This window comes from Parabacteroides sp. PF5-6 (genome assembly GCF_029504695.1).
Taxonomy (GTDB): Bacteria; Bacteroidota; Bacteroidia; order Bacteroidales; family Tannerellaceae; genus QVMG01.
Genome location: NZ_JAQFIN010000002.1, coordinates 1 through 230686, shown reverse-complemented (window position 1 = coordinate 230686; position 230686 = coordinate 1). Strand labels below are relative to the sequence as shown.

Genomic DNA, 230686 nt, shown 5'->3' with positions numbered 1-230686 from the left:
AAAGATATAATCTCTATATTGCCCTGGTAACCGACAAAGGATGGTATGTGAAACATCCCGGCGGGGAGAATATACCGATCGACAAGAACACCTTTAGCGCGGTGATCGATGGGGAGAAGGTGCAATTCGACTTTGCGTATATCACCATTCACGGCACTCCGGGTGAGAATGGACTGTTGCAAGGCTATTTCGAGATGTTAGGCATTCCTTATTCCGCATGCGGGGTATTGGTGAGTGCATTGACATTTAATAAATATGTATGTAATACTTATTTACATACGTTCGGCATCCCGGTGGCCCGTTCGATCCGCTTGTTGCCAGGCGAATCGGTAAGCGACGAAGAAGTGGTCGAACGCCTGGCATTGCCCCTCTTCGTCAAACCGAACGACGGCGGCAGCAGCTTCGGCACGACCAAAGTAAAAACAAAGGAAGAGATCCAACCGGCAATCCGAAGGGCCTTTGCCGAAGGAAAAGAAGTGATACTGGAAAGTTTTATCGACGGAACGGAAGTGACCTGCGGTTGCTACAAAGTGAAAGGAAAAGAACAGGTCTTCCCGCTGACCGAAGTAGTGACCGACAATGAATTCTTCGACTTCGATGCCAAATACAATGGACAGGTCGACGAGATCACTCCGGCCCGCCTATCGGCGGAACTGACGGAGAAGATACAACGGCAGACATCAAGAGTCTATGATATTCTGGGAGCCAAAGGATTGATACGGATAGATTATATCATTCCGGAAAACGGAGAACCGGTGATGCTGGAAGTCAATACGACTCCGGGCATGACAACCACCAGTTTCATTCCACAGCAGGTCGCTGCTGCCGGACTGGACATCAAAGAGGTGTTGACGGAAATAATCGAAAATGAATTTGAACTAAATTAACTGTTGATATGGATAGCAAAGAAATAGATCTTCATAAGTTTGATGATATCCGCCCGTTGACAAACGACGAGGTGAGAGACGCGATTGAAGAACTGGTCACCAACGAAGATTTGATTGAAGCTTTACGCTATATCAAACCGGATCTCGATCAGGAGCAGTTTATTGCCTATATGCGTACCTGCCGGACCAAGGAAGAATTCAAATCCATCCTGGCCTACGAAACGGTGATGACCATCGCCAAGAAAACGACTTTCTCCCTGACGATCTCGGGACGGAGCCGTCTTCCGGAAGGCAACCCGGCCTGTACATTCATATCCAACCACCGGGATATCGTGCTCGATCCCGCTTTCCTGAACGTGATGCTCTACGATGTGGGCTATGGCATGACCCAGGTAGCGATCGGCGATAACCTGTTGATCAAACCCTGGATCGATACCGTCGTGCGCCTCAATAATGCATTTATCGTCAAACGAGGGGTTTCCGGCCGCCAGCAACTGGAGGCAAGCCTCACCCTCTCCGAATATATCCACCATACGATCAAAGAAACCCGGGAATCCCTGTGGATCGCCCAACGCGAAGGGCGGGCGAAAGACTCCTACGACAAGACGCAGACCAGCATCCTCAAAATGCTGAATATGGGCGGAGAAGCCAAAGATATCCTGACGAATATCATGGAACTCAACATCGTTCCGATCTCCATCTCCTACGAGTTCGACCCCTGCGACTTCCTCAAAGCCCAGGAGTTCCAACTCAGACGCGATAATCCCGAGTTCGTGAAAAGCAAACGCGACGACCTCCTGGCCATGGAGACGGGTATACTCTACAACAAAGGGCGGGTTCATTTCACCATCGGCACGCCGATCAACAAAGCCCTCGCCCAACTCGATCCCGCGATGGAGAAAGCCGATCTCTACAATGCGATCGCCTCGGTGATCGACCGGGAGATCTATACCCACTACCGCTTCTATCCCTGCAACTACGTGGCCTACGACATGATCACCGGCACCCGACGGTTCAGCGATATGTACAGCCTGAAAGACAAAAAATACTTCGAAGAATACCTGCAGGTGCAATTAGACAAGATCGTTATCCCCAACAAAGACGAATCCTTCCTGCGCCACAAAATCCTCGAGATGTACACCAACCCCCTCAAGAATTACCTGACCACCCAGGGGCAATAAAACCTCCGAAAAAAACATCGCGCTTTGCTCGATAAAACATTGCGCTTTCAACGACAAAACATCGGTATTTCATTCGCGAAATACCGATGTTTTGTTTTGAGGGGTAGAAACCTTCATGGAAGGGCAGGGGAGGGGTCTTTTTTGTAAACAAAAAGGGTTCTTTTTGTAAAAGAAACAACTCCCGATTGCATACAGGAAGGCCCTTCCCGGCCATTGATGAAATTATGTAATTTAATGCTATTTTTAAGTGCGTCCTATCCTAACATTCCCCATAAATTTGCGACCATAAATACGGAATTAATAACAATAATCTAATCACTATTGTCCGCCTGTGACGGGGGTCAAAAAACAATTAGCCGTGCAGTAGTGATTAAATGATGAACTATGAGTTAGGTTTTGTGTATGATCGTCCTGAAAGGACAATGAGCGCTGAAAGCGCGTAATACATCAGCCCGGGGTCAGAACCTTGAAGAGGTTCGCCACCCCGGGTTAAGGATACATATAAAAACGGAGCGCTGAAGGCGCGAAAGCAAATCTTTCGCGCTTTCAGCGCTCACTGTCCTTACAGGACACAAACAAAATACATAAATCCGTGTGGTCCGCGACTAAAAATCTTCAAGTTTCAAAAAAAATGAAGATACTAAAGAACAAAAACCTCAAAAATACCCTCCGAACAAAGTTTTTCGTTTTTTTACTTACATCATACAGGATTTTCTTTTGCATCTGTATATCAATCGTATAGCTATTTCAGATGCTAAAAAAAGCAGTGAAAATCCTGTAAGTAACTTTCTGGTACCTGTTGGAGAACCCCAACAGTGATCGGTTTAACATTGTCGCTTATTCCGGCTGTATGATGGTAGTAAAAAAACGAAAAACTATGTGCGGAATGATCGGTTTACCACTATTTGTCGTTTATATTTGTTAACATCCGGCTTCGACTACAAAAGCCGCCTCTTTTACCGAAAAGGCCGGCAGGGTTTCCCAAAAGGCCGGCGGAGTTTGGCGAAAGGCCGGCAGGGATTTTGTGGGACTATTCTACTCCTTGTCTTTGCTGCCGCAGTCCCCCTTTTTCAAACTATCGGTAGTTTGCGAACAAAGTATCAGTAGTTGGCGAACAAACTACCGGTAGTTCGCGAACAAACTACCGGCAGTTTTTAGAGGAAGTATTGGTGGCTTATTTTCAGGCGGTTACGAAGTTGGCGTTATGCCTGAATATTCTCCAATGATTTATAGGATTTTCCTGTTTTCTTTACCGTCGTGCAGGTGGTGTAGGCATCGTGGCAGAAGAGGATGGCCTGATGTTCACGGGCGGCTTGTTCGAGTAGGCGGAGTTTCTCGTTATAGGAGGTGACGGGGTAGGTGTCGTAGGCGGAGATCCATTCGGGGGAGAGGCTGGCGGCCAAAGGAATGACATCACCGGCGAAGACGAATGTGCGTTCGGGGGTATGGATATAGGGTACGAGCTGTCCGGGGGTGTGTCCGTCGAAAAGGTGCAGGTCGATGGCCGGGCAGAGGGCGGTCTTTTCCGTAACGAGCTGCAAGAGGCCGGCTTCTTCGACCGGCAATATATTCTCCGGGAAATACGAGTCTTTCTCCAGGGCGTTGGGGGTAAGAAAGTTACTCCATTGTGCCTGGCTGACCCAGTGGCGGGCATTCGGGAAGGTGACGACCGGTTTGCCGTCGGCATTGTAGCGGGTGCAATAGCCGCAGTGGTCGAAATGCAGGTGGGTAAGGATCACATCGGTCACCTGACCGGGCAGGATCTGCCGCTGGGCGAGTGCTTCGGTGAGGTCGATGAGGTTGAAGAAGCGGTAATAACTCAGGTATCTCAGGTGTTTGTCGCCCGCCCCGGTATCGATCAGGATCGTGCGTCCGTCATCGGTGGTGACTAACAGGGTTCGCATGGCCAGAACGCATCCGTTGGCCTCGTCCGAGGGGTAACGCCGTCGCCAGGCGGTCTTGGGGATTGCCCCAAACATGGCACCTCCGTCGGCATAGAAAAAGCCCGTGTCGATTACTTCTATTTTCATACGGTAAAGGTACGGACAATTTTGTTTTAACAGCAAATTGTCGTAATTTTGCCACAAATAAAGAGTGGATGCGAAAAGTACATTTGATCTCCGTGACTGAGCCTGTGATCTTCGATATGTCTCTTGCGATACGCGAGAAGGGATATGAAGTGGTCGTGTCGGGTAATGGGTTGGCAGAATCTGCGCTGGCTCAATTACATGCGGCCGGCTGCACCTGTTATGGGGATGGGTGGTTCCCGGAGAAGATGACCAAAGACATCCAGATCGTGGTCTTGGGCGCGAAGGTGAAGAAAGATAATCCGGAATTGGTCAGGGCTCGGGAATTGGGCTTGTTGATCCAGTCGGTTCCTGAGTTTGTGTTCGATCGTACGAAGTCGAAGATCCGTGTGGTCGTGGCCGGTGGCCAGGGAAAAAGCAGTGTGTTGTCGATGATCGGATATGCCATGCAGCGCAGCCGGGTGTCGTTCGACTATATCCTTTCCGGTAAGATCGATGTTTTGCCCAATTTGGTTTACATGGGCTACGAGTCGCGCATCGTCTTGATCGAAGGTGATGAACATATCACCTCAGCCATCGAGAAAAGATACCAACTGGAATTTTACCGGCCGCATATCGCGGTGATCACCAACCTGCAGTGGTCGGAAGAAAAGGATCATAACACGCCGGAAGAATATATGCAGACCTACCGTGACTTTGTGACTTCGATCGAGCGGGAAGGCAAACTGATTTTTCACAACGAAGACCTGCGCTTGCGCGAGTTGGCCGAGAAGGTCCGGGAGGATATCACCCCGATCGCTTACGAACGGCAGCCGTTGATGGAGAAAGACGGGACACTCTTTTTGCAAACCCGCTACGGCAACTATCCCGTTTGCATTCCCGACGATTATTTCCTGTTGAATCTGAGTGCCGCCCGCTTGGCTTGCCGTCAGTTGGGAATGAAAGACGCGGACTTCTACCAGGCCATCTCGGACTATAGCCTATCGCTGAAAAAATGATCATAGCACAAAAGAAAAGAAAAGAGAATATCGCGGAATACCTGCTGTATATGTGGCAGGTAGAAGATCTGATCCGGGCTAACGGGTTTGATCTGCAACGCATACGAGAGAATGTGGTAGCCCGTTACGACCAGCCCGAAGCGATGCGCGAAGCCATCAGCCGCTGGTATGCGGAACTGATCGATATGATGCGCAGCGAGGGGGTGATGGAGAAAGGGCATGTGCAGATCAATACCAATGTGATCATTGCCCTGACCGATCTGCACCTGCGGTTGTTGAAATCGCCCAAAGAGATGGTCTACCAGGCCGCTTATTATAAGACTTTGCCTTTTATCGTACAGTTGCGGGCCAAGTCCGGCGGTGAAGAGGTGCCGGAACTGGAGACTTGCTTCACAGCCGTCTACGGTTTCCTGCTCTTAAAGATGCAAGGACGGGAGGTTACGAAAGAAACGACCGAGGCCGTGCAGCAGATCAGCACGTTCCTGGCGATCCTGGCCAGTAAATATACCGCCGATTTAAACGGGGAACTCCCTTTAGAAGAATAAATGTATGATCAAGAATGTTTTAGTTACCGGCGCTAACGGGCAACTGGGGCAGGCGCTCCGGAAACGGGCCGGCTCATACCCCTCTTTTACCTTTTATTATACGGATATCGATACGTTGGATATCACGGATAAGGCGGCGGTGCAGGCTTACCTGAATAAAAACCGGATCCATACGATCATCAATACGGCCGCTTATACGGCTGTCGACCAGGCGGAAAAAGAAGCGGAACAAGCATACCGGATCAATGCCGAGGCGGTCAAGGTATTGGCCGAAGCGGCGCGCGATCATCACAGCCGGTTGCTCCACGTGTCGACCGATTATGTGTTCGATGGCTTGAATCATCGCCCTTATATCGAGACAGACGGGACGCATCCCGCCTCTGCCTACGGACGGACGAAGCTGGCCGGCGAGGTGCTTTTGCAAGAAACGTTGGAGACAGCCGTGATCGTGCGTACTTCCTGGCTGTATTCGGAGACCGGCAATAATTTTATGAAAACAATGCTTCGCCTGGGAGCTGAACGGGAGGAGCTGCGGGTGGTTTTCGACCAAGTGGGTACGCCAACCTATGCCGGCGACCTGGCGGAAGCCCTGTTGACGATTCTCGACAAAGAAGAACACGACGGCTGGGTGCCGGGTATCTATCATTACTCCAATGAAGGCGTGTGTAGCTGGTACGATTTCGCGCGGAAGATCATGGAGCTGGGTGGCTTGTCCTGCCGGGTGATGCCGATCGAATCGAAAAACTATCCGGTGGCTGCTGTGCGTCCGGCTTATAGTGTGTTGAACAAAACAAAGATAAAAGATACGTATGGGGTGGTCATTCCGCATTGGGAAGAAAGCCTAAAGAGAATTATGAATGATGAATTATGAGATCAGGGTTATCTCCTTCATCTCATAATTCATAATTCATAATTCATAATTTTTTTAACAAATGAGTTATTCAAAAGAAATAGAAAAAAGGCGGACCTTCGCCATTGTGAGCCATCCCGATGCGGGGAAAACGACATTGACGGAGAAGCTGTTATTGTTTGGGGGAGCTATCCATGTGGCCGGGGCGGTCAAATCGAATAAGATACGCAAGACGGCGACTTCCGACTGGATGGAGATCGAGAAACAACGTGGGATTTCAGTGGCTACCTCGGTAATGGCTTTCGATTATGCCGATCATAAGATTAATATCCTGGATACTCCCGGCCATCAGGACTTTGCCGAAGATACATTCCGCACGCTGACGGCTGTCGATAGTGTCATTATTGTGATCGATGCGGCCAAAGGGGTGGAGACGCAGACCCGTAAACTGATGGAAGTCTGCCGGATGCGCAAAACGCCGGTGATCGTGTTTGTGAATAAGATGGACCGCGAAGGGAAAGATCCTTTCGATCTGATGGATGATGTAGAGGAAGAATTGAAAATCAGTGTGCGTCCTTTGAGTTGGCCGATCGACATGGGACAACGTTTCAAGGGAGTCTACAATATCTTTGAAGGGAAATTGGACCTGTATACGCCCAGCAAACAATATGTGACGGAAAGCGTTGAGTTTAAAGATATCTCCAGTCCGGAACTGGAAAAGCATATCGGTGATAGTCTGGCGCAAAAGCTGCGCACGGATATCGAACTGATCGAAGGAGTCTACCCCGACTTCGACGTGGAAGCCTATTTGCGTGGTGATCTGGCGCCGGTCTTTTTCGGTTCGGCGTTGAATAACTTCGGGGTAAAGGAGTTGTTGGATTGTTTTGTCCGTATCGCCCCGTCGCCCCGCCCGGTGCAGGCGATCGAAAGGGTGGTCGATCCCGAAGAAGAAGCCTTTACCGGTTTTATCTTTAAGATCCATGCCAATATGGATCCCAACCACCGTTCGTGCATCGCTTTCGTGAAGATCTGCTCCGGCCGGTTTGAGCGGAATGCGAACTACAAACATGTACGTTTCAACAAACAGATGCGTTTCAGCAGCCCTACGGCTTTTATGGCGCAGAAGAAAGAGACGGTCGACGAAGCTTTTGCCGGGGATATTATCGGTTTGCCGGATACGGGGAACTTCAAGATCGGCGATACGCTGACCTCCGGGGAAGAGTTGCACTTCAAGGGATTACCCAGCTTCTCTCCCGAAATGTTTAAGTATATCGAGAATGCCGATCCGATGAAATCGAAGCAATTAGCCAAAGGTGTTGAGCAATTGATGGACGAAGGGGTTGCCCAGTTGTTTGTCAATCAGTTCAATGGACGTAAGATTATCGGAACCGTCGGGCAGTTGCAGTTTGAAGTGATCCAGTATCGCCTGTTGCACGAGTATGGTGCGCAATGTAAGTGGGAGCCGATCAGCTTGTACAAGGCTTGTTGGATCGAGAGCGAGAACGCCGCGATGTTAGAGAATTTCAAGAAGCGCAAGTCGCAATATATGGCTTTGGATAAAGAAGGACGGGATGTCTATCTGGCCGATTCGGCCTATGTGTTGACGATGGCGCAGAATGATTTTCCGGATATTAAGTTTCATTTTACTTCGGAGTTTTAAGGGTTTTAGGAGTTTTAGGTCTTTTAAGTCTTTTAGGTCTTTAAAGTCGTAAAAGACCTAAAAGACTTAAAAGACCTAAAACTCCTAAACTACAAAATCTCCCGTATCTCGCCCAGCGTGCAGACGGTATGGGTCGGCGTGAAGCCTTCGGCGGGTATGCCTTCGGGGTTGAGCCAGATCTGATCGATCTTGGCATGGTAGGCACCGGCGATATCGGCTTCCCAACTGTCGCCGATCATCAGGCTCTCGTGGCGGCGCGAGTTGGTATTGACCAGGGCGAAGTCGAATATCGCTTTATGCGGTTTCTGAATACCGGCATCTTCGGAGAGAATCATACGCTCGATATAGGGCGCCAGCCCGGAATTATTGAGTTTCTTGAATTGTACCTCGCGGAAGCCGTTCGACAGGATAAAAAGGCGGTATGCCGGGCGCAGGTATTCCAATAGTTCGATGGCTCCGGGGATCAAACGCGTCTTGGTGGTGGTGCGTTGCAGGAATTCATCGTTGACGGCCAGGACTTCTTTCCGTTCGGTTATGCCCATCGGCTGGAGGATAAAGTGAAAACGTTCGAAGATCAAGGTCTGTCGATCGATCTCATGCTTTCGGTACAGGTCCCATAACTTGAGGTTGTGAGGCATATAAATAGCATAGAAAGCCTCGAAGGAACTGTAGTGCCGATCCCAATGGTGATCGGCATACATTTCTTCGAGGCATTCTTTATTGTTGTGGAACGTATCCCAAAGGGTATCGTCCAGGTCGATAAACAGATTTTTGTATCTCATTTAGCTCACCTGAATCACCAAATATCTTCCGAGGCTCCAGAATAAATCTTCGTTTGTGATCTTGAGCGTCAGGTTACCGTCCGCGTCTTTGACAAACTCATACGTCCCGTCCGGGTGGTTGGAGCGCAGGTTGGCTTTTCCGGCGAAGAGCGGAATCTCTTTTACCTCACGGATATCGATAGAGATGAAGTAGTCGCGGTTGAAATCTCCTTCTAATGCTTTGGATTTAGAGAACAGACCACCGCCTGAAAGGATATTCTGGTCTTTCAGCTCTTTGGCTGTGCCGAAGCAGTAGTAAGCCGTGTGCAATTCTTTGTCTTGCGCCTGCAGGGATTGGGTCTGAAGGGCGGTGGTGGCTGCCAATACTTCCACATCTTCGTTCAGCGCGGTAATCATTTCATCCAGCTCCTGGATCCGCACATTCTTATTGGCCAGTTCTTCTTGCAGGTTGGCAATCATCAAGGCTTTCTGATCCATCTCCGAGTTGAGGCGTTCGATCGTTCTGCGCAGGGCGCTGGAGTTGACGTTGCTCTTATTCAGCTTGTCTTCGAGTTCACTGATCTGCTGTTTGTTTTTCTTCAGGGTCTCGGTGATCAGTTGCATGTTTTGCTTGATCTGTTCCCGTTTGGAAGGAGTGAGTTCGCCGTCCGTACTTTGGTAGCTCAGGTAGTTTTCGGCGTCACGAATCGATTTGATATCATCTTCTACCTCGTTGAGGATCGTCAGCATCTCGTTGAGTTCTGCCGTATTCCGTGCACTTTCAATTTTCAATGAATCATTTTCGGCTTTTACCTGTTTGTATTCTTTAGAATTCTGCACACAGGAAGCCAAAAGAACTATTGCGCTAAGGCTGATCATTACTACTCTTTTCATATTCATATTTGTTTAATTAAACATTTTCTCTTTTTTCTGTTTTATTCTTTGTTACGGGGAGTCCCCCCAAGATAATAACAATTTCTCCTTTGGGTTCGTTCAATGTGAAGTGATTCATCACTTCTTCGACCGTGCCGCGGACCGTCTCTTCATACATCTTGGAGATCTCGCGGGAGACGGAGACCGGGCGTTCCCGACCCATATATTCCGCGAATTGGGTCAGGGTCTTGACCAGGCGGTAAGGCGATTCGTAGAAGATCATCGTCCGGGTTTCCAAAGCCAATTCTTTCAGCCGGGTTTGTCTTCCTTTTTTCTGCGGCAGGAACCCCTCGAAGCAGAAGGTATCGTTGGGCAAGCCGGAGGCAACCAGGGCAGGCACGAAAGCGGTGGCTCCCGGCAGGCATTCGACTTCCACTTCATGGCGGATACATTCGCGCACAAGCAAGAAGCCCGGATCGGAAATCGCCGGTGTGCCGGCATCCGATACCAATGCGATCGTTTCTCCGGCTTTGATCCGGGATACGATCTGCTCTACGGTCTTGTGTTCGTTGAATTTGTGGTGGGACATCATCCGGTTTTGGATCTCGAAGTGTTTCAAGAGGAAACCGGTCGTCCGCGTATCTTCGGCAAGGATGAGATCCGCCTCTTTCAATACCCGGATAGCCCTGAAAGTCATGTCTTCCAGATTCCCAACAGGGGTGGGTACGACGATCAGCTTAGCCATAAGTCAGGAAAATCGTTTTTCTATCCGTTCTAAGAATTCAGCAACCGCTTCATTTTCAATATTCCAGTGCAACTCGTTATGGAGGAAAGAGATTGATTCCTCGTAGGAGTGTATGTCGTTCAGTATATGGATCACTTTGTTCATGCGCTCTTCATCTCCCCCGAACAGCTCCCGGCGAAAGCGGAAGCGATCATTCAGGCTGAATGCCTTGCGGAAGTCGGAAAGACTTTTCTTTTCAAGTATTTCGTTGAGGGAAACAGAGGCTTTGATATCACCCAGGGCGTTTTCTTTTTTCCTGGCTTTTTCTTCCGGGATCTCAATAGAGGGTTGTTCGGAAGGTTGGACAGCCTCTTCGATCGGTTCGGTAATCGTTTCCTGGCGAAGAACTGCCGGGGTGGGAGGCATTGTTTCCTGAGGAGTGGCTTCAACTGTTTCGACTGCCGGCTGTTGTGTCGTTTGCTGCACCGGGATGGCCGATAGACGCGTACGGTGTTCTTCCATCTGGCGGCTAAGGTCTTCCATCTGCGCCGATTCCAGCTTGTGCAGATCCGTCAGTATCTTGTGGGCAAGCTCGAATGACTGGCTGAAAAAAGAAACCGGATATATTTCAGCGCCGCGCATGCCTGCTACTTTCTTTTCCAGCTCCCGTATATCCAATAATAGATAATCTATTTTTTCTTCGTGTGCCATATCTTGTCTTTTTAAACCTGACGAGGCAAAAGTAAGGAAATCTTAAAGAGTAGCTCTATACTTGTTTGTTAAATCACGTGAAGAAGGGCATTAGGGGTTATGCTTCGAACTCTTTTGGCAGGTTCACCAGGTAAAGACGATGAGTGGCGCGAGTCAAAGCGGTGTAGAACCAGCGGTAGAAGTCTTCGCCCAACATCTCTTCGGTGATGAACCCGATATCCAGGAAGACATTCATCCATTGTCCGCCCTGCGCCTTGTGGCAGGTCATGCCGTAGGCGAACTTGACTTGTACGGCATTATAGTGCGGATCGACTTTCATCTTCTTCATTTTGCCGGCTTTCGTCGGGATATCTTCATAATCTTCGAGGATCGAATAGAACAGTTTATTGCTCTGTTCCTGGGAGAGGGCGGGCGTTTCCGTCTGCAGGGTGTCTAATAGTATTTTCAGATCGGCTTCCGTGTCGTAGTCGGGGAAGCGAACGGTCAGGTCAGCGAAATGGAAACCGTAAAACTCCGTATTTCTTCGGATGCGTACAACCTCCATGATGTCGCCGTTGGCAATGAAATCCATCTCTTTGGAGTCGGCGGTCCAGAAATAATTGTTTTTGGCTACTAACAGGCGGTCACCTGTCGACAGTTCCTCTTCGCGGTAAAGGACGCGGTTGCGGATCCCGTTGTTATAGATCAAAGCCCTTTTATTGCTTCGGGTGATGATCATCGTTTCGTCCATTCCATCGTTATGATAAGCCGAGGAGATGGCTTCGATCAGTTCGTCTCCCGGGATTTTGCGGATGTCTTCGAACCCTTTGAGCCTTAGCTTGGGGAACGCTTCCACGGCATGGGTGCGCAATGCCTCACGGATATGCGTGGCATTCAACAGGATCCCGGAGTTTTCGCTTTGTCGTACGATCTGTGTCAGGGTAAATTCCTTGACCTTAAGGCCGTATCCTTCTAATATGCCGGTATGGAGTGCCGGACTTTCCGCCTGCCTGACGGGAGGCAACTGGGCAATGTCTCCCATCAGGAGCAACCGGCAGTTTTCGCCCGAATAGACATACTGTATCAGGTCGTCCAACAGACGTCCGGTCCCGAAGGAGGAAGAGTCGATCCCGTCGTTTCCGATCATGGAGGCTTCATCGACGATAAACAGCGTGTCGGTGTGCAGGTTCTCGGTGGTCTGAAACCCTGTCAGCTCGTTCGAAAAAGCCTTTTGGCGGTATATCTTTTTGTGGATCGTGAAAGCTTTATGGCCGGCGTAGCCGGAGAATACTTTAGCCGCCCTTCCGGTAGGCGCCAGAAGCACGGTTTTCTGATTGATTTCGGTCAGGGTTTTCACAATGGCGCCGACCAACGAGGTCTTTCCCGTACCGGCATAACCTTTCAATAGGAGTAAGGAATCGGCCTCCTGTGATAATAAGAATTCGGTGATCATTTCTATAACATAGGCCTGATCAGAAGTAGGAGAATGGGGAAAATTACTGTTAATGAGGCTACCTAAATAACTATTTATCATTTTGGTGACATAAATTTTCGCGATAAAGGTAGTGTATTAAATATTCTTTTTATATTTGCCGAACGAAATAAATTTCAAAAAACAATATAAACCATGAAAGTTACATTAAAAATCTTACTTGTTGTAGCAGTATTCGTGCTTATTTACATGTGCGTCAAGAGTATCACTGGTCCTCTTGATTTTGAAAAAGAACAAAAAGTGCGCGAAGCCGCTGTTATTTCCCGATTGATTGACATCCGGAAAGCTCAGATCGAGTTTAAAAATGTCCACAAAGTGCATGCTGGTTCTTTTGCTGAATTGGAGAAATTCCTGAATGAGGAAAAGCTTCCGTTCATTCTGAAAGAAGGAACATTGACTGACGAGCAGTTGGAAAAAGGGATGACAGAGCAAGAAGCGGTAAAGAAAGGTTTGATTGTTCGTGACACGGTATGGGTATTGGCGAAAGATACATTGTTCGAAAAGGGTTACAATGTGAATGAAATGCGTTATGTGCCTGAGGTTCCTGGTGATAAGATTGAATTTACGATGGATACGGCCACTATAATCTCTGCTTCTGGTTATGAGATCAAGGTGTTTGAAAGTGGTGTTAAGTATGCGGATTACCTGCGCAGCATGGATCCTCAGTTGCGTTATAACCTGATCGACAAAGCCGAGAAACAAGGAAAGTATCCGGGCTTGCGTGTCGGTTCATTGGAAGAAGTGAACAATAACGCGGGTAACTGGGAATAATAATCTTACACGTATGACTATCAGTCTACCTGATACGTTGACAGTAGATAATTCCGGGAAATATATAGTATCCATCCGGCTTCGGTCGGATGGATTTTCTTTTTCCGGTTACAGGCCATCCACTCCCGGAAGCTTTTTCTCCCGGGAGATTGGAGTGGAGAAAGGGGAGTCTTTTGCCGAATCGCTGAAGGAGACCTATTTCGCCCATGACTTTTTCTCCTGGACGTATAAGCGGATCCGGATCATCACCGAAACCAACCGTTACACCGTTATTCCTAAGAGCCTGTACGACGAGAAGCGGAAGCAGGAGTTTCTTGACTTCACCTTATCCGATCCGGGCGCTTTCTGTGTGGGCAATGAATGGAAAGAGAAAGTATTGTTGTACCCCATGGACCCTGAGGTCTATGAGTTTTGTTCCCGTTCTTTTATCAATCCTCAGTTTTATGCCCATCTGATCCCGCAGCTCATGTGGTGGGAGCAGGAAAGTCTGAAGAAACATACTGCGGCTCAGGTGTATGTATCCCTGCACGAGAAGATGATCGATATCTGTTGCTTCCGGCAGGGGGATGTGCAACTGGTGAATTCTTTTGAGGTGAACCGCCCGGAGGATATCCTGTACTATATATTATATGTATGGAAGCAACTTGAATTGAATCAGGAGAAAGACCTGATCTTTGTCCACGGAAAACCGGATGTGGTGAATCGGCTTACCGAATTACTCCGGACCTATCTGCGCCAGGTCGCTCCGGTGGAGATCCCTTCGGAGGCTTATCTTTTAGGACGGGAGATGGCGCTTGCTCCTATGGATCTTATAGCTTTATCGATATGCGGATAATTAGCGGAAAATACGGCCGTCGTCGTTTCAGTGTGCCCCATAGTTTCAGTGCGCGCCCAACCACCGACTTCGCCAAGGAAAATCTGTTCAATGTATTGTCTAACCTGATCGACTTCGAGGATCTGGAAGCCCTGGATCTCTTTGCCGGTACCGGAAGTATTTCTTTTGAGTTGCTGTCGCGCGAATGCCGGCGGGTGACTTCCGTGGAGAAGAACAATGCCCACGCTTCGTTCATTGCCAAGGTCGGCAAGGAGTTGAAAGCCGATAACCTATTGTTGATCCGCGGCGATGCTTTTCGTTTTCTCCAGTCGGCTCGTCCGGACAGTTATGATTTTATTTTTGCCGATCCTCCTTTCGCCTTGAAGGATTTGCAGGAGATTCCCCGCCTGATCTTGGACCGTGGGCTTTTGCGGGAGGGTGGTATCTTTGTGATGGAGCATCCTGCGACATACGATTTCTCTTCTTTGCCTTTGTTTGACCTGCGCCGGGTCTACGGCTCCGTGAATTTCAGCCTGTTCAGTCGCCCTGATAATCTTTCCGGGGAGGAAGCCTGATCCATCCGCCTTTAGAGGAGGGGAGAGAAGAGGCGCATAAACGATTCGGAGAGGCGTTGCAATGGTGGGCGCTTCAGCCAGCGGGCAGGCATGACGCGTTCGCACGACTGCATATCGTGCAGGAATATCTTCTTCATTTCTTTCGCAAACGACTCATCGTACATATAAGCATTCACTTCGAAGTTGTGTTCAAAGCTCCGGAAGTCCATATTGGCCGAGCCGACAGCCGTCACGATATCGTCGACCACGATCAGTTTGGCGTGCAGGAATCCGGGTTTGTAGAAGTAGACCTTCACGCCCGACTTGATCATATCGTCCAGGTAGGAGTGTGTCGCCATATTGGTCGAGCGCGTGTCCGACCGTTCGGGCAGCATCAGCCGAATGTCGATCCCTCCCAGGGCAGCGGTCTGCAATGCCTGGTTGAGTCCTTCCGTCGGCAGGAAATAGGGCGTTTGTATGTAGATATATTTCTTCGCGTTGGCAATCAGATAGATCGTTGCCTGGAGCAGGGTGCGCCAGTGTCCGGTCGGTCCGCAGGTGGCGATCTGCATAATGTTTTTCGAATAGATCTCTACCGGCGGATAGTAAGCGGGATCCCTCAGTAGTTGCTTGCTCACCACATACCAATCGATCAGGAAAGCCGACTGCAGCCCATGTACCCCTTTGCCGGTGAACCGGAAATGCGTATCCCGCCACGTGCCCCAGGAGGTGCCTTTCGTGTAGCGGTCGGCAATGTTCATTCCGCCCATATATCCGACGTTTCCGTCGATCACCACGATCTTCCGGTGGTTACGGTAGTTCACCTTGCTGGTAAATATCGGGAACACTACTTTCAGGAACGAGTACACCTCGATCCCTTCCTGTAGCATCTCTTTGAAGAACCGTTCTTTCACGTTCCAACTGCCGACATCGTCGTACATCACTCTCACCTTTACCCCTTCGCGGGCTTTGTCGATTAGGATCTTCTTCACCCGGTTGCCGATCTCGTCGTCGCAGAAGATGTAGTACTGCAGATGGATATGGTGCTTTGCCTCTTGCAGGTCGCGCAACAGGTCTTCGAACTTGTCGGTTCCGTTCGTATAGATCTTTATTTTGCTCCCGTAGAGCAGGGTTGATTGATTGTTGTGGTACAATAGTGTCGCCAGCGGGATGTAAGTCTGGGGCATCTCGGAGATGATATCGAATGAGTCTTTCCGGCGTTGCGGTCCTTTCATGATGCGTTTGTAGGTACGCCGGGAGATGACCTTTTGCTTTCGGTTGTCCTGTCCGAAGAAGAAATAGAAGATCAGACCAATGCCGGGAGTCAATAAGAGTACTACTACCCAGGAGATGGTTTTCAGGGGGTTTCTGTTCTCTGTAATCACAACCAGGACCACCCCCAGAATCGTAATGGCGTACAATAGAAGCAATATTGTACCCACTATCGCCTGTATCTGAATCATTGCTATCATAACGCCTTGTCGTTCGATCAAGACGCTAAAGATAGAGAGGGTTTATGAGATAAACAAACGTTTGTCACTGATACTTGCGTATAAGCTCCGCCGTTTGATATTCTTCTTTCAGATAGGTCTCGATATGTCTCTTTTTCTTGTCTTCGAGGATCTCGTCGATGGCGATCAGAATGCCGGTTTCTTCCACTTCGCCGAATTCATGATTGATGGCTGTGCCGAAGACGCGCATCTTGGGCGAGAGGCTCATGTAGGCATTGACCAATGGCGGGACGTTGATACCCAGCTTGCGCACTTCCTGGTTCAAGACTTTGTAGTTGTCTTTGAAGTTGTCGTGCGGGAAGAGTGCTTTCATCTTCTCGATGTCCGTATCGGTTTGCAGGGCATGGATCGGGGTGATCAGCCGGTCCGGATCGGGGAAATGCAGTCCGAGGAAATAGAGCACCATATTGCGGGCTTCCGTATCGTAGGTGTTGTACATGGTCACTTTGCCGAAGTAATACTTCAGTGTGGGGTCGACGACCGAGAGCGCGCCCAGCCCGTCCCAGAGGTTATCCAGGATGAACAGCCCTTTCTTGGCTCCTTCGCGCGTCGCCTGATATTCCAGGGTGACGAAAGAACGTCCCAATTCAACGGTGTACGGAAGAAACTCTTCGATAAACTGTTGGGAGAAGTTGAATAGGTGGGCCGTGGCCAATAGCGGTTTGCCAGCGGCATCGAACCGGACATCGCTTCCGCAGATGAAACGATACCCGCCCAGAATCTCTTCGTCTTCCGGACTCCAGACGATCAGTTGCCGGTAGGCATCGTCCATGGTGTCGTATTCGTCGATATCGACGGATTGTCCCGTCCCGCCTCCGTATTCGCGGAAGGCAACTTCCCTCAGCCGGCCGATCTCCTGCATGAGGTTGGGTGAGTCGTGCGCCGTAATGATATAGATCTCATTCTGAGATTTATTGGTCGTACGGAGCATTTTGTCTTTGGTCAGTTCAGACTTTAATAGGGCCCGGTCAATCGGTTTAATAATTTCCTGCATTATCATATAGTTCTCAGTGTGTGTGTTTATTTCTTTAATCCGTAGGAGATTGCTTTGACCCATCCGGCCCATTCGGTCGCTTTCTTGCTCGGATCGAACGTTTGCCAGGGAATGGGTTCCCCGAAGTATATCTGGTATGTCGCGTGTTTGCTTTTGAAAAGTTCGTCGGAGAGGTAAAGCATCTCGTAGTTCATCTTAATGCCCAGCTTCACCCGCAGATTTGCCAGGTTGTAGAAGAAATTGGAATTCCTCCCTACGAAATGAATCGGAACGATATCTCTTTGATACTCGACTGCTTTCTGGATAAACGATTTCTTCCACTCCAGATCGACGATCTCGCCTTTGATCTTCCGCGAGCAAAGGCCGGCCGGGAAGGTGATGATCTGATTGTCCGAGGCGTAGGCCTCTTCGGTCGCTACCGCGGTGCTTTTGGCCTGCTTGCCGTGTTTGTTCACCGGGATAAAGATCGAACGCAGGTTGGGGATGAACAGTAAGAGGTCGTTGACCGGATAGCGTATATTCCCGTTGAAGCGTTCGCCCACCAGGGCGGAAAGGCAAATGCCGTCCAAGCCGCCCAGCGGATGGTTGGAGGCAAAGATATACCGCCCTTCCGTCGGGATATTCTGCTCGCCGTGCAATTCCAGTTTGAGATCGAAATAGTGAATCAACTCTTTCATAAACTCCACCCCGTCCTTGTCGTGATACCGGGTCAGGATGTAGTTCAGCTCATCCTGGTGAACGATCCGGATAAGGTAGTTGAGTAGAAAGCGGGGGACCTTGGTGGCCACAGATGGCGCTTTGGTCTTTAAGATGTTTTCTATGTCGATATATTTCGTGACGTTCACTTGCATCCTTCCTAAGCTAATGATGGACAAATATAGTATTTATAACAATTCGCCCGGCAGTTTTTTTGTTTTTTTGCCCGCAAACTCGGAGAACCCGGCTATTAAAACAGGTTAGAGGTACCTCAAAAATGATTTAGAGGTACCTCAAAATCCGTTTTGACGTACCTCAAAAATAGTTTTGACGTACCTCAAAATCATTTTTGACGTACCTCTAAATTGTATTTGCAGGTCTCTTTTGGAAAATAGCCGGCCGCATCCCGAAAAGTCTTGCCGGGTTGTTGAAAACTTTTTTTGCTTTTTCTCTTTGATTATTTGGATTGTATTGCAATAATGCACTAATTTTACAAGCAGAAGATAACACCCTTGCTTATCAGTCATCTAAGTGGTGTTAATTTAAGGATTAGTTTAACAAAAGAGCGTCTGAAAGTGGAGCATTTGAATTATCATATACCGGTTTTACTCAGAGAGAGCCTGGAAGGTCTGGCTATGGATCCGGCAGGTGTGTATGTAGATGTTACTTTTGGCGGCGGCGGCCATTCGCGAGCGATCCTGGAGCGGTTGGGGGCGGATGGACGGCTTTATGGCTTCGATCAGGACGCGGACGCGGAGCGGAACATACCGGATGATCCTCGTTTTGTCTTTGTGCGCAGCAACTTTCGTTTCCTTTCCAACTTCTCCCGTTATCATGGTATTGGCGGTCAGGTGGCCGGTTTGTTGGCCGATCTGGGCGTTTCTTCCCATCATTTCGACGATGAGGAGCGGGGTTTCTCTTTCCGTTTCGATGGGTTGTTGGATATGCGGATGAATTACCGGGCAGGAAAGACAGCGGCGGATGTGTTGAACACCTATTCCGATACCCAGCTGGCCGATATGTTCTTTTTCTACGGCGAACTGAAGATGTCGAGGCGCTTAGCTTCCGCGATTGTACGCGAACGGCAGACGCGCCCTTTCCACAAGATCGAAGACCTGTTGGACGTGTTGAAACCTTTCACGGGTCGGGATAAAGAGAAGAAGTTTCTGGCTCAGGTGTTTCAAGCCTTGCGCATTGAGGTGAACGATGAGATGCGGGCGTTGCGCAACCTGTTGGAGCAGACCTTATCGGTCTTGAAACCCGGCGGACGTCTGGTGGTCATTACCTATCATTCGCTGGAAGACCGGCTGGTGAAAAACTTCCTCAAAACGGGGAATTTTGAGGGCCGGAGCGAACAAGATTTCTTTGGAAATGTTTATAGTCCATACCGCCTGATCAACAATAAAGTCATCGTGCCTTCGGAAGAAGAGATCGAAAGCAATCCCCGGTCGCGCTCAGCCAAGCTGCGCATTGCCGAACGCGTGGAAGAGAAGGCGCGGAATATTTAATTTGTAATACGTAATTCGTAATTGATACTAATGGGAAAGGAACCGAACAAAACAAAGAAGAAAGAGAAGCGGCTCTCTCTCTTATACATTCTCGGAGGTGGGATCCTGAAGGAGGATTTCATTATCAAGCATACCCGGATGATTGTGTTATTGGTTATCCTTGCCTTCTTTTTTATTGGGAATCGCTATTCCTGCATGCAGAAGCTGAAGGAGATCGATCGCTTGCAGCAGCAGTTGCGCGATATCCGTTTCGAGGCATTGTCGATCTCCTCCGAATTGACCGGGCAAAGCCGCCAATCCCAGGTCGAAGTGCTCGTGGAAGAACAAGGTATTGAATTGGGAGCCGCCCAGAGCCCTCCCTATGAAATCTATAAATAAAGATGTCGGAAGAGAAAGAGATACAGAAAGATGAGTCCCGGAATAAACGGATATTAATCTGTTATTTTATCATTGTGCTCTTGTTGGGGCTGGTGGCTATGGGTATTGTAGCCCGGGCTTTCGATACCGCTTTTGTGGAAAAAGAGAAATGGGTGGAGATTGCCGAAGGACAGAAGCGACCCGACCGTATGGTATTGCCCGGACGGGGTAATATCTATTCCGCCGACTGGAAGCTGATGGCAACCAGCGTGCCCAGCTATTACCTGTATTTCGACTTCAAAGCGGAAGGCTTCAAACTGGATACCTTCCTCTATTCGAAAACGAACGGGGTCGATTCGCTCTCGTTCTACCTCTCGCGCAAACTGAAAGACCGCACCCCCGCCGGTTACAAAGCCTACCTGACGGAAGGGCTGAAAAAGAAAAGCCGTCAATTCCCCATTTATCGGAAGAGAGTATCCTATTCGGATATGAAAGAGATACGTCGATTCCCTTTCCTGCGCTTGCACCGGAATTATAGCGGGTTTTATACCAAAGAGATGGTCGAACGCGATAAACCGTTCGGCACGCTGGCTTCACGCACGATCGGAGATATCTACGGCGAGCTGGAAAACTCGGGTGTCTCGAAAGGAAAGAACGGCTTGGAGCTGCAGTACGACTCCTTATTGAGAGGCGAGGCCGGTTGGAATTCCGTTCGCCGCGTGGGCGGGAGCTGGACGAATGTGACCGAGATCGAACCCGTCGCCGGAATGGACATCCGTACGACTATCGATATCAACATACAGGATATCACCGAGAAAGCCTTATTGGATATGCTCGCAGCGATCGAAGCGGAGTCGGGAACGGCGGTCGTGATGGAGGTGGCGACGGGCGAGATCAAAGGCATCTCCAACCTGGGACGCACCTCGAACGGTCATTATGCCGAGATGAAAAACCATGCCGTTGCCGATGAGACCGAACCGGGATCGACCTTTAAGGTCGCTTCGATGATGGTCGCCTTGGAAGACGGTGTCTGCCAGCCGACCGATACGGTCGATACGGGAAACGGGATCTATATGGTAGGTAGCTCGCGCATGACCGACCATAATTACAACCGGGGAGGATACGGGCGGATCTCGGCCGAGCAGGCGATCTGGTACTCCTCGAATATCGGTGTGGCCAAGATCATTATGAAAGGATATACCCAGAACCCGACCAAGTTTGTCGAAGGACTGCACCGCGTCGGTATGGCGCCCGACCTGAACCTGGAGATTCCCGGCTCGGGACGGTCGAAGATCCGTTTCCCCAACGATACACTCCAATACTGGTCGCGCACGACATTGCCCTGGATGTCGTTCGGCTACGAGACCCAGATCCCACCGATTTATACCCTGACCTTCTTCAACGCCATTGCCAATGGAGGTAAGATGATGCGTCCGATGTTCACGAAAGAGATCCTGAAAGACGGGAAGACGGTGAAGAGCTTCTCCAGCGAAGTGATCAAATCGTCGATCTGCTCGTCGTCGACCTTGAAGATCATACAGGATATGCTGCTTGGCGTGGTCGAGAAAGGTACGGGCTCCGCTGTGCATTCGGATCTGATCCGTATCGCGGGCAAGACCGGTACGGCGCAGATCGCTTCGGGCGGAGTCTACCGCACCAGCGGTCATCAGGTGGCTTTCTGCGGCTATTTCCCGGCGGAAGATCCGCAGTATACCTGTATCGTGGTGATCCGGCGTCCGCGCATCGGTTATCCATCCGGCGGAACGATGGCAGGAGGGGTGGTCAAGAATATCGCCGAAAAGATCTATGCCAGTGAGATGGCTTTCAATACCCGCAAGATGGAAAGGGATTCGTTGGCCGTGCGTGTGCCTGCCGTCAAAGGGGGTGATCGGAAAGCGGTTGAAGAGGTGTTGGATCGCTTGGATATTAAAGTCCGGAAGGATAGTGTCGAGACCTCTTGGGTCGTGGCATCCGTCGACAAAGAAACACAGGATCTGCACTTGCGCGACGTCAAGGTCCGCGAGGGGTTGGTGCCGTCGGTTGTCGGCATGGGTGCAAAGGATGCCGTCTATCTCCTGGAGATGGCGGGCTTGCGAGTCAATCTTTCCGGAGCCGGAAGGGTGGCCGCCCAGAGTATCTCTCCGGGTAGCCGGATCGTGAAAGGACAAACCGTTTTATTAACGCTGAGATAAACGAGATGGAACTGAATAAATGGATAAAAGTATTGGATCAACCGGTGGTTACGGGAGATCTGTCGGTTGAAATAAAAGATATACAGTCCGACTCAAGGAAAGTCGGAAAAGGAACCCTTTTTGTTGCCGTCAAAGGTACGGCGGTCGACGGGCATACGTTTATCCCCGCCGCGATTGAAAAAGGAGCAGTCGCTATTGTTTGCGAAGAAGAGCCCGTATGCGCCGGCCCGCATCCGGTGATCATCCGGGTGAAAGATTCGGCGGAAGCCTTGGGATTATTACTCTCCGAGTGGTACGGACGGCCTTCGGAAAAGTTGACCCTGGTCGGAGTCACCGGCACGAATGGGAAAACGACGATCGCTACACTCTTGTATGAGATGTTCCGCATGATGGGACATCCGGTGGGATTGATCTCCACTGTCTGCAACTATATCGACGGCGAAGCGGTGCCCACCGAGCATACGACTCCCGATCCGCACACCCTGCAAGCCTTGTTGGCGCGTATGGTGGAAGCCGGATGCACACACGCCTTTATGGAAGTCAGCTCGCACGCGGTAGACCAGAAACGCATCAGCGGACTGGCCTTCGATGGCGGGATCTTCACCAACCTGACCCGCGACCATCTGGATTATCACCTGACGGTAGAGAACTACCTGAAAGCCAAAAAGAAATTCTTCGACGACCTGCCGGCCGCGGCATTCGCCCTGACGAATGTCGATGATAAGGTGGGCGAAGTGATGCTTCAGAATACGGCGGCAACGAAGCTGACCTACTCCCTCAGGACACTGGCCGACTTCAAAGGCAAGATCCTGGAGTCGCATTTCGAAGGGACGGAACTGGTGTTCAACGGCAAAGAAGTCGTGGTGCATTTTGTCGGTCGTTTCAATGTCTACAACCTATTGGCTGTTTATGGCGCTGCCGTGGCCTTGGGCAAAGAGCCGGAAGAGGCTTTATTGGTGTTGAGCGCCCTGCGCCCGGTCTCCGGCCGGTTCGAAACCATCCGCTCGCCCAAGGGATATACCGCCATCGTGGATTACGCCCATACGCCGGATGCCCTGACCAACGTACTGAATGGTATCGCGGAAGTACTGGATGGCAACGGACGTATCATCACCGTGGTCGGCGCCGGAGGAAACCGCGACAAAGGGAAACGCCCTTTGATGGCGAAAGAAGCGGCGCGGCTGAGCGACCAGGTTATCCTGACCTCCGATAATCCCCGCTTCGAAGAACCGGAAGAGATCATTAACGATATGGTCGCCGGATTGTCTGCGGCCGATCTCGAACATACATTGTGTATTACCGATCGCGCGCAGGCAATCAAGACCGCGACGATGTTTGCCCAAAAAGGTGATGTGATCCTGATCGCCGGCAAAGGGCATGAAGACTATCAGGACATCAAAGGCGTGAAATACCATTTCGACGACCGCGAGAAGGTGAAAGAAATATTTAGGACACAACCGGCATAAAAGAAAAAAGAGATGTTATACTACTTATTTACCTATTTGGATCAATTGGATCTGCCCGGAGCAGGGATGTTTAAGTATATCTCCTTCCGCTCAGGCCTGGCATTGATCTTGTCTTTGTTTATCTCCACCACGATCGGCCGACGTATCATCGATAAGTTGCGCCGGGAGCAGATCGGCGAAACCGTTCGCGACCTGGGGCTGGAAGGGCTTTACAGCAAGAAAGGAACGCCAACGATGGGTGGGATCATCATTATCATTGCGATCCTGATCCCTACCTTACTCTGTACACGATTGGACAATATCTATATCATCCTGATGCTGATCACCACCGTATGGCTGGGCGTTATCGGCTGGACGGACGACTATATCAAAGTGTTCAAGAAAGACAAAGAGGGCTTGCGCGGCCAGTTCAAGGTGATCGGGCAGGTCGGATTAGGCTTTATCGTCGGATTGGTGCTTTACCTGAGTCCGGATGTGGTGATCCGTGAGAATATAGAAGTTTACAACGGAGAGAATGCCATCGAAGAAGTGCAGTTCCAACCGAATGAAACCAAATCGACAAAGACCACCATCCCTTTCCTGAAGAATAACAACTTTGATTATTCCACCTTGGTCGATTGGGCCGGACCGTACAAGCAACCCTTGGCCTGGATCCTCTTTGTCCTTGTCGTGATCTTTATTGTCACAGCCGTATCCAATGGAGCCAACCTGACCGACGGACTGGACGGGCTGGCGGCCGGTAGCTCGGCGATCATCGGGGTGGCCTTGGGCATTCTGGCCTATACCTCCTCGCACTTCCAGTTTGCTTCTTTCCTGAATATCATGTTTATCCCCGGGGCGGAAGAACTGGTGATCTTTGCCGCCACCTTTATCGGGGCTACCGTCGGTTTCCTCTGGTATAACTCCTATCCGGCGCAGGTGTTTATGGGTGATACGGGTAGCCTGACCTTGGGAGGTATCATTGCGGTGTTTGCCATCATCATCCGGAAAGAGCTGTTGATCCCTATCCTGTGCGGTATCTTTCTGGTGGAGGTCGTGTCGGTGATCATCCAACGCTTTTATTTTAAATATACCAAAAAGAAATACGGAGAAGGACGCCGGGTGTTCAAGATGACCCCTTTGCATCATCATTTCCAGAAAGCGGGGAATGCCGGGATCGAAGCCCTTATCCAGAAGCCTTTTAATGTCGTGCCCGAATCGAAGATCGTTGTTCGTTTCTGGCTGATCGGCATTATCTTGGCCGTGATAACCATTGTAACGTTAAAGATGAGATAAAAGAGGCCCCACCAACCTCCCCCAAGGGGAGGCTAATGAGGCAAAGAAATAAAGAGATGAAAGAACAAGATAAGATATTGGAGGGGCCGTCTCGTCGCATAGTTGTTCTGGGCGGAGGAGAGAGTGGAACCGGTGCGGCTATTTTAGCGCAGAAAGAAGGTTTTGATGTTTTCCTCTCGGATTTCTCAACCATATTCCCCAGCTACAAAGAAAAGCTGGATGCCTATTCCATCCTTTGGGAAGAGGGGCAACATACGGAAGAGATGATCCTGAATGCCGATGAGGTGATCAAGAGCCCGGGTATATCCGATAAGGCGCCGATTATCCGAAAGCTGAAAGAGAAAAACATACCGATCATCTCCGAGATCGAGTTTGCCGGACGGTATACGGATGCCAAGATGGTTTGCATCACCGGAAGCAACGGAAAGACCACTACGACCATGCTCACCTATCATATCCTGAAGAGCGCGGGCCTGGATGTCGGCCTGGCGGGAAACGTTGGGAATAGCCTGGCGTATCAGGTGGCCGAAGAACCGCATGATGTCTATGTGATCGAACTGAGCAGCTTCCAGTTGGACAATATGTACGACTTCAAGGCGGATATCGCCGTCTTATTGAATATCACTCCCGACCATCTGGATCGTTACGATTACGAAATGCAGCACTATGTGGATGCTAAGTTCCGTATCATTCAGAATCAGACCGAAAAGGATGCCTTTATCTTCTGGAATGACGATCCGATCATCACGCGGGAGATCTTGGAGCACCACCCGGGAGCGACTGTTTATCCGTTTGCCGAAAGCTACCATCCGGGTGTACGAGCTTATATGCAAGGGGAGCAGTTGGTGATTGAGACCGATCACGGAACCTTCACCATGGAAGAGGATCTCTTGGCGTTGACCGGCACACATAATCTGTATAACTCCCTGGCATCGGGCATTGCAGCCAAAGTGCTCGATATACAGGATGAATATATACGGGCGGCTTTGAGTGACTTCAAAGGCGTGGAGCACCGGTTGGAGAAAGTCACACGCGTGCGGGGCGTTGATTATATCAATGACTCGAAAGCAACGAATGTCAACTCCTGCTGGTATGCCCTGGGCAGCATTCATACCCGGATCGTACTGATCTTAGGCGGTACGGATAAAGGAAATGATTATACGGAGATCGAAGAGTTGGTGAAAAAGAAAGTGCGGGCGTTGATCTTCCTGGGAAAAGATAATACGAAACTGCATTCTTTCTTCGACGGAAAGATCGACCGGATCGAAGATGCCGGTTCGATGCAGGAGGCGGTGGCGAAAGCCTATCAACTGGCGGAAAAGGGCGATACGGTATTGCTCTCTCCCTGTTGTGCCAGCTTCGATCTGTTTAAGAGTTACGAAGACCGGGGCGATCAGTTTAAACACTATGTAAGGGAATTATAAATTATGAATTGTAAATTATAAACCTTGCGAGGATGTACATTGGCTTATAATTTATAATTAACAATTAACAATTAAGGACGTGGATTTAGCAAGTAAACTATTCAAAGGCGACCGGGTGATATGGATCATATTTATGTTCCTGTGTCTGATTTCTGTCGTGGAGATGTTCAGCGCCTCCAGTACGATCACCTATAAGGCGGCAAACTACTGGGCTCCGGTAGTCAAGCATGCCTCTTTCCTTTTTGTCGGTTTCATACTTATATTGTTGATCCACAATATCCCTTACCGTTTTTTCTCTGCCTTGATCATTGTGCTGCCTATATCCATGGTCTTATTGGTGTTGACACCTATGATGGGGGTCTATGCGAATAACTCTTACCGGTTTATGGAGATCATGGGGATCCAGTTCCAACCTTCCGAACTGGCGAAACTGTCGCTTATCGTTTTCATCTCTTTCCTGATGAGTAAACGGAGCCGGTTTTCGGAAGACAATATCTTTAAGTACTCGCTGATCGCGATGTGTATCACCTGTGTACTGATCCTTCCCGAGAACTTCTCGACCGCCTTTATGCTCTTTGCCGTTTGTTTCTTGTTATTGTTTATCGGGCAGGTTCCTTTTCTGAAGTTATTGAAACTGGGCGGCGGATTGTTGTTGATCGGGGTATTGCTCTTCCTGTTTTTCCACTTCATGCCCGAAGGGGTCGAAGAGAAACTACCCAAACGATTCAGCACCTGGCGGGCGCGTATCGAACGATTCAGCCAGCCGGAGGAAGCGATTGAGATCAGTGCGAAGACAGGATATAAGATTCCGGATGATATTTTTCAGGAGACGCATGCCAAGATCGCGATTGCCAAAGGCGGTGTTTTCGGGAAGATGCCCGGGCATGGGCAGCAAAGGGATTTCCTGCCGCAGGCTTATTCCGATTTTATCTATGCCATTATCATCGAAGAGCTGGGTATGGTGGGCGGACTCTTTGTCTTGCTCTTGTATATCATGCTCTTGGTGCGGGGAGGCATGATTGCCCGGCGGTGTGAGAAGCCGTTTGCCAAGTATCTGGTATTGGGCTGTACATTGGTGGTGGTCGTGCAGGCCTTTGCCAATATGGCGGTGGCGGTCGATCTGATCCCGGTGACCGGACAGCCTTTGCCGTTGATCAGCCGCGGGGGGACTTCGATCCTGATCACCTGTATCTATATCGGCATCATCTTAAGCATAAGCCGGTTCGGAGCGAATATAGGCAATGAAGAAGATGTCTTGCCGGAAGAGAAAGAAGTAGACAATGTATTGTCGGAAGAAGAAATGCAATCCGTTTTGGCTTCGGTAGAAGTGGAAACCATAGAAGAAGCAAATATATGAGACCCTATAGATTTATCATCAGCGGAGGCGGTACAGGCGGGCATATCTTCCCGGCGATAGCGATAGCCAACAAGATAAAAGAACGTTATCCGGATGCGGAGATCCTTTTTGTCGGCGCGGAAGACCGGATGGAGATGGAGAAGGTACCTGCCGCCGGTTATCCGATTGTCGGTTTGCCCGTCAGCGGACTGGATCGTGCCCATTTGTTGAACAATATCAAAGTCATCGCCCGCTTGATCAAGTGCCTGCGGTTGGCGAAAAAGACAATCCATTCTTTCCGGCCGGATGCCGCGATCGGTGTAGGTGGATATGCCAGTGGCCCGACCTTGTGGATGGCTGCCTCGGCAAAGGTGCCGACGCTTCTTCAGGAGCAAAACTCGTATGCCGGGGTGACGAATAAACTATTGGCCAAAAAGGCGAAGAAGATCTGTGTGGCGTACGACGGTATGGAGAAGTTCTTCCCCGCCGAAAAACTGGTGATTACCGGAAACCCGGTGCGCAAAGACCTGGAAGAGTCGGTCGGCAAACGGGAGGAAGCCTTGGCATTCTTCGGACTCTCTCCGGAGAAAAAGACCATCCTGGTGGTGGGAGGCAGCCTTGGGGCGCGCACCATTAATCAAAGTATCCAGGGGCAGTTGGAACGGTTCATCGAAAAAGATGTTCAACTGATCTGGCAGACCGGACGTCACTATTATGCCAAAGCGCAAAAACAGCTGGAGCCCTACGGTACAAGGGCTATCTGGTGTTCCGACTTTATCACCCGGATGGATTATGCTTATGCCGCCGCCGACCTGGTCGTTTCGCGGGCGGGAGCCGGTTCCATTTCGGAACTCTGCCTGTTGAAAAAGCCGGTGATCCTTGTGCCGTCGCCGAACGTGTCCGAAGATCACCAGACGAAAAACGCGTTGGCTTTGGTGTATAAAGACGCCGCCCTGATGGTGCCGGATGCCGATGCCGGAGAGCAGCTGGTGGCTGTGGCATTGAATGTCGTAGCGAACGAAAGCCGCTTGCGGTTGCTGAGTGAACACATTGCCGCACTTGCTCAGCCGAACAGTGCGGATCGGATCGTGGATGAGATCATTAAAATGATTAATGATTAATTATTAATGATTAATGGAAGATAAGAAAGCTATATATTTTGTTGGAGCAGGAGGCATTGGCATGAGTGCCCTGATCCGCTATTTCCTTTCCAGAGGAAAAAAGGTTGCGGGTTACGACCGCACCGCTTCGGAACTGACGGAGAAGTTAAACCAGGAAGGAGCAGCCATCCATTATACAGATGATATAACGCTGATCCCCGACTATTGCCGCGACCCGGAAGAGACATTGGTGGTTTATACCCCTGCCGTTCCCGATACGCATACCGAACTTTGCTGGTTTCGCGATCACGGCTTCACCCTTATGAAGCGGGCACGGGTATTGGGCGAGATCACCCATTCCGCCCGGGGGCTTTGTGTGGCGGGTACCCATGGCAAGACGACCACCTCGTCGATGATTGCCCATCTGTTGAAGCAATCCCATGTCGATTGCAACGCTTTCCTGGGCGGGATCCTGAAAGGGTACGACAGCAACCTGATGCTTTCGGCAACGAGCGACCTGACGGTGATCGAAGCCGATGAGTTCGACCGTTCGTTCCATTGGCTCACGCCTTATATGGCGGTGATCACCTCGGCCGATCCGGATCACCTGGATATCTACGGCACGGCCGAAGCCTATCGGGAAAGCTTCGAACATTTCACCTCATTGATCCGTCCCGACGGCACACTGGTGATGCGTAAAGGCATTGATCTCAGTCCGCGTTTGCAAGCCGGAGTCCGGTGTTATACCTACTCGGCGGAAGAAGGAGGCGACTTCCATGCCGAACATATCCGTATCGGCAACGGGGATATCTTTTTTGATTTCGTCGGTCCCGATGTGCGGATCCCCGATGTGCAACTGGGTGTGCCGATGCATGTGAATATCGAAAACGGCATCGCCGCAATGGCTATCGCCTGGCTCAATGGAGCCACTGCCGACGAGCTGAAAGCGGGAATGGTTGGTTTTGCCGGACCGCGTCGCCGGTTCGACTTCCGCCTCAAGACGCCCGATCAGGTGTTGATCGATGACTACGCCCATCATCCGGTCGAACTCCGGTCGAGCATCCTCTCGGTCAAAGAACTTTATGCCGGGCGGAAAGTGACGGGCATCTTCCAGCCGCATCTCTACAGCCGCACCCGCGACTTTGCCGATGAGTTCGCTGCCGCTTTGTCTCTTTTGGACGAACTGATCCTGTTGGATATCTACCCGGCGCGTGAAGAACCGATACCCGGAATTACCTCCGAAATGATTCTGGAAAAGGTGACGATAGCCGATAAAACGCTTTGCCGGAAGGATCAACTTTTGCATTGTCTTACAAACCGGAAAACGGATGTTGTACTTATGTTGGGTGCCGGAGATATCGATCGCCTGGTTGAGCCCGTACAACAACTGTTAGCTAAAAACAAGCTATAATTATGGTTCGCTTTCTCTCTCTAATCATTGGTTTATTGCTGTTGGGATATATCTTCCTGGCCTCTTTCTATTTTACCGATAAACCGTCGGACAAGGAATGCGACGAAATACTGATCGTGGTGAAAGACAGCCTGAACAAACATTTCGTCAACGAACAGGATGTCTTGACCGTATTGAAAAAGGTCGATCTGGATCCGCTGAACAAACCGATGAACCAGATCAATACCGAAAGTATAGAGAAAGAACTGATGAATAACCAGATGATTGCCAACGTCGAGGCGTATAAGACCCCTTCGGGTAAGATCAAACTGGAGATCGAACAGAAGATACCGGTGCTTCGTGTGATCGGCGCCGGAGGAAGTTATTATGTCGACAACCGGGGAAGCACCATGCCGGTGAGCGCCCGCTACGTGGCCCATGTGCCGGTAGCCAGTGGGAATGTGGAAAAAGAACTGGCAGTAACCGACTTATACAAATTTGCACTATTTTTGCAAAAGAATGATTTTTGGAATCATCAGATCGGACAGATTTATGTCGATTCAAGAAACGAAGTCGAATTAATCCCTATGGTTGGTAATCACCGGATTGTTTTAGGCACATTGGATGCTTTTGAGGAGAAGCTGGAAAACTTACAGCTTTTCTATGAACAAGTCATACCCAAAATGGGTTGGGAAAGATATAAGATCATTAACCTGAAGTATAAAGATCAGATAGTTTGTACTAAAAAATAAAGTTTATGGCATATACAGATTTCATTGCGGCGATAGACCTGGGCTCTTCTCAATTGACAGGAGTCGTAGGCGTGAAGAACTCATCGGGCAGTATCCGGGTGATAGCCTATGAAGTAGAACCTTCGGGCTCTTTTATCCGGCGAGGATGTGTCTTTAATATCGAAGAGACGGCAGCGAAGATCAAAAGTTTGTTGAGCCGGATGGAACGCAAATTGGAAGGCGGACGCATCGCGAAGGTCTATGTCGGTATTGGCGGACAGTCGTTGCACACCCAGGAGTATGCGGTGGTCAAAGAACTGGCTTCCGACTCGCGCATCACCGATGAGGTGGTCGATCTCTTGTTTGAAGAATGCCATATCTATAAACCGGCGCAGTTGGATGTGCTCTACACCGTTGCCCCGACCTATTACCTCGACGGACGGCTGGAAGTGAATCCGGTGGGTGTGCCTTGCAAGCGGATCGAAGCCCGCTTCAACCTGGTGGTGGGACGCCCTTCGGTGCGTAAGCATATCGAGACCAGTATCGTAGAGAAGGCCCAGAAGAAGATCGCCGGCCTGTTGATCTCTCCCCTGGCCCTGGCCGATGCCGTATTGCTCGATCACGAGAAAGACCTGGGTTGTGCCCTGATCGATATGGGTGCGGGCGTGACTACGCTCTCGGTCTATAAGAGTGGCAAACTGCAATCCATGGCGGTTATCCCCCTGGGCGGTGCATTGATCACCAAAGACCTGATGACCCTTCCCCTGGTCGAAGCCGAGGCCGAACGCATCAAGATCATTTACGGAAACGCGATTGTCGACAAAGAAGATACCTCGGTGGTCACGGTGAACGCCGTCGACGGGGTAGGCCGTGATGTGCGCCTGGCGGAGATCAATCATATCGTCGAAGCACGTGCCAAAGAGATTCTGGAGAATATATTCATGCAGCTCGAAGCCATGGGGGGTGTCGACCGCCTGGGTGCGGGCATTGTCCTGACCGGTGGGGCTTCCTACCTGCGCAATGTGGCGGAATTGATCCACCGGCGCCTCAAACGCGAAGTACGCTACGCGACCGTGCGCAAAGAGGTATTGGAGAACCCCCTGCAGTTGCCCGTCGATAACCTGACGGCTGTCGGCCTGTTGTTGCAAGACACGGAAAACTGCGCGGTGGTGCCCGAGAAGAAGCCGCAGGCTGCACCTGTTCCTACACCCGGCCTGTTCGGCAGCGAAGAGATCGAAGAGGTCGCTCCTCCGGTGAAAAAGCCGGAGCCTGTAAAAGAGGAAAAAGATACAGGGAAGAAAGGAAAAGGCCTTTTCAAAGGCCTGGGCAAGAAGTTGGAAAGCTTTGGTGGAAACCTCTTTGGTGAAGAGGATATGTGATAACCCAATTGTTTACGAGTAAAAAGAAAGACGATGGACGAAGATCAATTATTGGATTTCGATTATGCCAAAAGTGGCAATCCGGTCATTATAAAAGTAGTAGGTGTCGGTGGCGGAGGCGGTAATGCCGTCAGCCATATGTTTGAAGAAGGGATCGAAGATGTTTCTTTTCTGCTTTGCAATACCGACGAACAAGCTTTGCGCCGTTCGCGAGTGCCCGACCAGATTGTGTTGGGACGCAAGGTGACACAGGGCTTAGGCGCCGGTAATATCCCGGAAAAAGCACGCCTGGCCGCCGAAGAGAGTGCGGCGGATATCCGCGACCGATTGAACGACGGCACCAAGATGGTGTTTATCACTGCCGGAATGGGTGGAGGAACCGGTACGGGAGCGGCTCCGGTGATCGCCGGTATCGCGCAGGAGATGGGACTCTTGACCATCGGTATCGTGACGATCCCTTTCCTTTTCGAACTCAAACCCAAGATCATGCAGGCCTTATTGGGCGTGAAAGAGATGGAGAAGAATGTCGATGCTTTGTTGGTGATCAACAATGAGAAGCTGATCGAGATCTTCGGCAAACTCTCCGTGCGCCAGGCCTTTAAGCGCGCCGACGATACCCTGACGATCGCCGCCAAGAGCATCGCGGAGATCATCACCCATCCGGGAGAGATCAACCTGGACTTCGCCGACGTGCAAACAACCATGCGCAAAGGGGGTGTGGCACTGATGAGTAACGGCTACGGCGAAGGTGAAAACCGCCTGCGTATCGCACTCGACGACGCCCTGCATTCGCCCCTGTTGGGCAATAAGAATATCAAGCGGGCGAAACGGATCCTGTTCAATATCTGCTCGAGCGAAGAACACGAACTGATGATGGACGAGATGGATAACGTACGCGGCTTTATGGCCGAGACCAATCCGGGTGTCGAAGTGATCTGGGGTACGGCGATCGATAATACCTTGGGACCGAAAGTCAAGGTGACGCTCTTGGCTACCGGTTTCACTGCCAACGAGATCTCGGATGAGGTCGAACGTGAATTCACCGACGACACGCTCACCGACGGGGAACGTCGTCGCCGGGACGAAGAAGAACGCCGCCGCCGGGAAGAGGAAGAATATCGCCTGAAAAAACTGATCGACGAGTACTATGGCGATACGGGCAATAACATCAGCTCGTCGCGTGTGCATATCGAAGTACTCGCTCCCGATGAACTGGATAACGACGTGTTGATCTCTATTCTCGAAGATACGCCAACCTATATGCGTAAACCCAAACTGATGGAAGAAGCCCGTGCGAAGATGCCTCCGGCACCCGAAATACCGGTTCCGGCGGAAGAAGCCTCCCCTTCTTCAAGCGACAAACCCATCATCCGCTTCTAATTAATAATTAATCATTAATAATTAATCATTTAATACAAATGGATTTATTCGATCAAATCAGTAATGATATAAAAGAAGCCATGAAGGCGCAGGATAAAGTGCGCCTGCAGGCTTTGCGTGGAGTGAAAAAAGAGTTTCTGGAAGCGAAGACCGCCAAAGGAAGCGAGGGTGAACTGAGTGACGATGCCGCCACCAAGATCCTGATGAAGATGGTCAAGCAGCGCAAAGATAGCGCGGCGATCTTCGTCGAGCAGTCGCGCCCCGAGTTGGCCGAAGACGAATTGGCGGAAGCCCGGGTGATCGAGGCCTACCTGCCCAAACAGATGAGCCCGGAAGAGCTTGAAGCCGCCTTGCAAGCGATCATCGCCCAGGTTGGTGCCGCCGGCCCGCAGGATATGGGTAAGGTCATGGGCATGGCCACCAAGGCACTGGCCGGAAAAGCCGAAGGACGGGTGATCTCGGAGGCCGTCAAACGGCTACTCGCCTGACGTGGGGCTTAGGCGCCGGGATCACCGTAGCCGTACTGGCCTGGTTTGTCGTCTGGAAAATCCGCCGATAGCGAGAAGAGGGGGAAGAAAATCGGTAGATTTCTGAACTCTGATTCTACTGATTAAATGATTAACTATGAGTCAGGATTTGTGTACGATCGTCCTGAAAGGACAATGAGCGCTGAAAGCGCGTAATACATCAGCCCGGGGTCAGAACCTTGAAGAGGTTCGCCACCCCGGGTTAAGGATACATATAAAAAACGGAGCGCTGAAAGCGCGAAAGCAAATCTTTCGCGCTTTCAGCGCTCTGTTGTGTGTGGGTGTGTTGTGTTCCCGACCTCAGTAGTTGGTAGTGGGTAGTGGGTAGGCGCAAAGCGGTCAATGGAAGGGAATTTGAAGGTCTTTTAGGTCTTTAAAGTCATTAAGGTCTTTTAGGTTTTTTCACTGACCTAAAAGACCTTAATGACCTAAAAGACGTCAAAGACCTATGAGTCGCGCATCTTCACTTCTCACAATAATTGAAAACGCGCCACGCGCGTGCCGAAGGCTCTCTCTTGCCGTCAGTTTCAACTGACGGTTTTTAAGCCGGAGGCGCAGCCTCTTCCGCTGTGGGTTTCAACCCCAGCATCACTGCTCTTACTTTGTGTTCTTCGCGCACCGTGGTTACTAATTCCTAAACAGAAAATCAAGTTAGAACCACCACGAACACGAAGGGCACAACGCTTTTTTTTGTTTACAATATATTCGCTGGATAATCACAGAATCTTAAAACTTTGTGTCCCTTCGCGCACTTGGTGGTTAGAAAAAAACAAACAACCAGGTAGTGGTTTTGAACCACGGAGTTCCGTAAGTTTCACGAAGTATATGTGTGATTGATGATTTGAATTCGGCTCTTACTTTGTGTCACTTTGTCAACTTTGTGGTTCATCTCTGAATCTGATGCTGGGGTTAAAACCCGCAGCGGTTGAGGCTACGCCTCCGGCTCAAAATCCGTCAGTTGAAACTGACGGCAAGAGAGAGCCTGCGGCGCGCGCGTGGCGCGCAGTTTGCTAACATCTTAAATCCATGTGATCCGTGGCTAAAACCCAAAAATATCCTCCGAACAGAGTTTTTCGTTTTTTTACTTACATCATACAGGATTTTCTTTTGCCTCTGTATATCAATCATATAGCTGTTTTAGATAATAAAAAGAGCAGTGAAAATCCTGTAAGTAACTTTCTGGTACCTGTTGGAGAGCTCCAATAGTGATCGGTTTAACATTGTCGCCTGTCCCGGCTGTATGATGGTAGTAAAAAAACGAAAAACTCTGTTCAGAATGATCGGTTTACCACTATTTGTCGTTTACATTAGTTAACATCTGTCATTCGACTACCAAGCCGCCTCTTTTACCGAAAAAGCCGGCAGGGTTTCCCCAAAGGCCGGCGGAGTTTGGCCAAAGGCCGGCAGGGATTTTCCAAAGGCCGGCGGCCTTTTCCGGGAAGGTCTGACGTTTTTTTAAGTATTTCTCTACCTTTCACCTGAAGCGCTGATCAATACAGGGATCTGGCGCTCGGGTGAAAGGTGAAGACCGGACTAAAAACTTTTATGTGGTAAAACATTGCATTTTGCTCGACCAAAGTACGAAGCTTATACGTAGCTCTATTTCAGTCTATTATCGTGAGCATTCATTTGTTGATAATTATCAACAAATGTGTTGACAGTTGTCAACAAACATCTACTCCTTGTCTTTACTGCCGCAATCCCCCTTTTTCAAACTACCGGTAGTTTGCGAACAAAGTATTAGTAGTTTGCGAACAAACTACCGGTAGTTCGCGCGCAAACTACCGGTAGTTTCTGAAGGGGATGTTAATGCTTTATTTTCAGTGGTTTAGAAATCGCATTGAAGAAAATCGGAAGATTTTCTTCGGTAGTTGGTAGTGGGTAGTTAGTAGTTGGTAGGCGCGGAGCGGGGAATGGAAGAAAATCGGGAGATTTTCTTCGGTAGTGGGTAGTGGGTAGGCGGTAGTTGGTAGGCGCGGAGCGGTGAATGGAAGAAAATGTGAAGGAGCAGGATAATAGCAAGTGGACTATCTCGGCTCCCCTTCTTAGAAAAGAAGGGGGTGGACCAGAGCCGTAGGCGATGGTGGGGTAGTTTGATCCTAATTTTGTATGAGATAGGTATTTATCATTTGTCAGAAGATCAAACTGCTCCACCACGGCAAGCCGTGGTCCCCCTCTTCTTGTCTAAGAAGAGGAGCCAGGATACCGATATCGTAAACCTTCACATCTCAAACGATTTGAAGACGCGCGCAGCGCGTAAGGCGCACACAGAGAAGCCAGGATAGATCACTGCGTATCATCGCTGTAGTCCACCCTGGCCCCTATTCCCAATTAAAAATTAACAATTAACAATTAATCATTAATCATTAACCATTACCTTCCAGCTCTGCTGTCCCGCCCGTACGATATAGATACCGGCCGGCAACGTAAGGGTACGCGAACCCCGAAGCCCACGAAGTTGCACCATGTTTTGGCCGGTTATACTATAAACTGTCACGTCCACCGCAGTGCCCATTTCGTTTTCCACTTTCAACTTTCCACTTTCAACTATCACGCGAACGCCCTGCGTCAGCGAGGCGTTCGACGTGATCGAACCTCCTTTGATCACCACAGTAACAGCCGTGGTCACGCGGTCGATGGTGTAGGACAGGGATGCTCCCTCCCGGGCTTCGCTTCGAAGAACCTCCCCTTGGGGGAGGTTGGTGGGGCTTATCTCCTGTCCGTTGGCAAAGACATGTACATCCGCCGGATTGATCTCATCGGCAAGGGTCAATCTAAAGGTGAAGCTGTTGCCATACGCCACCCGATGCATTCCGGCACCTACATCGTAGGTGATGCCTTGCACTTCGGGCAGGGTAACGGTATATTCGCGCAAGGCGATCACGATCGAGTGTTCACCGGTGACGGGCAGGATATAGCCGTAGTAGGTATTGCCGGCGGGCACGGTAAAAGGTGTGTCTACACCGTCGATCAAGAGCATCACATCCTCCGCCTTGAGTGTCGGATCCTCGGGCAGGAACTGCAGGAAGAGATGATCGCCATCGGCGATCTGGTGCGTGCCGGCAGTGATGCCGTAAAGATTGACTCCCGAAGCCAGCTCAAGGGTGAGGGCATGGTAGGTGGTGGCCTTGGGCGTGTCGTCCGGATTATAGGGGAACGCGCCCATATCGACACCATCCTTGCCTTTGCCGATAGCGGGGCTGCCGGCCTGCAGACGGAAATCGTAAGCACCCGCATTGGGGTCGGTATTAACAAAGCGCGGGTCGCAATCTGCACCAATCAGATTCGTTCCGTCATTCTCAAAATCATAGTCGTCGAGATTTCCGATCAGGTTATAAGAGAATGTGCCGTCCGTACTCCCCAAAGTCCCTACGATCGGTTCACCCTCTTCATCCACTCCATTCCACCAAAGGATATTATTGATCCAGGTTGTATAGTAGGCCCCAACGAGATCGGAACGACTACCACCACCACCATAGATTGTATTATGGGTCAGCGTGGCATTTAGTACTTCTATGGCGCTACTATAGTAGCTCTTATTTCCATAGAATAAATTATGGCTCAGCGTGACATTTTGGGAATTCTCTGAATGGTAATTATAGACGAAAGCTCCGCCACCTTGACCGCTGCTGTCACCGCCTGCGTTATCGTATATTGTATTGTAAGTCAGGTTGAAAGAGTTGTTGGCTTCCGAATTCGAGTCTGACCACCAGCAGATTCCACCACCGCCATAGCTGGCCTCATTCCCATAGATTGTATTATGGCTCAATTCGACCGAGCCTTCGGCATAGATGCCGCCGCCATAATTATAGCGAATAGACTGTCCATTCACGGTTATAGAAGACTGTCCATTCGCCCTTCCCCCGGTAATCGTAAACCCGTCGAGCGTTGTAGTCTCCTCTTCCGAAGAAACCATAATCACCACGTGGTAGCAGTCTCTTGTTCCAGGCTTTTCGCCTTCTTCGTCTACTTCGCCTTCTTCCGTATCGATATCGCCCGAAAGGATCGTTTCATAGGTTAGCCAGTCGCGCTGATCCAATGTCTCCTCTTCTCCTTTAAAACCGCCATAGACCTGGATGCCGGAAGGGATCACAAAGGAACGGTCGCGGTCGTCTTTGATGATTGCCTTGTTGTCGGCAATATACTTCGGCTTATAGGTGCCTTGGGCGACCCAGATTTGTTTGACCTCATTTGCCGGATCGGCAGCAAAGCGCAGGGCTTCATTCAGGCTGGTGCCATTAGCCCAATCGGATCCGTTGCCACTATAGTTGTCTATATCGGTATCGACATCCTCCTGGTCTATCACATAGACAATGCCATTTTTATCCGCTTTTAGTGTATAAGGATAGACACCCATATCAACGATCTGGTCATCCGCACCGCCCTCTCCTTTTATTAAGCCCATACCGATCGCCGAGCTATAAGGGGAAAGACGAAAATCGTAAATACCGGCATCGGGGTCGGTATTAACAAAGAGCGGGTCGTAATCTGCACCAATCAGATTCGTTCCGTCATTCTTAAAACCAGAGTCGTCGAGCTTTCCGATCAGGTTATAAGAGAGTGTGCTGTTAGAACAATCCAATATCCCATCCCAGATGATATTATTGGTCAAAGTTGTTTTGATGGCATAGACGGAAGTGTTATTAGTTCCGTTATTCTTATAGATTGTATTATGGTTCAGAGTCGCACCTTCGACATGCATGGCGCCACCATAAGAGCCCGCCTCATTCCCATAGAATAAATTATAGTTCATCTCGGCTGAGCCATCTCCTGCGTTCTCGACGTAAACGCCACCGCCGTCGTTATTGAGTGTTTTGTTATTACAGATTATACTGTGGGTTAGTTTGAATGAGCTATTGCTTCCCGCTTTTGCTGCCCAGTAAATTCCGCCACCCGTTCTTTCGGCCACATTCTCTTTGATTGTATTATGGCTTAATTCGACTGAGCCAAAGGCATAGATCCCGGCGCCATACTCTCGATAGACAGACTCTCCGTTCACTGTAATAGTCCCAGAATTATATTTCGACTTCCCTCCGGTAATCGTAAACCCGTCGAGCGTAGTAGTCTCATTTTCCGAAGAAGCCATAATCACCACGTGGTAGCAGTCTCTTGTTCCTGCCTCTTCGTCTTCTTCGTTTTCTTCCGTATCGATATCCCCCGAAAGGATCGTCTCATTGGCTACCCAGTCGCGCTGTTCAAGTGTGCCACCTGCCTCCGGGAATCCGCCAAGCACGGTGACACCGGCAGGGATTACAAAGGCTTTGTCGCGGTCGTCTTCGCTTGGCTCGTCGCCGGCAATATACTTCGGCACATACGTGCCTTTGGCTACCCAGATCGCATCGCCGCTTTGGGCTTTATTTAGTGCTTCGGCCAGGTCGATAGCCTTGTCCCAAGCGCTACCGTCACTGTCGGCATTGGGTTTCACATAATACGTCTCCGCCATCACCTGTTGCGGCAAGACAAATCCGGCGATCGCCAGGATCGTTAAGAGATAGAGTAATTTCTGTTTCATTTTCTTTTGTGATTATACTTGTTGTTTATTCTAATTCATTGTTTAATAGGAAAGGCTACCGTAAAGCCTTCTTCATTTAGCCCTGCAACAAGGGCAGCCCCTATATAAAGGGCTGCCCGCTGTTGGGGGGAGATTATCAAGGAATAATCACCTTGGTATTTGTCTGTCCGGCTCGTACGATATAGATACCGGCCGGCAACGTAATTGTTTTTGAACCCCGAAGCCCACGAAGTTGCACCATGTTTTGGGCGGTTATACTATAAACTGTCACGTCCACCGCAGTGCCCATTTCGTTTTCCACTTTCAACTTTCCACTTTCAACTATCACGCGAACGCCCTGCGTCAGCGAGGCGTTCGACGTGGTCGAACCTCCTTTGATCAGTACAGTAACGGCGGTGATCACGCGGTCGATGGTATAAGTCAATACGGTCGAGCGCAGTTCATTCGCCCGGATCTCCTGTCCGTTGGCAAAGACATGTACATCCGCCGGATCGATTTCATCGGCAAGGGTCAATCTAAAGGTGAAGCTGTTGCCATACGCCACCCGATGCATGCCGGCACCTACATCGTAGGTGATGCCTTGCACTTCGGGCAGGGTAACGGTATATTCCCTGAGGGCGATCACGACGTTATGGTTCTGCTTGATCGGATTGAGGATATACGAGAAATAAAGGTTTGCCCCGAAATCCTTAAATTCCGTCTCCACCCCATCAATCAACAGGAGTACATCATCCGCCCCGAGTGTGCGGTCTTCGGGCAGGAACTGCAGATGCAGATGTCCACCCGCTTCCACCAGGTGTTCACCGGCGGACAGGCCGTAAAGCTCTACGCCCGGCGCGAGAGCCAGGGTGAAGCTGTGGTAGGTGGGAGGAGCGGGAAGACTTTTTATCCCTTCATAAGCCCCTATATCGATGGATGCTCCTAAGAGACGTTTGTCGCCCGCCAGGTCTGTATCTTCTTCCAGCTCATCGCCATAGAGCGTATTATTCCCCGCATCAAGTGCCGGGCTTCCTGCTATTAAGGAATAATCTCTTTCACCGGCAAAGCCGAAGTTGGTAATACCTACTCGATTATCCTTATTAGCGTCATTCTCCCCAAGCGATTCTAAATTGGTTAGACAGTTTTGAAAGACCAGGTCGTTGAGGGTAGGGGGTGCTCCTTCATAATCTTGATTCTCTGCAAACCCGAAAGCGTTTCCCTCCGTCGCTTCCAAAATCGTATTGTAGAAATGCGGGAAGGATGCACCATTGGAAGGGGTATATATAAATAATTTATCCACCCCTTGTATGTCATTACCAGCAAAGGTACAGTTGACTATGGTTAGTGGAGTGGTATTCGCGCCTCCCTTATACTCAATAAGGCTCCAGGGATACTCGTCCATTTCCTCTTTCTCCTCTTCTTCCTCTTCTGATTCCTTCTGAAAATAATTATCCACAAAAAGGCTGTTGCGAATGATTTGAGTAGGCTTTTGTGTGGTATTTCTAAGATCAAATGAAAGGATAGCTCCTTTATTCTCTGTAAATATACACCGGTCGATTAACAGCGTATTTGAACAAGTTAAGGGGTACTTCGTCTTCGATATGGTGCATCCTTGTAATGTCAATTCCCCGTTTTCACCTCCACTATCCATAACCGATTCCCCTCCTGTTATCTGACAGTTAATAAATTCAGCATTAGTGCTCCCCAAAGAGAATAGACACTTATTGTTAAAGCTATTGTCTCCTTCCTGAATAATAATACAGTTCGTAAAACGAATGTTCCCAGACTCACTCCCTAATACCATTCCAGCAGAAGAACTGCCGCAATAGTGATTGGTGAATTTACAATCGGTGGCCACTACGGTTCCGCCATCATTGTAAATGCCTCCTACAGCCATATAAGAAGAATTATTAGAAAAAGAACAATTGTTCAGTTCAAGACTACCGCCATTGTTCTGAATTACGCCGCCACTGCCTGGACCATGATAGTGCTCAAATGTACAACTATTAATGGTGAGTGAAGTTTTAGAATCTAATATAAATGCTTTTGCGTAGCTATGATCACTCGCCTCTCTGACAGAACCTTCAAACCGTAGATCCTCTACAGTGACTGTTGCATCTACAAGTGTAATTGTCTTCTCTTCTCGGTCATCATAACTAATCGAATACAACTCCTCAGGATTCTCCTTCTTTGGTCCCCTGATAATCACTGTCTTGCCGGTTATGGTAATATTATCTGTCAGGATAATATTATCCTGAATCTCCAGGATAATATTTGTGTATGTATTCTCTTCACTAAAGGCATCAATAAAATCTTGTCCGGTCTTTACTTCAATTATCGTAGGATCTTCCGCCTTTACACTATTTACTCCTATCCATAGGAGCAATACTAAAAACAAGTAGTTCTTTTTCATTTTTCTTTTGTTTTACTTGATGTCGTTGTGTTGTATTTTAGGACTTCTATCCATTAATAATCACCTTCCAGCTCTGCTGTCCCGCCCGTACGATATAGATACCGGCCGGCAACGTAAGGGTACGCGAACCCCGAAGCCCACGAAGTTGCACCATGTTTTGGCCGGTGATGCTGTAGATGGCGACGTCGACCGCATTGGCCATTTCATTGTCAATTGTCAATTGTCCATTGTCAATTGCCAGGCGAACGCCCTGCGTCAGCGAGGCGTTCGACGTGGTCGAACCTCCTTCGATCCGTACGATAACAGGCGTGGTCACGCGATCGATAGTGTAGGAAAGTGAGGCTCCCTCCCGGGCTTCGCTTCGAAGAGCCTCCCCTTGGGGGAGGTTGGTGGGGCTGATCTCCTGTCCGTTGGCAAAGACATGTACATCTGCCGGATCGATCTCATCGGCAAGGGTCAATCTAAAAGTGAAGCTGTTGCCATACGCCACCCGATGCATTCCGGCACCTACATCGTAGGTGATGCCTTGCACTTCGGGCAGGGTAACGGTATATTCCCTGAGGGCGATAACGACGCTATGGTTCTGCTTGACCGGATTGAGGATATACGAGAAATAAAGGTTTGCCCCGAAATCCTTAAATTCCGTCTCTACACCATCAATCAACAGGAGTATATCGTCCGCCCCGAGTGTGCGGTCTTCGGGCAGGAACTGCAGATGCAGATGTCCACCCGCTTCCACCAGGTGTTCACCGGCGGACAGGTTGTACAATTCAATGCCCGGCGCCACTTCGAGGGTGAGGTTGTGGAAGGTAGTGTCGGAGGGAGGAGTTGGGGTTTCTCCAAATGATTCATAAGCTCCTATATCAATCGATTTACCTAACCAGCGAAGTTGCTCACCTGTCAGGTCTACATCTTTATAAAGATCCCCTCCAATAGCTTTGTAAAGATCGTTATTTCCCGCATCGATCGCCGGGCTTTCATCTATTAAGGAATAATTTCCTTCACCGGCAAAGCCGAAGTTGGTAACACGTACTTGATTATCCTTATTTGCGGCGTTTCCCCCAAGCGATTCTAAATTGGTTAGACAGTTTTGAAAGACCAGGTCGTTGAGGGTGGGGGGTGTTCCTCCTTCATCTTCTCCATTATATGCAAACCCGAAAGCGTTCTCTTCCGGTATATCCAGAATGGTATTGTAGAAATGCGGCCCGAGACCTTCTCTCTCTTGGGTATATTTGAAAAATACACTATTGCCTCCTATGGTATTATCCGTAAAGGTACAGTTGGCTATCGTCAACGGGTCGGCATTCGCACCTCCTCTATATTCAATAAGCCCGTAAAAGTCAATATCTTCGGGATTCCCCCATTCGATAGAATTATTCACAAAAAGACTGTTACGAATGATTTGAGTTGGTGTTTCTTCTTCATCTGTTGTCTCGGTAGAAACCAGGGTGTCTGTATTATCTTTAAATATACACTGATCAATCAGTAGGGTATTCGAACAGACTACCCCTCCAGCCGATTCAGATATAATACAATCTTGTAGTGTTAATTCCCCATCACTAATTATAGCTTCCGTTCCCCCTTTTATTAGGCAACCAATAAATTCGGTTTTAGTTGATTCCAAAAAGAAAAATGAACGGAGGTTGTGGTCTTCTCCCTTAGTAATAATACAGTTTGTAAAACAAATAGATCCAGATGTACTATATAATACCACTCCTTTAGAACTACCGCTATTGTGTTTGGTAAATTTACAATCGGTAGCCACTACAGTTCCGCCATCATTACGAATGGCTCCTCCTCGATAATAGGATGTATTATTAGAGAAAGAGCAATCCTTTAGTATAAGCCTACCCCCATTGTTTTGAATTACACCGCATGACATATCCCCATAATAATGTTCAAATGTACAACCATTAATGGTGAGTGAGGAGGTTGAATTTAGACTAAATGCTCTCGCACTGCTATGCTTGTCCATATCTCTGTCAGGTGATCCGGGGAAAAATAGATTTTCTACAGTGACCGTCGCATTTTCCAGCGTAATTGTCTTCTCTTCTCGATTATTATAACTAATCGAATACAACTCCTCAGGATTCTTCTTTTCCGGCCCCCGGATAATCACTGTCTTGCCGGTTATGGAAATATCCTTTGTCAGGATAATATTATCCTGAATCTCCAGAATAATATTCGTGTTTTTATTCTCTTCACTAAAGGCAGCAATAAAATCATCCCCAGTCTTTACATCAATTACTGTAGCCTCTTGCGCTTTCACTCCGGTTACTCCAATCCATAGGAGCAATACTAAAAATAGGTAGTTCTTTTTCATTTTTCTTTTGTTTTACTTGATGTCGTTGTGTTGTATTTCAGGACTTCTATCCATTAATAATCACTTTCCAGCTCTGCTGTCCGGCACGAACGATATAGATACCGGCCGGCAGCGTAAGGGTACGTGAACCCCGAAGCCCACGAAGTTGCACCATGTTTTGGCCGGTGATGGTGTAGATGGCGACGTCGACCGCATTGGCCATTTCATTGTCAATTGTCAATTGTCCATTGTCAATTGCCAGGCGAACGCCATGCGTCAGCGAGGCGTTCGACGTGGTCGAACCTCCTTTGATCAGTACAGTAACGGCGGTGATCACACGGTCGATGGTATAAGTCAATACGGTCGAGCGCAGTTTATTCGCCCGGATCTCCTGCCCGTTGGCATAGACATGTACGTCTGCCGGATCGATCCCATCGGCAAGGGTCAGTCTAAAGGTGAAGCTGTTGCCATACGCCACCCGATGCATGCCGGCACCTACATCGTAGGTGATACCTTGCACTTCGGGCAGGGTAACGGTATATTCCCTGAGGGCGATCACGACGCTATGCTGTTGTGTGATCGGGTTAAGGATATAAGAGAAGTAATAGTATTCCCCGAAATCCTTAAACTCCGTCTCCACCCCATCAATCAACAGGAGTACATCGTCCGCCGTCAGTGTGCGGTCTTCGGGCAGGAACTGCAAGAACAGGTGCGAACCGTCTTCAATCTGATATTCACCGGCGGTAAGATTATATAATTCGATGCCCGGCGCCACTTCGAGGGTGAGGTTGTGGTAGGTAACGTTATCTGCCGACTGATACTCATACGCGCCGATATCGATTGCCGAGCCTTTAAAGCGGGGGTTGCCCGCCAGGTCGAGATCGGTGTCCAGATCGAATTCAACCGAGAGATCGAGATCGTTAAGCGCTTCGTAAAGCGCGTTGCTTCCCGCATTGATTGCCGGGCTTGTTTCAGAGAGGCTGAAATCGCCGTTTGTGGCATTCACAAAGAGCGGATCGATGTTACCTGTCAGATTCAAAGGGTAGTCTTGGGGAAGTATAGGGGTACCACCGATCAGGTTGTATTCCACAGATACTTTTTTCGATAGAGTATATAAGTTCTTATCATCGGTATTTCCCCAAAGAATATTATTGAATATACTGGTAGAGCCAGTGGCGTAAACACCTCCACCATCACCTACTTTTGCAGTATTTCCAGTGATTGTATTATTAACCAGAATTGTAGCATTTGATGCATTCACCCCGCCGCCTTCGCTGTTTGCAGTATTGTCACTGATTATATTATTGACCAAGAGCGCCTTTTCGGCCATAACTCCACCACCGCCGCTGCCGGCTTGATTAGAGGTGATCGTATTGCCAATCAGACTGACTGATGTTAGCGCATAGACTCCACCACCGCTACCGATGGACTCATTAAGAGTGATTATATTGTCGGTCAGGATGGTGTTTTCTTCGGCCCATACCCCAGCCCCAAGAAGGGCTTTATTGGTGCTGATCGTATTATGGGTTAAAACTACTTTCCCTTTTACCCAAACACCACCACCACATTCACGAGGAACAATTTCATCGTTTACCTCAACAGCGGAATCTTGTTGATCAGAATTACCATTAATAATGGTGAATCCATCAAGCGTCGCTGTTTGAGTTGCTAGTAGAGCTTTTTTATCTACAGTCTTTAATACCATAACCACCACATGGTAGACGTTACCTTCGTCTAACTCTCCATTTAAGACAGTCTCATATAGCGATAGGTCGCGCTTTCCGGATCCGTCCGGATCATATCCGCCGAGCAACGTTACGTTGGAGGTGATCAGGAAGGTGCGGTCACGCTCTTCGAATTCTTCTTCTTCATACGGTTCTAATCCTTCTGTACTCTCCGGATAATAAGTCCCTGCGGCTACCTGAATCGTATATTCCTCGTTAGTATTTGTGTTGGTGAATATCAACGCATCGGACAGTGAACCGGTAGCATCTTCCCAAGACGAACCGTTACCGTTACCGTCTTCTTTTACAAAGATAATCCCCGCAGCGCTGGGGATAATTTTCTGTTCTTGTTGTTCTCCTTCCGCCTTACCCGGCAGAATGTTCATACTTAATCCTACCAATAGGAATAGGGTAAAAATAAGATGTAGTTTTTTTGTCATACTTTCTTTCATTTTCTTTTGTTTTACTTTAATGGTTATCTGAAAATCTCAATATTTCTTTCGCCCTGCAAAGGTAGAGACCGATGGGGAAACAATTCGATTAATGGAAAGGGTTTTTTCTGACTTTCCTGCAATTTTTCTTGACATTACGACAATTTTCTTGACATTACGACAATTCTCTTGACATTACGACAATTTTATGAAAGAAAATGTCAATATTATGAACTTGAGGGAAGGGGATGGGGGTTTGTATTTTTTTTTTACCTTTACAAGGTGAAACAACGTGTAGGATGGTGAATTATTATTTTCCGGGTATTGTATTGACCAGTGGGATGGTTGTGATGTGTTTGTATAGCGCTTTTTTGCAGTTTATGCAGTCGCGTCACTCCCGGTCGCGCCGGGTATTGGGATGGGTGATGGTGTTGTGGAGCCTGAGTTATCTGTCGGGCCTTATGTTGTTGTTGCGTGGCGGAGAGGGCTCGCCCGATAGTGGGGTGATGCGCCCGTACTCGCTGACGGTGGGTACGTTCGCCGTGTTTATCACGACCTGTTATGTGTTCGAAGTGTTACGGCCGGGCTGGATCACCTTGCGGCGGGGCCTGGCGTTGTTTAGTCCTTACCTGTTGGTGTTGGCGATATACGCGGGGGTATTGGCGGTGCGGCGCGAGCCGGTCGCGTTTATGGCGGATATGGATATGTTTATGGCTTCGCTTTCGCAATTCAATGTGTGGTACCGGTTGATCTTAGTCTTTTTTACGGTGGGCTACCTGGCGGTGATGCTGTTGGCTTTTGTCCATTTCGCGCCCGAGTACCGGCGGTGGACCGACGATACCTATTCGTCGACCGAACGCATGGATATCTCCTGGCTTCGCCTGTTTATGGTGGGGCTGGTGTGCATGACGGCGATCTTCCTCTATCGCTTGACCGATGAGCGCCCCGAGACTTTATTGATCCATTTTCTGATTGTCTATCTTTTCTTTCCGTATATCAATTACAAAGCGTTGTTTCAGCAGAATCCTTTCCCGGAGAACTATTTCCGCGAGCAGTTGGCCGATGAACCGGCTATTGAGGCGCAAGAGGAAGTGGATGCGGAACATCTTTTTCTCGAGAAACTGGAAGAATACAAAGGGCTTTTTGAGCGGTGGATGCAGGAGAGTCGCCCGTTTCTGGATCCGGACTTCAACCGCGCGATGGTCGAAGAGCAGCTTCAGCTCAACCGTACCTATCTCTCTCAATTTTTCAGGGAAGGCTACGGTATGCCTTTCCGTCAGCTCGTGCGCCACTACCGGGTGGAAGAGGCGAAGCGGCTGATGCAGGAAAAACCACAGGCAACCACCAAGCAGCTTTCTATCCGTTGTGGTTTTTCTTCCGACACCGTGTTTCACCGCACCTTCACCGAGAATACGGGCCTAACACCCAAGCAATACCGCCTGAAACTGGAGGAAGAGGCGGCGGCCGAAGAATGATATCCTAAAGCTGGGGTTGACTCAAAAGTATCAGATATACGAACTAAGTGTCCCCGCCTGGTCAGGCGGGGGGGACCGCTGCTTGTAGCGGTGGGGTGGTTGTCTTTTCTGTCAAGAATCTGTACTTCAGTACGGTATGTATGTAAACAACCACTCCACCATCGCAAGCGATGGTCCCCCTCGCCTGACCAGGCGAGGACACAGAGATAGTATATCTTATACTTTTGGGTCAGCCCCAGCTTTAGGACTTACTTTAGGAGGTTTTATGGCCTCAGCCCTTAGAGTACCTGGATGCCTTCTTCGCGGGCTTGTTCTTCGCCGGTGGGCGTGATCAGTTTGTAGCCTTTGCCGTGGATATTGATGATCTCGATGCCCGGATCGTCTTTCAACAGCTTACGCAGTTTGGTGATGTACACGTCCATGCTGCGGGCATTGAAATAGTTGTCGTCTACCCAGATCGTCTTCAACGCGTAGTTGCGTTCGAGGATCTCGTTGGCATGGGCACAGAGTAGGCTGAGCAGTTCGCATTCCTTGGTGGTCAGTTTCGTTACCTTATCGGCGATGGTCAGCGTTTGTTTCTGGGTGTCGAACAGGAAGTCGCCTAATTTATAGAAAGGAATATCTTTCATCTTCTTTCCTTTCACCCGGCGCAGGATGGCTTCGATACGCAACAATAGCTCTTCCATGCTGAACGGCTTGGTGAGGTAATCGTCGGCACCGATCTTAAATCCTTCCAGGATATCGTCCTTCATGGTTTTCGCCGTCAGGAAGATGATGGGGATGTCGGGGTTGATCGAACGGATTTCTTGTGCCAGGGTGAACCCGTCTTTCTTGGGCATCATCACGTCCAACACGCATAAGTCGTATTTTCCTTTGGTGAAACCTTTGTATCCGGCTTCTCCGTCGGTGAACAGATCCGTAACATACCCTTTTGCCTGTAGGTATTCTCTTAACAGCATGCCTAAATTCTCGTCGTCTTCGCAAAAGAAGATCTTGATCTTTTCTTCCATAAATCTAACTTTTTATAAGAGGTAAAGTAATAATAAATTTCGTTCCAATATTTCCGGATCCTTGTTCGGCACGGATAGTACCTTTGTGATCCTCTACAATTTTCCGTACGTAAGCCAGCCCCAGTCCGAAGCCTTTTACGTCGTGTACATTTCCCGTGGGGATACGGTAGAACCGTTCGAACACCTTTTTGATGTGTTCTTTTTTGATTCCGATCCCGTTGTCTTCCACCGAGATCAATAACCGGCCGTTATCGTTCCAAGTGCGGGCCATCAATTTTAAGGGGAGGTCCTGCTGGCGGTATTTCACCGCGTTGTCCATCAGGTTGAAGAGTACGTTGGTGATATGCATCTCATCGGCATAAATCGTAGACTCTTCGGCACGTAAATCAACATCCAGCGTTCCTCCGTATTTCTCTACTTTCAGAACAAACGTATTGGCAATGTTCGCTACCAGGTCGTTGGCATCCATCTCTTTCAATTTGAGGGCGGCCCGTTGGCGTTCGAAGAGCGACATTTGCAATACCTTCTCAACTAAGAAACTTAAACGTTTGGTTTCGTCGTTTATTACACCCGAGATATGTTTAAATACATCCGGGCTTTTGGTGATATCCGTATCTTTCAACATCTGCGAGGCCAGGGAGATGGTCGATACCGGTGTCTTCAATTCGTGGGTCATGTTGTTGATGAAGTCGTTTTTCATCTCCGAGAGTTTCTTCTGGCGGAAGACGATAAACAAGGTAAAGGTGAAAGTCACCAATAACAGGAGGGAGAAGATAAACGAGGGCACAAGGAACTTGACCTGGCTCTTGATGTAATCCTGTTTGGTGGGGAAATAGACCCTCAGGTAGTTTTGCCTGGAAGGTGGATCGTTGGGAAACAACGCCTGGGTGATAACGTCGGACGCACTGTATTTCCGTTGGATCTCGCCGCTCTGGTAAACCACAGTCCCTTCTTTTATATTAATAACGGAAAAGACGAAAGGCAGGTTCAAGCCGTTATTGACAAATTCGGTTTGCAGGTAGCTCTTTAGTTTCTTGAAATCGACCCTCTCCTCAATCGGTTTGAGGTTTGCCGAATAAAGCATTTCCGTGATCACCTCACTGACCAGTTCCCCCTGGTACAAATACCTGCGGGCATAGGTGCGTTGTAAGTCGCGCGACGTGGCCACGATGCTATGATCCTGTTGCTGGCGGTTGGGCATGGAGGAGAGCGGTTCGAACTTATTGCTTTTCATGAACGAAGTATTCAACTCTATATTGCGTACAATGCCGTCCGGATCTTTAAATTCGTACTGAAGCTTACTGATGATTTCGTTAATATTTGTACTCGACTGAGCGGAGGGAGGATACGTAATATTGCTCGGGTTCCGGTTGATTTCTTCATCTATATATCGCCGGGTTTCATCTAATTCAAGGTTTCGGCTCACCTGGTGCAAGCTTTTTTTTACGATCTCATTAAACTGCTCACTCCGCATTTTAGTGATGTTTCCGATATAACTCATCTGCAAATAGAGCAATCCAGCAAAGGCAAAAACCATCACCATTGTCAATAACCATATCGTTGACTTCCTCATATCTGTTTACCTGCTTTTAACTAAAACAAATTAAGTTCCTTTTGGTTTAATATTTACATAATAAAAGTAAAAAATGGGGGCTTTAAATGTTAATTAAGCTTGGTTTGTTTGCATTTTGTAATCGTTGATCTGTTTCAAAAAGAGGATGTTAAGTTTGTAGTCCGTAAGCAGCTGCAGGGGATGGTCCAAAAGTGACTGGGCACACGGATGACGCAGATCAGTGGTCATTTGTTCAATCTGCGTCATCTGCATGCAAATGATAGATTTTTAGATTTAGAAACGTCCGCCGGGAGGAGGTCCGAAGCCGCCTGGGCCACCCGGGCCTCCCGGTCCGCGTCCGCGTCTCATGTCATTCATGCTTCCTCCTCCTTTGAACACACTAAACTTATAGATGAGGTGAACCATGAAATAGCTGCCCAGGGTATTATACTCTGAGTCTCTTGTGTAGTTTGCCGTTACCGTTCGGGAGATATTACTTCTTTGTTTGAGGATATCATAGATCTTGATCCGCAGGGTTGCCGCATTGCCTTTGAGGAACGATTTGGAAGCCGAAGCATTCCACAAGACTTCATTCAATTCGTAGCCGTCGGTATAGCCTGAGTTGGTGCGCCAACTGACATCACTCTCGATCTTAAAGTCGGCCGGCAGATACATTGTGGTGCGTCCGCCCAGGCTGTAATTGTAGATATCCTGGTTGTTATTGCTTTCCAGTGAGTTCCGGGTTTTCTGATAATTGATCGAGCCGTTCACGCCCAGGTCGAAGTAGGTCGAGCGGAAGTCGATACCGGCTCTTTCCATGATCGAGAAGTTGGAGTTGTTGTTCTTGCTGTCGATCACCGTATAGGTCTCTTCGTCGGTCCATTGTTTGTCGCCGATATAGGCGTTGCTTCTGGCGTAGGAGGTACGGGTCATGGAGTGGACAGAGAACTTGCGGTTCTTCAATGGCGTGTTCATCATCAACATCAGGTTCCCACTGTAGTTGCCGTTCATATTGCGGTAGGTGGTGGTTTTGTTCCCGCTTCCGTCGTTCTCGTTGATGGTATACCCCACGATATCGTTCACCGTATAGTTTCCTCCTCCCATCACACGCATGGTAAACTGACTGTTCTGGTCGAACATCTGGTAGGTCAACCGCAGGTCGTTGACGTAACGCGGTTTCAGGTCCGGGTTACCGACCACCACATTCCTCGGATTGGAATAGTCGGGCACGGGTTGCAGTTGAGATACACTGGGTTGCGAGGTCCGTCCGTTGTAGTCGATCCGCAGATTCGATTGCCGGTTGAAGTTGTAGCGGAACTGCGCCATGGGCGAGAAGTTGACCACATTCTGCTTCACACTCGAGAGGATCGTGTCGCCGATAAAGTTCTCGCTCTTGCTGTTCGACGGGTCGACATTGAAACCGATCGTATAATTATACTTTTCCCGGACGGCCTTGAAGCTCAGGCTGGCACGTTGGGTGAAGAAGTTATTGCGGTAGTTCTGTGTCTGCAATGTATCGATCACGGTATAGTTGCCGGCGGCATCGCGGGTGTAGACATTCTTCAGCGACTCCTGGTCTTGCTTGTTGAAGCTGTACGTCAGTTGCAGGAAGTTATTACGTCCCAGCGGTTCGACCCAGGAGAGATACGCCCGGTAGTTGTAGCTGTTTACATCGTTCTTGATCTTTTCGTCGCGCAGATCGTCGATACCGGTCATCAGATAATAGGTGTTGGCATCGTTCTTGCCGTCCTGGTCGCGGTTGTTCATTCCTCCGGAGAGGGAGGCGCTGAGTATGCGTCCTTTATCATTCAGTTTGCGGCTGAATTCCAATCGTCCGTTCAGGTTGTATCCGCTTCCTTCGTAGCGGGTGGTCTGATCGCCGAAGTTGATGGTGTCTCTTTCGGCGTCCATCTCAGCGGTTGTGGTGGCACTGAACTGATCGTTCTTGCTGTAGCTGAAGTTCGGGCGGAAGATCAGGGTGGTTTTGTCGTCGGGTTTCCATTCCATGCGGAAGTTCGCGCCGAGATTATCGTTTTTATTGTTCCGGAAGCTGGTACCCGTTTCGTATTTGGTTTCCGACTGCACATTCTCCTGGCTGGTGATGGTGCTGGCGTCGTTATTGGAATGGGCATAGCGCACGTTTCCGCTCAGCGTGAGCTTCTTACTGAACTCTTTACTGAAGTCTAAACCGATATTTCCGGATTTGGTGATCCCGTTATTGCCGCCGAACATACGGCCTCCGCCGCCCATGCCCTGGAACATGCCCATATCGGAGAAGCCCATATTGTTCGTATTGTTGATCCCGCCCAAGAGGGTGTAGCGGTCGTTATTGTACATCCGGTTCAGCATCATATTGCCTTCGTAGCGTTCGTCACTACCGTATCCGGCATAGGCGTTACCGACCCATCCTTCTTTCATCCCGGGTTTGATGGTCAGGTTGATCACCGTCTCTTCATCGCCGTCGTCGAAGCCGGTCAATTGTGCCATCTCGCTCAGTCGATCCAATACTTGTACTTTCTCCACCATATTGGAAGGCAGGTTCTTGGAGGCTACCTTGGGGTCGTCGGAGAAGAACTCTTTGCCGTCGACCAACATCTTCTTCACGCTCTTGCCGTTGACCGTTACGTTACCTTCTTCGTCGATCTCGACGCCGGGCATCTTCTTCAACAGGTCTTCCAGCATGGAGCCTTCGGTCACCTTGTAGGAATCGGCATTGTACTCGATCGTATCGTTGCGCACGATCACTTCGGGTGCTTTACCCATGACCACCGCGTCGCCCAGAAGCACCGCGCCGTCGCTCAGTTCCAGTTTGCCTACATTGACCGGATTGGTATTTCCGGTGATCTGCAACGGCTGGTAGAGCGGATCAAAACCGATAAATGAAACATGCAACAGGTAATTGCCCGAGGGAACATTCTTCAGGGTAAAGTTCCCGTTTTTCTCACTTGCCACCCCGTTGATCAGGGTGCTGTCCTTCACATTCAACAGGCGCACGGTTGCTTGTTCGACTGGCGTATTTGTGCCTTCTTCCACAATCGTACCCTTCACTTCGACTCTTTTTTGCCTTTGACCTTGTGCTACAACTGACGCAGATGAAAGAATCAACATCACCAGTAATAGAAATCTTACCGCTTTCATAAATTGTATTAACCTTATTTGATTTTAGTACGATCCATAGACTGCGGGAGGGCGGGGAAGTTTAAAAATTAATTAGAAGATTTGGATTTATTAACAATTAAGGGATTTAAGGGAGTAAGGGGTTTAAGGGGAGTAAGGGGTTTAAGGTTTTTTTAAGCCCCTTAAACCCCTTACTCCCCTTAAACCCCTTATTCTCCTACTATTCCTCGGATTTCAGCGGCCTCCTCCACAATAAACTCCGGCTGAAAGCCTTCCAATTCATGGCGGGGTCGGAAGCCCCAGGTGACGCCGCAGGCACAGACTTTCGCATTTTTGGCTGTTTGCATATCCACTCCGGAATCGCCGACAAACAATGTCTCTTCTGCCTGCACGCCGGCAGTGGCGAGGATATCAAATACAATTGTCGGATCGGGCTTCGGCGCGATGCCTTCCCGCTGACCTAATACCTCCACAAAGGAGGTCTCCGGGAAATAGTGGGCGATTAATTCTCGGGTTGCCTCGTGATACTTATTGGAAGCTACGGCCAATCGTATGCCTTTTTGTTGCAATGCCTTTAATAATTCGGGAATACCGGCATAGGGTGTGCTGCGGTCCCGGTTGTGTTGGCTGTAATAGTTAAGAAAGCTTTGGCGGATCCGAAGGATATTCTCTTCGGTTTTCTCGCCTTCAGGCAAGGCGCGTTCGAAGAGTTTATTGATACCGTTGCCCACAAAGAAGTTATAGGCAGTGGTCGGATGCGTTGGAAATCCATGTTGTGCCAATGCGTAGTTGGTGCTTTCCGCCAGGTCGGCAATGGTATTGAGCAGGGTTCCATCCAGATCGAATATAACGAGCTTGATCATGTTATTTTTGTTTTTGAAACGCAAAAATAACAAAATCCATTAGGAAGTATGTAATATATGTGTATCTTTAAGACGTGCTTGTTAGGCACATTATGTGGTATGAAAGAACATGTATAACTTAAAATCAAAAGATCATGGGAAGATTAATTCACAGCAACGAAGTTCATCTGTTGAACGAGGCCGAGATTAAGGCGGCTGTCAGAAAAATGGTAGAGAGTTTAGGACTGGCAGCCGGTTCAATGGAAGGTTTTGATATCTATAAGGTCGTTCAGAAGTATTTTAGAGATTTGGATAAGAGGCACGAAATTAACCTTTTGCTTGGTATCGTGGAAGATCCCGCCTATTGTGGAGAAGAAGAACAAGCCCGGGAAGTCGCTGAAGCTGAAGAGTAAAAACGCAAGACAAAAAAATAGGAATTATATAGAGGTTGCCTTTCCGGCAACCTCTTTTCTTTTACTGTACCTCCCGGTAAGTCACGTTGATGCCGAGATCTTTCCGGGCTTTTTTCCGGATCTTTTTCTGATGATTCTTTACCGGCCCTTTGATGAACTCCGGAATATTATAGGATTTCATCGACCAGTCGTAATAGTCGGTATCTTCCTGAGGCAACAGGAAGGGTTTATGTGCATGGCCTGCCTGATCGATATAGGTGAAGAACGGCCGGGTGTACAAACCATCGATGCGTCGGCTGCTATACACTACCCACCGGCTATTGCTGCTCCAGGAGTGATAGCTTTCCACATCTTCACTGTTGGCGTTCGACAACGGATAATGTTCGCCCGAATCCAAACGGATCATATAGAGATCAGCCTCTTTGTGCCAGATCGAAAACGTGCCATAGTCGGATAAGGTATACATCAGATATTGCCCATCCGGGGATACCCGGGGGAAAGAAACGCTCTTTTCCTTCTCCAACGCATTGAACAACGTATCCACCTGCTCACCGAAACTTCGCTTCTCCGGATCGAAAGAAAATGAACAAAGGCTGTATTTCACCTCTTTGAATTGTCGGGGATAATTCTTTTGTATGGCGGAACAGAAATAAAGCGTTTTCCCGTCCGGTGAGAATGTCGGGAAAGTTTCCATCCGGTCCGGCAAGGTCAGTAAAGGCGAAGTGATAATCTCGTGTTTCTCTACATCGTAGACTACGACATCCGATTCTTTGTCGTACACTTCCACCCGGTTCGGATCGTTCATGTGGAAAGCTTGTTGCGTGTCGTTCACCGAAAACGCCACAAAACGCCCGGACGGATGCCAGGAAGGGTAGACTAAAGGCGACAGGGTCTGGTCTGTTTGGGTATTCAGCTTTTCGATCGTTTCGCCTTTCAATAGATAAGTGCCTCCTAAAGGACCCCGCATATGGAAAAGCATCTTCTCCGGATCCTGCATGGCGAAGGAGTGGCAGTTCATGCAGTTCTTCTCCGTCAGGCGGTTCTCCATGATCGGGCTCTCTTCAAAGCTTTCCAGGTGACGCTGATAGATGCCCATCTGGTTCCACAGTTGATAGCCCGGTTCGATCCGGCGGTAAGCGAGATAAGGATCCATCGGTTCATGGGCGACCTGCCATTCGAAAGGGCGGAAGCCGATCCATGGCTTGTCTGTTTGTTTCAGAACGATCTTCACTTCTATGTTCTTTCCCGCCGCTCCGTCTAACCATTTCTTCCAGGCGGAAGTTGGGAATGTGAATTGCTTTTTGCCGGCTTTTATTTCCCATCTTTCTTCGCCGCAGGTCAAGATCACGCGGGCTTCTTCGTATTTTTCCGTCAATTTGAAGTTGAGCGGAGAGATATTGGGCGGAATGGTGCAACCGATATAGTCGGGGAAGATCTCCGGTAAGCGGTCGACCTCCTCCACCTGGCTTATCTCCGACAGGGAACAGCCTGTCAGGAAACAGATCAATAAGAATATATATCTTTTCATCTTCTACATTTTAAACATATTATAATACCAATACGTATCCCCATACGAGCGATAGGCCATTTGCGGGAAAGAAGTGTTCGTATGGTTCTTTTCCAGGAAATCATTGTAGCTTTTGAATCGTTCCAAAAGGGGAGGCGAAAGGGCGTAATCACTCCATCTTTCGGGTTCCTCTTCATAACAAAGTAGGAAAGCCTCCTGGAAAGCAGCCGGCAAAGCCGAATGCGGGGGATAATATTCTTTCAGAAATTCTTTGAACGCCGTGAGGTTCTTACTTAATAGATGTGCCATTCCCAGGTATTCCACGGCTACTTTGTTTTGTGGATGATGCGCTGCGATCGCTTGCAGATCAATCCGTGGATCCCACGGGCCGGAGAGATGATTGTCCGGGATCAGATTTTTCCTTTTCTCACCCAATAAAGGATCGGCTTCTACCGCCGCATCGTTATACAGAAACCGCTTTTGCTCTTTGGCCCAGTCTTTATAATACAGGGTCTTTTCCAATACGTTCAGGTATTTTTCAGCAATGGGCCAGGCGCCATAGATGAGGTTGGTTTGCACCAGACGTTGCAGCATCCGGGGCTTGCCGCCAAACATAGAGTTTATATTGCTCTCAAAAGCCATAGCCTGTGCCATGCCGATATTCCCTTGTGCGAAATAAATATCACTCAATAAAGCGGAAGAGACCACTTCCCCGTTCCATTGCGTGACCAATCCCTGTATGCCTTTCTGGTCGAAACGAAATCCCTGCTCGGCTAAAACGCCTTCTTCGGCCAACGCCAGATTCAGATAGCAAAGCCGGAAATAGGAGTTCTGTGGCCCTTTACTGGTAGAAACAATCCGGTGCCATTGTTGATGTTGCGTATGAAAGTCGTACTTCATCAGATAGAGTGAGTTCAGATCGACCGTTTTGAAGATACCTTGCCAGGCGAGCAATACGATACACGCCATTTGAAGCCCGGTATGTAAGGCAATCACGTATCTCTTCTTCGGCGTCCATCGGCGTAAAAGCCATACGACGGGTAAGAAGAGGGCGAAAGAAATCCAGGGCAGATAGAACCGGATAGGTAAGGCCTCTATACCGGAATAGAAAAATACGTTATTGAAATTCGGTGTCCATAACAGGTAAAAGCCTACTGCCGCTAAGCCTAATGATTCGATCCATACGAGGAAAGATCGGTAGCTCTTGGGTGTGCGATGGAGTATTTCCCAGATCAAGATATAGAAGGCAAAGAAACAGGAAACAGGCCCGATCGCCCAATAGAGTACCGGGATCGTGATCGCTCCGGCGAGTGTACGTATGGCATATCGCGTGATCCCGGTATACCCCAGGAAGAATGCCAGAGTCAATACGAACGACAAGGTACCGGTATAATTGTAGTTGAAATCGAGATGAAGTAATAACAGGAAAAACACCGGCACGAATGCCAGTATATACAGTATGGCTTTCGGTGCGATGCGCCGGCCGATGAAAACCGTCAGTAGCCAGGTCGCAGCCAGAAACAGGGAAGTGAAGGCTTCACCCATATAAGGAAACCGGAAGAACTGTATCACAAACGCACCGATAAATTGTATCGGTCCCCCCGGTTGATAAAAGATCTCCTTCAGGAAGTACGGCCAGGAATACACCAGTAGCTGGTTTTGCTCGAGCGTAAAAAAGAGATACGAATTCGTGTAATTCAGCAAGAACAACAGCGTTGCCCAAAGAACGACCGATAGTGAATAGGTGATTTTCTCCATAAATAGAAATGCTTTAGACTGAGCAAAGATAAAAAAAAGAGGCATCCGTACATCGGATGCCTCTTTAATAATATGGTTAAGACAATAACTTAGTTACCTGCAGAAAGTTTTTCTTTCAATGCAGCCAGCTCTTCGATATCGCCTAAAGTCGTTTTTTCTACCGGTCCGCTTACCATCGTTTGTTCTTCTTTGGCTTTTTTGCCGGAAGCTCTCTTTTCGCCTGCAGCTTCGCGTTTGGCGCTCTTCTGCTCATCTTCGTGGATGCGGCTGTGTGAAAGGATGATGCGTTTGGCTTCTTTGTTGAATTCGATCACTTTGAATTCCATCTTTTCATCCACAACAGCTTGTGAACCGTCTTCTTTGACCAGGTGTTTCGGAGTAGCGAAACCTTCTACGCCGTAAGGCAGAGAGATAACGGCACCTTTATCCAGTACTTCGATGATTGTTCCTTCGTGGATTGAACCTACCGTGAAGATGGTTTCGAATACATCCCAGGGGTTTTCTTCCAGCTGTTTGTGGCCTAAGCTCAGGCGACGGTTTTCTTTGTCGATTTCCAGTACCTGTACGTCGATCTCGCCACCGATCTGCGTGAATTCAGACGGATGTTTGATTTTCTTCGTCCAAGAAAGGTCAGAGATGTGGATCAAGCCGTCAACGCCTTCTTCGATTTCAACGAATACGCCGAAGTTGGTGAAGTTGCGTACCTTAGCCGTATGTTTTGAACCTACCGGGAAACGGGTGTCGATATCTTCCCATGGGTCAGCTTTCAGCTGTTTGATACCCAGAGACATCTTACGCTCGTCGCGATCCAGAGTCAGGACTACGGCTTCGATCTCGTCGCCTACCTTCATGAAGTCCTGAGCGGAACGCAAGTGCTGTGTCCAAGACATTTCAGATACGTGGATCAGACCTTCTACGCCGGCAGCGATTTCGATGAACGCACCGTAATCGGCCATAACCACTACTTTACCTTTCACGATATCGCCTACCTTAAGCTCTGCGCTCAATGCATCCCATGGGTGCGGAGTGAGTTGCTTCAGACCTAAAGCGATACGTTTCTTTTCGTCGTCGAAGTCGAGGATAACCACGTTGATCTTCTGATCCAGTTGAACGATTTCTTCCGGATGAGAAACACGGCCCCAAGAAAGGTCGGTGATATGGATCAAGCCGTCTACGCCACCCAGGTCGATGAATACACCGTAAGAAGTGATGTTTTTGACGGTTCCTTCCAGTACCTGTCCTTTTTCCAGTTTGGAGATGATATCTTTCTTCTGCTGTTCCAGTTCGGCTTCGATAAGCGCTTTGTGAGAAACAACTACGTTCTTGAAATCCTGGTTGATCTTTACGATCTTGAATTCCATAGTCTTTCCAACAAATACATCGTAATCGCGGATCGGTTTCACGTCGATCTGAGAACCCGGCAAGAATGCTTCGATACCGAATACGTCTACGATCATACCGCCCTTCGTGCGACATTTGATGTAACCCTTGATGATTTCGTCTTTTTCCAACGCTTCGTTCACGCGTTCCCAAGAACGTGATGCACGGGCTTTTTTGTGAGAGAGGATTAATTGTCCTTTTTTGTCTTCCTGGCTTTCGATGTAGACTTCTACTTCGTCGCCCACTTTGAGTTCCGGATTGTAACGGAATTCAGACATCGGAACTACGCCGTCTGATTTGAAGCCGATGTTAACCACCACTTCCCGTTTGTTCATGCTGGTGACTTTACCCATTACGACGTCTTTGTCGTTTACTTTGTTCAGGGTTTCGTCGTAGGTTTTTACAAGATCCTCCTTGCTTACGCTTCCGTAAGTTTCGCCTTGTTCGTAGGCATCCCAGTTGAAATCGTCAACCGGTTGAATGTTTTTTAAATTTTCCATTCGCTTTAAATTGTTAATACTCGTTTTAATTAGTTGTTAGACATTATATTGTTGTCTCTCGAAAATTGGTTGCAAAGATAATGCCTTTTTGGGGATTGGCAATATTTGAGGCGGAAATAATTATTTTATAATTACCGGTTTAATGCTTCCCAACAAATATCTACTCCTTGTTTTCATAGCCGCAATCCCCCTTTTTCAAACTACCGGTAGTTCGCAAACAAAATACCAGTAGTTCGTGAACAAACTACCGGTAGTTTGTGCGCAAACTACCGGTAGTTTTTGAAGGGGGATATTGATGCTTCATTATCAATGGTTTAGAAATCCTTGAAGTCCGCCAGCCCCCCCCCTTTTCAAAACATCGCGCTTTGGCCGAGCAAAGTGCAATGTTTAATTTGCATACAATTATGCATGATGGCACGCCTGCGGCGTTAATTGGGAATTGTAGGAAAAAGCTATTGCTGTATATCGCTAAGTTCGACTAATTTATTGACAATGGCATAGATGGTAAGCCCCGAGGCACTATGGATCTGCAGCTTGCGGGCGATATTGCGCCGGTGGGTGATGACCGTATGGGTGGAGAGAAACAATTTATCGGCGATCTCGCGGTTGGTCATTCCTTTGACGACGCAGACAACGATTTCTTTCTCGCGGCTGCTCAGTGTTTGCTGTTCGTCTTCATTGTCGAAAGTCTCTGTTTTTTCGGGCAAATGCATCCGGTCGAGTTTCAATTTGATCTCCTCGACGGTGTCGTAGATATTGAACTGATCGTCGTACGCGCGAAGCAGATGGCTGTTTGTGGCCGAATAAATCAGAGCGATACATTTCATATGCGTACAGCCGGTCTCTTCCCGGAGTTGGGTGATGGGGAAGGAGCCGGGGAAAGCCGGGTTGATAATCAATATATCGGGTGTGTGAGCGCGCAGTTCTTCCTGCAGGTCTTCATGATTGGCGATCTCGATGAACTGCATACGATATTCTGTGATTCGCTTGAGTATCGCTTCGATTCCGTAGCGGATAACGGCCGAGTGTTCGGCAATTGCTATTTTCAGGGTGGTGTTCATCAGCTCCTACTTTAGTTGTTTTTCCAAAGCCAGTATGGCCGGAACAAAGAGATAATCTTCCACCCGGTTGTGTGTGGCCAGGTCTTCTTCCGTCGCAAAGATATCGAACAGGACGCTGTTGAGCAGGTGTGTGCCTTGGCCCGGATAGTATTTGATCAGGATATTCTTCAGTTCGACGATCTTCATCTCGATCTGATCGTGTCGTTTGCTGAAGATGGAGATATTGTATTTCGGATCTTTCTTGCCTTCAAGCAGTCCGTCGACATAGGGAAAGACGGTCTTTTCTTCGTACGTCATGTGCTTATGTACTTCCAGGGCATATTCATCGAAGAACTGACGGATGACGAAAGAGATATCTTCCGGGCAGTCGGCAATGGCTTCGACCAGCTTGCGGCGGATATGCGGCAGGCGGAAATTCAGGAAGTAATCGTGCGCGTTATGCAGATAAGTCATCAAAGACTTGAGCGACAGGCAGCGGTTGATCGACTCGGCGGGAATAGGCGAATAGGCCGTCTCGGTCAGGAAATTGACGACCGTCAGAAACGTGCAGCGATCTACATTGTTTTGGCGGCATACCTCTCCGATATTTTTCTCTCCGAAGCCCAGGGCGATACCGAAGCGGCTCATGACAAGCACCATGGGATAGTTCTCGCATATCAGGTCGCTCATGCGATCTGTTTCTTTATACTTACCGTTCTTATACATTATATATATATCTTCTTAGTTTTGATATTATGAACACTCAAAGGTAGTGATTATTATTACATTTCTTTCGGCGGATACCTATGATCAGGTATTGAAAACGGAAAAATACATAGAAGTGGGTATTGCCGGGGCACAGGGGCAGCCGTACCTTTGCGGTATGTAAATAAAGAAAACTATTAGTATAATCGCGTGACCAATCCTTCAACTGATTTATGTAAGCATAAGATAAGAAAAAGAAGCCGCCCTGTGAAGAGCGGTTTTCTTTTTTAACTTCCTCCCAGTCGGGCGACCGACTTGACTCCTTTTACACTTTGGATCTTCTTCGATAGAGTGGTCAGCGCGCTTGAGCTGTTGATCATGATCGTGAAATTACCCTGGAAGATACCGTCTACCGAGTCGATATTCAGGGAGCGCAGGCTGACGCCGGCCTCTTTGCTGATGACCGAGGTGATATTGGTTACGATGGTGATATCGTCGCGTCCGATGATGCGTAGGGTGACCGGGTAGCCGTTCGTAGCTTCGCCCGTCCATTTGGCATCGATCATCCGGTAGCCGAAACGGCGTTCCATCTCCGAACGGTTGCGGCAGTCTTTCCGGTGGATGCGGATGCCTTGGGTGGAGACAAAGCCGAAGATCTCATCGCCGAAGATCGGGTTACAGCATTTGGCCAGGGAATAGTCGACGCCCGTCAGGTTGCGGTCGATGATCAATACGTCTTTCCCTCCCGCTGTCTCTTCCGGCAGGGCAGGGGCGGAGGCGATGAATTCACCGGCGCTGCGCACTTCCGGTTCGTGTGCTTCGGTCTCCTTGCGAATCAGTTCGAGGTATTCCTCGATCACCACATTGGGATCCAAGCGGTCTTCCGCCACGGCGACATAGAAGTCGGTGACCGTCTTGAAACCTTTCTTTTTGATGTAACGCATCAGGATCGGTTCGTCGAACTCGATTTTTTTATTCTTGAACCGGCGTTGCAGGGTCTCTTTGGCGTATTCCGCGTTCTTGGCGGCCTCTTCCCGTAAGGCCTGTTTGATGCGCACCCGGGCTTTGGAGGTGACCACGATGTTCAACCAGTCTCTTTTGGGCGATTGGTTGGGGGCGGTGATTACGGCGACGGTGTCACCGCTGTGCAGTACCTGTTTGATGGGCACGTTCTTCCCGTTCACCTTCGCCGATACGCATTTGCTGCCCAAGCCGGTATGTATGGCAAAAGCGAAGTCGAGCACCGTAGCGCCCTGCGGCAGTTTGATCAGTTCGCCGTTGGGGGTAAAGACATAGATCTCGTCTTTATAGAGGTTCATCTGGAAGTCTTTCATCAGATCCATCGGGTTGCTGTCTTTCTCCTCCAGCGAGGTACGCACGCTGGCCAGGAACTCATCCAGGCCTTTATCTTCTTTCACCCCTTTGTATTTCCAGTGGGCCGCCAAGCCTTTCTCGGCTACCTCGTCCATGCGACGGGTACGGATCTGCACCTCTACCCAGCGCTTCTGCGGACCCATCACGGTGATATGCAAACTCTCATACCCATTGGTCTTGGGGATGGAGATCCAGTCTTTCATCCGGTTGGGGTTGGGCTGGTACATGTCGGTAATGATGGAATAGACATACCAGCATTCGGCTTTCTCTTTCTCCGGCAGCGAGTCCAAGACAATCCGGATGGCAAAGAGGTCGTATATGCCTTCGAACTCGATTTTCTGCTTTTTCAGTTTGTTGTTGATCGAATGGATCGACTTGGTACGCCCTTTGATATCGAACGTAAGGCCGGCTTCCTCGAGCCGTTGTTTGACCGGTGAGATAAATTCTTCGATATAGGCATCGCGCGAACGCTTGGTCTCGTTGAGTTTTTGCTTGATAAAAGCAAATTGCTTGGGATCGATATACTTCAGGGAGAGATCTTCCAATTCGCTCTTGATCGCATAGAGACCCAGGCGATGGGCCAGCGGGGCATAGAGATAAGACGCTTCGCTGGCCAGGCGCAGGCGGTCTTCTTCGCGCACCAGTTGTTTGCCCATACGCATCAGACAGAGGCGGTCGGCGATCATCAATAGGATCACCCGCACATCCTCGGCAAAAGAGAACAACAGGTGATGGAAATTCTCCGAATTGATTGACGTATTGCGCGCGTACAGGTCGGAGGTCTTCAATAACAGCTCGATCAGACGTGTGATCTCCGTATCGAATGTTTGTTCTACCTCCTGCAGGCTGATCAGCCCTTTCATGACCGGCCGATACAATAACAGGGCAATCACCGGCGCCCGTTTCAGTCCGATCTCCGTGGTGGCGATCAGAGCGGTGTCCATATTACGTAGTAAGCCGTTGATCCCGTTGCGGTCCCTGCCGTAGCAGTCGAGCGAGATCACCCGCCGCATCAGCGTCTTCATCTTGCCGATGTCTTTCTTCTCCAAAAAGGAATAAAGGTTGCTGAGTAATATTCTGTATGTAGTGAAAAATTCTTTCTTTTCTTCTGCCGTAAAGAATGCCTGCTGGTCCATAGTCGCTTCGATATTGAGCTATCCGGGGGCGAATAGCTTGTAAAACATGCGGTAAAAGTAAACTTTTTCCGGCAAATAACTCCCGGATGTATGGGTTATTTTATACATTTGCGAAGAAACAGAAAGAAATGATTAATGGTTAATGATTGATGGTTAATTTCTTATCGCCGACCATTAAGCATTAGTCATTAACCATTAAACATTAAAAACTATGGCTATGTGGGATACAAAAGATTTAGAACTGCTGCATGAGAAAGGAATAAGTGAACATCAGATCCGGGAGCAGCTATACGCCTTTGCCAAAGGTTTTCCTTACCTGGATATTGTCGCCTCTGCTTCGGTCGAGAAAGGGGTTATGGTTGTGCCCAAAGAAACACAAGCTTTCTATATGGAGGCCTGGGATGAATACCTGCAACAGAACAAGACGATCGTAAAGTTTGTTCCCGCTTCCGGGGCAGCCAGCCGGATGTTTAAGGATCTGTATGCTTTCCTCTCTTCGGAGGCAAACGAGCCCGACACGCCTTTCCTGAAGCATTTCTTCGACGAACTGAAACATTTCGCTTTCTATCATCTGTTGAATGCCAAATGCATGGAGAACGAAGGCAAGAGCATCGCTTCCCTGACGGCTGCCGGTGAATACAAAACGATTATCTCCAATCTATTGGAACCGAAAGGGCTGGACTACGGACAATTGCCCAAAGGGCTGTTGCTTTTCCATTCCTATCCGGGCAAGACCCGCACGGCGATGGAAGAACATCTGGTGGAAGGTGCCAAATATGCCAAGAACAACGCGGGCAAGGTGAATATCCATTTTACCGTCTCTGCCGAACACCAGGCGTTGTTCGAAGCGCTGGTGGCGGAGAAGAAAGAAATGTATGAAGAGAAGCTGTCCGTGAACTACGATATCTCTTTCAGTGTGCAGAAGCCAAGTACAGATACGATAGCCGCTGATGCGGAGAATAAACCGTTCCGCGACAAAGACGGGCTGCTGGTCTTCCGCCCCGGCGGGCATGGTGCGCTGATCGAGAACCTGAATGATATCCCGGCAGATATCCTGTTCATCAAAAACATCGACAATGTGGTGCCCGACAGCTTTAAGTTCTCTACCATTATCTATAAGAAGATCATTGCCGGTGTCTTGGTCACCCTGCAAAAGCGCATCTTCCATTATCTTCACCTGTTGGAGAGAGGCAAGTACTCGCATGCGCAGATTGAAGAGATGATCCACTTCCTGCACGATGAGCTCTGCATCCGCAATCCGGAGATCAAGTATCTGGAAGACGCCGAATTGGTGTTGTATCTCAAAGAGAAGCTTCACCGTCCACTGCGGGTATGCGGTATGGTACGTAATGCGGGAGAACCCGGGGGCGGCCCGTTCCTGACGGTCAATGCCGATAAGACCATCTCACCGCAGATCCTGGAGAGCTCGCAGATCGATATGTGTGACCCGATAAAGAAGTCTTTATTCGAGAAAGGCACCTACTTCAACCCGGTCGATCTGGTCTGCGCCGTGACCGACCATAAAGGCGAGAAGTACAACCTGCCCGACTACGTCGATCCCCATACCGGCTTTATCTCTTCCAAAAGTAAAGACGGCCGTGAATTGAAAGCCCTCGAACTGCCCGGCCTATGGAACGGTGCGATGAGCGACTGGAACACCGTCTTCGTCGAAGTCCCCATCGAAACCTTCAACCCGGTCAAGACAGTCAATGATTTACTGCGGGCGGAGCATCAGTAAAATTAATGCTCCTCACTGGTTTTGTAGCCTTGTTCCGGATGATTATGCGTAAAGGGGAAGCGCTTCTCCAGCTTCCCTCTTTTTACTAAGTCTGGTAGTATCTTGTTCCTTAGGTAATCTTCTGATCTGCCTAATGCTACAGCTAATTCTTCTCTTTTTACATAGTTGTCTTTGCATATTGCAAGAATAAGTCTGTTCAATTCCTCCCGTTTCATGTTCTTCCTCGAAGATAAGTCAGCTTTCTGATCAGAGGTTGCACCCTTTTGGTTGGAGGTTGCACCCTTTTGGTTGGAGGTTGCATCCTTTTGGTTGGAGGTTGCACCCTTTTGGTTTATCCGGTATGTAGTCCATCTCCCGTTATTGTCTGATTCAAGATAACCTTTCAAGCATAGATTTTTCAACAAAACAGTTATGTCTACTCTATGTATACCTAATATATATTGTAAGCGATGATTGGAGATGGAGTCCTCAATCAGGCAAAAAGATAATGTAGTCAGTTCATCCGCAGAAAGACTGCTGACGTCACCGAATATGATATTTAACTCTTCAAGGACGGATTCGGGGATAACGCTGAACATGGGCAACGTAAGTTTTACCCGATCCGGTTGTAGTTGAAGTTCTAAGTACGGTTGTCTCCAATGTGAGTCATTCCATCCGAACATAATCTTGTCGACTCCGCTGCCCGCTTTCTCTGCTCGACCTATCAATAAAAACATTCCCTGCAAGGTGGGATTTCTACATTCGCTAATGCCTCCAGCGTAATACTGTTCGATGGACACCAGCAAGGTACCGGGGTTGGAGAATACGAATGCTTCTGTGTTTAATTCAATAATGATATTTCCACTTAATGAGTAATCTGTGTGTACCAATGCATTTACAAAAGCTTCACGCAAAGCGGTATGGGTCGGTGTTTCATCTGTTCTCTCATCACCCTTCAGAGCAAAAGGTTTGGGAAGCGTAGAGGATAACTTGGGCCATATCTTAAGATAGAATTGTAGCAGATTGCATTCCCATGTTCCATCCGGATAGATACGATCTGTCCATCTGATTTGAGGATCAGTAGAGAGCAGTTCCCGGAAATCCGGGAAATAATTGGGTAAAGCCTCTTGTTCTTTTAGACTCTTTTCTTTTCCGAACATCAATAAACCACCTAAAGTGATCCCTTCTATACCTGTTTTTCTGTCTACCCGGTAAGCTCCTATTCTTGTTAGCAAATCCAAATCATTCAAGGCATGCCAGGGATGTCCTGGGCGTGAAGATATGAATAGTTGCCTAAACTGTTTGATTGTTGCCGGATCCAAATCGGAGAGCGTATAATGTTCAAGGATAAGACTATCTCTCTGCAGCTCTGCTGTCGAGTCGGCCAACATTCGTTTTACTTCTTCATCCGTACACCTGTAGTCGCCTTCATGGTTTCTTTTATAGGTATTGCCAAAGGGGTTTCGTGTCAGATATATAGGTCTTTCAGTTCTGCGAGCAAAAGGAATATGAAATGCCAATAGTCTTTTGTCTTCGATTTCAATTATTCTTACATCTTTATTTGTGAGCAGATTTCGGTTGACGGTATTCGGATTGTTGCAGTTGTCCCAGAAGTACTTTTGATATCTTTCTATTTGTTCATCGGTCAACCCTTCAAGGAGGATTGCATCTTTTTTCTCTTCAACGCCTAAAAGGATGATTCCGGTGTTGGTGTTGGCAAATGCTGAATAGGTTTTCCAGAACTCTTTGGGGAAACCTCCTTGGGCCGATTTGTATTCTACCTCGTTGTATTCGTTTGAAGGGAACTCCGTCTCGACAAGCGAAAGGATAGAGTCGTATTCTTCCCAGGAGAATAAATGCGATTGACCGTTTTTCATCTTATAGTCTTTAAATCTCTGATACAACCTGCTCTGTTCGTCAGGTGATGTTTACAAATGTAGCGATTTTATGTAAAAGTCTGAACGTTCCCTTTTGGAGTGGCAAGGATAAAGAAGAGCCCTTCACGGCATTACTTACTTATGTGTATAGTTTGTAAGACAATACAGTGAAGGGCTGAATGGATTGAAGCGGGATTTAGATCTTCGGCAGTTCCCACGGGGCGCGATACTGCTTGGTCAGGTAAGCGTCGGCTTCGGCGTCGTGGAAGCTTTTGCCGTCCCAGGAGAGTTTCTTGCCCGTGCGGTAGGCGATGTTGCCCAGTTGGGAGAACTTGGCGATATGAGAACCGATCTCGATGCTGGCATTTGACTTGCGGTTGCGCGTCTTGATGCATTCGAGGTGGTTCTTGACGTGCAGGTTCAAGCCGCCTTCGCCGTAAGATTTATTCAGGGCCACTGCTTCCATGCGTGCCTTGCCGTTTACCTTTTCGGGGATCACTTCCCATCCGCCGCGGTCGAGCACCAGCGTACCGTTCTCACCAACGAATCCCAAACCGTGGTTGCGGCCGTAAGCCCCGTCGTCGATACCGATGGCATGGTCCCAAAGCACGGTGAAATCATCGAACGTATAGATGGTTTGCAGTAAGTCGGGCGTCTCACAGGCATCGTCCGGATAGCCGAACTTACCGCCTGAAGCCATAATGGAGTTTGGCGCCGTGACATTCATTCCGTATAATGCATAGTCGAGCAGGTGTACGCCCCAGTCGGTCATCAGTCCTCCGGCGTAGTCCCAGAACCAGCGGAAGGTGAAGTGGAAACGGTTGCGGTTGAACGGCCGTTTGGGTGCCGGGCCTAACCACATATCATAATCTACGCCGGCAGGAACCGCTTCGTCGGGCTGAACGGGGATCGAGGGGCACCAGCCCTGGTAAGAGAATACACGTACGGTACGGATCTTGCCCAGTTGCCCGCTATGTACGAAGTTCATGGCATCCTGCCAGTGTGGGTCGCTGCGTTGCCATTGTCCGACCTGAACGACGCGGTTGTACTTCTCGGCGGCACGCACCATGATATTACATTCTTCGATGCTGTTACCCAGCGGTTTTTCGCAATAGACATCTTTCCCGGCCTGGCAAGCGGCGACCATCTGCAGGCAATGCCAATGGTCGGGAGTGCCTACGATCACCACATCGATGTCTTTGTTGTCGATCAGCTTGCGCCAGTCTTTGTACAGGTGTTTTACTTTCTTGCCGGTGATCTTTTCCGTATCGGCCGCCCGTTTGTTCAGTACTTCATCGTCGATATCCGCCAATGCGATACATTCGACTTCCGGGTTGCGCAGGAAGGCTTTCAGGTCGTCGAAGCCCATCCCCTTACAGCCGATCAGGCCGACACCGATTTTGTCGTTGGCGCCAATGCTTCCACCGGCTTTGATAAAGAACGGACTTACTGTCAGCCCTGCCCCAAGCAGAGCGCTTTGTTTGATAAAATCTCTTCGTGTTGTCATGGTAATAAAAATTAATTTATGATGGATTGTTGTTGTTCGGATGGTTTATTCATATCTATAGGAAATAAGCGATGCCGAGGGCGAAGTAGATGTTGTACATCTTATAGGCAACGCCTTCGAAATGCGCGGGAAAGAGCGGAACGAAGCCCCAGGAGAACTGTCCGGTGAGGGCCATCTTGCGGTTGAACTTCCAGTCGGCCGATAAGATAAGTCCGGCATCGTACTTGCGGACTTCGTCCGAGAAGTCGAAGGAGGCCTGTTCCACATTGATGCGATCGCCCGTCGGTCCTCCGTTGCGGATATACCCATCGGAGGCACTGCCTTCGAATAGCGGATCCTGTTGCAGGGCGATATAGCCGCCCAGGCGGAAAGTCCATTCCTCTACAGGACGCCAGGCAGCCATTACGGGAAGGACCAGGTAGCCGTTTCGGGTATTTGTCGTGTTCTTACCGGAGAAGGTGCCGGTGAATACGCCGGTCTGATCGCCTTCGCCCACCACCAGGCTGGTCGGCCAGTATAAGACATCCGCTTTGATCTTCATCTTCTTCAGGTCGATGCCTAATCCGGTGGTAATGCCCCATTCGGGTGTGAACCACCGGCTCACATGGAAAGCCATGGTGCCGCCGAAGCCGGGATTCCACGACCGGATCTTACGGATCTCCGCGGGCAGGGGCACAGGCATTGTCCCACCCAGGTTGTACGCTGCGTATACCTTGAATTCCCATTCTTTGTTGGTCTCCTGTTGCGCCTTGGCGGAAGGGCTGAATCCTCCGGAAAGGAAGATCGCCAAGAATAGAAGAACGGTGTATAATTGTCGTTTGCGCATAGTTGTTACTTTTCGGTGATCACTTCGAGTTCGTCCACCACCAGGACGCTGCCCGGCGCTCCTTCGTAGCGGTCGCCATAGAAGCTCGACGACAGGATGACCGCCAGTTTATAATGGTTGCGCTCAAAGTCGACCGGCTCGTTTGTATAGTAGGTAAAAGGAATATCGAAAGGCACGAAGTCGTCTCCCGGTGTGCCTGCCCGCATCTCGCTGGGCAATATGGCCACGGCAACGATATTGGGGTGGGAGAGGATGGTCGATCCATCGAGGAAAGGTGTTTTCTCGTCGGTCTTGAAGAATACGGAATAGACCGCGCAGGAGTCTTTGACACCCGGAAGCACCTTGCCGTTGGGATCGATATAATCACCCGTCCCGGCTTTGTATTTGTAATAACCGGTGAAGCGCAGCGGCCGCTCGTCGCAGCTCTGCCCGAACTCGGTGGCTGATAGCGGGTCTTTCATCACGTTCGCCAGGTTGAAGTTGCCGGTGAAAAGCGATCCGGCGGCAATGGGAATATTGACAATGCCCAGGATATTGCCCGGCCCTTTGGAGGTGATCATCTCCGCGGCGTATTGACCGGCGACGCTGACGTTGGTCTTGTGTACCGGATAAAGCGAAGGATCCGTATGTTGCTGATAGAGCGCGATGCCTTTGTTGCCGGAATCCCAGTAGAACACCCGTTCATTCTCCATATTGTATTCGATGGGCGTCTGGTAGTGATACTTATTGTCGAGCTTCTCCCAGTGTTCGAAGTCGAACTGATAGAAGGAATAGGCAATCGCCATCACGGTATATTCTTTCTGGTATGCACCGCTTTCGGAGGTCACGGTGTAGGTGACTGCTTTGCTCAGGTCGCAAGGCGTACCGATAGCGGGCGAGATCGTTGCCCCTTCGGTGATGGAGATGATCGGCACGACGGCTGTCAGGTCGGCATCTTTCCGCACGGTGATCGAGATATCGTTGCGGTTGATCACCGCCTCGGTCAGCGCGATCTCACCGGGTAAGGCAAACGCAAGGATATCCGCTTCCGGGTTTGCCGGTTCGCTCTGTATGCAGGAACTCATCCCGCCCCATACGGCCAATGCCAGTCCGATCATCCCGCTCCAATGTCGCATCTTTCCTTTCATTTTCATATTGTATAAAGTACAAATAAAGCGATTAAAGCTGAATAATCCGATTCTCTCAAGAGTATTTAACATACGCTAAAGGGAATAGCCCGTGCCGTAGGCTTGTGCCAGCCATAATCCGAAGAAACGGTCGTAGACCTGGTAGGTGTTTTCTTCTTTGGTGATCAGTTCTTTCTCGAGTAGCAGTTTGGCAGCCGATTGCACAGAGCTGGAAGAACTTAATCCGTGTTTCTTTATGAATTCCGAAGAGGTGATCTCGGTTGCTTTCCGCTCTTTGGCGATGGCGAAAAGCACTTCCTTCTGTCGTTCGGGCAATAGGGCGACCATGCTCTGGTAGACGATCCGGTAGGAATCGACAGTGGAATGCAACAACCGATCGGCTTCGGTCAGGGAGATCTCCTCGCCGCTGTCGAGCTGTTCGTATATACGGTTGAAGATCGATTGCATATACCAGGTATGCCCTTCGAGCAGGTTGTATATGCGTGTGATGCATTCCTCAGCTATTTTCTTTTTCGCTTTTCCGAAGTGCTTGTGTACGAATTTGCGGTACGACTCAATCCGGATCGGATCGAGGTTAAGAAAGGACGCGCTTTGATAAAAAGGCCTTGAGGCTGAGAAGAAGATGTGTTGCATCATATGGCGTTGGCTTCCGGAAAAGACGAATGTGGTATTCTTGCACTGCTGGATATGGGTGCGCAAGACTGCTTCGACATTTTTCTCCGGGTATCGCGTGATTTGTTGAAATTCATCAATGGCCACGATACAAGGTTTGTCGGCCGACTCGAGATACTCGAAGATCTCCTCCAGCGATTGCAAGGGTTGGCGGATCTCTCCGATGCCGATATCGAAGACCGGTTGTCCGGTCACAGGATCGAGTTTGAAGGCCGGGCGCAAGGAACTGATGACGGTAAAGAATTGTTCGACGAACTTCTTTCCCCGGGGCTTGAGCGTACTGAAGATATGCTTGCTCAGGATGTAGACCAGTTCTTTCAGGCTGCCGGTCGCATAGATGTCGACGAAGAACGTGTAGTATTCCCGTGTGATCTCTTTTTGATGGAAGCAGTGTTCGATCAGGCCGGTCTTACCCATGCGTCGGGGAGATACGACTACCGTATTGCGCCGGTTGAGCAATGCGCCGATGAGTTCTTTGCTCTCGGCTTCCCGGTCGCAGAAGTATTCCGCGGAGATATATCCGCTGGTGATGAAGGGGTTCTTGATCTGGATTGCCATGTGCCGTTATTGCTTTTGTAATTATTGCAAATGTAATAATTAATATTTAGATAATGGCGCTTGGCGGAAAGAATACGCTCTTCAGAGCTTCGATAAGATCAGGCCGAGCCAGACGGCGGCGATACCCAGTAGGACGCTGCCGACGATGTTGGCGGTCAGGTGGGTGTAGTTGCCGGATTCGAACAGGGCCCAGTTCTCCAGCGAGAAGGTCGAAAAGGTGGTGTAGCCGCCGCAGAAGCCGGTGATCAACAGGAGCTTCATCTGTGCGTCGAGCCAATGGTGGCGGGCGGAGAGGCCGACCAGAAGCCCGATCAACAGGCAGCCGGTGATATTCACTAGGAAGGTGGCCAAGGGGAAGTCGGTCGCCAGGCGCCGGACTGCCCACAGGGAAACGAGGTAGCGGAACATGCTTCCGATGCCTCCGCCCAGGCCGACTAACAGGAGTTGTTTCAGCATATCGATCAGAAGCGTTTGGTGTACCCATGGCAGTAGGGCAGGGTGCCCTTGCGGGTATAATAGTCTTGATGGTAATCTTCGGCAGGCCAGAAGGTGGTGGCCGCAGTTACGCGGGTGGCTACATTCAATCCTTTGGCTTTCAACAAGTCGATCAGTTTCTCTGCGATCACTTTCTGCTCCGTTGACGTATAGAATACTTCCGAACGGTATTGTTCACCGATATCGGGTCCCTGATGATCAACGTGCGTCGGGTCGTGAATCTCGAAGAAATGACGGGCCAGGGTTTCGTAATCCGTTTGAACCGGATCGAACAGGATGCGTACCGCTTCGGCATGGCCGGTGGTATGGGCTTTCACCTCTTCGTACGAAGGGTGTTCTTTCGTCCCTCCGATATATCCGGATTCGACATGGAGTACGCCCGGCAATTGTTTCATATAATATTCCACACCCCAGAAACAACCTCCGGCAAACAGGGCCGTATCCGTTTGCATCGCTTTGTTGGGGTTTTCTGATTTATTCTGCTGTGTCATTGTCTGTGTTTGAATGAATATACAAAGGAAAGAAAAAAACGCTACTGCCCGGTCAGATAATATAGATAGTTTTGTTGGGCTTTCTTGTACAAGTTTTGTTTCTGCTTGCTTGTTTTCTCGAAGAAGTTAAGTTCGACTTCCGGCTTTTTCTTGTTCATCACCTTCCGCCAGGAGCCGATAATCTCGCCATCAAGCATGATCGTTGGGCTGAACAAGCCGTTTTTGGTCATCACCTTGCCGTAATGTTGTTCGTCGATCATCTCCGAGCGGTCTTTGTAGCTGACCACCATCTCGTCGAACTGGGGCAACAACAGGGCGGAGGTCTCCCCGGCGGCAGGTATCACCCAATCGTTCTTCATATAGAACGTGCGGCCGTTGGCGGTTTCCGTCACGAAATCATCCTGGATCAGCGCCAAGGCTTTCTTCGCATCCGAAGCCAAGAGGCCGGACCACCAGATGAAGTCGGCCAGCGTCGCCGGTGCATGGCTGGTGAAGAACTTTCGCGCCAATTTCTCGAGCGATTCTTCTTTACTAAGCACCTGTGTTTTAGCGGCCCTTTCCTGCAACAGGCAGAAGGTTTGTTTGTTGCCCCTCACCCGTCCGTTGCAGACCAAGCCTTCCAGTTCGGCAAAGTCGAGGATCCGCTTCACGGCGTAATCGTCGACCGCTTTGCCCTCCTGATTCAGTTGGGCCACCAGCTCCAGGCGCGTCAGATGATTATCATCCCGCAGCATCCGTTCGACAAACGTCCAGTGTGTCTCGAAAATCCGATCATCCACCCCCATCATCCGGGCATACGAGGCATAGACCGGACGCAACCGGGGCCGCGAGAGCTCTGCCATCCAATACACATCTTCGGCGGCAACAAAATGCCAGGTCGGCCGAAGGATATGCGTACGTATGATCTCCGCGTTGTCGATCGCCTCGATCACCCGCCGGTCGGTGACGATGCCGGGCAGGCGCGCGCCGATCGCCCAGCGCGCCATATCGAATGTCTGCGCCTGCATCGCTCCCATATACGCGACAATCTCATGGGGCGCTTTCATATTGTTTCCCGCCAGCAGTTGATTGTGGAGACGCAGCCTAAGTATTTCCGAACTTACCATCTTTTTTTTCGTAAATGTAGTGCTTTTTTTGGTAAGAGGTACCTCTAAAATAATTATGAGGTACCTCAAAAACAATTATGAGGTACCTCAAAACTGATTTTGACGTACCTCTAACTAATTTTGTCCGGCAAGCTTTCTATATTTCCCGGTTGGATGGTCGAAAAAGCGGGGTCAGGAGTCGGAGATATGGGCGTATAATTCTTCCATCGTTTGGTGGAAGACGGGATGTATGGCGGCGGGGGCGATCTCGGCCAGGGGCTCCATCACGAATTGACGTTTGTGCATCAGGGGGTGGGGAAGGGTCAGGCGGTCGCTCCGCATGATCAGGTCGTCGTACATCAGGATATCGATATCGATGATGCGGTCGTTATAGGTCGTATCTGTTTTTTGCACGCGTCCCATCTCGATCTCGATCAGGCGGGTGGCGTCGAGCAGCTCCAGCGGTGTCAGGCGGGTGATCTGGATCAGTGCCGCGTTGCGGAAGCTGTTTGCCGACTGAAAGCCCCAGGGTGGGGTTTTGTAGATAGACGAAAGGGCGAGAATATCTCCCACCCTTTCGGCTAATAAAGCGGCAGCCCGGACGAGGTTGCCGCGTTTATCTCCTATATTGGATCCCAGTCCAATGTAAACCGTTGCCATCTTAGATGATTAACATAGCGTCGCCATAAGCGCCAAAGCGATATTCCTCTTTCACCGCTTCTTTGTAGGCGTGCATGATCAGGTCGTATCCGCCGAATGAAGCCGTCATCATCAACAGGGTGGAGAGCGGCAGGTGGAAGTTGGTGATCATCGTATTGGCCACGCTGAAGTCGTAGGGCGGGAAGATGAATTTGTTGGTCCAGCCTTCAAACTCTTTCAGGTGTCCATCCGTGCTGACAGCCGTTTCGATGGCGCGCATCACGGAAGTCCCTACGGCACATACGCGGTGACTGCCGTCGATGCCTTCGTTGACGGTTTTCACCACTTCGGCACTGATATTCAGTTGCTCGGAATCCATCTTGTGTTTCGTCAGGTCTTCCACATCGATATCGCGGAAGTTGCCCAAGCCGGAGTGAACGGTCAGGAAAGCGAATTTGCAATCTTTGATTTCCAGGCGCTTCATCAATTCGCGGCTGAAGTGCAGGCCGGCAGCCGGGGCAACAACAGCGCCCTCTTCGGTGGCAAAGATATTCTGGTAGCGTTCTTCGTCTTCTTCTTCGACGGGACGCTCGATATATTTCGGCAGTGGCGTTTCACCCAATGCGTATAAAGACTTCTTGAATTCGTCGTGATTGCCGTCGTAGAGGAAACGCAAGGTGCGTCCGCGGGAAGTGGTGTTATCGATCACTTCGGCCACCATCGAGTCGTCTTCCCCGAAATAAAGTTTGTTGCCGATACGGATCTTACGCGCCGGATCGACCAATACATCCCACAGACGCAGGTCGGGATTCAGTTCGCGCAACAGGAATACCTCGATACGCGCCCCGGTCTTTTCTTTGTTGCCGTAGAGACGGGCGGGAAATACTTTGGTGTTGTTGAAGATAAACACATCTCCGGCGTTGAAATACTCCAGGACATCCTTAAACTTGCGATGGGTGATCTCGCCTGTCTTCCGGTCGATGACCATCATCCGCGATTCATCCCTGTTTTTCGTCGGATGCAAGGCGATGAGTTCCGACGGCAGATCAAATTTGAATTTAGAAAGCTTCATGTTGTGCTAATTATTAATTGTTAATTATTAATTGAAGGCGCGGGAACGTTAGCCTCCAGAAACGCATCGATATCATCGGTCGACATACATTGATCTAACGTGATATCCCCGATCCGGGTGCGCTCCAATCCGATCAGGTGTGCACCCGATTGCAACGCCAGACCGATATCGCGGGCCAAAGCGCGGATATAGGTGCCTTTGCTGCATACCACCCGTATCGTTATCACCGGAAGATCACACGTCAACAATTCGATCTCATCGATCACCAGGATCTTCGGCTTCAGTTCCACTTCCCGACCTTTGCGCGCCAGCTTATAGGCTCTTTTGCCGTCCACCTTACAGGCCGAAAAAGCGGGTGGCACCTGTTCGATCGTGCCGGTAAAGGTCTGAATAACCCTTCTGACTTCCTCCTCCGTGATATGATCGGTGGGGTAGGTGGCGTCAACTTCCCGTTCCAGGTCGAAAGAGGGGGTAGTCGCGCCCAGCTTCAGGGTGGCTACATACTCTTTGGTCTGGTATTGAAACTCATCAATACGCTTCGTCGCTTTGCCCGTACACAAGATCATCACACCGGTAGCCAGCGGATCCAACGTCCCGGCATGTCCGACTTTGATCTTTTTTATATCCAGTTTCCGCGATAGTTTATAGCGGAATTTATTTACCAAATCAAACGAGGTCCATCCGTAGGGTTTGTTTAAAAAGAGAACCTCTCCTGTTATGAAATCCATTAACTTCTTTAATTAATTAACGCATAGGTTATTGTAATCAAACCTACCGCCAGGCAGTAATAGGCGAAATAGATCATTTTTCCTTTTTTCACCAGATTGATCATCCACTTGCAGGCCACCGATCCGGAAATGAATGCCGCCAGGAAACCAACGGTCAAAGCCGTATAGGATATCCCGGATGCAGCCGGAGAGAATCCCCCTTTGATCAGGTCCAGAAATCCTTCGCCCAGAATCGGTATGATCACCATCAAAAAAGAGAATTTGGCTACCTGCTCTTTCTTGTTGCCCAACAATAAGCCGGTGGCGATGGTCGAACCCGAGCGCGATAAGCCGGGCAGGACGGCACACGCTTGCGCCAGGCCGATGATAAAAGCATCCTTAAACGATAGATTCTCTTTCTGCCGGGGCTTGGCATAATAGGAAAAAGCCAATAAGGCCGCCGTCAAGAGCAACATACAGCCGACCAACAACAAGCCGCTGCCGAAAAGCTGTTCGACCTGATCTTTGAAGAACAAGCCGACAATGCCCACCGGGATCATCGACAAGAGGATCTTGCAAACCGTCTGCGTCTCTTCGTTCCATTTGAAACTGAAAAAGCCTTTGAACAGGCCGGCCACCTCATGCCACAGAACAACGATCGTGCTGAATACGGTTGCCGTATGCACGACAATGGCAAACGTCAGGTTTTCTTCGCCACTCATGCCGAACAACACACTGCCGATGGTCAGGTGTCCGCTGCTGCTGACCGGAAGGAATTCCGTTAGTCCTTGCAGTATCCCCAGAAACAGGGCTTCCAACCAACTCATTCCGCTTTATCTTTACTTTTTTTCAGGATGCCGACAACCATCAAGGCGAAACCGATAAACGTAACTATCGGAGCCACCACGATCCGGCGCGCACTGAATATCTCCGGATTAAAGGAAACACCGTCTTCCGAGCCGCCTCCGCTCATCAATACAAATCCGATAATGATCACGGCTACCGCAATCCCTATCCATATGAAATTCTCTTTCCCGAAAGCAAAATCTTTTCTCATATCTCTTCTATCTTCTATCTTCTAACTTCTATCTTCTCAAACATAATACATCTCATCCCCCCGCATCCGCAAATAGCGGTTCACCGCCAGGACGGTGGCCGAAACCGAAAGGGCGATGCCCAAGACCAATACCCCGGCATAGACCAACAACAGGGTCTGCATATCCAGGATCCGGATAAATCCTTCCAGTTCGGTCTGCAGATAATATAACGCGCCGGTCAACAATAAAATTGCCAATACGGCCGCCATAATTCCACTGACCACATTATACCCGATGAACGGACGCCGGATAAAGCCGGGAGTCGCGCCCACGAGTTTCATCGTGTGGATCAAAAAGCGTTTGGAGTAGATCAGTAAACGGATCGTATTACTGATCAATACAAAAGAAATCACCATAAGCACCACCGCCAGGATCAACAGGATCAAGCCGACACGCGTGATATTCGTGTGCACCATCTCCATCATGTCTTTGCGATACAACAGATCGGAGACCGAGGTGTACGACATGATCTCCCGCTCGATCCGTTTGAGGCTGTCCGGATTGGCGTATTCGGAATGGAGCTTCACCTCGATCGAGGCTTGCAACGGATTGAAGCCCAGAAACGTCTCCGGGTTCTCGCCCAGTTCTTCTTCCAATTCTTTGGCTGCCTGCTCTTTGGAAATGTATTCGGTGGATTTGATATAAGCTTGGGCGTCCAGCTTTTTTTGCATCTGTTTGATGTCCGCTTCTTTCTGATTCTCTTTCAACACAATGGAAAAGGCAATGTTCTCTTTGACGTATTCCGATAATTTATTGCCCAACAGCCCCATCAGAAGTATCAATCCCAGCAGAAACAGCACCAGGGCTATACTGATAATAGAAGTAAGTCGGGAATTGAAGAACGAAACAGAGCTAACCTTTCTATTTTCTGCCATCAAACGCTTGCTAAATTAGAGTTAAATAAAGGGACAGGCACGCAAAAGTGCACACCTCTCCCAATTTCCCTGCAAAGGAACAAATAATTCGGGAAATGCTCTATTCATTTAGCGTTCTTTAACCTTGTGAACGAAATGGACCGTTCGCCCCTCTCGGAATCCGAACCGGAGGGAACTATATCTGTTTCTTGTAATAGGTTGATTTGCTGTTTCTTATGATTTCTCTGAATCGGGGGTGAAAAACTACCGGTAGTTTGTGCACAAACTACCGGTAGTTTGTCGGCAAACTACCGGTAGTTCGTTCGCAAACTTCCGGTAGTTTTTGAAGGGGATGTTAATGTCTTATTTTTAAGCCATTACAATTCTCTCTCTCCTGTCAGTCGACCGGTTGGCCGAAGAGCGTAGCCGAAGAGGCGTGCGTGATGCGCACCGGGATGGTTTGCCCGACCTTATAGTCGCGTTTGTCGAAGATCACCACTTTGTTTTGTCCCGTGCGGCCGAACAGTTGCTCGCGGGAGCGTTTGGAGAATCCTTCGATCAAGACGTCGAACGTTTTGCCGATATCCCGCTGGTTGCTGGCGTCGGAGAGTTGGTTTTGCAGGTCGATCATCTGCTGCAGGCGATGAATTTTCTCTTCTTCCGGCACATCGTCGGGCAGGTGCTGGGCGGCGTAGGTGCCCGGGCGTTCGGAATACTTAAACATAAAGGCGCTTTCATAGCCTACTTCACGCATCAGCGAGAGGGTATCCTGGAAATCCGTTTCGGTCTCGGAGTGGAAGCCGCAGAAAAGGTCGGTCGAGATGGCGCAGTCGGGCAGTATCCTCCGGATAGCTGCGATCCGGTCGAGATACCATTCGCGGGTGTACTTGCGGTTCATCGTTTTCAGGATCCGGTTGCTGCCCGATTGGGCGGGCAGGTGGATGTGGCGGCAGATGTTCGGATACTTGGCTATTATATATAATGTATCGTCGCTCATGTCTTTGGGGTGTGAGGTGGTGAAACGCACGCGCATCCCGGGCGCTTCCTGCGCGACCTTTTCCAACAGGCGGGGGAAGTCGATCCGCTCTTCGCCCTGTTCGAACAGGTAGGAGTTGACGTTTTGCCCCAGGAGGGTGACTTCTTTGAATCCTTTGTCGCGCATATCGCGCACTTCGTTGAGGATGCTTTCGATGTCGCGGCTGCGTTCGCGTCCCCGGGTGTAGGGGACGATGCAATAGGTACAGAAATTATTACACCCGCGCATGATCGAGATGAATCCGGAGATATGTACGCCACCGATCTTCAAAGGGATCACGTCTTTGTAGGTCTCCTGGGTGGACAATTCTACGTTGATGGCTTTCTCGCCTTGCTCGACAGCGCCGACGAGATTCGGCAGGTCCAGGTATGAATCGGGCCCGACCACCAGGTCTACACCGTGTTCCCGGATCAGGTTTTCTTTCACCCTTTCCGCCATGCAACCCAGTACGCCGATGATCAACGCACGTTTTTTCTTGCGCAACGATTGGAAATACTGCAAACGGCCGTATACTTTTTGCTCGGCATTGTCGCGTACGGAGCAGGTATTGACGAATATGGCATCTGCCTCTTCGATTTTTTCTGTTGTTTGGTAGTCGTGCATCTGCATGATGGAAGCTACCACTTCTGTGTCGGCTACATTCATCTGGCAGCCATAAGTCTCAATGTATAAGAACTTTTCTTTTGAGCCGGATACTGATTTTAAGTCAGTCCCATCGCTTTGTCTTTTCATTACTCAATTATTAATAAATTATAAACTTGACCGATTTTCGGCATTTTTTTTGCAAAAAGCTTGCAAGTATCAAAACTGCGTGTTATATTTGCATACGAAAAACGTAAATTTTTTCATAGTTAAGGTTTTGGTTAAATCGAATAAGGGTGGCTGTGAAGTTACCCTTATTTACTTTTATACCCCTCGTTTGTTTCATTTCCCGATTATTATACCTATTTTTGGACTACATTTTTGAACTGCAAAAGTAATCAAACTTATGGAGAACTTAGGCGATTGGATTTATATTCTTGTATTGGGCGTTATCGGACTGAGCAGTTTGCTCACCTCCGGTAAGAAGAAGAAAGTAGAGGAAGAAGCGAAGAAACAAGCGCCCCCACCTCCTGAGGTCGTCACGCCGCAGACGGCATCCGACCGTGATTTCTGGGACGATTTCACCGACTGGGTCGAGAAAACGACCGTCGTGGAAGCGAAGCCGAAGGTTCAGAAAACGGTATCTAAACCCAAACCCACCCCCAAGCCCCAGGCTACTCCTTTCCTGACGGGCGAAAGCGAGATTGAACGGAAGATCCGCCAGCAAACGCCGATGGGTGGTTTGTCGGAAGAAGAAACTGCCGCCGCGCCTTTGGTGACGGCCGCCGATTTCAACGAACCCGAATCGTTAAGAAAAGCTGTTATCTATGCTGAAATACTGAATCGTAAGTACTAATCTAATTTCTTTTTAATACCTTTGCGCCAAAATTTTAAAAGAGAATAAACTATCTATAAACAAAATCGATATCATGGCTTTAAAATTTATGACAGCTGAAGAAGCTGCCCAATTGATTCATCATGATCAAAATGTCGGATTTGGCGGATTTACTCCGGCCGGATGTCCGAAAGTGGTGTCAACCGCTCTGGCTAAAAGAGCAGAAGAAGAGCATGCGAAGGGTAATCCTTTCCAGATCGGAATGTTTACCGGCGCCTCTTCCGGTGATTCGCTCGACGGCGCCCTGGCACGTGCCAAAGCGATCAAATTCCGTACGCCTTACCAATCAAACAAAGACTTGCGTGCTCTTTTGAATGCGCGGGAAACACAGTATTTCGACCTGCATCTTTCCGAACTGGCGCAGAACCTGCGTTATGGCTTCCTGGGTAAAGTCGATGTGGCTATCGTGGAAGCATCCGATGTGACGGAAGACGGAGAGATCGTACCGACCTGCGGGGTGGGTATCGCGCCGACGATCTGCCGCCTGGCTGATCTGGTGATTGTGGAGTTGAACAAGAAGCATCCGAAAGAAATTCGCGGTATGCATGATATCTATGAGCCGGCGGATCCTCCTTACCGTCGGGAAATTCCGGTATACACTCCTTCCGATAAGATCGGTAACCCGTATATCAAAGTCGATCCGGCGAAGATTGTGGTGGTTGAAACAGACAAACCGAACGAAGGCAGTCCGTTTGCTCCGATCGACGATGTGACGATGGCTATCGGTCGCAACGTGGCTAACTTCCTTGTTGCCGAAATGAAAGCCGGCCGTTTGCCGGAAGGATTCGTGCCGCTGCAAAGTGGGGTAGGAAATGTGGCCAATGCCGTATTGGCTTGCATGGGTGAAAACAAAGACATCCCGGCATTCAATGTCTATACGGAAGTGATTCAGGATGCGGTGATCACCTTGATGAAACAAGGTCGGGTGAAATTCGCCAGCGGATGTTCACTGACCGTCAGCAATGAGGTGATCGATGAGATCTACAATAACCTGGACTTCTTTAAAGATAAGATCCTGCTTCGTCCGCAGGAGATCTCCAACAATCCGGAGGTAGCCCGCCGTCTGGGACTGGTGACGATCAACACGGCGTTGGAAGCCGATATCTTCGGAAATATCAACTCTACCCATGTTTCGGGAACCCGTATGATGAACGGTATCGGTGGTTCGGGCGACTTCACCCGCGCCGGTATGCTTTCGATCTTTACAACGCCTTCGACGGCGAAAGACGGAAAGATCAGTGCGTTTGTGCCGATGGTGTCTCACCTGGATCATAACGAACACTCGGTGAAGATCATTATTACGGAATACGGTGTGGCCGACCTGCGCGGTAAATCACCGCTCCAACGGGCGAATACCATTATCGATAATTGCGTACATCCGGACTATCAACCGCTGTTGCGCGAATATCTGAATATGGGTATCAAAGGCCATACGCCGCAGAACCTGAAATGCTGCTTCGCTTTCCACGAAGAGCTGGCCAAGAGCGGCGATATGCACAATGTGGATTGGAGTACATATAATGTATAATGTATAAGAAACAGAGCTGTTCCCCGAAATAAAAAAGGCCGGCTGGATGCATTTCCAGCCGGCCTTTTCTTTGATCGCTTAGGGATTATCGTTTCTTTTTCAGCGGATGGCTACCTTCTGCACCGTCTCGCCGATGCGTATGATATAATAGCCTTTGGCTATATCTACGACGTATTCTTCCGAAGGATGTTTGATCTTGATCTCTTTAACCTTGATGCCGACGATGCTGTAGATCTCGAGGGTATTGCCGATCGGGGCGTTCTTGACGGTGATCCGGTTTTCGAAGGCGGAGATCTCGATTTTGGGTTCTTCTTTTTTCTGTTCGGTAGCGGGCGGGGTGGCGGTCTTCTCCGATTTTTGCTCCTGAGCTAAAACCGGATTACTGACCCAGGCCAGCAACATCACCCCTATGATTAGTAAACACTTCATCTATCCGTCCCAATTTGTTACAAATTTAGGAAGATTTCCCTAATACAGAAATATTTTGTGATTATTTCACGGATAGTTAGCTTGTTATACCTCAATCACCATGCCTTCGTTTGCCAGGAATGTCGTGGGAAAAATCTCCTGTGCTTCATTCAATAGGGGGGAGAGATTGTTGTAGCGGGCAGAGAAGTGCCCGATCATCAAGCATTTCACCTCAGCCTGGCGGGCGATTTCGGCGGCTTGCCGGGCGGTCGAGTGGTTGGTCTCCCGGGAGCGCGCGCTGTCTTCCTCGCAGAATGTGGCTTCGTGGTATAAGAGGTCTATTTCTTTGATCAGGGGAACGATCTCGGGCGCAAAGGCGGTGTCCGAGCAGTAGGCGTACGTCTTGGCGGGTTCGGCCGGACGGGTCAACCGCTTGTTGGGCACCACCGTGCCGTCGGGTGTCGTGAAGTCTGCTCCGGCTTTGATGTTTTTCATCTGGCTTACCGGCACGCGATAGAAATCGGTCATCTCCCGGATGATATGCGCTTCTTTTTGTTTCTCGGCAAACAGGTAACCGCAGCAGGGGATCCGGTGTTTCAACGGAATGGAATAGACGCGGAGCGATTTGTCTTCCAGAACCAAGGCGTGTTTGAACGGATTGATCTCCTGGAAACAGACTTTATAAGGCAGGTTTGCCGCGAACTGATCCAATATGGGCTGCAGGTAGTCTTTCACTTCCTTGGGCCCATGAATGGTCAGGCTGCCTGTCCGGCCAAGCATACCCAGGGTGGAGATCAATCCCGGCAGGCCAAAGCAATGGTCGCCGTGCAGGTGGGAGATAAAGATATGATTCAGGCGACTGAAGCGAAGACTCATCCGGCGCATCTGCAATTGGGCGCCCTCTCCGCAATCGATCATATAGAGTTTGTCGCGTAGTTCGACGATTTGAGACGAAGGTAAATGGCGGGTTGTCGGTAAGGCGGAGCCGCATCCCAGTATATGGATTTTAAAATCAGACATTATTTGGAGTAAAAAAAATTATAAGCAAAGATACGGACAAAAAGTGTCTCTCTTTTGGTAGAATAAAAAAAAACTTCATAAAAAGCAGTGTAAATCACAAAGAATGTCTATATTTGTCTTCTCTAACACGTAGAGTGAGTGTACGATGCGTTTAACAAAGGATAAACGCAGTGTAAAGATATAGAACCTTAACTAACTTTTTCTTTTTGTTTAAAACGGTTAAATGTGGAAACGGCCAGGCGGGAGCTTCGCCGTTTCTTTTTCTAAAGATGCCCGCGCGAGTCAATGAATAATTGTCGCGCGGGTTATCTGTTTCCGGGCTGACCCCCCAAAATAGCCTCCAAACATAGTTTTTCGTTTTTTTACTTACATCATACAGGATTTTCTTTCATATCTGTATATCAATCCTATCGGCGTACTACGGATCACTCCGAACCGAAGGTCGCTTCGGGGTGATCCGTTTGTTCCGGCTGTATGATGCAAGTAAAAAAATGAAAAACTATGTGCGGAATGATCGGTTTACCACTATTTCCCGTTTGCATTTGTTAACATCTGCCATTCGATTACAAAAGCGGCCTCCTTCACTGAAAAGGCCGGCAGGGTTTTCCAAAAGGCCGTCGGAGTTTTGCAAAAGGCCGGCAGGGTTTTGCAAAAGGCCGGCAGGGTTTTCCAAAAGGCCGGCGGCCTTTTATGAAAAAGCTCCCTTCTTTTTTTTGGGAAAAGAGGGAGCTTTATTTATATAAGATGAAAGCCCTTGAACGGTAAGGGGTTGTGATTAATAGGTGTGATCGCTTTCTTCCATCTCTTTGGTGTTGATCTTTCTAAGATCCAGCGAACGCCAGGCGTAGAAGATATAGGCCAGGACGAAGGGGATCAATAAAGAGACATAACTCATTACCTTCAGGGTGAAGAAGCTGGATGAGCTGTTTTCGATGGTCAGCGAGCTTTGAAGATCGACGGCCGAAGGGTAATAAGCCGTATGATTCCAGCCGGCGCAGAGCAGAAGAGCCAAAACCGTCAGTACGGTTCCGGTTCCCGCGAACCAGATTCCTTTTTTCCATGCCGAAGAAAGGATGGACTGGATAATGCCAAACAGTACACCGACCACACCGATCAGGAGAACGACTAAAACGGCCGGCATCTCGATCAGGTTGTTCAGGTATTTATAGGGTTGCATAAAGACTTCGCCTGTATCCGGATGCACGGCAAATCCATCGGCCAGTATCAGGTGAATCAGGAACGCAAGGAAGAACACGAGGAAAAGTCCGGTCTCCGGGATCAGCCGTTTGCGGCAGCGCGGGATCAGGTCGTTGTCTTCGATGTTATTGATAAAGTACAATAATGCCAATACTCGGGCAAGGAAAAACAAGGCTAAGCCGAGTACGACATTCCAGATGACTAAAACCGCTTCGAGCCCGTGCCAGGGGTTTGCCCAGGTGGAGATGACCGGCATGGCGATGTCGGTGATCTGTTCTTTGTTGACGACAAATTCTGCTCCATGGAAGAAGGTGCCGACGGCTGTGCCTAAGAGGATCGGGCCCAGTACGCCGTTGATCCAGAGGAAGGCGCGGTAGGTCTTTTTGCCTAAGAGGTTCCCTTTCTTTGCTTGATATTCATACGATACGGCTTGAATCACGAAGCACAATAAGATCAAGATCCAAACCCAGTAGGCGCCGCCGAAGCTCGTCGAGTAGAAAAGGGGGAAAGAGGCAAAGAAAGCGCCGCCGAAGGTTACCAATGTCGTAAAAGTGAATTCCCATTTGCGCCCGGTGGAGTTGAGCATCATCTTTTGTTGTATCTCTGTCTTGCCCATCGTGAACAATAAGGATTGTCCGCCTTGCACGAAAAGCAGGAAGACCAATAAGGCTCCCAATAAGGAGATCAGAAACCACCAGTAATGTTGTAATATATTGTATGTATCCATGTTTTCTAATTGTTAATTGTTATTATAAATTGTAAGCCAAAGCGCGCCATTGTCAACGCCTTACAATTTACAATCTATAATTTATAATTTTATTCATTAACCTCCGGCCCTTTCTTGATCGCCTTGAGCATGATGCCGATCTCGGCAATCAAAAGCACGGTGAAGAGGATCAGGAAGATGAAGAAGGTGGTTTGTACGGCGCTTGTTTCCAGTTTGGAGATCGAGGCACCGACCGGCAGGATATCCTGGATCGCCCAGGGTTGTCGTCCGACTTCGGCAACAACCCATCCGGCTTGTCCGGCTATATATCCCAGCGGGATGCTCCACAAACAGACATACTGGAACCAGCGCCAGTTCTTCATCTGTCCTTTGCGTTCGAACCAGATCGCCAGGATAAAGAGCAGGATGAAATACCCACCCAGGATCACCATGATGCGGAACGAATAGAAGGTCAGGGCGACGTTCGGGATCAGTTCCGATACCTCACGGATATATCCGTAACCGAAATACTCGAAGTTTTCATCCAACGCTGCCCGGTGCAGGGCGGCGGCTTCGTTGTCTTTGCTTTTGACGGCTATTTTGTAGTCCGACAAGGCCTTGATCGCTTTTTTGCCCCGTTCGATTTTTTCTTGTGCGGATAGGGCGACTATGCCCTCCGTGGTCGTATATCCTCCTTCTATCAGGTTACGGATCCCGGGCACATAGGCATTCAGATCCCTTTCGGCCAGGAAGGAGAGGAGCTTGGGGATTTGAATATTAAAGATAAAAGGATCTGTGTCGTCATTGTATTTCGTCTTCTCCGGGTTAAGCAGGGCGATGCCGACCAGTCCGACTCCGTTCCCTCCTTCGTAAAGACCTTCCATCGCGGCCAATTTCATGGGTTGCTTCTGGGCAACCTCGTATGCTGAGCCGTCGCCGGTCCAGGCTATCAATACCGAAGCAACCAAACCGAAGATCGCCCCGATCTTGATGCTGGCCAAGGAGAATGCTACGTTACGCTTTTTGAGCAGGTACCAACTGCTGACGCCGACAACGAATACGCCTCCCAGGACCCAGCCGGATAAGACCGAGTGAAAGAATTTGTTGATCGCAACCGGCGAGAGTGCTACCGCCCAGAAGTCGACCATCTCGTTGCGTACGGTGTCCGGGTTGAATCCCATGCCCACCGGATATTGCATCCAGGCGTTGGCCACCAGAATCCAGTAGGCCGACAGCGTGGCGCCGACGATGGTCAGCCAGGTCGAGGCCAGGTGGAATCCTTTACTTACTTTATTCCATCCGAAGAACATCACCGCGATAAAGGTCGCCTCCATAAAGAAGGCCAGTATCCCTTCGATGGCAAGCGGCGCGCCGAAAATATCGCCGACAAACCAGCTGTAGTTCGACCAGTTGGTCCCGAATTCAAACTCCAGGATCAGGCCGGTCGCTACGCCGATCGCAAAATTAATCCCGAACAGCTTCATCCAGAACTGTGCCGTTCTTTTCCAAAATTCATTCCCTGTTTTGTAGTAGATTGTTTCCATAATCGCCTGGACAACGCCAAGCCCTAATGTAAGCGGAACAAACAACCAATGATACATTGCCGTTAGCGCAAATTGCGCTCTCGACCAATCGATTAACGAAGTGTCAATAGTCTCAATCATATATAAGTGTTTTTAAGGTGTGATTGCGCGTTCAATAAGTTCGTTGGATACATAGTCTTGTTTCTCGTTTGAGGAGTCAAAGCGTCCTAAGAATCTGGGAAAGAAGAAGATCTTGAGAATTACAAACATGATAAACAGTTTGACCAGGATGATAAGCCATAGGGTTTTGCCCCATGTCATGCGCTTGAAACCTTCCAGGTAGAATTTGTATATTTGTATCGCTACGGGTTCTTTTTTCATAATCTATTTCTTTCTGCGTTTGCGATCCGCAAACGCCCCCTCTTTAGATGAAACAAACGTGACGTAATTTTAGTTCTGGCATTTTGGGGGATAGGCTAAAAAAAAATCTGTATTCGTCCGGGGAAATTCGCCGGGAAGGGAGCTTACGTGTTAAAAATGTTTATTTTAGAAGAGAAAGCCCGGTGTGTGATTTGTGATTCACACAGCAATCCCTATATTTGCGTCAGTTTGCCCAAGGAATGGGCGTTTTTAGACCAGATTTATATTATTAAGTGCTAATCTATAAAAGTATTATTACTATGTCTAACATTTCAAGAAGATCATTTCTTCAAAGAGGGACTGCTGCTGCAGCAGCTTTTACCATTGCTCCCAGTACTATTTTAGGAAAAAGTCATGGCTACACAGCTCCGACTGACAAATTGAATATCGCCGGTATTGGTATCGGAGGTATGGGTAACGCTAACCTGCGTCACATGGCAACAGAAAATATTGTTGCTCTTTGCGATGTGGATTGGAAGTACTCCAAGAAAGTATTCGACAATTACGCCCAGGCTAAGAAGTATTGGGATTATCGTAAGATGTACGATGAAATGGGCAAATCTATCGATGCGGTTATGGTAGCAACAGCAGACCATACACATGCTATTATCACTGCTGATGCGATCGCTATGGGCAAACATGCTTATACGCAGAAACCGTTGACTCACTCGGTATACGAATCTCGTTTGCTTACTAAACTGGCCGCGAAACATAAGGTGGCTACTCAAATGGGTAACCAGGGTTCTTCTGCTGAAGGTGTTGACCAGGTGTGCGAATGGATCTGGAATGGTGAAATCGGTGAAGTAACTAAAGTGGAAGCGTTTACCGACCGTCCGATCTGGCCGCAAGGTCTGATGACTCCGGAAAAAGCGGATAAAATTCCTTCTACATTGAACTGGGATCTGTTTACCGGTCCGGCTGAGTTGAAACCGTTCAATAATATCTATCACCCGTGGAACTGGCGTGGCTGGTGGGCGTATGGTACAGGCGCGTTAGGCGATATGGCTTGTCATATCCTGCATCCGGTATTCAAAGGCTTGCAGCTGGGTTATCCGACGAAAGTACAAGGTTCTTCTACGCTGTTGTTGAGAGACTGCGCTCCGCAGGCACAACACGTGAAACTGGTATTCCCCGCTCGCGACAATATGCCGAAGGTAGCTATGCCGGAAGTGGAAGTACATTGGTACGACGGTGGTTTGAAACCCGATATGCCGGAAGGATGGCCAGCCGGAAAGAACATGAACGACGATGGTGGTTGCGTAATCTTCCACGGAACGAAAGATACATTGATCTGCGGTTGCTACGGTGTACGTCCCTGGTTGCTTTCCGGACGCAAACCGAATGCGCCGAAGGTATGCCGTCGCGTTGAAAATGCTATGGGTGGCGGTCACGAACAAGACTGGATCCGCGCTTGTAAAGAAAGCCCGGCAAACCGCGTGATGACGAAATCTGACTTCTCCGAAGCCGGTCCGTTCAACGAAATGGTGGTTATGGGTGTACTGGCTGTTCGTCTGCAGAACCTGAACAAAGAATTGCAATGGGATGGTCAGAACATGAAGTTCACCAATATCGGCAGCAACGAAGAGATCAAGATCGTTATCCGCGATGGTTTCACCATTAAAGATGGTCACCCGTCATTCAACAAAGATTATACCGACCCGATCAACGCCGCAGCATTTGCTGAAGAATTGATCAAGCACAACTACCGTGCCGGTTGGAATCTGGTTGACATGCCTCGATAATCCCTATTTGTATTAATTAAATGATATTAAGCATGAAAAAGTTATTAGTATTTGCAAGTGTAGCTGCTTTTGCCTTTTGCCTTACCGCTTGTGGCGGAAAGAAGAATGCGGAAAACCAAGCTACCGAAGCTGCCGAAGCAACCGCTGAAGTTCCTGAATACACGTTATTGAATCTTCCGACAGTCGATATCGCGACTTTCCCGAAAGATGCGGATGGCTGGTTCACTATCTTTGATGGTAAAACCTTCAACGGCTGGAGAGGATACAACAAAACGGAAGTGCCTACTCGCTGGACCATCGATAACGGTGCGATCAAATTCAACGGAACCGGTGGCGGTGAAGCCCAGGACGGTGACGGAGGTGACCTGATCTTTGCTTCTAAGCTGAAAAACTTCGAGTTCGAATTCGAATGGAAAGTGGCGAAAGGTTCCAACTCCGGTATCTTTATCCTGGTACAGGAAGTAGAAGATCAACCTTCTTATATTTCTTCTCCGGAATATCAGGTGTTGGATAATGAGAACCACCCGGATGCCAAGTTGGGAAAGAGCGGCAACCGTATGTCTGCTTCTTTGTATGACATGCTTCCGGCGAAACCGCAGAATTCCAAACCTTTCGGCGAATGGAATAAAGGTAAGATCCTTTGCTACAAAGGAACGGTCGTTTATTACCAGAACGACGAAGCGGTAGTGGAATATCACTTGTGGACCAACCAATGGAAAGAAATGCTGGATAACAGTAAGTTCAGCAAAGAAGCCTGGCCGTTGGCTTACGAACTGTTGATGAATTGCGGTGGTCCGAACCGTGAAGGCTTTATCGCTTTCCAGGATCATGGTGATGATGTTTGGTTCCGTAACCTGAAAGTGAAAATTTTAGACTAAAAGAAGTATTGGCCTCGAATCACGCCGTAGTGCGGATCCGGGGCTTAGCTTTATAACCTTAAATACCCGAAGCCACTATCGTTAGTCGCTTCGGGTATTTCTTTATCCAATCCTTACTATATGATATAGTGAACTCAATTTAGACTCAATTTTTTTAGACATAATGAAATGAAAAAAGATCAATGTTATTCCGGGGCGCAACTGACCTGGCTTATGCTGGTGCGCCTCTTTATCGGCTGGCATTTTATGTATGAAGGTTTGGTTAAACTGATGAATCCGCACTGGACATCTCTTCCTTACCTTTTAGACTCGAAAGGACCGGCCGCGTCGTTTTTTATCAGTCTGACTCAACATGAAGGGTTGATGACTTTTATCAATCTGGCGAATGAATGGGCCCTGCTTTTGGTTGGTTTAGGCCTGACCTTAGGCATTCTCTACCGCTTATCTTCCATAGGCGGGATGCTTCTGCTACTCATGTACACCCTTTCTCACCCCTCTTTCATCGGGGCCGACTATTTGATGCCGTTCGAAGGATCCTATTTGTGGATCGATAAGAACCTGGTCGAATTGGCGGCGTTGGGATTACTCTGTGTTTTCCCCACCTCCCGGATTATCGGGTTTGATCGTTTCCTGGCCCGGAAGGTGCCGGCATTTGTCAACTATAAATTAATCTGATACACGAATGGCAGAAGAAAAGAATAAACAATCGAATGAACAAGGCCAACAACCCGACAAAGGACGCCGGGATGCCTTGAAGACACTGGCTACTGTCCCTGTATTGGGAGCAATGGCTTATGGTGTTTACCAAAAAAGAAAAGATGCCTTGCGCGACCGGAATATCTCGGATGTATTCAGTCTGAGCAACCGGCAGGCGAGCTTCCTGGAACCCCAACCCGACGGCAAGCAGATCCGTATCGGGATCATCGGTTTCGGGATCCGGGGCAAACAGTTACTCCGCGCGGCAGGCTTTGCCGAACCTTCCTGGATCGATGACCGTATCCGGGATGCGAAGAACAATAAAAACGACAGCCGGTATCAGCAATACCTTGAGCAGGACGACCTGAATATCGTGGTGAACGGTGTCTGTGATATCTTCGATGTGTATGGGGATGCCGCCGTTCTGGCCGGTGCCAATATTCATCGGGAAGGAAGCAATGGTAAGTTTGGGAAAGAACCGAAACGTTACCGCTATTACCAGGAACTGCTGGCTGCGGATGATATCGACGCGGTGATCATTGCCACGCCCGACCACTGGCATAGCACAATGGCGATGGATGCGGCACGGGCAGGCAAACATGTGTATGTCGAAAAACCTTTGTCCTGGACTGTGCCCGAGACCTACCGGGTGCGTGAAGTGATCAAGCAGACCGGTGTGGTGTTCCAGTTGGGACATCAGGGCCGACAAACCGATTGCTACCAGAAGGCGGAAGAGATTATCGGAAACGGACTATTGGGAAATGTCAATCTGATCGAAGTCTGTACCAACCGGAACTCTCCGAATGGCGCCTGGGTGTATGATATTATCGAAGGCGCCAATCCGACAACGATCGACTGGCGGCAGTTCGAAGGTCCGGAAGAGCGGGTGAAAGAATATATGGATTATATGAAAACCTACGGGTTGGAACGTTATGTCGGTCCGGAAGAACGCCATAAATTCAGTCTGGAACGTTTCTTTCGCTGGCGTTGCTGGTGGGATTATAGCACCGGATTGTCGGGCGACCTCTTGACGCATGAATATGATGCGGTCAACCAGATCATGCACGTGGGCATTCCGCATTCGGCGACCTCTTCCGGTGGCGTTTATTTCTTCAAGGACGGGCGGACCGTGCCGGATGTCTTGCAAACGACATTCGAATTCCCGAAGAACAATATGACCATGCTGTATAGCGCCACGTTGGCCAGCTCACGCAACCGGGGTAAAGTCTTTATGGGAACGGATGCTTCGATGGAGGTCTCCAATATATTGGAAGTCAGTGTCGACCGCGACTCGCAACGTTATGCGCAGAAGATACAGCAGGGCGTGATCCCGACCGATGCCCCGTTCTATTCCTATGTGCCGGGGCAGAACTCGTCGGATACGGTCACTTCGGCTACCGAACTGTACTTTGCCAAACGCGGTTTGCTCTATACCTATGTCAACGGCAAGCGCTACGACACAACCCATCTCCATATCCGCGAATGGCTGGAGTGTATCCGCCAGGGTAAAACTCCAAGCTGTGGCATCGACCAGGCTTTCGAAGAAGCCATGACGGCCCACATGGGTACGCGTGCTTACCTGGAAGGCCGAACGATGTATTGGGATCCGGATAAGGAAGAGATTGTCCGGGGCGAGATCGTTTAAGGAAATAAACAGATACGAAGAAGGGTATATCAAGTTGTTTGGATATACCCTTTTGTTTTATAACAAGGTTTGGTCACTTCTTGTCAAAAAAAACACATTTCTTTGTAACCAAATTTCAATACCACTGGTCTTATCTGTAAAAGCGAGTATTCACAATTAAAAATTGAAACAAGATGGATGATGGTATCGTAGTCGCAATTCTCGGCGTGATATGTGCAATCGGACTGCCTGTAGCCGCCGCGTGGGTGATCTTTGTGCAAAGGATCAGAGCCCGGCATGAAGAACGGATGGAAATGATTCGCAGTGGAGTTATTCTGGAAGAACCGGCAAAGCCGGAAAAGAGTCCTAACCGCTATCCGGCATTGCGCAACGGTCTTTTTATGATCGGCCTGGCTCTGGGAGTCATTGTCGCGATCTGGATGGGACCGGTAATGAATGTCGGTGATTGGTTCGACCTGACCATCCCGACGATGGCTATCCTGTTCGGCGGAGTTGCCTTTGTGGTCTATTTCTTCCTGGCCCGTTCGATTCAGAAAAGGGAAGAAATGCAAGACAAACAAATCTAAGGACAATAGGAAGGAGCCGGATGGACGAGCAAAGGTGGATCGAACAGATCCGAGCCGGGGATATGCAATCTTTTTCTCTCTTGGTAGCGAAGTACGAAAAGATGGCCTATACCCTGGCTTTTCGGATCATGGAAAATCGCGAAGAGGCGGAAGAGGTGGTGCAGGATGCATTCGTCAAGATGTATCGTGCCTTGCCGGGGTTCCAGTTCGGGAGTAAATTCTCGACCTGGTTCTACCGTATTATCTACCATACGGCGCTCTCCGCCCATAAGAGCCGGCGTAGCTTTGTCCGCTTCGAAGAGGCCGGAGCAACCGCCCTGACCGATGATGAAACAGATTCGGCTCTCTCTCTCCTGGAACGGGAAGACCGAAAAGAAATGATTGCCCGGGTACTGGAAAAGATGCCGGCCGACAACGCTACACTCTTGACCCTTTATTACCTGGAAGAGTGCTCGGTGGAGGATATCCATCAGATTACCGGGCTGAGCCTCCCGAATGTGAAAACGAAACTGTTTCGGGCGCGCAAGCAATTCTACGAAACGATACAACGCATGATGCAAAAAGAAACAACCCCTATATTATGAATGCAGAAGATCCAAAAATTGATAAGCTGACACGTGAATTGCTGCAAGGAACTGCCGAGCAGCCGTCCTCTTTGCTGATGGGCCGGATCCTGTCGGCCGTGATGAAAGAAAAGAAACTGAATCAAAAGATCACAATGCAAAAGCTCCCGTCGTTGAATGGATTGGCTGGCATTCTTTTGGTTTATCTCGTTTTGGCCTTGGGAGCGATCTATTTCCTATTTATGAATCCCGCTGAAATCGAGCTGCTCAGCCCGGAACTTATGCAGGCGTTCCCGATATTCCTCACTTTCGCCGCCGGCATCTCTTTCTTCTTCCTCTTTGGGCAGTTAGACAAATGGCTGCAGAAAAGAATGAAATCAAAAGAACATGATTAATATACAGACAACACAGATCAAACAGATGACCGCAGATACTATTTAATTAATAAATATATCTGCGGTCATCTGTTTGATCTGTGTAATCTGTGTGCAATATGTTCTTACTTCTTTTTATTCTGCTTTGATTATTAGGTTGCCGTAGTTGTTCCCATCGAAGAAGATCTTACGCGAGGAATGCCCATTGTTGATCTTCGATGTATAGTTGTGATCGTTTTTGGTGGTCTGCGCGTTGAAGCGTTTGGCAATGTCGTATTTGGCAAACTTCATATCGTGGGCAACGACTTCGAAAGCCAGGTCTGCCGGAAGGGTCAGGGTCAGGTTGCCGAACGTGCCGTCGACTTTGATATCGGTGAATGTAGGAGCCACATCCCGGACCGCGATATTGCCGTAGGAGTATTCTGCGTAGAGGTGTTTCTCCAGTCTTTGGATATTCAGATTGCTGTAATCCGCTTCGACATTGGCGATGCCGACCGTTCCCAGGTTGAGGTTGCCATAGTCGATCTCCAGGTTTAACTGTCCGACATCTTTGATCTCTCCATTCGAATAATCACTTTCGATCGTCAGTTCTTTCGCATTACCGATATTTATCTTTCCGCAATACGCCAGTTCCATCACCGCCCGGTTGAGGTTGCCCAGGGTGATATTGCCGTAGTCGCATTCGATGGCCAGGTCTTCACTGAAGTTGCCGGCGTTGATATTCCCGTATTTCACTTCCAGGGCGGTACGCGCATCGTTCTCGGGTGGCAGGTTTACGTTGCCGTAATGCAGTCCGATCGATGGCTTCATCTTCGATGGCTTACTGATGTAATAGTTGATTCGCAGCCGCTCATTGTTCTTTGTCCCACCGAAGCGCTTCATCGATGTTTCGCCGAAGACCCTATTGCCTGTCTGTCCAATGGCAATACTGACATAAGTCAATAATTCTTCCGCGCGTTTGTCCGTATTGGCTCGGGCTTCAATGACGACTTTGATCTCCACTTCGTTCTTCTCCCAATGGGTGACGGTGACATCGCCATAGCGATTGTCGATAGCAAGATTGTCGGACGAACCGACTTTGAATGTCCTGACGATCTCTTCCTTCTTCTCGCTTGCCGCAGCAAAACCTTCAGCTGAGGCATAAGACGTTCCGAGTAATAACAGGATAAATACGCTGATATAGGTGCGTATCTTTTGGAATGATTCTCTTGCGTTCATGTGTTGATGTGTATTAATTTATTGTGTGTTGTTCTTCGTATCCTATCTGATCGAGCATGATCTGCAGGCTGCGCAGGCTGTTGCTGTAATGCTGGTTGATCACATAGATTCCCTCTTCCGAGCAGGGCAGGGTAGGCAGGATCTCTTCTTCAAAGCGGCCACTGTCGCTTACTACCTTGCGGGAGGCTTGCACCAGTTGGGCCGATTTGTATGAAGTCGTTTCTTCATCGGCGGCTTCGATCCGCGCCAGGACTTCATTGATCTGCATGGTGTAATAGAGCTGCAGCTCTTCGATCTCGCATACATTGGCCGTCGGGTCGTCGTCGTCCATGAACAGGTCGGTCGACGGTTTGAACAGGATAAACAGGGCGATACAAGCTGCGGCAGCTACGCCATAGACTGTATACCAAAGCGTATGCCGTTTTGCCCGCCGAGGCAGTTTCTTTTCAAAACGAGCGAGATGCCCTTCGGGCAGTTCGAAATCGTCAAACTCCTGTCGGTGTTCGTCGATGAATTGTTTTAATTTATCCATGATCCATTCGCTTGAATAAGTTCTAAAAGTTTACGCTTGGCGCGAAGATACTGGCTTCGCACGCTTGGCGGCTTAATCTCCAGGATGGAAGCAATCTCTTCCATATCATAGCCTTCAAAGAGGTAGAGCGAGAGGATAACCCGGTAACCCGCCGGCAGTTTGAGGCTCGCCTCTTTGATTTGCTGAACGGAGTAGGCTATCTCTTCTTCATCCATGGCTTCCTCCGGTTCCGTTTCGGCATGGTTGGCGGAAAGCTCTTCCATCTCCGGCGTCTGCCGGCGCACGTAGTCGATCGCCGTATGCACGGCAATCCGGTGTATCCACGCTTCGAAGCATTGTCCGTCATGGTATTGATCCAGCCGCGTAAAGATCTTCAGAAAGCTGTCCTGCATCGCTTCTTCCGCTTCCGGGGCATTGCCGATAATGCGTAAACAAGCGAAATACAATAACCGGGCGTATTGATTGTAAAGGCTCATCTGCGCGCTGCGACTTCCCCGCCGGCAAGAATCAATGAGTTGTAACGTTGCTCTCTCCATGTTCATTTATATATACGCAACTGCCGGACGAACGTTGCATCTGGCGAAGTAAAAGTACAAAAAAAAAGAGGCATCATCGCGACGCCTCTCTCCCTGAACTAAATGATAAAAATAAAAGTTATGTGGGAAGGTTTTCAGTTAACCCTTTCAAAGTTCTCTATATCGAAACCCGACGGATCTCTATCCGTTATCAGTTCCTTGTCCGAATTGTAATCCAGCTCGTACGTTTTGTCGCCACTAAACGTTTTCACTTTGACTGTCAACTTCACGGTTTCCCCTTCTGTATCCGGCAGGCCGGATAAATCAAAACATACAATACTCGGTACCGAAGTCAGTGGAGGATCATCATACGCATTATGCCTGAATTCAAGCTGGTAGGCCTCCGCTTGATCGCCCGCCGGCAACAGATTGACAAAATGCCTTTTCGCTCCTCCGTAATTAAAAGCAAAGATCATATTCAGATAGCCATCGCCAATCCAGATATCCTCTACTTTGATCGGATCGATCCCGTATACGGAATCGTTCTTTTCGCCCAGATCCTCGGCTATCTTTTTGGTCAGGATCGGATCTACTCCGTTTACTTTCACGTAATGGTCGAATCCGGATAAAGAATCACTCAATATCGTATAATTCAACCATGCCCTTTGACCTTCATTCAAATTGTGTCCCAGGTAGGAACCGGCCGCCGGCCATAAACTTGTCCCGTCATCCAGTTTGAAATAATGCTGGCTGTTCTCCAGCGATTCAACCGTTGCTACGCCTAACCAGTATTTCCCCAGCGAGTAGCCATCATCATCCAAACAGGAATTGAAAAGAAGAGACATGCTCAACAAACCAACCGTCAGCACAAAGATTTTCATCCTTTTCATCGTCATCCTCATCTTCTAAACTCTTAATTTCTTATTCTTTACATAAAGGAAGATGTGGGTTCATCCCGAAAGGCTGCAATCTTAAAATATAAAAAAAGTTAAAGCGTCTATCCCTTCTATCCCTCTGCCCTCTCGATCCGCAAAGCGGCGCCTACTTCAAGCCGGATCGGCGAGAATGTTTTTCCTTAATGCCGGGAGTATTTGTTTGTTGATAACTATCAACAAATCTGTTGATAATTATCAACAAATAACTACTCCTTGCAATTCGTTCATTTACTGTGTCTTATACGTGCTGAAAAAACAGGGGGAGAAATGGATGGAGAAAGCGATAAAAAAAGCGTAACTTTGCATCTTATACTAGTTGAGGCAAAGATGAATTATAGAATTCTGGCACCTGAAGGGCCTGTGCGGGCTTCCGTCCGACTGCCGGCATCCAAGAGCATAAGTAATCGTGTGTTGATCCTGAATGCGTTAAGTTATAGTGCGTATGGGGTTCAAAACCTGGCGGAATGCGATGATACGGAGGTGATGGTTCGGGCGTTGCAGTCGAATGATACCCATTTTGATATCAAAGCGGCGGGTACGGCGATGCGCTTCCTGACGGCTTTCCTTTCGAAGATTGTCGGGCAGTGGACCATTACCGGTACGGAGCGGATGCGTAACCGTCCGATCAAGATTCTGGTCGATGCCTTGAATAGCTTGGGCGCGCGTGTAGAGTATATGGAGAAGGAGGGCTATCCGCCTTTGCGTATCTATGGCAGCGCTTTGCAGGGTGGCGAGATCGCTTTGCCGGGCACGGTCAGCTCGCAATATATTTCCGCTTTGTTGATGATCGCTCCGTTGACGGAGAAAGGGATCACCTTGCATTTGGAAGGAACGGTGATCTCCAAACCGTATATCCGGATGACCCTGCAGTTGATGGAAGAGTTCGGCGTGCGCGCCGAATGGAACGGGCAGACGATCCGCGTGCGGCCGCAGGAATATCGGCCGGTGCCTTTTACGGTGGAGTCCGACTGGAGTGCCGCTTCCTATTGGTATGCTCTTATGGCTTTGTCGCGGGGATCGGAAATCGAACTCTTGGGTTTGTTTAAGAAAAGTACGCAGGGCGACGCTGCCGGTGCCGCGCTTTTTGCGCAATTAGGCGTCGGGACGACCTATACTTCGCGGGGCGTGTTGTTGAAGTCGAATGGCAATAGTTGCCGTAAGCTGGTGTATGACTTTGTCAACGAACCGGATCTGGCGCAGACCTTTGTCGTGACCTGTGTCTTTATGCAAATCCCCTTTCGCTTTACCGGTTTGCAGAGCCTGAAGATCAAAGAGACTGATCGGATAAAAGCGTTGAAAACAGAGATGCATAAGTTGGGTTATGTCTTAAAGGATACGGCGGATAGTATCTTGGAATGGGACGGCGAACGCTGTGAGCCGGAGCCCGATCCTGTGATCGCCACCTATGAAGATCATCGGATGGCTATGGCTTTTGCCCCGATCGCCCTGAAGCGGCCGGAAGGCATCCGGATTGCAGATCCGGGCGTGGTCAGCAAGAGCTACCCGAACTATTGGGAAGATCTGAAAGCCGCCGGCTTTCAACTAATTGATAATTAATAATTAATCATTACATAAGTCGTGTTCTATTTGATTATCGGATTAATCGCCTTGGGCGTAGTGGCTGCCGTGATGGGTTATTTTCGCAATAAGAAGTTCGAGCGGATGCTGGAACGGGGAGAGATTGCGGCAATGCCTGAGATACAGGAGATCCCGGATGAATGTTGCGGTGCGCATGAGGTGTGCGAGCGCGACAGCCTATTGGCTGCCGTAAGCAAAAAGATCGAGTATTATGAAGATGAAGACCTGGACCGTTTCCGTGGCGTGGCCGGTGATGCCTATGCGGAAGAGGCGGTGTCGGAGTTTCAGGAAGTACTGTACACCCTGCGGGATACGGAAGTGGCCGGTTGGCTGCGCAGTTTGCAATTGCGAGGCATCGAACTGCCTGACCTTTTGAAGGATGAGGCGTTTTTGATTGTCGGGGAGAGAAGGTTATAAACAATTACGAATTAAAAATTACGAATTACGAATGGTTGTTCGCAAGATGTAATTTTTAATTCGTAATTCGTAATTCGTAATTTATGGAGATACTACACTATACTTTTTTTCAGCATGCTCTGATCGGTAGCCTATTGACGGCGATAGCCTGCGGCATGGTCGGCACGTATGTGGTGACGCGGCGGCTGGTGTTTATCAGCGGGGGCATTACGCATGCTTCGTTCGGCGGCTTGGGCTTGGGCTTCTATCTGGGCACCAATCCGATCGGGATGGCGATGCTCTTTTCCGTACTCTCGGCTTTCGGCGTGGAGTGGGTGAGCAAGACGCAGAACGTGCGCGAAGATTCGGCGATTGCCGGGGTCTGGTCGCTGGGCATGGCGTTGGGGGTGATCTTTATCTTCCTGACGCCCGGATACGCGCCCAACCTGTCGGCTTTCCTCTTCGGTAATATCCTGACGATCGCGCTGACGGATATCCTGTGGATCGGTGTTCTGGCGTTTTGCCTGGTTCTTTTCTTCTCTTTGTTTCTGCGGGAGATCATGTTTGTGGCTTTCGATCGCGACTTTGCCCATACGCAGGGACTGCCGGTGCGCACGGTCGAATACGTGATGATGTTCTTTATTGCCGTTACGATTGTACTCTCTATCCGGCTGGTGGGCATTATGCTGTTGATGAGCCTGTTGACGCTTCCGCAGATCACGATGAATACGTTTACTTCCGACTTCCGGAAGATCGTCTGGGGCAGCATCGCTATTGGCTTTCTGGGCTGCGTGGCCGGCCTGTTTTGCTCTTATCTGTTTAATATCCCTTCCGGCGCTTTTATCATCCTGGTTTTAGTCGTTCTCTTTTTATTGGCTAAAGCAATAAAAGCGGTGCATCTACGTTTGAAGATAGAAGGTAGAAGATAGAAGATAGAAGTTCGTTCCATCTTCTAACGGCTATTAAAGAATAATGAAAAAAGGCTTTTACTTTATACTCTCTTCGTTTACGTTTCTCTTGCTTTGGTCGTGCAGTACGCAGAAGAACACCAAGGCGAGCCGATTCTATCATTCTTTTACGACGCGTTACAATATCTATTACAACGGGAAAGTCTCGTTCGATGAGAGCCTCGACGCCATGCAGAAGAACTACAAAGAGAGCTATACGGACCGAATCCTGATGTATCCGATCAGCGCCCAGCCGAAAGACAAAGCGACACCCGGAGGCCCTTTCGACCGGGCGATCGAGAAGAGCAACAAAGCCATCAAACTCCATTCCATCAAAGTCAAACCCGAGAAGAAGCCCGGCTGGCGAAACGATCCGAAACAGGTTGCCATACAAGAAAAAGAAGAATACAATCCTTTCCTGAAAAACAGTTGGCTGATGCTGGGGCAGGGGCAGTTCTATAATGCCGATTTCCTGCAGGCGGCGGCGACCTTCTCGTATATCGCCCGCCACTACGCGACGGATCTCGAGGTGGCGACCGAAGCCCGCCTCTGGCAAGCCCGTTCCTATGCGGAGATGGGCTGGCTGTTTGAGTCGGAAGATATATTGAAGAAGCTGAACATTAACGGCATCCCGAAGAAGAACCTGAAGCAGTATGCCGCCGTGAATGCCGACTACCTGATCAAGGAGCAGCGTTTCGAAGAGGCAATCCCTTACCTGCAGCAGGCGATCAAGAACGAAAAGAATAAGTTACAGCGTACGCGTATGCGTTATCTCCTGGGGCAGATCTATATCGACCAGGGGTTGAATGGTATGGCGTACGATATGTTCAGTAAGGTGGCGCGCGCCAATCCGCCTTATGAACTCGAGTTTGCCGCCCGTATCCGCCAGACGGAAGTGTTTACCGGAAGCAATTACATGAAGATGGTCAAACAATTGGAACGCATGGCGCGCAGCGACAAAAACAAAGACTACCTCGATCAGGTGTATTATGCCATCGGGAATATCTATATCAATCAGGAAGACACCTTGCATGCCATTGAAAACTACGAACTGGCGGTAGCCAAGAGCACCCAGAACGGGATGGATAAAGCGATTGCCCAGATCCGGGTGGGGGATATCTATTTCACGCAAGGAGATTATATCAAAGCACAGCCCCATTTCAGCGGCGCATTGGCGGGCATTCAGAAACAATACAAAGACTACGAGCGGGTGGCGAAATTGTCGTCCGTATTGGACGAGCTGGTGATCCATGCCGAGGCGGTTCACCTGCAGGATAGCTTACAGACCCTTGCGCGTATGCCCGAAGAAGAACGGCTGGCGGTGATCGATAAGATCATCGAACAGGTGATCAAAGAAGAAAAAGAAGCGAAAGAAAACGCGGATCGCGAAGCCTACCTGGCCGAGCAGGAGGCGCAGGGATCGGGTCTTGAACAGCAAGAAACGGGGGGCATTCAACTGCCTACGGCCGGGAGCGACGGCTCTTTCTATTTTTATAGTCCGCAACTGGTAGCGCAGGGAAAGACACAGTTCCAGCGCCGGTGGGGACGAAGAGCGTTGGAAGACGACTGGCGGCGTGCGAAGAAAGCCATGTCTACGTTTGAAGAACCGACGGAAGCGGAGGGTGTGGCCGAAACGGAAACACCACCGGCGGTTGATGCCGAGGGTAATCCGGTTGCCGGAGACGCTGCCGGCGGAGAGCTTGGACCGGATCTGGCGGATGACCCCAAATCCCGCGAATACTACATCCAGCAATTGCCGCTTACCCCCGAAGATATAGAAGCTTCCAATGTGATTATCGTTGACGGTCTCTTCCATATGGGTATGATCTATAAAGACAAACTGGAAGATCTCTCGTTGGCGATTAAAGGGCTGGAAGAATTGAACAACCGCTTCCCGGAGAACGAACACCGGCAGGAGACTTATTATCAGATCTTTTTGATGGCGCTCCGCCTGGGTAATACGGCGTTGGCAAACGAATACAAAGACAAACTGATACAGGCATATCCGGATTCCGACTATGCCGTGGCGGTGGCCGATCCGGATTATGAATACAATGTCCGCATGATGGATGTCGTTCAGGATTCGATCTATCAGACGACCTACGACCGTTACCTGGCGGGAGATGTAAATACGGTACGCCGCAACTATAAAGAGGTGAGCGAGAAATATCCGTTAGCCAAACTGATGCCGAAGTTTATGTTCCTCGATGCCCTGACGTATGTGGAGACGGCCGATGTCGAAGGGTTCAAGGAAGCCTTGAAGACCTTATTGGATAAATACCCGAAAGCGGATGTGAGTGAACTGGCGGGCGAGATGCTGAAAGGCGTCTTGCGCGGACGTGCCCTGGTGCAGGGAAGTGTGAGAGGCATGACCTGGAACCTGCGTTTCGGAGGCGAGGGTGAACTCTCAGCAGCCGACTCCGCCCGCGTCTTTACGGCAGAAAAGAATCTGCCCTACCGGATGATGCTGGTCTTCCCGACCGGAAGCCTCGACCGTAACCAGTTATTGTTTGCCGTGGCGGCCTATAACTTCGCCAACTTCCTGGTCAAAGAGGTCGATCTCTCGTTTGAAGAGGCAGGCCCTGTGACGATGCTGATGATCACCGGATTCTATCATTTCGATGAGATCATGCAGTATTATAAGATGATCTACGAACCGGAAGGCTATGCGACGGCATTGAACCGCGACGTATCGGCATTCCCGATCTCGGAAGACAATTATGAGACGTTGATGCGCGGTAAAACATTGGATGAATACGTTGCCTTCTTCGAAGAAACCTATGGCGAAGCCTATCCCGATGTGATTGCCCGCTGGCATATACGCAAGGATGCCGACGAAGAAGAAGCCGAAGAAGAGGCTGAAGCGGAAGCCGGCGCCAAAGAAGAAATGGTAACACCTCCTGTTGCGGAAGATCGGAAAGAGGCCGAAGAAGTTGTAATACCTCCTGTTGCGGAGGAGCGGAAAGAAGCCGAAGAAGAAGTAATCGAAAAACCGGAAGAAGTATTGACGCCGGTGGATTCAACAACTGTACTTCCGGCAGATACCATTCGTCAGGAGATCGTGCCCGTTCCGACCGATACGGTTCCGGTTTATCAACCACCCGTAGAAGATCAGGGTCTTACACTTAAAGAGATAGAAGAGATACGTAAACGGGAAGCGGAAGAGAAAGCGGCCCGCGAAGAAGAAATACGCCTGGCGAAAGAAGCGGAAGAGAAAGCTGAACAGGAGTTGAAGATACAGCAAGCCCGGGAACGTGAAGAACTCTTGAAGAAGCAAAAAGCGGAAGACGAAGCTCTGTTGAAAGCCAAAGCGGAGCAGGAGAAAAAGCAGGAGTTGGATCGCAAGGCGAAACTAAAACAAGCCGAGGCCGACCGCAAAGCGAAAGAGAAAGCCCAACGCGAACTCCAGGCGAAGAAAGAAAAAGAATATAAGGCACGCCTCAAGCAGCGCGAGAAAGAGCGCAAAGAACGGGAACGGGAATACCAGCGCAAACTGAAAGAGAAAGAAAAAGCGCAGACCGAAGCCCGCCGTGCCCGCGAAGCCGAAGCAAGAGCCAAAGCGAAAAGCCGGAAACGGTAGTAAAAAAGAGAGCCCCGATGATCACTCATCAGGGCTCCGTCGTTTTAGTTCACTCGTTGTTGTCGTCTTTCCACTTGCCTCGCGCCTTCAAACGTTTGATCTGTACCAAACGCAGTAAAGCGATAATGACCAAAGTGGCTCCGATCATACAAAAATACTCGGTGTACGTCAGGTTGGCACTGTTTCCCCCCGGCCAACCGATTACACTCATTACAACTAAATATATCAGTAACGCAATGCTAATGATATTTATTCTTTTCATCTTCTGAAGTTCAAATGGTACTTTGCAAATATAAATAATTATTCGGAAAAGAATTAGTCCCAAACCAATTTGTATTGGTATGTAAAGCGTTTTGTATCCACCCGGATGATGTAACTCCCGGGAGGCAAGGCCGAAGGAAAGTGGATGACGGATGAACCGGCATCCACTTCCTCCTTCCAATACAATCGTCCTCCGATGTCCCAAAGGTACACAACACCTGGCATGAGCAGCTCCTCTAAAAAGAGAGAGTTCGCATTCAGATAACAGTTTGGTCGTTTAATTACGGGAGAAGACACTGAGGATACGGTGGAACCGGAGGTGCGGGGTTCTGCCTTTGTGTTGTACAAAGGTTTGGATTGTGGGAGTATGATGTTGCTTTGGGTAATAGCCGAAGAGTGGATCTCTATCTCTGTCGTTTTCTTTGCTTTCACAAAAAAAGCGGAGAAAGGCGGGATGGCATGATCTTCATCCAACGGATAGGCTTCGTATCCGTCGCCGTTATAGATATAGATAAAACCGTCAAGATCGGTAGACGCTAATAACCGGGTCGGGAGAGGGCAGGGAAGAGGATTGCCGCATAGGTACCATCCCCGGTGATCCTTGCCGGAGGAAGGCGGAGCGGTCAGAGGGATAGACAGTTTGCCGGTTTTGCCAAAGTCGGGAGAGACTGCGCCCGGCATGGAGGAGAAAGTGAGGGTCTGTTTATTCGCCTTTTCGTCCAAAGCGATAAGATAGCCTTTCCCTTTTTCAAAAACCGGCCGGTCTTCTTCCGCTGTGGGTGGAATGATTTCCCAGTTGCTTTCGGCCTGGTTGTTTTGGCCGCGTTTGTTTCCGTTATACGTATGCAGGTAGAAGTAATCTCCGCCGTCGTTGGGGGTATTATCTTTCCAGGTAAAGCCGGGATCGATCCCTTGGGGATAAACATCGAAAGGGAAAGAGATAAAATACCAACATCCCTTTGCCGGGAATCTGTAGTGAACAGAAACCTCTTCTTTGATATTCACCTCTCCGGCTGAACAGAGGGCTGCTTCTTCTCCGCAGAATATGAGTTTGTTTATATCCAGCTGTTGATCGGCGGCGATGTCTAATACACCGTTACCCAGGAAGATCTGGTTGCAGGCGACCGGGCTATCGATCGTAGCCGTCCCGTTTATCAACGCATTACGATGGCGAAAAGCGGGCTGATGGCTCCATCTGGCTGTCTCTTTCCACAGGCCAGTGCCGGTGAACAAGGAGAATGCTTTGATATATCCATGCGCATAAGCACTGTCCAATGCATAGAAGCCTTCGGATATCTCGCTTATCCGCGAGGCATCCAGTTGAAAAGTGGTTGGGTTATTGATGATTCGTATAGAAGAGATCTTGGCTATGCTTTCTTCTTTCCTTTCCGTGAAGGAACGTGAATAATTCGCTGCGGGCGGAACCAGGTACACTTTTTTGTTTAAAGATTCTTTCTCTCTTTCCGTCGAGATATACAGGTTTTCCCCGGGTTTCACTTTCCAGGCTGCGTAGATGACTTCAATAAGGACATCTGTATGTCCCTCGAAGGAGGGGAGGACTACCTTGAACCGGCTGTCCGGATTCATCCGTAAGGCACCCCCATCCGGCGCGTCGGGAATGCCTTCGTCGGCGGGGTTGAATAAAACGGTGTTACCGGTCGCTTGATACGCCCATTCATCGTGGGAAGGGGTCGCTGTAAATGCTTGCACCTTGAACGTATCCCGAACCGTTGGGTTGGAACTGCCCGCCACGAAAGACTGCCAGGTCGAAGGATTTATATCCTGTGCCGGGGAATGCTTGTAAATCAAAAGGAGCAATAATACCAAGAGCAGGTAAAAACGGGGGATAGCCTTTTTTGTTTTCATAATTATCCGGTTTTTGGATTTCTAACTCCCACAAATATAGTGAAATAATTGAAATAAACTATCTTTGCGGCATGAAAGATTTTATAATTTCTGAGAACCAGACCGAGAAAGCGGTTTTAGTAGGCTTAGTGACCCCGACGCAGAATGAGCAGCGGGTAAAAGAATATTTAGATGAACTGGCTTTCCTGGCGGAGACAGCCGGGATGGATGCCGTCAAACGATTTACGCAGAAGTTGGATCATGCGCATCCGGTCACCTTTGTGGGCTCCGGCAAGCTGCAGGAGATCAAAGAATATGTGGTTGAGAATGAGGTCGGACAGGTGGTCTTCGACGATGAACTCTCCCCCAAGCAATTACGCAATATCGAAAAAGAGCTACAGGTCCGTATCCTGGACCGGACGAGCCTGATCCTGGATATCTTTGCTTTGCGGGCGCAGACGGCACATGCCAAGACGCAGGTGGAACTGGCACAGTATCAATATATGTTACCCCGCCTGACGCGTTTGTGGACTCACCTCGAAAGGCAGAGAGGGGGGAGCGCGATGATGCGTGGACCGGGTGAAACCCAGTTGGAGACCGACAAACGGATCATCCAGGATAAGATCGCTTTGTTGAAGAAAGAACTGATTGCCATCGATAAACAGAAGAGCGTGCAACGGAAGAACCGGGGCAAGATGGTGCGTGTCGCCCTGGTGGGCTATACCAATGTAGGCAAGTCGACCCTGATGAATCTCTTGAGTAAGAGCGAAGTCTTTGCCGAAAACAAACTCTTTGCTACCCTGGATACGACGGTCCGCAAGGTGATTGTCGAGAACCTGCCTTTCCTGCTTTCCGATACGGTCGGCTTCATTCGCAAACTGCCCACCGAGCTGGTCGAATCGTTTAAGTCGACACTCGATGAGGTGCGCGAAGCGGATCTCCTGGTGCATGTGGTAGATATCTCTCATCCCGACTTCGAAGAGCAGATCGAGGTGGTAAACAAAACGCTGACCGAGATCGACGGCACGGAGAAACCTATGCTTATGGTCTTTAATAAGATCGATGCTTTCACGTTCGTGCCCAAAGACGAAGACGATCTGACGCCCCGCGGCCGGGAGAATATCGACCTGGACGAATTGCAACAAACCTGGATGAACAAACAGCCGGAGAATACGGTCTTTATCTCCGCCCGGCAAAAGACCAATGTGGAAGCATTGAAAGAACTCCTGTATCAACGGGTAAAAGAAATCCATATCACCCGTTTCCCCTACAACGATTTCCTGTTTCAACACTACGAAGAAGGCGAAGAATGAAAGCAGAGCGGAATTTACGTTTGGAAGAAGTCGCTCAATTGGAAATACAAGGATGTTTGGCCGAAGATTGGGATTGTATTTTCGTAGCCGAGGCGTTTACACCGGCTTATATCCATCAGGTGCATTTCTCGGGCACGATCCGGTTGGGTGTTTTCGAAAAAGAGTTTTTGCTTCCCGGAGGGGTGGTGAAGCATAGCGGTATTTATCGGGCGACCTTGCACAATTGTGCGGTCGGCAATAATGTGTTGATCGAGAATATCCGGGATTATATCGCCAATTACGACATCGCTTCCGGTGCGCGGATACAAAATACGGATCTGTTGCTGGTAGAAGGGATTTCCTCTTTCGGGAATAATGTGGCGGTCTCGGTCTTGAATGAAACCGGGGGCAGGGAAGTGATGATCTACGATCACCTCTCTGCTCCGACAGCTTATATCATGGCGCTTTACCGCCACCGGCCGGCGCTGATCGAAGCGCTGCATTTATTGGTTCACCGGTATGCGGAGCGTGTCACTTCGAGTCGGGGCACGATCGGGCGGAATGTGGTGATCCGCAACGCCGGTACGATCCGCAATGTGCGGATAGGCGATTGCGCGGTCGTGGAAAACAGTACGCGCCTGGAGAACGGAGCGATCAACAGTAACGGCAAAGCCCCGGTTTATATCGGCGACAGTGTGATTGCGCAAGACTTTATCGTCTCTTCGGGGGCTACCGTGTCGGATGCCGCCAAGATTATCCGTTGCTTTATCGGCCAGGCCTGCCATATCTCCCATAACTTCTCGGCCCATGATTCGCTTCTTTTCAGCAATTGCTCTTTCGAGAACGGCGAGGCCTGTGCGATCTTTGCCGGTCCGTTCACCGTCTCGATGCATAAAAGCAGTTTGTTGATCGCCGGTATGTTCTCTTTCCTGAACGCGGGCAGCGGATCGAATCAAAGCAATCACATGTATAAACTGGGGCCTATCCATCAGGGCATTGTCGAACGGGGATCGAAAACCACCAGTGATTCGTATATCTTATGGCCGGCACGGATCGGTGCCTTCTCGTTGGTCATGGGACGGCATCACCACCATAGCGATACTTCCGATATCCCGTTCTCTTATCTGATCGAGAAAGGTGATGAGACCTACCTGATGCCCGGGGTAAACCTGCGCAGTGTGGGTACGATCCGCGATGCGCAGAAATGGCCCAAGCGCGACAAGCGGGAAGACGACGATCTGTTGGATCCGATCAATTACAACCTGCTCAGTCCCTATACGATCGGCAAGATGATCAGAGCCAAAGAGATACTGGCCAATCTGCAAAAGCTGGCGGGCGAGACGTCGGATGTCTATTACTACCAGAACGCCCGGATCAAATATTCTTCGTTATGTAAAGGCATGAAGCTTTACGATATGGCTATCCGCAAATTCCTGGGTAATTCCTTGATACAAAGACTGGAAGGCGATGTTTTCGCCGATACGGACGACCTTCGGAAGCGTTTGCAGATCACCGAGCCGGATGGCGTAGGAGAGTGGCTCGATCTCTCCGGATTGATCCTGCCGCGCAAACTATTGGAGCAGTTGCTCTCGGAGATCGAAGCCGGAAAGCACTCTTTAGACGCTATCGAACAACGCTTTCGAGAGATCCATCAACGCTATTACGACCTGGAATGGACCTGGGCCTATCAGGCGATCGAACAGTATTATGGTGTCGATCTGTCTGCCGTAAGTTTCTCGCAAGTTATTGCTCTGGTGCGCGACTGGCAGGCGGCCGTCGTCGATCTGGATCACCTGCTTTACGAAGATGCCCGCAAAGAATTCTCTCTGACCGCGATGACCGGCTTTGGCGTGGATGGCACGTCGGACGAGAAGCAGAAAGACTTCGCCGGTGTCCGGGGCGATTTCGAGAATAACCCCTTCGTCGTCGCCGTCACCGCACATATCCGCAGCAAAGAAGCCTTAGGCAACGAACTGATCGAAAGGCTGGAAGCTACTTCCTGAATTTATCGGCAGGCTCCCTAAAACAGATCACCCGCTTCCCTTATGCCGCCTTTCTGTTTCAAGCAAACGAAGAAGGCGACGATAAAGAAGCGGGTGAATGTTTACGTTTTCAGGCAATCAATACTCGATCACTCTGGATAGTGTTTTAGCTTCCGCTACCCATTTTTCTACTTCCGCCAGGGAAGGGGTACGGCGAGTCAGTTTCTTTTCGGCGTTTACTTCTTCCATTTTAGCCGTTAGATTATCCGGTCTTCTTTGTGCTAACTCAGGAACCGTGTCCACTCCGGCAGCTTCCAATAATTCAGAGAATTCCTGGCCTACTCCGGTGATCCGGAACAGATCGGCCATATTGACAAACTTCAGGATCTTCGCTTCAGAGATACCGGTCGCTTCTGCCAGCTCTTTTCTCCCTTTTTTCGTTGCACCCATTTCCAACAGCTTGTCTGTTGACGTTACACCTGCTTGTCTGCATTTCTCTCCCAATACCGGACCAATTCCTTCGATCTCTTCAATTTTATAATTAGCCATAATCGTTAATAAATCTCCTTACTCATAAGGCTTTTCAGGATTCGCCCCGTTTTTGAAATGGTTTCTGGTCTCCATTAATAAACAAAAAAAGGGATCTGTCCTGTCAGACGCACCACAAAGGTGATCAGACAAAACAAAATCCCCGTCCACAAATATATCATTTTTTGATTAAACCCGACAAACTTTTGGCAGAGTTTGTTTTTTCGGCTGCTTTATACTACACCGCAGGAAGATGTAAAAGTAAATGTGGTGGTAAAGGATGAAACGCTTTGGCTGACTCAAAAAGCCATGTCAGAGTTGTTTGGTGTGGGAGTTCCTGCTATAAGTAAGCATATCAAGAATATTTTTGCCGAAGGTGAACTGGATGAGAAAGTGGCTGTTTCCATTATGGAAATAACCACTCAACACGGCGCCATAGCTGGCAAGACACAAGCAATAGAAACACAGTTTTATAACCTTGATATGATTATTGCTGTAGGCTATCGGGTTAATTCCAAACGGGCTACAGCATTTCGTATCTGGACTACTCAAACCCTGAAAGAGTTTATTACAAAAGGGTTTGTCTTGGATGACGAACGATTGAAACAAGGTAAAACCGCTTTCGGAAAAGATTATTTCCGGGAATTATTAGACCGTGTACGTTCCATTCGTGCCAGTGAACGGCGTATTTGGCAACAGATAACCGATATCTTTGCGGAGTGTAGTATTGATTATGATAGAGATTCTACCCTTACGCATGACTTTTATGCAATGGTGCAGAATAAGTTCCACTATGCCATCACGGGACAGACAGCCGCAGAAATTATTTATACCAAAGCCGATCGAAACGCTGAAAACATGGGCTTGACGACCTGGAAGCATTCTCCCGATGGACGGATCCTGAAAGCCGATACGAAGGTGGCTAAGAATTATCTTCAGGAAACGGAGATCCGTCGTCTGGAAAGAGCCGTCACCGGTTATTTCGATTATATCGAAGACCTGGTCGAACGCGAGAATACATTTACTATGGAAGAGTTTTCGATGAGTGTGAATGAGTTTCTGTCTTTCCGGAAATACCAAATTCTGAAAGACAAAGGAAAGATCTCAAAACAGCAAGCCGACCGAAAGGCGGAAACTGAATACCATGCGTTCAACAAAACGCAAAAAATCATCTCCGACTTCGACAAAGAAATCAAAAAGCTGACGGATAAGGGAGATAAAGAGGAGTAAGTACCTACACATAAAAGTTTTTACCTGCCCTTTCACCCTTCACCGTGTTTGTACTTTCCTTTATTCATCTGCGTTTGGGGTGAAGGGGGAAAGGGTGGTTTGTTATAAGGGAGCAAAAATCAAGTAAAACAGGGTAAACGTTCCCGATTGGATAAACGCTGAAGTGGGGAATGTTTTTATAACAAAGAAGGTCATCTTTACAAAGAACTATTCTTTTTATCCTGCGGATTTATGCCTTTCCTCAGGGATATCTTTTGATAAGGGCGGCAAGGTTTTGCCGTCGCACAGGAGTTCGATGGGTATAGAACTGTTGTGCGACGGGTGTGGAACTGCTGTGCGACGAGCGTCGCGCTGCAGTGCAACGGTATCTTCTTGAGGGGAAAAGGGATAAATGCTGCGATGTTTTCATTAATTCTACAAGGGGGATCGTTAGATTACTATTTCTTTAAGATATTTGTATTCAATGTTTTACGACATTATTTTTGTTTTCGGATAACTTAATTTACTCATTAAAAAAGAAAGGATTAGTGATGAAAACAAGATTCATTTTATGGCAAAAATGGTATAGCCTGACCTTGGTATGGCTAAAGGGCTTCGCAAAAACGAGGGAGTGCCCGAAAAAAGAGGAATTGAGAGTAGTATCGTCTTTGGCGGAAGGACAAATGACGAGGCGAAAAGCGGTTGCGCAAAAAGCGGCGGATCCTATTCGGGCGGAAGAAAAAAAGCGGGTGGCGGAATTGCTTTGTCGGGTAGAGGCGTTTTTGAATCGGCGGTATGAGTTCCGCTTCAATGTATTGAGTGAGGTGACGGAGTTTCGGTTGCGTAAGCACCGGGGGGAGTGCTTCCGCCCGGTTGGAAAACGGGAGCTGAATAGTCTTTGCATTGCGGCGCGCAAGGACGGGATTGATTGTTGGGACAGGGATGTGTCGCGGTATATCCATTCGGAGGATATTCCGGCGTATCACCCGATCCGGGGGTATGTCGAGGGGTTGCCGTCGTGGGATGGAGTAGACCGGGTGAGGGAACTGGCGCTTCGGGTGGCGCAATCGGACTTGTGGGTCAAGGGTTTCCACCTGTGGATGCGGGCCATGGTGGCGCAGTGGATGGAGATGGATCGGAAGTATGGCAACAGTGTGGCGCCGGTGTTGATTAGCGGCCGGCAGGGATTACATAAGTCGACATTTTGTAAGATGTTGTTACCCGAGGTGTTACAGATGTATTATACGGATAGTTTCGCGTTGGGGAGTGGGCGAAATGCGGTACAAAAGCTGGCGGCTTTCGGGCTGATCAACCTGGATGAGCTCGATCAGTTCTCGGAGCAGCAGATGGCGTTGCTTAAGAATCTGATGCAGATGGCGGGATTGAATATCCGCAAAGCGTATAAGAAAAGTCATTCGGCATTGCCGCGTATGGCTTCGTTTATTGGCACGTCGAACCGGCGGGATCTGCTTTGTGATCCCACGGGCAGCCGCCGCTTTCTTTGCGTGGAGGTGGAAGAGAAGATTGTGGATTGTCCGATTGCGTACGATCAGTTGTACGCTCAGTTAAAACAGGAGGTGTTATCGGGCGAGCGTTATTGGTTTTCAGCGGAAGAGGAGAAGGCGTTGCAGCGGCATAACCAGGCTTTTCAGCGGCGGAATATGGCAGAGGATTTGTTTTGGAAGCATTTCCGCCTGCCGCAGTCCGGCGAAGCGGGAACTTTACTTTCGGCTGCTGATATTTACAATACATTGAAAAAGGATAGCCCGGCAGTTATGCGGGAGGTCTCGGCCCTTTGTTTTGGGAAGACCTTATTGGCGTTGGGCATCGAACGGGTGCATACGAAATACGGGAATTCTTACAAGGTCGTGCGCACCCTTCACCCGAATCCCTGATGGGAAGCGGGGAGTGCTGCGCGGGTGAAAGGTGAAGAGAGGGTGTGAAACTTTTATGTGTGGAGGTGTATCATTCCGTTTGATAGTAGTTGTTTGCCGGTTGGTAAGAGGGGTAAGACTTTGGACCTGTTTTTTGGAGTTTGCCGTCTTTGACCAATTGCTGCAAGCGGCGGCAGGCGGTGCACCGGATGAAACCGCAGAGCGACTGGAAGCTCTCGCGGGTGATTGTTTCATGGGTGGCGAAATATCTTTGTAAGCGTTGATCTACTTCTTCCGGACTTAGCTTTTTGGAATGTCGCTTTTCTTTTGCCCGCTCCAGATGAAGCGTGCGAAACTCATTTTTGAGTTCCCGGTCGGGCCGGAACACCACCGACTTGAAATGGATCGATTCCGCCCGGATCTCATGGGGATAACGAACGGGAGGACAGGTGAGTGTCAGCTCAAAGCTTCCCAGGCCTTCCAGATGGACCTTTTGTCCATAGCGCAAATAATGCGACAGGGCTTCACATAGAGCGGTTAATACGCCTTTCACATCGGCCGTAGACAGGGATGAGCAGTCATGGATGTATTTGGCCAGTTCTTGGGTGGAAACGGTGCCGCGGCTGACTACCCGCGCATGCAGGCGAGGCTTCCGGTTGCTATTCGGAGGAATAGGGTTTGAATAGAAGTCGTAATGTACAGACATGGTTTTCGGTTTTATTGTTTGATCGAACGCCTAAGATACACAAAAAAAACGGAAACCCCTGTTATCCCGGCCCTATAATCAGAGCGGCTACGATACTGATCAAAAAAAAAGGCCATGCCCGGATTGCGGACATGGCCTCTCTGTTGTTGGAATGATCTTATTTCGCCGGAGCGTAGTTCTTGTTCATGATCTCGATCAGCTCGGCGGTGATGTCGTAAGCGTCTTCGGAGAGAAGGATGTTGTCGCCGCTGGTATTGCTCAGAATGATCTGGAAACGTTTGTCTTTATTCAGTTCTTTCAGCTGGGAAACCAATGTATCGCGCAGCATTTCGCTCATGCGTTGCGATTCGACCATTAACTCATTGGCCGTGCGTTGATCCAGTTCCTGCAGGTCTTGTTGTTTTTTCTGCAGACGCATTTGTTCCTGTTCGGCTCTGTCGCGGGAAAGGAAGATGTTGTTTTCCAGCTTGCGTTGGAAATCCATTACTTCTTTTTCCAGATCCTTCATTTTCTGGCTCAGGTTCAGGCGGGCGTTCTCCTGGCTTTTCATCTGGATCTCATACAAATCTTTTGCGTAATTATAATTCAACAGAAGCGAATCGACATTGACATAAGCAATGGGTAATATACTGACCGCTTCATCACCTTGCGCAATCGTTCTTGTTACAGTATCCTGTTTATTGCCAGTAAAGTGCAGAACGAACAAGATGACAACCGCAACAGCCAACACACCATTAATAATATAGTTAATGTTCTTCATAGAGTGTAAATTAAAACTTTATTTATTTATACATTTTCTAACTGTTTAATCCGATCTACACGGCAGAGGCTCATTGGGCTTCCTTCATCCTTTCTTCAAGGTTCTTGTGTCTCTCGGCTTGACGCTGTTGTGTTTTTGTACAGGAAATACCCTTTTCCCGTAGTGCTTTGTTACCACTAACATGCGTATTAGGGAACTCTCCCCCCTTTTTTACTATCACTTTAATAGCTAATAGCGCCACACAAATAACAATAATTATGCCTGTAAGTAATAAGGTTGTAAGCATTTTCTCTATATTTGTGGACGCAAATATAAGAGTTTAACCGATTATAAAGTATCTTTTTGCTATTTTATTCTACTTTTTTTCGAAGATGACACTTATACGCTTGCGAATATTAACCTGATGAGTAGCTTTTACCGCTCTCATTCTTAAATAAATATTTATGAAGATTACAGACTTAAAGCCCGAAATCGTATGGAAGTATTTCCACGAAGTAACACAAGTACCCCGTCCTTCGAAGAAAGAAGGAAAGATTATCCGTTATCTGGAGGACTTTGCCAAGCAGTATAATGTGGCCATCAAAAAGGATGAAGTGGGGAATATCCTGATGATGAAACCGGCGACTCCGGGTTATGAGAACCTGCCGACGGTGATCCTGCAATCGCATATGGATATGGTTTGCGAAAAGAATAGCGGCAAGGATTTTGATTTCGATAACGATCCGATCCAGACGGTTATCAAAGGCGAATGGTTATATGCCGACGACACGACTTTGGGTGCCGACAACGGGATTGGTATGGCGGCGGAATTGGCGCTATTGGCAGCCGACGATATCGAGCACGGACCGATCGAATGTCTGTTTACGGTCGATGAAGAAACGGGCCTGACCGGCGCGAAGGCGTTGAAAGAAGGCTTTATGACCGGTGAGATCCTGTTGAACCTGGATAGCGAAGACGAAGGCGAGCTCTTTATCGGTTGCGCCGGTGGAAAAGACACACAGGCCGTCTTTACCTATACGCCCGAAGAGGCTCCGAAAGATAAACTTTATTTCCGTATCGGCGTGGCCGGCCTGAACGGCGGACATTCCGGCGGTGATATCCACAAAGGACTGGGCAATGCGAACAAACTCTTGATCCGCTTCCTCTATCTGTTGAAAAAGAAACATCCGTTTGTGTTGGCAGAGATCGACGGCGGGAACCTGCGCAACGCGATTGCGCGCGAGGCGTATGCGGTGATCGGTATCCCGTCGGAAGCGAAAGAAGCAGTGCGGGTGATGTTGAATACGTTCGCGGCCGATGTGGCGAATGAATTGAAACATGCCGATCCGAAGGTGCAGTTCTCGATGGAATCGGGCGATCAGCCTGCATTTGTGATCGATGCGGATACGACGGAGAGACTGATCCTTTCGATGCATGCCTGCCCGCATGGCGTGATCGCGATGAGTCATGATCTCGAAGGCCTGGTAGAAACGTCTACCAACCTGGCTTCCGTCAAGATGAAAGAAGGCCATACCCTGGTGATCGGCACCAGCCAGCGCAGTTCGATCGACTCAAGTAAAGAAGCGATTGCCAATACGGTTGTTGCGGTCTTCCAACTGGCCGGTGCGACGGTGACCCAAGGCGACGGCTATCCCGGATGGACGCCGAATGCGGATTCGAAAATACTGAAAGTGGCTCAGGAAGCTTACGTACGCTTGTTCGGAAAAGAACCGAAAGTGATGGCTATCCATGCCGGTCTGGAATGCGGTTTGTTCCTGGAGAAATACCCGTATCTGGATATGATCTCGTTTGGTCCGACCTTGCGTGATGTGCATTCGCCCAGCGAAAAGATCAGTATCCCGACCGTCGATTTATGGTGGAAGCACTTGTTGGAAGTGTTAAAGAGCATTCCGGCAAAATAAAATAACGGTTTATACGTTAGTAAAAGAGGAAGATTACCCGCCGGGTATTTTCCTCTTTTTTGTATGAATGCTTGTTAAACGTAGTCAGGAATGAAAAAAATAACCAATTATTGGGTGCTGTTGATACTGTTGGTCTCCGTTCTTTTGCCGGCGTGCGAAGGATTGGATAATAACTATTCGACCAACCCGAGCCACCGCCTTAGCTTTTCAGCGGATACGCTTTCTTTCGATACGGTCTTCACCACGATCGGCTCGGCTACGCGTGAGTTTATGATCTACAACCGCAACAGTGAAGCCCTGAATATGGAGTCTATCCTGTTGGCCGGAGCCGGTTCGACGGGTTTCCGGATCAATGTGGACGGCCGCAAAGGCGATTCATTCTACGATATCGGGATTCTGCCGAACGACAGTATGTATGTCTTTGTGGAAGTGACGATCGATCCGAACGGGACGGACCAACCCTTATTGATCCAGGACTCTGTACTCATCACGGTGAACGGCATCCGTCAGCAGGTGCTGCTGGAAGCGGTTGGGCAGGATGTGAATTTATGGAAAACCGGTAGGATCCTGACCCGCGATACGTTATTGACGGCGGAGCGCCCTTACCTGGTGTACGACAGCCTGGTGGTCGCCCCGCGGGTGAACGTAGAGATCGCCGAAGGCGCTATCTTCTATATGCACGACAAAGCCAATGTGGTGGTTTACGGTACTTTGTCTACCCATGGAAGCGAAGACGCACCGGTCCTCTTCCGGGGCGATCGCCTGGACTTTATCCTGAACGATCTCTTGCCTTACGACCGGACACCGGGACAATGGGGAGGCGTATTCTTTATGGCGGAGAGTTTTGGCAACCGCCTGGATCATACGATTATCCGGAACGGGACAACCGGCATCACCTGTCTGCCTTCCACCACGGAAGAGCGCAAGCTGACGCTGTCGAATGCGCAGGTGACGAATATGGCCGGCAATCTCTTTAGCGCCATCAACTGTGATGTCGAGGTGGTGAATAGCGAGTTGAGTAATGCCACGGAGAATGTGGTTGCCCTCTTGGGGGGCAACTACCGGTTTGCGCATAGCACCCTGGCCAACTATATGAGTGTCTATCTCCGGAAAGATACGGCAAGCCTGGGTTCGCATACGCTGTTGATGTCGAACTCCCAGCCGGAGAAACAGTTCGCTCCCCTGAAAGCGCGTTTCGACAATTGCATTATCGACGGTTACCTCGCCCCGAAATCTTTTCAGGACAGTAAAACGGAGATCCTGCTGGACAAAACCGATGGCGAAGTCTTCGAGTACACCTTCAACCATTGCGTATTAAAGACGGATGTGGCGGAGGATGACGGATACAATAAGGTGATATTGGTGCCGACCGAACCTTCCGCTTATCAAATGTTCCGGATGACGGGCAGTCGCTTGGATAAGTATATGACTGATTTCCGGCTTGACTCGGTGATTACCGTAGGGGTAGGCAGTGCGGACCCCACAGTCACGGTGCTCTATCCGGTAGACCGGTATGGAGTCGACCGGCTGACCAGTCCGAATGGCCCGACCATCGGAGCGTATGAGTTTACGCCCAAGCCGGAGGAATAGGGATGAAATACGCTCTCCTGTTGATCCTTTTGTTTCTTTCCCTTGGGCTGATGGCTCAGGTGTCTTCCCGTGACTTCCGGGTGATGTGGTATAATGTGGAAAACCTCTTCGATACGGTAGATGATCCGGAGAAAAACGATGACGAGTTTCTCCCTTCCGGCGACCGGTATTGGACACGCAAACGTTATTATCATAAACTCCGGCAGGTCGCTCGTGTCATAACCGCTGCCGGGCAATGGGATACACCGGCACTGGTCGGCTTATGCGAGGTCGAGAACGATTCCGTATTGACCCATCTGATCACCCATACCCCTTTGCGAAGCCAACACTACCGGTATTGCATCACCAAAGGATCGGATCTCCGGGGAATTAATGTTGCGCTCCTTTATCAGCGGGATAAGTTTGCTTTGATTGGCGAAGAGTCGATACCGGTCCGCTTGACGGAAGGCAAAGGCAAAACCACCCGGGATATCCTGCATGTATGGGGAGAGGTCGTTACCGGCGATACATTGGATATCTTCGCCTGTCATTTCCCTTCCCGCTCGGGCGGAGAAAAAGAAACGGAGAACAATCGGAGGGATGCCTGCCGGTTGTTGCGGAGTTTGTGCGACTCCGTATCGGCTGTCCGCCAGTCGTCGCATATCCTGATCATGGGAGATCTCAACGATACGCCGGACACGAAGAACATACGGGAAGTCTTAGGGGCAGTACCCCTGAATACCTCTGATCATACGGCCTCTTTGGTGAACCTGTTCGGTGATCCGGAGCAACTGGCGTTCCCCGGCAGCCATAAATACCAGGGTGAATGGCATCAGTTGGATCATATTATCGTCGGTCGGAACCTGTTGGAGCCTTCCAATGCCTTGCAGGTAGCCCCCGCGAATATTGCGCTCTTTACCCCTTCTTTCCTGTTGAAGAAAGATAAAACCTGGCGAGGCAAACGACCTAAACGCACGTATTACGGTTTCCGATACGAAGCAGGGTATAGCGACCACCTGCCTTTAGTCGTTACATTGACCATAGGAAATAGCGAAACCGACTAATCGCGCGTGTGTTTTTTGTTTACCTTTGCCCCAAAAATAATATATGAAACGATTAGGAATAACTGTCCTTCTCCTATTGGCTGTGACCGTAGGGATATCGGCACAACAAGGGAATAAACGTGTGAATCTGAAAGAAGTAGTAGATGGCCATTTCCGCCAGGTGACTGCCATTGGGGAGATGCGTTCCCTGCCCGACGGAGAGCATTATACGGCCATGAACCCCGAACGGACCATGATCGTCAAATATGCTTACAAGACCGGTACGCCGGTCGATACCTTGTTCCATGCCGAAAAGGCACGCGAATGTACGTTTGATACCTTCGACGGGTATATGATTTCCAGTACGGGACACCGTATCCTGATCATGAAAGACCGGGAAAGACTCTATCGCCGTTCGTTCAAAGCCGACTATTATGACTATGATGTACGGCGGAACTTTATTAAACCGCTGAGTGATACGGGAAAGAAACAGATGATCCCGACCTTCTCGCCCGACGGACGGATGTGCGCCTATGTGATCGATAACAATATCTGGTTGCGGAAGTTCGATTTCGATACGGAGATACAAGTCACCAAAGACGGCGAGATCAACAAGATCCTGAACGGAGTAACCGACTGGGTGTACGAAGAAGAGTTTGCGGTAACCAACCTGATGGCCTGGTCGCCGGATAGTGAATATCTGGGATTTGTACGTTCGGACGAGTCGGAAGTGCCGGAATATTCCATGCAGATGTACGGCAAAGGGCTGTATCCGGGTTACCATAACTTCAAATACCCGAAAGCCGGCGAACGCAATTCCCGGGTGACGCTGCATTCCTATAGTGTGGCAACCAAAGACATCAAAAAGCTGGATGTGCCGGTCGATGCCGAAAGCTATATCCCCCGCATTGTCTTTACCCATAACCCCGAACAGTTGGCCGTGATGACCCTGAACCGGACGCAGAATGTATTTAATATGTATTACGCGAATCCGAAAAGCGGTGTGTTCCGGTTGATCCTCCGGGAAGAGAATAAAGCGTATGTTGATTCCGAATGGTTGTATTCGCTTACGTTTGCGGAGAATGGCTTCTACTATGTCAGCGAACAGGATGGGTACGCTCATCTGTATCAATACTCACCGACCGGTGTGATGCAGCGCCAGATCACACAGGGGAATTGGGATGTGACGGCATTCCTGGGTGTCGACGAAGCGACAAAGACCGCCTATTACCAATCGGCCGAAGAGAATCCGTTGCAACGTGCCGTCTACAGCATAGATGTCAAAGGCAACAAAACGAAACTGACCGGGCAGACGGGAACCAACCGGGCGGTGTTCAGTGACAACTATGCCTATTTCGTAAATACCTATTCCAACGCCTATACACCGGCAAAGATCACGGTCAATGAAACCAAGACCCGCAAAGAACTCCGGGTATTGCAGGACAACGCCGCCTTACGGGAGAAGCTGGCCACCTATTCTTTCTCTCCGAAAGAGTTTATTAAGGTAGAGACGGCTTCGGGTATTGAATTGAATGCCTGGATGGTTAAGCCGGTCAACTTCGATGCCAATAAGAAGTATCCGGTACTGATGACACAGTATAGCGGACCGAACTCTCAACAGGTACTGGATCAGTATGGACTGGATTGGGAACAGTATTTGGCTGCCAATGATATCATCGTGGTCTCTGTGGATGGACGGGGCACCGGCGCCCGGGGCGAAGCTTTCCGCAAATGCACGTATATGCGGATGGGCGAACTGGAAGCCCGCGATCAGATCGAAGCGGCACAGGCATTGGGCAAACTGCCTTATATCGATGAGAAACGCCTCTCGATCTACGGCTGGAGCTTCGGCGGATACAATACACTGATGGCGATGAGCACGGGTGATGGCACTTTCAAAGCCGGTATAGCCGTAGCTCCGCCGACCGACTGGAAATATTACGATACGATCTATACCGAACGGTTCATGCGTACGCCGCAGGAGAACTTCCAGGGATATGCCGCCACCTCGCCTTTGGAGAAAGCGAAAGACCTGCAAGGTAAATTATTGCTGATCCACGGCACGGCCGATGATAACGTGCACTTTATGCAATCCCTGGTGTATGCCGAAGCATTGGTTCAGGCCGGTAAGCAATTCGATATGCACTTCTATATGGATCGCGACCATGGCATCTCCGGCGGAAATACCCGCTATCACCTGTATACAAAGATTTGTAATTTCCTTTTTGATAATCTATAAATGGTAGTTAGTAGTTGGTAGTTAGTAGTTAGTAGGCGCAAGCGAAGAATACCAACTACTAACTACCAACTACCAACTACCAACTACTTTTAAAATGACTAAATATGTACGTAAGCCGGACTGGTTGAAGATCCGGTTGGGTGGGAACGAACAGTTTACCCGCACGAAGACGATTGTGGAATCCCATTGCCTGCATACGATCTGTACCAGTGGGAAATGCCCCAATATGGGCGAGTGCTGGAGCCGGGGCACGGCAACCTTTATGATTGGCGGGGATATCTGTACCCGCTCCTGCCGCTTTTGTAATACCCTGACGGGGAAACCCCTTCCCCTGAATCCGGAAGAACCGCGGAATGTGGCGGAGAGTATCCGTTTGATGGAACTGAAGCATGCGGTGATCACTTCGGTCGACCGCGACGACCTGTCCGATATGGGCGCCGGGCATTGGGCGGCAACGATCCGGGAGATTAAAATATTGAATCCACAGACCACTGTCGAAGTATTGATCCCGGACTTTCAGGGACGCCTGGACCTGGTCGACCAGGTGATCGAGGCTGCACCCGAAATCATCTCACACAATATGGAAACCATCCGGCGCATTACCCCTTTGGTGCGCAGTGCCGCGAAATATGATGTCAGCCTTTCGGTCTTGCAACATATCGCATCGAAACAAGTCACCGCGAAAACCGGGATTATGGTCGGTCTGGGCGAAGCGGAAGACGAAGTGTATGAACTGATGGATGAGGTGTTGGCTGCCGGGGTTTCGGTCCTGACCATAGGGCAGTACCTGCAACCTTCGCGTAAGAATATTCCCGTGGAAGCTTATATAACCCCTGAACAATTTGATAGGTATAAGACCAAAGCTTTGGCGAAAGGCTTCAAGATGGTCGAGAGCGCCCCACTGGTCCGTTCCTCTTATCATGCGGAAAGACATGTCTGAACTGAACAATTAGGCCTCCGGATTGTTATTTTAGTAGAGAATGAAAAGAGGCTATAGGGGATGAATCATATCAAAAAAAGCATACAAAATCAGGCAATAGGATTATTTCCCCTGTTGTTGTTTATGCTTCTTGATAATTTCTTCTCATATAAACTCTCTTTTATCATTGCGGTACTGATCTGTATGGTGTCGCTTCTGCTTTACCGGGTATTGAGTAAAGACAGGGTGTACCAGTTTCTGTTGTTGCCGGCATCGGCCACCCTGATCCTGTATGCCGTGTTTATCTTCCTGCGCCTGGATCCGGTGCTTTTTATTTATTCTCCGATTATTATTGAGGTGTTGCTGGTTGTCGTTCTGGCGGTTATCGGTTTTACCAAACGCATGGTGTTACGCTCTTTGCGCAATTCCAGATCTCCGGGCTACAAGAAGACGATGATGCGTACGGCTTTGAACGAATTTTATTTCCTGACACAAATCATTCAGAGCGTTTATACTTTACATCTGTTCATGATCTTGTTTTATACCATGCTGCCGGCCGAGATGCAGGGCGAGCAGATCGAACGTTTCCTTTACCGCTATTTGGGAATGGTGCTCGGTGTCGCGGTTATTGCTTATGAGCAGATCCGGATTCTGATGATGCAGGGAAGCCTGAAAAAAGAGATGTGGCTGCCGGTACTCGATGATCAGGGAAAGGTAGTAGGCTGTATGGCGCGCTCGGTCAGCCGTTCCGCCTCCAAAAAATACTATCATCCGGTGGTACGCGTAGCCATTGTGTACAAAGGAATGCTTTACCTGGTGAAGCGTGGGCGGAAAGATTTTATCTCTCCGGAGATGTTGGATTATCCTTATCGGCAGTATGTGATCTACCGGCATTCGATCGAAGCTACGGTGAAAGAGGCTATCGGCGACCTGGCGGAAGAGAAGGATGTGACGCCACGGTTTATGATCCGGTACACCTATGAAAACGAAAAGGTAAAACATCAGGTTTCGCTCTTTGTCGTATGTCTGCGTACGGAAGAGCAATTCAATAAATGCCGGCATTTCGGGGGGAAGTTGTGGACCGGCAAACAAATCGATGAAAACCTCGGCAAAGGAGTTTTCAGCGGTTATTTCGAAGAAGAATATCCTTACCTGAAGAATACCGTGCTTTTTGCGGAGAACTTCTGTGCCTGTAATCCTTCACCGGGCAATAGCGAAAGCGACCTGGTTACCGATTCCCCAATTCAATAACTTCCAAGTCTTTGATCTCTTTCCCATCAATCACGAAACGTAAGAGCGTTCGTACCTGATGGAAACCGCTCTTGCCTGCGGCACCCGGGTTGATATGCAGCCAGTGCCGGCTTTTATCATATACCACTTTGAGTATATGGGAATGCCCTGAGATGAAGAGCTGCGGAGCATAGTCGAACAGTTCCTTCCGGATCTCCGGCGCATACCGTCCGGGATAGCCTCCGATATGCGTCATCATCACTTTGACCGCTTCCACCTCGAAACAGGCGATCTTGGGATACCGTCCGCGTACGGACTGCCCGTCGATATTCCCGTATACGGCCCGCAGCGGTTTGAGCTGTGCGAGTTTATAAGCCACCTCTTCCGAACCGATATCACCCGCATGCCATATCTCGTCGCAAGCATTGAAGTATGTTGTGTATTTCTCATCCCACCAACCGTGGGTGTCTGAGAGAAGACCTATTCGAAGCATTGTTGTTTTCGTTTACGTAGGCAAATGTACGATAAACTTCTCATTCAAAATATAATTCGTATCTTTGCCGCCTGTCAAACAATTCATCTATAGGGGGATAAAGAGTATGAGACAATATGATTTTGATGAGGTTATCGAACGCAAAGGCACCTCATCCGTGAAACATGATAAGCTGAAATTATTGTTCGGACGCGATGATCTGCTCTCGCTCTGGGTAGCGGATATGGATTTCCGGACACCGGATTTTATCGTCAAAGCGTTGAAGGAACGCTGTGATCACGAGGTGTTCGGTTATACCTTTGCACCGGATAGTTATTTCGAAAGTATCACCACCTGGGTGCAATATCGCTATCATTGGAAAGTGCCCCGCGAGTGGATCTCTTATATCCCGGGCATCGTGCGCGGCGTCTCTTTTGCCCTGGATTGTTTTACCCAACCGGGCGATAAGGTGATTATTCAGCCCCCGGTCTACCATCCTTTCCGCCTGGTGCCGGAAGCCTTGGGACGCGAAGTCCTTGATAACCCGTTGCGGTTGGTGAACGGTCGTTATGAGATGGATTTTGAACACCTGGAGTCGCTTATGGACGAACGATGCAAGGTGCTTATCCTTTGTAGCCCGCATAATCCCGGAGGCATTGTGTGGAATAAAGACACGCTGATCCGCCTGGCGGAGATCTGCCATCGACACGGGGTATTGGTGATCTCCGATGAGATCCATGCCGAGATGGTTTTTCCGGGAAATACCCAATCTCCTTTTGCCTCTGTCTCGGAGCTGGCTGCGGTCAATAGCCTTACTTTTATGGCACCGAGCAAGACTTTCAATATCGCTGGTATCGTATCTTCTTATGCTGTCGTGCCGGATCCGGTGTTGCGTGAAAAGTTCTTCGCCTACCTCCAAGCCCGTGAATTGGGCGAAGGAACGATCTTTGCCTATACGGCAACGACGGCCGCCTATACCTATGGGGCGGAGTGGTTGCAGCAGATGCGCCAGTATGTGATTGCCAATATGAATTATGTCGATGAATACCTGAAGAATCATATCCCGCAAATCAAGGTCTATCCCGCCCAAGCATCTTTCCTTCTGTGGCTGGATTGTCGGGAACTGAAGCTGAGTCAGGAAGAACTGGTGCGCCTGTTCGTCGAGGATGCCCGTCTGGCGCTGAACGATGGTCGTATTTTCGGAGCGGAAGGGGTCGGATATATGCGCTTGAATATCGGTTGTCCGCGCGCTGTTTTAGAAAAAGCGTTGCCGGCATTGGCACAGGCCGTGAATAAATAGTATCTTTACACCATATTAATTAATAAACAAGAGAATGAAAATTACAAACAACAAATACGTTGAGGTAACTTATGATCTGAACGTAGGCGAAGGCGCCGAGCAGGAACTAATGGAACGGGCTACGCCTGAGAATCCCCTGAAATTTATTTTCGGATTAGGGATGATGCTTCCGGCATTTGAGAAAGCATTGAACGGACTGGCCGCAGATGATACGTTCGACTTCACATTGGCTCCTGCCGATGCTTATGGCGAACGCAATGAAGAACATGTGATTGAGCTGCCCAAGAATATCTTTGAAGTAGACGGGAAATTTGATGCCGAGATGATCAAGGAAGGGGAAACCGTTCCGATGATGGATTCGGAAGGAAACCGTTTGCTCGGTTCTGTTTTGGAAGTGAAAGCGGATATCGTTGTGATGGACTTCAACCATCCGTTGGCCGACGAGACCTTGCATTTCTCCGGCAGAGTACTGACCGTGCACGATGCAACGGCAGAAGAGATCGCCGCTTTTACCGCTCCGTCGGGATGTAATTGTGATGACTGTTCCAGCGATTGTGGTGAAGACCATAATCATGGCGGCGGTTGCAGTGGCTGCGGAGGACACTAATGAATTCTTTCGGTACCCTTTTCCGACTGACTTCCTTTGGGGAGTCGCATGGACCGGCCATCGGCGGTGTGATTGATGGCTGTCCAGCCGGTCTTGTGTTGGATATGAATTTTATTCAGCAGGAGTTAGATCGTCGTAAACCCGGCCAATCGGCACTGACCACCCCTCGCAAAGAGGCGGATGAGGTGCAGTTCCTTTCCGGCGTCTACGAGGGAATGACTACGGGTACGCCGATTGGATTTGTCGTATGGAATAAAAATCAACACTCGGCCGATTACGATCAGATTGGCCGGGTGTATCGCCCTTCGCATGCCGACTATACGTATCAGATGAAATACGGGATACGCGATCCACGGGGCGGGGGACGCTCTTCGGCGCGAGAGACGATTGCCCGTTGCGTGGCCGGCGCCATAGCCAAACTTTATCTCAGACAAAAAGGAATCAAGATCCAGGCCTATACGTCCCAGGTCGGGAATATTCAATTGGAACATACTTATTCAGCCTATGATCTGACGCGGACGGAAGACAATCCGGTGCGTTGTCCCGATCCGGAGAAAGCGCGCGAGATGGAAGCCTTGATCCGCGAAGTGAAAGCTGAAGGCGATACGATCGGCGGCGTGATCACCTGTGTGATTCAAGGCACGCCCGTCGGACTGGGTGAACCGGTCTTCGGTAAATTACACGCGGCGCTGGGAAATGCCATGTTATCGATCAATGCCGCTAAAGGATTTGAATACGGCGATGGCTTTGATGCCGGCTTGTACCGCGGCAGCGAGCATAACGATCACTTCTTTAACGATCAGGGGAAAATCAATACCCGCACCAACTACTCCGGAGGCATCCAGGGCGGTATCTCCAACGGCCAGGATATCTATTTCCGCGTTGCCTTTAAATCGGTGGCGACCGTACTGATGGAACAGGAAACGGTTACCGTCGAAGGCGAAGATACACTATTAAAAGCCCGAGGCCGACACGATCCTTGTGTCTTACCCCGGGCGGTACCTGTGGTCGAAGCCATGGCGGCAATGACCATTTTGGATTATCTTTTACTTAGTAAATAGTTTCTTAGGACTCCTAGGAACCCTAGGGCTCCTAGGATTTCCTAGGGCTCCTAAGGAGTTTAGGAAAGCCCTTCCACCATCCCATTCACAATATCAATATGTTTGGCTTGCGGCTCTTTGGGCAGGCCCGGCATACGCATGATCTCACCCATGATGACTACGATCATCTCCGCTCCGTTATTGATAATGATATCGCGAACTTTCAGCTCGAAGCCTTTCGCCACCCCGTATGCTTTGGGGTCGGAGGAGAAAGAGTATTGCGTTTTCGCGATACAGATCGGATAATGGGCGATGCCTAACGATTCGATCTGTTTCAGCTTCTTATCCGCCAGTGTGGTGTAGACCACAGAGTCGGCACCGTATATCTTCCGGGCCACCTTATTGACTTTCGTGCGCACCGGATCGTTGTCGTCATACGTATACGTCAGGGCGGGAGAGGGGTTGTTTTCGATCGTATCGGCCACCAGTTGCGCCAGTTCGCGTCCGCCTTCGCCACCTTCGGCAAATACCGTGTTGACGGCAAAGCCAACGCCTTGCTGCCGGCAATGTTCGGCTACGAGATTGATCTCGTCGTCCGTATCCGTATCGAAACGGTTGAAGGTAACGATGACCTGCTGCCCGAAGCTGCGGATATTCTCGATATGTTTATCCAGATTGGCCAGCCCGTTCCGGATACCGTCCATATTGGGTTCTTTGATTTGCGATTCGGGAACGCCTCCATGCATCTTCAAGCTCTGCGCCGTAGCGACGAGCACGGTCAGTTTGGGTTGCAATCCCGCCTTCCGACATTTGATATTATAGAACTTCTCCGCACCCAGATCGGCGCCAAAGCCTGCTTCGGTGATCACATATTCGCTATGGCTCAAAGCCATCTTGGTGGCCAGTACGGAATTACACCCGTGGGCGATATTCGCAAAAGGCCCGCCATGCACAAAGGCCGGCGTATGTTCGGTGGTCTGCACCAGGTTGGGCAGTAGGGCGTCTTTCAATAACACGGTGATGGCACCGGCAATGCCCAGGTCGTTGACCGTAAACGGCTCGTCGGTATAGGTATATCCCAAAAGGATATTGCCCACACGGCGTTTCAAGTCTTCCAGATCGGAGGCGAGGCAAAGAATGGCCATAATCTCCGAAGCCGGGGTGATGTCGAACCCGGTCTCTGCCGGGATGCCGTTCGCCGGTCCGCCCAGGCCCGAGACGATATTGCGCAAGCTGCGGTCGTTGACGTCCAACACCCGTTTCCATTTGATCTCTTTCAAGCCGTCACAGGTGTAACGCGTTTGGTAGAGGTAGTTGTCCAACAGGGCCGTGATCGTATTATGGGCCGAGGTGACCGCATGAAAGTCACCGGTGAAATGCAAGTTGATGTTCTCCATCGGCAAGACCTGCGCATATCCTCCACCGGCGGCTCCCCCTTTCATCCCGAAGACGGGGCCCAAAGAAGGCTCGCGCAAGGCGACGGATGCTTTCTTTCCGATCTTATTGAGACCCAATGCCAAACCGATCGACACGGTCGTCTTCCCAATACCCGCCTTGGTAGGCGTGATGGCGGTGACCAGGATCAAGTGGTGCTGACTGACCTTTTCTTCTTTAACTAAATGCAATGGGACTTTGGCCATGTACTTCCCATAGTTCTGTACTTCATTGCGCGGGATTTCTAACCCCATTGCAATCTCTTTGATTTTCCGGAGTTTGACCTCCCGAGCAATAGCGATGTCTGATTTCATACCACAAAGGTTTTTTTAGGCGTTTTCTGCCTGTTGATATAAATAGCGTTTAATACTTCGTTTCGGCGTTTTTTCGAATTCGTCCTGGAACAGCTTGAAGCAATGCACCTTGCTGTAGGCCGGTATCTCGGTGTTTAGTTGTTCGATATTCGTTTGCATCAGGCTGTCGATCTCACTGTGCGAGATGCCTGCTTTGTCTACCTGCTCCCAGTCGGGATAGATCAGGGCGACAATCTTGCCGTTTTGAGAGACGACCAGCGACTCCGATACGTACGGCATATTGTTCAATATATCTTCAATCTCCTCCGGATAGATGTTCTGCCCGTTGGCGCTCAGGATCATGGATTTGTTGCGTCCGCGGATATACAGGAAGCCATCGGCGTCCATCGTACCCAGGTCGCCCGTGCGCATCCAACCGTCGGGCATCATCACCGCGGTGGTCGCTTCCGGATTCTTATAATAACCTTGCATATTGTTCATGCCCCGCACGAGGATCTCGCCCACGATACGTTCCGGATCCGGCGAATCGATCCGCGCTTCCATCCGGTCGACCACCTGTCCGACCGATCCCATCTTAAACGAATCCCATTGCGTATAGGCAATCAATGGACCGCATTCGGTCATGCCGTAACCCACGGTATACGGGAAATTCACCTGGCGCAGGAAAGTCTCCACCTCCCGGTTCAAGGCCGCGCCACCGATCACCACCTCCCAGAGGTTCTCGCCAAAGGCGGCTTTCATCTTGTCGCCTACGGTCTTCAGAATCATCTTATTGAGCAGGGGCACCTTGAGCAATGCCTTGATATGCGGCTTCTCGAGTATGGGGAATACCTTGTTCTTGACGATCTTTTCGATAATCAAAGGCACGGCAAGGATCAAAGGCGGCTTGACCGTAGCAAAGGCATCGATAATGATTTTCGGGCTGGGTGTACGATTCAGGAAATGAATATGGCAACCCAGATTCACCCCGTTGAGCACCTCGAAAGCCAAGCCGTACATATGTGCCATCGGCAGCATACAAACAATATTATCGCCCGGATGAATACCCGGCAACATATCGAAAGCCATCTGCATATTGCTCCACAAACTGCGGTAAGGCAGCATCACTCCTTTGGAGAAGCTGGTTGTGCCCGACGTATAACTCAAAACCGCCAGTTCTTCGGGACTTTCCACATGGTAAGAAATCTCCTGAGGCGTGAATTGCTTCGGAAACTTCTTCCCGAAATATTCATTGATATGCTCGTGCGTCTTCTGCACGTCTTTCTTCTTACTCTTCAGAATCGAAAAGTTATCCATCAGCATAAACAATCTCACCTCGGGCATCACCTCTTCGTTCATATTCTCCCAATTGTGCGAAGCGGCAATCACCGCTTTGGCTTCCGAATGATTGACGATATGGTGGATATTATCCGGCTTGAAATCATGCAGAATAGGCACTACGACAGCGCCATACGCCAGCGTGCCGAAGAAGCTGATGGCCCAATGGGAAGAGTTGCGGCCGACAAGCCCCACTTTATCCCCTTTTTTTATACCGGCACTTTCGAAAATGAGGTGTAGTTTTTCTATCTCTTGGGCAAAGTCCTTGTAGTAGAATGTACTTCCCTGATAATCCGTGAAAGCGGGTAAATTCCAATGCTCCTTGATACTCTTTTCTATTAATCCTAAAAAGCGATTCTCCATGATCCTTAATTTATTGAATAAGCGTAATATACATCTATTTAGTTCGGCTTGAAAGATACAAACTTTTGTGCAATCTATATCTATATAAGCGTTAAAGTCGGTGTTTTGTTTAATTTGCCTTTGTTTTTTGCCTGTATTATCCTTCTTTTTTACCCTTGATTTAGCGGGCAGTATAAGGGACAGTATATCAACCTGTTGCTGGGAGTAGTTGTTTGTTGATAATTATCAACAAGTTTGTTGATAGTTATCAACAGATCTGTTGACAATTATCAACAAATGTGTTGACAGTTATCAACAAACAAATACTCCCGGGAAAAAGAAAAGAAAGCGGGACAAATATCTTTTTTTTTACTATCTTTACAGCTATATAGCGTATGGAAAGGAGGCAAAGATGACCCATAACACAAAAATATCAATCCGCTTTTTTAATGACCGCGAAGTCCGTGCGATCTGGGATGAAGAGCGTAATAAATGGTGGTTTAATGTCGTAGATATTGTAGCTATACTCTATGAACAAGATGATTACGTCAAAGCAAACAACTATTGGCGTTGGTTGAAACGAAAACTTACCAAAGAACAGAATCAACTCGTGAGTGCTACTCACGGTTTCAAATTCGTAGCGGCTGACGGAAAAAAACGTTTGGCAGATACGCTCGACAGCGATGGCGTTACCGAATTGGCAAGGCATTTTCCCAATCCCAAAGCTATGAAGTTTATGGATTGGTTCACGTATAGCGACAACAGTATCGACGGACAAAGCAAGAAGAAGGCGTATGCTTTTTTCGAGAGTAATCTGATCCGCGAAGAGGAAGTGGGCACCACCAAAAGCCTGCAACAGATCCATGCCTATATTTTCGGCGGTTTGTATGATTTTGCCGGGCAGATCCGCCAAAAAAACATCTCGAAAGGCGGCTTTCAGTTTGCTGTCTCCCATTTCTTAGGCAATACCTTAAAGTATATCGAAGGAATGCCGGAAAATACTTTCGACGAGATTGTCGATAAATACATCGAGATGAATATCGCCCACCCCTTTATGGAAGGCAATGGCCGGAGCACCCGCATCTGGCTGGATCTGATTTTTAAGAAACGCCTGAAACGTTGTGTCGATTGGAGCCGGATCAACAAAAAAGACTACCTGCGTGCCATGATAAAAAGCTCCCTGGAAAATGCGGAACTCAAAACCTTACTGCAAAACGCCCTGACCGACCAAATCAACGACCGCGAACTCTACCTCAAAGGGATTGATTATTCGTATTATTATGAAGAAGAGGATTAAGATCGATGATTCCAATCCGGATAATTGTCGGTACGCTCATTATCATCTCTTTGCTGATACATTTTAAAAGCAATGAATGAGAAAAATCAAGGATATATCTAAAATAAATATGATCCAGTTTAAAAGAAGTAATGGATAATGACAATATATACTTAAAGCCTATGCTTAAAACAGTTTCAATAGTATTACAGATTCTTCTTTTGTTATCAGTGAATGAAGTGGCGGTTTGCCATGCAAAAGTGGAATTGAATGAAAATGGCGGAGAAGATGCTGCCCGGAATGAAGTAGCCCGTCTCTTAGAATGGTCTTATGCGTGTCGTTCTTATCAGACGAACAAAATTGATACGGATTTTACTTTACAGATGGATATTGATCTTACGGGTATTGTATGGGTCCCCATAGGAGATTGGACGATTCCTTATACAGGTACTTTCAATGGAAATGGTCATAAAATTACAGGATTGTATGTTGAAGGTAAGATTGAAGCCGGCTTTTTTGGTGGAGTTGGACGTGGAGGTGTAGTGAAAGATTTACATATAGAGGGAGGAATTGTTTCAGGAAGTGGGACTACAGGTGGTATTTGCGGAGTTAATAAAGGAGGGTTAATAGAGGGCTGTAGCTTTAGTAGTGGGGTGGTTGAATGCAAAGGGAGATTTGCTATCGGAGGAATTTGCGGCAGTAATACAAATATCGGAAATATAATCGGATGTGTAGTACGGGATACGGAAGTCGGTTGTTTACATAGAGGAAGTTCAAGCGGAGGAATTGTCGGGGTGAATGATGGACTGATCGCGGCTTGTCTGGTTAGTGGGGGACAAGTAGGAAATGAATCTTCTTTTATACCTGTAGGAGGCATTACATATAAAAACAATGGACGTATTGTCTCTTGTATGGCAATGCCCCAAAGAATGGGTAAAACAGCTCCGTTTCCCGGAGGGATAACTTATGAAAATTCGGGCATTGTCACCTATTCGTTATGGAAAAAAGGAAGAGGAGTTGCATTAGGGATCACAGAAGATCTTAATCCTTATCCGCAGCAAAAGAATTGCCTGAAAATTGATGAAAATAGTGATAGGGACGAACACTTTTTAGCGATGAATAAATTTTTGAAAAAAGGAAAGATAAGTTGGCGATGGACTATCCTTTCTACTAAAGATAAAACACTGGAACCATATAGAATAAAATAACAAAGGACAGCATAAACTCGCATAAAACCTTGCAAGCTCGGTGTGGTGTGTTATATGTTGTTAGCAAAATAAGATGTCTGCTCTACATAAAATCAACAAACCATGAACGTTTGAAGATAGAAGATAGAAGATGGAAGATAAGATTATCGCATACTCAAAAAGCTATTGACTCTTGATTTATACATCTCAAATCGAGGATTCCCCGTTCCCCGTTCCAATCGGCCAAGTGCATTTATCCCAATACCAGCTAAAGCCGCTAATGTCATCTGATCAATTTTCAGCTCTTTCCGCCTTTCCCGAATCTGCTTTCCGATTTCTTCTAAATTCATAATTCACTGTTTATGGTGATTTTCAAGCAAAAATAGTTGATAATTATCAATGTTTTTTTCGGGAAGCCTCCAGCTGCCGTCCTTTACCTAAAAGATGGTTATTCACTATATAGGGTGAATTTGCTTATTTTTCTAAAAGAAATGAACAAATGTATTGACGGTTGTCAACAAATATCTACTCCTTGTTTTCGTTGCCGCAATCCCCCTTTTTCAAACTACCGGTAGTTTGCGAACAAAGTATTAGTAGTTGGCGAACAAACTACCGGTAGTTAGCGCACAAACTACCGGTAGTTTCTGAAGGAAATATTAATGCTTCATTTTCAATGATTTAGAAATTGCATCGAAGAGGGTTGGAACTATTATTTTGTATTGGGAGATAACGAGCAAGACTCCTATGATTCGCGCTACTGGGGTTTACTTCCTGAAGATTTCATTGTTGGGAAAGTCTGGATTGTATGGAAATCAAAAGATCCGATTTAATGAAAAGTGTGTGGAACTGGCGTCAAGATCCTCATAAACGAAGATTCTAACCGTTTTCCCGCCAGAAATATGTTTTAAAGTATCTTTTTTTTGTGTTGTGGTTTGGAGAAAGTGTCGTATGTTTGTCGCGGAAGTACAAAAGCTTCTTTGCGCTATGGCTAATAGCATTCGAAGATATCGGAAACTTTTCAACTGTTTGATGTTCTACAATTAAACAGCTTTTCCCTTGGTCGCCGCCCGGTGACCTGATTTATTCTTTTTATTTCTTTTATTTTCTAATTTATCAGGATGCAGGCAATAGCTGCGTTCTGTCCAAACGAGAATCTTATGAACACAATGAATGATCCGAACGGATTATCCAATGCATACGGGATGAACGACCGTATCCAACGCCTTCGTGAAGAGACTTTTAATGCACAACCGTCTCTTTCGATTGAGCGTGCTCTGATTGAAACGCAATTTTATAATGATAATGAAGGTAAGTATCCTATCCCTGTACTGAGAGCGCTAAATTTTTTAGAAATCTGTAAACAAAAAACCATTTACATTGGTAAGGATGAATTGATCGTAGGCGAACGCGGACCAAAACCCAAGGCTGTTCCGACTTTCCCGGAGCTGACTTGCCACAGCGTGGAAGACTTATATATCCTGAATACCCGGGAGTTGCAGTCGTATACGATCAGTCCCGAAGATATCGACACGTATGCACGTGAAGTGATCCCTTACTGGAAAGGACGTACCCAACGGGAACGTATATTTAACCATGTACCTCAATATTGGAAAGAAGCTTACGAAGTGGGCATTTTCACGGAATTTATGGAACAACGGGCTCCGGGACATACATCCTTGGATGACAAGGTGTATCGTTTCGGCCTGTTGGATCTGAAAGAAAAGATTGCCGGTGAATTGGAGAAACTGGACTTCCTGAATGATCCGGAGGCTACGGACAAACAGGAAGAGCTGACGGCGATGTTGATCTCGTGTGATGCGGCGATTGTGTTTGCCGAGCGTCATGCCGACCTGGCCGATGAGATGGCGCTGACGGAGAAAGATCCCGTGCGCGCGGCTGAGTTGCGCAAGATCGCGGAGGTTTGCCGCTGGGTGCCGGCCCATGCTCCCCGCACGTATTGGGAAGCGATACAGATGTATTGGTTTGTTCACCTGGGCACCATCACCGAATTGAACGGATGGGACGCGATGAATCCCGGCCATTTCGACCAACATCTGGCTCCTTTCTATGAGAAAGAAATTGCGGAAGGAACATTGACGCGTGACCAGGCGAAAGAACTGATGTCGTGTTTCTTTATCAAAGTGAATAACCATACGGCGCCTCCCAAAGTGGGCATCACGGCACGGGAGAGCGGCACGTACAATGACTTCACGAACCTGAATATCGGAGGCGTAAAGGCCGACGGTAGCGACGGAGTAAATGAGGTCTCGTATATCATGCTCGAAGTGATCGAAGAATTGCATATCCTGCAACCCGGTAGCGCGATCCATATCAGCAGCCGTACGCCGGAGCGTTTCCTGCGTGCCGGTTGTAAGGTGATCCGCCAGGGACATGGTTATCCTTCGGTCTTTAATCCGGATGTCTACGTACAGGAACTGGTGCGCCAGGGTAAGTCGTTGACCGATGCCCGCGAAGGCGGATGCAGCGGCTGTATCGAGGTGGGCGCTTTCGGTAAGGAAGCGTATGTGTTGACCGGTTACCTGAATGTGCCGAAGATCCTGGAAGTAACCCTGCATAACGGGATCGATCCGGTTTCCGGACGCAAAGTCGGGCTGGAGACGGGTGATCCGGTCGGTTTCGCAACCTACGATGAGTTGTATGACGCTTTCCTGAAACAGTTGTACTATTTCGTAGACATGAAGGTTCGGGTGAGTAACTATATCGACCGGATGTTTGCCAAATACGCGCCGGCGACCTTCCTTTCGCTCTTTATTGATGATTGCATTTCCCGCGGGAAAGACTACTATAACGGTGGGCCGCGCTACAATACGAACTATATCCAGTGCACCGGTCTGGGCACGATCACCGACAGCTTGAGCAGCCTGAAGAAACATGTGTTCGAAGAAAAACGCTTTACGATGGCAGAGATGTTGTATGCGATCGACTCGAACTTTGAAGATCTGGAACCCATGCGGCAGACGATCTTGAACCGGACACCTTTCTTCGGTAACGACGATCCGTATGCCGACCGGATCGCGGTCAAGGTATACGACGACCTGTACGACGCGATCGAAGGCCGTCCGAATACCAAAGGAGAATGTTTCCATCTGAATATGCTGTCGACCACCTGCCATGTGTATTTTGGTAAGGTGATGGGCGCCACGCCGAACGGACGCTTGGCCGGCAAGGCCATCTCCGATGGTACCTCGCCTTCGCATGGTGCCGATACGCATGGGCCTTCAGCGGTGGTGAAATCATTAGGCAAGCTCGATCAGGTGAAGAGTGGGGGAACGCTGTTGAACCAGCGCTTTATGCCTTCTCTGTTGAAGAAGGAAGAAGATATCTCCAAGCTTTGCGCATTGATCCGTACCTACTTTGCCCTGGGTGGCCATCATATCCAATTCAATATTGTGGATACGGAAACCCTGCTCAAAGCACAGGAATGCCCGGAGGAATACCGGGATCTGCTGGTGCGCGTGGCCGGCTACAGTGATTATTTCAACGATATGAACGAAGACCTGCAGGCCGATGTGATCGCACGTACGGAGCAGGAAAGCTTTTAATGAAATCTCTTTTTTTCGATATTAAACGCTACGCCATAAATGACGGGCCGGGCATCCGAATTACGATCTTTTTGAAAGGATGCCCGCTGTCCTGTCTCTGGTGTCATAATCCCGAAGGGATCTCTCCGAAAAAAGAAAAACTATATACGCGCAGTAAATGCCTGGGCTGCCAGGCTTGTGTGCAGATCTGTAAACAAAAAGCCATACAAGCAACGCCGGACGGGATGGTTACCGACCGGTCGCTCTGTACCCTTTGCGGGGCATGCGCGGATGTCTGTCCGACATTCGCGATGGAGATATCCGGCAAACCGGTTTCGGTGGATGAACTGATGCGTGAGATCGAGAAGGAGACCCTCTTTATGGACCGTTCCGAAGGGGGAGTGACTTTCTGTGGTGGCGAGCCCTTGATGCACCGGGAAGTATTGGTCGAATTGCTTCGCCGTTGCGGGCAACTGGGCATTCATCGCGCCGTGGATACGACTTTGTATGCCGGAGCTGCGACGGTCAATGAAGTGATGCAACATACGGATCTTTTCCTGGTCGACCTCAAACATATGGATGCCGCCAAACATCAATATTTCTGCGGCACACCCAATCAACCGATCCTGTCCAATATCCGCCTGTTGGCCGAAGCCGGGAAAGAAATCGTTATCCGTATCCCTTTGATCGAAGGGGTCAACGCCGATGAAGAGAATATCACGGAAACCGCCCGCTTCCTCGCTTCCCTGCCTAAGCGTTATACCGTGAATCTATTGCTCTATCACGATATCGGAAAAGGGAAACACCAGAAACTCGGGACCTCATACAATCCGGACAACATCCCCATGAGAACGCCTTCGAAAGAACTACAAAAGCGCTGCCTGGAGATCTTCCGGCAATACGGGATAGAAGCAACGGTATAGGTTCGTGGCTGTTCAATGCGTATCCGACTTCCCGGTCGTACGAGATTTGCGTATATTCACCGGCGGTTTCTCCAGCCGCTTCTCCACATTTCGGACGCCTTCTTCCTCCGACAGCCAGTTGTCGCTTTGCTCGATCAATAAGTCGCAATAGCGCTTTGTTTTCTCGGCTAAAGAAATAAGTTCTTCCTTATCGGGTTTCTTCGCATCCATCGTTTACTCATTTTATGCAACAAAGTTCGACAGCCGAACGAACCGCGTCAATAGGCAAAAATACTCAATCTGTCTGAGTAATATTACTCATGCCAATTTGAGTAGAATTACCCATTGACAGCCTCCAGAGGTGCCTCTACCTTTGCCTTATCAACTTTAAAACAAAAAAATCATGGCAGACTCCATTAAGCCGACCTTACCGTCGGACACCCGAATCACAGTGAGCAATGTGACTACCAAAGGTTTCACCATCACATGGAAAGCCGCGAGCGACAACGTCACTCCCGCAGCGAAGCTTCGTTACCAGGTATGCTGGTATGAGGTGATCCCCGGTGCGACAGGGTTTGTACCGACCCCCGTTCTGATCACCGGTAAAACAACACACACCTTCACCAGTTTCAAAGCCGGAACAGAATACGGCATCTATATCAATCTGTATGACGAAGCAACCAATTTGGCACAGTATCCGTTGATCAAACAAAAAACAAGTGCCGCGACAACAGTCACAAGGCCGACGACATCCAGAACGCTTGCCACACCGAAGACCGTAACGAGGAAAACTGTCCCAACGCGTACAACAACGCGTACGGCGACAACCACCACCACAACAAAGCCTGCGGCAACGACTACAGCAAAGCCCGCGGCAACGACCGCGCAACAGACCGACGCGCAACGCCGAAAAGCCATCAATGACTATTTGCGCGCGTTGAGTTTTAACGAGACAGATATTCAGAAAGCCATTGATAACGAAGAGCGTAAGACCAGGATCGAAGGCGATTACCTGATCAAGTACGAAGAGATTGTCCGTCCGGAAGATGGTACCGAATTTCTGATGTCGTGCACAAAGAATGAGCTTTACCCGGGTATGTTATTGGTTGTGGATCGTAGCTTGGGCACGATGGCTCCCACGGAGGCCGGACTGGCGCGCGGCAAGGTGCAGGTCAATATCTCTTCTTTCCCCAGTACGATCCCGGGCGGCAACTCGCGTGTGGTAAAAGCCAATAGTTTCGGCAATCTGGAAGATCCGGTGAATGATGCGATCTCCGAGATTGTAGATAGCTTTGTCAAAAGCGGCAGAGCGGTTACCGCGGATTTCAAAAATGTGACCACGGAAGCCAAAAGTATGGATGAGATGACCGTCAAGATGAGCTGCTCCGCCTCGTTTGCCGGGATTAAAGCCAGCGCCAACTTCGAACAAAAGAAGTCGTCCTATTCGTCGCTCTTTCTGACCGACTTCACGCAGGTGTATTATACCGCCTCGGCCGAGTATGATAAAAACGACCTCTCGACCCTGTTTGCCGATAATATCACCGTAGACGATGTGAAGAGGGCATTCGGAGGCAAGACGGTTATCTTCGTCAAAAGCGTGAAATACGGACGGCAACTTTACCTGTTGGAAGAACTCTCCAGCACAAATAACAGCCTGGTACAAAGTGCAAAAGTATCAGCCTATGGCGTGTCGTTAGATCAAAGTGTAAATGCGAAATCGAGCAACATAGAATACACCAATAAGGCCCTCTGTCGGGGAGGAGATGTGAAAAACGCAGACACCATCTTTGGCTCAGAATTAACCCGAAATAAAGAGGAAGCCGACGTCGACTTCTGTAAAAGACAAATGGAGGGTGCCAGAACAAAGGTGCTTAATTTCCAAAAGTCGCATACCACCGTCAACCTAAAAACCGGGGCAAAGGAAAACGATGTGAACGGTGTGATACTCTCCTACAAAGCGATGATGATTTCCGGAGCAAACCCCAAAGATATTACCTTCTGGAAGAGCGGTGTGCATAAGGTGAAACGCATTGTGCCCAATACCGGCCTGAAAGTAAATGTACTCAATACGTTGAAAGCTACCGATATTCGGGTTTCCGGATATTACACCAAGTTCGACAGCACCGGGAAAGAAATACCGACGAAACATCTTTTATTCCCCGGAGAGAGAAAAATTGGCCGTAAGTCCACTTTGAATCCGACCATTCACTTACCCAAGAATATATACAAGGTACATCTTAAGGTACGGCATTGGAGTGATTTGGCAAAGATCTTTGAACATACCTATGAGTTACCGTGCAGTGATATTTTTGCCGGTTATCTGCGCCCGGGCAAATTGGGAGGAGATACGGTCGACTGGTTCGTCCCGGGTTACGAATGTTGTTGGCATAACGGTGGCGAGATCTAAAACGTACTAAAAGTTTTTACCCCGGTCTTCACCTTTCACCCGGCCGCCAGATCCCTGTATTGATCAGCGTTTCGGGTGAAGGCTTGGAGGAGGAGGGAGGCTTCCCGAAAAAGGCCGCCGGAGTTTTCCAAAAGGCCGGCAGGGTTTTTCAAAAGGCCGCCGGCCTTTTCGGAAACTCCGCCGGCCTTTTTCGGGAAGGTCTGTCGACCTTCTCCTCAGATTGCGAACCAGAAGCGGCTTCCTTTGCCTTTTACGCTCTCCAGACAGAGGGCGCTGCCGTGCTTTTCGATCAGTTCTTTGCAGACAACAAGGCCCAGCCCGCTGCCCGGTTCGCCGGCTGTACCCGCGCGGGAAGGGCGACGGTCGATATGGAAAAGGCTTTCGATCTGCTCCCGATTCATGCCGGTGCCTGTATCGGCTACGGAGATGATATACCCGCCACTCTCTTCCGGTTCGATGCCCAACGTGATCCGTCCGCCTTTCTCGGTAAACTTCACGGCATTGGTCAGTAGGTTGCGCACCACGGTGGTCAACATATTCCGGTCGCCCGTCAACACCAGCGTATCGGGCATCCGCAGATCGAGGCTGACGCCTTTGCGGTCGGCCAGGTTTTTGGTCAATAGGATATCGGACCGCAGCTCCATCACGATATCGAAAGCGGTCGGGTTGTAAGGCATACGCCCGGTCTGTACCTGTGCCCAGTTGAGCAGGTTGTAGAGCAATTCGACCTGCCCGTCGGCCGATTGGAGCAGCTCTTTGTAGTATTGCGCGAGCGAATCGGCATCCCATTCGCCGGCATGGGTGATCAGTTGCTGCAAGGCATCGCGCTGGGCGATGGCCGGGTTCTTCAGATCGTGCGAGATGATGCTGAAGAATTTGTCTTTGGTGGCGTTGGTCTCCGCCAGGGCGCGGTTGCGTTTGGAGCGCAGGCTGGCGATATAGATGAATAAGAGTAAGAGGATACCGGCAGCGATCAGTCCTCCGAGGTAAATATACTGCTTCGTTTGATGCCGATCGATTTCCGCTTGTTGGCGTACGATCTCCAATTCTTTCTTTTTTACATCGTATTTCACTTCCATCTCCTGAAGGGAGTTGTGGAGATTCGTGTCGGATAGTTTGGCTACAGCTTCATTGTATTTTCCCAGGTAGACTTCCGCTTGCTTCACATCGCCCGACAAAGCATGAAATAGGATCAGATGGCCGTAGACATCCTGATTGTTTTCCCAATCGTCCGGGTCGGTATTCGCCAATGCCTTCTCGGCGTAGTGGCGAGCTGCCGTATACTCCTTCAAACCGAAATGGGCGATCATCATACTTCGGTCAGCCGCGCTGATCAGGTCCGGGCGTTGTGTTTTTCCGGCCTCCTTTTCGGCTTCCCGGGCGAAGGTCAATGCCTGATGGTAATCCTTCCGTTCGGTAGCGTAGAAATGGGACAACCGGCATAGGCCGAGTATGACTTCCGGCAATAATTCTTTTTCAACCGCCATCTCGTAACTCTTTTCCAACAAAGGCAATGCTTGGTCGGGTTGCTTGGTGATCGTATAGATTTCGGCAAGCATGCCATTCAACTCGATTGTGAAATAGACAAAGGCGATGCGTTCGGTTGGGTTATCTTCCATGATCTTCTTCGCCCGAAGCAGGTAGTCGATCGCCTGGTCGTAATTCAATAATTCCGCGTAAATCTCGGCGATCTTCGCGTAGGTCGACGACTCGATGCCGATATTGTTCAGCGTATTCTTTTGCGCCGCTATTTTCTGTGTTTTGTCTTTTTCGTTCAGTTCCAAGGCTTTCAGGTAAGCCTCCAAAGCTTTCTCATACTCATGTCCCTGGAAGAAAGCTGTTCCCTGCACCTGGTAATTGGCGCATTGTTCATAATCATATCCTTTCCCTTCGATAAGCGCAATCGCCTGGTCGATGCAGTAAAAAGAGGAGTCGATCTTGCCATGGTCATAATACACCTCGGCCATGCGCCGCCAATAGGACGATTCCCATTCCAGTTGGCCTTTTTCCTGTGCGTACGCCACGGCCTGTCGGAAATAAGAATGGCTCTTCCCCATATCGATCGTGCGATAAAGGCTGATCAGATCGATGTAATTCTTTAGCATTTTTATTTCATCCACCTGCCCTTCGGCAATCTCCTGTTCGTACTGCCGGATTCGTTCGGTTACGCTGGGAACCGATTGTGCCTGCAACTGACAGGTCAGGCAAAAAAGAATGATCGTGATGAGGTATTTCATAATCGTATCGTTTTTAATCCATCCGGATGATCCCATTTTTCAGTGCATACTGCACCATCTCCATCGTATTGTTGATATCGAGCTTGCGGAAGATGTTATTCTTGTGGTTATCCACCGTGCGGGAACTGATACAGAGGCGGTCGGCGATCTGCTTGCTCAACAGGCCATCGCGGCAAAGCTCGATGATCTCTTTTTCGCGGTCGGTAAATTCCGGCGTGACTTCGGCGGTCCGTTTCTTCGCCACGTAGACCTTATAGATGATCGCGGCGATATCGTTGCCGAAGTACTCATAGCCGTTCATGATCGTACGGATCGCCTGTGCGATCTCATCCGGCCCACCCTGGCGTTTGCTGATAAAACCTTCGATACCGATATCGAGCATCTCCTGCACGACCTCTTTTGTATTCTCCGCCGAGATCGCCAGGATTTTTATGCCCGGATACTCTTTTCTGAGCCGCCGGGCAATTGCTATCCCCGTCATATCGGGCAATAAAATATCCAATAGAATGATATCCGGCATAGTCGTTTCCAATAGGCGGAACAAGGCAAGCCCGCAATCCGCTTCACCGGCAATACAGATATCGGTATGTCCATTCGTAATCGCACTCTTTATCCCTAAGCGGAATAATGCATGGTCGTCAACTAAGATCGTTTTTATCATAAAGAGAGAAGTAAGGTTTGTTGAATATCAAGGCCTAAAGTACGATTAATTTTTCACAAATCAAAATGCACCTTCCCCTCTAAGTAATATTACTTATACGTATTTGAGTATAATTACTCATTGACACGTTTCTTCTCCCTGTTTACTTTTGTGGGGTAGACACATTTGAGGGATGTGATCTTCAAAGCCCCTAACCCTACCCCCGAAGCTGCCGCGCCGGAAGGTTGCGAGACCGGAATGATTGTTATAATCGGAACATCTCCCCCAACGTCCCCCTTACCGGTGGCGCAACCTCCATGCTGCAGTGTATATACGGAGCAGAGGTGGGGCCACTGGAGAAATATGAAAGTAACCATTATCCGCTGGCGGAAATGAATCGGCTTGGGAGGCTATTCCCGGCAAGGAAATGTAGAAATAGAAGGCAGTCTTTTTTCTGCCAGGGCTTCATATTTGGTGCCTGGCCGTCCGTAATTGGCAAACGGATAGATGCTGATCCCGCCGCGGGGTGTGAACAGGCCGGTCACTTCGATGTATTTGGGATCCATCAGGCGGATGAGGTCTTTCATGATGATATTGATACAATCCTCATGGAAAGCACCGTGGTTACGAAAGCTGAACAAGTAGAGTTTCAGGCTTTTGCTTTCAACCATTCGCTGGTCCGGGATATAGTCGATATGGATTGTGGCAAAGTCGGGCTGGCCGGTGATCGGGCAAAGGCTGGTGAACTCCGGACAATTGAACCGCACCCAATAGTCGTTTTCCGGGTGTCTATTGCTGAAAGCCTCCAATACCTCCGGCGCGTAATCCTGTTTGTATTCCGTTTTTCCGCCTAACAGATTTAATTCTTCTTCTCTTTTGATATGCATAATATAATGTTTTCTGAACTTTGATTGTACGGATTGGCTGATTGGCTATGATGCAATATCCTTTGCCGCATCATAGTCTATCCGTTAATCCGTATGATCAGCGTTCAATTTGCGTAAATAACTCTCTAATCCCTCGCGCCGAAGCGTACATGCCGGACAGTGTCCGCAGCCGTCGGCGGGGATTCCGTTGTAACAGGTGAGTGTCTCGTTGCGTACCAGATCGAAAACACCCAGTTCGTCGGCCAGTTCCCAGACTTCGCTTTTATCCCGGTTCATCAACGGGGTATGGATGACAAACTGTTCGTCCATGGCGAGGTTTAAGGTGACGTTCAATGAACGGATAAACGTATCCCGGCAGTCGGGGTAACCACTGAAATCCGCTTCGGAGACACCGGTGACCAGATGATAGATGCCTCTCGACCGGGCCAGGATAGCTGCAAACGTAAGGAATATCAGGTTACGACCGGGAACAAACGTATTGGGATAGCTGTCCGCCGGTTTATCTTCATCCATGGGGATCGAGGAGTCCGTCAGTGCGTTTGGCGCCAGTTGACTCAGGAGGGACACATCCAACAGATGAAAAGCAATGCCCCGACTCTCCGCAATATCACGCGCCCGCTCGACTTCGAGGGAATGTTTCTGACCGTACGTGAAGCATACGGTCTCTACAGTCGTGAAATGTTTCAAGGCCCAGAACAGACAGGTGGTGGAGTCCTGACCGCCGGAGAAACAAACCATGGCTGCATTTCTTTCTTTTTTCATTTTCTTTATCACTTTAAGTAAGCCTTGGCAAAGATAGTGAAAGCCGAACACAGAGGCAAGCTTGCTTGACTATGTTGAGGCGCATCCTATCTTCGATTCCATTTATGGAATCAAAGATATAAAAAGCCAAATACAGAAGCAAGCTTGCTTGATTATGTTGAGTGCAGAAGCAAAAAAGGGAGAGCCAAAGCCCTCCCTTCCTGTCTGTTTGTATTTCTAATTGTCAATTATCAATTGTCAATTATCAATTATCAATTAATTAAATAACCCCCTGTGCCATCATCGCCTTAGCCACTTTCATAAAGCCGGCTACGTTAGCGCCCTTGACATAGTTCACGTAGTTACCTTCTTTACCGTATTTCACGCATTGTTCGTGGATAGCGGTCATGATCTGGTGCAGTTTGGCATCCACCTCTTCGGCTGTCCAGGAGATATGCATCGCGTTCTGCGTCATTTCCAGTCCGGAAGTAGCTACGCCACCGGCGTTCACTGCTTTACCCGGGCCAAACAAGGTCTTGTGTTCGATAAACAGATCGGCTGCTTCGGCAGTACATCCCATATTGGATACTTCGGCCACGCACAACGTCTTGTTGGCAATCAGCATACGGGCATCTTCTTCGCCCAATTCGTTCTGCGTTGCACAAGGCAATGCGATATCGACCTTCTGTTCCCAAGGACGTTTGCCGGCAAAGAACGTAGCGCCCGGGAATTGTTGTACGTAAGGCTCAACAATGTCATTACCCGAGTTACGCAGTTCCAGCATATAATCGATCTTCTCGCCGGAGATACCCGCCGGATCATATACATATCCGTCAGGACCGGAGATCGTCACTACCTTAGCACCCATCTCAGTCGCTTTCAACGCTGCACCCCAGGCTACGTTACCAAAGCCCGACAAAGCAACAGTCTTGTCTTTGATATCGATACCGTTGGCATCCAGCATTTGCTTCACGAAATACAATGCACCGAAGCCGGTTGCTTCCGGACGAAGGATAGATCCGCCGAATTCCAAACCTTTACCGGTGAACGTACCCGTGTTCTCGCGTGCCAGCTTTTTGTACATACCGTACATATACGCCACTTCGCGGCCACCTACGCCGATATCACCGGCAGGAATGTCGGTGTCCGGACCGATATTACGCCAGAGTTCCAACATATACGCCTGGCAGAAACGCATGATTTCTGCGTCGCTTTTCCCGCGAGGAGCGAAATCTGATCCACCTTTACCACCACCCATAGGCAATGTGGTCAGCGCATTTTTGAATGTTTGCTCGAAACCTAAGAACTTCAGGATAGAGAGATTCACAGAAGGATGGAAACGAAGTCCTCCTTTGTACGGACCAATCGCGTTGTTGAACTGCACGCGGTAGCCCAGGTTCACTTGTACGTTTCCTTGATCGTCGACCCAGGATACCCGGAAGGTAAATACCCGGTCGGGTTCGACCAGTCTTTCCAGAATACCTGCTTTTTCAAATTCAGGATGTTGGTTATACACGTCTTCAATGGAGATCAAGACCTCCTTTACTGCTTGCAAAAATTCCTTTTCACCCGGATGTTTTGCTTCCAATGCAGCCATTACTTGTTCTGTCTTCATAGCGTTTAATATTTTATTTAGAGGAATAACAATATGTCACAAATGTAGGCAATTTTGTTGAACGCCAAACTTTTTTGCTTACTTTTGGTCGGGAAAAATGAGAAAACAACTATGAGTGGTATACCTGACTTCAAAAACCTGGTGTTTAGAGATACGTCTTTCGCCAATCTGATGAATAAGCGTATCTATAATGTATTGCTTATCGCAACCAAGTACGATGCCTTTATGTTGGAAGACGATGGGCGGGTGGACGAACAGATCTTTAATGAATATACTTCTTTGAGCTTGCGTTATCCGCCGCGTTTCACGCAGGTAACCACTGAAGAAGAGGCGCTGCGGGAATTGGAAGACCGTAATTTTGAATTGGTGATCTGTATGCCTAATATGGACGACCGCGATATCTTCGCCGCGGCGAAAGAGATCAAATACCGTTATCCGTCTATTCCGATTGTTGTGTTGACGCCCTTCTCCAAGGAGGTCACCAAGCGGGTGGACAGTGAAGATATGGAGGCGATCGATTATATCTTTAGCTGGCTGGGCAATGCCGAACTGCTGTTGGCCATTATCAAACTGATCGAGGATAAGATGAACGCGCCCGATGATACGGAAAGTGTCGGCGTGCAGATCATTCTTTTGGTGGAAGACTCCGTGCGTTTCTATTCTTCCGCCCTGCCTCACCTGTATAAGTTTGTGTTGGAGCAAAGCCAGGAGTTCTCGAAAGAGGCGCTGAACGATCACCAGCGGACATTGCGTATGCGGGGCCGGCCGAAGATCAAACTGGCGCGCAACTACGAAGAGGCCGTTCGCATCTTCGACCAGTATAAAGAGCATATCCTGGGTATCATCTCCGATATGAACTTACCCCGGAATGAGAAGAGAGATCCGCTTGCCGGTTATGCGTTCGGGCAGTATGTGCGCGATTCGGGATTGATTATTCCTTTTGTGCTCGAATCGTCCGAATCGTCCAACCGTTCGTATGCCGCAGACCTGCGTTGCTCCTTTATCGACAAGAACTCCAAGACCTATCCGCAAGACCTGCGTAAGAAGATCATGCGCCATTTTGGTTTTGGCGATTTTGTGATCCTCAATCCGCAGACCCGCGAGGAGATCATGCGCATCAAAGACTTGAAAGACTTGCAGAAGAAGATCTTCGATATCCCCGACGACTCACTGGTCTATCACCTCTCGCGCAACCATTTCTCCCGCTTCTTCTATTCCCGGGCGATGTTCCCGCCGGCGGAGGTATTGCGCAATGTGGATGTGAGCGATTATAAGGATATGGATGAAGCGCGGCAGTTGATTTTCGACCTGATCGTGCAGTACCGGCGGATGAAGAACTCCGGTGTGGTGGCGATCTATCAGAAGGAACGTTTCGATGAATACAGCTATTTCGCCCGGATCGGCAACGGTTCGTTGGGTGGAAAGGGGAGAGGTCTGGCGTTTATCGGGGCGATGGTGAAACGCTACCCGGATCTGGTAACGGATAACTTCGCGGTGACCATTCCCAAGACCGTGGTGATCTGTACCGATATCTTCGATGCGTTTATGGAGACAAACGATCTCTACCCGTTGGCTCTATCGGATGAAGACGACGAGGTGATCCTGAAATACTTCCTGCGCGCCAGCCTGCCGACGGAACTGATCGAAGACCTGATGGCTTTCTTCGATGTGTTGAAAGGACCGATTGCCATCCGTTCGTCGAGTCTGTTGGAAGACTCGCACTATCAGCCGTTTGCCGGTATCTACTCGACGTATATGGTGCCCAAGATTGAAGAGAAATACGATATGCTCCGCACGGTCAGCGATGCGATCAAAGCGGTCTATGCCTCGGTATTCTATAAAGACAGCAAGGCGTATATGACGGCGACATCCAACCTGATCGACCAGGAAAAGATGGCTATCGTCTTGCAGGAAGTGGTCGGCACGCAATACAACAGTCATTTCTATCCGACGATCTCCGGCGTGGGGCGTTCCTTGAATTTTTACCCATTGGGCAATGAGAAGGCGGAAGACGGTATCGTTAATCTCGCACTGGGACTGGGTAAATATATCGTAGACGGGGGACAGACCCTGCGTTTCTCGCCTCGCCATCCGCATAATATCTTACAGATGAGTTCGATGGAGTTTGCCCTTCGGGAGACGCAAACCCGCTATTATGCCCTCGACCTGAAGAACCTGGCGGAGACTTTTGCCGTGGATGATGCCTTCAACCTCTTGCGTCTTTCCCTGAAAGATGCGGATACGGATGGTTCCCTGCGTTATATTGTCTCTACCTATGATCCTTACGACCAGATTATCCGGGACGGCTATTACCCGGGAGGGCGCAAGATCCTTTCTTTTGTGAATATCCTGCAACATGATGTGTTCCCGCTGGCGGAGATGCTGGATAAGGTCTTACAAATCGGGCAGACGGAGATGGGACGGCCCATCGAGATTGAGTTTGCCGTCAATATCCATCCCGACGATCATACGCGGGCGACGTTCTACCTGTTGCAGATCCGCCCGATCGTCGAAAACAAAGAAGTCATGGACGAAGACCTTACGCAGGTGACCGCGGAAGAATCGATCATCACCTCGACCAGTGTCCTGGGGCACGGCATCCTTTCCGATATCTACGATATTATATATGTAAAGACAGCAGCTTTCAATTCGACCAACAACCAGTTGATCGCTTATGAAATAGAAAAGCTCAACCGGCAGTTTACGGAAGGCGAGAATGGTTATGTCCTGGTGGGACCCGGTCGCTGGGGAAGCAGTGACCATTGGTTGGGCATACCGGTGAAATGGCCTCATATCAGTAATGCTCGCGTGATCGTGGAATGCGGACTGGAGAACTACCGGATCGATCCGAGCCAGGGCACGCACTTCTTCCAGAACCTGACCTCGTTTGGCGTGGGTTATTTCACCATCAACCCATTCCGCGAAGATGGCTGGTTTGATGAAGCCTTCCTGAACGCGCAGCCCGCCGTCTTCGAGTCGGATTTCCTGCGCCATGTCCGTTTCCCACGCCCAATCATCGCCAAGATGGATGGCAAGAAGAGCCTGGGGGTGGTATTGAAGCCTTAGGGATTCAAAGAGTCTCCCAAAGGCTTCTTTTTATAGCTATAAGCGATAGTGCTTGTAAAAGTGTTTTATAAGTTATTTTGCTTATAATGCTTTAGTATAAGCTAAAACCCTTATATTTGTATGAAAAAGAATAACATAATGAAAAGAGCAACCCTATCAGCAGACATAGTCGCATCTTCTTCTTTATCGACAAGAGAATTAGATCATCTTACTCAACGGATATACAATCTCTTTGAGAAAATACAAAACTATCAGGATGATAACAACAAAGGGAAGCTCAAGATGCGTCTAACCGCTGGCGATCTTGTGGAATGCTTTTTGTTTGATCCGAATGATGCGCTGCGGGTGGCTTTAGCACTTAAAGCAGGAATAAAATCATTTCCATTGGACGATTTCTTTAATCATGATCCGACAACTGAAAAATATCGAAAACTATTTGAGATGTATGGCATACGGATCGCCATTGGGATTGGAGATATGGATCTCGAATTGGCAGATAAGAATATTTTAAAAGGGGAGGCTATCACTCTTTCCGGACGGCTCATCTCTGAACAAAAGACATCGAATAAAGAAAGAGTAACGATAAAGAATACCTTATTTTTCAGATCGGAAAGCGAATATCAGAATCGTATTTTTCAACCGATATTTTCACTCCTTGATACTATATTTACAAAAATGACTCGAAAACAAAGTGAAATAGTATTATGGAAACTTGTAGGATACTCAGAGCAAGACATTGCCCATGAGTTCGGTGTTTCGCAGTCATCTGTAAACCAACACTCAAAAAACGCAGGCTGGACTTCGATAGAGGAAGCTGTTTTTCTGTTTTCAATATTTGATTTTCAGCATGATAAATAAGACGTCTCATTAAATAATCGGAATACTATGGAGAAAATATTATTAACCCAATTTATGGCTCATATTATAGCCGACTTTTTTGCCCAACCCGAATATTTTAGTCGGAAGAAACAAAATGGGAACTTAAGGTCGTGGCACATCTACTGCCATGTTTTGATCGTATTTACAACATCGCTTGGCATGATTTTTACCTGTGGATTTATAGGATATGCACTGGCTATCGCAATCATTCACTTCGGAATAGATATTTTGAAATCCACAATCGAGCGCCGGATTAAAGAGAAAAAGAGAATCAATGATGAACAGCTATACACGAATCATTACCTGTTTTTTGCGGATCAGATAGTTCATTTTTTTGTAATATATGTTGCCGTTGCTGTCTATTGCAGTAGAGACGGATATGTTCCAAACTATTTGAATCTCTTCACTACTCACCAGTTGCTAACAGCGACTGGATTATTACTGTGTATGAAGCCTACCAATATCCTAATACGAAATTGTTTGTCATCATTGAACTTGTATGATAAGATGGGCGCAGATAAAAATGATCTCGAAAGAGCCGGGCGGTGGATAGGAACTATCGAACGGATCATAACTCTGGTTTTGGTTATGTTACAACAATACACAGCGATCGGATTTATAATCACAGCAAAATCTGTGTTAAGGTATAATGACAGTAAAGCCGGAAAAACGGAATATGTACTCATTGGTACATTGTTGAGTTTCGGTATCGCATTACTTATGGGAATCGGTATTGAAAAAGGTTTTTTTGAATCGTTTTTAAGTTACATATTCTAAAATAAAGAGCGAACTCATCACTGGGTTCGCTCTTCTTCTTCTCATAAATGTGTTAACCTAATAAGGCCTTTTGGACCTTTACCTTATATTCATTCTGTGTTCGCTGTTTAGTATAAGATAGACTGTTGGCGATTGAAAAGGTTTAAAGCTCCGGTTGTTTTTCTTTATATTTTGTACTTTTGGCTCCCGGAAAGAGAATATTACACCATGATAAGTTTTGCCGCCATTGATTTTGAGACAGCCAACGAGCAGCCGACCAGTGTTTGCAGCGTCGGTATCGTGATTGTCAGGGATGGGGAGATCGTCGATCGCTATTACAGCCTGATCCAGCCCGAACCCAACTATTATCACTACTGGAATATCCGGGTGCACGGTATCCGGCCGGAGGATACCGAAGACGCGCCGGTCTTTCCCACCGTCTGGCGCGAAGTGGAAGAGCGGATCCGGGGACTGGCTCTGATCGCGCATAATAAAGCGTTCGACGAGAAGTGCCTGAAAGCGGTCTTTCGCGCCTATCAGATGGATTATCCCGGCTATCCGTTTTATTGCACCTTGCAGGTCGCGCGCAAACAATTGAAACACCTGGTCAATCATAAACTACCCACCGTGGCGGCCTATTGCGGATACGACCTGTCGAACCACCACCATGCGCTGGCCGATGCCGAAGCCTGTGCCCGGATCGCCCTCGAACTGATGGACGGGGAAGAGGGCCTTTTCGCTATTGGAGATTAAATTGTATATTTGCCCCCTGCAAAAGGAACAAATGTGAAAGAACAAATAGAAAAGATCATCGCCTGGTTTTACTTCCCCTTTTTCCGGAAGTTCCTCTCTTTTGATACCTTCAAGTACGCGGCCTGTGGCGGAGGAAATATGGTGTTCGATATCGCGTTGTACGCGGTATTCTATAATTTCGTGTTCGACAAAACGAATTTCGATCTGGGCTTTCTCGTCATCTCTCCGCATATCGCGGCCTTCCTGACGGTTTTCCCCATCACCCTGTTCACCGGTTACTGGCTGAATAACTACGTGGTCTTCAAAGGCTCGCCAATGAAGAACCGCACGAAGATGGGCCGTTACCTGTTGGTGGTCTCCATCAGCCTGTTGATCAACTATGTGGGCTTGAAATTCTTCGTCGACCACCTGCATTTCTACCCGACGCCTTCCAAATTCCTGGTCACGGTCATCTGCACCTTGGTCAGCTACCTTTCCCAACGCCATTTCACTTTCCGCCATTATCAACGGACGGAGAACTTTAGTAAATGAAATATTTATGAAACTCAAACTCTTATTCCTATTCCTCCTCTGTGCGGCTTTCTCTTATGGGCAAAATGAAACGTTTCCGGTGAAGAAGGGCGTGGAACCTTATAGCCGTTACTGGTTGATGCAAACGTCGTTTGGGGCGAATATCGATCTGGTGCGTTCCTCTTCCGATCCGTATGCGGCTTTACTGGCGACCCGGCCGGAGGTGGCTCCCGTATGGGCGATGCGGCTGACGCATCTTTTCTCCCGGCGGTTGGGTTGGTATGCTAATCTGCAGATGTCTTTCTATAAGGAACGGAAATCCGAATACCTCGATCCCGATCTATTGGAAGAGGTGTTCGAAGGACTGGTCGGCACGCTCTTCTGGCCCGTCTCACGGATGCGCCCGTCAGCCCATGCCGGCCTGGTGTATCGCCTCGAAAGCAACCGCTGGAAGATCTATCCCGCATTGGGCGTCGGCTATGGCTGTTACCTGCCCGACAGGGATAAAGAAAAGAATGGACAGGACGAAGACGGCCGTCCGATCAGTTTTGTCTATAAGCAACACGCTTCTTCTTTCTCTCTCAACCTGGGTTTGTCGGCACACTATTTCATGAATGAAAGATATTTCCTGGTCTTCAACGCCGATTATCAACAACCCCTGCAAAAATCCTACGCCCGACTGACCACCCTAACCCAAGGGGAAGAACCTCACCGGGCCAATTACCAAACAACCACCGCCGGCCGCACCCTCAATCTCCACCTGGGGATCGGCTTGATCTTTGGACAGTAAGTTGTTTTTCCGGCGAGAGTAATCATTTGTTGATAATTATCAACAAACAACTACTCCCTGCAATATATTCATTTACAGTGCCTTATAATTCTTGAAAAATCAAGGGGAAAAACAAAGGGAAATGCAAGGTTTTTTTACGCGAAATGTCAAATATTTGGACGATTTACTACGTTCCGGTATAAAAGATTGAAATTCTTATTGGCCGGGCAGGCAGGACTGATTAGTTTTGGAAAAACAATGGCAGTATCATGAAAAACATCTCCTTCAAATTGATCTTCCGAAGTTGGAGACGGAATAAAATATTTACCGTTATCTCTGTCTTTAGCCTGGCGGTGGGCATTGCCTGTACCAACCTGTTGGCCGCTTTTGTTATTCATGAATATAATATAGAACCGGATAATCCCAATAGAAACAAAATTGTAGTAGCGCAGCAAACCATAACAGAAACGGGCCGTTCAACGACAGGGTATCGTTATATTAATGGGCAGTCTGCCCGTTATACCGAACGATTTATCAGTAGAGTGGCTGAACTGGATAAATCAACGGTTATAAATGAATTATATATCAGTTCCTGCAAAGCCGGAGAACACCTCTTTTCCAACTTGAAGATTCTTGAATCCGACAGGACTTTTGCCGATCTGTTTCCACAACAGGTATTGATGGGCAGCCTGGAGGAGGCATTAAGCGATCCCAATAAAATCGTGTTGACCGAATCTGCTTCCAAACGATTATTCGGGCGGGAGAATCCTATAGGGCAAACCATTCGGATACAACCTTTAGGCAGCCTGGGAGAGATTCAGCGCATACGGTCTTTTACGGTTTCAGCCATCATCAAAAAGAATGAACAGTCCGCTTTGATGTTTGAGGCTTTAGTTTTCGGAAGGCCAAAGTCCGGAGCGCTTTTCTTTCTGTTAAAGGACAATGTGACGATTGCCGAATTGCAAGCCAAAACTAAAAACCTGCTTATTTACCCAGACTCCTATAATAGAGGAAACGCTGAATATTCGTTCTTAGGTCTTCAGCAAGCCAGTCTTGACAAGGAACTTCCCACCTCACCTATAAGAAAACCCAATACCAATTTATTGTTTATAGCCTTCTTGTCCGCTATCCTGATATTGGCAATCGCCTGTTTTAATTATATAAACCTGAGCTTTTCCCGTGTCTTCAAGCAACTCTACTCCATACATATTCAGAAACTGATGGGTGCGGGGGTCAGACAATTGAGAACGCAGTTATTCGCTGATACATTTTTGACTGTCGGCTTAGGTTTCCTTATCGCGCAATTGATACAATTTGATTTCCTGTCGATACTCAATCGCCTCCTGTCTGCCCGGGTACCTGCCTCTTTCCTGTATAGCAATCAGGTGTTGCCTGTTACCCTTGCTTTTATTCTTGTTCTGGCGCTTATCCCGGCATTCTATATGAGTAGCCGCCTACCGGAAATGTCTATTTCTACTTATAATAACTTCTACCGGGGCAAAGCAAAACAACGGATCATTGCCTCTTTGGCTATCTTGCAGTTTCTTATATCGCTTGTCTTAATAATAGGGACCTTTACCGTACGCCGGCAACTTTCACTCGTATACGAGAAGATAGAGAATTATAAACCTATTTATGCTTTTTCATTAGGCGACGGCGTAACCTCTTTGCGTCCATTGAAAGAACGTGTTGCCCATTTCCCCGGTATAGAGGCCATTGCTTCCAGTATTTCTACATTATATGACGCACCGGGGTATAGTGGGGAGTATACTGAAAACGGTGAAAAAAGCCATCGTTTTATCATGCTGGATGATGGCGACGAAGGCATTATGGATGTTATGGGACATAAGATAATACAGGGATTACCCTGGGATGAAGCCTTGAAATTATACTCCACCCCGGTATATCTGAATCAGTCGTACGCTCAGTTTTTATTCCCGGACGGAAATATTCCAATCGGTGATATACTGATGGCTTATGATCCGGTGCATGGAAGTGGCCGCCCTTATGGAAATCATGTGATCTCCGGAGTGGTTGAAGATTTCTTCCGGGGTGATATGGAAAGACCTGTCGATGCGGCGATTATTGTTTACAGGAGAGATGTAGGCTTCTACCTGCAGGTGAAAATCGATCCGAAACAGGCGGATGAAGTGATCCGGCGTATCTATGAAGAAGGAAACAAACTTTATCCGGAGAAGTACCTGCAGCATGAGAGTGTTTACGATGTGGTATTGAACCGGAACAAGAAGATCATTGAAATGTCAGACCTATTGATGATGTATTCGATCATCAGCCTGTTACTGACCTGCTTCGGCCTGTTCGGCATGGCGCTCTATGCGATCGAGCAACGCACAAAGGAGATCGGCATACGCAAAGTAAACGGCTCGACTACCTGGCAGATCATGATGATGCTCAATCGCCAGTTTATAGCCTGGATCGCAGTGGCCTATGTAATTGCTGTTCCTTTATCCTGGTGGTTACTCAGCCGTTGGATGGAACGATTTGTTTACCGTGCCGAGTTCAGTATTTGGACCTATATCCTGCCATTAGGAATTGTAGTGGGCATAACATTCCTGACTGTCAGTTGGCATAGCTACCGGGCGGCGTCAGGCAATCCGGTGAATGCGTTAAGGGATGAATAAAAAAATTAGATTATACACAAAAGAAAATGAAAAATATATCCTTCAAATTGATCTTCCGGAGCTGGTGGCGGAATAAGACATTTACGATTATTTCCATTCTCAGCCTGGCGGTGGGTATTGCCTGTGTGAATTTATTGGCAGCCTTTGTGATTCATGAGTATAATGTGGAAGGGGATAATCCGAACCGTGGCCATATTGTGGCGGTGAAGCGGACGTATACGAATAGTGGGGTAGAGAACTATACTATTCCGCCTACGGTGGTCGACCAGTTGTCCAGTCATGTACCGGAACTGGATGAAGCGTGCGTGGTGAAGTATTGTTTTACGGTTTCGCACGGTAAGGTAGGGGAACATTTCTTTACCGACTTTAATGTATTGGATGTCGATACGGCTTTCTATCGTTTCTTTCCGCAAAAGGTTGTTCGGGGGAGTCTGGAAGACGCGTTGGTCGGGCCCGACCGGGTTGTATTGACCGAATCGTTTGCCCGGCGCCTGTTTGGGCACTCCGATCCGATCGGGCAAATGGTGCAGATCTTCTTCCGGTCTTTTCCGCGGGAGAAGCGGGACGGCTTATTATCTTTTACGGTCTCAGCGGTAATCAAGGACGACTATCAGGCAGCGAATCGTTTTGATGCCTTACTGATGGCTGAGCCTGCCCAGGCAACCACCTATTTCAAATTAAAAGAGAATGTTTCGATAGCCGAACTGCAGGCGAAGACCGAAGACTTGGTTCTCAAGAGTCCCTCCGGACAAGGCACACCGATGAAGTATACGTTTCAAAGCGTGCAAGAGACATGCTTCGACCCGGCATTAACAACCGAAACAAAAGGATTGAGTACCTTATTGAAAACGCCGAACCGCAACCTATTGTGGATCGCTCTCTTCTCTGCGGTTCTGATCCTGATGATTGCCTGTTTCAATTATATCAATCTTAGCTTTTCGAGGGTATTCAAACAGTTACACTCTCTGCATATACAGAAACTGATGGGCGCCAATCCCCAGCTACTGAGCGGGCAGCTTTTTCTCGATACGTTTATGACCGTGGGTTTGGGTTTCCTGATTGCGCAGTTGATACAGTTTGACCTGTTGGGGGTAATGAGCCGGATCATGTCCGTTCAGGTGCCGGCTTCGTTCTTGTACAGCAGCCAGGTATTGCCCGTTACCTTCGGCTTTATACTCTTGTTGGCCTGCATCCCGGCGTTGTATATGAGCCGGCGCCTGCCCGAGATGTCGATCTCTTCCTATAATAATTTCTACCGGGGAAAAGCCAGGCAGCGGATTATTACCACGCTGGCAGTAGTGCAGTTTGCCATTTCGTTCGTACTGATCATCGGTAGCTTCACCCTGCGACAGCAACTATCCCTTCTCCAGGGAAATACGGAGAACTATCGGGATCTTTATTCCTTTTCGATCGGCGGAGAGGGACGGCTGACCACACTGATGGGTTCGTTGAAAGAACGTATCGCATTGATTCCGGGTGTGCAGGCGGCGACCACTACCATCGGTAGCCACCCGCTTCAGGCACGAATGGAGGATGCCAGCTATATCGACTATTGCACTATGGACAACGGAGATGAGGATATGATGGAGGTAATGAATCACAAGCTATTGAAAGGCTTGCCCTGGAAAGAGGCAATTGCCCGGTTCCCGAACCCGGCCTACCTGAACCGTACCTGGGCGGATATTCTCTTTCCGGACGGAGAAATCCCTATCGGGCATTCAATCAAAGAGATTGATCCGAAGTTCGGTGAATATCTATACAGTAAAGAGGTGGACCACCTGATTGCCGGTGTGGTGGAAGATTATTACTGGACCCATGTGGTCAACAGCCTCGAAAAACCGATCGGCAAAGGCATCATCACCTATACGAAGGACAGCTACAACCTGACCGTGCGTATCGATCCCAACCACCTCTCTACTGCCCTGCAACAGATCTATGCCGAATGGGATAAATTGCATCCGGGTGATTACCTCGAACATGAGAACCTGCGCGAGAGGGTATTGAACAACAATAAAAAACTCTTTGAGCTCTCCGACCTATTGATGATGTATTCCATTATCAGCCTGTTATTGACCTGCTTCGGCCTGTTCGGTATGTCGCTTTACGCCATCGAGCAACGCACGAAAGAGATCGGTATCCGCAAAGTAAACGGCTCGACCACCTGGCAGATTATGACGTTACTCAACCGCCAGTTTATCGGCTGGATCAGCGTGGCTTTCGGGGTAGCCATTCCGGTAGTCTGGCTATTGCTCGACCGTTGGATGCAGAATTTTGTCTACCGTGCCGATTTCAGTATCTGGGTTTATATCCTCTCGTTACTGCTTGTAACCGCCATCACCCTCTTAACCGTCAGCTGGCATAGCTACCGGGCAGCCTCGGGCAATCCGGTGAAGGCGTTACGGGATGAATAAAAAGCCATAATAAAACTTGTAGAATTGAATAATCTTAAATTTTAAGTCGTTGAAAATGAGATCTTAATAATCTCTTCAAAAACTACCGGTAGTTTGCGCACCAACTACCGGTAGTTTGTCGACAAAATATTAGTAGTTTGCGCGCAAAGTACTGGTAGTTTGAAAAAGGGGGTTGAGGCGGGTTTCGAATAGGGTGAGAAGTGAGGATATTCCAATTCACGAAGCTTGCACAATGTTTCACAAAGTTTTTAGCAACTGTCAAATATTTGGACGATATCCCCTGGTTTGGGATAAAAGAAAGGATTCTTGTTGGTTGCCCGATAAAGACTGATTAGTTTTGGGGAAAGAACGACTATGTTATGAAAAACATATCCCTCAAACTGATCTTCCGGAGCTGGTGGCGGAATAAAACGTTTGCCGTTATTTCTATCCTTAGCCTGGCGGTGGGTATTGCCTGTACCAATCTGTTGGTGGCATTCGTGATTCATGAATATCATGTGGAGGCGGGCAATCCGAACCGGGAGCGGATTTATTGCCTGGTTCAGGATAGTCCTTTTCAGGAGGGGGATAAGGTGTTTTATGCTTCCGATCATATCCCCGGTATGATCAAGGAGCGTTATCCGGAAGTGGAGGAATACCTCTGTCTCAACAATACAAATGTCTCTCATGTAACCGTCGGTGAAACGATGTACGATCCGATAAATCTGATGCTTGCCGATGCTTCTCTGCCGCGTTTCTTTCCTTACGAGACCCTAACGGGGAGTTTGGAAGAGGCATTGAATAGTCCGGGTAAAATAGCACTATCGGAAGCGACTGCGCGTCGGTTCTTCGGCAAGGAAGATCCGCTTGGTCAATCGGTTTGTATCTATCATTCACCCGAACGAGGCACGATGTATCAGGTCGCAGCCGTGATCAAAGAGCGCGAGCAATCTATCCTTACCTTCGACGCCATCACGGCCATGAAACCGGAATATGGTGGAACATCTTTCCTATTGATGAACCAAGCCATCGACGCGGAAGCGTTTGCCCTTCGCCTCAAAGAAGATAAGATCCCAACCTTTATGGTCGATAAAGGACGTTACTATCTGTACAGTTTACAGGAAAACCATTTCAAGGAATATAAAGCGCAAAGTATTTTTTACCTGCGCAAGCAAAACAAGCTGACCCTCGATATCGGTTTGTTCTCTGCCTTATTGATCCTGTTGATTGCTTGCTTCAATTATATCAATCTCAACTTTTCGCGCTTGTTGCAACAGGTGAAGATGATCCATGTGCAGCAACTGATGGGGGCCACCCGATTCGAGATCCACAAACAACTGTTTCTGGATATTTTCCTTACCGTATGTATCGGCTTCCTGCTCTCGTTACTGATAATGTACGACCTGATCCCGGTTTTAAACTCGGTCCTTTCCGGGCAGATGAAGGCTTCGTTTATCTTCAGCGGGCAGGTCATGCCTTTGTTGATCGGACTGATCCTGGTGCTTTCTCTTATCCCCGCCCTGTATGTTGGGCGGAAGCTGGCGGTTGTTTCCCGGCAGCGCACCGCAGATCTGACCGGAGGGAAAAAGAAACAAGGCATTATCTCTATACTGACCGTTATGCAATTCGTCATATCCATTACTTTGGTTATTGCCACCCTGACGGTCAATAGCCAGCTTGGACTGATCCGTCAGGGCGGAGCGGGCTATCGTGGACTGATTGAAATAGAACTCCCGCAAGGGAATGAGAGTCGTGCAAAACCTTTTGTCTCAGCCTTACGCAGTCAACCGGAGTTAGGCGAGATCAACACCACCATGCTTTCCCTGTTCCATTATGGTATCCGACAGATTGTTATTCCGGATGAGCAGGGTAACGAAACGTATCTCGGGCTGGCAGAATACGGAGGAGATACCGGTTTTCTGTCTAATTTCAAAATCGAACTATTGCAAGGTATGCAACCCAAGGAAGCCCTTGAACGCTATCCTCGTCCGGTATATATCAATCAACGCTTCGCCGATGTGTTGGTCGGGAAAGACGAGAACCCGATCGGCAAACCGCTTAAAGCTTACGACAAAGAGTATACTTATAGACAGAAAGAAGAAGACGGGTCGAAAGAGAATCCGATGACCACTATTGTCGGCGTGGTTAAAGATTTCTTTAACGGCTCATTGGAGCAGGAGATCCCTCCCGCCATTATTCATATAGAAAATGAGGCGAACAGGCTCGATAGCTATGTGTATTTCCGTTTAGATAAGAACCAACCGGAGCGGTTGGCGCAAGTCAAACAAATCTGGGAGAAACAGAATCCCGGCCAGTTGTTCGTTTATCGGAATGTATATGAGGATTTCCTCTTATTGAATCAGAAAACATTCGGGCTGGCGGATCTCTTATTGATGTATTCGCTGATCAGTCTATTCCTTACCTGTTTCGGACTCTATGGTATCGCTTTATATGCGGCCGAGCAACGGACGAAAGAGATCGGTATCCGCAAAGTGAACGGCGCCACGATCAGACAAATCCTGCAATTACTGAACAAACGTTTCCTCTTTTGGATCGGTATCGCATTCCTGATCGCCGCACCGCTCTCCTGGCTCCTGTTGGATCGTTGGCTGCAAGGCTTTGTTTATCGGGTCGCCCTCTCCGCCGGGGTATTCGTCGTCGCCTTACTTGCCGTAACCGGCATCGCCCTCTTGACCGTCAGCTGGCATAGCTACCGGGCCGCAGCGGGCAATCCGGTGAAGGCGTTGAGGGATGAGTGAGGGGTGACTATTGCGAAACAGCCTGTATTTCATGCTCGATCGCACGGTTGATAAAGTCATTGATGGTTGTACCTGTGGTGGCAGCCAGTGAGGCTACATGAGCATGAAGGTCTGAAGGCATTCGTAGATTGAGTTTTCCACTAAAAGGTTTACGCGGCTCTACCCCGTCGACCTTGCAGCCTTCAAGGTAACTGTCGATCCCGGCCTCAAAATCAATGCGAAGCTCATCAACTGTAGTTCCTTCGTAAAGGATCAAGTCTTTATTCATGCCCACAACTTTCCCAAAAAGACAATTGTCAGCCTTGCTGTATTCGACAGTTCCTTTGTATCCTTTGTATTCCAAATAATCCATGGCGTCTTATTTTATAAGTCCGTTATTCTTCAGATGCTGATAGATCGCTTTCATCATCCATCCTTTCATGATACTTCTGGGATGCGGTTTATGCAGATCTATATAAAGTCCGGTTTCCGCATTCTTAAATCTTATACGGGACCCGGATGTCGCACCTTTATTGTGCTGCTTATAACCGAAGATAGAAAGTAGTTTTACCGTTTCTTCAAAAGTGAAGTTCTTCGGCAACTCTCTAAATCGTTCTATCAGCTTTTCTTTAGTACTCATTTATTGTTATCCTACGCAAAGGTACTAAATTTAGTACTAATAAGCAAAAGGGATGATCTGTTTTTTTAAGAAAAAGCACTTATAACCAACCGTTATAAGTGCTTTTTCAATATCTGCAGGTCGCTCAAACAGACCTGTTAATGTTTTGCTTTGATCTCCAATTTGACCGGTTCGATCATGTTCTTTGGAGCCAGGATAGTGTCCAGGTCTTCTTTCGACAGGATGTCGTGTTCGAGGACTAAGTCGTACACGCCTTTGCCCGTTTGCATGGCTTCTTTGGCAATCTTGGTCGAGTTCTTGTAACCGATGATCGGGTTCAAGGCCGTAACAATACCAATGGAGTACTTGACCTGTCGCTCGCAATTCTCTACGTCCGGACGGATACCGTCGATGCAAAGGGTACGAAGGGTATGGAGGCCATTGGTCATCAGGTTGATCGATTCGAACAGGCTGTAAACCATCACCGGCTCCATCACATTGAGTTCCAACTGGGCATTCTCCGCAGCCAGCATAATGGTCGTGTCATTGCCTATTACCTTATAACACACCTGATTCATCACTTCGGGAATAACCGGATTGACTTTGCCCGGCATGATAGAGCTTCCCGGCTGCATCTCCGGAAGGAATATCTCATGCAATCCGCATCTCGGACCGGAACCCATCAGGCGAAGGTCGTTACAGATCTTGATCACCTTCAACGCGATCGCGCGGATAGCCGAAGAATAACCCACCAAAACCGAGGTATCCGAAGTGGCAGCTACCAAGTCGTCGGCCAGGGTCACGTCCCATCCTGTAATTTCACGCAATGCCTCGATGCAAAGCTTGCTGTATCCCGGCTGGGAACAAATACCCGTACCGATAGCCGTAGCCCCCATATTGACGCATAAGAGATCGTGTTGCACGGCTTCCAGCTTTTTCTTGTCTGCTTTCAATAGATTGGCAAAGCCACGGAAGGTCTGCCCCAAAGTCATCGGCACAGCATCCTGCAACTGGGTACGTCCCATCTTGATAACCGAATCCAGTTCGCCGGCTTTCTTTTCCAAAGACTGGATAAACAGCTCGAACGCCTCATTTAGTTTCTCACTCTCCAAGTACAGGCCGAAATGAAAAGCAGTCGGGTAAGCATCGTTGGTCGATTGCGAAGCATTCACATGGTCATTAGGAGAACAGAACTCATAAGCGCCAAGCTCTTTGCCCATGATCTGCAACGCGCGGTTGGCGATCACTTCATTTGCATTCATATTCACCGTCGTACCGGCCCCACCCTGAATCATATCGGAGATCAGATATTCATGGTGTTTACCTTCGTACAACTCATCGCAAGCCTGAGAGATCGCCCGGAGTTGCTCGTCGGTCAAAAGGCCCTGTTTGTGGTTCGCTATGGCCGCCCCCTTTTTGGTCAGGGCCATTCCTTTGATAAAGTTGGGATATTGTTGCATGGTCACCCCCGAGATATGGAAGTTCTCAAACCCCCGTAGCGACTGCACCCCATAAAGCGCCTCAGCGGGGATCTCTTTCATGCCTAACAAATCACTCTCCTGACGGGTTTTTCCCGAATGCATCAAGTCTTTCATGTTTTTCTTAAATTTAGTTTTACTCTTTATGTTTGTTCGTATATGAATATACAGCAAAAGCACTTTGGCGTCACGCATTTGAAAGCATATTCTTTCGGCGGCGAATGTATAACAAAATAATAGGAAAAGCAATTATTTTCGGGAAAGTTGTATAGTGGATGGGGCTGGTTTTGCGGGTTGCTCCCTTTCTGTACTGTCTTAATGATAGAAATATATTTAGAAGAACGTCTGGACTACCCAATCGATTGATGAAAGATCAGCTCGAAGGTCGTTCATTCTAAATCTGGAGTGATCCCCGATTTGCAGGTCTTAAGTGAGTCATTGGGGAACGGGAAATCCCCAAAATAGCCTCCGAACAGAGTTTTTCGTTTTTTTACTTACATCATACAGGATTTTCTTTTGTATCTGTATATTAGCCATATAACTATTTTAAACAGCGAAAAAAGCAGTGAAATTCCTGTAAGTAACTTTCCGATACCTGTTGGAGAGTTCCAATAGTGATCGGTTTAACATTGTTGCCTATTCCGGCTGTATGATGTAAGTAAAAAAATGAAAAACTATGTGCGGAATGATAGGTTTACCATGGTTTGCTGTTTGCATTTGTTAACATCCGCCATCAGACGACAAAAAAACGCTCCTTCATTGAAAAGGCCGGCAGGGTTTTCGAAAAGGCTGCCGGAGTTTTCGAAAAGGCTGCCGGAGTTTTCGAAAAGGCTGCCGGCCTTTTAACGGCCTGAAAGAGAATTCCAAATCGTTCCACCTGAGAGATACTTTTGTTTCATGCAGGAAATTTTTTGGGGTTCCACATACCAGTCCTTCCGGACTTGCAAATCCTCACCCTTTTTGAAGATCGGCATCCATCAAAAATCCGATACCGGGTGGATTAGGAACGAAAATTCCGCCTCTTTTTTCGACATGAAAGGAGGCTGAAAATATCTAAATATGAAAGAGTTTACTAAATCCGGCTTCGGTCAACATTTGTTTACAGTCCGAGATATCCAGTCCCCGGTGTCCCGAAGTCTCTTTTTCGGTATCGCGCGGATTAATGCCTGTTTCGGCGTAAATCGCGTTGGCTCCTGCTGTTATTCCCAATAAATTGGGTTCGTGAACACCGATGCTTTTCAGTTCAGTACACGACAAAGCGGAGAGGGTAACAACAGCCGTAACCTGCGCCAGGCGTAGTTCGGATATCTGCCCATATTTAGCCAAAGGTGATGTCGGAATCAGCACCCTGCGCATCGCTCCGTGCTGGAAACAGCCGTAATCGATTCCTCTGAAAATCTGTTCAGCCATTTCTTCCGGTGTATGCTCCGGCCCGATCGGTTCACAGCAATAATACAGATCCAACCTTGCCTGTTTGATATGTCCCATAGTCTGTTTGCGGATTTCAGGGTCAAGTGTGGTGTCGATTCCTTCACGAAGGCGCGTCAAATGATAAGCCCCGTTTGCTCCGGCAGCTTTCAGTTCTTTTGCCTGTGTCAGGTCGAAATCGCCGATGTTGATTACGATTTGTGTCTGCGCGGGGATTTTTGAGCGTACCATAGCTACAACATGTAATACGCGCTCGAAGTCGTAATTGTGCATTGCCATCAACGCCAAAGCAAAGAGATCACCCGAAGCCGTAAAATTATCGGCTGAAGCAAGGATGTTCTCATCACTCATCGAAGCTTTCTCGAATTGAGTATGCTCTTCGGAGATACTGCAAAATTTACATTTCCCGGGACAGGGTGAGACCTCAAAACCAATTTGTCCGAAAACAAGTCCGGTATTGTCGAATTTCTCGCGTGACATGACGTCGGCAACACCTCTTGTAATCGCTGATTCGAGGGATGTTTCGGGGAACTGCAATAAAAAAGCACATTCCTGCTGTGTGATTTGATATCCCGACTGGATTTTCTCAATAAGATCTAAAAAATTTTTGTCTGCCTTCATGGTGATACTGTATTAATAATTCTTAGAAGCTGGCCCAATCTCTGTCTGTGAATTAAGTTTGATAAAGTTGATGTAAAGATACATCAAAATGAAGACGCATTGTTATTCTTGACCTTAAAGCGAAAAAGAGAATATCCAAGACGAAACGGCGATTTGATTATTGAGGCTAAAAGAGAACAAAATAAGGGTGAAAGTAAAGGTTTCAGAGTATAAGTTGATATCATCAGAAAGATTTATTAATTTTGATGATGAAACAGAATTTAACTATCACAATAACACTTATAATAATGAGTATAATGGATGCTAATGGGCAATGTTTTTTTCCTTTTGGGCAGAAATTGGAAGCAGTAAGGCAGATCGAAAAGGAAGGTCCTAAGAAAGTTTTTGTGTTAGGGGTATACGCAAGTGCTGTACATGCAAAATGGATCAGTTCAGATGGAAAGGTTTTAATAAAAGCACTTGCTGTTGCGAGTGAACCATATATATTTTGGAATGGGTGCCCTGTGGAAAGTTCTGAAATTATTTCTAAAATAAATATCCCAAAAGAATTAGGAACTTTAGTGCCTGCAGATAGCATCTTCAACGGGCCATCAGGAAGAAGCCTTGATTCTCATTATTTATCCCCATTAAACTACATAAGAGATGATTGTTGGTTGTGTGATTTAATCCCTCATTCTTGCTTAAATTCGAGTCAGAAAAAAGCGCTTGAACGTGAATATGATAAATATGTTAAAACGGATCTACTCCCAGGTTATAATATACCAGAAGTTCCTAAAAAACTCGCTGACGAAAATAGGATTAAAGAAATACTAAATGAACTAAAACAGTCGCAAGCAAAGAAAATTATACTTCTTGGAGACCAACCAATCAAGTACTTTCTATCCAGATACTCTACTTACAAAAAATTGACAGATTTTAATCCTTATGGTATGCCTATCAAAATACTCATAGAAGATCAAGAATATGAAGTTCTCGCACTAGCACATCCAAGGCAAACTAGCAAATTGGGTAGTTCAAACCCCAAGTGGTATGATTGCCATCAGGAATGGATCAAGGGGTTAAAATGAACAAACTACCAGCTTATTGATTATAATTAAACCATTTACTATAGCAATAAAATAAAAATGAAAATTCTGTTAAAAAGCATCACTTTAATACTGCTATTTTCCGCTATTTCGTCGTATCACTTAGCAGCTCAAACTTTGCTTGAAAGGAAAAGGGAAGAGGCAAAACGAATTTATACTATTCTTGATGAAGATTATGCTTTTTTTAAAGGCATGGATGCTCCAAACGCAACATCTAATCAAAATTTCAACAATGGGCTTGTAGTTAAAGCTGTAGGAATAGGCGATTATCAGCCTTATGCTATGATCCATTCTAAACCATTAAATGACAAAGAAATTGTAGTTTACCGTACTTCTGATGTTCTTTTACAAATCGGAGACTTGATTTTCTACCCTCATAAGGTATACTTATTAGATGGTTCTACAACAGCATCTTCTGAGATTAAGGCTAAATTGATATATGAAAATACTAATCCTGTGAGTAATGTTTCAAAATTTGAACTTGAGCAAGAAAGGAGGCAGCATGAACTAGTACGGAAAGAAAAGCGTGATAGAGACAGGAAAATATATAATGATGAACTGCTTGATGAAATCGCTACTTTTTCTGTTCGCGGAGCAGATAGAGCATTTGAGTATGTTAAAAGAATTGAGACTCCTTTCTCAAAGAGCATTCTTAGTGAATTAAAAGATAGAGACTTATTGGCAGAGGAGAATGGGAATTTTCTTTACACTAATGCGATATTGATATATGCGCCTATGGAATACCCAAAATCTCATATTGAAAACGTGTTAGTTTTTTCAGAAGATCTTAATAATGCCTATGCTATTTTCCCTTTTGCTCTTGAGTTGGAGAAAGACTTTGGAATAGACATGCAGAAAGATAATTATATTGTAACAAGCAATAGTGTCTACGCCTTATCTCCTAAAATAGAAGAAAAAACAGACTCTACTATCACATATGGTATTTCTTGGTTACTAATAATACAAGAAGAAGGATTTGAAAATATTGAAGAGGTAACGGGTTATTTTATACCGCAGAATAAAAGCATAGAAATGGGAATTGTGAATCCAGAATCAGGTGTTCTGAGCCCAGATTTTCGCTATTGTGAATCATATTATTTAGATGATATCACAGGTTGTTATACAGTACATCGAGAATCTTTTTTTAAAAGCCAAAAAATGCAGATTACATATCTCCGTTATGAAATAGCAGGAACTGAAATCTACCAGATTGGAGCAGAATACAATACTATTCTTGATGGACGTACATCAGATGATGATGTAATTCTTATTTTCAAACTTCCATCTCATGACGATACAGATACGTGGAGAGTAAAAAATAGAGATGGAAGTACGACTATTCGTTCTGTTAGATATCAAGAAGACAGCAATCAAGATATTATAATATTAACAACATCAGTTAGCATAGAAAATGATAAAACTGTCGTTTGGGATGAGTATTATCAAAAAGGGAGTGGTTTTATAAAAACTACAGTAAATGGCAATGAGGTCAAAAGACGTATAGAGTAAACTTTCACTGTCCCTTTTCTTTCTATCCTTTTGTATCCATTTCGGGATCACCCCGTATTATTGTGGAGAACTTCCTACTCGATGATAATAGAGCACGCAGATGACGCAGACTAAAGCTCAGATGGTCACAGATAAATATTTAATTAATAATAAATTATCTGCGTAAATCTGCGTTTTAGTCTGCGTCATCTGCGTGCCATAATACCCACTCGAATTTCGACTCCAAAACTTTTGCTTTACGCTTCGCTAAGCGACCTTCGGTTCGGGGTGATCCCCAAATATCAGAGAAAGTGTAAACCATTGGCAAACCCCAAAGAAAAAGCACCTACGAAACCTTTCGTAAGTGCTTGATTTTAATCCGTCGGGATGACAGGATTTGAACCTGCGACCACACGCCCCCCAGACGCGTACTCTACCGGGCTGAGCTACATCCCGCTTATTGCGAGTGCAAAGGTAAAAAAGTTTTTGTCAGAAGCCAAAGCTTTCTCGGTAAAAATCGAGGGATTCGAGGATTTTCTCTTTGCTTACTTCCTGATTGATGCGGACGTCGCCGATATTGGCCAGGAGGGTGAAGTTGATTATGCCGCCTTCGTTTTTCTTGTCGTGGGTCATGTATTCGTACAGCCGTTCGTAGTCTTTGCAGTCGTAGGCGAAGGGCGGATAGTATTCTTTGATGTAATACAGGATGCGACTGAGCTTTTCGGAGGGGAAACCACAGGTTTTATGCGAGAGATACAACTCACAGATCATTCCGGCGGCAACGGCATGGCCGTGCAGGATCGGGTGTTGGGCGGAAGAAAGGCTTTCGGAGGCATGGCCGTGCAGGATCGGGCGTTGGGTGGAAGAAAGGCTTTCGGAGGCATGGCCGTGCAGGATCGGGCGTTGGGCGGAAGAAAGGCTTTCGGAGGCGTGGCCGTGCAGGATCGGGCGTTGGCGGGTGAAAGAAAGGCTTTCGAAGGCGTGGCCGATGGTGTGGCCGAAGTTCAAGGCTTTCCGGATTCCTTTCTCTTTAGGGTCCTGTTCGACGATATTTTCTTTGACGGCGACGGACTCGGAAACGAGAGTTGAAAGTTGAGAGTTGAGAGTTGAAAGTTGCTCCGCTGTATGCACGTTGGAGAATAAGGTGTTCAGATCGAATTGCAGTAGGGGGGCTAAGACCTTTTCGGAGCTGATCAAGGCGTGTTTGATCATTTCGGCATAACCGGAAAGGATGTTATCCGCATCTAATGTTTGCAGGAATCCGCAATCGATAAATACGCAGAGGGGAGGGTAGAAGGAACCGATCTCGTTCTTCAAGCCGTTGAAGTTGATCCCCGTTTTCCCGCCGACAGCGGCATCGACGGATGCCATCAGCGTGGTCGGGATATTGATCGTGCGGATACCGCGTTTGAACGTCGCGCCGGCAAAGCCGCCCATATCGGTGATCATGCCCCCGCCGAGGTTGATCAACAGGGAGTCGCGTGAGGCCCCTTCGGTCGACAGGCGCATCCAGATGTGCGCCAGGTGTTCGATATCCTTATGCGTATCGCCCGCCTCAACCGTGATCAGCGTCGCTTCCTTTATCGCAGGAATATCCTGCAACAAAGGAAGGCATGCTCTTTTCGTATTTTCGTCCGTAAGGATAAACAGTTTGTTGAACGTAAGGGAGGCCAGGAAGTCCGAAAGCTCGGTCTTCAAGTCTTTTACGATCACTACTTGCTGACGTGCCATGATATTAGTATTTCAATCCGGCCTCTTCAATGATCTTATCTACGGCATCGGCCAGGCCTTCGGGCTTTTTGCCTCCGGCGGTTGCGAAATGAGGTTGTCCGCCTCCGCCCCCCTGGATCAGGCTGGAAGCTCCTTTGACCAAGGTCGCGGCGTTGAGTCCTTGGGCTATCAGGCTATCGCTAAGCATCACCATCAGTGAACATTTCGATTCTTCGTACGTACCGGCCACCAGGATAAAAGGCACATTGATCTCGCCACGGATCTGGAACGCGATATTCTTCATCACCTCCGCATGGGCGTTCCCGATGAAACGAACCAGCTTCACACCGTCGTGATCAACTGCTCTGCGCAAGAGTTCTTCTTTCATCATCGCAGCTTTATCCTTCATAAAGTCTTCCACCTGCTTGCGCAATCCGGAATTCTCTTCGATGGCTTTGCGTATCGCCGGAAGGATATTGGGAATGTTATTGAACATCGACCGCACCTCACGCACCATATCCTGTTGCGCGTAGTATTGATCGTCGGCCCCTTCCGCCGTGATTGCTTCAATGCGTCGGATACCTGCGGCGATAGAGCTTTCGCTTACGATACGCATACTTCCGATCATACCGGTGGAAGGAATATGTGTTCCCCCGCAAAGCTCCACCGAGCTTCCGAATCGGATCACCCGCACCTCATCGCCATATTTCTCGCCGAACAATGCCATGGCTCCCAGTTCCATTGCCTCTTTGATCGGCACGCAGCGGTTTTCGTCCAGTGAGATATTCTCACGGATCTTCCGGTTTACCCGTTTCTCCACTTCGCGCAGCTCCTCATCGGTCACTTTCTGGAAGTGTGAGAAGTCAAAACGTAAAGACTCCGGAGAGACATACGAACCTTTCTGTTCCACATGCGTACCTAAGACATCGCGCAGGGCTTCGTGCAAGAGGTGGGTTGCCGTATGGTTGCATTCCGATTGCAGCCGTTTCTCTTTGTTGACCGTAGCGGTGAAAGTCGCCGTTACATCTTTCGGCAATTGAGAGACCAGATGCACCGAGAGGTTGTTTTCGCTCTTCGTATCTAATATGTTAATCTTTTCCTCTTCCCCGATCAACAGGCCGGAATCGCCGACTTGCCCCCCTTTTTCCGCATAGAAAGGCGTCTGATCGAAGACGAGCTGATAGAGTTCTTTATTCTTTTGTTTGACCTTGCGGTAACGCAGGATCTCCGCTTCGCATTCGAACAGGTCGTACCCGACAAAGCGACTTTCGCCTTCTTTGAGGATCACCCAGTCGCCGGTTTCCACCGCTGCCGCGTTGCGTGCCCGTTCTTTCTGTTTTTGCATCTCGGCGTTAAACTCTTCGAGATCGACATCCATCTGGTTCTCGCGCAGGATCAGTTCAGTCAGGTCCAAGGGGAATCCATAGGTATCGTATAAAGTAAAGGCATCCACGCCGGTTACCGTAGTCTTGCCGGCGGCTTTTGCCTCTTCCATTTTCTTGTCTAACAGGCGGATACCCGTCTCCAGCGTGCGCAGGAAAGATTCTTCTTCCTCTTTCATCACCTTTTCGATCAGGGTCTGCTGCGCGATCAGTTCCGGATAAGCATCTCCCATTGTGCCGATGAGCGATGGGATCAAGGTGTACAGAAACGCTTCGCGGCGGTTGAGGAACGTATACCCATAACGCACCGCGCGGCGCAGGATCCGGCGGATCACATAACCGGCCTTCGCGTTCGAGGGCAGTTGGCCGTCGGTGATCGAGAACGCGATCGTACGGATATGGTCGGCGATCACGCGCATGGCGATATCCTGTGGTTTGTTTTCTCCGTAGCGGGTGCCTGTCTTGGTGGCGATCGTCTGGATGATCGGTTGGAACACATCCGTATCGTAATTGGACGTCTTCCCTTGAATAGCCATGCACAAACGTTCGAATCCCATACCGGTATCGATCACCTTGGCCGGAAGACCGACCAGTGAACCGTCGCTCAGGCGGTTGTATTGCATAAACACCAGGTTCCAGATCTCGATCACCTGCGGATGATCCTTGTTTATCAGCTCCGCTCCCGGGATTGCCGCCCGTTCTTCGTCCGTACGCAGGTCGATATGCACTTCCGAGCAAGGACCGCAAGGCCCTGTATCGCCCATCTCCCAGAAATTATCTTTTTTGTTGCCGTTGAGGATATGATCCAACGGCAGGAATTCTTCCCAATACCCCGCGGCTTCTTCGTCGCGTTCGAGGTTCTCCGCCGGGCTGCCTTCGAATACGGTGGCATAGAGGCGTTTGGGCTCCAATCCGAGGGTGTCTACCAGGTATTCCCACGCCCAGCCGATCGCTTCTTTCTTGAAGTAATCGCCGAACGACCAGTTGCCCAACATCTCGAACATCGTATGATGATAGGTGTCGTGCCCTACCTCTTCCAGGTCGTTATGTTTACCACTCACACGCAGGCATTTCTGCGAGTCGGCGATACGCGGGTATTTGATAGGCACATTGCCCAGGATAATATCTTTGAATTGGTTCATTCCCGCGTTTGTAAACATTAAAGTGGGGTCACCTTTAATAACCATAGGTGCGGAAGGAACAATTTGATGGCCTTTAGATGCGAAAAAGGCTTTGAATGATTCACGGGTTTCTTTAGCTGTCAACATAATATGATGCACTTCACGTTAATATTCTCAAAAACGATTTGCAAAAGTACTGTAAATTATTACATTTGCATCTATTTCGCTAATATTTGTTTCATGAAGCTATTCAAATCGCGTAAAACTTATTACCGCTATAACCCCAATACACTCAGCTACGAACGGGTGTACCCCACCCATAAAGACCGCTTGTACGGTCTATTGCGCCACCTGAGCACCGGTGTGCTTTTCGGCGCGGCTACCTTCCTGGCTATCATGTATCTGATCGACTCACCCATGGAATCTCAACTGCGCAAGGAGAACAAGCTCCTGCAAACCCAATATGAGGTGCTTTCCCTCCGGTTGAACGACGCCCTGGATGTGTTGGAAGACCTGCAACAGCGGGATGAGAACCTTTACCGGGCGATCTTCCAGGCGGAGTCTATCCCCGAGTCGGTGCGCAAGTCCGGCTTCGGAGGTACAAACCGGTACGAACACCTGATGCAGTTGAGCAATCCCGAATTGGTGGTGGCTACTTCGCGCCGGATGGATATGTTGCGCAAGCAGTTGTATGTACAATCCAACTCGTTGGAAGAGCTGATTACGATCGGCAAGAGCCAGGAGGAGCGCAGTAAATGTATTCCCGCCATCCAGCCGATCTCGAATAAGGACCTTACCCGTACGGCTTCGGGTTACGGTATGCGTATCGACCCGATCTACCGCGTGCCCCGTTTCCATACGGGCATGGACTTCTCAGCCAAAACAGGAACTGAGATCTATGCCACGGGCGACGGCGTGGTGACCTATGCCGCCTGGAAACAAGGCTATGGCAATTGCCTGGTGATCAACCACGGCTACGGCTATGAAACCCTTTATGGGCACATGAGTAAGTATCGCGCCCGCGTGGGGCAGAAGGTGAAGCGCGGTCAGGTGATCGGCGAAGTAGGTAATACGGGAAAGTCGACCGGTCCGCACCTGCACTACGAAGTAATGGTCAGAGGCAAGTATGATAATCCCGCCCGGTACTACTTTATGGACCTGACGCCCGAGGAATACGACCGGATGATCCAGATTGCCGATAATCATGGCCAGGTAATGGACTAAACGAAGAAAGAACGATGGCCTTAAAGAAAGAAAAGAACCAGAAGTTGTACTATTCCATCAGTGAAGTGGCGCAGATGTTCGAGGTGAACGAGTCGACCCTCCGCTTTTGGGAGAAAGAGTTCGACGTGATCCGCCCGCGGAAGACGGCCAAAGGCACCCGTTTCTACAAACAGGAAGATATTGATGCCGTACGTTTGATCTATCACCTGGTCAAAGAGCGGGGCATGACCCTGGCCGGCGCCCGTCAGAAGTTGAAAGACAACAAAGAGACTACCGTTCGGCAGGAAGATATCGTCAACCGCCTGAAGCAGATCAAAGAAGAGCTCTTGTCGATGAAAGAAGCGTTTGATGCGATCGGACCGGCAGATTCAGTGGAAAGTTTTGAGTAGCGAGAGCAGAAACCAAGCTTGCTTGGATTATGCCGAGTCACGAAAAACTTCTGCTCAGAATGAGCAAAAATTGATAATTTAAATCTTATCTTCGCAGGCTAAAAATAAACAATACTAAATAAACATGGAAGTAACAGGAAGAGTAATTGCCGTACTGCCCGAACAGGGTGGAGTCAGCAAGACAGGCAATGAGTGGAAGAAACAAGAGTATGTAATCGAAACCCAGGAACAATACCCCAAGAAGGTCTGCTTCCAGTTGTTTGGCGCCGACCGCATCGCACAGGCCGCGATCCAGTCGGGCGAGGTGATCACGGTACATTTCGATATCGAAAGCCGCGAGTATCAGGGACGTTGGTACACGAACATCAACGGATGGCGCATCGAACGTCCGGCTGCCGACGGAGCGGCTCCTGCCGGTGAGGTGACGCCTGCTAACTTTGCTCCTGCCGGTGCTCCTGTCGCTCCCGACTTCCCACCGGCCAGTCCGGTCGATGATCTGCCTTTCTAACGTATGGATATCTTATTCCTGATAGGAGGCTTAGTCCTTATTCTGATCGGAGCTAACGCGCTTACCGACGGTGCTTCAGCCGTCGCTAAGCGCTTTCGCATTTCAAGCCTGGTGATCGGGCTTACCATTGTGGCATTCGGCACTTCGGCTCCGGAGCTGACCGTCAGCCTGGTATCCGCCCTGAAAGGCAGTGCCGATATCGCTATCGGGAATGTGGTCGGAAGTAATATCTTCAATACCTTGATGATCGTGGGCTGTACGGCGGCTATCGTGCCGATCGCCATCACCCGGGGCACGCTGAAGCACGAGATCCCGCTCTGTCTGCTCGCCGCCCTGGTCTTGTCGGTCTGCGCCAGTGATGTCCTATTGGGCAGTGGACCGGCCGATGTCATCAGCCGCAGCGAAGGCTTGCTCTTATTGGGTTTCTTTCTGATCTTTATGGCTTATACCTTCTCCATCGCCAAGAGCGGAACCGCGAACGACGACGACACCGCCATCAAAGAGATGCCCGCCTGGCGCTCTGCCTTTTATATCGCAGGCGGCCTGGCGGCGTTGGTCTATGGCGGACAGATCTTTGTCGACGGCGCTTCCGGCATCGCCCGAAGCCTGGGCGTGACGGAGTCGGTCATCGGATTGACCCTGGTCGCCGGTGGCACCTCTTTGCCCGAACTGGCCACCTCGGTGGTCGCTGCCTTAAAGAAAAACCCGGAAATGGCCATCGGCAACGTGATCGGCTCCAACCTGTTCAATATCTTCTTTGTCCTGGGCTGCAGCGCGACAATCACCCCGTTGACGATACAGGGATTGACCCCGGTCGACTTCTCCGTACTTATCCTTTCGGCAGTCCTATTGTATGTCTTCGGCCTCTTTTTCCGCAAAAGAACCATCACCCGCTGGGAAGGCCTCGCCCTGGTTGCCTGTTATGTGGGATATACCGCCTACCTCATTATGGGACAATAAACGGTAATATCCCGACCGTGCCCGTAGCCAAACCCGGCGATCCAGTCCGCCAGGCTGCCCTGCGTCTTGCTCCACTCACTTTTGACAATGAATTGCCACCGCCTTGGCAAAACTTTGCCATGCCGGTGGCAAAACTTTGCCAAGGCGGTGACAAACTTTTGCCATGACGAAGGCAAAGCTTTGCCAAGGGCAGGCAAAGCTTATTCCCGCTTTAATCTTTAAATAAACGCATTAGAGCTTCTTTGTAGCTGCCGCCGATGGGTAGTTTTTTGCCGGCGATCTGGAGAATATTCTTATCGATCAGTTCGATATGGTTCAGGGCGATGATATACGATTTGTGGATGCGGATAAAGCGGTCCGAGGGCAGGCGTTCTTCCAGTTCGCGGAGCGAGATCAGCGTGGTGATGCGCTGGGTGGTGGTATGAAACGTGACATATTCCCGCTGGCCTTCGACAAAGAGTAGTTCTTTGTAGTGGATGCGGTACACTTTCGAGCCGCTTTTGACGATCAGGCTGTCCTCTTCGGGTTTCTCTGCCGGCTGGCTGATGACGTTTACGACCGGTTGCGGCACTTCATGACTGCTCCGGCGTTCGGTCACCTTATTGATCGCCTGCAGGAAGCGGGGGAAAGCGATGGGTTTCAACAGGTAATCCACCACATCCAGTTCGTAGCTCTCGACGGCATATTCCGAGTAAGCCGTTGTAAAAATAATCGCCGGCGGGTTCTTCAACCGGCGGGCGAATTCCAGTCCGGTGATCTCCGGCATCTGAATATCCAACAGCATAATATCGATCTTTTCCTTTTGCAACAGCGTCATAGCTTCGAACACATTCGAGGCCATGCCGGTGAGCGTCAGGAAAGGCAGTTTCGAGACATATTCCGACAATAGCTTGCGGGCATGAAACTCATCGTCAACAACTAAAACACTCAGTAGTTCGCTCATGGGATTCTTTTCTGTTTATAAAGGTAATGGATAATTCCACCCGGAACAATTCCGGCAGATTGGAGATCTCCAGTTTGTGGTTGTCCGGGTAATAGATATCCAGGCGCCGGCGGACATTCTCGATGCCGATGCCGGGATCTTTCACGACCGGTGCGTGTTTGATCATCGGCTGGCTGTTCTCGGCCACGAAAAGGAGCCGTTCCGCATTGGCTTCGAGCGAGATGCGCACAAAACTATTGCAATCGACCTCCAAGGGGGTATGTTTAAAGCAGTTCTCGACCAACGGCTGGAAGATCATCGGCGGGATAGACAAGCCGGCACCGTCTTCCACGTGGTAGGTGAAGCGGATATCCTTATCGCATTCGAAACGTAGTTTCTGGAAATCGATAAAGTTCTTGATGTATTCGATATCCTTGACCAACGGGGTCACCTCCGTCTCGCAATCTTCCATCAGGTAACGCATCATCTGCGCCAGCTTCAACACATAACCCGAGCTATACTCGTCTTTGAAGTACGTCATGGAATAGATATTGTTCAACGCGTTGAACACGAAGTGCGAATTGATCTGCGACTTCAATACCCGGGCTTCCAGCGTCTTGCGTTCCGACAAGAGCTTCTCTTTCTGGCGGGTGGTCTCTTTGGCTTTCTTGCCGAAAGCCACGAGACTGGAAAGGGCAAAGCTCATCGTTAATAAAGCGATGTATTTCGAGGTCGAGAAGAAATCTTTGTATTCATAGAAAGGCGTACCGTCGAAAGGCATACCGTCTCTAAATAGATCTTCTATGGGTTCCTTGACAATCATATAGTAGACCTTCGTCTCGAGGTAGGCCGACAGGTTGATCATGATGCCGAGCATCAGGATACACGAAAAGACATAGGTGACTTTCCGCCCTTTCATCATGATGCGGGGAAGCAAGACCTTCTGATTCCCATAATACACAATCATGATGCTGACTAAGGTTAATACAGCTACAACGAACGACAATCTCAGGCTGATCCAAAGGTTGTGCGGAAAAGCAAGAATAAACACCAGCGTCCAAATGCTCAGGGCCTGGTAGCCGATCTTGTTACGTATATAATCAATTACTTTATTCATTTTAGTAGTTCGTAGTTGGTAGTTAGTAGTTGGTAGTAAGTAGGGCATGCCGTAATTTATCTACTGACTACTTACTACTAACTACCAACTACTGCATTCGGTATGCCGAATGCTATAAAACGAATTAAAGGTAAGCATTATCCGTATACGCAAGCTATGATTTCAATCAATTGCGTGATCTTTTCAAACAAATGCTGCAAATCTTCAACGACCGGCTGTTTCGCGTATTTCTTCTTCAACGAATGGCATTATTGAACCACTGGAGGCTTTGATTTAGATAGTCTGTGCCTGTGTTGAATTTATTTTTCCGGGTCGGAATTCTTATGGACTTTTGCCTGCGGATACGAAGAAAAGAGCTTTAGGCTTAAAATATAAAGGGTTTTAAATTGTCTGTAAGGATATAGGTATAGTATTAATTGAATAAAAGGTGAAAGATGAAGGATCTAATTAAATTTACAATTGGAGTGACAGTATTGATGATGATGATGGTTTCCTGCGGAGGCAATAATGGTTCCTCCGCAGCCCATCAGGCTACCGTGCAGGAATACCCTGTGATGGTGATGAACAAGCAGGAGGCCAACCTGCAATCCGTTTATCCGGCCACGATCCGTGGGCAGGAAGATATAGAAATCAAACCGCGGGTGGACGGATATATCGAAGCGATCTATGTGGATGAAGGATCGGTGGTGCGAAGCGGGCAAGCCTTGTTCCGTATCAACTCGCCGTCGTCGGAACAGTCGTTGACCTCGGCGCGTGCCGCGGTAAACAGTGAGAAGGCTCGGGTGAATACCGCCAAGGTCGATGTCGAGCGCTACCGTCCGCTGGCTGAGAAAGGTATTGTCAGCGAGGTACAGTTGCAAACCTACGAGAACGCCTACCAAACGGCATTGGCTACGCTCGAACAGGCCGAAGCGACGTTGAAAAACGCGGAAGCGATGATGAGCTGGACGACAGTAAGCAGCCCGGTCGACGGTGTGGTGGGTTCTATCCCTTACCGCAAGGGTAGCTTGGTGAACAGCGCCAATACCTTGACGAGCATCGCCAATACGGGAAACGTCTATGCGTACTTCTCCTTGAACGAGCGCAAACTAATGGACTTTATGGAAGGCGTGGAAGGCGCCACACAGTCGGAAAAGATCAAGAATATGCCGCCGGTCGCGTTGATCCTGTCTGATGGCTCGACCTACGAAGCATACGGACGGATTGAAACGATTACCGGAACGGTGGACATCACGACAGGCTCCGCGAACTTCCGTGCCGAGTTTGCCAACCCTTCGGGCAAATTGCGTAGCGGCACGAGCGGCAAGGTGGTGATCCCCAATACGCTGAGTGATGTCTATGTGATTCCGCAGAAGGCAACCTTCAGTCAGCAGGACAAAGTCTTGGTCTACAAGATGGAGGGTGACTCGGTGCGCCAACATATCATCTCGGTGCAAACGATGCCGAATGGTTTGGACTATGCCGTGACCCACGGGCTGTCGGATGGCGACAAGATCGTCTCCGATGGCGTTGCCACCCTGCGCAACGGCATGAAAATCGCCGCCAAGAAAGAACTAACTGCTTCGGTTAATTAAATAATACGATCTAAAGCTGGGGCTGACCTAAAACGCTTCCTAAGGCTCTCCTCCTTTGAAAAGGAGGAGTACCCGAACGAAGAGAGGGGGAGGTGGTTAGACTCTTTATCCACAAATATTTAAGGCATCTAACCACCTCCCGGCTCGTACCTCGCCGTACTCCTCCTTTTCAAAGGAGGAGAGCTTTAGGAAACTTTTGGACCAGGCGAGGACACTTTGATACCTTTGAGTCAGACAAAGACACAAGATAGTTCACTTACTATTTATTCTATAGAAAACAAACAAATTATGCTTAAAACATTTATAGATCGCCCCGTGCTCTCGACGGTGATCTCGATAATTATTGTCGTCTTGGGAATCATTGGCTTGTATATGTTGCCGGTGGAACAATATCCGGATATCGCACCGCCCACGGTGCAGGTGGAGGCTTCGTATAACGGTGCCAATGCCGACGTGATGATGAACAGTGTGATCATCCCGCTGGAAGAAGCGATCAACGGGGTGGAAGGGATGACCTACATGACTTCCTCCGCCGAGACCGGTTCAGCAAATATCACCGTCTATTTCAAGCAGGGAATCGATCCCGATATGGCGACAGTGAACGTGCAGAACCTGGTCAACCAGGCCTCCTCCCTCTTGCCCGCCGAAGTAACTCAGGCTGGGGTTACCGTACGTAAGCAGCAGACGAGTAACATCCTGATGATGTCTTTCGTCTCTGAAAACCCGGACTACGACTCCAAGTTCCTGCAGAACTACGCCAATATCAATATTATTCCTCAGATCAAGCGTGTCTATGGCGTGGGGAATGCCCAGGTGTATGGTGCAAACGACTATTCGATGCGCGTATGGCTGAAGCCCGACGTGATGGCATCGTATAAGATCTCGACGGGCGAGGTCATTGCCGCCCTGCGGGATCAGAACATCGAAGCGGCTCCCGGCCAGTTGGGCGAGAACAGCAACCAGGCTTTTCAATATACCTTGAAGTATACCGGACGGCTCTCTTCGACGGAAGAGTTCGAGAATATTATCGTGCGCTCGCAGGACGGGAAGATCGTTCGCCTGAGCGATATTGCCGATGTCGAGTTGGGCTCTTTGATGTACAGCGTATCAACAACGACCGATGGGAAAGCGTCTATCATGATGGCGATCACGCAGACCGCGGGTTCCAATGCACAGGAAGTGCTTAGTAGTGTTAAAGCTGAATTGGACAAAGCGGCTGAGGATCTTCCTCCGGGTTTGAAGTTCACCTACCTGATGGACGTGAGTGATTTCCTGAACGCCTCGATCAATAAGGTAGTTTCTACCCTGATCGAAGCCTTCCTCCTGGTGTTCCTGGTGGTGTTTATCTTCCTGCAGAACTTCCGCTCGACATTGATCCCCGCCATTGCCGTGCCGGTGGCTATCGTCGGAACCTTCTTCTTCCTTTGGGTAATGGGCTTTTCGATTAATATCCTTACTCTTTTCGCATTGGTGTTGGCGATTGGTATTGTGGTCGACGATGCCATTGTGGTGGTCGAGGCGGTGCACGCCGAGATGGAGAGTGGCACGAAAGATCCGCGGGAAGCAGCGATCAAAGCGATGAAAGAGATCGCTCCGGCAATCGTCTCCATCACGTTGGTTATGGCTTCCGTCTTTATCCCCGTTAGTTTTATCGGCGGTACGACGGGTATCTTCTACCAGCAGTTCGGCTTAACGCTGGCGGTAGCAATCGGTATCTCGGCAATCAATGCGTTGACGTTGAGCCCCGCGCTCTGTGCCTTGTTCCTCAAACCGCATACGGGCGAATATGCAAAGAAGAACTTCCTCCAGCGCTTCTTCTATTATTTCAATGCCGGCTTTGGCGCAGCAACATCAAAATACCGGAGCTCGCTGATTTTCCTCGGTAAGAAAGGACACCGCTGGATCACGGTGGCGATTATCGTAGTCAGCTCCATTATCCTGTTCGGCCTGATGAAGGTACTGCCTACCGGGTTCGTTCCGCAGGAAGACAGTGGGGGCGTAATGGGTATGATCACCCTGGCGCCGGGTTCCTCGATGGAACGGACCGACTCGGTGATACGTGCCGTCGTTGAGATGGCCAATGAGATTCCGGAAGTGAAGAATTTAGGGAGTATAAATGGGATAAGCTTTATGAGCGGGATGGGTAGTTCGTATGGTTCCATGATTATCAAGATGGATCATTGGGACGACCGCAAGATCACCGCCAGTGAAGTGGCCGCCATCATGACAGAGAAAACCAAATCGATCAACAACGCCACCTTTATGTTCTTCGGAACTCCGACCATTCAGGGATTCGGCTTAAATAGCGGAGTGTCGGTCAACCTGCAGGACCGTACCGGCGGAGATATCTATAAGTTCTACGACATTACGAACGACTTCCTGGCTAAGATGAACGAACGCGACGAGGTGATGATGGCCATGACCACCTTCAACCCCAACTTCCCGCAGAAGCAGATCGAAGCGAATATGGCGAAGATCAAAGAAGCCGGATTGACATTGAACGATGTGATGGGCACGCTGCAAGCCTATATCGGTAGCCAGTATATCTCGAACTTCAACCTCTACGGCAAGCAGTTCCGGGTCATGGTGCAGGCCTCGCCCGAGTACCGCTCGAAAGAGGCCGATCTGGATGGTATGTTTGTCAAGACGGCCAATGGAGAGATGGCGCCGATCACAGAGTTTGTGACGATCACCGATATGACCGGGCCGGAGACCCGTACGCGTTTCAACCTCTACTCGTCTATGGAACTGACGATCATCCCGAACTTCTACGGACAATACAGCTCCGGCGACGTGATCAAAGCCATCGAAGAGGTGAAAGCCGAGACGCTGCCGCAGGGCTACAGTTACGAGTTCTCAGGCATGACGCGCGAGGAATCCGAAAGTAGCAGCCAAACGGTATTGATCTTCGGGCTTTGCCTGATCTTCGTCTACCTCTTGCTCGCCGCTTTGTACGAGAGTTATATCCTGCCGTTGGCGGTGATCTTCTCCCTGCCCGTCGGGCTGGCGGGTGTGTTTATCTTCCTGGCGGCATTCGGCTTGAACCAGGGGATTACGAATAATATCTACGTGCAGATCTCCCTGATCATGTTGATCGGACTGTTGGCAAAGAACGCGATTCTGATCGTAGAGTATGCGATTCAGCGGCGCCAACAAGGCATGAGCATTGTGGAAGCTGCGGTGAACGGCGCCGTCGCCCGTTTCCGTCCGATTCTGATGACCTCGTTTGCCTTTATCTTCGGATTGGTTCCGTTGGCCCTTGCCACAGGCGCCGGAGCGATCGGTAACCGTTCGATCGGGATCAGCGCCATCGGTGGGATGTTGATCGGGACACTGATCGGGGTGGTGGTTATTCCTTCCCTCTACATCATGTTCCAGGCGATACAGGAAAGGTTTAGTAAAAAGAAAGAAGTTGGAAGTTAGAAGTTAGAATATGAAGAATTTTAGATATACAAAAGGAATGGTTCTATTAGGGCTGATTGCCCTGATGGGGCTGTCCTCCTGCCAGGTGGTGAATCAATATAAAACCCCTGAGGTAGACACGGAAAATCTGTACCGGGAGGTCCATACGGCGGATACAACGACCATCGCCGATATCCCCTGGCGGACGTATTTCTCCGATCCGCAACTGGTCGCGTTGATCGAAGAAGGGATTACAAACAATTACAACCTGCAGATCGCCTATACCCGTATTCAGCAGGCAGAGGCCAGCCTGGGCATCGCCCGGGCGGCCTATTTCCCGGATGTGGCATTGGTAGGCCAGGTGAATCATTCGCGCAACAGCAACGGCGAAGGGGGCAAGGATGTATTGGGCTATCACTCGACGAGTTACAGTTTGGGCGTATCCGCTTCGTGGGAAGTGGATCTCTGGGGCAAGCTCAACCGGCAGTCGAAGGCGAAGTACGCGCAGTTCCTCAACAGCCATGCGTATAAGAACCTGATACAGACCTCATTGATCGCCAATATCGCCACGTCGTATTATTCGCTATTGGCGTTAGACGAGAAGTTACAAATCACCGTCGAAAGCGCCAAACTGATGGAAGAGAACGTGCAGACGATGGAAGACCTCAAGAACGCCGGCCTGCAGAACGGTGCCGCCGTGGAACAGAGCAAAGCGTTGCTCTACAGTACAGTGACCAGCATCCCCGACCTGGAAAGCCAGATCCGGCAACTGGAGAACGCGATCTCTACCTTGCTCGGGCGTAAACCGGGAACCATCAGCCGCCGCAACCTGTACGACCAGCCGTATCCCGAAGAACTGGCCTATGGCGTTCCGGCGCAGATACTCGCCCGGCGTCCCGACGTCAGGCAGGCGGAATTGGCTTTCCGCTCGGCTTTCGAACTGACCAACGCGGCACAGGCCAGCTTCTACCCTTCGATCACACTCAGTACGGGTACGCTCGGTTATGCCACAGCAAACACCTTGTCAAACTTCTTTAAACCCGAGAACCTCTTTGCCAGCATCATCGGCGGGCTCACCCAGCCGCTGTTTGCCAAGAAACAACTCACCGGCAACCTGAAGATCGCCAAGGCACAGCAACAGGAAGCGCTATTGACCTTCGAACAGACCGTGTTGGAAGCCGGGCAGGAAGTAACCGACATCCTCTATGCCTTTGAGTCGTCGCTAAAAAAGAACGAAACGCGGCAGAAGCAAATCGCCGCCAGCCGCAACTCCGTCAGTTTCACGCAGGAACTCTTGAAAGCCGGCGTGGCAAACTATACCGAAGTATTGAATGCCGAGCAGAACCTCTTGTCCGCGCAGCTCAGCCAGGTCAACGACCGGCTGGAGCAGCTGCAATGCACCGTCAACCTCTACAAAGCCTTGGGTGGCGGAGCGGAGTAAACAAATTGAATAACAACAACTAAAAAATGAAAGTGATGAATGCAATAGTAACCTTAAAGACATTTTCGAATACCGAAAACACGATCCTGACCGATAGCTTTCAGGATATGATTTCCATCCTTCATGCCGATATCTCCAACGCGCGGAGCCACTGGGATGAACTCCTGCGCGCTTTGGCGGTCGACTCCAATGCTTTCGTCCTGATCCTGGTGCAATGCGGGCAGGCGGAGTTTACGATGGACTATAAAACCCATACGATTGCTCCCGGTAAGTTGACTTTCATTATGCCCAATCATGACTTTCAGTTTACTGATATGAGCGACGACTTCAATGCCCGCCTGTTGATCCTGGATCCGGCCTTTCAAAACGAAGTAGGATTTGAGAATAAAGGTTTCTATAATTATCTCACGATGAAGAGAAACCCCGTTATCCGGGTGGAACCGGAAGACGAAGCGAACCTGGCTAATGCCTTGACGGTGTTGCAGGAGAAGATCCGGAACCGTTCGCACCTCTACCATAAAGAGCTCGTCTACAACGCGACGACGGGCCTGATTCTCGAGGTGCAGAACGTCCTGATGCGCAGAAATGACACGATGATCCATCCCGTCCTTACGCGCAAAGAGGAGGTGGTCGACCGCTTCCTCAAACTCCTGGCCAAACACGGTAAGCAACAACATACACTTGCCTACTATGCCGATCAGCTCTTCATCACCGCCCAGTACCTCTCCGCCATCCTGAAAGAACAGACCGGCAAAAGCGGCAGCAAATGGATCAACGAAGCCCTGATCATGGAAGCAAAGAAGCTCCTGAAGTCCCCCTATTCCAGCATCCAGGACGTAGCCTATACCTTGAACTTCTCCGACCAATCCACCTTCGGCAAGTTCTTCAAAAAAAGCATCGGCATGTCGCCACTGGTATATAAAAGGATTTCGTAATGCGGGAGTATTTATTCCTTTGTTCTTCTATACGAAATTATAGTTCTTATTCAAAATCGAAGTGATAGCCTGTGAGTGTTTCGTTGGGCATGTATTTTTCGATCAGGGCGTATAGGGTTGGGTCGTATTCTTGTAGTTGGGTGCGGTATTTCATGGTGAAACGCTTAGGACCCGCGACTTCGATCCGGCAGGTGTTGAACCAGGCTTGTACGCCTTCTGCCCAATATTCGGCGGCGTTTTCCATCGCGTAGGTGCCGGCCCATAATCCGGTCTGGCGGGCGTTGGCGTAGGCGGCAAACAGGGCGGTTTCGAATGCATTGCCGGAAGGGTCGTACGCGTTGCTTTCGCGCAAGCCTTGATCGATATTGTGTGCAAATTCATGTACCATGATGCTTTCCTGGGCATAGCGGTAGTAGAAAGGGGATTGCGGCGTATAGACGATATTCTCTTCTCCGCAGGTCATCAAAGGCAGGTAGGGGGTGGCGCCGTAGCCTCGTCCTCTTTCATCCCAATTGGTATCCGGCCACCAGAGGGGCATCGCCCGGTTTTCGGGCAAGTCCGTAACCTCTTCTTCGGCTCCGATAATTCCTATGCGGAAGTGGTTATCGGCCATCCATTGCAACGCGAAAGGAGGCAGCTCTTTCACCATTGTTTCGACAATATACCGGCATTGCAGCATCGCCGAATCGGAAACAAAGCGGGAGGCAACGATCGCAATATCCGGGGAGGAACCCGGCGTCCGGGCTAAAAGGTATTTGCTATACCACAGATCGACCGGGATCTCTTGGGTGTAAGCAAAGCCGTTTACGATATCGACCCACTGGGTATAACCCGCAGGAGGAAGCGTGATGCCGTCAGGATGAGGCGTTACGGTTTTTTCGCCAAACAGCGCTTCGACGAAAGCCAATCCTTCCGGGTCGAAACGCTCGAGCTCTTCATAAACAAACGGATAATAATTGTTTTGCGCATAACAGGATTTCGCGATCTCTCCCAGATAACGCTCCGGGCTTTTTGTCGCAGGGGCATTGGTGACTTTGTTTTTAAGCAATTTAGTCCCGTCGAAATAATATACCGCGTTGTATTTGCTGGTTTTTACCTTATCGTGAAGCGCCTGAAGCCGGTTTTTTTCTTCGGCAGACAGATATTTCTCGTAGACCAATTCGGATAGATAGACCCAAAGCAATAAGCTGTCTTTCTGGAACACATGTTTATCTTTATCGCCAATAACGACACTGCCGGCATGGGGATTTGTTTTCTCGTTTGCCGGTACATATCCGTTCGTCCCTTTTTTGTCGAGAATCCAGATCGTATCGTTCGATATTTTTGATAATCCTTTGGCAGGAAGTGCTTGCGAGAGGTGTTTGAGCTGGCGGATAATGGTTTCGAACGAAGGGTCGGCGGTATTCAATCCTTCCGGTATGCCGATCACAAATCCGTGTTCTTTCAGATAGGTCATCCCGGAGCGACTATTGTCAACAATAACTTCAGGGCCATCATTTTCCTGGCAGGAGAATAAGCTGTAAGCGGATATGGCTATCCATACGTATACGATACGTTTCAATAAGGTCTTCATTTGTGTGTTTTGTTTGTCGGTGAATGTGGGAAATCAATACTCTTCCCGGTATTTGCTTTCTTCTTTATCAGAGAGAATGCTCAGGTAACTTTTGTAGCGTGATTCGCTGATCGTGCCTTCTTGGATCGCTTGCAATACAACGCATCCGGGTTCGTGACGATGGGAGCAATTGCCAAAACGGCAGTTCTCGGCTTCCTTGAAGATCTCGGGGAAATAATGGGAGATCTCGGCATCTTCCATATCGAACGTACCGAAACCTTTGATGCCCGGGGTGTCGATAAGATATCCGCCTTCCGGAAGATCGATCATCTCAGAGAACGTAGTGGTATGCATCCCTTTGTTGTGATATTCGGAAATACCACCGGTCTTCAGGTTGACCCCGGGAACAAGTTTATTGATGATTGTGGATTTTCCTACACCGGAGTGTCCCGACAATAGCGTTATCTTGTCTTTCAGTTCGGCTCTGATCGTATCCAGCCCTTCTTCGGTTTTGGCGCAAAGATTAAAACAGGGATAGCCGATGGACGTATAAAGCCGGGTAAGTTCTTCCAGGCGCTCCAGGTCTTCTCCTTTATACCGGTCGATCTTATTGAAAATAATTTTTACCGGCACATTATAGGCTTCTGCGGTAGCCAGGAAACGATCCATAAAGATGGTCGTTGTGATCGGATAGTTGATGGTTGCAATCAACATCGCCTGGTCGAGATTCGCTGCGATAATATGAAATTGTTTGGAGAGGTTGGATGCCCGGCGGACAATATAATTCTTCCGGTCTTCGATCTCCGTAATAAAAGCGGTGCCTTCATTATTGATATCGATAGCTACGCGGTCGCCAACGGTAATGGGGTTGGTGCTGCGTATCTCTTTCAACCGAAAATTGCCTTTAATCTTACTTTCGATATCCCGCCCATCGTCTGTCCGTACGGTATACCAGCTGCCGGTGTTCTTTATGACTAAGCCTTTCATAAACAATTGACAATTGTCAATTTCAGTGTGATGCTTAGCATCACACTGTCATGATTTCTTTTTCCTTTGCAGCGTATAACTCGTCTACTTTTTTGATATACCTATCATGTATCTTTTGGACTTCACCTTCTGCATCCTTTTCGACATCTTCCGGTGTGCCGTCTTTTATACTTTTCTTCAACAGGTCGATGGCGTCACGGCGGGCATTGCGCACACTGATCTTTGCATTTTCTGCTTCCTGTTTGGATTGTTTGGCCAACTGACGGCGACGCTCTTCGGTTAACGGCGGAATACCCAGACGGATGATCTCTCCATTATTTTCCGGCGTAATACCCACATCGGAGTTCAGGATTGCCTTTTCAATATCTTTGATCAATGGTTTTTCCCATGGAGTGATAATGATCGTCTTGGCATCCGGTGTGTTGATCGAAGCCACATTGCTAAGTGGGACAATACTGCCGTAGTAAGAGACTTTTACGCCATCCAGAATTTTTGGATTTGCTTTTCCGGCCCGAATGTGCGACAGTTGTTCATCCAGATATTCAATGGCTGCTTTCATTTTGTCTTCAGCCCCTTTCACATATTGTTTAATGTCTACCATAAGATTTGTACTATTAGATATTTTTTAGCTAAACAAAAGTAGTAAAGTTTTTTCATATCCGCGCAAACTCCCCTTCAAATCCTTAGTTTACGCACGGACAAACATAGACTTCGATGGTTTGTGTTTTGGGTTTGTCGTAGAAACCCTTTGTTTCTTCTTTGTACACGTTGAAATGATCGGTTTGCATGTGAGCCCGGTGTCCGGGTTTGTCTGTCCAGCGTTCGAACAGATGAAACTCAGTGCTGTCGGTGTACGACTGGTAGAGGGCATAGTCCAGGCAAGCCTCTTCTTTCAGTGTGCCGGCCTGACATTTCTCAAAAGCTGTTTTGTAGGCAGCGACAAATTCCGGTTTTATCTTCAGCGGAATGTTCATGGTCAACTCCAGGGTTTCTTTTTCGGCTACGCAAGAGCAGGTAGCATCGGCCTGGTCGGCCTTCGTGTTACAGCCTGATAAAATGAAGAGGCTGATCAGTAGTAGAGATAAGATGTGTTTCATACGATAAATATTTAAAATTCAGGGCTAAATGTAAAGCTTTTTGCTGATTGTTTTGTATATTTGACAGAAATAAGAAGTAAAAGTCTATGAAAACAAAGCCTTATGAGCCTGAAGAAGCGGAAAGACAACGGATAGAAGAACCTGTTATTGCTTACAATATGTCAGAAACCTTATCGATTGTTGCAAAGAACAGGGAAAAACTCCGGGAATCTATCGTTATCTCAAACAAACAAAAGAAGGCCGGTTTGGGTGTTGATCAGGAAGACTTCCGTAGGCAACCTCAGAAATGGAGAAAAGAAGAATAATTTGGCTGCCACAGGCTATAGAAAATGTGAAGGAGCATTGTTCCTTTTTGGCCGAGGTAAGTGAAAAGAAAGCAGACGAGCTGTTTGAAACATTCTTTGCTGTTGCGGATCGTTTGGTTACGCATCCTTTGATTGGAGCCAAAGAACCTTCCTTACAAGATCTGCGGGAAGAGTATCGCTATCTTGTCGTGTGGGGAACCTATAAAATTATTTATGAGGTCACTAAACAGAATGTATTTATTCATTCTGTTTGGGATTGCCGTAGAAATCCTTTAGAATTGGATTATCCCTAATCCGCTATCCGTCCCACGGACTTGATGCTTTTCAGCTTAGAGAGGGCGACACACATGTGTTGGATGTCTTCCACGTCGTGGACCTTCATCTTTATTTTTCCTTCGAACATGCCATCGTTGGCTTCGATCAATAGGCGTTGGATGTTTACGTTGTATTCCGCGATCGTTTTGGTGATGGAGGTCAGTACGCCCACCGAGTCGATCCCTTTGACCGATAGGGTGGCATCGAACATGGCGGTCTCGTGGCTGCTCCATTGGGTGTTCAGGATGCGTTCGCCGAAACTGCTTTTCAGACGCATAGCGATCGGGCAGGAGCGTTTATGCACCACCACATTCCCGTCGTCGTTGATAAAGCCCAACGCGTCATCTCCTGGGATCGGCTTGCAGCATTCGGCAAGCACGTAGTTCCGTATAAAGCCTTCTTCTTTGAGAATGTAGGGCTTGGACTTATCGAATTTGGGCTTTTCTTTCTCTTCTTCTTTCTTGGCGTCCTCTTTCTTCTGGCTCTTGTTGCCGCCTCCAAAAGCTTGTTTGACATATTTGAAAAGCACATTATCGCTTTTCTCTTTGATCAGCTTCTTAATGTTTTCGGGAAGGACCACATCCGCTTTCTCTACGGCATAGTAGAACTCTTCGCGTTTGGGGAAGCCGAAATACATCGATACCTTGTCCAGGTTGGAGGTGTTGGCTTCTAATTCCGCTTTGCGGAAGGCGGCGATCACTTTCTCTTCTCCCGCTTTGGATGCTTCTTTTTTTGCTTTTTTCAGGACCGCGTCTATTCTTGATCGAGCCCGGGCAGTAGTTACAAAATTGAGCCATTCCGGTTGAGGCTCCTGTGAGCGGGAGGTTAAGATCTCCACCTGATCCCCGCTTTTCAGTTGATGACTCAACGGCACGAGGCGGTGATTCACTTTGGCTCCAATGCAGCGATTGCCGATATCGGTATGCAATGCATAGGCAAAGTCGAGCGAGGTAGCCCCTTGCGGCAGTGTTTTCATATCGCCTTTGGGCGTAAAGACAAATATCTCGGAGGAGAAAAGATTCAGTTTGATGGTATCCAGAAAATCCAACGCGTTGGGATCGGGACTTTCAAGGATCTCCGTAATGGTTTGCAACCATTTGTCGAGCTCCGTATCTTCTTCGACGGCGCTTTCTTTGTATTTCCAGTGCGCGGCAAATCCTTTCTCGGCGATCTCATCCATCCGGCGGCTACGGATCTGAATCTCTACCCATTCGCCGTCGGGCCCCATAACCGTGAGGTGGAGCGCCTGATAACCATTCGCTTTCGGGCGGCTCACCCAATCCCGGATGCGATCCGGCCGTATCCGGTAGATATCGGTGATCAAAGAATAGATATCCCAGCACTGATTCTTCTCGTCTACTCCCGGCAGGGGATCGAAGATGATACGGACAGCATAGATATCGTAGATATCTTCGAAACTGACATTCTTGGCTTCCATCTTGTTCCAGATCGAATAGACGGACTTGACGCGGGCTTTCATCTCGTAGTTGAGCCCCATGGCTTTCAGCTTTTCATCGACCGGCTCGCGGAACAGGTTGAACAGGCGGTTGCGTTGTTCCTCTGTCGCTTTCAGCTTATCACTGATCGATTTGTATTCTTCCGGGTGTTCGTATTTGAAGCTGAGATCTTCCAATTCGGTTTTCATGGTGAACAACCCCAGGCGGTGGGCCAGCGGCGCGTAGAGGTATAAGGTCTCGCCGGCAATCTTGTATTGCTTGGCGGGAGGCATCGAACCCAGTGTACGCATATTATGCAGACGGTCGGCGATCTTGATCAGGATCACCCGGATATCATCACTCATGGTGAGCAACAGCTTGCGGAAGTTCTCCGCCTGTGCCGATGCCTGTTCCCCGAAGATACCTCCGGAGATCTTCGTCAAGCCGTCGACAATCTGTGCGATCTTTGGGCCGAACATATTCTTGATATCTTCGACGGTATATTCCGTATCCTCCACCACATCGTGCAGTAGCGCGGCGCTGATCGAAGTAGAGCCCAGCCCCATCTCCCCACAGACAATACGAGCCACGGCCAATGGGTGGATAATATAAGGCTCACCGGAACGCCTTTTCGCTCCGGCATGTGCCTGATTGGCCAGATTAAAAGCTTTTGTAATACGTTCGACTTTGCGCCGATGATTCGATTGCAGATACTCTTCAAGAAGGGCGTCAAACTCCGCCTGAATCAATTGATCATCGGTCAACTTTGTCTCTTGTATATTGCTCATAGAAATTTATCTCTAATTAAAAATGCGAGAGGGCAAATATAAGCAATAATTTGGAAGTCATCAGATCCTTTTTTATCTTTGTCATATGGATATTGTCTTTTCAAAACACGCAGAGGAACAGATGAAAAGAAGAGGAATTTGTAGAGAACAAGTCCTTTCTGTCATTTCAATGCCCGAGGAAGTGATTATTGATACGGATGATCCAACGGTTAGAATATATCAATCTGTTGTAGAAGAGCAAGGTAAGTCTTTTTTGCTTCGTGTTTTTGTTAACATTTGTAAGCAGCCTCAGGTGATAATAACTTTATACAGAACAACAAAAATAAGTAAATATTATGAAGGTAAAATATGACAAAGAACAGGATATCCTTTATTTCTCATTTAGTAATGAGCCTGTTTATGAAAGTGATGAAGAAAAGAAAGGCATCATTTTAGATTATTCTTCTTCCGGGAAAGTCGTCGGGATAGAGGTGCTCAACGCCTCTCAACAGATGGAAAACCCGTTGAAATTGGAATATGAAGTAGCATAAGTAGCCTGGCTATTGTTTTATTTTGCCCACAAAAAGCAGGTTGCAGTTTCCCGGCTTCCTGCGGAATATCTCTATGATCGCATAACTATCAACTGACGGGTACGCGGAGTTTTTGTCCCGGGCGGATCTTTGAGTTGGCCAGGTTGTTTTCCTGTTGCAGGATGGTGGCGGTTACTCCCGGGTATTTCTTGGAGATCGAATAGAGCGAGTCGCCGGATTGAACAACGTAAGTGATATAGCCGTTTTCCGCCTTTTCGGTCGTTTTAGCTTGGGCGGTTTGGGGCGTACTTTGGGTTGCCGGTTTTTCCGTCGAAGTCTTGGCCGAAGCGAAGGCCACCCCGCCGTTATCGACATAGAGCACCACGCGTTTGCCTTTCGCCACGCGGTTACTTCCCAGCCCGTTCCAGCGGCGTATCTCCCGGGCGGTTACCCCATATTTATCGGCGATCGTATACAGATTCTCCCCCGCTTTGGCCACATGGGTAATCCGTTCTCGCGTGGAAGATTGCCCGGTGGTGATCGCATTGTACGGAATGCAATTCGCCAGGAGCTCATCTACCCGGTGGGCATAAATGGAATCTTCCTGTTCGACGAAAGAGTAGGTGTCGAATGCCGGCAGTTTCAGTACCGACGGTTTATTGTTGCCCGGAATGATATCCCGTTTGTATTGCGGATTAAGCGCCCGCACCAATTCGATATCTATATCTATCAGATCGGTCACCTGCTCGAAATGCAGCATCTTATTGACCATGATCGTATCGGTCGCCATCGGCAGGTTGGTCTGCACCGGGCAGAGGTTATGCTCACAATAATAATTCATGATATAGTTGGCCGCGATAAAGAGCGGCACATACGAGCGGGTCTCCCGTGGCAGGTACGGGAAGATGTCCCAGAAATCGGTCTTGCCGCCGGCACGCCGGATGGCTTTGTTCACGTTGCCCGGCCCGCAGTTGTACGACGCCAGTACCAGATTCCAGTCACCATAAATATTATACATATCCTTGAAATAGCGGCAGGCCGCATGAGTCGCTTTGACCGGATCACGCCGTTCGTCCACCAGACTGTTGATCTCCAACCCGTAGATCTTACCGGTCGGCAGCATAAACTGCCACAGTCCGCAGGCCCCCACCCGCGAGAGGGCGACCGGATTCAATGCGCTTTCCACCACAGCGAGGTATTTCAGTTCGTCCGGCATATCGTGTTCATCCAGTATCGGTTCGATAATCGGGAAGTAGACATCCGCCATGCCCAAGATATAACGCACCAGCCCGCGCCGTTTCTCCGCATACAGGTTGATGCAGTCGCGCACCGTCTTATTGTACGTCATCGGGATAATATGATACAGGCTCTCCAGACGAAGCCGGTAGATCGAGTCGGGCGTAAAGATATTCTTCTCATCGTCATGGCAGTGTTCTTCCACCTTGGCGAAATACTGCACATGCCACGAGCGCAACAGGCTATCCACATTGGCATCCAGGCTTTCCGGTATATAACCGATATCGAAAGCCAGCGAATCGGAGGACAAAACGGAATACTGCTGTTCCTGATCCGAAGTGGCCTCTTCGATATTCAATACTTCTTCCAGTAGGTTTTCTTCCGTAGTCACCTCTTCCTGCGCATGGATAAACGCAGCCAGGCAACAAAAACAAAAGAGGATACAGAACCGTTTCTTCATGACTCAATTAGAATTTAATACTACAATTGACTCCGTAGGTTTGCGGAGTGTACGTGGTCTTAGGCGTGATGGTCGGTTCCACCCGCATGGATAGGTCGGGCGAGATATCAAAATCAAACAATTGGGCATCCACATAAGCATCCAACATACTCAGTAGATACACTCCGGCGGAGATGATGATACTCAGGTCGCGGTAGCGACGGAAGTAATCGCGCCGGCTCTTAAAGACATTGTCTTTGTTGTTCTTCGCCCAGGTGAGCTTCTCTTCGTCGGTCTGATAGGTCGAAGGCACCATATCCATCCATCGGTTGTTGGTGATCGGATCGTCCGACATCAGATCGATATAAGCATTCCGGTAGTCCTGAAAATTCCGGTTGTTCCAGGTCACCGCATAGGTACAGCCCATAAATGCGCCGTAGACAATCGGCAGTTTCCAGTACATCCGGTTATAGATCTGTCCGGCACCGGGGATCAATGCCAGGAGAATCGCTTTGTTCGGATCGGGTTTGAATTCCAATTTAGCCGGTTGGATCGCCTGAAATTCCGAATTGGCCGTGATCAGAATCGATTGGGTGGCCGAGTCCGGTGTCAGGGTGATCAGGGTGTCGGCAGGCAATGCGTTGATCTCCACCTGCTCTTCCTGCGCTTTCCCTGTCAGTGGGAGGCACAACCATGCAACCAGAAAAATGATAATCCCGTTCCTCATTTCATTTTATCCAAAAGTCCGATCACTTTCTCCAATTCTTCTTCCGAGTTAAAAGGGATGGTGATCTTGCCTTTTCCTTTTTTATTGTAGGTCAATTCCACGGGGGTCCGGAAAAAACGCGACAGGTGTTCCTGTAGGCTGTTGTATTCCTCCGGCAATTTGGCTTTTTTCTCTTTGGGTGTTTGGGCTTTGGCCGGTTTGTCAGCGTTGTTGCGCACCAGTTCTTCCACATTGCGCACCGACAGGCCGTCGATCAGTACCTGCTCATAAAGTGCCAGTTGCACTCCCGGATCGTCCACCGAGATCAATGCCCGGGCATGTCCCATATCGATCTTTTTGTCTTTCAGCCCCATCTGCACTTCGGCGGGCAGCTTCAACAGGCGCAGGTAATTGGCGATCGTCGTTCTTTTTTTGCCCACCCGTTCGCTCAGTCGCTCCTGCGTGAGGCCGTATATATCGATCAGTTTCTGATAAGCCAACGCGATCTCTATGGAGTTGAGGTCTTCGCGTTGGATATTCTCGATCAATGCCATCTCCATCACGTTATCGTCTTCCGCCGTTTTGATATAGGCCGGAATCCGTTCCAGCCCGGCCATCAGCGAGGCGCGGTAACGGCGTTCGCCGGAGATAATCATATAGTTGTTGCGGCTGATCTCTTTCAGCGTGATCGGCTGGATCACACCCAACGCGCGGATCGAGGTCGCCAGTTCTTCCAGCGCTTCTTCTTCAAAGACGGAACGTGGCTGATCGGGGTTGGGGTGTATCTTATTCAGTTCGATCTCACTGATGGATGATGATCCACCGGTCTTCAGATCGTCCATGGTGATCAAGGCGTCCAATCCGCGGCCCAGAGCCGATCTTTTCATTGCTGCGCACATATATTATTGTAGTTGAAAGTTGAAAGTTGAAAGTTGAAAGTTGGGAAACATACTTTTCGTTTTCAACTTTCAACTTTCAGCTTTCAACTGTTTTTAGTTATTATTTCTTTTGCTAATTGCATGTGATTCAGGGCCCCTTTCGACTCGGCGTCGTACAGGAGCACGGGTTTGCCATAACTGGACGCTTCGCTGAGTTTGACATTCCGCTGGATGACCGTGTTGAACACCAAGTCCTGGAACGGGCGTTTCACCTCTTCGTAGATCTGATTGGCCAGGCGCAGGCGCGAATCGTACATGGTCAGTAAGAACCCTTCGATCTCAAGACCCGGGTTCAGTTTCGACTTGATGATCTTGATCGTATTCAACAATTTGCTGATCCCTTCCAAAGCGAAGTATTCACATTGCACCGGGATCAGGACGGAATCGGCAGCCGTCAGGGCATTGACCGTGATCAGCCCCAGCGACGGCGAACAGTCGATCAGGATATAGTCGTACTGCTCTTTCAAAGGCTGCAACACCTGCTTGAGGATCCGTTCCCGGTTCGGCAGATTGAGCATCTCGATCTCCGCACCCACCAGATCGATATGCGAAGGTATGATTTCCAACCGGTCGATCTCTGTCGGAACCACAGCCTTGGCTGCTTCGTCACCATTGACCAGGCATTCGTAAATGGAGAGTTCCACCTCCCGGATATCCACCCCCAAACCCGAAGAGGCGTTGGCTTGCGGGTCGGCATCTACCACCAGGACTCTTTTCTCCAAAACAGCCAATGAGGCAGCCAGGTTTATGGTTGTGGTCGTCTTACCGACCCCTCCTTTTTGATTTGCTATAGCTATAATCTTTCCCATTCTCTCTTGTTTATTTGGGCACTAAACTGCAAAGATAATCTGTTTTTTTGAAACCAAAACCGCCGTTAAGGATATTTGAGGAAACAGATCGCAGGCCGGCTGGCGCTTTTGCCGAAAATAGCGTATCTTTGTACAACTAATTTTAATAAATCGACATGACAAAGGATAGGCCAGTGATACTGGTAACAAATGATGATGGTGTGCAAGCCAAAGGAATTAATGAACTGATCGGATGTCTGCGTGACCTGGGCGATGTGGTGGTTTTCGCTCCGGATGGTCCCCGGTCGGGCATGAGCGCGGCAATTACTTCTACCCAGCCGCTGCGTTATCGATTGGTAAAAGAAGAGAGTGGATTAACGATCTATAGCTGTACCGGTACGCCGGTGGATTGTGTCAAGCTGGCGGTCAATGAGGTATTGGGCCGGTTGCCCGACCTGTTGGTCTCGGGCATCAACCACGGGGGCAATATGGCGATTGCCGTGAACTATTCGGGAACGATGGGGGCAGCCATGGAAGGCTGTGTCTTTGATATCCCTTCGTTGGGTGTCTCTTTGTTGAACCATACGGCGGATGCCGATTTCTCGGAAGCCTGCCGCCTGGGGCGGATGGTGGCTCGCCGGATCCTGAAAGAAGGTCTGCCGCGGGGTACGTATCTGAATCTGAACGTGCCCGATATCCCACAGGTCAAAGGGCTGAAAGTATGCCGTCAGGCAGAGGGCCGTTGGGAACGTGAGTTTATGCGTACCGCTTCACCCGGCGGAGAACCGGCTTTCTGGCTGACCGGCGACTTCGTAAACCGTATCCCCACCCATCCCGACAACGACACCCTGGCACTCGATAGCGGATACGCCTCCCTGGTGCCCTGCAAGATCGATGTGACGGATTATGCGTATTTGAATACACTGAAAGAGAATTACGAATTAAAAATTACGAATTAAGAATGCCTTGATTCGTAATTCGTAATTCGTAATTTTTAATTCGTAATTCGTAATGAAGTACTACCTCATAGCCGGCGAAGCCTCCGGCGACCTGCATGGTTCCAACCTGATGGCTGCGTTGAAAGCGAAAGATCCGGAGGCGGAGTTTCGCTTTCAGGGCGGTGACCTGATGCAGGCCGTGGGCGGTACCCTGGTCAGGCACTACCGGGAGATGGCCTATATGGGTTTTATCCCCGTCTTATTGCATCTGCGCACCATCCTGCGGAATATGCGGATGTGCAAAGACGATATCCGCCGGTATCGGCCCGATGTGGTGATCCTGATCGACTATCCGGGCTTCAACCTGAAGATCGCCAAGTATGTACACCGCGCGTTGCATCTGCCGGTCTACTATTATATCTCCCCGAAGATCTGGGCGTGGAAGCAATACCGTATCAAAGATATCCGCCGTTATGTCGACCGGATGTTCTGCATCCTGCCTTTTGAGGTCGACTTCTACGAGCGGATGAACTACCGGGTCGACTATGTCGGTAACCCCTCGGTCGACTCCGTTGCCGCCTATCTCGCCGGTGCGCCGGTGAGTGAAGCGACGTTCCGCCAAACGCAGCAACTGACCGACAAACCCCTTCTCGCCCTGTTGGCCGGTAGCCGCAAGCAAGAGATCACCGATAACCTGCCGACCATGCTCAAGGTGGCAGCCCATTACCCGGAATTCCAGCCCGTGATCGCCGGCGCGCCGGGCATCGATCCCGCCTACTACGCGCAATACATCGGGGAGGCCCCGGTCCGGATCGTCTTCAACCAGACCTATCCCCTGTTGCAACACAGCCGGCTGGCATTGGTCACCTCGGGCACAGCCACCCTCGAGACCTCCCTCTTCCGCGTGCCGCAGGTCGTATGCTATTATACACCCATCGGCAAGGTGGTCCACTTCGTTTTCCGCCATTTCTTCCATATCCGCTTCATCTCATTGGTCAACCTGATCGCCAACCGGGAAGTCGTGCAAGAGCTTTTCGGCGAACGCTTCTCCTTGGATAATATCCGCCGCGAGGTCGACCGCATCCTCTACGAACCCGCCTACCGCCAGCAGATGCTGGACCAGTACGACGAGGTGATCCGTATCCTGGGCGCCCCCGGTGCCTCCCACCATGCCGCGCAACAGATTTACCACTCCCTCAAACCCTGATTTCTGGGGGATTGAAGAAAATCGAAGATTTTCTTCGGTAGTTAGTAGTTGGTAGTTAGTAGTGGGTAGGCGCGAAGCGGTGAATAGAAGAGAATGTGAAGGTGTAGGATAATAGCAAGTGGACATTTCTGGCTCCCCTTCTTAGAAAAGAAGGGGGTGGACCAGAGCCGTAGGCGATGGTGGGGTAGTTTGATCCTAATTTTGTATGAGATAGGTGTTTATCATTTGTCAGAAGATCAAACTGCTCCACCACGGCAAGCCGTGGTCCCCCTCTTCTTGTCTAAGAAGAGGAGCCGAGATACCGATATCGTAAACCTTCACATCTCACAATACTTGAAAACGCGCCACGCGCGTGCAGTTTGCTAACATCTTAAATCCGTGTGATCCGTGGCTAAAACCCAAAAATACCCTCCAAACAAAGTTTTTCGTTTTTTTACTTACATCATACAGGATTTTATTTCGCATCTGTATATCAATCATATAGCTATTTTGGATAATAAAAAAAGCAGTGAAAATCCTGTAAGTAACTTTCTGATACCTGTTGGCGAGCCTCGGCTGTGATCGGTTTAACACTGTCGCCTGTCTCGGCTGTATGATGGTAGTAAAAAAACGAAAAACTCTGTGCGGGATGATCGGTTTACCGCTATTCGTCGTTTATATTTGTTAACACTTGCCATTCGACTACAAAAAATAGCCTCTTTTACGGAAAAGGCCGCCGGAGTTTTCCAAAAGGCCGGCAGGGTTTTATAAAAGGCCGGCAGCCTTTTCGGGAAGGTCTGACGTTTTTTTAAGTATTCCTCTACCTTTCACCCGAAATGCTGATCAACACAGGGATCTGGCGACCGGGTGAAAGGTGAAGACCGGACTAAAAACTTTTATGTGAGAAACTTCCGGTAGTTTGCGCGCAAACTACTAATACTTTATCGCCAAACTACCGGTAGTTGGTGCACAAACTACCGGAAGTTTGCGAAGGGGATATTAATGTCTTATTTTCAATGGTTTAGAAATCGCATCGAAGAAAATTGGAAGATTTTCTTCGGTAGTTGGTAGTGGGTAGTTGGTAGTTAGTAGGTGCGGAGCGGTGAATAGAAGAAAATTGGAAGATTTCTGAACTCTGATTCTACTGATTAAATGATTTACTATGAACCTGAATTTATTTCACTTACAAACTCATAGCCTATCATTTAATCAGTAGAATCAGAGTTCAGACAATCTTCACATCTCAAAATATTGGAAGAAAATTCAACATCACCCTATTTGAAAGCGCGCGCAGCGCGTGCCGAAGGCTCTCTCTTGCCGTCAGTTTCAACTGACGGTTTTTAAGCCGGAGGCGCAGCCTCTTCCGCTGTGGGTTTCAACCCCTTGCACGGATTCTGCACTCGCTACTTCAAACGTTGGTGCATATACTAATGTACGTGTACCTATATATATAACAAAACAAGACCTTTATTGGGATAAATAGAGGAGGGGGGAGGGGGAGAAGGAAAATGACCTAATAATATAGTCACTTGCAAAGGTAGATATTTCTTTTTTACGGACAACTGTTTTTCATGCTTTTTTCCTCTATTCAAGGGCTTTCTTATCAATGAAATAGCTATTCAAGGACGAAATCCCGACTTTCCCGTACAAACCGCCTTCTTTTCTGTACAGATAAAACCGTAGTTTATTTTAGTCGTATGCTACCGTATAGTCAAACGGAATGAACATTTAATTTTTAGTATTAATATTTAATTAATTAAGTATGAACAAAAAGTTTTTTACACTCTTGGTCGCGTTATTCGCGATGATTAGTTTTGGAGCGCAGGCGGCGGTTAATGAACCGGTGAACGCTTCTGGCTCGTTCAAATCAACAACTACTTATTTGTTGAAGACTGGAGATCTTTATCTTACTTTAGACAATGAAGCCTCTTCTGGTTTGATTGCTTTGGACTTAGCTACGATCTCTACTAACTATGCTACACTTCAGAGAGCATCTTGGTTTATCACTGCTTCTACTGTAGAAGGAAATGCAGTGTATGAATTTAGAAATGCATACAGCGGTGCAGCTTTATCTTTAGATTTGAGCAACGCTTTGACAAGCTTGGCTAATGCTAAAGGTGGTGAAAACCTTATGGGTGGTGACTTGGTGAAATGGAATGGTGAGAGAGGTCGTGTTACCGCTGGAACCGATTTCTTCTTTAATTACACGAACAATGCGAACAAACCCGACCAGGTAGTTGTTCTGGGCCTTTATCCTGCAGCAGGATCGGCTCCGGCTAAGGTGGTTCCTTTATTGTTCGATGATAAAGAAAATGTAAAGACTGATGCAATTGATGCAGCTGTCGTTGCAAATGCAAAAGGAGCAGCTGCTGTTGCTGCTGTTCAAGCGAAGTTAGCTTCTAAATCAGCTGCTGTATTAACTGCTGCTAAAGCGATGTACGATGGTTGGACTAATGTTGCAGACGATAACCAGGATTTGTTGGATGCTCTTGGAACAGCTATCGAAGCGTTAGCCGTTGAGATGGGGAAACCTGCAAATATGGTTGTTTTAGACGATCTTGATATTAATACTGCTTTTGAAACTTATCAAGATGCTTTAAATGACGCGGTTACTGATTTTAAAGCATTGGCAGCTGACGTGGACACAAAAGAAGCTGACGTAAAAACTGTATATAACGCTGCTGTCAGTCTTTTTGATGCTGAAGGTGATGAAAAGAAAGCTTTTGATAAAGCATTAGCAGATGCTCAAGCAGGTGCTGTTGCTGGTGGAGCAATCAAAATCACTCCGCAAACGATTACAGGAACCCTGCCTCTGGCAGCTAATGATATCAATACCTTGCTGGGTACAGCTGGTGACTATGATGGCGGTATCGTAGCTACTCTTAATAGCTATTTTTCACTGACAACGAATCCGGAAAACACACAGCCCAGTGATTTTACAAAAGAACTTCAGGCACGTGCTCTTACTGTGGATCCTGCTAATGACGATTTGCTGGATGTTACTAAACTGACACTGAAAGATGCATCTTATCGTGATATCACAAACGCATGGGTAGCTCTGTATTCAAAAGCAGATAAGAAATATCTGGTGGTGGATACTGCAGTATATGCTGGAACTGAGCAGTTGAAACGCGACCTGATTAAAACGACTGTAGATGACCTGTATGGTGCGACTACAAAAACGACAAAACGTTTAGCAGATTCTTATTTGTTTAAGTTTACGTATAATGTAGCCAAAGGAACTGTTGAAATTGAGTCAAAGGCCTATATTAACAAAGCAGCTGACAAAGCAGATGCCAATAACTCTAAATGGGCAAAAGCTGATATCGCAGATGGTAGAATCTCACAGAAACATTTGTTGACTTATGCTCAGCTGGTGAATGAAATCGTTTATACCTTCGGTGAAGAATCTATCCTGGTTTCTCATATCGGAACAAGCTCACAATATGTACAGACACAAGTTCCGACAGGTGTTTATATCCTGCAGGTTGTAGACAGTAAAGATGAAAGCCGCATTGGTAAATATGCGAAATATTCATTGGACGGAAAATTCGAATATGTAAATAAGGAAAAACGTCAGAATTTCCAACATATTCCTGCTGCTCAGTGGGTAGTTGTTTCTACGAAGAATAATACGGCTACTTTCGTAAACCGTGAGTTTGCAAATGGTCAAGGTCAAGATATCTTTACCGGTGCTACACAGGTGACTTATAAAACCGATAAAGCAAATCAATTCTTTACTTTAGGTGGTGACGTTATCGAATACACGAAAGTGGACGATATCAAAACAAAAACTTTAGGTTATAAGAATGTAAGTGCTGAGGCTGCTACGAAACAACGTTTCTCTTTCCGTTATCTGCACGAACTTTCTATGGATAACCCTGTGGTTATCAGTGAAAATGGTCTGTTCGTAGGTGCTGCGGATGCTGCTCCGGCTGAATTCGAATTGGTTCCGGTTCCGGTAGGTGACGGTAAAGTTTTTGTTGATAAATATGGTGCTACTTCTACAGCTCTTAAAGATCTGGTTGCTTTGGAACGTACTCCGTATTATGTACACTTGAACAATCTTTCATTGTGGGGCATGGCAAACGAGATGGTTATCGCTTATGACAAAGCAAATAAAAAGTATATCCTGTCGGAAGATGAAGAAGCTGCTGTTCCTTTCTATCTGAAAGAAAACTACGAAGTAGATGAAGACGGTGTTGTTTCTTGCTATTATGTATTTGTAGCTGTTGAAATGGGCGAAGAAGGAGAAGATGTTATCGCAACTCCGGTATCTAAAGTAGCTGTCAGCACTAATCTGTTGGCATGGGTATATGGTAGCTTGGGTGATGTTACTGGCGAAGAAGTCGCTACTTCAGCTTTCAAAGTGGAAGAAGAAACTTATCCGTACTATCGTAAATTAGGTGTATTGGAAGAAGAAGATGATAATATCAATATCGTTAAGTTCTTCCGCGTAAACTCTAATGTTCCTGAATATCTGTATGAAGATGCGAACAGCGTATATTCAAAAGATAAAGGCATGAACTTCTTAGGTGTTGAAGGTAAAGGTGACGAAGCGAAAGCTGCTATGAAAGTACGCTATATGAAAGGTACGGCTATGCCGCAATACCTGATCTCATTGGCTGAAACAGAAGAAGAAGACGTAGAAGATATTCCTTGCCCGATCCACGGTATGGATTGTATCCACGCGGTTAAAGGTAGCGAAGGTTATATTACCGGCCGCTTCCTGGTGAATTTGATTGACTCTGTAGCTGAATACGGTTTTGATACTCCATTCGCATGGGAAAAGACTTATACTCGTCTGGCCTTTGTTGAAGGTAAATTGACAAAAGACAGCGTATTGCATATCACAAGCTCTGCTTTGGGTGCTGACGCGAATGTATTCGATCTGAAGAAAAACCAACATTCTCCGGTATTGTTCCAGTTCCGTCTGTTGGAAGAAGGTTCAAACGACTTCTTGATTGAATCTGAATCTTGGAAATTCGATGATGAGATACTTCCTTTTGCTGGTGGTATCGCTCCTCTATGGAATGGTGGTTGGGTGAAAATCCAGAATGGTGTGCCTGTAATAACCAATTTCTGGAGTGAAGGTTCTGAAATGGCAGATGCTTATCAGAACGCTGAGAAATTCAACCTGGAACTGACCGACGAAAATCCGACTTCTAACAAAGGTATCGACGCTGCGAAAGTTAACGTAGTAGCTGGTCAGGGTTATGTAACGATCAAGGGTGCTGCCGGCAAACAAGTGGTTGTGGCTAACATCTTAGGTCAGGTAATTGCTAACGTAGTACTCGACAAAGACGAACAAACGATCGCTGCTCCGGCAGGTGTAGTTGTTGTTTCTGTTGCTGGCGAAGCTACAAAAGCATTGGTAAAATAAGAATAAAATAGTCAGCGTAGTCAGCATCGTTAAAGTGCTGACTATGCTAAAAGATATTTTTTTAATAATAATAAATTAATATCACTCACGCGCCGACCTTTCCTTCGGGAGAGCCAGGTAAGTACCTTGCGAGAGGGAATAAGTGAGAAATACTAAAGTCTTCATCAGTAGCTTTGCGAAAAGCCAACATGAAAAAAAATAACAGCCCGACGGGATTTCCCGCCGGGCTTGTTTTGTTTGGGGATAGGGGAGCTTTAGGAATCTTTTGATACGCGAAGCGTGCCGCAGGCTCTCTCTTGCCGTCAGTTTCAACTGACGGTCAGCATAATGCGAGGCGAAGCCTCTACCGCTGCGGGTTTTAACCCCAGCTTTAGGTTCAGAGATTAACCACGAAGTTGACAAAGTAACACAAAGCAAGAGCCGAACTCCAATCATCAATCCGATATAAACTTCGTGAAACTGAGTGGAACTTCGTGGTTCAAACTATTACCTCTTGATCCTTTTGTGATGCCGGGGTTGAAACCCAAAGCGGTTGAGGCTGCGCCTCCGGCTTCAAATCCGTCAGTTGAAACTGACGGCAAGAGAGAGCCTGCGGCACGCGCGTGGCGCGCTTTTCAATCTTGTGATATGTGAGGATTGTCTGAACTTGGATTATACTGATTAAATGATAGTCTATGAGTTTGTAAGTGAGATATATTCAGGTTCATAGTAAATCATTTAATCCGTATAATCCAAGTTCAGAAATCTTCCAATCTTGTGAAACTTGAAGATTTGCGACTGTTGCTATCTTGGCTCCTTGCCTGGCCAGGCGAGGGGGACCGCTGCTTGCAGCGGTGGAGTGGTTGTTCCTATTAGTAATTTATTGGTATATAGTCACCTAACAAAGACAACCTCTCCACCACCGCAAGCGGTGGTCCCCCTCTCCTGTCCAGGAGAGGAGCTTAGATACTACTGATTTGTACACAAAACCTAACTCATAATTCATCATTTAATCAGTAGAATCAAAGTTCAGAAATCTTCCAATCTCCTTCCATTTGAAGATTTGCGATATTAGTATCCTGACGCATAGCCTATCGTTTAATCCGTAGAATCAGAGTTCAGAAATCCTTCAGATTTTTTTCTCCTTCTCCACCGCCCAGCCGGAGAGGATGCCGCCGTAGAGGTAGAAGGTGACGGTGAAGGGGGTTTGGGTGTTGCGGTCGGTGACCCGGTATTGGCGGGTGGCGCCGTAGGTGTCGGTCAGGGTGTATTCGCTTAGGGCGAGGGGGGCGGCATCGGCCGGCAACAGGGTTTGCATGCGCTTTTCGACGGCGGTCATGATGCCTTTGTTTTCAAAGGGGTTGGCGTTGACACTGGTGCGGCCGGTGGCTGCCGGGTTGGGCAGTCCGGTGGCCCGTTGGGCGCGTACGCTGTCGGTATAGGCTTTGAACCGGGCACGGATCTCCGGCGAACGCAGGCTGTTTACGGTGAAGATGGATATGCCTTCCGCCCCGTTATTCAAGGCTTCGTCCATGCAGTCGAACATCTCCAGGCCGTTGGTGGCCATCATGCCGCAATACAGGGTGGTGTGTGGGTTTTTATCCCGTACGTTCTCGATCGTACAGTCGGTGATAAAGCTGATATCTTCGGTGTAGAACGTATGGTAGACCATCGGAAAGACAATATCGAGCTTCCATTTGCCCCAGTCCTGGCGCACCATCTGGCGCGACATGGCCGGCGTAGGGAAGGGGGAGGCGGCCATCGTTTTGCCGTAGGCATGAACGACGTCGGCGATCTCGTTGGCTACCTCGGTGATCTGGTCGCAGCGGAACTGCAGCCATTTCTCGTCGGTCGACGGGTCTTCCTGTTCGCGCGGGTCGTAGCCGTATTGCGCTTCGAACAGCGCGATCATCGCCGGATGGTAGCCATAGTCCCACTCGGGGTATTCACGGTCTTGCACGATCCCGTAATTGGGCCACAGGGTGGTTGGCAGGATCACATCGACAAAGCGGTGGTAGTCGATCGAGATGCCGTTGAGCCCTTCGACCTCGCAATAGGCTTTGATCTTCTCCCGGATGAATTCGCGCACCTCGGGCAGGGCGGGGCACATAAATTTATAGTAATCGACATAGGCTTTGTGGTCGACCAGGCTCTCTCCCTTGCGGTTGACGCTGAACCAGTCGGGGTGTTCGCGCATGATCCGTTCGCGGTCGTGTTCGAGGTTCATGGTCCACAGCCAGGCGTAGACTTCGATCCCATGTTTGTGGGCGATAGGGATGGCCTGGCGGTAGGCGTCGGGGTCGGAGGCGTTGAGCATGATGCCGTCGATCCCGGTCTCGTTCAGGACACCGCAGATGGAGTCGAAATTCATGGTCGGACGATAATCCAACCAGGTCCAGAACATCGGATAGTTTTTCTCAACCGGCTCTTTCTCCTGCGCCGTGCAGGCGATCATGTTTATCATGATAAACAGGATCAAGGGAGTAGATAGCTTTTTCATGGGGGTAAAGATAGTGTTTTTGAATGAAGAATGGGGAATGAAGAATGGAGAATGAAGAAGGGAGAAAGAGGGTGTATGAAAAGCTAGGGTTGACTCAAAGATATACGAACTAAGTGTCCCCGCCTGGTCAGGCGGGGGGGACCGCTGCTTGCAGCGGTGGGGTGGTTGTCTTTTCTGTCAAGAGCCGTACGTCAGTACGGTATGTGTGAAACAACCACTCCACCATCGCAAGCGATGGTCCCCCTCGCCTGACCAGGCGAGGACTGTTTGATACTAAGTTTGTTACTTTTTGGTCAACCCCGGTTACGTACCTGATTAGATCGTAATCGGCTTATATTTCGGTACCAACGCTTTCATGATCACCCATCCGATCAGGTAGGCTACGGCGCAGAAGCAGAAGATAATGAAATAACCTGCCGGTTTGCCTTCGAAACCAAAGAACGTCATGTTCGTATCGCCGGCATAGACAAACAGGGCACCGGCCGATTTCTGTATGATCATCGAGCCGATACCACCGGCCATACCACCGATGCCGGTGATCGTGGCAATCGCTCCTTTGGGGAACATATCACCGATGGTCGAGAACAGGTTGGCGCTCCATGCCTGGTGGGCGGCGCAACCGATCGAGATCAACAGGACGGGGATCCATGCGGCATGTTTACCCAGGTGGGCGAATTGCATGCCGAGCGGTTGTGCCAGTAATACGGCAAGCGGGAAGAAAGCAAAGATCAACATCGCTTTCATGCGCGCGGCATACGGATTTTGTCCGCTGCGGTTGATAAAGATCGTAGGCAATTTGCCTCCGTAGATCGATAAGACAGTCACAATGGCATAGAGCGTGAAGATCAACGCCATACCCAGTCCTTCGGAGGTCTTGATCCCGAACTGTGTACTCAGGTAGGAAGGGGTCCAGAAGAGGAAGAACCACCAAACGCCGTCGGTCATAAACTTACCGGCCACAAACGCCCAGGTTTGTTTGAAAGTGAAGCATTTCAGGAAAGGAATCTTCTTTTCTGCGGTTTCTTCCTTCGCCGGTTGTTTCTCTTCGTGTTTATCCTGTTCGATATATTCCAGCTCGAGCGCGTTGACGTGTTTGCTTTTCTCCGGTTTGTCGTAGACGAATACCCAGAATGCCATCCAGATAAAACCTAAGGCCCCGATCACGATGAACGCCATCTCCCAACCAAAGTATTTCGCCAGGGGAGGAATGGTCAGTGGAGCAAATAATGCGCCGATGGAAGCTCCTGAGTTGAAGATCGAGGTCGAGAAAGCCCGGTCGCGTTTCGGGAAGTACTCGGCTGTCGCTTTGATCGCTGCCGGGAAGTTACCGGCTTCACCCAACGCCAGGATCGCCCGCGCCACCAGGAACGCCCACATGCTGACTGTGGCGATTAATACCGCTACATCACCTGTCGCGGCGGCCAGTTCGGCGGCACTGTGCATGCCTACCCACGATTCGGTCACCAATCCGCAAACGGCATGCAGACAGGCGCCTACGCTCCATACGCCAATCGACCAGAGGAACCCCTTTTTGGTCCCCATCCACTCGACAAAGCGGCCGGCAAAGAGCATACAGATCGCGTAAAAGATGGAAAAGAATGAAGTGATGGTACCGTAATGGTTTTCATCCCAATGGAACTCCGGTTTGATAAACTCATCCCAGGTCAGCGATAACACCTGCCGGTCGAGGTAGTTGATGGTCGTAGCAAAGAAGAGCATGGCGCAGATCGTCCAACGGTAATTGGTCATCTTGCCTTTCGTGTTTGATAAATTACTCATGACAATGTATTAAATAGGTTTAAATATCCGTACTAAGTGCCGGCAAATATAGAGTATTATTCCTCCATTCGGCCTATGCAATAACTTTTTTTATAGAAAATGTTTGTGCGCACACACCATTTATCTATCAGCTCTTTAGCGCGACACCCTTCCGGAGGCATCTCCGCTCATCAGTTTTTCCACTTCTTCGACGCTTACCTGGTTGTAATCGCCATAGATGGTATGCTTGAGGCAGGAGGCGGCCACGGCAAAGTCTAACGCTTTCTGGTCGTTGCCCGGATAGGTGTTCAAGCCATAGATCAAGCCACCCATAAACGAGTCGCCACCGCCTACGCGATCGACGATATGGGTGATGTCGTAGCGGCAGGATTGGAAGAGCTTACCTTCGGCATAGAGTACGCCGCCCCAGGTATTGTGGTTGGCATTGATGGCGCCGCGCAGGGTGATGATCACTTTCTTGGCCCGAGGGAAACGCGCCTGCATCTGGGTACATACCGATTCGAACTCGGCGGCATTCACCTCGCCATGGGTAGCGGTCACGTCGAAGCCTTCGGGTTTGATGCCGAACACCATCTCGCAATCTTCTTCATTACCCAATACCACGTCGCATCCTTCGACCAATGCCGGCATAATCTCCGAGGCGGTCTTGCCGTATTTCCAGAGGTTCTTGCGGAAGTTGATATCACACGAAACGGTTACGCCCAGCCGGTTGGCTGTCCGGATCGCTTCGAGGCAGGCGTCGGCAGCGCCTTGGGAGAGTGCCGGGGTGATACCGGTCCAGTGAAACCATTTGGCGTCTTTCAGTACCTCTTCCCAGTTGATCATGCCCGGTTCGATCGAAGCGATCGAAGAATAGGCGCGGTCGTAGACTACCTTACTGGCACGTGCCACGGCTCCGGTCTCCAGGAAATAGATACCCAGGCGATCGCCGCCGTAAAGGATATGATTCGTACCCACATTGTACTTGCGCAAATCCATCACACAAGCCCGCGCGATATCGTTCTGGGGCAGGCGGGTGACAAACTCCGTCTCCAGTCCATAGTTGGCCAGAGAAACCGCCACATTCGCTTCGCCACCTCCAAAGGTCGCATTCAACTGGCTGGTCTGGTTGAACCGGAGATAGTCCGGTGTGGCCAGGCGCAGCATAATCTCACCAAAAGAAACAATCTTATTTTTCATCTCTTGTCTTATTTAGGTTTATTTTTACTTATTCCAAAGCGTGCCAAGGGCTGGCAAAACTTTGCCAACACCGTGGCAAAACTTTGTCACCGCCGTGGCAAAACTTTGCCACCACCATGGCAAACCTTTGCCAAGGGCATGGCAAAGCATTTATCCCTCATTTTATTTGAAAAGGAAGTACTCCTTTGCGTTGTTGTAACTGATATTCTCTACCATCTGCCCGATAAAGGCCATTTCGCTTGCCGGCAGTTCCCCGTTCGTCAGGTCGGAACCCAACAGGTTACAAAGCGTACGGCGGAAATACTCGTGGCGCGGGTAGGAGAGGAAGCTGCGCGAGTCGGTCAGCATTCCGACAAAGCGGCTCAATAAGCCCAAGAGGGAGAGCGCGTTCATCTGCCGTTCCATGCCGTCTTTCTGATCGAGAAACCACCAGCCGGAGCCGAATTGGATCTTGCCCGGCCTGCTTCCGTCCTGGAAGTTACCCAGCATCGTGGCGATCACTTCGTTGGCACAGGGGTTGAGGTTGTAGAGGATCGTTTGCGTCAGCTTGCCGTTGGAGTTCAGCCGGTCGAGAAACTTCGACATCGCTTTGGCGGTATTGAACTCACCGATCGAATCGAAGCCGGTATCCGCTCCTAAGCGATTAAACATCCGGGTATTGTTGTTGCGGATCGCGCCGTAATGGAACTGTTGCGTCCAGCCTTTCTCCCAATCCATCTCACCGAAGATCACCAGCATGGCGGATTTGAACTTCAGGATCTCTTCCCGGCTTAGCGGTGTTCCGCCATAGACTTTATTGAAGATCGCCCGGATCTCCGCTTCGGTATAGTCTTCGGCATAGAACTCTTCGATGCCGTGATCCGACAGGCGGCAGCCGTAGGAAGCAAAGAAATCATGGCGGTTGCGCAGGGCATTGATCATATCGTCGAAGGTACTGATCGTCGTGCCGCTTGCTTCTGCCAACGTTTCCATATAGGTACGGAAAGCGGCCGGCACTTCTACCGCCATCGCTTTGTCGGGACGCCAGGTGGGCAGCATCTTCACTTCAAAGCCCGACTCACGGGTTTGTTTGTGATATGCCAGGCTGTCCACCGGGTCATCGGTCGTACAGACCACCTCGACATTGTACCGGCGCATCATGCCCCGTGCCGAGTATTCGGGCTGTTGCAGTTTCTCGTTGCATTCGTCGTAGATCTCCCGGGCGGTGCGCGGGCTGAGGATCTTCTCGATGCCGAAAGCGGTCTTCAGTTCCAGGTGCGTCCAGTGGTAGAGCGGGTTGCGCATGGTGTAGGGAACGGTCTCCGCCCATTTCTCGAACTTCTCCCAGTCGGTGGTATTCTCCCCGGTGATATAGTTCTCGTCTATGCCGTTCGTGCGCATGGCGCGCCATTTGTAGTGGTCGCCCCCCAGCCAGATCTCGGTCAGTGAACGGAAACGGTGGTCGTCGGCCACCATCTGCGGAATCAGATGACAGTGGTAGTCGATGATCGGCATCCGTGCCGCGTGATTGTGATACAGTTCCTGCGCCGCGGCATTGGTCAACAGGAAGTCTTTATCCATAAAAGCTTTCATATCTAATTGTTAATTGTTAATTATAACGTAACGCCTGTCTTGAAGATCGCGATCTCCCGGTATTCATTCTTCTCACTGTTTGTCAAACTGCCATTCGCTACCTGGATCAGATAGGTGGTGAAGCGTTTGCAGAGCGACTCCATATTCTCCCCTTCGAGCAGGGTACCGGCATTGAAATCGATCCAGTTCGGTTTGCGGATGTACAAATTGCTGTTGGTCGAGATCTTCATTGTAGGCACGAACGTACCGAAAGGCGTTCCCCGTCCGGTGGTAAAGAGCACCAGGTGGCAGCCCGAAGCCGCCAGTGCTGTGCTGGCCACCAGGTCGTTGCCCGGCGCGCTCAGTAGGTTCAGACCCTTCGTCGTGAGCCGGTCACCATATAATAATACGTCCCGGACGATCGATTTACCTGCTTTCTGTGTGCAACCCAACGATTTTTCTTCCAAGGTCGAGATGCCTCCCGCTTTGTTTCCCGGCGAGGGGTTTTCGTATATCGGTTGTTTGTTTTCGATAAAGTACGACTTGAAGTCGTTGATCAGATGTACGGTTTTTTGGAATACCTCTTCCGATTCGCACCGGTTCATCAGGATCGTTTCGGCACCGAACATCTCGGGCACTTCGGTCAGTACCGTCGTTCCGCCCTGGGCCACGAGGAAGTCGGAGAAGACGCCCAATAATGGGTTGGCCGTGATGCCGGAGAAGCCGTCGGAGCCTCCGCATTTCAAGCCGACCTTCAACTCACTCAGGGGAATTTCCGTGCGTTCGTCTTGCGAAGCCAATGCGTAGAGCTCGCGCAGGATCTGCATGCCGGTCTCCAACTCATCGTCTACCCGTTGGGTTTCGATAAAGCGAACCCGTTCGGTATCGTATTCGCCCAATAATTCACGGAAGGCACCGATCTGGTTGTTCTCGCAGCCCAGACCGACCACCAGTACGGCACCCGCATTGGGATGCAACACCATATCGCGCAGGATCTTACGCGTATTCTCATGGTCGTCGCCCAATTGCGAACAACCGTAGTTGTGCGGAAAAGGAACGATAGCGTCTATGCCTTCATTTTGTGTTTCTTTGGTCAGGAGCCTGGCGAGTTGTTGCACAATGCCGTTCACGCAGCCTACCGTCGGGATGATCCAGATCTCATTGCGGATGCCTACCTCACCGTTTTTCCGGCGATAGCCCTGGAACGTCAGCGCCGGCGAGTATTCCATCTCTGGGGCCGGCTGCGGGTTGTAGCTGTATTCCTGCAATCCTTCGAGGTTGGTGCGGATATTCTTCTCATTCACCCAATCGCCGGTGATAATGGTTTCGCGGGCCTGCCCGATCGGATAGCCGTATTTGATGATGTGATCGGCGGCTTTGAAGTCGTGCAACGCGATCTTATGCCCGGCGGGAATATCCTGCTGCAATACAATGATCTTGTCGCCAATGTGCAGGTGTTCGCCCCGTTCGAGGTTCTCCACGGCTACGGCGACATTGTCATCCGGATTGATATGAATATACTTACGCATCAGATAATCTCCTTCACCACATCCAACATTCCTTTTTCCCGGATCGCATCCAGGTAAGTTACCACCTGATCGGTCAGGCCGGGGATCGCGTTCAGGTCTTCACCCCAGATCTCTTCGGCGCCTAAGACACCTTCCGCCACCTGGCGGGTCGATCCGGTCGCCCAAAGCGTCTGTAAGAGTTCGATGATTTCGCGGGCATCGTTCGCTTCGGCTTTCATGCCGTCGGCACGGGCATCGCCTTTGTAATAGGTGATGATTCCGGCTAATCCCAGGACCAGGCCCTGTGGCAGTCTGCCTTTCCGTTGGAGATACGTCTTCAATCCCGGCAGGTCGCGCGTTTGGTATTTGGGGAAGGAGTTGAGCATGATCGAAGTGACCGAGTGCTCGACGAACGGATTGTTGAAGCGTTCCAATACATCATTGCTGTACTGAATCAACTCGTCTTTCGGCAGATCGAGGGTCTCCAAGAGTTCTTCAAACATCACTTTACGGATATACTTGCCGATCACCTCATGCTGGCAGGCATCCCGCACGATATTGATTCCCGACAGCCAGGCTACGGGGGATAAGACGGTATGAGGACCATTCAAGAGGGTTACTTTCCGCTCGTGGTAAGGCTCTTCGCTGGGTACGAACAACACATTCAAACCCGCCTTGTCTGCCGGAAACTCCTTGGCAACGGATTCGGGCGCTTCAATGACCCAGAGGTGGAAGACTTCCGCCTGCACCACCAGGTTGTCGTTGTATGCTAACTTTTCTTTGATCGCATCGATCTCTTTGCGCGGGAAGCCGGGAACGATCCGGTCGACCAGGGTGGCGTACACGCCGCAGGATTCCGTGAACCAGGTTTTGAACTCCGCACCCAGTTCCCACAAATCGATATATTGCTCGATCGCTTCTTTCAGTTTGTGTCCGTTCAGGAAGATCAGTTCGCAAGGGAAGACGATCAGCCCTTTGGATTTATCTCCCCGGAAGGTTTTGAAGCGGTGATAAAGTAACTGTGTAAGCTTTCCCGGATAAGAAGAAGCGGGAGTATCGGTCAGGCGGCACGACGGGTCGAACACAATACCGGCTTCCGTCGTATTGGAGATCACAAAGCGCATCTCGGGTTGCTCGGCCAACTGCATGAATGCTTCAAATTCGGTATATGGATTGAGGGCGCGGCTGATCACATCCACCCGGGTCAGGCTGTTCACCTTCTCTCCCTTTTCCAATCCCTGCAGGTTGACATGATACAGGCAGTCCTGCTTGTTCAACATCTCGATCATGCCTTGTTCGATGGGTTGCACCACCACCACACTGCTATTGAATCCGGCTTTCTCATTCATCTCGCCGATCATCCAGTCGGCAAAAGCCCGAAGGAAATTTCCTTCGCCAAACTGGATCACTCGCTCTGGGTAAGACGCCTTCGGGGCAGTCGCTTTATTCAGTTCTTTCATGGTATATATATATCAATTACGAATTAAAAATTACGAATTAGTCCAATCACCTCAGTTTTGAGGCTATTATCTATTAGTTCTTAAGCGTCAATGTTAAGGGGATCCGGTCGGAGTCGGGAACAGACTCTCCGTCGATCGTTAGCTTATGGGTGTACTGGGCGGATAACTCCTTCCCGTCTTTCGCGTGGATCCGTACGTGCTTCAGCGAAACATTCTCTGCCTGTACCAGTTCGATCCCGTGATCGGCGGTGATCAATATATCTTCCAACTGCACGTTCTTAATCTTCATCTCCGGAAGACCGTTGAAGAACATCGCACGCCGTGCTCCTTTGCATTTCACGTTCCGGATCACGATATCCCGGAACGACGGGGTCTCTTCTGTTGCCGGCGGCAGATCCGTAGCGATCGTTTTGCCCTCTTCCAATTCCTCCAGTGCCGACTTTCCGCTATAAAACAGATCGAACAGGATCGGCTCGGTGGGGATATCGGCCATATTGATATTCTCAATCCATATCTTCTCGACGATACCTCCCCGGCCGCGGGTGCTTTTGAAACGCAGGCCGACGTCCGTTCCGGCAAACATACAGTCGGTCACATAGATGTTTTTCACTCCGCCGGACATCTCACTGCCTACGACAAACCCGCCATGGCCATGCAAAACTACATTATTTTTTATAACTACATTCTGGCAGGGGACATTTCTTTCTCTCCCTTCTTTGTCTTTCCCGGACTTGATACACATGGCGTCATCGCCTACATCGAACAAATTGTCAACGATCAGTGCGTTTGTACACGACTCCAGGTCTAATCCGTCGCCGTTCTGGGAGTACCAGGGGTTGAACACCTTGACATTTGACATGATGAATCTTTCGCACATCAACGGATGGATACTCCATGCCGGTGAGTTGCGGAAGGTTACGCCTTCGAGTAAAACATCCTGACATTCGATCAGGCTGACAAAGACCGGGCGCAGCCAGTGATGGATCGCTTCCCATTCGGCATCGGTCGACAGGCTTTGCGGATTATTGAACATATCGCTCACCTCATGTCCCCGCATCGACTCCGCGCTGGGATACCAGGTGTCGCCTTTGGGGTTGAGTACTCCTCCGGAATGGAGCAAGGCTTGCCATTGTGATTCCGTCATTTTCCCCTTTTTGACAAAGCGCCAGGCATCGCCCGAGCCATCAAAGACACCATTGCCTGTGATCGCTATATTCTTGACCTTGCGCGCATGGATAGGCGAAGTCGAGCGGCGGGTACTGAGTCCTTCAAACGAGGTCTCGATGATCGGATAAAGAGATACCTCGGGATTGAACAGGATCAATGCGTTTGTTTCGGCATGCAGGTTTATATTGTCTAACAAACGGATCGGTCCGGTCAGCCAGATGCCTGCCGGGATAACGACCGTTCCCCCTCCCTGGGTAGCCAGATCTTCAATGGCTTTATTGATTGCTTCGGTATTCATGGCGATGCCGTCGCCGATGGCTCCGTAGTCACGGATATTGACGGATCGTTCCGGGAATACGGGACGTTCGATCGCTTCCATTTCAAAAGGAAGATTCTCGAAATGGGCGGCAAAAGACGGATTCCCTTCACCGGCTTGCCGGATCTCTGCCCGGCATCCCGATAAGGCTAAGGAACAAGCCGTAATTAGGATAAAAGCTTGTAGAGCTGATGCTTTCGATGTTTTCATGGATATTATTTTGTTTCGTTTGTTTCCGAATGCAATATTAAAACCTCTTGTTTGCAGTCTGGGTGAATATTTGTTTTTTTGCAGAGACAAATTGGTAAAGGTGTTTGTTTTTTGGTTTTGATGTGGAAAAATTGGTATCAGTCAATTATTTCACATAAATGAACAATCTGTAAACATCTGTTTAGAAGCGCCATCCTACCTTTGCCTCAAACAAACAAAAAACGAAAGAATGTTACATTAAATCGATCAACCATGAATAGACGAAACAAAGTGAAAAAAGTGCACCAAAGCGTTCTTACCCTTTTACTGAGTGTGGTAAGCCTGTTTGCTTTTGCACAAGGACGTACGGTAACGGGAACGGTAACCGACGTAACGGGTGAACCCATGATTGGGGTGAATGTGCTGGTTAAGGGAACCACCAACGGTTCCATAACCAATCTGGACGGAGAGTTTACCATCTCGAATGTAGAGAACGGCTCCGTCTTATCTATTTCTTATATCGGCTACATGCCTCAGGAGATCACTGTGGGTAGCCAATCTATTATTAATGTAGTATTGAAAGAAGATTCTCAGGCCTTGGAGGAAGTGGTTGTCGTCGGATACGGCGTACAAAAGAAGTCCGACCTGACGGGAGCGATCAGCAGTGTCGACAATTCCAAATTGGTGTCCAAAGGGGCTACTACGGTAATGGAATCGTTGCAAGGCCAGGTTCCGGGTGTGGATATCTCCCAATCTTCCAGCCGCGCGGGTGAGAGCTTCAATATCTCGATCCGTGGGAAGAGTACGTTGGGCGATTCTACCTCTCCTTTGTTTGTGGTCGATGGTATCGTGACCGATGATATCAACTTCCTGAATCCGGCGGATATCGAAAAGATCGACATCCTGAAAGATGCCTCTTCGACGGCTATCTATGGTTCACGCGCGACCAACGGGGTTGTGATTGTGACTACCAAACAAGCGAAAGTAGGCGGTGCCGACTCTAAGGTAAGCGTAACATACGACGGTTACGTCGGTCATAAGACCTCGGCGCGTATGCCCGACTTTATGGACGATGTGAAATGGATGGACTTCCGTTATATGAAATACGCTACGCCGGTGAAGAACGCCAAGATAACCGACGGTCGCCTTCCTTTGGAGATGACCAGTGGAAACCTGCTTTCTGTTTGGAACGACAAAGGCAAAGATCTTTCAACCAAGATGCGTGAACAGTTCGTTAACCGCGACTTCACCGACTGGCGCGACCTGATGTTGACCAATGGAACGCAACAAAACCATTTCATCCAGGTAGCCGGTGCGGGTACTAAAGTATCTTATCGGGTAGGTGCCGGTTATCAACAGGAAGACGGTGTGATGGGCGACAAACTGCAACGTTATAACATCAAACTGTCTATCGACGGCAAGATCAACGATAAGTTCTCTATGGGCGCATCAGCCAATATGGCGGCTACCGATTCGGACTACGGCTCCAGACGCGGTATACAGGAAGCTTTCCGTGCCAACGGTTATTGGTTACCTTATAATACGGAAACCGGAGAAGTCAACTACCAGCCCGGTAAGGACCTGGCGCCCGGACAAGCTTCAAGCCTCACGTTCCCGGCCGGTTTCTCTTCTTCCGTTTCTCCGTTGATCGACGCGATGAACTCGAGCGATCAGACCAAGAGCTACCGTTTCCTGAGCACGTTGTACGCGCAATACCAACCGATTCAGGAAGTAATCATCAAAACTTCATTCGCTCCGACCTTGTATATCAGCCGTCAGGGCGAGTACTACGGTGGATTGTCTTCGATGCAGTCATCGACCTATAACGCTTCGACCAATCCGGAAGGAACGGCATTGGCTACGGTATCCAAAATACAGAACTTCGCGTACACCTGGGATACACAAGTGAACTATATCAAAACATTCAATCAGGATCACAATATCAACCTGATGGGATTGGCCAGTGTGTACAGCAATGAAGCCGAAAAGTACGGATTGACCGGAACAGGCGTGACGCCTGAGACGCTATGGTACAACCTGGGTTCAGCAAGCAGCTACAGTAAAGTGAGTAGCTCGTACGGTAAAGGCACGATGTTATCGTATGCCGTTCGTTTGAATTATAGCTATAAAGGTAAATACCTGGCAACGGTATCTTCCCGTTGGGACGGTTCGTCTAAATTCCTCGATGGTCACAAATGGGGCGCTTTCCCTTCCGCGGCTTTGGCTTGGAACATCGGAGAAGAATCGTTGATCCGCGACAATGTGGATTGGATCTCTTACCTGAAACTGCGCGGTAGCTACGGGCTTACCGGTAACAACGCTTCGGTAGGCAACTACGAAACCTTGTTCCTTGCGAACCAATTGTATTATTCAGGCTTCGGTAAAGGCTATGGTCCGGAAACAATCAACGAACTGTTGAGCTGGGAAAAGACTTCGGAAATCAACTTCGGTTTGGACTTCTCTTTCCTGAAAGGACGGATCTCCGGTTCTGCCGATTGGTACTCCAAAGACTCCAAGGACCTGTTGATGGACCAGAAGCTGTTGATCGAGCAAGGCTCCAACTCCGGAAGCATGACCGCTAACGTCGGTAAGGTGCGCAATAGCGGTATTGAATTGATGTTGAAAGGCATTATCCTGCAGAACAAAGACTTCTATTGGGATGTAACGGCGACTTTCGCCAAGAACAAGAACGAGATCCTGGAACTTCAGGGCAAGAAAGAAGATATGCGCGCGCAAAGATGGTTCATCGGCGAACCGATCGACGTGGCTTACGACCTGCGCTCAACCGGTATCTGCACACAAGCAATGGCTAACGAACAGATGACAGTCAACGGAGTGACTAAGAGCAAATCCGAATGGTATGGCTGGTTTGAAGGAAGCATGACGTATGAAGACCTCAACCAGGACGGAAAGATCAACGACGAAGACCGTCAGATCATCGGCCAGGCGATGCCGAAATGGACGGGAACGATCTCTACCTCGTTCGCCTATAAGAACTTCGACTTCTCGATGAGCGTCAATACCAAACAGGGACATACGCTTTACAGCTACTTTATGGAAGAGTTTACCGACTATTCCGACCGTGGCCGTACCAAGCTGGATATGGATTTCTACATCCCGCAGGGCGCTCCTATCTTTAATTACACTTGGGACGGTTCTAACCCGGCTTCATTGACTTCGGATGCATCTGCCGTAGCCGCTCAAACGATTGTCGGTTCTTATCCTTATCCGTTCAACGATGTGAACTACAACCACGGAGGGGGTATCGGATGGCATACGGGTAAGAATACGGAATTCAAATCGAAGAACTATGTCGATGCTTCCTATTGGAAGATCAAGAATATTACGGTAGGTTATACGTTCCCACGCACGATGATGAGTAAGATCGGTATCGAAAGCCTGCGCGTCTATGCCAATGTGTTGAATCCGTTCACCTTCACCGACTACAAAGGGTTTGATCCCGAATGGGCCGATGCCAGAATCAACGACGGTACGGGTGGTCCGAGCTCAACGACTTACCAGATCGGTTTAAATGTTAAATTCTAATTGCTTAAACGAATAAGATATGAAAAAGATATATGTATTAATAGCAACCCTGTTCCTTGCGTTAAGCAGTTGTTCCGACTTCTTGGATCAGGATCTGAAATCAGATATTCCCGGAGCTGACTATTACGCGACGGATGCCGGCTTTGAAAGCCTCACGAATGCAGCATACAGTTCTTTGCGTACGATATACGGGGGCGATCCCTGGTTGTTGGAAGGCGGAACGGACCTCTTCGCTTCGGGCCGTACCAGTGTAGACGTAGCCAACCTCTATGGTGCCGCGTTTACCAGCGCGAACGGCGCAGTAACTACGTTCTATACCGATCATTACAAAGCGATCTCTCTGGCGAATGAAGTGATCTACTGGGGAACTGACCAGGCTTCAAGAGCTAATCGGGTGGCTGAAGCCCGGGCGTTGCGCGCCTTGTATTATCTGAACCTGGCCCAGCAGTTTGGTGGCGTTCCTCTGGTAACAGAACGTTCGTCGGCGCCGATTGAAAGTGCGGAACGGGTAAGTACGGAAGCGGTTTACGACTTTGTGATCAGTGAACTGAAAGAACTCGCTTCTTCTTCCGCTTTGGACAATCAGAACAACGAAGGACGTTTCAATAAACGCGCCGTCAATCATTACCTGGCGAAAGCTTATCTGTCGAAAGGATACCTTTCAGGCAATAGTGGCGACTTCACCGAAGCATTGAATGCCGCCAAGGCAGCCGGTGCAGGCAATGCCTTGAATACCTCTTTCGCTACGCTGTTCAGCAATGCCGGCGAGAAGAACGAAGAAGTATTGTTCTATGTGCCTTACGACCTGAAGACGGTAGTAAACAACACCAGTGGAAACAAACAAATGGCGCATTTCTGTGCCTACCTGGACGGACAGGAAAAAGGACATAAATATACCAGTTCCACATTGACTCCGACCTTGTGGATGCACGAAGTGTTCAACACCAACACGACTAACCCGAAACAGGACGAGCGCTACGAAGCCACATTCATGACCGAATTGCGCAAGAGCTACTGGGATTTCTACGATGCGGAAGCCAAGAATACCAGTGCGGTAACCTATTACTATTGTCCTTCCTGGGAGATCGCGAACATCGATGCCTGGCGTGCTGAACACGCGAGCCGCGCCAATGCGATTGTCGTCGAGATGCTTCCCACAGGAAACAATATCAATAACATTACGACCGCTTACCAGGCGAAAATGAAAGAAGATGTCTATGGCGTTGCCTCGTTCCGCAAGTTCGATGATACCGAAAACGGAAAGTCTATCTTCTCTACCACATCTTCGATGCGTGATATCTGCCTGGCTCGTCTGGGCGAAACCAACCTGATCGCAGCAGAAGCCTGTGTGAAGTTGAACGACAATACCAATGCCGCAACCTATGTGAATATCGTCCGTAACCGCGCCAAAGCGCCGGAAGCCCAAGCGGGAGAAATGAATATTGATTATATCCTGAACGAACGTGCACGCGAACTGGCCGGTGAATATCATCGTTGGGCCGACCTTTCACGTACGGGCAAACTGGCGGAATATGTCGAACGGCATAATCCCGATATTTCTGCCGGACAAGTGGATAATAAGTTCTTACTTCGCCCCATTCCATTGGCGGCGATCGAACTGAACCCGGCTTTGGCAGGTAAACAAAATCCGGGCTGGTAAAATGCATTGTACATAAGATGTAATATTTTTAGGTATTAGTTAGTTTGGAAGCCCCGGATTTGTATGCGAATTCGGGGCTTTCTATCTTTGACACCTAAGTGGCAGAGGTTTGACATGCCGATGGCAGAGGTTTGACACCTAAGTGGCAAAGGTTTGCCAACACGGTGGCAAAAGTTTGCCAACACGGTGGCAAAGAAACAGGTAATCAACGAAAGAAGAAACCATGAAACGAATACAAAAACAATTAGGAAGCAAATTAAAGAGTAGCTGTGTGTTGTTGCTCTTTATGGTCTTTAATCTGCAGGCAGCAGTAGCGGAAGAAGCTCTTTTCCGCGTGTATACAATCGGCGACTCCACAATGGCCGACAAACCCACGGATGGCGGTAACCCGGAAAGGGGCTGGGGGCAGATGCTTCCGGGATTCCTTTCCGAAGGGATAAAGGTAGAAAATCATGCGGTGAACGGCCGCAGCACGAAGAGTTTCATCGACGAAGGGCGCTGGGATGCGGTCATCCATAAGGTGCAACCGGGTGATTATGTCTTTATCCAATTCGGGCATAACGATCAGAAAGAGGATGTTGCCCGGCATACCGATCCGGGCACGACGTTCGATGCCAATCTGCAACGGTTTGTCACCGAAACCCGGGCGCGGGGCGGGCATCCGGTCTTGCTTACTTCTATTGTACGACGGCATTTCGACGTGGACGGGAAATTGATCGATACGCATGGCGACTACCTGACGGCCACCCGGCGGGTAGCGACAATAAACGATGTACCCTTGATCGATCTGAACGCGTTAACCCATCGGTGGGTAGAGGATTTGGGCGATATCCCTTCGCGGAAGTATTTTATGTGGGTGGCGCCCGCTACGGTGCCCGCCCTTCCCGAAGGGAAAGAAGACGATACGCATCTGAATATCGCCGGCGCGCGCAGAGTGGCTGCGATGGTTGCCCGTGTATTAGAAGAAGAGTTTCCGGCTTTTCAACCCTATATCCGTTCTTACGACTTTGTGGTGGCGAAAGACGGCTCGGGCGATTTCTTTACTGTACAGGAAGCCATTGCTATTGTCCCGGATTACCGCAAAGGCGGCCGCACACGCATCCTGATCCGCCGGGGCGTGTATAAAGAGAAAGTGATCCTGCCGGAAAGCAAAATCAACGTCTCCCTATTCGGGGAAGACGGTACGATACTTACCTATGACGATTATGCCCAGAAGAAGAATATCTTTGGCGAAGAGAAGTCGACCTCCGGCTCGGCTACCTGTTATTTCTACGCAGATAACCTCTATGCCGAGAATATCACCTTCGAGAACAGTGCAGGACCCGTGGGGCAGGCCGTGGCGGTGATGGCCGCCGGCGACCGCACGGTATTCAAGCGTTGCCGCTTCCTCGGCTTCCAGGATACGCTCTATACCTACGGCATGAACAGCCGCCAATACTACGAAGACTGTGATATTGAAGGCTCAGTCGATTATATCTTTGGTTGGTCGACGGCCGTTTTCAACCGTTGCCGCCTGCACAACAACCGCGACGGCTACGTTACCGCTCCGGCGACTCCCGAAGGACGCACGTACGGTTATGTCTTCCTCGACTGCGAACTGACGGCCGCCCCCGGCGTGCAGAAAGTTTACCTTTCCCGTCCCTGGCGCGACTATGCCAAAGCGGTCTTTATCCGTTGCCGCATGGACGCCCATATCCTGCCCGTCGGTTGGCACAACTGGAACAAGCCCGCAGCCGAACGCACCATCCTGTTCGCCGAATACCAAAGCGTCGGTGCCGGAGCCAACCCACAAGCCCGTGCCCCATTCTCGCAACAGCTCACAGACTGCAGTGATTATTCTATCGAAAAGATCCTCGCCGGCAAAGACAACTGGAATCCGTTGACCGATCCGGAAACGTTGGTGTTGGAGAGGAGGTGAAGAGTATTTTTATAGCCTAAAGGGCTGTTTGTTAGAAAAAAAATACTATCTTTAAGGGCTTAAGGGTTAAGAGCCTTAAGGAGCTTAAGGGATCCAAGGGGTCCAAGGGGCTTAAGGGATCCAAGGGGTCCAAGGGGTCCAAGGGGCTTAAGGGATCCAAGGGATCCAAGGGGTCCAAGGGGTCCAAGGGGCTTAAGGGATCCAAGGGGTTTAATGCCTTATCCCCCTTACTCCCCTTAAACCCCTTAACCCCCTTGAAAACCTTACTCCCCTTAACCCCCTTACCCCTAAAATTAATTATCAACTAAAATCAAACACCATGACCAACAACCTCCTCCTCCCCGGCAGAAACTACCGAACCCTCCTCTGCTACCAGAAAGCTGAAGCCATCTACGACATCACTTTCTATTTCTGTAAACACTACCTTCAGCGCGGCGACCGCACCTGCGACCAGATGGTACAAGCCGCCCGTTCCGGGAAACAAAATATCGTCGAAGGCTGTGCCGCATCCCCCACCTCCAAAGAGATGGAGATCAAGCTGATCAACGTTGCCAAAGCCAGTCTCCACGAACTGCTTATCGACTACGAAGATTACCTGCGCACCCGTCAGCATCGCCAATGGGAAGACCATTCTGTCGAAATAAAAAAGATGCGCGAACTGGGACGCGCCCACAATGACAGTGCTTTCTATATGTCTCTCATCCCAACCCGCCCGCCCGAAACCATTGCTAACATAACGATCTGCCTGATCAAACAAACAGACTACCTCCTGGCAAAGTTCTTAGATAAATTGAGCCAGGACTTTCTGCAGGAAGGCGGCCTGCGTGAGCGCATGACACGCATGCGCAGTGAGGAGAGGAGAAAAAGGAATTAGGGGGCTTAAGGGGCTTAAGCCCCTTGCTTTTCTCCTGAAAATTCCGTAATATTGTGCCATAAAGCCATAGTCAATCATCATGAGAAAGCTTCACCTTATTCTCTTCCTTTTTTGTGTCTCGCTGATGGGTGCCTCCGCCCAATGGCGTTGTTCCTTTACCCATTATTCTTCGGAGGAAGGGCTTTCGCAGAATTCCATTATGCGGATTATGGAGGACAGTAAGGGGTTTATGTGGTTCGCAACCTGGGATGGGATCAATAAGTTCGATGGTTATACGTTCCGAACCTACAAAACCAGCGAGGACAATTCCATCCGCCTGGTCAATAACCGGGTAGATCATATCGCCGAAGACCAGTGGGGTTATATCTGGGTGTTGACTTACGACAGTAAGGTCTATCGTTTCGATCCCCGGAAAGAAGTCTTTCAGCAAGTGCCCGAGTCGGGCCGGGAGAGTAATATCGTGGTCAGCGCTATCCATATCCTGCAGGATCATGTCTGGCTGTTGACCGAGAAAGAGGGAGCGATCCGGGTGACGACAGACCCTGAAACGCATGCGCTTACTTCCGATGTGTACTCCCTGCAGTCGGGCCTTTTCCCTTCGGTATCTATTATTTCCGTTCACCAGGCGCTTTCGGGCGAGGAATGGATCTTGTCCGACAATGGTATTGGGGTGCTGAAGGGTGATTCCCTGCAACCCACGCTTTATTTTACGGATACCCAGTCTTCCAAATCCCGACAGAAGCAAGCCTTCTATTGTTTCCTGGAAGGAGAAGAAAACCTCTACTTCGGCTCTGCCAAAGGGCGGGTATGGCTTTACAATAAAGACAACCGGAGCTTCCGCCTGTTGGAGCTGGATACGGAGTCGGATATTGTCGCGATCCGGTATTACTCGGATAAGGATCTGATCATGGCTACCCGGACGGATGGCTTCTATACCTACGATACGCAGTCGGATCTGTATACGCATTACCATTCGTCGACCCACCGGGATCTGCCGGGCAACCAGGTCTTGTCGGTCTATGTCGACCGGATGAAAGAGGTCTGGTTTGATCTGGGCGATGCCCGTGGCGTGACGCATTTCAATCCGTTCACCCGGGTGATCCGCCAGGAGGTGCTCGAGGTGGAAGATGGCAGCGCTTATCGTTCGCAACCGGCTTTCCTGATCTTCGAAGACATAAACGGTTACCTCTGGGTGCATCCGTTCAATGGCGGTTTCTCCTTTTTCGACCGGGAAAAGAACCGGCTGGTGCCTTTCTACAACGAACCGGGCATGCCGGACTGGCGTTTTTCCAATAAGGTACATGCAGCCATGTCGGACCGGCAGGGCAATCTCTGGATGTGTACCCATTCGAAAGGATTGGAGAAGATCACGTTCACGACCGAGCGTTTTCAGTTGCAATCGCCTAATCCTTTGAATTACGAATCTTTGAGCAATGATATCCGTTCCCTTTTCGAAGACCGGCAGGAGCGTTTGTGGATGGGCCTGCGCGACGGGAAGATCCGGATCTATACCAAAGACGGTAACTTCCTGGGTTGCCTGACGAAAGAAGGCTCCTTCTCGAAAACCGGGGATCACTCCTTGGGTGTGGCTTATCATATCTATGAAGATACGAAAGGGAATATCTGGATTGCCACCAAAGGAGACGGGCTTTATCAGGCACGTGAGGAAGGCGGGCGTTACCGGATCACCCAATACCGCTCCGACCCGAACAACCTCTATAGCCTGAGCGACGATAATATCTATTGTGTGCATGAAGATCGCGGGGGAAGGCTTTGGATTGCCACCTTTGGCGGCGGACTGAATTATATGGAAGAACGGGCCGACGGCAGTGTCGCCTTTATCAACCACCAGAACAACCTGAAAGGCTATCCGATCGACGACTGTTACCGGGCGCGCTTTGTCACGTCCGACTCCAAAGGGTATATCTGGGTGGGAACCACCTCGGGCGCGCTCTCTTTCCGCGCGGATTTCTCGCATCCCGAAGAGATCCGGTTCGATCATCATATCCGAATCCCTGCCGATAAACAAAGCCTCAGTAATAACGATGTGTACTGGATCATGGAGAGTTCCGACAAGGTGCTTTACCTGGCTACCTTCGGCGGCGGATTGAACAAACTGATCGGGGTGGAGCAGGACGGCACAGCCCGCTTTGCGCATTACACCATGGAAGACGGCTTGCCCAGTGACGTGCTTCTTTCCATGCAGGAAGACGACCGGAAGAATATATGGATCAGTACGGAGAACGGCTTGTGTAAGTTTATCCCGTCCGAAGAACGGGCAGACAACTACAATGACAAAAGCCTGGATATCCGTGCCGGCTTCAACGAGGCCTCGTCGGTAAAGACCCGATCGGGTGAGTTGGTCTTCGGAACCAGCAACGGCTGGCTGGCTTTCAATCCGGATTCGATCGCGAAGAGTTCGTTCATTCCGCCGATCATCTTCTCCCGCCTGCAGATCAATAATGAAGAGATGCGACCGGGACGCTCGAAAGTCTTGCAACAGATCGTCGACGAAACACCCCAGCTGACCTTATCCCACAAAGAAAATATCGTAACCCTCCAATATGCGGCACTGGATATGAAAGCACCGGAGAATATCCGTTATGCTTACCTGTTGGAAGGCTTTGACAATGAATGGACGCAAGCCGATAAGCAACGGGTGGTGACCTATACCAACCTGCCCAAAGGAAAGTACACCTTCAAGGTGCGTTCGACCAATAACGACGGGGTATGGGTCGACAACGCCAGGGGACTGCCGATCACCATCCTGCCTTCTTTCTGGGAAACGCCCTGGGCTTATCTTTTGTATGTCTTGTTTATCCTGGGCATTATCTTTGTTGCCGTCTATATCCTTTTTACCATCTACCGCTTGAAGCACGAGGTGACGATGGAACATCAGGTTTCGGACATCAAACTGCGGTTCTTTACCAATATCTCCCATGAATTGCGCACGCCGCTGACCCTGATTGCCGGGCCGGTCGAGCATATCCTGAAAAACACAGCCTTGCCGCCGGATGCCCGGGAGCAATTGCAGTTGGTGGAGAAGAATACCGACCGGATGCTGCGATTGGTCAATCAGATCCTCGACTTCCGCAAGATCCAGAATAAGAAGATGAAGATGAAAGTGCAGCGTATTGAACTGGATTCTTTTATCCGGACGATCATGGGCAATTTCGAAGCCTTGGCCGACGAACATGATATCGACTTTATCTTCGAATCGGAGAAAGAAGCCTTGTATCTCTGGGCGGATGCGGATCATCTGGAGAAGATCATTTTCAACCTCTTGTCGAATGCCTTCAAATATACCCCTTTAGGCAAGATGATCAAGGTGTATGTGTTGGAGAATGAAAAGACCATCTCTATCGGTGTGCAGGATCAGGGCATCGGTATTGCCGCCAATAAGAAAGAGTCGCTTTTTATCCGTTTCGAGAACCTGGTCGACCGCAACCTGTTCAACCAATCGAGCTCCGGCATCGGCTTGTCGCTGGTGAAAGAACTGGTCGAGATGCACAAAGCGACGATCTCGGTGGAATCGGTATTGAACGAAGGCAGCACCTTCGAAGTCGCTTTCCAGAAAGGAAAAGAGCATTATGACGATACGGTAGAGTTTATCCTCAAAGATTATGCCTTCCCCACCCGGGAAGAGGAGAGCCATACCGCTGCGCCGGAGGAGGTGATAGGGGAGGGGGATGACGACGAATCCTCGCGCGGCTTGATGTTATTGGTCGAGGATAATAATGAATTACGCCTGTTCCTGCGCTCGATCTTCCACTCTTCTTTCCGCATCGCCGAGGCGAAGAATGGGGCTGAAGGGCTTGAGAAAGCGGTAAGCCTGATCCCCGACATTATCATCAGTGATGTGATGATGCCCGATAAAGATGGTTTGACCTTGACCCGCGAATTGCGCGAGAACCTGACGACCAGCCATATCCCCATCATCCTGTTGACGGCCAAATCGACGCTCGAGAGTAAGTTGGAAGGTATGGAGTACGGGGCAAACGACTATATCACCAAACCGTTCAGCTCCGCCTACCTGAAAGCGCGGGTGGAGAACCTGTTGGTGCAACATAAGAAACTGCAGGAGCTTTATCTCTCCAACCTGATGGCTCCGGCGAAGAAAGATGTGCGCGAAGCGTCGACCCCTACGGGTGAGATGTCGCCCAACGACCGGAAGTTTATCGATAAGTTGGTCGAACTGATGGAGGCCAATATGGACAATGGCGAGTTGGTCGTAGAAGACCTGGTCGCCGAACTGGCCGTGAGCCGTTCGGTGTTCTTCAAGAAACTGAAAGCATTGACCGGCCTGGCGCCGATCGAGTTTATCAAAGAGATGCGGGTGAAGCGCGCTGCCGAACTGATCGAGACGGGCGAATACAGCATCTCGCAGGTCTCTTATATGGTGGGTATCAATGATCCCCGCTACTTCAGCAAATGTTTCAAACAAAAGTACGGAATCACGCCCACCGAATACAAAGAACAAAAAATACACCTAAATAGTCAGAATCTACACACCTGAAAGGGGCGGACATTCTAATTTTGTGGCGATAACAATAAAAATGTACCATGAAACGAACTATCCTCCATTCCGGATTGATCCTGCTCTTGGCTGCCGGCTCGCTGGCCGCTTACGCGCAATCCGAATCTCCTGTCTCTTCCGTTTGGGTTTCCGATCAGGGAGACGGCACCTATCGTAATCCTGTTTTATATGCCGACTATTCCGATCCCGACGTGATCCGTGTGGGCGACGATTATTATATGACTTCATCGAGCTTCAACTGTATCCCCGGATTGCAGATCCTGCATTCGAACGATCTGGTGAACTGGACGATCATCAACGCGGCAATCCCTTATGCCCTGGAACCGAAAGAAACGCCTGAGGTGCCGCAACACGGCAACCGGGTATGGGCGCCTTGTATCCGTCATCATGCCGGTGAATACTATATCTTCTGGGGCGATCCCGACCAGGGGGTGTTTATGACTCGGACCAAAGATATCCGGGGGGCCTGGGAGAAACCCGTCCTGGTCAAAGCCGGGAAAGGCATTATCGACTCGTCGCCTTTGTGGGATGCCGACGGACGGGTGTATCTGGTGCATGCTTTCGCCGGAAGCCGTGCCGGGCTGAAGAGCGTATTGGCGGTGTGCGAATTGAACGCGGAAGCCACGCAAGCGATCACCGAAAGCCGCATCATCTTCGACGGACACGAGAAACATCCGACCATCGAAGGTCCTAAATTCTATAAGAAAGACGGCTATTACTATATCTTCGCTCCGGCGGGTGGCGTGGCTACCGGCTGGCAAACGGTCCTGCGCGCGACCGATCCGTACGGCCCTTACGAGATCCGCACGGTCATGGCGCAAGGCAAGAGCGCGACAAACGGCCCGCACCAGGGCGCCTGGGTGGATACGACAACCGGGGAAGACTGGTTCCTGCATTTCCAGGATGTCGGTGCCTACGGGCGTATCATCCACCTGCAACCCATGAAGTGGAAAAACGGCTGGCCGGTGATCGGAGAAGATAAAGACGGCGACGGCTGCGGAACGCCGGTATTGCGGCATAAGAAACCCAACGTTGGTAAGACTTATGCCATCGCTACGCCCCAGGAGAGTGATGAGTTCGATACGAATCGATTAGGCCTTCAATGGCAGTGGCAAGCCAACTACAATCCGAAATGGATCTATACGGACGCGGCCAACAGCAGTATACGTTTGTACTCTTATCCGCTGAGACCCCAGGCACGCAGCCTCTGGGATGTGCCGAACCTGCTTTTGCAGAAGACCCCCGCACCGGCGTTCACCGCCACGACACGGTTATACTTCCAGCCCTCGGATAAGTATGTCGGCGAACGCACCGGACTGGTGGTGATGGGACTCGACTATGCCGGACTGATCCTGGAGAACACCGAAGAAGGGCTTGTCCTTTCCCAGGTCGTTTGCGAGAAGGCAGACGCGGGGAAACGGGAAGCGGTACAGGCAAAAACGAAGGTGGCAAGCGGCTGGATCAATCTGCGCGTGACGTTCGACGCGACGGCAACCTGCCGGTTCCTTTATAGTACGGACGGCCGCAACTATACGCCGCTGGGCGAAGCGTTCCCGGCACGCGAAGGGAAATGGATCGGTGCGAAGGTCGGCTTGTTCTGTACCCGCCCGGCAATCGAGACCAACGACGGCGGATGGGCGGATGTCGACTGGTTCCGCATCACCCGGAACGAAACGGCGAAGACCGCGGAAAATGCTTTGTCGTATGCCGTGCGCATCGCCGATTCGGAAATGGCGCGTTATCCCGAATCCTGGCGATTGGATTTCCAGAAAACACTGAAATGGGATTACTGTCATGGCTTGGAACTGCAGGCTTTCCTTCAGCTTTATGACCGTACAGGCGACCGGAAGTACCTGGACTATATCAAAGCCTATGCCGACACGATGATCCTGGCGGACGGATCGATCAAGACCTACCGCCTGGAAGAATATAATATCGACCGCCTGAACAGTGGCAAGATGCTGTTCCGTTTGTACGACCTGACGAAAGATGAAAAGATAAAGAAAGCCATCGATCTCTTGTATAGCCAGTTGGCTACGCATCCGCGCAACGACGACGGCGGTTTCTGGCATAAAGCGATCTATCCGCACCAGGTATGGCTCGATGGCGTGTATATGGGTACCCCGTTTATGGTGGAATATGCCAAGCGCAACAATTGCCCGGACGACTATGCCGACGGCGTCAACCAGATCCTGATGGCTGCCCGCCATACGTATGATCCGGCGAACGGGCTCTACCGCCATGCCTGCGATGTGAGCCGCCAGATGTTCTGGGCCAATCCGGTCACCGGACAGTCCGAGCATTGCTGGGGACGGGCGTTGGGCTGGTATGCGATGGCTATCGTCGATGCCCTCGATTTCATTCCGGCCGATCAGCCGGGACGCGACCAGGTATTGGCGATCCTCAATAACATAGCGATTCAACTGAAGAAGATACAAGACGCGAAGACCGGCCTGTGGTATCAGGTATTAGACCGGAGCGGCGACGCGGGCAATTACCTGGAGTCATCCTGCTCGGCGATGTTTATCTATGCTTTATCCAAGGCCGCGCGTATGGGTTATATCGATGCCACTTACCGCGATGTGGCCGATAAAGCCTTTAACGGATTCCTGCAAGAGTTTGTGACGTTCGATGAGAAAGGCCTGATGCACATCACCCAAGCCTGTGCCGTTGCCGGCCTCGGCGGAAAAGACAACCGCTCAGGCAACTACGACTACTACATCAACGAACTGATCCGCGCCAACGATCCCAAGGCAATAGGGCCTTTTATTATGGCGGTCTTAGAGAGAGAAAGGTAAGGGCTTAAGGGCTAAGGGGCTTAAAGGGCTTAAGGGGATTAAGGGGTTTAATGCCTTAATCCCCTTAAACCCCTTAATCTCCTTTATTCCTGATTCGTAATCTGCACAATCTCATCCACAATATACCGCGAATACCCTCTCCAGGGAATGCTCCCGAAGTATTCCTTATAATGCAATTCCACCACCTGACCGCCCGCGTGCATCAGCTTATCGGCCACTACCGGATCGGCAATGGAAAACTCAAACTCATTCGACTGAATGCCGCCCGGCGTATTGCTCCAGAACCCACTTTGAATCAATTTGCCCTCGTAGGTCTTGAAGATCACCCCTTTGTACACCACATAATTGAGCTGCCCGGTCTTCACCCCTTCCCCGTACGGGTAATAATAACGAATGCCTGCAAAGCCCAACAACCCCAGCAACAAAATCGCTGCCGTGGTATTCCTGAATTTCTTCCAACGCCTGTGTTTCTTAACCGGCTTTTCCTGTTCCATCTTTATCGTCATAGCTCTTTCTTTATGGAACAGCAAAGAAACGAAAAAGTTCACGAACCGCCATCGCCATTCCCGGCAAAAAAGCAGTCCCCCTTTCCCCCTTTCCCCCTTTCCCCCGGTCGTGAGATCCCTGTATTCCGGGGTGAAAACTTTTATACCCCCTTTTCACCTTTCACCCGGCAGCCAGATCCCTGTATTGATCAGCGTTTTGGGTGAAGGATGGAGGCTCCCTGAAAAAGGCCGCCGGAGTTTCCCAAAAGGCCGGCAGGGTTTTGCAAAAGGCCGCCGGAGTTTTAGAAAAGGCCGCCGGCCTTTTCCGGGAAAGTCTGTCGTTTTTTTAAGTATTCCTTTACCTTTCACCCAAAACGCCGATCAATACAGGGATCTGGCGACCGGGTGAAAGGTGAAGACCGGGGTGAAAACTTTTATGTGGTAAAAAAAAACCGGCAGTCCCCGCGAACGGGGCTGCCGGAGGATAATAATGCCGGGTTAGTCTGGTGAATATCTTTATCAGTGATAAGTCGTAAGTGATTAATAATTAATAATTACTACTGATGCGTTAATTTTTTAATTTCAACCGTAACAGGTTGATTATATATAAGATACAAGCGTTCTTTGATTTTTTGATTTGAATTG

General features: G+C 49.1%; 175 protein-coding genes, 1 tRNA gene and 3 pseudogenes (1 of these 179 cut by a window edge). 90 read left to right on the top strand and 89 right to left on the bottom strand.

The genetic code is table 11. The annotated features are described in order from the left end of the window. A protein-coding gene (locus M2133_RS03015) for a D-alanine--D-alanine ligase (RefSeq protein ID WP_277464489.1) crosses the window boundary here: on the top strand, nt 1–887 show its 3' portion. Its footprint begins 97 nt before the window's first position; the window shows 887 of its 984 coding nt (coding positions 98–984); its start codon lies beyond the left edge, outside the window; its stop codon occupies nt 885–887. A gap of 8 nt (nt 888–895) precedes the next feature. Further along, the gene (locus M2133_RS03010; protein ID WP_277464488.1) at nt 896–2068 is read left to right on the top strand and encodes a 1-acyl-sn-glycerol-3-phosphate acyltransferase; all 1173 of its coding nucleotides are present in this window, start codon (nt 896–898) and stop codon (nt 2066–2068) included. Nucleotides 2069–3270: 1202 nt separating this feature from the next. Here the strand turns inward: M2133_RS03010 and M2133_RS03005 are convergent. Next, entirely contained in the window at nt 3271–4098 is an 828-nt protein-coding gene (locus M2133_RS03005) for an MBL fold metallo-hydrolase (RefSeq protein WP_277464487.1), read from the bottom strand. A gap of 68 nt (nt 4099–4166) precedes the next feature. On the opposite strand from M2133_RS03005, the gene M2133_RS03000 reads away from it, so the two are divergent. The 4 genes from M2133_RS03000 to M2133_RS02985 all read left to right on the top strand — a co-directional run bounded on the left by M2133_RS03000 (nt 4167) and on the right by M2133_RS02985 (nt 8148). After that, entirely contained in the window at nt 4167–5093 is a 927-nt protein-coding gene (locus M2133_RS03000) for a Mur ligase family protein (RefSeq protein WP_277464486.1), read from the top strand. Further along, entirely contained in the window at nt 5090–5638 is a 549-nt protein-coding gene (locus tag M2133_RS02995) for a DUF4924 family protein (protein WP_277464485.1), read from the top strand. Before M2133_RS03000 ends, M2133_RS02995 begins: the two co-directional genes overlap by 4 nt. A 7-nt stretch (nt 5639–5645) precedes the next feature. Beyond that, nucleotides 5646–6509, top strand: coding sequence for a dTDP-4-dehydrorhamnose reductase (gene rfbD, locus M2133_RS02990; protein ID WP_277464721.1), 864 nt, complete (start codon nt 5646–5648; stop codon nt 6507–6509). 61 nt (nt 6510–6570) lie between these two features. Continuing rightward, a complete protein-coding gene (locus tag M2133_RS02985) occupies nt 6571–8148 on the top strand; it encodes a peptide chain release factor 3 (RefSeq protein ID WP_277464484.1) in 1578 nt (525 codons plus the stop codon). An 89-nt stretch (nt 8149–8237) separates the two neighbouring features. On the opposite strand, the gene M2133_RS02980 is transcribed toward M2133_RS02985, so the two are convergent. From M2133_RS02980 to M2133_RS02960, 5 genes are all read right to left on the bottom strand, one after another. Continuing rightward, complete coding sequence (locus M2133_RS02980) at nt 8238–8930, bottom strand: YjjG family noncanonical pyrimidine nucleotidase (RefSeq protein WP_277464483.1); 693 nt, start codon at nt 8928–8930, stop codon at nt 8238–8240. Continuing rightward, on the bottom strand, nt 8931–9803 hold the full coding sequence (locus M2133_RS02975; protein WP_277464482.1) for a hypothetical protein: 873 nt from the start codon (nt 9801–9803) through the stop codon (nt 8931–8933). Between the two features lie 16 nt (nt 9804–9819). After that, the gene (rsmI, locus tag M2133_RS02970; protein WP_277464481.1) at nt 9820–10527 is read right to left on the bottom strand and encodes a 16S rRNA (cytidine(1402)-2'-O)-methyltransferase; all 708 of its coding nucleotides are present in this window, start codon (nt 10525–10527) and stop codon (nt 9820–9822) included. A gap of 3 nt (nt 10528–10530) precedes the next feature. Then, nucleotides 10531–11217 (bottom strand): hypothetical protein, encoded by a 687-nt coding sequence (locus M2133_RS02965; RefSeq protein ID WP_277464480.1) that lies wholly within the window; start codon nt 11215–11217, stop codon nt 10531–10533. A 97-nt stretch (nt 11218–11314) separates the two neighbouring features. Then, a complete protein-coding gene (locus M2133_RS02960; protein ID WP_277464479.1) occupies nt 11315–12730 on the bottom strand; it encodes an AAA family ATPase in 1416 nt (471 codons plus the stop codon). 93 nt (nt 12731–12823) lie between these two features. On the opposite strand from M2133_RS02960, the gene M2133_RS02955 reads away from it, so the two are divergent. Genes M2133_RS02955 through M2133_RS02945 form a run of 3 tightly spaced genes read left to right on the top strand, consistent with a single transcriptional unit; the run spans nt 12824 to nt 14848 of the window. After that, complete coding sequence (locus M2133_RS02955; RefSeq protein ID WP_277464478.1) at nt 12824–13459, top strand: hypothetical protein; 636 nt, start codon at nt 12824–12826, stop codon at nt 13457–13459. A gap of 13 nt (nt 13460–13472) precedes the next feature. Continuing rightward, nucleotides 13473–14294 (top strand): DUF3822 family protein, encoded by an 822-nt coding sequence (locus tag M2133_RS02950; RefSeq protein WP_277464477.1) that lies wholly within the window; start codon nt 13473–13475, stop codon nt 14292–14294. Then, a complete protein-coding gene (locus tag M2133_RS02945) occupies nt 14285–14848 on the top strand; it encodes an RsmD family RNA methyltransferase (RefSeq protein ID WP_277464476.1) in 564 nt (187 codons plus the stop codon). The genes M2133_RS02950 and M2133_RS02945 overlap by 10 nt, the downstream gene beginning before the upstream one ends. A gap of 11 nt (nt 14849–14859) precedes the next feature. On the opposite strand, the gene cls is transcribed toward M2133_RS02945, so the two are convergent. The 3 genes from cls to M2133_RS02930 form a co-directional block, all read right to left on the bottom strand. Further along, nucleotides 14860–16299: a cardiolipin synthase gene (gene cls, locus M2133_RS02940; protein ID WP_277464475.1), complete on the bottom strand. Its 1440-nt coding sequence runs from the start codon at nt 16297–16299 to the stop codon at nt 14860–14862. 64 nt (nt 16300–16363) lie between these two features. Then, complete coding sequence (locus M2133_RS02935) at nt 16364–17332, bottom strand: GNAT family N-acetyltransferase (protein WP_277464474.1); 969 nt, start codon at nt 17330–17332, stop codon at nt 16364–16366. Nucleotides 17333–17358: 26 nt separating this feature from the next. After that, on the bottom strand, nt 17359–18183 hold the full coding sequence (locus M2133_RS02930) for a 1-acyl-sn-glycerol-3-phosphate acyltransferase (RefSeq protein WP_277464473.1): 825 nt from the start codon (nt 18181–18183) through the stop codon (nt 17359–17361). A 414-nt stretch (nt 18184–18597) separates the two neighbouring features. Between M2133_RS02930 and rsmH the strand changes: the two genes are divergently transcribed. The 13 genes from rsmH to M2133_RS02865 all read left to right on the top strand — a co-directional run bounded on the left by rsmH (nt 18598) and on the right by M2133_RS02865 (nt 34054). Further along, nucleotides 18598–19536: a 16S rRNA (cytosine(1402)-N(4))-methyltransferase RsmH gene (gene rsmH / locus M2133_RS02925; protein ID WP_277464720.1), complete on the top strand. Its 939-nt coding sequence runs from the start codon at nt 18598–18600 to the stop codon at nt 19534–19536. Nucleotides 19537–19566: 30 nt separating this feature from the next. Beyond that, a complete protein-coding gene (locus M2133_RS02920; RefSeq protein WP_277464472.1) occupies nt 19567–19914 on the top strand; it encodes an FtsL-like putative cell division protein in 348 nt (115 codons plus the stop codon). 2 nt (nt 19915–19916) lie between these two features. Then, nucleotides 19917–22085, top strand: coding sequence for a penicillin-binding transpeptidase domain-containing protein (locus M2133_RS02915; protein WP_277464471.1), 2169 nt, complete (start codon nt 19917–19919; stop codon nt 22083–22085). A gap of 5 nt (nt 22086–22090) precedes the next feature. Then, nucleotides 22091–23551 (top strand): UDP-N-acetylmuramoyl-L-alanyl-D-glutamate--2,6-diaminopimelate ligase, encoded by a 1461-nt coding sequence (locus M2133_RS02910; protein WP_277464470.1) that lies wholly within the window; start codon nt 22091–22093, stop codon nt 23549–23551. 12 nt (nt 23552–23563) lie between these two features. Next, nucleotides 23564–24826, top strand: a complete 1263-nt coding sequence (mraY, locus tag M2133_RS02905) for a phospho-N-acetylmuramoyl-pentapeptide-transferase (protein WP_277464469.1) — start codon at nt 23564–23566, stop codon at nt 24824–24826. Between the two features lie 56 nt (nt 24827–24882). Next, nucleotides 24883–26250, top strand: coding sequence for a UDP-N-acetylmuramoyl-L-alanine--D-glutamate ligase (murD, locus tag M2133_RS02900; RefSeq protein ID WP_277464468.1), 1368 nt, complete (start codon nt 24883–24885; stop codon nt 26248–26250). Nucleotides 26251–26329: 79 nt separating this feature from the next. After that, complete coding sequence (locus M2133_RS02895) at nt 26330–27607, top strand: FtsW/RodA/SpoVE family cell cycle protein (RefSeq protein WP_277464467.1); 1278 nt, start codon at nt 26330–26332, stop codon at nt 27605–27607. After that, a complete protein-coding gene (murG, locus tag M2133_RS02890; RefSeq protein ID WP_277464466.1) occupies nt 27604–28707 on the top strand; it encodes an undecaprenyldiphospho-muramoylpentapeptide beta-N-acetylglucosaminyltransferase in 1104 nt (367 codons plus the stop codon). Before M2133_RS02895 ends, murG begins: the two co-directional genes overlap by 4 nt. A 13-nt stretch (nt 28708–28720) precedes the next feature. After that, the gene (murC, locus tag M2133_RS02885; RefSeq protein WP_277464465.1) at nt 28721–30097 is read left to right on the top strand and encodes a UDP-N-acetylmuramate--L-alanine ligase; all 1377 of its coding nucleotides are present in this window, start codon (nt 28721–28723) and stop codon (nt 30095–30097) included. A 2-nt stretch (nt 30098–30099) separates the two neighbouring features. Beyond that, a complete protein-coding gene (locus tag M2133_RS02880; protein ID WP_277464464.1) occupies nt 30100–30828 on the top strand; it encodes a cell division protein FtsQ/DivIB in 729 nt (242 codons plus the stop codon). 5 nt (nt 30829–30833) lie between these two features. Further along, nucleotides 30834–32186, top strand: coding sequence for a cell division protein FtsA (ftsA, locus tag M2133_RS02875; RefSeq protein WP_277464463.1), 1353 nt, complete (start codon nt 30834–30836; stop codon nt 32184–32186). A gap of 33 nt (nt 32187–32219) precedes the next feature. Then, the gene (gene ftsZ, locus M2133_RS02870) at nt 32220–33566 is read left to right on the top strand and encodes a cell division protein FtsZ (protein WP_277464462.1); all 1347 of its coding nucleotides are present in this window, start codon (nt 32220–32222) and stop codon (nt 33564–33566) included. A 38-nt stretch (nt 33567–33604) separates the two neighbouring features. Then, nucleotides 33605–34054, top strand: coding sequence for a GatB/YqeY domain-containing protein (locus tag M2133_RS02865; protein ID WP_277464461.1), 450 nt, complete (start codon nt 33605–33607; stop codon nt 34052–34054). 2398 nt (nt 34055–36452) lie between these two features. On the opposite strand, the gene M2133_RS02860 is transcribed toward M2133_RS02865, so the two are convergent. The 4 genes from M2133_RS02860 to M2133_RS02845 all read right to left on the bottom strand — a co-directional run bounded on the left by M2133_RS02860 (nt 36453) and on the right by M2133_RS02845 (nt 46463). Continuing rightward, a complete protein-coding gene (locus tag M2133_RS02860; RefSeq protein ID WP_277464460.1) occupies nt 36453–39605 on the bottom strand; it encodes a right-handed parallel beta-helix repeat-containing protein in 3153 nt (1050 codons plus the stop codon). A gap of 136 nt (nt 39606–39741) precedes the next feature. Further along, a complete protein-coding gene (locus M2133_RS02855) occupies nt 39742–41040 on the bottom strand; it encodes a choice-of-anchor Q domain-containing protein (RefSeq protein WP_277464459.1) in 1299 nt (432 codons plus the stop codon). Nucleotides 41041–42043: 1003 nt separating this feature from the next. After that, nucleotides 42044–43378 carry a T9SS type A sorting domain-containing protein gene (locus tag M2133_RS02850; RefSeq protein ID WP_277464458.1) on the bottom strand — a complete coding sequence of 445 codons (1335 nt, stop codon included), beginning with the start codon at nt 43376–43378 and terminating at the stop codon, nt 42044–42046. Between the two features lie 988 nt (nt 43379–44366). After that, complete coding sequence (locus M2133_RS02845) at nt 44367–46463, bottom strand: choice-of-anchor Q domain-containing protein (protein WP_277464457.1); 2097 nt, start codon at nt 46461–46463, stop codon at nt 44367–44369. Nucleotides 46464–46753: 290 nt separating this feature from the next. On the opposite strand from M2133_RS02845, the gene M2133_RS02840 reads away from it, so the two are divergent. Beyond that, entirely contained in the window at nt 46754–47929 is a 1176-nt protein-coding gene (locus M2133_RS02840; protein WP_277464456.1) for a helix-turn-helix domain-containing protein, read from the top strand. A gap of 278 nt (nt 47930–48207) precedes the next feature. Here M2133_RS02840 and M2133_RS02835 read toward each other — a convergent pair whose 3' ends face one another. The 4 genes from M2133_RS02835 to M2133_RS02820 all read right to left on the bottom strand — a co-directional run bounded on the left by M2133_RS02835 (nt 48208) and on the right by M2133_RS02820 (nt 54471). Next, on the bottom strand, nt 48208–48939 hold the full coding sequence (locus M2133_RS02835; protein WP_277464455.1) for a response regulator transcription factor: 732 nt from the start codon (nt 48937–48939) through the stop codon (nt 48208–48210). A gap of 4 nt (nt 48940–48943) precedes the next feature. Next, on the bottom strand, nt 48944–50512 hold the full coding sequence (locus tag M2133_RS02830) for a HAMP domain-containing sensor histidine kinase (RefSeq protein WP_277464454.1): 1569 nt from the start codon (nt 50510–50512) through the stop codon (nt 48944–48946). A 273-nt stretch (nt 50513–50785) separates the two neighbouring features. Further along, nucleotides 50786–53629: a TonB-dependent receptor gene (locus M2133_RS02825; RefSeq protein ID WP_346843226.1), complete on the bottom strand. Its 2844-nt coding sequence runs from the start codon at nt 53627–53629 to the stop codon at nt 50786–50788. A gap of 188 nt (nt 53630–53817) precedes the next feature. Then, a complete protein-coding gene (locus M2133_RS02820; protein ID WP_277464452.1) occupies nt 53818–54471 on the bottom strand; it encodes an HAD family hydrolase in 654 nt (217 codons plus the stop codon). Nucleotides 54472–54605: 134 nt separating this feature from the next. Between M2133_RS02820 and M2133_RS02815 the strand changes: the two genes are divergently transcribed. Then, a complete protein-coding gene (locus M2133_RS02815) occupies nt 54606–54863 on the top strand; it encodes a hypothetical protein (RefSeq protein ID WP_277464451.1) in 258 nt (85 codons plus the stop codon). 61 nt (nt 54864–54924) lie between these two features. Here M2133_RS02815 and M2133_RS02810 read toward each other — a convergent pair whose 3' ends face one another. The 6 genes from M2133_RS02810 to M2133_RS02785 form a co-directional block, all read right to left on the bottom strand. Next, entirely contained in the window at nt 54925–56391 is a 1467-nt protein-coding gene (locus tag M2133_RS02810; protein WP_277464450.1) for a hypothetical protein, read from the bottom strand. Nucleotides 56392–56394: 3 nt separating this feature from the next. Beyond that, nucleotides 56395–58128, bottom strand: a complete 1734-nt coding sequence (locus M2133_RS02805) for a DUF6057 family protein (protein ID WP_277464449.1) — start codon at nt 58126–58128, stop codon at nt 56395–56397. Between the two features lie 89 nt (nt 58129–58217). Further along, nucleotides 58218–60008, bottom strand: a complete 1791-nt coding sequence (rpsA, locus tag M2133_RS02800; protein ID WP_277464448.1) for a 30S ribosomal protein S1 — start codon at nt 60006–60008, stop codon at nt 58218–58220. Nucleotides 60009–60460: 452 nt separating this feature from the next. Then, nucleotides 60461–61069 carry a response regulator transcription factor gene (locus tag M2133_RS02795; protein ID WP_277464447.1) on the bottom strand — a complete coding sequence of 203 codons (609 nt, stop codon included), beginning with the start codon at nt 61067–61069 and terminating at the stop codon, nt 60461–60463. Nucleotides 61070–61075: 6 nt separating this feature from the next. Further along, nucleotides 61076–61774 (bottom strand): hemerythrin domain-containing protein, encoded by a 699-nt coding sequence (locus M2133_RS02790; protein ID WP_277464446.1) that lies wholly within the window; start codon nt 61772–61774, stop codon nt 61076–61078. Between the two features lie 266 nt (nt 61775–62040). Further along, entirely contained in the window at nt 62041–64263 is a 2223-nt protein-coding gene (locus M2133_RS02785) for a RelA/SpoT family protein (protein WP_277464445.1), read from the bottom strand. 217 nt (nt 64264–64480) lie between these two features. On the opposite strand from M2133_RS02785, the gene M2133_RS02780 reads away from it, so the two are divergent. Next, nucleotides 64481–66001, top strand: a complete 1521-nt coding sequence (locus M2133_RS02780; protein WP_277464444.1) for a DUF4301 family protein — start codon at nt 64481–64483, stop codon at nt 65999–66001. A gap of 2 nt (nt 66002–66003) precedes the next feature. Here M2133_RS02780 and M2133_RS02775 read toward each other — a convergent pair whose 3' ends face one another. The 15 genes and pseudogenes from M2133_RS02775 to miaB form a co-directional block, all read right to left on the bottom strand. Then, nucleotides 66004–67857, bottom strand: a complete 1854-nt coding sequence (locus M2133_RS02775) for an RNA-binding domain-containing protein (protein WP_277464443.1) — start codon at nt 67855–67857, stop codon at nt 66004–66006. 196 nt (nt 67858–68053) lie between these two features. Further along, a complete protein-coding gene (locus M2133_RS02770) occupies nt 68054–69364 on the bottom strand; it encodes a Gfo/Idh/MocA family oxidoreductase (protein WP_277464442.1) in 1311 nt (436 codons plus the stop codon). A gap of 55 nt (nt 69365–69419) precedes the next feature. Then, the gene (locus M2133_RS02765; protein WP_277464441.1) at nt 69420–70190 is read right to left on the bottom strand and encodes a porin family protein; all 771 of its coding nucleotides are present in this window, start codon (nt 70188–70190) and stop codon (nt 69420–69422) included. A gap of 5 nt (nt 70191–70195) precedes the next feature. Then, nucleotides 70196–71323: a PCMD domain-containing protein gene (locus tag M2133_RS02760; RefSeq protein ID WP_277464440.1), complete on the bottom strand. Its 1128-nt coding sequence runs from the start codon at nt 71321–71323 to the stop codon at nt 70196–70198. Between the two features lie 69 nt (nt 71324–71392). Continuing rightward, complete coding sequence (locus M2133_RS02755) at nt 71393–72547, bottom strand: ATP-binding protein (RefSeq protein ID WP_277464439.1); 1155 nt, start codon at nt 72545–72547, stop codon at nt 71393–71395. Between the two features lie 81 nt (nt 72548–72628). Then, nucleotides 72629–73003: a fluoride efflux transporter CrcB gene (gene crcB / locus M2133_RS02750; protein ID WP_277464438.1), complete on the bottom strand. Its 375-nt coding sequence runs from the start codon at nt 73001–73003 to the stop codon at nt 72629–72631. Nucleotides 73004–73008: 5 nt separating this feature from the next. Beyond that, nucleotides 73009–73488 (bottom strand): annotated as a pseudogene (msrA, locus tag M2133_RS02745) (peptide-methionine (S)-S-oxide reductase MsrA); the annotation flags it as partial. An 86-nt stretch (nt 73489–73574) separates the two neighbouring features. Then, nucleotides 73575–74639, bottom strand: coding sequence for a winged helix DNA-binding domain-containing protein (locus M2133_RS02740; RefSeq protein WP_277464437.1), 1065 nt, complete (start codon nt 74637–74639; stop codon nt 73575–73577). A gap of 171 nt (nt 74640–74810) precedes the next feature. Then, nucleotides 74811–75278, bottom strand: a complete 468-nt coding sequence (gene folK / locus M2133_RS02735; protein WP_277464436.1) for a 2-amino-4-hydroxy-6-hydroxymethyldihydropteridine diphosphokinase — start codon at nt 75276–75278, stop codon at nt 74811–74813. A gap of 1 nt (nt 75279) precedes the next feature. After that, nucleotides 75280–76329, bottom strand: coding sequence for a tRNA preQ1(34) S-adenosylmethionine ribosyltransferase-isomerase QueA (gene queA / locus M2133_RS02730; RefSeq protein ID WP_277464435.1), 1050 nt, complete (start codon nt 76327–76329; stop codon nt 75280–75282). A 20-nt stretch (nt 76330–76349) separates the two neighbouring features. Beyond that, nucleotides 76350–77057 (bottom strand): tRNA pseudouridine(55) synthase TruB, encoded by a 708-nt coding sequence (gene truB, locus M2133_RS02725; protein WP_277464434.1) that lies wholly within the window; start codon nt 77055–77057, stop codon nt 76350–76352. Nucleotides 77058–77065: 8 nt separating this feature from the next. Continuing rightward, nucleotides 77066–77863, bottom strand: coding sequence for an undecaprenyl-diphosphate phosphatase (locus M2133_RS02720; RefSeq protein ID WP_277464433.1), 798 nt, complete (start codon nt 77861–77863; stop codon nt 77066–77068). Beyond that, on the bottom strand, nt 77860–78093 hold the full coding sequence (locus M2133_RS02715) for a DUF3098 domain-containing protein (protein ID WP_277464432.1): 234 nt from the start codon (nt 78091–78093) through the stop codon (nt 77860–77862). Before M2133_RS02715 ends, M2133_RS02720 begins: the two co-directional genes overlap by 4 nt. Nucleotides 78094–78129: 36 nt before the next feature. Then, nucleotides 78130–79008: a permease-like cell division protein FtsX gene (locus M2133_RS02710; RefSeq protein ID WP_277464431.1), complete on the bottom strand. Its 879-nt coding sequence runs from the start codon at nt 79006–79008 to the stop codon at nt 78130–78132. Nucleotides 79009–79384: 376 nt separating this feature from the next. Then, on the bottom strand, nt 79385–80755 hold the full coding sequence (miaB, locus tag M2133_RS02705; protein WP_277464430.1) for a tRNA (N6-isopentenyl adenosine(37)-C2)-methylthiotransferase MiaB: 1371 nt from the start codon (nt 80753–80755) through the stop codon (nt 79385–79387). A gap of 256 nt (nt 80756–81011) precedes the next feature. Between miaB and M2133_RS02700 the strand changes: the two genes are divergently transcribed. After that, entirely contained in the window at nt 81012–81461 is a 450-nt protein-coding gene (locus M2133_RS02700; protein ID WP_277464429.1) for a hypothetical protein, read from the top strand. 73 nt (nt 81462–81534) lie between these two features. After that, entirely contained in the window at nt 81535–83028 is a 1494-nt protein-coding gene (locus M2133_RS02695; protein ID WP_277464428.1) for an acetyl-CoA hydrolase/transferase family protein, read from the top strand. A gap of 99 nt (nt 83029–83127) precedes the next feature. Here the strand turns inward: M2133_RS02695 and M2133_RS02690 are convergent, their stop codons facing one another. The 5 genes from M2133_RS02690 to M2133_RS02670 all read right to left on the bottom strand — a co-directional run bounded on the left by M2133_RS02690 (nt 83128) and on the right by M2133_RS02670 (nt 88263). Then, nucleotides 83128–83457 carry a T9SS type A sorting domain-containing protein gene (locus tag M2133_RS02690; RefSeq protein WP_277464427.1) on the bottom strand — a complete coding sequence of 110 codons (330 nt, stop codon included), beginning with the start codon at nt 83455–83457 and terminating at the stop codon, nt 83128–83130. Between the two features lie 84 nt (nt 83458–83541). Further along, complete coding sequence (locus M2133_RS02685; RefSeq protein ID WP_277464426.1) at nt 83542–84456, bottom strand: ribonuclease Z; 915 nt, start codon at nt 84454–84456, stop codon at nt 83542–83544. Between the two features lie 775 nt (nt 84457–85231). Then, complete coding sequence (locus M2133_RS02680; protein ID WP_277464425.1) at nt 85232–86380, bottom strand: cytochrome d ubiquinol oxidase subunit II; 1149 nt, start codon at nt 86378–86380, stop codon at nt 85232–85234. Between the two features lie 89 nt (nt 86381–86469). Beyond that, entirely contained in the window at nt 86470–88023 is a 1554-nt protein-coding gene (locus M2133_RS02675) for a cytochrome ubiquinol oxidase subunit I (protein WP_277464424.1), read from the bottom strand. A 12-nt stretch (nt 88024–88035) separates the two neighbouring features. Beyond that, complete coding sequence (locus tag M2133_RS02670; RefSeq protein ID WP_277464423.1) at nt 88036–88263, bottom strand: DUF4492 domain-containing protein; 228 nt, start codon at nt 88261–88263, stop codon at nt 88036–88038. Between the two features lie 299 nt (nt 88264–88562). Here M2133_RS02670 and M2133_RS02665 point away from each other — a divergent pair, with 299 nt between their 5' ends. From M2133_RS02665 to M2133_RS02635, 7 genes are all read left to right on the top strand, one after another. Further along, nucleotides 88563–90044 carry a Gfo/Idh/MocA family oxidoreductase gene (locus M2133_RS02665; RefSeq protein WP_277464422.1) on the top strand — a complete coding sequence of 494 codons (1482 nt, stop codon included), beginning with the start codon at nt 88563–88565 and terminating at the stop codon, nt 90042–90044. A gap of 32 nt (nt 90045–90076) precedes the next feature. Beyond that, the gene (locus M2133_RS02660) at nt 90077–90922 is read left to right on the top strand and encodes a DUF1080 domain-containing protein (protein ID WP_277464421.1); all 846 of its coding nucleotides are present in this window, start codon (nt 90077–90079) and stop codon (nt 90920–90922) included. Nucleotides 90923–91090: 168 nt separating this feature from the next. Further along, nucleotides 91091–91597: a DoxX family membrane protein gene (locus tag M2133_RS02655; RefSeq protein ID WP_277464420.1), complete on the top strand. Its 507-nt coding sequence runs from the start codon at nt 91091–91093 to the stop codon at nt 91595–91597. Between the two features lie 7 nt (nt 91598–91604). Beyond that, nucleotides 91605–93263 (top strand): Gfo/Idh/MocA family oxidoreductase, encoded by a 1659-nt coding sequence (locus M2133_RS02650; RefSeq protein ID WP_277464419.1) that lies wholly within the window; start codon nt 91605–91607, stop codon nt 93261–93263. A gap of 173 nt (nt 93264–93436) precedes the next feature. Beyond that, a complete protein-coding gene (locus M2133_RS02645) occupies nt 93437–93829 on the top strand; it encodes a DUF6249 domain-containing protein (RefSeq protein ID WP_277464418.1) in 393 nt (130 codons plus the stop codon). A 20-nt stretch (nt 93830–93849) separates the two neighbouring features. After that, complete coding sequence (locus tag M2133_RS02640) at nt 93850–94413, top strand: RNA polymerase sigma factor (protein ID WP_277464417.1); 564 nt, start codon at nt 93850–93852, stop codon at nt 94411–94413. Next, nucleotides 94410–94787: a hypothetical protein gene (locus M2133_RS02635; RefSeq protein ID WP_277464416.1), complete on the top strand. Its 378-nt coding sequence runs from the start codon at nt 94410–94412 to the stop codon at nt 94785–94787. The genes M2133_RS02640 and M2133_RS02635 overlap by 4 nt, the downstream gene beginning before the upstream one ends. Nucleotides 94788–94901: 114 nt before the next feature. Here the strand turns inward: M2133_RS02635 and M2133_RS02630 are convergent, their stop codons facing one another. The 4 genes from M2133_RS02630 to M2133_RS02615 all read right to left on the bottom strand — a co-directional run bounded on the left by M2133_RS02630 (nt 94902) and on the right by M2133_RS02615 (nt 97921). Further along, nucleotides 94902–95984 (bottom strand): DUF4097 family beta strand repeat-containing protein, encoded by a 1083-nt coding sequence (locus M2133_RS02630; protein ID WP_277464415.1) that lies wholly within the window; start codon nt 95982–95984, stop codon nt 94902–94904. A 13-nt stretch (nt 95985–95997) separates the two neighbouring features. Continuing rightward, nucleotides 95998–96516 (bottom strand): hypothetical protein, encoded by a 519-nt coding sequence (locus M2133_RS02625; protein ID WP_277464414.1) that lies wholly within the window; start codon nt 96514–96516, stop codon nt 95998–96000. Beyond that, complete coding sequence (locus M2133_RS02620; protein WP_277464413.1) at nt 96504–97052, bottom strand: sigma-70 family RNA polymerase sigma factor; 549 nt, start codon at nt 97050–97052, stop codon at nt 96504–96506. The genes M2133_RS02625 and M2133_RS02620 overlap by 13 nt, the downstream gene beginning before the upstream one ends. Before the next feature lie 134 nt (nt 97053–97186). Beyond that, nucleotides 97187–97921 (bottom strand): NigD-like protein, encoded by a 735-nt coding sequence (locus M2133_RS02615; protein WP_277464412.1) that lies wholly within the window; start codon nt 97919–97921, stop codon nt 97187–97189. Nucleotides 97922–98293: 372 nt separating this feature from the next. Between M2133_RS02615 and M2133_RS02610 the strand changes: the two genes are divergently transcribed. From M2133_RS02610 to M2133_RS02595, 4 genes are all read left to right on the top strand, one after another. After that, nucleotides 98294–99523 carry a 3-phosphoshikimate 1-carboxyvinyltransferase gene (locus M2133_RS02610; RefSeq protein ID WP_277464411.1) on the top strand — a complete coding sequence of 410 codons (1230 nt, stop codon included), beginning with the start codon at nt 98294–98296 and terminating at the stop codon, nt 99521–99523. 21 nt (nt 99524–99544) lie between these two features. After that, nucleotides 99545–99961: a phospholipase gene (locus M2133_RS02605; protein WP_277464410.1), complete on the top strand. Its 417-nt coding sequence runs from the start codon at nt 99545–99547 to the stop codon at nt 99959–99961. Nucleotides 99962–100044: 83 nt separating this feature from the next. Next, nucleotides 100045–100869 carry a metal ABC transporter permease gene (locus tag M2133_RS02600; protein ID WP_277464409.1) on the top strand — a complete coding sequence of 275 codons (825 nt, stop codon included), beginning with the start codon at nt 100045–100047 and terminating at the stop codon, nt 100867–100869. Between the two features lie 43 nt (nt 100870–100912). After that, nucleotides 100913–104467 carry a tetratricopeptide repeat protein gene (locus M2133_RS02595; RefSeq protein WP_277464408.1) on the top strand — a complete coding sequence of 1185 codons (3555 nt, stop codon included), beginning with the start codon at nt 100913–100915 and terminating at the stop codon, nt 104465–104467. Nucleotides 104468–104516: 49 nt separating this feature from the next. Here the strand turns inward: M2133_RS02595 and M2133_RS02590 are convergent, their stop codons facing one another. Together M2133_RS02590 and M2133_RS02585 are read right to left on the bottom strand one after the other, a co-directional pair. Beyond that, complete coding sequence (locus M2133_RS02590; protein ID WP_277464407.1) at nt 104517–104729, bottom strand: hypothetical protein; 213 nt, start codon at nt 104727–104729, stop codon at nt 104517–104519. A gap of 53 nt (nt 104730–104782) precedes the next feature. Beyond that, complete coding sequence (locus M2133_RS02585) at nt 104783–106594, bottom strand: T9SS type A sorting domain-containing protein (protein WP_277464406.1); 1812 nt, start codon at nt 106592–106594, stop codon at nt 104783–104785. A 71-nt stretch (nt 106595–106665) separates the two neighbouring features. Here M2133_RS02585 and hflX point away from each other — a divergent pair, with 71 nt between their 5' ends. After that, nucleotides 106666–107886 (top strand): GTPase HflX, encoded by a 1221-nt coding sequence (gene hflX, locus M2133_RS02580; RefSeq protein ID WP_277464405.1) that lies wholly within the window; start codon nt 106666–106668, stop codon nt 107884–107886. Then, the gene (locus M2133_RS02575; RefSeq protein ID WP_277464404.1) at nt 107883–109868 is read left to right on the top strand and encodes a DUF4954 family protein; all 1986 of its coding nucleotides are present in this window, start codon (nt 107883–107885) and stop codon (nt 109866–109868) included. Before hflX ends, M2133_RS02575 begins: the two co-directional genes overlap by 4 nt. Nucleotides 109869–109985: 117 nt before the next feature. On the opposite strand, the gene M2133_RS02570 is transcribed toward M2133_RS02575, so the two are convergent. Beyond that, complete coding sequence (locus tag M2133_RS02570) at nt 109986–110396, bottom strand: DUF4332 domain-containing protein (protein ID WP_277464403.1); 411 nt, start codon at nt 110394–110396, stop codon at nt 109986–109988. 288 nt (nt 110397–110684) lie between these two features. On the opposite strand from M2133_RS02570, the gene M2133_RS02565 reads away from it, so the two are divergent. Both M2133_RS02565 and M2133_RS02560 read left to right on the top strand, forming a co-directional pair. Next, a complete protein-coding gene (locus tag M2133_RS02565) occupies nt 110685–111605 on the top strand; it encodes a virulence RhuM family protein (RefSeq protein WP_277464402.1) in 921 nt (306 codons plus the stop codon). A gap of 662 nt (nt 111606–112267) precedes the next feature. Then, nucleotides 112268–113479 carry a VapE domain-containing protein gene (locus tag M2133_RS02560; RefSeq protein ID WP_277464401.1) on the top strand — a complete coding sequence of 404 codons (1212 nt, stop codon included), beginning with the start codon at nt 112268–112270 and terminating at the stop codon, nt 113477–113479. Nucleotides 113480–113549: 70 nt separating this feature from the next. Here the strand turns inward: M2133_RS02560 and M2133_RS02555 are convergent, their stop codons facing one another. From M2133_RS02555 to M2133_RS02545, 3 genes are all read right to left on the bottom strand, one after another. Further along, nucleotides 113550–114164: an HU family DNA-binding protein gene (locus M2133_RS02555; RefSeq protein ID WP_277464400.1), complete on the bottom strand. Its 615-nt coding sequence runs from the start codon at nt 114162–114164 to the stop codon at nt 113550–113552. A gap of 157 nt (nt 114165–114321) precedes the next feature. After that, nucleotides 114322–114924, bottom strand: coding sequence for an OmpH family outer membrane protein (locus tag M2133_RS02550; protein WP_277464399.1), 603 nt, complete (start codon nt 114922–114924; stop codon nt 114322–114324). Between the two features lie 70 nt (nt 114925–114994). Next, nucleotides 114995–115210, bottom strand: coding sequence for a hypothetical protein (locus tag M2133_RS02545; RefSeq protein ID WP_277464398.1), 216 nt, complete (start codon nt 115208–115210; stop codon nt 114995–114997). Nucleotides 115211–115367: 157 nt separating this feature from the next. Here M2133_RS02545 and M2133_RS02540 point away from each other — a divergent pair, with 157 nt between their 5' ends. From M2133_RS02540 to M2133_RS02515, 6 genes are all read left to right on the top strand, one after another. Continuing rightward, nucleotides 115368–116825, top strand: a complete 1458-nt coding sequence (locus M2133_RS02540) for an aminoacyl-histidine dipeptidase (protein ID WP_277464397.1) — start codon at nt 115368–115370, stop codon at nt 116823–116825. Nucleotides 116826–116915: 90 nt separating this feature from the next. Further along, nucleotides 116916–118415 (top strand): hypothetical protein, encoded by a 1500-nt coding sequence (locus M2133_RS02535; protein ID WP_277464396.1) that lies wholly within the window; start codon nt 116916–116918, stop codon nt 118413–118415. A gap of 2 nt (nt 118416–118417) precedes the next feature. After that, nucleotides 118418–119458 (top strand): endonuclease, encoded by a 1041-nt coding sequence (locus M2133_RS02530; protein WP_277464395.1) that lies wholly within the window; start codon nt 118418–118420, stop codon nt 119456–119458. Nucleotides 119459–119501: 43 nt separating this feature from the next. Then, nucleotides 119502–121676, top strand: a complete 2175-nt coding sequence (locus tag M2133_RS02525; protein ID WP_277464394.1) for a S9 family peptidase — start codon at nt 119502–119504, stop codon at nt 121674–121676. A 94-nt stretch (nt 121677–121770) separates the two neighbouring features. Continuing rightward, nucleotides 121771–122616, top strand: coding sequence for a lipoyl synthase (lipA, locus tag M2133_RS02520; protein WP_277464393.1), 846 nt, complete (start codon nt 121771–121773; stop codon nt 122614–122616). A 60-nt stretch (nt 122617–122676) separates the two neighbouring features. After that, nucleotides 122677–123846 (top strand): hypothetical protein, encoded by a 1170-nt coding sequence (locus M2133_RS02515; protein WP_277464392.1) that lies wholly within the window; start codon nt 122677–122679, stop codon nt 123844–123846. Here the strand turns inward: M2133_RS02515 and M2133_RS02510 are convergent. After that, nucleotides 123824–124318 (bottom strand): metallophosphoesterase family protein, encoded by a 495-nt coding sequence (locus tag M2133_RS02510; protein ID WP_277464391.1) that lies wholly within the window; start codon nt 124316–124318, stop codon nt 123824–123826. The genes M2133_RS02515 and M2133_RS02510 overlap by 23 nt on opposite strands. A 106-nt stretch (nt 124319–124424) precedes the next feature. Here M2133_RS02510 and M2133_RS02505 point away from each other — a divergent pair, with 106 nt between their 5' ends. The 3 genes from M2133_RS02505 to aroC are packed head-to-tail and all read left to right on the top strand — an operon-like array spanning nt 124425 to nt 127265. Next, nucleotides 124425–125597, top strand: a complete 1173-nt coding sequence (locus tag M2133_RS02505; protein WP_277464390.1) for a MalY/PatB family protein — start codon at nt 124425–124427, stop codon at nt 125595–125597. A 34-nt stretch (nt 125598–125631) separates the two neighbouring features. Next, nucleotides 125632–126204 (top strand): FKBP-type peptidyl-prolyl cis-trans isomerase, encoded by a 573-nt coding sequence (locus tag M2133_RS02500; RefSeq protein ID WP_277464389.1) that lies wholly within the window; start codon nt 125632–125634, stop codon nt 126202–126204. Continuing rightward, nucleotides 126204–127265 carry a chorismate synthase gene (aroC, locus tag M2133_RS02495; RefSeq protein ID WP_277464388.1) on the top strand — a complete coding sequence of 354 codons (1062 nt, stop codon included), beginning with the start codon at nt 126204–126206 and terminating at the stop codon, nt 127263–127265. The genes M2133_RS02500 and aroC overlap by 1 nt, the downstream gene beginning before the upstream one ends. Before the next feature lie 59 nt (nt 127266–127324). Here the strand turns inward: aroC and M2133_RS02490 are convergent, their stop codons facing one another. Then, nucleotides 127325–128992: a formate--tetrahydrofolate ligase gene (locus M2133_RS02490; protein ID WP_277464387.1), complete on the bottom strand. Its 1668-nt coding sequence runs from the start codon at nt 128990–128992 to the stop codon at nt 127325–127327. Between the two features lie 15 nt (nt 128993–129007). After that, nucleotides 129008–130672: an AMP-binding protein gene (locus M2133_RS02485; RefSeq protein ID WP_277464386.1), complete on the bottom strand. Its 1665-nt coding sequence runs from the start codon at nt 130670–130672 to the stop codon at nt 129008–129010. 391 nt (nt 130673–131063) lie between these two features. Between M2133_RS02485 and M2133_RS02480 the strand changes: the two genes are divergently transcribed. Next, nucleotides 131064–131948 carry a Fic family protein gene (locus M2133_RS02480; RefSeq protein ID WP_277464385.1) on the top strand — a complete coding sequence of 295 codons (885 nt, stop codon included), beginning with the start codon at nt 131064–131066 and terminating at the stop codon, nt 131946–131948. A 131-nt stretch (nt 131949–132079) separates the two neighbouring features. Continuing rightward, nucleotides 132080–133135 (top strand): hypothetical protein, encoded by a 1056-nt coding sequence (locus M2133_RS02475; protein ID WP_277464384.1) that lies wholly within the window; start codon nt 132080–132082, stop codon nt 133133–133135. Nucleotides 133136–133278: 143 nt separating this feature from the next. Here the strand turns inward: M2133_RS02475 and M2133_RS02470 are convergent, their stop codons facing one another. After that, nucleotides 133279–133464 (bottom strand): helix-turn-helix domain-containing protein, encoded by a 186-nt coding sequence (locus tag M2133_RS02470; protein ID WP_277464383.1) that lies wholly within the window; start codon nt 133462–133464, stop codon nt 133279–133281. A gap of 354 nt (nt 133465–133818) precedes the next feature. Here M2133_RS02470 and M2133_RS02465 point away from each other — a divergent pair. The 3 genes and pseudogenes from M2133_RS02465 to M2133_RS02455 form a co-directional block, all read left to right on the top strand. Continuing rightward, a pseudogene (locus M2133_RS02465) lies at nt 133819–133944 on the top strand (S26 family signal peptidase); the annotation flags it as partial. Between the two features lie 327 nt (nt 133945–134271). Further along, nucleotides 134272–136677: a trans-4-hydroxy-L-proline dehydratase gene (hypD, locus tag M2133_RS02460; RefSeq protein ID WP_277464382.1), complete on the top strand. Its 2406-nt coding sequence runs from the start codon at nt 134272–134274 to the stop codon at nt 136675–136677. Then, complete coding sequence (locus tag M2133_RS02455; protein WP_277464381.1) at nt 136677–137579, top strand: glycyl-radical enzyme activating protein; 903 nt, start codon at nt 136677–136679, stop codon at nt 137577–137579. The genes hypD and M2133_RS02455 overlap by 1 nt, the downstream gene beginning before the upstream one ends. 12 nt (nt 137580–137591) lie before the next feature. Here the strand turns inward: M2133_RS02455 and M2133_RS02450 are convergent, their stop codons facing one another. Beyond that, complete coding sequence (locus M2133_RS02450; protein ID WP_277464380.1) at nt 137592–137789, bottom strand: hypothetical protein; 198 nt, start codon at nt 137787–137789, stop codon at nt 137592–137594. A gap of 172 nt (nt 137790–137961) precedes the next feature. On the opposite strand from M2133_RS02450, the gene M2133_RS02445 reads away from it, so the two are divergent. Continuing rightward, entirely contained in the window at nt 137962–139965 is a 2004-nt protein-coding gene (locus tag M2133_RS02445; RefSeq protein ID WP_277464379.1) for a thiol-activated cytolysin family protein, read from the top strand. Between the two features lie 215 nt (nt 139966–140180). Here the strand turns inward: M2133_RS02445 and M2133_RS02440 are convergent, their stop codons facing one another. The 5 genes from M2133_RS02440 to gdhA all read right to left on the bottom strand — a co-directional run bounded on the left by M2133_RS02440 (nt 140181) and on the right by gdhA (nt 146085). Next, on the bottom strand, nt 140181–142202 hold the full coding sequence (locus M2133_RS02440; RefSeq protein WP_277464378.1) for an ATP-binding protein: 2022 nt from the start codon (nt 142200–142202) through the stop codon (nt 140181–140183). A gap of 13 nt (nt 142203–142215) precedes the next feature. After that, nucleotides 142216–142863, bottom strand: a complete 648-nt coding sequence (locus M2133_RS02435; protein ID WP_277464377.1) for a response regulator transcription factor — start codon at nt 142861–142863, stop codon at nt 142216–142218. Between the two features lie 389 nt (nt 142864–143252). After that, nucleotides 143253–143729 (bottom strand): preQ(1) synthase, encoded by a 477-nt coding sequence (gene queF, locus M2133_RS02430; RefSeq protein ID WP_277464376.1) that lies wholly within the window; start codon nt 143727–143729, stop codon nt 143253–143255. 84 nt (nt 143730–143813) lie between these two features. Continuing rightward, nucleotides 143814–144491, bottom strand: coding sequence for a 7-cyano-7-deazaguanine synthase QueC (gene queC, locus M2133_RS02425; protein WP_277464375.1), 678 nt, complete (start codon nt 144489–144491; stop codon nt 143814–143816). 259 nt (nt 144492–144750) lie between these two features. Next, nucleotides 144751–146085, bottom strand: a complete 1335-nt coding sequence (gdhA, locus tag M2133_RS02420) for an NADP-specific glutamate dehydrogenase (RefSeq protein WP_277464374.1) — start codon at nt 146083–146085, stop codon at nt 144751–144753. Between the two features lie 111 nt (nt 146086–146196). Between gdhA and M2133_RS02415 the strand changes: the two genes are divergently transcribed. The 9 genes from M2133_RS02415 to M2133_RS02375 all read left to right on the top strand — a co-directional run bounded on the left by M2133_RS02415 (nt 146197) and on the right by M2133_RS02375 (nt 160609). Then, nucleotides 146197–149151, top strand: a complete 2955-nt coding sequence (locus M2133_RS02415) for a PEP/pyruvate-binding domain-containing protein (RefSeq protein ID WP_277464373.1) — start codon at nt 146197–146199, stop codon at nt 149149–149151. Between the two features lie 120 nt (nt 149152–149271). After that, a complete protein-coding gene (locus tag M2133_RS02410) occupies nt 149272–150009 on the top strand; it encodes an RNA polymerase subunit sigma-70 (RefSeq protein WP_277464372.1) in 738 nt (245 codons plus the stop codon). 27 nt (nt 150010–150036) lie between these two features. Next, nucleotides 150037–150807, top strand: a complete 771-nt coding sequence (locus M2133_RS02405) for a DUF3307 domain-containing protein (RefSeq protein WP_277464371.1) — start codon at nt 150037–150039, stop codon at nt 150805–150807. A gap of 207 nt (nt 150808–151014) precedes the next feature. Then, nucleotides 151015–151539: a 3'-5' exonuclease gene (locus tag M2133_RS02400; RefSeq protein WP_277464370.1), complete on the top strand. Its 525-nt coding sequence runs from the start codon at nt 151015–151017 to the stop codon at nt 151537–151539. A 33-nt stretch (nt 151540–151572) separates the two neighbouring features. After that, the gene (locus tag M2133_RS02395) at nt 151573–152070 is read left to right on the top strand and encodes a GtrA family protein (protein WP_277464369.1); all 498 of its coding nucleotides are present in this window, start codon (nt 151573–151575) and stop codon (nt 152068–152070) included. Between the two features lie 7 nt (nt 152071–152077). Beyond that, nucleotides 152078–152839 (top strand): hypothetical protein, encoded by a 762-nt coding sequence (locus M2133_RS02390; RefSeq protein WP_277464368.1) that lies wholly within the window; start codon nt 152078–152080, stop codon nt 152837–152839. 248 nt (nt 152840–153087) lie between these two features. Further along, complete coding sequence (locus tag M2133_RS02385; RefSeq protein WP_277464367.1) at nt 153088–155460, top strand: FtsX-like permease family protein; 2373 nt, start codon at nt 153088–153090, stop codon at nt 155458–155460. A gap of 26 nt (nt 155461–155486) precedes the next feature. Continuing rightward, a complete protein-coding gene (locus M2133_RS02380) occupies nt 155487–157871 on the top strand; it encodes an ABC transporter permease (RefSeq protein WP_277464366.1) in 2385 nt (794 codons plus the stop codon). Nucleotides 157872–158230: 359 nt separating this feature from the next. After that, nucleotides 158231–160609, top strand: coding sequence for an FtsX-like permease family protein (locus M2133_RS02375; protein WP_277464365.1), 2379 nt, complete (start codon nt 158231–158233; stop codon nt 160607–160609). Between the two features lie 7 nt (nt 160610–160616). On the opposite strand, the gene M2133_RS02370 is transcribed toward M2133_RS02375, so the two are convergent. The 4 genes from M2133_RS02370 to M2133_RS02355 all read right to left on the bottom strand — a co-directional run bounded on the left by M2133_RS02370 (nt 160617) and on the right by M2133_RS02355 (nt 164734). Next, a complete protein-coding gene (locus M2133_RS02370; RefSeq protein WP_277464364.1) occupies nt 160617–160961 on the bottom strand; it encodes a type II toxin-antitoxin system HicB family antitoxin in 345 nt (114 codons plus the stop codon). A 6-nt stretch (nt 160962–160967) separates the two neighbouring features. Next, entirely contained in the window at nt 160968–161228 is a 261-nt protein-coding gene (locus M2133_RS02365) for a type II toxin-antitoxin system HicA family toxin (RefSeq protein WP_277464363.1), read from the bottom strand. A 137-nt stretch (nt 161229–161365) separates the two neighbouring features. Further along, nucleotides 161366–162790: an aspartate ammonia-lyase gene (locus M2133_RS02360; RefSeq protein ID WP_277464719.1), complete on the bottom strand. Its 1425-nt coding sequence runs from the start codon at nt 162788–162790 to the stop codon at nt 161366–161368. A gap of 948 nt (nt 162791–163738) precedes the next feature. Beyond that, on the bottom strand, nt 163739–164734 hold the full coding sequence (locus tag M2133_RS02355) for a radical SAM protein (RefSeq protein ID WP_277464362.1): 996 nt from the start codon (nt 164732–164734) through the stop codon (nt 163739–163741). A gap of 245 nt (nt 164735–164979) precedes the next feature. On the opposite strand from M2133_RS02355, the gene M2133_RS02350 reads away from it, so the two are divergent. Together M2133_RS02350 and M2133_RS02345 are read left to right on the top strand one after the other, a co-directional pair. Beyond that, nucleotides 164980–165801, top strand: a complete 822-nt coding sequence (locus tag M2133_RS02350) for a hypothetical protein (protein ID WP_277464361.1) — start codon at nt 164980–164982, stop codon at nt 165799–165801. A gap of 57 nt (nt 165802–165858) precedes the next feature. Further along, a complete protein-coding gene (locus M2133_RS02345; RefSeq protein ID WP_277464360.1) occupies nt 165859–167328 on the top strand; it encodes a hypothetical protein in 1470 nt (489 codons plus the stop codon). A 361-nt stretch (nt 167329–167689) separates the two neighbouring features. Here M2133_RS02345 and M2133_RS02340 read toward each other — a convergent pair. The 3 genes from M2133_RS02340 to alaS form a co-directional block, all read right to left on the bottom strand. Next, nucleotides 167690–167763, bottom strand: a tRNA-Pro gene (locus tag M2133_RS02340). A 33-nt stretch (nt 167764–167796) separates the two neighbouring features. Next, complete coding sequence (locus M2133_RS02335; protein WP_277464359.1) at nt 167797–169038, bottom strand: iron-containing alcohol dehydrogenase; 1242 nt, start codon at nt 169036–169038, stop codon at nt 167797–167799. A 4-nt stretch (nt 169039–169042) separates the two neighbouring features. Further along, nucleotides 169043–171667 (bottom strand): alanine--tRNA ligase, encoded by a 2625-nt coding sequence (alaS, locus tag M2133_RS02330; RefSeq protein WP_277464358.1) that lies wholly within the window; start codon nt 171665–171667, stop codon nt 169043–169045. 93 nt (nt 171668–171760) lie between these two features. On the opposite strand from alaS, the gene M2133_RS02325 reads away from it, so the two are divergent. The 4 genes from M2133_RS02325 (at nt 171761) to M2133_RS02310 (ending at nt 174601) form a co-directional block, all read left to right on the top strand. After that, nucleotides 171761–172744 (top strand): M23 family metallopeptidase, encoded by a 984-nt coding sequence (locus tag M2133_RS02325; RefSeq protein ID WP_277464357.1) that lies wholly within the window; start codon nt 171761–171763, stop codon nt 172742–172744. 14 nt (nt 172745–172758) lie between these two features. Then, a complete protein-coding gene (locus tag M2133_RS02320; RefSeq protein ID WP_277464356.1) occupies nt 172759–173133 on the top strand; it encodes a MerR family transcriptional regulator in 375 nt (124 codons plus the stop codon). A gap of 124 nt (nt 173134–173257) precedes the next feature. Next, nucleotides 173258–173641, top strand: a complete 384-nt coding sequence (locus tag M2133_RS02315) for a DUF3127 domain-containing protein (protein ID WP_277464355.1) — start codon at nt 173258–173260, stop codon at nt 173639–173641. Between the two features lie 3 nt (nt 173642–173644). Beyond that, nucleotides 173645–174601, top strand: a complete 957-nt coding sequence (locus tag M2133_RS02310; protein WP_277464354.1) for a calcium/sodium antiporter — start codon at nt 173645–173647, stop codon at nt 174599–174601. Between the two features lie 211 nt (nt 174602–174812). Here M2133_RS02310 and M2133_RS02305 read toward each other — a convergent pair whose 3' ends face one another. After that, a complete protein-coding gene (locus M2133_RS02305) occupies nt 174813–175544 on the bottom strand; it encodes a LytTR family DNA-binding domain-containing protein (RefSeq protein WP_277464353.1) in 732 nt (243 codons plus the stop codon). Then, nucleotides 175513–176640, bottom strand: coding sequence for a histidine kinase (locus M2133_RS02300; protein WP_277464352.1), 1128 nt, complete (start codon nt 176638–176640; stop codon nt 175513–175515). The genes M2133_RS02305 and M2133_RS02300 overlap by 32 nt, the downstream gene beginning before the upstream one ends. Before the next feature lie 434 nt (nt 176641–177074). Here M2133_RS02300 and M2133_RS02295 point away from each other — a divergent pair, with 434 nt between their 5' ends. From M2133_RS02295 to M2133_RS02280, 4 genes are all read left to right on the top strand, one after another. Next, nucleotides 177075–178214 (top strand): efflux RND transporter periplasmic adaptor subunit, encoded by a 1140-nt coding sequence (locus M2133_RS02295; protein WP_277464351.1) that lies wholly within the window; start codon nt 177075–177077, stop codon nt 178212–178214. A gap of 288 nt (nt 178215–178502) precedes the next feature. After that, complete coding sequence (locus tag M2133_RS02290; RefSeq protein ID WP_277464350.1) at nt 178503–181637, top strand: efflux RND transporter permease subunit; 3135 nt, start codon at nt 178503–178505, stop codon at nt 181635–181637. A 10-nt stretch (nt 181638–181647) separates the two neighbouring features. Further along, nucleotides 181648–183057, top strand: coding sequence for an efflux transporter outer membrane subunit (locus M2133_RS02285; protein ID WP_277464349.1), 1410 nt, complete (start codon nt 181648–181650; stop codon nt 183055–183057). Nucleotides 183058–183092: 35 nt separating this feature from the next. Beyond that, on the top strand, nt 183093–183992 hold the full coding sequence (locus M2133_RS02280; RefSeq protein ID WP_277464348.1) for an AraC family transcriptional regulator: 900 nt from the start codon (nt 183093–183095) through the stop codon (nt 183990–183992). A 46-nt stretch (nt 183993–184038) separates the two neighbouring features. Here the strand turns inward: M2133_RS02280 and M2133_RS02275 are convergent, their stop codons facing one another. The 4 genes from M2133_RS02275 to M2133_RS02260 all read right to left on the bottom strand — a co-directional run bounded on the left by M2133_RS02275 (nt 184039) and on the right by M2133_RS02260 (nt 187628). Then, entirely contained in the window at nt 184039–185565 is a 1527-nt protein-coding gene (locus M2133_RS02275) for a hypothetical protein (protein WP_277464347.1), read from the bottom strand. 33 nt (nt 185566–185598) lie between these two features. Beyond that, nucleotides 185599–186531, bottom strand: a complete 933-nt coding sequence (rsgA, locus tag M2133_RS02270) for a ribosome small subunit-dependent GTPase A (protein ID WP_277464346.1) — start codon at nt 186529–186531, stop codon at nt 185599–185601. Nucleotides 186532–186571: 40 nt separating this feature from the next. Further along, nucleotides 186572–187132: a ribosome recycling factor gene (gene frr, locus M2133_RS02265; protein ID WP_277464345.1), complete on the bottom strand. Its 561-nt coding sequence runs from the start codon at nt 187130–187132 to the stop codon at nt 186572–186574. An 82-nt stretch (nt 187133–187214) separates the two neighbouring features. Further along, nucleotides 187215–187628 (bottom strand): putative quinol monooxygenase, encoded by a 414-nt coding sequence (locus M2133_RS02260; protein ID WP_277464344.1) that lies wholly within the window; start codon nt 187626–187628, stop codon nt 187215–187217. Nucleotides 187629–187714: 86 nt separating this feature from the next. Between M2133_RS02260 and M2133_RS02255 the strand changes: the two genes are divergently transcribed. Together M2133_RS02255 and M2133_RS02250 are read left to right on the top strand one after the other, a co-directional pair. Next, nucleotides 187715–187933 (top strand): hypothetical protein, encoded by a 219-nt coding sequence (locus tag M2133_RS02255; RefSeq protein ID WP_277464343.1) that lies wholly within the window; start codon nt 187715–187717, stop codon nt 187931–187933. After that, a complete protein-coding gene (locus tag M2133_RS02250) occupies nt 187915–188226 on the top strand; it encodes a type II toxin-antitoxin system RelE/ParE family toxin (RefSeq protein ID WP_277464342.1) in 312 nt (103 codons plus the stop codon). Before M2133_RS02255 ends, M2133_RS02250 begins: the two co-directional genes overlap by 19 nt. Here M2133_RS02250 and M2133_RS02245 read toward each other — a convergent pair. Then, complete coding sequence (locus tag M2133_RS02245; RefSeq protein WP_277464341.1) at nt 188223–190472, bottom strand: RelA/SpoT family protein; 2250 nt, start codon at nt 190470–190472, stop codon at nt 188223–188225. The two genes, M2133_RS02250 and M2133_RS02245, sit on opposite strands and share 4 nt — an antisense overlap. Nucleotides 190473–190557: 85 nt before the next feature. On the opposite strand from M2133_RS02245, the gene M2133_RS02240 reads away from it, so the two are divergent. Together M2133_RS02240 and M2133_RS02235 are read left to right on the top strand one after the other, a co-directional pair. Continuing rightward, nucleotides 190558–190824: a DUF4258 domain-containing protein gene (locus M2133_RS02240; RefSeq protein WP_277464340.1), complete on the top strand. Its 267-nt coding sequence runs from the start codon at nt 190558–190560 to the stop codon at nt 190822–190824. Then, a complete protein-coding gene (locus M2133_RS02235; RefSeq protein WP_277464339.1) occupies nt 190808–191002 on the top strand; it encodes a DUF2283 domain-containing protein in 195 nt (64 codons plus the stop codon). Before M2133_RS02240 ends, M2133_RS02235 begins: the two co-directional genes overlap by 17 nt. Nucleotides 191003–191090: 88 nt before the next feature. Here M2133_RS02235 and M2133_RS02230 read toward each other — a convergent pair whose 3' ends face one another. The 4 genes from M2133_RS02230 to M2133_RS02215 all read right to left on the bottom strand — a co-directional run bounded on the left by M2133_RS02230 (nt 191091) and on the right by M2133_RS02215 (nt 195109). Next, nucleotides 191091–192677: a lytic transglycosylase domain-containing protein gene (locus M2133_RS02230; protein ID WP_277464338.1), complete on the bottom strand. Its 1587-nt coding sequence runs from the start codon at nt 192675–192677 to the stop codon at nt 191091–191093. A 7-nt stretch (nt 192678–192684) separates the two neighbouring features. Further along, nucleotides 192685–193383 (bottom strand): DUF5683 domain-containing protein, encoded by a 699-nt coding sequence (locus tag M2133_RS02225; protein WP_277464337.1) that lies wholly within the window; start codon nt 193381–193383, stop codon nt 192685–192687. Continuing rightward, nucleotides 193380–194249: a ParB/RepB/Spo0J family partition protein gene (locus M2133_RS02220; protein WP_277464336.1), complete on the bottom strand. Its 870-nt coding sequence runs from the start codon at nt 194247–194249 to the stop codon at nt 193380–193382. The genes M2133_RS02225 and M2133_RS02220 overlap by 4 nt, the downstream gene beginning before the upstream one ends. Before the next feature lie 95 nt (nt 194250–194344). Further along, complete coding sequence (locus M2133_RS02215; protein WP_277464335.1) at nt 194345–195109, bottom strand: AAA family ATPase; 765 nt, start codon at nt 195107–195109, stop codon at nt 194345–194347. Between the two features lie 155 nt (nt 195110–195264). On the opposite strand from M2133_RS02215, the gene surE reads away from it, so the two are divergent. From surE to M2133_RS02200, 3 genes are all read left to right on the top strand, one after another. Next, nucleotides 195265–196047, top strand: coding sequence for a 5'/3'-nucleotidase SurE (gene surE, locus M2133_RS02210; RefSeq protein ID WP_277464334.1), 783 nt, complete (start codon nt 195265–195267; stop codon nt 196045–196047). A 52-nt stretch (nt 196048–196099) separates the two neighbouring features. Next, the gene (gene lpxB, locus M2133_RS02205; protein ID WP_277464333.1) at nt 196100–197233 is read left to right on the top strand and encodes a lipid-A-disaccharide synthase; all 1134 of its coding nucleotides are present in this window, start codon (nt 196100–196102) and stop codon (nt 197231–197233) included. A 1741-nt stretch (nt 197234–198974) separates the two neighbouring features. Then, complete coding sequence (locus M2133_RS02200; RefSeq protein ID WP_277464332.1) at nt 198975–202595, top strand: DUF6383 domain-containing protein; 3621 nt, start codon at nt 198975–198977, stop codon at nt 202593–202595. 1108 nt (nt 202596–203703) lie between these two features. On the opposite strand, the gene M2133_RS02195 is transcribed toward M2133_RS02200, so the two are convergent. The 7 genes from M2133_RS02195 to M2133_RS02165 all read right to left on the bottom strand — a co-directional run bounded on the left by M2133_RS02195 (nt 203704) and on the right by M2133_RS02165 (nt 214244). After that, a complete protein-coding gene (locus tag M2133_RS02195) occupies nt 203704–205074 on the bottom strand; it encodes a family 10 glycosylhydrolase (protein WP_277464331.1) in 1371 nt (456 codons plus the stop codon). Between the two features lie 315 nt (nt 205075–205389). Then, nucleotides 205390–206853, bottom strand: a complete 1464-nt coding sequence (locus tag M2133_RS02190; RefSeq protein WP_277464330.1) for an MFS transporter — start codon at nt 206851–206853, stop codon at nt 205390–205392. 135 nt (nt 206854–206988) lie between these two features. Further along, the gene (locus M2133_RS02185) at nt 206989–208032 is read right to left on the bottom strand and encodes a sugar kinase (RefSeq protein WP_277464329.1); all 1044 of its coding nucleotides are present in this window, start codon (nt 208030–208032) and stop codon (nt 206989–206991) included. Nucleotides 208033–208194: 162 nt separating this feature from the next. Next, nucleotides 208195–209604: a glucuronate isomerase gene (uxaC, locus tag M2133_RS02180; protein WP_277464328.1), complete on the bottom strand. Its 1410-nt coding sequence runs from the start codon at nt 209602–209604 to the stop codon at nt 208195–208197. Between the two features lie 20 nt (nt 209605–209624). Beyond that, a complete protein-coding gene (locus M2133_RS02175) occupies nt 209625–211115 on the bottom strand; it encodes an altronate dehydratase family protein (RefSeq protein WP_277464718.1) in 1491 nt (496 codons plus the stop codon). Beyond that, on the bottom strand, nt 211112–212551 hold the full coding sequence (locus M2133_RS02170; RefSeq protein ID WP_277464327.1) for a tagaturonate reductase: 1440 nt from the start codon (nt 212549–212551) through the stop codon (nt 211112–211114). Before M2133_RS02170 ends, M2133_RS02175 begins: the two co-directional genes overlap by 4 nt. Before the next feature lie 73 nt (nt 212552–212624). Next, nucleotides 212625–214244, bottom strand: a complete 1620-nt coding sequence (locus tag M2133_RS02165) for a glycoside hydrolase family 28 protein (RefSeq protein ID WP_277464326.1) — start codon at nt 214242–214244, stop codon at nt 212625–212627. A gap of 252 nt (nt 214245–214496) precedes the next feature. Here M2133_RS02165 and M2133_RS02160 point away from each other — a divergent pair, with 252 nt between their 5' ends. The 7 genes and pseudogenes from M2133_RS02160 to M2133_RS02130 all read left to right on the top strand — a co-directional run bounded on the left by M2133_RS02160 (nt 214497) and on the right by M2133_RS02130 (nt 229556). Next, entirely contained in the window at nt 214497–217769 is a 3273-nt protein-coding gene (locus M2133_RS02160) for a TonB-dependent receptor (protein ID WP_277464325.1), read from the top strand. 19 nt (nt 217770–217788) lie between these two features. After that, nucleotides 217789–219429 (top strand): RagB/SusD family nutrient uptake outer membrane protein, encoded by a 1641-nt coding sequence (locus M2133_RS02155; protein ID WP_277464324.1) that lies wholly within the window; start codon nt 217789–217791, stop codon nt 219427–219429. A gap of 286 nt (nt 219430–219715) precedes the next feature. Continuing rightward, nucleotides 219716–221347: a pectinesterase family protein gene (locus tag M2133_RS02150; protein ID WP_277464717.1), complete on the top strand. Its 1632-nt coding sequence runs from the start codon at nt 219716–219718 to the stop codon at nt 221345–221347. 319 nt (nt 221348–221666) lie between these two features. Beyond that, complete coding sequence (locus M2133_RS02145) at nt 221667–222221, top strand: four helix bundle suffix domain-containing protein (RefSeq protein ID WP_277464323.1); 555 nt, start codon at nt 221667–221669, stop codon at nt 222219–222221. A gap of 79 nt (nt 222222–222300) precedes the next feature. After that, nucleotides 222301–226737 (top strand): two-component regulator propeller domain-containing protein, encoded by a 4437-nt coding sequence (locus tag M2133_RS02140; RefSeq protein WP_277464322.1) that lies wholly within the window; start codon nt 222301–222303, stop codon nt 226735–226737. 47 nt (nt 226738–226784) lie between these two features. Continuing rightward, nucleotides 226785–228425 (top strand): annotated as a pseudogene (locus M2133_RS02135) (glycoside hydrolase 43 family protein); the annotation flags it as partial. A gap of 42 nt (nt 228426–228467) precedes the next feature. Next, complete coding sequence (locus M2133_RS02130) at nt 228468–229556, top strand: glycoside hydrolase family 88 protein (RefSeq protein ID WP_277464715.1); 1089 nt, start codon at nt 228468–228470, stop codon at nt 229554–229556. 83 nt (nt 229557–229639) lie between these two features. On the opposite strand, the gene M2133_RS02125 is transcribed toward M2133_RS02130, so the two are convergent. Then, on the bottom strand, nt 229640–230062 hold the full coding sequence (locus M2133_RS02125; protein WP_277464321.1) for a hypothetical protein: 423 nt from the start codon (nt 230060–230062) through the stop codon (nt 229640–229642). Nucleotides 230063–230686 lie beyond the last annotated feature (624 nt).

What these genes read in the sequence shown, in the direction of transcription:
- M2133_RS03010 (WP_277464488.1), top strand. Translation starts at nt 896, where the DNA reads ATGGATAGCAAAGAAATAGATCTTCATAAGTTTGATGATATCCGCCCG.
- M2133_RS03005 (WP_277464487.1), bottom strand. Translation starts at nt 4,098, where the DNA reads ATGAAAATAGAAGTAATCGACACGGGCTTTTTCTATGCCGACGGAGGT.
- M2133_RS03000 (WP_277464486.1), top strand. Translation starts at nt 4,167, where the DNA reads ATGCGAAAAGTACATTTGATCTCCGTGACTGAGCCTGTGATCTTCGAT.
- M2133_RS02995 (WP_277464485.1), top strand. Translation starts at nt 5,090, where the DNA reads ATGATCATAGCACAAAAGAAAAGAAAAGAGAATATCGCGGAATACCTG.
- M2133_RS02985 (WP_277464484.1), top strand. Translation starts at nt 6,571, where the DNA reads ATGAGTTATTCAAAAGAAATAGAAAAAAGGCGGACCTTCGCCATTGTG.
- M2133_RS02980 (WP_277464483.1), bottom strand. Translation starts at nt 8,930, where the DNA reads ATGAGATACAAAAATCTGTTTATCGACCTGGACGATACCCTTTGGGAT.
- M2133_RS02975 (WP_277464482.1), bottom strand. Translation starts at nt 9,803, where the DNA reads ATGAAAAGAGTAGTAATGATCAGCCTTAGCGCAATAGTTCTTTTGGCT.
- rsmI (WP_277464481.1), bottom strand. Translation starts at nt 10,527, where the DNA reads ATGGCTAAGCTGATCGTCGTACCCACCCCTGTTGGGAATCTGGAAGAC.
- M2133_RS02965 (WP_277464480.1), bottom strand. Translation starts at nt 11,217, where the DNA reads ATGGCACACGAAGAAAAAATAGATTATCTATTATTGGATATACGGGAG.
- M2133_RS02960 (WP_277464479.1), bottom strand. Translation starts at nt 12,730, where the DNA reads ATGATAAATAGTTATTTAGGTAGCCTCATTAACAGTAATTTTCCCCAT.
- M2133_RS02955 (WP_277464478.1), top strand. Translation starts at nt 12,824, where the DNA reads ATGAAAGTTACATTAAAAATCTTACTTGTTGTAGCAGTATTCGTGCTT.
- M2133_RS02950 (WP_277464477.1), top strand. Translation starts at nt 13,473, where the DNA reads ATGACTATCAGTCTACCTGATACGTTGACAGTAGATAATTCCGGGAAA.
- M2133_RS02945 (WP_277464476.1), top strand. Translation starts at nt 14,285, where the DNA reads ATGCGGATAATTAGCGGAAAATACGGCCGTCGTCGTTTCAGTGTGCCC.
- cls (WP_277464475.1), bottom strand. Translation starts at nt 16,299, where the DNA reads ATGATAGCAATGATTCAGATACAGGCGATAGTGGGTACAATATTGCTT.
- M2133_RS02935 (WP_277464474.1), bottom strand. Translation starts at nt 17,332, where the DNA reads ATGCAGGAAATTATTAAACCGATTGACCGGGCCCTATTAAAGTCTGAA.
- M2133_RS02930 (WP_277464473.1), bottom strand. Translation starts at nt 18,183, where the DNA reads ATGCAAGTGAACGTCACGAAATATATCGACATAGAAAACATCTTAAAG.
- M2133_RS02920 (WP_277464472.1), top strand. Translation starts at nt 19,567, where the DNA reads ATGGGAAAGGAACCGAACAAAACAAAGAAGAAAGAGAAGCGGCTCTCT.
- M2133_RS02915 (WP_277464471.1), top strand. Translation starts at nt 19,917, where the DNA reads ATGTCGGAAGAGAAAGAGATACAGAAAGATGAGTCCCGGAATAAACGG.
- M2133_RS02910 (WP_277464470.1), top strand. Translation starts at nt 22,091, where the DNA reads ATGGAACTGAATAAATGGATAAAAGTATTGGATCAACCGGTGGTTACG.
- mraY (WP_277464469.1), top strand. Translation starts at nt 23,564, where the DNA reads ATGTTATACTACTTATTTACCTATTTGGATCAATTGGATCTGCCCGGA.
- murD (WP_277464468.1), top strand. Translation starts at nt 24,883, where the DNA reads ATGAAAGAACAAGATAAGATATTGGAGGGGCCGTCTCGTCGCATAGTT.
- murG (WP_277464466.1), top strand. Translation starts at nt 27,604, where the DNA reads ATGAGACCCTATAGATTTATCATCAGCGGAGGCGGTACAGGCGGGCAT.
- murC (WP_277464465.1), top strand. Translation starts at nt 28,721, where the DNA reads ATGGAAGATAAGAAAGCTATATATTTTGTTGGAGCAGGAGGCATTGGC.
- M2133_RS02880 (WP_277464464.1), top strand. Translation starts at nt 30,100, where the DNA reads ATGGTTCGCTTTCTCTCTCTAATCATTGGTTTATTGCTGTTGGGATAT.
- ftsA (WP_277464463.1), top strand. Translation starts at nt 30,834, where the DNA reads ATGGCATATACAGATTTCATTGCGGCGATAGACCTGGGCTCTTCTCAA.
- ftsZ (WP_277464462.1), top strand. Translation starts at nt 32,220, where the DNA reads ATGGACGAAGATCAATTATTGGATTTCGATTATGCCAAAAGTGGCAAT.
- M2133_RS02865 (WP_277464461.1), top strand. Translation starts at nt 33,605, where the DNA reads ATGGATTTATTCGATCAAATCAGTAATGATATAAAAGAAGCCATGAAG.
- M2133_RS02860 (WP_277464460.1), bottom strand. Translation starts at nt 39,605, where the DNA reads ATGAAACAGAAATTACTCTATCTCTTAACGATCCTGGCGATCGCCGGA.
- M2133_RS02845 (WP_277464457.1), bottom strand. Translation starts at nt 46,463, where the DNA reads ATGACAAAAAAACTACATCTTATTTTTACCCTATTCCTATTGGTAGGA.
- M2133_RS02840 (WP_277464456.1), top strand. Translation starts at nt 46,754, where the DNA reads ATGGTGAATTATTATTTTCCGGGTATTGTATTGACCAGTGGGATGGTT.
- M2133_RS02835 (WP_277464455.1), bottom strand. Translation starts at nt 48,939, where the DNA reads ATGGAAGAAAAGATCAAGATCTTCTTTTGCGAAGACGACGAGAATTTA.
- M2133_RS02830 (WP_277464454.1), bottom strand. Translation starts at nt 50,512, where the DNA reads ATGAGGAAGTCAACGATATGGTTATTGACAATGGTGATGGTTTTTGCC.
- M2133_RS02825 (WP_346843226.1), bottom strand. Translation starts at nt 53,629, where the DNA reads ATGAAAGCGGTAAGATTTCTATTACTGGTGATGTTGATTCTTTCATCT.
- M2133_RS02820 (WP_277464452.1), bottom strand. Translation starts at nt 54,471, where the DNA reads ATGATCAAGCTCGTTATATTCGATCTGGATGGAACCCTGCTCAATACC.
- M2133_RS02815 (WP_277464451.1), top strand. Translation starts at nt 54,606, where the DNA reads ATGGGAAGATTAATTCACAGCAACGAAGTTCATCTGTTGAACGAGGCC.
- M2133_RS02810 (WP_277464450.1), bottom strand. Translation starts at nt 56,391, where the DNA reads ATGAAAAGATATATATTCTTATTGATCTGTTTCCTGACAGGCTGTTCC.
- M2133_RS02805 (WP_277464449.1), bottom strand. Translation starts at nt 58,128, where the DNA reads ATGGAGAAAATCACCTATTCACTATCGGTCGTTCTTTGGGCAACGCTG.
- rpsA (WP_277464448.1), bottom strand. Translation starts at nt 60,008, where the DNA reads ATGGAAAATTTAAAAAACATTCAACCGGTTGACGATTTCAACTGGGAT.
- M2133_RS02795 (WP_277464447.1), bottom strand. Translation starts at nt 61,069, where the DNA reads ATGAACACCACCCTGAAAATAGCAATTGCCGAACACTCGGCCGTTATC.
- M2133_RS02790 (WP_277464446.1), bottom strand. Translation starts at nt 61,774, where the DNA reads ATGTATAAGAACGGTAAGTATAAAGAAACAGATCGCATGAGCGACCTG.
- M2133_RS02785 (WP_277464445.1), bottom strand. Translation starts at nt 64,263, where the DNA reads ATGGACCAGCAGGCATTCTTTACGGCAGAAGAAAAGAAAGAATTTTTC.
- M2133_RS02780 (WP_277464444.1), top strand. Translation starts at nt 64,481, where the DNA reads ATGTGGGATACAAAAGATTTAGAACTGCTGCATGAGAAAGGAATAAGT.
- M2133_RS02775 (WP_277464443.1), bottom strand. Translation starts at nt 67,857, where the DNA reads ATGAAAAACGGTCAATCGCATTTATTCTCCTGGGAAGAATACGACTCT.
- M2133_RS02770 (WP_277464442.1), bottom strand. Translation starts at nt 69,364, where the DNA reads ATGACAACACGAAGAGATTTTATCAAACAAAGCGCTCTGCTTGGGGCA.
- M2133_RS02765 (WP_277464441.1), bottom strand. Translation starts at nt 70,190, where the DNA reads ATGCGCAAACGACAATTATACACCGTTCTTCTATTCTTGGCGATCTTC.
- M2133_RS02760 (WP_277464440.1), bottom strand. Translation starts at nt 71,323, where the DNA reads ATGAAAATGAAAGGAAAGATGCGACATTGGAGCGGGATGATCGGACTG.
- M2133_RS02755 (WP_277464439.1), bottom strand. Translation starts at nt 72,547, where the DNA reads ATGGCAATCCAGATCAAGAACCCCTTCATCACCAGCGGATATATCTCC.
- crcB (WP_277464438.1), bottom strand. Translation starts at nt 73,003, where the DNA reads ATGCTGAAACAACTCCTGTTAGTCGGCCTGGGCGGAGGCATCGGAAGC.
- M2133_RS02740 (WP_277464437.1), bottom strand. Translation starts at nt 74,639, where the DNA reads ATGGTAAGTTCGGAAATACTTAGGCTGCGTCTCCACAATCAACTGCTG.
- folK (WP_277464436.1), bottom strand. Translation starts at nt 75,278, where the DNA reads ATGGCAACGGTTTACATTGGACTGGGATCCAATATAGGAGATAAACGC.
- queA (WP_277464435.1), bottom strand. Translation starts at nt 76,329, where the DNA reads ATGAAGCTTTCTAAATTCAAATTTGATCTGCCGTCGGAACTCATCGCC.
- truB (WP_277464434.1), bottom strand. Translation starts at nt 77,057, where the DNA reads ATGGATTTCATAACAGGAGAGGTTCTCTTTTTAAACAAACCCTACGGA.
- M2133_RS02720 (WP_277464433.1), bottom strand. Translation starts at nt 77,863, where the DNA reads ATGAGTTGGTTGGAAGCCCTGTTTCTGGGGATACTGCAAGGACTAACG.
- M2133_RS02715 (WP_277464432.1), bottom strand. Translation starts at nt 78,093, where the DNA reads ATGAGAAAAGATTTTGCTTTCGGGAAAGAGAATTTCATATGGATAGGG.
- M2133_RS02710 (WP_277464431.1), bottom strand. Translation starts at nt 79,008, where the DNA reads ATGGCAGAAAATAGAAAGGTTAGCTCTGTTTCGTTCTTCAATTCCCGA.
- miaB (WP_277464430.1), bottom strand. Translation starts at nt 80,755, where the DNA reads ATGAAAAGACAAAGCGATGGGACTGACTTAAAATCAGTATCCGGCTCA.
- M2133_RS02700 (WP_277464429.1), top strand. Translation starts at nt 81,012, where the DNA reads ATGGAGAACTTAGGCGATTGGATTTATATTCTTGTATTGGGCGTTATC.
- M2133_RS02695 (WP_277464428.1), top strand. Translation starts at nt 81,535, where the DNA reads ATGGCTTTAAAATTTATGACAGCTGAAGAAGCTGCCCAATTGATTCAT.
- M2133_RS02690 (WP_277464427.1), bottom strand. Translation starts at nt 83,457, where the DNA reads ATGAAGTGTTTACTAATCATAGGGGTGATGTTGCTGGCCTGGGTCAGT.
- M2133_RS02685 (WP_277464426.1), bottom strand. Translation starts at nt 84,456, where the DNA reads ATGTCTGATTTTAAAATCCATATACTGGGATGCGGCTCCGCCTTACCG.
- M2133_RS02680 (WP_277464425.1), bottom strand. Translation starts at nt 86,380, where the DNA reads ATGGATACATACAATATATTACAACATTACTGGTGGTTTCTGATCTCC.
- M2133_RS02675 (WP_277464424.1), bottom strand. Translation starts at nt 88,023, where the DNA reads ATGATTGAGACTATTGACACTTCGTTAATCGATTGGTCGAGAGCGCAA.
- M2133_RS02670 (WP_277464423.1), bottom strand. Translation starts at nt 88,263, where the DNA reads ATGAAAAAAGAACCCGTAGCGATACAAATATACAAATTCTACCTGGAA.
- M2133_RS02665 (WP_277464422.1), top strand. Translation starts at nt 88,563, where the DNA reads ATGTCTAACATTTCAAGAAGATCATTTCTTCAAAGAGGGACTGCTGCT.
- M2133_RS02660 (WP_277464421.1), top strand. Translation starts at nt 90,077, where the DNA reads ATGAAAAAGTTATTAGTATTTGCAAGTGTAGCTGCTTTTGCCTTTTGC.
- M2133_RS02655 (WP_277464420.1), top strand. Translation starts at nt 91,091, where the DNA reads ATGAAAAAAGATCAATGTTATTCCGGGGCGCAACTGACCTGGCTTATG.
- M2133_RS02650 (WP_277464419.1), top strand. Translation starts at nt 91,605, where the DNA reads ATGGCAGAAGAAAAGAATAAACAATCGAATGAACAAGGCCAACAACCC.
- M2133_RS02645 (WP_277464418.1), top strand. Translation starts at nt 93,437, where the DNA reads ATGGATGATGGTATCGTAGTCGCAATTCTCGGCGTGATATGTGCAATC.
- M2133_RS02640 (WP_277464417.1), top strand. Translation starts at nt 93,850, where the DNA reads ATGGACGAGCAAAGGTGGATCGAACAGATCCGAGCCGGGGATATGCAA.
- M2133_RS02635 (WP_277464416.1), top strand. Translation starts at nt 94,410, where the DNA reads ATGAATGCAGAAGATCCAAAAATTGATAAGCTGACACGTGAATTGCTG.
- M2133_RS02630 (WP_277464415.1), bottom strand. Translation starts at nt 95,984, where the DNA reads ATGAACGCAAGAGAATCATTCCAAAAGATACGCACCTATATCAGCGTA.
- M2133_RS02625 (WP_277464414.1), bottom strand. Translation starts at nt 96,516, where the DNA reads ATGGATAAATTAAAACAATTCATCGACGAACACCGACAGGAGTTTGAC.
- M2133_RS02620 (WP_277464413.1), bottom strand. Translation starts at nt 97,052, where the DNA reads ATGGAGAGAGCAACGTTACAACTCATTGATTCTTGCCGGCGGGGAAGT.
- M2133_RS02615 (WP_277464412.1), bottom strand. Translation starts at nt 97,921, where the DNA reads ATGAAAAGGATGAAAATCTTTGTGCTGACGGTTGGTTTGTTGAGCATG.
- M2133_RS02610 (WP_277464411.1), top strand. Translation starts at nt 98,294, where the DNA reads ATGAATTATAGAATTCTGGCACCTGAAGGGCCTGTGCGGGCTTCCGTC.
- M2133_RS02600 (WP_277464409.1), top strand. Translation starts at nt 100,045, where the DNA reads ATGGAGATACTACACTATACTTTTTTTCAGCATGCTCTGATCGGTAGC.
- M2133_RS02595 (WP_277464408.1), top strand. Translation starts at nt 100,913, where the DNA reads ATGAAAAAAGGCTTTTACTTTATACTCTCTTCGTTTACGTTTCTCTTG.
- M2133_RS02590 (WP_277464407.1), bottom strand. Translation starts at nt 104,729, where the DNA reads ATGAAAAGAATAAATATCATTAGCATTGCGTTACTGATATATTTAGTT.
- M2133_RS02585 (WP_277464406.1), bottom strand. Translation starts at nt 106,594, where the DNA reads ATGAAAACAAAAAAGGCTATCCCCCGTTTTTACCTGCTCTTGGTATTA.
- hflX (WP_277464405.1), top strand. Translation starts at nt 106,666, where the DNA reads ATGAAAGATTTTATAATTTCTGAGAACCAGACCGAGAAAGCGGTTTTA.
- M2133_RS02575 (WP_277464404.1), top strand. Translation starts at nt 107,883, where the DNA reads ATGAAAGCAGAGCGGAATTTACGTTTGGAAGAAGTCGCTCAATTGGAA.
- M2133_RS02570 (WP_277464403.1), bottom strand. Translation starts at nt 110,396, where the DNA reads ATGGCTAATTATAAAATTGAAGAGATCGAAGGAATTGGTCCGGTATTG.
- M2133_RS02565 (WP_277464402.1), top strand. Translation starts at nt 110,685, where the DNA reads ATGTCAGAGTTGTTTGGTGTGGGAGTTCCTGCTATAAGTAAGCATATC.
- M2133_RS02560 (WP_277464401.1), top strand. Translation starts at nt 112,268, where the DNA reads ATGACGAGGCGAAAAGCGGTTGCGCAAAAAGCGGCGGATCCTATTCGG.
- M2133_RS02555 (WP_277464400.1), bottom strand. Translation starts at nt 114,164, where the DNA reads ATGTCTGTACATTACGACTTCTATTCAAACCCTATTCCTCCGAATAGC.
- M2133_RS02550 (WP_277464399.1), bottom strand. Translation starts at nt 114,924, where the DNA reads ATGAAGAACATTAACTATATTATTAATGGTGTGTTGGCTGTTGCGGTT.
- M2133_RS02545 (WP_277464398.1), bottom strand. Translation starts at nt 115,210, where the DNA reads ATGCTTACAACCTTATTACTTACAGGCATAATTATTGTTATTTGTGTG.
- M2133_RS02540 (WP_277464397.1), top strand. Translation starts at nt 115,368, where the DNA reads ATGAAGATTACAGACTTAAAGCCCGAAATCGTATGGAAGTATTTCCAC.
- M2133_RS02535 (WP_277464396.1), top strand. Translation starts at nt 116,916, where the DNA reads ATGAAAAAAATAACCAATTATTGGGTGCTGTTGATACTGTTGGTCTCC.
- M2133_RS02530 (WP_277464395.1), top strand. Translation starts at nt 118,418, where the DNA reads ATGAAATACGCTCTCCTGTTGATCCTTTTGTTTCTTTCCCTTGGGCTG.
- M2133_RS02525 (WP_277464394.1), top strand. Translation starts at nt 119,502, where the DNA reads ATGAAACGATTAGGAATAACTGTCCTTCTCCTATTGGCTGTGACCGTA.
- lipA (WP_277464393.1), top strand. Translation starts at nt 121,771, where the DNA reads ATGACTAAATATGTACGTAAGCCGGACTGGTTGAAGATCCGGTTGGGT.
- M2133_RS02515 (WP_277464392.1), top strand. Translation starts at nt 122,677, where the DNA reads ATGAATCATATCAAAAAAAGCATACAAAATCAGGCAATAGGATTATTT.
- M2133_RS02510 (WP_277464391.1), bottom strand. Translation starts at nt 124,318, where the DNA reads ATGCTTCGAATAGGTCTTCTCTCAGACACCCACGGTTGGTGGGATGAG.
- M2133_RS02505 (WP_277464390.1), top strand. Translation starts at nt 124,425, where the DNA reads ATGAGACAATATGATTTTGATGAGGTTATCGAACGCAAAGGCACCTCA.
- M2133_RS02500 (WP_277464389.1), top strand. Translation starts at nt 125,632, where the DNA reads ATGAAAATTACAAACAACAAATACGTTGAGGTAACTTATGATCTGAAC.
- aroC (WP_277464388.1), top strand. Translation starts at nt 126,204, where the DNA reads ATGAATTCTTTCGGTACCCTTTTCCGACTGACTTCCTTTGGGGAGTCG.
- M2133_RS02490 (WP_277464387.1), bottom strand. Translation starts at nt 128,992, where the DNA reads ATGAAATCAGACATCGCTATTGCTCGGGAGGTCAAACTCCGGAAAATC.
- M2133_RS02485 (WP_277464386.1), bottom strand. Translation starts at nt 130,672, where the DNA reads ATGGAGAATCGCTTTTTAGGATTAATAGAAAAGAGTATCAAGGAGCAT.
- M2133_RS02480 (WP_277464385.1), top strand. Translation starts at nt 131,064, where the DNA reads ATGACCCATAACACAAAAATATCAATCCGCTTTTTTAATGACCGCGAA.
- M2133_RS02475 (WP_277464384.1), top strand. Translation starts at nt 132,080, where the DNA reads ATGGATAATGACAATATATACTTAAAGCCTATGCTTAAAACAGTTTCA.
- M2133_RS02470 (WP_277464383.1), bottom strand. Translation starts at nt 133,464, where the DNA reads ATGAATTTAGAAGAAATCGGAAAGCAGATTCGGGAAAGGCGGAAAGAG.
- hypD (WP_277464382.1), top strand. Translation starts at nt 134,272, where the DNA reads ATGAACACAATGAATGATCCGAACGGATTATCCAATGCATACGGGATG.
- M2133_RS02455 (WP_277464381.1), top strand. Translation starts at nt 136,677, where the DNA reads ATGAAATCTCTTTTTTTCGATATTAAACGCTACGCCATAAATGACGGG.
- M2133_RS02450 (WP_277464380.1), bottom strand. Translation starts at nt 137,789, where the DNA reads ATGGATGCGAAGAAACCCGATAAGGAAGAACTTATTTCTTTAGCCGAG.
- M2133_RS02445 (WP_277464379.1), top strand. Translation starts at nt 137,962, where the DNA reads ATGGCAGACTCCATTAAGCCGACCTTACCGTCGGACACCCGAATCACA.
- M2133_RS02440 (WP_277464378.1), bottom strand. Translation starts at nt 142,202, where the DNA reads ATGAAATACCTCATCACGATCATTCTTTTTTGCCTGACCTGTCAGTTG.
- M2133_RS02435 (WP_277464377.1), bottom strand. Translation starts at nt 142,863, where the DNA reads ATGATAAAAACGATCTTAGTTGACGACCATGCATTATTCCGCTTAGGG.
- queF (WP_277464376.1), bottom strand. Translation starts at nt 143,729, where the DNA reads ATGCATATCAAAAGAGAAGAAGAATTAAATCTGTTAGGCGGAAAAACG.
- queC (WP_277464375.1), bottom strand. Translation starts at nt 144,491, where the DNA reads ATGAAAAAAGAAAGAAATGCAGCCATGGTTTGTTTCTCCGGCGGTCAG.
- gdhA (WP_277464374.1), bottom strand. Translation starts at nt 146,085, where the DNA reads ATGAAGACAGAACAAGTAATGGCTGCATTGGAAGCAAAACATCCGGGT.
- M2133_RS02415 (WP_277464373.1), top strand. Translation starts at nt 146,197, where the DNA reads ATGAGTGGTATACCTGACTTCAAAAACCTGGTGTTTAGAGATACGTCT.
- M2133_RS02410 (WP_277464372.1), top strand. Translation starts at nt 149,272, where the DNA reads ATGAAAAAGAATAACATAATGAAAAGAGCAACCCTATCAGCAGACATA.
- M2133_RS02405 (WP_277464371.1), top strand. Translation starts at nt 150,037, where the DNA reads ATGGAGAAAATATTATTAACCCAATTTATGGCTCATATTATAGCCGAC.
- M2133_RS02400 (WP_277464370.1), top strand. Translation starts at nt 151,015, where the DNA reads ATGATAAGTTTTGCCGCCATTGATTTTGAGACAGCCAACGAGCAGCCG.
- M2133_RS02390 (WP_277464368.1), top strand. Translation starts at nt 152,078, where the DNA reads ATGAAACTCAAACTCTTATTCCTATTCCTCCTCTGTGCGGCTTTCTCT.
- M2133_RS02385 (WP_277464367.1), top strand. Translation starts at nt 153,088, where the DNA reads ATGAAAAACATCTCCTTCAAATTGATCTTCCGAAGTTGGAGACGGAAT.
- M2133_RS02380 (WP_277464366.1), top strand. Translation starts at nt 155,487, where the DNA reads ATGAAAAATATATCCTTCAAATTGATCTTCCGGAGCTGGTGGCGGAAT.
- M2133_RS02375 (WP_277464365.1), top strand. Translation starts at nt 158,231, where the DNA reads ATGAAAAACATATCCCTCAAACTGATCTTCCGGAGCTGGTGGCGGAAT.
- M2133_RS02370 (WP_277464364.1), bottom strand. Translation starts at nt 160,961, where the DNA reads ATGGATTATTTGGAATACAAAGGATACAAAGGAACTGTCGAATACAGC.
- M2133_RS02365 (WP_277464363.1), bottom strand. Translation starts at nt 161,228, where the DNA reads ATGAGTACTAAAGAAAAGCTGATAGAACGATTTAGAGAGTTGCCGAAG.
- M2133_RS02360 (WP_277464719.1), bottom strand. Translation starts at nt 162,790, where the DNA reads ATGCATTCGGGAAAAACCCGTCAGGAGAGTGATTTGTTAGGCATGAAA.
- M2133_RS02355 (WP_277464362.1), bottom strand. Translation starts at nt 164,734, where the DNA reads ATGAAGGCAGACAAAAATTTTTTAGATCTTATTGAGAAAATCCAGTCG.
- M2133_RS02350 (WP_277464361.1), top strand. Translation starts at nt 164,980, where the DNA reads ATGATGAAACAGAATTTAACTATCACAATAACACTTATAATAATGAGT.
- M2133_RS02345 (WP_277464360.1), top strand. Translation starts at nt 165,859, where the DNA reads ATGAAAATTCTGTTAAAAAGCATCACTTTAATACTGCTATTTTCCGCT.
- M2133_RS02335 (WP_277464359.1), bottom strand. Translation starts at nt 169,038, where the DNA reads ATGGCACGTCAGCAAGTAGTGATCGTAAAAGACTTGAAGACCGAGCTT.
- alaS (WP_277464358.1), bottom strand. Translation starts at nt 171,667, where the DNA reads ATGTTGACAGCTAAAGAAACCCGTGAATCATTCAAAGCCTTTTTCGCA.
- M2133_RS02325 (WP_277464357.1), top strand. Translation starts at nt 171,761, where the DNA reads ATGAAGCTATTCAAATCGCGTAAAACTTATTACCGCTATAACCCCAAT.
- M2133_RS02320 (WP_277464356.1), top strand. Translation starts at nt 172,759, where the DNA reads ATGGCCTTAAAGAAAGAAAAGAACCAGAAGTTGTACTATTCCATCAGT.
- M2133_RS02315 (WP_277464355.1), top strand. Translation starts at nt 173,258, where the DNA reads ATGGAAGTAACAGGAAGAGTAATTGCCGTACTGCCCGAACAGGGTGGA.
- M2133_RS02310 (WP_277464354.1), top strand. Translation starts at nt 173,645, where the DNA reads ATGGATATCTTATTCCTGATAGGAGGCTTAGTCCTTATTCTGATCGGA.
- M2133_RS02305 (WP_277464353.1), bottom strand. Translation starts at nt 175,544, where the DNA reads ATGAGCGAACTACTGAGTGTTTTAGTTGTTGACGATGAGTTTCATGCC.
- M2133_RS02300 (WP_277464352.1), bottom strand. Translation starts at nt 176,640, where the DNA reads ATGAATAAAGTAATTGATTATATACGTAACAAGATCGGCTACCAGGCC.
- M2133_RS02295 (WP_277464351.1), top strand. Translation starts at nt 177,075, where the DNA reads ATGAAGGATCTAATTAAATTTACAATTGGAGTGACAGTATTGATGATG.
- M2133_RS02290 (WP_277464350.1), top strand. Translation starts at nt 178,503, where the DNA reads ATGCTTAAAACATTTATAGATCGCCCCGTGCTCTCGACGGTGATCTCG.
- M2133_RS02285 (WP_277464349.1), top strand. Translation starts at nt 181,648, where the DNA reads ATGAAGAATTTTAGATATACAAAAGGAATGGTTCTATTAGGGCTGATT.
- M2133_RS02280 (WP_277464348.1), top strand. Translation starts at nt 183,093, where the DNA reads ATGAATGCAATAGTAACCTTAAAGACATTTTCGAATACCGAAAACACG.
- M2133_RS02275 (WP_277464347.1), bottom strand. Translation starts at nt 185,565, where the DNA reads ATGAAGACCTTATTGAAACGTATCGTATACGTATGGATAGCCATATCC.
- rsgA (WP_277464346.1), bottom strand. Translation starts at nt 186,531, where the DNA reads ATGAAAGGCTTAGTCATAAAGAACACCGGCAGCTGGTATACCGTACGG.
- frr (WP_277464345.1), bottom strand. Translation starts at nt 187,132, where the DNA reads ATGGTAGACATTAAACAATATGTGAAAGGGGCTGAAGACAAAATGAAA.
- M2133_RS02260 (WP_277464344.1), bottom strand. Translation starts at nt 187,628, where the DNA reads ATGAAACACATCTTATCTCTACTACTGATCAGCCTCTTCATTTTATCA.
- M2133_RS02255 (WP_277464343.1), top strand. Translation starts at nt 187,715, where the DNA reads ATGAAAACAAAGCCTTATGAGCCTGAAGAAGCGGAAAGACAACGGATA.
- M2133_RS02250 (WP_277464342.1), top strand. Translation starts at nt 187,915, where the DNA reads ATGGAGAAAAGAAGAATAATTTGGCTGCCACAGGCTATAGAAAATGTG.
- M2133_RS02245 (WP_277464341.1), bottom strand. Translation starts at nt 190,472, where the DNA reads ATGAGCAATATACAAGAGACAAAGTTGACCGATGATCAATTGATTCAG.
- M2133_RS02240 (WP_277464340.1), top strand. Translation starts at nt 190,558, where the DNA reads ATGGATATTGTCTTTTCAAAACACGCAGAGGAACAGATGAAAAGAAGA.
- M2133_RS02235 (WP_277464339.1), top strand. Translation starts at nt 190,808, where the DNA reads ATGAAGGTAAAATATGACAAAGAACAGGATATCCTTTATTTCTCATTT.
- M2133_RS02230 (WP_277464338.1), bottom strand. Translation starts at nt 192,677, where the DNA reads ATGAAGAAACGGTTCTGTATCCTCTTTTGTTTTTGTTGCCTGGCTGCG.
- M2133_RS02225 (WP_277464337.1), bottom strand. Translation starts at nt 193,383, where the DNA reads ATGAGGAACGGGATTATCATTTTTCTGGTTGCATGGTTGTGCCTCCCA.
- M2133_RS02220 (WP_277464336.1), bottom strand. Translation starts at nt 194,249, where the DNA reads ATGAAAAGATCGGCTCTGGGCCGCGGATTGGACGCCTTGATCACCATG.
- M2133_RS02215 (WP_277464335.1), bottom strand. Translation starts at nt 195,109, where the DNA reads ATGGGAAAGATTATAGCTATAGCAAATCAAAAAGGAGGGGTCGGTAAG.
- surE (WP_277464334.1), top strand. Translation starts at nt 195,265, where the DNA reads ATGACAAAGGATAGGCCAGTGATACTGGTAACAAATGATGATGGTGTG.
- lpxB (WP_277464333.1), top strand. Translation starts at nt 196,100, where the DNA reads ATGAAGTACTACCTCATAGCCGGCGAAGCCTCCGGCGACCTGCATGGT.
- M2133_RS02200 (WP_277464332.1), top strand. Translation starts at nt 198,975, where the DNA reads ATGAACAAAAAGTTTTTTACACTCTTGGTCGCGTTATTCGCGATGATT.
- M2133_RS02195 (WP_277464331.1), bottom strand. Translation starts at nt 205,074, where the DNA reads ATGAAAAAGCTATCTACTCCCTTGATCCTGTTTATCATGATAAACATG.
- M2133_RS02190 (WP_277464330.1), bottom strand. Translation starts at nt 206,853, where the DNA reads ATGAGTAATTTATCAAACACGAAAGGCAAGATGACCAATTACCGTTGG.
- M2133_RS02185 (WP_277464329.1), bottom strand. Translation starts at nt 208,032, where the DNA reads ATGAAAAATAAGATTGTTTCTTTTGGTGAGATTATGCTGCGCCTGGCC.
- uxaC (WP_277464328.1), bottom strand. Translation starts at nt 209,604, where the DNA reads ATGAAAGCTTTTATGGATAAAGACTTCCTGTTGACCAATGCCGCGGCG.
- M2133_RS02170 (WP_277464327.1), bottom strand. Translation starts at nt 212,551, where the DNA reads ATGAAAGAACTGAATAAAGCGACTGCCCCGAAGGCGTCTTACCCAGAG.
- M2133_RS02165 (WP_277464326.1), bottom strand. Translation starts at nt 214,244, where the DNA reads ATGAAAACATCGAAAGCATCAGCTCTACAAGCTTTTATCCTAATTACG.
- M2133_RS02160 (WP_277464325.1), top strand. Translation starts at nt 214,497, where the DNA reads ATGAATAGACGAAACAAAGTGAAAAAAGTGCACCAAAGCGTTCTTACC.
- M2133_RS02155 (WP_277464324.1), top strand. Translation starts at nt 217,789, where the DNA reads ATGAAAAAGATATATGTATTAATAGCAACCCTGTTCCTTGCGTTAAGC.
- M2133_RS02150 (WP_277464717.1), top strand. Translation starts at nt 219,716, where the DNA reads ATGGTCTTTAATCTGCAGGCAGCAGTAGCGGAAGAAGCTCTTTTCCGC.
- M2133_RS02145 (WP_277464323.1), top strand. Translation starts at nt 221,667, where the DNA reads ATGACCAACAACCTCCTCCTCCCCGGCAGAAACTACCGAACCCTCCTC.
- M2133_RS02140 (WP_277464322.1), top strand. Translation starts at nt 222,301, where the DNA reads ATGAGAAAGCTTCACCTTATTCTCTTCCTTTTTTGTGTCTCGCTGATG.
- M2133_RS02125 (WP_277464321.1), bottom strand. Translation starts at nt 230,062, where the DNA reads ATGACGATAAAGATGGAACAGGAAAAGCCGGTTAAGAAACACAGGCGT.